The 225,747-nt window shown below is 61.4% G+C and carries 214 protein-coding genes, 2 tRNA genes, 2 pseudogenes and 1 riboswitch (2 of these 219 running past the window's edge); of the genes and pseudogenes, 136 read left to right on the top strand and 82 right to left on the bottom strand.

Features of this window, described 5'->3' with window-relative positions; all coding sequences use genetic code 11:
* The 4 genes from ACZ5U1_RS06770 to tnpC all read left to right on the top strand — a co-directional run.
* Positions 1-1,862, top strand: partial view of a calcium-binding protein gene (locus ACZ5U1_RS06770; protein WP_464779911.1) — the 3' portion only. The gene continues 5,437 nt to the left of window position 1, outside the view; only the last 1,862 of its 7,299 coding nucleotides appear in the window; its start codon lies beyond the left edge, outside the window; it ends in the stop codon at positions 1,860-1,862.
* Positions 1,863-2,305: 443 nt separating this feature from the next.
* Positions 2,306-2,689: an IS66-like element accessory protein TnpA gene (gene tnpA, locus ACZ5U1_RS06765; protein WP_464777950.1), complete on the top strand. Its 384-nt coding sequence runs from the start codon at positions 2,306-2,308 to the stop codon at positions 2,687-2,689.
* Entirely contained in the window at positions 2,686-3,033 is a 348-nt protein-coding gene (gene tnpB, locus ACZ5U1_RS06760) for an IS66 family insertion sequence element accessory protein TnpB (RefSeq protein ID WP_065847213.1), read from the top strand. Before tnpA ends, tnpB begins: the two co-directional genes overlap by 4 nt.
* 60 nt (positions 3,034-3,093) lie before the next feature.
* Entirely contained in the window at positions 3,094-4,647 is a 1,554-nt protein-coding gene (gene tnpC / locus ACZ5U1_RS06755) for an IS66 family transposase (protein ID WP_464777949.1), read from the top strand.
* Here the strand turns inward: tnpC and terL are convergent.
* The 6 genes and pseudogenes from terL to ACZ5U1_RS06725 all read right to left on the bottom strand — a co-directional run bounded on the left by terL (position 4,620) and on the right by ACZ5U1_RS06725 (position 9,400).
* Positions 4,620-5,732, bottom strand: coding sequence for a phage terminase large subunit (terL, locus tag ACZ5U1_RS06750; protein WP_464779910.1), 1,113 nt, complete (start codon positions 5,730-5,732; stop codon positions 4,620-4,622). The genes tnpC and terL overlap by 28 nt on opposite strands.
* Positions 5,733-5,768: 36 nt before the next feature.
* Positions 5,769-6,529 (bottom strand): annotated as a pseudogene (locus tag ACZ5U1_RS06745) (IS5 family transposase).
* 29 nt (positions 6,530-6,558) lie between these two features.
* A complete protein-coding gene (locus ACZ5U1_RS06740) occupies positions 6,559-6,924 on the bottom strand; it encodes a hypothetical protein (protein WP_464779909.1) in 366 nt (121 codons plus the stop codon).
* The gene (locus ACZ5U1_RS06735) at positions 6,917-7,300 is read right to left on the bottom strand and encodes a DUF5681 domain-containing protein (protein WP_464779908.1); all 384 of its coding nucleotides are present in this window, start codon (positions 7,298-7,300) and stop codon (positions 6,917-6,919) included. Before ACZ5U1_RS06735 ends, ACZ5U1_RS06740 begins: the two co-directional genes overlap by 8 nt.
* On the bottom strand, positions 7,293-8,600 hold the full coding sequence (locus ACZ5U1_RS06730) for a site-specific DNA-methyltransferase (protein WP_464779907.1): 1,308 nt from the start codon (positions 8,598-8,600) through the stop codon (positions 7,293-7,295). Before ACZ5U1_RS06730 ends, ACZ5U1_RS06735 begins: the two co-directional genes overlap by 8 nt.
* Positions 8,601-8,653: 53 nt before the next feature.
* Positions 8,654-9,400 carry a hypothetical protein gene (locus ACZ5U1_RS06725; RefSeq protein ID WP_464779906.1) on the bottom strand — a complete coding sequence of 249 codons (747 nt, stop codon included), beginning with the start codon at positions 9,398-9,400 and terminating at the stop codon, positions 8,654-8,656.
* Between the two features lie 288 nt (positions 9,401-9,688).
* Between ACZ5U1_RS06725 and lepB the strand changes: the two genes are divergently transcribed.
* The 5 genes from lepB to ACZ5U1_RS06700 all read left to right on the top strand — a co-directional run bounded on the left by lepB (position 9,689) and on the right by ACZ5U1_RS06700 (position 13,035).
* Positions 9,689-10,624: a signal peptidase I gene (gene lepB, locus ACZ5U1_RS06720; RefSeq protein ID WP_464779905.1), complete on the top strand. Its 936-nt coding sequence runs from the start codon at positions 9,689-9,691 to the stop codon at positions 10,622-10,624.
* A 215-nt stretch (positions 10,625-10,839) separates the two neighbouring features.
* The gene (locus ACZ5U1_RS06715; RefSeq protein ID WP_464779904.1) at positions 10,840-11,160 is read left to right on the top strand and encodes an ArsR/SmtB family transcription factor; all 321 of its coding nucleotides are present in this window, start codon (positions 10,840-10,842) and stop codon (positions 11,158-11,160) included.
* A complete protein-coding gene (locus tag ACZ5U1_RS06710) occupies positions 11,157-11,690 on the top strand; it encodes a hypothetical protein (protein ID WP_464779903.1) in 534 nt (177 codons plus the stop codon). Before ACZ5U1_RS06715 ends, ACZ5U1_RS06710 begins: the two co-directional genes overlap by 4 nt.
* Positions 11,687-12,670: an acyl-CoA desaturase gene (locus ACZ5U1_RS06705; RefSeq protein ID WP_464779902.1), complete on the top strand. Its 984-nt coding sequence runs from the start codon at positions 11,687-11,689 to the stop codon at positions 12,668-12,670. Before ACZ5U1_RS06710 ends, ACZ5U1_RS06705 begins: the two co-directional genes overlap by 4 nt.
* Positions 12,670-13,035, top strand: a complete 366-nt coding sequence (locus ACZ5U1_RS06700) for a hypothetical protein (RefSeq protein ID WP_464779901.1) — start codon at positions 12,670-12,672, stop codon at positions 13,033-13,035. Before ACZ5U1_RS06705 ends, ACZ5U1_RS06700 begins: the two co-directional genes overlap by 1 nt.
* Positions 13,036-13,058: 23 nt before the next feature.
* Here ACZ5U1_RS06700 and ACZ5U1_RS06695 read toward each other — a convergent pair whose 3' ends face one another.
* The 3 genes from ACZ5U1_RS06695 to ACZ5U1_RS06685 form a co-directional block, all read right to left on the bottom strand.
* Positions 13,059-13,580, bottom strand: a complete 522-nt coding sequence (locus ACZ5U1_RS06695; protein ID WP_464779900.1) for a lysozyme inhibitor LprI family protein — start codon at positions 13,578-13,580, stop codon at positions 13,059-13,061.
* A gap of 386 nt (positions 13,581-13,966) precedes the next feature.
* Positions 13,967-15,109, bottom strand: a complete 1,143-nt coding sequence (locus tag ACZ5U1_RS06690) for a sterol desaturase family protein (RefSeq protein ID WP_464779899.1) — start codon at positions 15,107-15,109, stop codon at positions 13,967-13,969.
* 26 nt (positions 15,110-15,135) lie between these two features.
* Positions 15,136-15,735 (bottom strand): TetR/AcrR family transcriptional regulator, encoded by a 600-nt coding sequence (locus ACZ5U1_RS06685; RefSeq protein WP_464779898.1) that lies wholly within the window; start codon positions 15,733-15,735, stop codon positions 15,136-15,138.
* A 107-nt stretch (positions 15,736-15,842) separates the two neighbouring features.
* Here ACZ5U1_RS06685 and ACZ5U1_RS06680 point away from each other — a divergent pair, with 107 nt between their 5' ends.
* On the top strand, positions 15,843-18,701 hold the full coding sequence (locus ACZ5U1_RS06680; protein ID WP_464779897.1) for a DUF2339 domain-containing protein: 2,859 nt from the start codon (positions 15,843-15,845) through the stop codon (positions 18,699-18,701).
* Between the two features lie 24 nt (positions 18,702-18,725).
* A complete protein-coding gene (locus ACZ5U1_RS06675; RefSeq protein ID WP_464779896.1) occupies positions 18,726-22,121 on the top strand; it encodes an acyl-[ACP]--phospholipid O-acyltransferase in 3,396 nt (1,131 codons plus the stop codon).
* Positions 22,122-22,537: 416 nt separating this feature from the next.
* Here ACZ5U1_RS06675 and ACZ5U1_RS06670 read toward each other — a convergent pair whose 3' ends face one another.
* Together ACZ5U1_RS06670 and ACZ5U1_RS06665 are read right to left on the bottom strand one after the other, a co-directional pair.
* Entirely contained in the window at positions 22,538-24,757 is a 2,220-nt protein-coding gene (locus ACZ5U1_RS06670) for an amylo-alpha-1,6-glucosidase (protein WP_464779984.1), read from the bottom strand.
* A 10-nt stretch (positions 24,758-24,767) separates the two neighbouring features.
* Positions 24,768-25,868 (bottom strand): glycosyltransferase family 4 protein, encoded by a 1,101-nt coding sequence (locus tag ACZ5U1_RS06665; RefSeq protein ID WP_464779895.1) that lies wholly within the window; start codon positions 25,866-25,868, stop codon positions 24,768-24,770.
* A 251-nt stretch (positions 25,869-26,119) separates the two neighbouring features.
* On the opposite strand from ACZ5U1_RS06665, the gene ACZ5U1_RS06660 reads away from it, so the two are divergent.
* The 9 genes from ACZ5U1_RS06660 to ACZ5U1_RS06620 all read left to right on the top strand — a co-directional run bounded on the left by ACZ5U1_RS06660 (position 26,120) and on the right by ACZ5U1_RS06620 (position 34,920).
* Entirely contained in the window at positions 26,120-26,557 is a 438-nt protein-coding gene (locus ACZ5U1_RS06660) for a hypothetical protein (protein WP_464779894.1), read from the top strand.
* Positions 26,554-27,264, top strand: a complete 711-nt coding sequence (locus tag ACZ5U1_RS06655) for a response regulator transcription factor (protein WP_464779893.1) — start codon at positions 26,554-26,556, stop codon at positions 27,262-27,264. Before ACZ5U1_RS06660 ends, ACZ5U1_RS06655 begins: the two co-directional genes overlap by 4 nt.
* Before the next feature lie 125 nt (positions 27,265-27,389).
* Entirely contained in the window at positions 27,390-28,088 is a 699-nt protein-coding gene (locus ACZ5U1_RS06650) for a carbonic anhydrase (RefSeq protein WP_196224108.1), read from the top strand.
* 3 nt (positions 28,089-28,091) lie between these two features.
* The gene (locus ACZ5U1_RS06645; RefSeq protein WP_464779892.1) at positions 28,092-29,588 is read left to right on the top strand and encodes a SulP family inorganic anion transporter; all 1,497 of its coding nucleotides are present in this window, start codon (positions 28,092-28,094) and stop codon (positions 29,586-29,588) included.
* 288 nt (positions 29,589-29,876) lie between these two features.
* On the top strand, positions 29,877-30,728 hold the full coding sequence (locus ACZ5U1_RS06640; RefSeq protein ID WP_464779891.1) for a TorF family putative porin: 852 nt from the start codon (positions 29,877-29,879) through the stop codon (positions 30,726-30,728).
* Between the two features lie 194 nt (positions 30,729-30,922).
* On the top strand, positions 30,923-31,633 hold the full coding sequence (locus ACZ5U1_RS06635) for a response regulator (RefSeq protein WP_196224106.1): 711 nt from the start codon (positions 30,923-30,925) through the stop codon (positions 31,631-31,633).
* Between the two features lie 8 nt (positions 31,634-31,641).
* A complete protein-coding gene (locus ACZ5U1_RS06630) occupies positions 31,642-32,964 on the top strand; it encodes an ATP-binding protein (RefSeq protein WP_464779890.1) in 1,323 nt (440 codons plus the stop codon).
* Positions 32,965-33,074: 110 nt separating this feature from the next.
* On the top strand, positions 33,075-34,085 hold the full coding sequence (epsC, locus tag ACZ5U1_RS06625) for a serine O-acetyltransferase EpsC (RefSeq protein WP_464779889.1): 1,011 nt from the start codon (positions 33,075-33,077) through the stop codon (positions 34,083-34,085).
* A gap of 77 nt (positions 34,086-34,162) precedes the next feature.
* Positions 34,163-34,920 (top strand): IS5 family transposase gene (locus tag ACZ5U1_RS06620; protein WP_464778136.1). Its coding sequence is split into 2 segments (ribosomal slippage): positions 34,163-34,481 and positions 34,481-34,920, totalling 759 coding nucleotides; the frame shifts between segments, so codons are not numbered across the junction.
* Between the two features lie 217 nt (positions 34,921-35,137).
* Here the strand turns inward: ACZ5U1_RS06620 and ACZ5U1_RS06615 are convergent.
* Positions 35,138-36,784, bottom strand: coding sequence for an alkaline phosphatase family protein (locus ACZ5U1_RS06615; RefSeq protein WP_464779888.1), 1,647 nt, complete (start codon positions 36,782-36,784; stop codon positions 35,138-35,140).
* A gap of 79 nt (positions 36,785-36,863) precedes the next feature.
* Between ACZ5U1_RS06615 and ACZ5U1_RS06610 the strand changes: the two genes are divergently transcribed.
* From ACZ5U1_RS06610 to ACZ5U1_RS06575, 8 genes are all read left to right on the top strand, one after another.
* Positions 36,864-38,885, top strand: coding sequence for a protein-disulfide reductase DsbD family protein (locus tag ACZ5U1_RS06610; protein ID WP_464779887.1), 2,022 nt, complete (start codon positions 36,864-36,866; stop codon positions 38,883-38,885).
* Entirely contained in the window at positions 38,885-39,622 is a 738-nt protein-coding gene (locus ACZ5U1_RS06605; RefSeq protein WP_464779886.1) for a TlyA family RNA methyltransferase, read from the top strand. Before ACZ5U1_RS06610 ends, ACZ5U1_RS06605 begins: the two co-directional genes overlap by 1 nt.
* Before the next feature lie 178 nt (positions 39,623-39,800).
* Positions 39,801-40,349, top strand: coding sequence for a TspO/MBR family protein (locus tag ACZ5U1_RS06600; protein WP_460988093.1), 549 nt, complete (start codon positions 39,801-39,803; stop codon positions 40,347-40,349).
* Positions 40,350-40,394: 45 nt separating this feature from the next.
* A complete protein-coding gene (locus ACZ5U1_RS06595) occupies positions 40,395-40,694 on the top strand; it encodes an accessory factor UbiK family protein (RefSeq protein WP_464779885.1) in 300 nt (99 codons plus the stop codon).
* Between the two features lie 108 nt (positions 40,695-40,802).
* Positions 40,803-41,309: a type III secretion system chaperone family protein gene (locus tag ACZ5U1_RS06590; protein WP_196224098.1), complete on the top strand. Its 507-nt coding sequence runs from the start codon at positions 40,803-40,805 to the stop codon at positions 41,307-41,309.
* A gap of 9 nt (positions 41,310-41,318) precedes the next feature.
* Complete coding sequence (gene proC / locus ACZ5U1_RS06585; protein ID WP_464779884.1) at positions 41,319-42,131, top strand: pyrroline-5-carboxylate reductase; 813 nt, start codon at positions 41,319-41,321, stop codon at positions 42,129-42,131.
* Between the two features lie 67 nt (positions 42,132-42,198).
* Positions 42,199-42,696, top strand: coding sequence for an asparaginase domain-containing protein (locus ACZ5U1_RS06580; protein ID WP_464779883.1), 498 nt, complete (start codon positions 42,199-42,201; stop codon positions 42,694-42,696).
* Between the two features lie 269 nt (positions 42,697-42,965).
* The gene (locus ACZ5U1_RS06575; protein ID WP_464779882.1) at positions 42,966-43,208 is read left to right on the top strand and encodes a hypothetical protein; all 243 of its coding nucleotides are present in this window, start codon (positions 42,966-42,968) and stop codon (positions 43,206-43,208) included.
* 121 nt (positions 43,209-43,329) lie between these two features.
* Here the strand turns inward: ACZ5U1_RS06575 and ACZ5U1_RS06570 are convergent, their stop codons facing one another.
* The 4 genes from ACZ5U1_RS06570 to ACZ5U1_RS06555 form a co-directional block, all read right to left on the bottom strand.
* Entirely contained in the window at positions 43,330-43,857 is a 528-nt protein-coding gene (locus ACZ5U1_RS06570; RefSeq protein ID WP_097091261.1) for a CarD family transcriptional regulator, read from the bottom strand.
* Positions 43,858-44,178: 321 nt separating this feature from the next.
* Positions 44,179-44,517 (bottom strand): ferredoxin FdxA, encoded by a 339-nt coding sequence (fdxA, locus tag ACZ5U1_RS06565; protein WP_464779881.1) that lies wholly within the window; start codon positions 44,515-44,517, stop codon positions 44,179-44,181.
* Positions 44,518-44,601: 84 nt separating this feature from the next.
* Entirely contained in the window at positions 44,602-44,898 is a 297-nt protein-coding gene (locus ACZ5U1_RS06560; protein WP_196224093.1) for an RNA-binding S4 domain-containing protein, read from the bottom strand.
* A complete protein-coding gene (locus ACZ5U1_RS06555) occupies positions 44,891-47,524 on the bottom strand; it encodes a helicase-related protein (protein ID WP_464779880.1) in 2,634 nt (877 codons plus the stop codon). The genes ACZ5U1_RS06560 and ACZ5U1_RS06555 overlap by 8 nt, the downstream gene beginning before the upstream one ends.
* 227 nt (positions 47,525-47,751) lie before the next feature.
* On the opposite strand from ACZ5U1_RS06555, the gene ACZ5U1_RS06550 reads away from it, so the two are divergent.
* The 10 genes from ACZ5U1_RS06550 (at position 47,752) to lpdA (ending at position 60,462) form a co-directional block, all read left to right on the top strand.
* Positions 47,752-49,281 carry a peptidoglycan DD-metalloendopeptidase family protein gene (locus ACZ5U1_RS06550; RefSeq protein WP_464779879.1) on the top strand — a complete coding sequence of 510 codons (1,530 nt, stop codon included), beginning with the start codon at positions 47,752-47,754 and terminating at the stop codon, positions 49,279-49,281.
* A gap of 48 nt (positions 49,282-49,329) precedes the next feature.
* Complete coding sequence (locus tag ACZ5U1_RS06545; RefSeq protein WP_464779878.1) at positions 49,330-50,112, top strand: nucleotidyltransferase family protein; 783 nt, start codon at positions 49,330-49,332, stop codon at positions 50,110-50,112.
* 122 nt (positions 50,113-50,234) lie between these two features.
* Positions 50,235-51,023, top strand: a complete 789-nt coding sequence (locus tag ACZ5U1_RS06540; protein WP_449473346.1) for a succinate dehydrogenase iron-sulfur subunit — start codon at positions 50,235-50,237, stop codon at positions 51,021-51,023.
* A gap of 4 nt (positions 51,024-51,027) precedes the next feature.
* Entirely contained in the window at positions 51,028-51,489 is a 462-nt protein-coding gene (locus tag ACZ5U1_RS06535) for a PaaI family thioesterase (RefSeq protein WP_464779877.1), read from the top strand.
* Positions 51,486-52,598, top strand: a complete 1,113-nt coding sequence (gene zapE / locus ACZ5U1_RS06530; RefSeq protein WP_464779876.1) for a cell division protein ZapE — start codon at positions 51,486-51,488, stop codon at positions 52,596-52,598. Before ACZ5U1_RS06535 ends, zapE begins: the two co-directional genes overlap by 4 nt.
* A gap of 270 nt (positions 52,599-52,868) precedes the next feature.
* The gene (gene mdh / locus ACZ5U1_RS06525; protein ID WP_464779875.1) at positions 52,869-53,831 is read left to right on the top strand and encodes a malate dehydrogenase; all 963 of its coding nucleotides are present in this window, start codon (positions 52,869-52,871) and stop codon (positions 53,829-53,831) included.
* A gap of 97 nt (positions 53,832-53,928) precedes the next feature.
* Complete coding sequence (gene sucD, locus ACZ5U1_RS06520; RefSeq protein WP_449473339.1) at positions 53,929-54,813, top strand: succinate--CoA ligase subunit alpha; 885 nt, start codon at positions 53,929-53,931, stop codon at positions 54,811-54,813.
* 89 nt (positions 54,814-54,902) lie between these two features.
* Positions 54,903-57,698 carry a 2-oxoglutarate dehydrogenase E1 component gene (locus ACZ5U1_RS06515; protein ID WP_464779874.1) on the top strand — a complete coding sequence of 932 codons (2,796 nt, stop codon included), beginning with the start codon at positions 54,903-54,905 and terminating at the stop codon, positions 57,696-57,698.
* An 8-nt stretch (positions 57,699-57,706) separates the two neighbouring features.
* On the top strand, positions 57,707-58,951 hold the full coding sequence (gene odhB / locus ACZ5U1_RS06510; protein ID WP_464779873.1) for a 2-oxoglutarate dehydrogenase complex dihydrolipoyllysine-residue succinyltransferase: 1,245 nt from the start codon (positions 57,707-57,709) through the stop codon (positions 58,949-58,951).
* Positions 58,952-59,061: 110 nt separating this feature from the next.
* A complete protein-coding gene (gene lpdA / locus ACZ5U1_RS06505; RefSeq protein WP_464779872.1) occupies positions 59,062-60,462 on the top strand; it encodes a dihydrolipoyl dehydrogenase in 1,401 nt (466 codons plus the stop codon).
* A 54-nt stretch (positions 60,463-60,516) separates the two neighbouring features.
* Here lpdA and ACZ5U1_RS06500 read toward each other — a convergent pair whose 3' ends face one another.
* The 3 genes from ACZ5U1_RS06500 to ACZ5U1_RS06490 all read right to left on the bottom strand — a co-directional run bounded on the left by ACZ5U1_RS06500 (position 60,517) and on the right by ACZ5U1_RS06490 (position 62,495).
* Positions 60,517-60,891, bottom strand: a complete 375-nt coding sequence (locus ACZ5U1_RS06500; RefSeq protein WP_464779871.1) for a GGDEF domain-containing protein — start codon at positions 60,889-60,891, stop codon at positions 60,517-60,519.
* On the bottom strand, positions 60,888-61,688 hold the full coding sequence (locus ACZ5U1_RS06495) for a hypothetical protein (protein ID WP_464779870.1): 801 nt from the start codon (positions 61,686-61,688) through the stop codon (positions 60,888-60,890). Before ACZ5U1_RS06495 ends, ACZ5U1_RS06500 begins: the two co-directional genes overlap by 4 nt.
* Positions 61,689-61,826: 138 nt before the next feature.
* Positions 61,827-62,495 carry an HAD family hydrolase gene (locus tag ACZ5U1_RS06490; RefSeq protein ID WP_464779869.1) on the bottom strand — a complete coding sequence of 223 codons (669 nt, stop codon included), beginning with the start codon at positions 62,493-62,495 and terminating at the stop codon, positions 61,827-61,829.
* Between the two features lie 155 nt (positions 62,496-62,650).
* On the opposite strand from ACZ5U1_RS06490, the gene glmU reads away from it, so the two are divergent.
* The 3 genes from glmU (at position 62,651) to glmS (ending at position 66,713) form a co-directional block, all read left to right on the top strand.
* Entirely contained in the window at positions 62,651-63,943 is a 1,293-nt protein-coding gene (gene glmU, locus ACZ5U1_RS06485; RefSeq protein ID WP_464779983.1) for a bifunctional UDP-N-acetylglucosamine diphosphorylase/glucosamine-1-phosphate N-acetyltransferase GlmU, read from the top strand.
* Positions 63,940-64,797: a metallophosphoesterase gene (locus ACZ5U1_RS06480; protein WP_464779868.1), complete on the top strand. Its 858-nt coding sequence runs from the start codon at positions 63,940-63,942 to the stop codon at positions 64,795-64,797. The genes glmU and ACZ5U1_RS06480 overlap by 4 nt, the downstream gene beginning before the upstream one ends.
* A gap of 92 nt (positions 64,798-64,889) precedes the next feature.
* Positions 64,890-66,713: a glutamine--fructose-6-phosphate transaminase (isomerizing) gene (gene glmS, locus ACZ5U1_RS06475; protein WP_464779867.1), complete on the top strand. Its 1,824-nt coding sequence runs from the start codon at positions 64,890-64,892 to the stop codon at positions 66,711-66,713.
* Here the strand turns inward: glmS and ACZ5U1_RS06470 are convergent.
* The gene (locus ACZ5U1_RS06470) at positions 66,700-66,894 is read right to left on the bottom strand and encodes a KTSC domain-containing protein (RefSeq protein ID WP_464779866.1); all 195 of its coding nucleotides are present in this window, start codon (positions 66,892-66,894) and stop codon (positions 66,700-66,702) included. The two genes, glmS and ACZ5U1_RS06470, sit on opposite strands and share 14 nt — an antisense overlap.
* 293 nt (positions 66,895-67,187) lie before the next feature.
* On the opposite strand from ACZ5U1_RS06470, the gene hisC reads away from it, so the two are divergent.
* On the top strand, positions 67,188-68,270 hold the full coding sequence (hisC, locus tag ACZ5U1_RS06465) for a histidinol-phosphate transaminase (protein ID WP_464779865.1): 1,083 nt from the start codon (positions 67,188-67,190) through the stop codon (positions 68,268-68,270).
* Here the strand turns inward: hisC and ACZ5U1_RS06460 are convergent.
* The 3 genes from ACZ5U1_RS06460 to ACZ5U1_RS06450 form a co-directional block, all read right to left on the bottom strand.
* A protein-coding gene (locus ACZ5U1_RS06460) for an IS630 family transposase (protein ID WP_464777875.1) occupies positions 68,242-69,188 on the bottom strand; the annotation gives its coding sequence in 2 pieces (ribosomal slippage) (positions 68,242-68,852 and positions 68,852-69,188; 948 coding nt in all). The genes hisC and ACZ5U1_RS06460 overlap by 29 nt on opposite strands.
* A gap of 238 nt (positions 69,189-69,426) precedes the next feature.
* Complete coding sequence (locus ACZ5U1_RS06455; RefSeq protein WP_196224076.1) at positions 69,427-71,040, bottom strand: carbon-nitrogen hydrolase family protein; 1,614 nt, start codon at positions 71,038-71,040, stop codon at positions 69,427-69,429.
* Positions 71,041-71,125: 85 nt separating this feature from the next.
* The gene (locus ACZ5U1_RS06450; RefSeq protein WP_464779864.1) at positions 71,126-72,346 is read right to left on the bottom strand and encodes an NADP-dependent isocitrate dehydrogenase; all 1,221 of its coding nucleotides are present in this window, start codon (positions 72,344-72,346) and stop codon (positions 71,126-71,128) included.
* A gap of 165 nt (positions 72,347-72,511) precedes the next feature.
* Here ACZ5U1_RS06450 and ACZ5U1_RS06445 point away from each other — a divergent pair, with 165 nt between their 5' ends.
* Both ACZ5U1_RS06445 and ACZ5U1_RS06440 read left to right on the top strand, forming a co-directional pair.
* On the top strand, positions 72,512-73,246 hold the full coding sequence (locus tag ACZ5U1_RS06445) for a phosphatidylserine decarboxylase (protein ID WP_464779863.1): 735 nt from the start codon (positions 72,512-72,514) through the stop codon (positions 73,244-73,246).
* On the top strand, positions 73,243-74,019 hold the full coding sequence (locus ACZ5U1_RS06440) for a CDP-alcohol phosphatidyltransferase family protein (RefSeq protein WP_464779862.1): 777 nt from the start codon (positions 73,243-73,245) through the stop codon (positions 74,017-74,019). The genes ACZ5U1_RS06445 and ACZ5U1_RS06440 overlap by 4 nt, the downstream gene beginning before the upstream one ends.
* Before the next feature lie 5 nt (positions 74,020-74,024).
* On the opposite strand, the gene ACZ5U1_RS06435 is transcribed toward ACZ5U1_RS06440, so the two are convergent.
* The gene (locus ACZ5U1_RS06435; RefSeq protein WP_464779861.1) at positions 74,025-74,252 is read right to left on the bottom strand and encodes a hypothetical protein; all 228 of its coding nucleotides are present in this window, start codon (positions 74,250-74,252) and stop codon (positions 74,025-74,027) included.
* Positions 74,253-74,497: 245 nt separating this feature from the next.
* On the opposite strand from ACZ5U1_RS06435, the gene rpsB reads away from it, so the two are divergent.
* The 12 genes from rpsB to rpmE all read left to right on the top strand — a co-directional run bounded on the left by rpsB (position 74,498) and on the right by rpmE (position 85,860).
* On the top strand, positions 74,498-75,256 hold the full coding sequence (rpsB, locus tag ACZ5U1_RS06430; RefSeq protein ID WP_196224072.1) for a 30S ribosomal protein S2: 759 nt from the start codon (positions 74,498-74,500) through the stop codon (positions 75,254-75,256).
* Between the two features lie 116 nt (positions 75,257-75,372).
* Positions 75,373-76,305 carry a translation elongation factor Ts gene (gene tsf, locus ACZ5U1_RS06425; protein ID WP_464779860.1) on the top strand — a complete coding sequence of 311 codons (933 nt, stop codon included), beginning with the start codon at positions 75,373-75,375 and terminating at the stop codon, positions 76,303-76,305.
* A gap of 161 nt (positions 76,306-76,466) precedes the next feature.
* On the top strand, positions 76,467-77,192 hold the full coding sequence (gene pyrH / locus ACZ5U1_RS06420; protein ID WP_196224070.1) for a UMP kinase: 726 nt from the start codon (positions 76,467-76,469) through the stop codon (positions 77,190-77,192).
* Positions 77,193-77,198: 6 nt separating this feature from the next.
* On the top strand, positions 77,199-77,756 hold the full coding sequence (gene frr, locus ACZ5U1_RS06415; protein ID WP_460987776.1) for a ribosome recycling factor: 558 nt from the start codon (positions 77,199-77,201) through the stop codon (positions 77,754-77,756).
* 43 nt (positions 77,757-77,799) lie between these two features.
* A complete protein-coding gene (locus tag ACZ5U1_RS06410) occupies positions 77,800-78,543 on the top strand; it encodes an isoprenyl transferase (protein ID WP_464779859.1) in 744 nt (247 codons plus the stop codon).
* A 3-nt stretch (positions 78,544-78,546) separates the two neighbouring features.
* Positions 78,547-79,317 (top strand): phosphatidate cytidylyltransferase, encoded by a 771-nt coding sequence (locus ACZ5U1_RS06405; protein ID WP_464779858.1) that lies wholly within the window; start codon positions 78,547-78,549, stop codon positions 79,315-79,317.
* The gene (locus ACZ5U1_RS06400) at positions 79,314-80,474 is read left to right on the top strand and encodes a 1-deoxy-D-xylulose-5-phosphate reductoisomerase (protein ID WP_464779857.1); all 1,161 of its coding nucleotides are present in this window, start codon (positions 79,314-79,316) and stop codon (positions 80,472-80,474) included. Before ACZ5U1_RS06405 ends, ACZ5U1_RS06400 begins: the two co-directional genes overlap by 4 nt.
* Positions 80,471-81,604, top strand: a complete 1,134-nt coding sequence (gene rseP, locus ACZ5U1_RS06395) for an RIP metalloprotease RseP (protein ID WP_464779856.1) — start codon at positions 80,471-80,473, stop codon at positions 81,602-81,604. Before ACZ5U1_RS06400 ends, rseP begins: the two co-directional genes overlap by 4 nt.
* A 93-nt stretch (positions 81,605-81,697) precedes the next feature.
* Positions 81,698-84,376 (top strand): outer membrane protein assembly factor BamA, encoded by a 2,679-nt coding sequence (bamA, locus tag ACZ5U1_RS06390; RefSeq protein WP_464779855.1) that lies wholly within the window; start codon positions 81,698-81,700, stop codon positions 84,374-84,376.
* Positions 84,376-85,038, top strand: coding sequence for an OmpH/Skp family outer membrane protein (locus ACZ5U1_RS06385; protein ID WP_464779854.1), 663 nt, complete (start codon positions 84,376-84,378; stop codon positions 85,036-85,038). Before bamA ends, ACZ5U1_RS06385 begins: the two co-directional genes overlap by 1 nt.
* An 8-nt stretch (positions 85,039-85,046) precedes the next feature.
* A complete protein-coding gene (fabZ, locus tag ACZ5U1_RS06380) occupies positions 85,047-85,529 on the top strand; it encodes a 3-hydroxyacyl-ACP dehydratase FabZ (protein WP_464779853.1) in 483 nt (160 codons plus the stop codon).
* 106 nt (positions 85,530-85,635) lie between these two features.
* Positions 85,636-85,860, top strand: coding sequence for a 50S ribosomal protein L31 (gene rpmE / locus ACZ5U1_RS06375; protein WP_066861944.1), 225 nt, complete (start codon positions 85,636-85,638; stop codon positions 85,858-85,860).
* A 250-nt stretch (positions 85,861-86,110) separates the two neighbouring features.
* Here the strand turns inward: rpmE and aroB are convergent, their stop codons facing one another.
* Both aroB and ACZ5U1_RS06365 read right to left on the bottom strand, forming a co-directional pair.
* The gene (gene aroB, locus ACZ5U1_RS06370) at positions 86,111-87,220 is read right to left on the bottom strand and encodes a 3-dehydroquinate synthase (RefSeq protein ID WP_464779852.1); all 1,110 of its coding nucleotides are present in this window, start codon (positions 87,218-87,220) and stop codon (positions 86,111-86,113) included.
* Positions 87,211-87,759, bottom strand: coding sequence for a shikimate kinase (locus ACZ5U1_RS06365; protein ID WP_464779851.1), 549 nt, complete (start codon positions 87,757-87,759; stop codon positions 87,211-87,213). The genes aroB and ACZ5U1_RS06365 overlap by 10 nt, the downstream gene beginning before the upstream one ends.
* 82 nt (positions 87,760-87,841) lie before the next feature.
* Here ACZ5U1_RS06365 and ACZ5U1_RS06360 point away from each other — a divergent pair, with 82 nt between their 5' ends.
* The 4 genes from ACZ5U1_RS06360 to ACZ5U1_RS06345 are packed head-to-tail and all read left to right on the top strand — an operon-like array spanning position 87,842 to position 91,724.
* Positions 87,842-88,030 carry a hypothetical protein gene (locus ACZ5U1_RS06360; RefSeq protein ID WP_196224058.1) on the top strand — a complete coding sequence of 63 codons (189 nt, stop codon included), beginning with the start codon at positions 87,842-87,844 and terminating at the stop codon, positions 88,028-88,030.
* 4 nt (positions 88,031-88,034) lie between these two features.
* On the top strand, positions 88,035-89,846 hold the full coding sequence (locus ACZ5U1_RS06355) for a hypothetical protein (RefSeq protein WP_464779850.1): 1,812 nt from the start codon (positions 88,035-88,037) through the stop codon (positions 89,844-89,846).
* 4 nt (positions 89,847-89,850) lie between these two features.
* Positions 89,851-90,768 (top strand): tyrosine recombinase, encoded by a 918-nt coding sequence (locus ACZ5U1_RS06350; protein ID WP_464779849.1) that lies wholly within the window; start codon positions 89,851-89,853, stop codon positions 90,766-90,768.
* Between the two features lie 11 nt (positions 90,769-90,779).
* A complete protein-coding gene (locus tag ACZ5U1_RS06345; protein ID WP_464779848.1) occupies positions 90,780-91,724 on the top strand; it encodes an acetyl-CoA carboxylase carboxyltransferase subunit alpha in 945 nt (314 codons plus the stop codon).
* 14 nt (positions 91,725-91,738) lie between these two features.
* On the opposite strand, the gene ACZ5U1_RS06340 is transcribed toward ACZ5U1_RS06345, so the two are convergent.
* Positions 91,739-92,499, bottom strand: a protein-coding gene (locus tag ACZ5U1_RS06340) for an IS5 family transposase (RefSeq protein WP_464777745.1) whose coding sequence is annotated in 2 segments (ribosomal slippage) — positions 91,739-92,166 and positions 92,166-92,499 — 762 coding nt in all. Because the reading frame shifts where the segments join, the coding sequence is not laid out codon by codon here.
* A gap of 171 nt (positions 92,500-92,670) precedes the next feature.
* On the opposite strand from ACZ5U1_RS06340, the gene ACZ5U1_RS06335 reads away from it, so the two are divergent.
* Positions 92,671-94,113, top strand: coding sequence for a M48 family metalloprotease (locus ACZ5U1_RS06335; protein ID WP_464779847.1), 1,443 nt, complete (start codon positions 92,671-92,673; stop codon positions 94,111-94,113).
* A gap of 83 nt (positions 94,114-94,196) precedes the next feature.
* Here the strand turns inward: ACZ5U1_RS06335 and ACZ5U1_RS06330 are convergent, their stop codons facing one another.
* Positions 94,197-94,358: a Flp family type IVb pilin gene (locus tag ACZ5U1_RS06330; RefSeq protein ID WP_464779846.1), complete on the bottom strand. Its 162-nt coding sequence runs from the start codon at positions 94,356-94,358 to the stop codon at positions 94,197-94,199.
* A gap of 134 nt (positions 94,359-94,492) precedes the next feature.
* Positions 94,493-94,678: a Flp family type IVb pilin gene (locus ACZ5U1_RS06325; protein ID WP_464779845.1), complete on the bottom strand. Its 186-nt coding sequence runs from the start codon at positions 94,676-94,678 to the stop codon at positions 94,493-94,495.
* Between the two features lie 80 nt (positions 94,679-94,758).
* Between ACZ5U1_RS06325 and ACZ5U1_RS06320 the strand changes: the two genes are divergently transcribed.
* The gene (locus tag ACZ5U1_RS06320; RefSeq protein ID WP_464779844.1) at positions 94,759-95,166 is read left to right on the top strand and encodes a (deoxy)nucleoside triphosphate pyrophosphohydrolase; all 408 of its coding nucleotides are present in this window, start codon (positions 94,759-94,761) and stop codon (positions 95,164-95,166) included.
* Between the two features lie 37 nt (positions 95,167-95,203).
* Here the strand turns inward: ACZ5U1_RS06320 and bfr are convergent, their stop codons facing one another.
* The 3 genes from bfr to ACZ5U1_RS06305 all read right to left on the bottom strand — a co-directional run bounded on the left by bfr (position 95,204) and on the right by ACZ5U1_RS06305 (position 97,312).
* Complete coding sequence (bfr, locus tag ACZ5U1_RS06315; protein ID WP_196224051.1) at positions 95,204-95,683, bottom strand: bacterioferritin; 480 nt, start codon at positions 95,681-95,683, stop codon at positions 95,204-95,206.
* Positions 95,684-95,841: 158 nt separating this feature from the next.
* Complete coding sequence (locus tag ACZ5U1_RS06310) at positions 95,842-96,012, bottom strand: (2Fe-2S)-binding protein (protein WP_449471793.1); 171 nt, start codon at positions 96,010-96,012, stop codon at positions 95,842-95,844.
* A 55-nt stretch (positions 96,013-96,067) separates the two neighbouring features.
* Positions 96,068-97,312: a DUF418 domain-containing protein gene (locus ACZ5U1_RS06305; protein WP_464779843.1), complete on the bottom strand. Its 1,245-nt coding sequence runs from the start codon at positions 97,310-97,312 to the stop codon at positions 96,068-96,070.
* Positions 97,313-97,371: 59 nt separating this feature from the next.
* Between ACZ5U1_RS06305 and ACZ5U1_RS06300 the strand changes: the two genes are divergently transcribed.
* Positions 97,372-98,139 carry a methyltransferase domain-containing protein gene (locus ACZ5U1_RS06300; protein ID WP_464779982.1) on the top strand — a complete coding sequence of 256 codons (768 nt, stop codon included), beginning with the start codon at positions 97,372-97,374 and terminating at the stop codon, positions 98,137-98,139.
* Between the two features lie 38 nt (positions 98,140-98,177).
* Here the strand turns inward: ACZ5U1_RS06300 and purL are convergent, their stop codons facing one another.
* Positions 98,178-100,355, bottom strand: coding sequence for a phosphoribosylformylglycinamidine synthase subunit PurL (purL, locus tag ACZ5U1_RS06295; protein ID WP_464779842.1), 2,178 nt, complete (start codon positions 100,353-100,355; stop codon positions 98,178-98,180).
* Positions 100,356-100,462: 107 nt separating this feature from the next.
* Here purL and ACZ5U1_RS06290 point away from each other — a divergent pair, with 107 nt between their 5' ends.
* A complete protein-coding gene (locus ACZ5U1_RS06290) occupies positions 100,463-100,906 on the top strand; it encodes a DUF805 domain-containing protein (protein WP_464779841.1) in 444 nt (147 codons plus the stop codon).
* A gap of 49 nt (positions 100,907-100,955) precedes the next feature.
* Here ACZ5U1_RS06290 and ACZ5U1_RS06285 read toward each other — a convergent pair whose 3' ends face one another.
* The gene (locus tag ACZ5U1_RS06285) at positions 100,956-101,339 is read right to left on the bottom strand and encodes a hypothetical protein (protein ID WP_464779840.1); all 384 of its coding nucleotides are present in this window, start codon (positions 101,337-101,339) and stop codon (positions 100,956-100,958) included.
* Between the two features lie 169 nt (positions 101,340-101,508).
* On the opposite strand from ACZ5U1_RS06285, the gene ACZ5U1_RS06280 reads away from it, so the two are divergent.
* The 5 genes from ACZ5U1_RS06280 to queA all read left to right on the top strand — a co-directional run bounded on the left by ACZ5U1_RS06280 (position 101,509) and on the right by queA (position 105,156).
* Complete coding sequence (locus ACZ5U1_RS06280; RefSeq protein ID WP_196224044.1) at positions 101,509-101,769, top strand: exodeoxyribonuclease VII small subunit; 261 nt, start codon at positions 101,509-101,511, stop codon at positions 101,767-101,769.
* Between the two features lie 11 nt (positions 101,770-101,780).
* Positions 101,781-102,689: a polyprenyl synthetase family protein gene (locus ACZ5U1_RS06275; protein ID WP_464779839.1), complete on the top strand. Its 909-nt coding sequence runs from the start codon at positions 101,781-101,783 to the stop codon at positions 102,687-102,689.
* 3 nt (positions 102,690-102,692) lie between these two features.
* Entirely contained in the window at positions 102,693-103,205 is a 513-nt protein-coding gene (gene coaD / locus ACZ5U1_RS06270) for a pantetheine-phosphate adenylyltransferase (RefSeq protein ID WP_196224042.1), read from the top strand.
* Between the two features lie 94 nt (positions 103,206-103,299).
* Positions 103,300-104,058, top strand: coding sequence for a peptidylprolyl isomerase (locus tag ACZ5U1_RS06265; protein ID WP_464779838.1), 759 nt, complete (start codon positions 103,300-103,302; stop codon positions 104,056-104,058).
* 69 nt (positions 104,059-104,127) lie between these two features.
* On the top strand, positions 104,128-105,156 hold the full coding sequence (gene queA / locus ACZ5U1_RS06260; RefSeq protein ID WP_464779837.1) for a tRNA preQ1(34) S-adenosylmethionine ribosyltransferase-isomerase QueA: 1,029 nt from the start codon (positions 104,128-104,130) through the stop codon (positions 105,154-105,156).
* Positions 105,157-105,170: 14 nt separating this feature from the next.
* Here queA and ACZ5U1_RS06255 read toward each other — a convergent pair whose 3' ends face one another.
* Positions 105,171-105,509: a DMT family protein gene (locus ACZ5U1_RS06255; RefSeq protein ID WP_464779836.1), complete on the bottom strand. Its 339-nt coding sequence runs from the start codon at positions 105,507-105,509 to the stop codon at positions 105,171-105,173.
* A gap of 198 nt (positions 105,510-105,707) precedes the next feature.
* The gene (locus ACZ5U1_RS06250) at positions 105,708-106,625 is read right to left on the bottom strand and encodes a DUF2171 domain-containing protein (protein ID WP_464779981.1); all 918 of its coding nucleotides are present in this window, start codon (positions 106,623-106,625) and stop codon (positions 105,708-105,710) included.
* Positions 106,626-106,824: 199 nt separating this feature from the next.
* Here ACZ5U1_RS06250 and ACZ5U1_RS06245 point away from each other — a divergent pair.
* Positions 106,825-106,900 (top strand) — tRNA-Ala (locus tag ACZ5U1_RS06245).
* A gap of 98 nt (positions 106,901-106,998) precedes the next feature.
* Positions 106,999-108,810 (top strand): site-specific integrase, encoded by a 1,812-nt coding sequence (locus ACZ5U1_RS06240; RefSeq protein ID WP_464779835.1) that lies wholly within the window; start codon positions 106,999-107,001, stop codon positions 108,808-108,810.
* 54 nt (positions 108,811-108,864) lie between these two features.
* On the opposite strand, the gene ACZ5U1_RS06235 is transcribed toward ACZ5U1_RS06240, so the two are convergent.
* Complete coding sequence (locus ACZ5U1_RS06235) at positions 108,865-109,332, bottom strand: hypothetical protein (RefSeq protein WP_464779834.1); 468 nt, start codon at positions 109,330-109,332, stop codon at positions 108,865-108,867.
* Between the two features lie 231 nt (positions 109,333-109,563).
* Between ACZ5U1_RS06235 and ACZ5U1_RS06230 the strand changes: the two genes are divergently transcribed.
* Together ACZ5U1_RS06230 and ACZ5U1_RS06225 are read left to right on the top strand one after the other, a co-directional pair.
* Positions 109,564-111,723, top strand: a complete 2,160-nt coding sequence (locus ACZ5U1_RS06230; RefSeq protein WP_464779833.1) for a DEAD/DEAH box helicase — start codon at positions 109,564-109,566, stop codon at positions 111,721-111,723.
* A gap of 23 nt (positions 111,724-111,746) precedes the next feature.
* Entirely contained in the window at positions 111,747-112,400 is a 654-nt protein-coding gene (locus ACZ5U1_RS06225) for a DUF2290 domain-containing protein (protein ID WP_464779832.1), read from the top strand.
* A gap of 33 nt (positions 112,401-112,433) precedes the next feature.
* Here the strand turns inward: ACZ5U1_RS06225 and tcmP are convergent, their stop codons facing one another.
* The 4 genes from tcmP to ACZ5U1_RS06205 all read right to left on the bottom strand — a co-directional run bounded on the left by tcmP (position 112,434) and on the right by ACZ5U1_RS06205 (position 118,024).
* A complete protein-coding gene (gene tcmP / locus ACZ5U1_RS06220) occupies positions 112,434-113,327 on the bottom strand; it encodes a three-Cys-motif partner protein TcmP (RefSeq protein ID WP_464779831.1) in 894 nt (297 codons plus the stop codon).
* Entirely contained in the window at positions 113,324-114,148 is an 825-nt protein-coding gene (locus ACZ5U1_RS06215; protein ID WP_464779830.1) for a DUF5131 family protein, read from the bottom strand. Before ACZ5U1_RS06215 ends, tcmP begins: the two co-directional genes overlap by 4 nt.
* 251 nt (positions 114,149-114,399) lie before the next feature.
* Complete coding sequence (locus ACZ5U1_RS06210) at positions 114,400-115,812, bottom strand: PepSY domain-containing protein (protein WP_464779829.1); 1,413 nt, start codon at positions 115,810-115,812, stop codon at positions 114,400-114,402.
* Positions 115,813-115,879: 67 nt separating this feature from the next.
* Entirely contained in the window at positions 115,880-118,024 is a 2,145-nt protein-coding gene (locus ACZ5U1_RS06205; RefSeq protein WP_464779828.1) for a TonB-dependent receptor, read from the bottom strand.
* 177 nt (positions 118,025-118,201) lie between these two features.
* A riboswitch (cobalamin riboswitch) is annotated at positions 118,202-118,445 on the bottom strand.
* Positions 118,446-118,686: 241 nt separating this feature from the next.
* Between ACZ5U1_RS06205 and ACZ5U1_RS06200 the strand changes: the two genes are divergently transcribed.
* Entirely contained in the window at positions 118,687-119,211 is a 525-nt protein-coding gene (locus ACZ5U1_RS06200; protein ID WP_464779980.1) for a recombinase family protein, read from the top strand.
* 570 nt (positions 119,212-119,781) lie between these two features.
* Positions 119,782-121,071 (top strand): hypothetical protein, encoded by a 1,290-nt coding sequence (locus ACZ5U1_RS06195; protein ID WP_464779827.1) that lies wholly within the window; start codon positions 119,782-119,784, stop codon positions 121,069-121,071.
* Between the two features lie 9 nt (positions 121,072-121,080).
* On the opposite strand, the gene ACZ5U1_RS06190 is transcribed toward ACZ5U1_RS06195, so the two are convergent.
* The gene (locus ACZ5U1_RS06190) at positions 121,081-121,317 is read right to left on the bottom strand and encodes a helix-turn-helix domain-containing protein (protein ID WP_464779826.1); all 237 of its coding nucleotides are present in this window, start codon (positions 121,315-121,317) and stop codon (positions 121,081-121,083) included.
* A gap of 124 nt (positions 121,318-121,441) precedes the next feature.
* Here ACZ5U1_RS06190 and ACZ5U1_RS06185 point away from each other — a divergent pair, with 124 nt between their 5' ends.
* The 4 genes from ACZ5U1_RS06185 to ACZ5U1_RS06170 all read left to right on the top strand — a co-directional run bounded on the left by ACZ5U1_RS06185 (position 121,442) and on the right by ACZ5U1_RS06170 (position 124,258).
* Positions 121,442-121,927, top strand: a complete 486-nt coding sequence (locus ACZ5U1_RS06185; RefSeq protein ID WP_464779825.1) for a hypothetical protein — start codon at positions 121,442-121,444, stop codon at positions 121,925-121,927.
* A 112-nt stretch (positions 121,928-122,039) separates the two neighbouring features.
* Positions 122,040-122,528 (top strand): hypothetical protein, encoded by a 489-nt coding sequence (locus tag ACZ5U1_RS06180; protein WP_464779824.1) that lies wholly within the window; start codon positions 122,040-122,042, stop codon positions 122,526-122,528.
* A 526-nt stretch (positions 122,529-123,054) separates the two neighbouring features.
* Positions 123,055-123,825: an NUDIX hydrolase gene (locus tag ACZ5U1_RS06175; protein WP_464779823.1), complete on the top strand. Its 771-nt coding sequence runs from the start codon at positions 123,055-123,057 to the stop codon at positions 123,823-123,825.
* Positions 123,826-123,985: 160 nt separating this feature from the next.
* A complete protein-coding gene (locus ACZ5U1_RS06170; protein ID WP_464779822.1) occupies positions 123,986-124,258 on the top strand; it encodes a DUF4242 domain-containing protein in 273 nt (90 codons plus the stop codon).
* On the opposite strand, the gene trpE is transcribed toward ACZ5U1_RS06170, so the two are convergent.
* Together trpE and ACZ5U1_RS06160 are read right to left on the bottom strand one after the other, a co-directional pair.
* Positions 124,259-125,782, bottom strand: a complete 1,524-nt coding sequence (gene trpE / locus ACZ5U1_RS06165; protein ID WP_464779821.1) for an anthranilate synthase component I — start codon at positions 125,780-125,782, stop codon at positions 124,259-124,261.
* A 1-nt stretch (position 125,783) separates the two neighbouring features.
* Positions 125,784-127,736: a peptidylprolyl isomerase gene (locus ACZ5U1_RS06160; protein ID WP_464779820.1), complete on the bottom strand. Its 1,953-nt coding sequence runs from the start codon at positions 127,734-127,736 to the stop codon at positions 125,784-125,786.
* A gap of 171 nt (positions 127,737-127,907) precedes the next feature.
* Between ACZ5U1_RS06160 and tpiA the strand changes: the two genes are divergently transcribed.
* The 3 genes from tpiA (at position 127,908) to ACZ5U1_RS06145 (ending at position 130,985) form a co-directional block, all read left to right on the top strand.
* The gene (tpiA, locus tag ACZ5U1_RS06155; RefSeq protein WP_464779819.1) at positions 127,908-128,651 is read left to right on the top strand and encodes a triose-phosphate isomerase; all 744 of its coding nucleotides are present in this window, start codon (positions 127,908-127,910) and stop codon (positions 128,649-128,651) included.
* Between the two features lie 233 nt (positions 128,652-128,884).
* Complete coding sequence (gene secG / locus ACZ5U1_RS06150; RefSeq protein ID WP_464779818.1) at positions 128,885-129,262, top strand: preprotein translocase subunit SecG; 378 nt, start codon at positions 128,885-128,887, stop codon at positions 129,260-129,262.
* A 91-nt stretch (positions 129,263-129,353) separates the two neighbouring features.
* The gene (locus ACZ5U1_RS06145) at positions 129,354-130,985 is read left to right on the top strand and encodes a CTP synthase (RefSeq protein ID WP_464779817.1); all 1,632 of its coding nucleotides are present in this window, start codon (positions 129,354-129,356) and stop codon (positions 130,983-130,985) included.
* Positions 130,986-131,090: 105 nt separating this feature from the next.
* Here the strand turns inward: ACZ5U1_RS06145 and ACZ5U1_RS06140 are convergent, their stop codons facing one another.
* On the bottom strand, positions 131,091-132,356 hold the full coding sequence (locus ACZ5U1_RS06140; RefSeq protein WP_464779816.1) for a serine hydrolase domain-containing protein: 1,266 nt from the start codon (positions 132,354-132,356) through the stop codon (positions 131,091-131,093).
* Between the two features lie 99 nt (positions 132,357-132,455).
* A complete protein-coding gene (locus ACZ5U1_RS06135) occupies positions 132,456-133,589 on the bottom strand; it encodes a PQQ-dependent sugar dehydrogenase (protein WP_464779815.1) in 1,134 nt (377 codons plus the stop codon).
* A 255-nt stretch (positions 133,590-133,844) separates the two neighbouring features.
* Here ACZ5U1_RS06135 and rimP point away from each other — a divergent pair, with 255 nt between their 5' ends.
* From rimP to ligA, 13 genes are all read left to right on the top strand, one after another.
* Complete coding sequence (rimP, locus tag ACZ5U1_RS06130; protein WP_464779814.1) at positions 133,845-134,369, top strand: ribosome maturation protein RimP; 525 nt, start codon at positions 133,845-133,847, stop codon at positions 134,367-134,369.
* Positions 134,370-134,381: 12 nt separating this feature from the next.
* On the top strand, positions 134,382-135,953 hold the full coding sequence (gene nusA / locus ACZ5U1_RS06125; RefSeq protein WP_464779813.1) for a transcription termination factor NusA: 1,572 nt from the start codon (positions 134,382-134,384) through the stop codon (positions 135,951-135,953).
* 7 nt (positions 135,954-135,960) lie between these two features.
* Positions 135,961-136,197 carry a tautomerase family protein gene (locus ACZ5U1_RS06120; RefSeq protein ID WP_464779812.1) on the top strand — a complete coding sequence of 79 codons (237 nt, stop codon included), beginning with the start codon at positions 135,961-135,963 and terminating at the stop codon, positions 136,195-136,197.
* A gap of 197 nt (positions 136,198-136,394) precedes the next feature.
* Positions 136,395-137,051 carry a DUF448 domain-containing protein gene (locus tag ACZ5U1_RS06115; protein WP_464779811.1) on the top strand — a complete coding sequence of 219 codons (657 nt, stop codon included), beginning with the start codon at positions 136,395-136,397 and terminating at the stop codon, positions 137,049-137,051.
* A 69-nt stretch (positions 137,052-137,120) separates the two neighbouring features.
* Positions 137,121-139,706, top strand: a complete 2,586-nt coding sequence (gene infB / locus ACZ5U1_RS06110) for a translation initiation factor IF-2 (RefSeq protein ID WP_464779810.1) — start codon at positions 137,121-137,123, stop codon at positions 139,704-139,706.
* Between the two features lie 207 nt (positions 139,707-139,913).
* Entirely contained in the window at positions 139,914-140,312 is a 399-nt protein-coding gene (gene rbfA / locus ACZ5U1_RS06105; RefSeq protein ID WP_464779809.1) for a 30S ribosome-binding factor RbfA, read from the top strand.
* Between the two features lie 17 nt (positions 140,313-140,329).
* Complete coding sequence (gene truB / locus ACZ5U1_RS06100; RefSeq protein ID WP_464779808.1) at positions 140,330-141,337, top strand: tRNA pseudouridine(55) synthase TruB; 1,008 nt, start codon at positions 140,330-140,332, stop codon at positions 141,335-141,337.
* Positions 141,338-141,356: 19 nt separating this feature from the next.
* Positions 141,357-141,626, top strand: a complete 270-nt coding sequence (gene rpsO, locus ACZ5U1_RS06095; protein ID WP_022681215.1) for a 30S ribosomal protein S15 — start codon at positions 141,357-141,359, stop codon at positions 141,624-141,626.
* Between the two features lie 270 nt (positions 141,627-141,896).
* Complete coding sequence (gene pnp, locus ACZ5U1_RS06090; RefSeq protein ID WP_464779807.1) at positions 141,897-144,227, top strand: polyribonucleotide nucleotidyltransferase; 2,331 nt, start codon at positions 141,897-141,899, stop codon at positions 144,225-144,227.
* Between the two features lie 146 nt (positions 144,228-144,373).
* Positions 144,374-145,390, top strand: coding sequence for a sensor histidine kinase (locus tag ACZ5U1_RS06085; protein ID WP_464779806.1), 1,017 nt, complete (start codon positions 144,374-144,376; stop codon positions 145,388-145,390).
* Between the two features lie 67 nt (positions 145,391-145,457).
* Positions 145,458-146,243: an outer membrane protein assembly factor BamD gene (locus ACZ5U1_RS06080; protein WP_196226413.1), complete on the top strand. Its 786-nt coding sequence runs from the start codon at positions 145,458-145,460 to the stop codon at positions 146,241-146,243.
* 107 nt (positions 146,244-146,350) lie between these two features.
* On the top strand, positions 146,351-148,012 hold the full coding sequence (recN, locus tag ACZ5U1_RS06075) for a DNA repair protein RecN (protein ID WP_464779805.1): 1,662 nt from the start codon (positions 146,351-146,353) through the stop codon (positions 148,010-148,012).
* A 60-nt stretch (positions 148,013-148,072) separates the two neighbouring features.
* Entirely contained in the window at positions 148,073-150,217 is a 2,145-nt protein-coding gene (gene ligA, locus ACZ5U1_RS06070; protein ID WP_464779804.1) for an NAD-dependent DNA ligase LigA, read from the top strand.
* Between the two features lie 194 nt (positions 150,218-150,411).
* Here ligA and yghU read toward each other — a convergent pair whose 3' ends face one another.
* Positions 150,412-151,287, bottom strand: coding sequence for a glutathione-dependent disulfide-bond oxidoreductase (gene yghU / locus ACZ5U1_RS06065; protein WP_464779979.1), 876 nt, complete (start codon positions 151,285-151,287; stop codon positions 150,412-150,414).
* Positions 151,288-151,673: 386 nt separating this feature from the next.
* Between yghU and groES the strand changes: the two genes are divergently transcribed.
* The 3 genes from groES (at position 151,674) to ACZ5U1_RS06050 (ending at position 156,209) form a co-directional block, all read left to right on the top strand.
* The gene (gene groES, locus ACZ5U1_RS06060; RefSeq protein ID WP_167302842.1) at positions 151,674-151,961 is read left to right on the top strand and encodes a co-chaperone GroES; all 288 of its coding nucleotides are present in this window, start codon (positions 151,674-151,676) and stop codon (positions 151,959-151,961) included.
* Positions 151,962-152,062: 101 nt separating this feature from the next.
* Positions 152,063-153,709 (top strand): chaperonin GroEL, encoded by a 1,647-nt coding sequence (gene groL, locus ACZ5U1_RS06055; protein WP_464779803.1) that lies wholly within the window; start codon positions 152,063-152,065, stop codon positions 153,707-153,709.
* Between the two features lie 508 nt (positions 153,710-154,217).
* A complete protein-coding gene (locus tag ACZ5U1_RS06050; RefSeq protein ID WP_464779978.1) occupies positions 154,218-156,209 on the top strand; it encodes a putative bifunctional diguanylate cyclase/phosphodiesterase in 1,992 nt (663 codons plus the stop codon).
* 3 nt (positions 156,210-156,212) lie between these two features.
* Here ACZ5U1_RS06050 and ACZ5U1_RS06045 read toward each other — a convergent pair whose 3' ends face one another.
* Positions 156,213-157,169 carry a crotonase/enoyl-CoA hydratase family protein gene (locus tag ACZ5U1_RS06045; protein WP_464779802.1) on the bottom strand — a complete coding sequence of 319 codons (957 nt, stop codon included), beginning with the start codon at positions 157,167-157,169 and terminating at the stop codon, positions 156,213-156,215.
* Between the two features lie 238 nt (positions 157,170-157,407).
* Between ACZ5U1_RS06045 and ACZ5U1_RS06040 the strand changes: the two genes are divergently transcribed.
* Positions 157,408-157,587: a hypothetical protein gene (locus tag ACZ5U1_RS06040; protein WP_449471859.1), complete on the top strand. Its 180-nt coding sequence runs from the start codon at positions 157,408-157,410 to the stop codon at positions 157,585-157,587.
* Positions 157,588-157,648: 61 nt separating this feature from the next.
* A complete protein-coding gene (tgt, locus tag ACZ5U1_RS06035; RefSeq protein ID WP_464779801.1) occupies positions 157,649-158,779 on the top strand; it encodes a tRNA guanosine(34) transglycosylase Tgt in 1,131 nt (376 codons plus the stop codon).
* A gap of 3 nt (positions 158,780-158,782) precedes the next feature.
* Here tgt and ACZ5U1_RS06030 read toward each other — a convergent pair whose 3' ends face one another.
* Together ACZ5U1_RS06030 and ACZ5U1_RS06025 are read right to left on the bottom strand one after the other, a co-directional pair.
* Entirely contained in the window at positions 158,783-160,333 is a 1,551-nt protein-coding gene (locus tag ACZ5U1_RS06030; protein ID WP_464779800.1) for a sensor histidine kinase, read from the bottom strand.
* Between the two features lie 195 nt (positions 160,334-160,528).
* The gene (locus tag ACZ5U1_RS06025; RefSeq protein ID WP_464779799.1) at positions 160,529-160,753 is read right to left on the bottom strand and encodes a NepR family anti-sigma factor; all 225 of its coding nucleotides are present in this window, start codon (positions 160,751-160,753) and stop codon (positions 160,529-160,531) included.
* Between the two features lie 297 nt (positions 160,754-161,050).
* Between ACZ5U1_RS06025 and ACZ5U1_RS06020 the strand changes: the two genes are divergently transcribed.
* The 6 genes from ACZ5U1_RS06020 (at position 161,051) to prsR (ending at position 168,152) form a co-directional block, all read left to right on the top strand.
* Positions 161,051-161,845 (top strand): response regulator, encoded by a 795-nt coding sequence (locus ACZ5U1_RS06020; protein WP_196226407.1) that lies wholly within the window; start codon positions 161,051-161,053, stop codon positions 161,843-161,845.
* 343 nt (positions 161,846-162,188) lie between these two features.
* Positions 162,189-162,857, top strand: coding sequence for a sigma-70 family RNA polymerase sigma factor (locus ACZ5U1_RS06015; protein ID WP_464779798.1), 669 nt, complete (start codon positions 162,189-162,191; stop codon positions 162,855-162,857).
* Between the two features lie 51 nt (positions 162,858-162,908).
* Positions 162,909-163,178 (top strand): hypothetical protein, encoded by a 270-nt coding sequence (locus ACZ5U1_RS06010; RefSeq protein ID WP_464779797.1) that lies wholly within the window; start codon positions 162,909-162,911, stop codon positions 163,176-163,178.
* A gap of 175 nt (positions 163,179-163,353) precedes the next feature.
* Positions 163,354-164,742: a TIGR03013 family XrtA/PEP-CTERM system glycosyltransferase gene (locus tag ACZ5U1_RS06005; protein WP_464779796.1), complete on the top strand. Its 1,389-nt coding sequence runs from the start codon at positions 163,354-163,356 to the stop codon at positions 164,740-164,742.
* Between the two features lie 9 nt (positions 164,743-164,751).
* Entirely contained in the window at positions 164,752-166,821 is a 2,070-nt protein-coding gene (gene prsK / locus ACZ5U1_RS06000) for an XrtA/PEP-CTERM system histidine kinase PrsK (RefSeq protein ID WP_464779795.1), read from the top strand.
* Positions 166,821-168,152 (top strand): PEP-CTERM-box response regulator transcription factor, encoded by a 1,332-nt coding sequence (prsR, locus tag ACZ5U1_RS05995; RefSeq protein WP_464779794.1) that lies wholly within the window; start codon positions 166,821-166,823, stop codon positions 168,150-168,152. The genes prsK and prsR overlap by 1 nt, the downstream gene beginning before the upstream one ends.
* A gap of 4 nt (positions 168,153-168,156) precedes the next feature.
* Here the strand turns inward: prsR and ACZ5U1_RS05990 are convergent, their stop codons facing one another.
* The gene (locus ACZ5U1_RS05990; RefSeq protein WP_464779977.1) at positions 168,157-168,501 is read right to left on the bottom strand and encodes a GntR family transcriptional regulator; all 345 of its coding nucleotides are present in this window, start codon (positions 168,499-168,501) and stop codon (positions 168,157-168,159) included.
* Between the two features lie 71 nt (positions 168,502-168,572).
* Positions 168,573-169,151, bottom strand: coding sequence for a nitroreductase family protein (locus tag ACZ5U1_RS05985; RefSeq protein WP_464779793.1), 579 nt, complete (start codon positions 169,149-169,151; stop codon positions 168,573-168,575).
* A gap of 108 nt (positions 169,152-169,259) precedes the next feature.
* Between ACZ5U1_RS05985 and ACZ5U1_RS05980 the strand changes: the two genes are divergently transcribed.
* Positions 169,260-170,840, top strand: a complete 1,581-nt coding sequence (locus tag ACZ5U1_RS05980) for a peptide MFS transporter (RefSeq protein WP_464779792.1) — start codon at positions 169,260-169,262, stop codon at positions 170,838-170,840.
* 4 nt (positions 170,841-170,844) lie between these two features.
* Here the strand turns inward: ACZ5U1_RS05980 and ACZ5U1_RS05975 are convergent, their stop codons facing one another.
* Positions 170,845-171,315 (bottom strand): SH3 domain-containing protein, encoded by a 471-nt coding sequence (locus ACZ5U1_RS05975; protein WP_464779791.1) that lies wholly within the window; start codon positions 171,313-171,315, stop codon positions 170,845-170,847.
* 125 nt (positions 171,316-171,440) lie between these two features.
* Between ACZ5U1_RS05975 and ACZ5U1_RS05970 the strand changes: the two genes are divergently transcribed.
* On the top strand, positions 171,441-172,439 hold the full coding sequence (locus ACZ5U1_RS05970) for a 2-hydroxyacid dehydrogenase (RefSeq protein ID WP_464779790.1): 999 nt from the start codon (positions 171,441-171,443) through the stop codon (positions 172,437-172,439).
* A gap of 20 nt (positions 172,440-172,459) precedes the next feature.
* Here the strand turns inward: ACZ5U1_RS05970 and copC are convergent, their stop codons facing one another.
* Entirely contained in the window at positions 172,460-172,837 is a 378-nt protein-coding gene (gene copC, locus ACZ5U1_RS05965; protein WP_464779789.1) for a copper homeostasis periplasmic binding protein CopC, read from the bottom strand.
* 132 nt (positions 172,838-172,969) lie between these two features.
* Between copC and ACZ5U1_RS05960 the strand changes: the two genes are divergently transcribed.
* The 4 genes from ACZ5U1_RS05960 (at position 172,970) to ACZ5U1_RS05945 (ending at position 176,115) form a co-directional block, all read left to right on the top strand.
* Entirely contained in the window at positions 172,970-174,703 is a 1,734-nt protein-coding gene (locus ACZ5U1_RS05960) for a copper resistance system multicopper oxidase (protein WP_464779788.1), read from the top strand.
* Positions 174,700-175,614 carry a copper resistance protein B gene (locus ACZ5U1_RS05955; protein WP_464779787.1) on the top strand — a complete coding sequence of 305 codons (915 nt, stop codon included), beginning with the start codon at positions 174,700-174,702 and terminating at the stop codon, positions 175,612-175,614. The genes ACZ5U1_RS05960 and ACZ5U1_RS05955 overlap by 4 nt, the downstream gene beginning before the upstream one ends.
* Positions 175,615-175,721: 107 nt before the next feature.
* Positions 175,722-175,907: a DUF1328 domain-containing protein gene (locus ACZ5U1_RS05950; RefSeq protein WP_062120434.1), complete on the top strand. Its 186-nt coding sequence runs from the start codon at positions 175,722-175,724 to the stop codon at positions 175,905-175,907.
* A 4-nt stretch (positions 175,908-175,911) separates the two neighbouring features.
* Positions 175,912-176,115, top strand: coding sequence for a DUF5818 domain-containing protein (locus ACZ5U1_RS05945; protein WP_464779786.1), 204 nt, complete (start codon positions 175,912-175,914; stop codon positions 176,113-176,115).
* Positions 176,116-176,141: 26 nt separating this feature from the next.
* Here the strand turns inward: ACZ5U1_RS05945 and ACZ5U1_RS05940 are convergent, their stop codons facing one another.
* Complete coding sequence (locus tag ACZ5U1_RS05940; RefSeq protein ID WP_464779785.1) at positions 176,142-176,420, bottom strand: hypothetical protein; 279 nt, start codon at positions 176,418-176,420, stop codon at positions 176,142-176,144.
* Positions 176,421-176,804: 384 nt separating this feature from the next.
* Between ACZ5U1_RS05940 and acnA the strand changes: the two genes are divergently transcribed.
* The 3 genes from acnA to ACZ5U1_RS05925 all read left to right on the top strand — a co-directional run bounded on the left by acnA (position 176,805) and on the right by ACZ5U1_RS05925 (position 180,749).
* Positions 176,805-179,474, top strand: a complete 2,670-nt coding sequence (acnA, locus tag ACZ5U1_RS05935; RefSeq protein WP_464779784.1) for an aconitate hydratase AcnA — start codon at positions 176,805-176,807, stop codon at positions 179,472-179,474.
* 243 nt (positions 179,475-179,717) lie between these two features.
* Positions 179,718-179,975, top strand: coding sequence for a CBU_0592 family membrane protein (locus ACZ5U1_RS05930; RefSeq protein ID WP_464779783.1), 258 nt, complete (start codon positions 179,718-179,720; stop codon positions 179,973-179,975).
* A gap of 72 nt (positions 179,976-180,047) precedes the next feature.
* Positions 180,048-180,749 carry a glutamine amidotransferase gene (locus ACZ5U1_RS05925; protein ID WP_464779782.1) on the top strand — a complete coding sequence of 234 codons (702 nt, stop codon included), beginning with the start codon at positions 180,048-180,050 and terminating at the stop codon, positions 180,747-180,749.
* A 16-nt stretch (positions 180,750-180,765) separates the two neighbouring features.
* On the opposite strand, the gene ACZ5U1_RS05920 is transcribed toward ACZ5U1_RS05925, so the two are convergent.
* Complete coding sequence (locus ACZ5U1_RS05920; RefSeq protein ID WP_464779781.1) at positions 180,766-181,422, bottom strand: glutathione S-transferase; 657 nt, start codon at positions 181,420-181,422, stop codon at positions 180,766-180,768.
* 123 nt (positions 181,423-181,545) lie between these two features.
* Here ACZ5U1_RS05920 and ACZ5U1_RS05915 point away from each other — a divergent pair, with 123 nt between their 5' ends.
* Positions 181,546-182,769, top strand: a complete 1,224-nt coding sequence (locus ACZ5U1_RS05915) for a polyhydroxyalkanoate depolymerase (RefSeq protein ID WP_464779780.1) — start codon at positions 181,546-181,548, stop codon at positions 182,767-182,769.
* A gap of 7 nt (positions 182,770-182,776) precedes the next feature.
* On the opposite strand, the gene ACZ5U1_RS05910 is transcribed toward ACZ5U1_RS05915, so the two are convergent.
* From ACZ5U1_RS05910 to ACZ5U1_RS05890, 5 genes and pseudogenes are all read right to left on the bottom strand, one after another.
* Positions 182,777-183,136, bottom strand: coding sequence for a YbaN family protein (locus ACZ5U1_RS05910; protein ID WP_464779779.1), 360 nt, complete (start codon positions 183,134-183,136; stop codon positions 182,777-182,779).
* Entirely contained in the window at positions 183,136-184,440 is a 1,305-nt protein-coding gene (locus ACZ5U1_RS05905) for a sensor histidine kinase (RefSeq protein WP_464779976.1), read from the bottom strand. Before ACZ5U1_RS05905 ends, ACZ5U1_RS05910 begins: the two co-directional genes overlap by 1 nt.
* Before the next feature lie 159 nt (positions 184,441-184,599).
* Positions 184,600-185,265 carry a response regulator transcription factor gene (locus tag ACZ5U1_RS05900; RefSeq protein ID WP_449471888.1) on the bottom strand — a complete coding sequence of 222 codons (666 nt, stop codon included), beginning with the start codon at positions 185,263-185,265 and terminating at the stop codon, positions 184,600-184,602.
* A 36-nt stretch (positions 185,266-185,301) separates the two neighbouring features.
* Positions 185,302-185,638: pseudogene (locus ACZ5U1_RS05895) on the bottom strand (hypothetical protein).
* A gap of 45 nt (positions 185,639-185,683) precedes the next feature.
* Positions 185,684-186,415 (bottom strand): SIMPL domain-containing protein, encoded by a 732-nt coding sequence (locus ACZ5U1_RS05890; protein WP_464779778.1) that lies wholly within the window; start codon positions 186,413-186,415, stop codon positions 185,684-185,686.
* 141 nt (positions 186,416-186,556) lie between these two features.
* Here ACZ5U1_RS05890 and ACZ5U1_RS05885 point away from each other — a divergent pair, with 141 nt between their 5' ends.
* The 4 genes from ACZ5U1_RS05885 (at position 186,557) to ACZ5U1_RS05870 (ending at position 190,383) form a co-directional block, all read left to right on the top strand.
* Positions 186,557-188,338: an ABC-F family ATP-binding cassette domain-containing protein gene (locus ACZ5U1_RS05885; RefSeq protein WP_464779777.1), complete on the top strand. Its 1,782-nt coding sequence runs from the start codon at positions 186,557-186,559 to the stop codon at positions 188,336-188,338.
* A gap of 27 nt (positions 188,339-188,365) precedes the next feature.
* A complete protein-coding gene (locus ACZ5U1_RS05880) occupies positions 188,366-189,091 on the top strand; it encodes a VIT1/CCC1 transporter family protein (protein ID WP_464779776.1) in 726 nt (241 codons plus the stop codon).
* A gap of 40 nt (positions 189,092-189,131) precedes the next feature.
* Complete coding sequence (locus ACZ5U1_RS05875; protein ID WP_464779775.1) at positions 189,132-189,677, top strand: glutathione peroxidase; 546 nt, start codon at positions 189,132-189,134, stop codon at positions 189,675-189,677.
* A 67-nt stretch (positions 189,678-189,744) separates the two neighbouring features.
* Positions 189,745-190,383 carry a trimeric intracellular cation channel family protein gene (locus tag ACZ5U1_RS05870; RefSeq protein ID WP_464779774.1) on the top strand — a complete coding sequence of 213 codons (639 nt, stop codon included), beginning with the start codon at positions 189,745-189,747 and terminating at the stop codon, positions 190,381-190,383.
* Between the two features lie 307 nt (positions 190,384-190,690).
* Here ACZ5U1_RS05870 and sppA read toward each other — a convergent pair whose 3' ends face one another.
* Entirely contained in the window at positions 190,691-192,574 is a 1,884-nt protein-coding gene (gene sppA, locus ACZ5U1_RS05865; protein ID WP_464779773.1) for a signal peptide peptidase SppA, read from the bottom strand.
* Positions 192,575-192,727: 153 nt separating this feature from the next.
* Between sppA and gpmA the strand changes: the two genes are divergently transcribed.
* The 8 genes from gpmA to ACZ5U1_RS05825 all read left to right on the top strand — a co-directional run bounded on the left by gpmA (position 192,728) and on the right by ACZ5U1_RS05825 (position 200,623).
* Positions 192,728-193,414: a 2,3-diphosphoglycerate-dependent phosphoglycerate mutase gene (gpmA, locus tag ACZ5U1_RS05860; protein ID WP_464779772.1), complete on the top strand. Its 687-nt coding sequence runs from the start codon at positions 192,728-192,730 to the stop codon at positions 193,412-193,414.
* 82 nt (positions 193,415-193,496) lie between these two features.
* Complete coding sequence (gene purE, locus ACZ5U1_RS05855) at positions 193,497-193,988, top strand: 5-(carboxyamino)imidazole ribonucleotide mutase (RefSeq protein WP_464779771.1); 492 nt, start codon at positions 193,497-193,499, stop codon at positions 193,986-193,988.
* Position 193,989: 1 nt separating this feature from the next.
* Positions 193,990-195,060, top strand: a complete 1,071-nt coding sequence (locus ACZ5U1_RS05850) for a 5-(carboxyamino)imidazole ribonucleotide synthase (protein ID WP_464779975.1) — start codon at positions 193,990-193,992, stop codon at positions 195,058-195,060.
* Positions 195,057-195,557 (top strand): dihydrofolate reductase, encoded by a 501-nt coding sequence (locus tag ACZ5U1_RS05845; RefSeq protein WP_464779770.1) that lies wholly within the window; start codon positions 195,057-195,059, stop codon positions 195,555-195,557. The genes ACZ5U1_RS05850 and ACZ5U1_RS05845 overlap by 4 nt, the downstream gene beginning before the upstream one ends.
* Before the next feature lie 43 nt (positions 195,558-195,600).
* Positions 195,601-196,542: a bifunctional riboflavin kinase/FAD synthetase gene (locus ACZ5U1_RS05840; RefSeq protein ID WP_464779769.1), complete on the top strand. Its 942-nt coding sequence runs from the start codon at positions 195,601-195,603 to the stop codon at positions 196,540-196,542.
* Positions 196,543-196,658: 116 nt separating this feature from the next.
* The gene (ileS, locus tag ACZ5U1_RS05835) at positions 196,659-199,556 is read left to right on the top strand and encodes an isoleucine--tRNA ligase (RefSeq protein WP_464779768.1); all 2,898 of its coding nucleotides are present in this window, start codon (positions 196,659-196,661) and stop codon (positions 199,554-199,556) included.
* Between the two features lie 141 nt (positions 199,557-199,697).
* Positions 199,698-200,210, top strand: a complete 513-nt coding sequence (gene lspA / locus ACZ5U1_RS05830) for a signal peptidase II (RefSeq protein WP_464779767.1) — start codon at positions 199,698-199,700, stop codon at positions 200,208-200,210.
* The gene (locus tag ACZ5U1_RS05825) at positions 200,210-200,623 is read left to right on the top strand and encodes a DUF3035 domain-containing protein (protein WP_196226372.1); all 414 of its coding nucleotides are present in this window, start codon (positions 200,210-200,212) and stop codon (positions 200,621-200,623) included. Before lspA ends, ACZ5U1_RS05825 begins: the two co-directional genes overlap by 1 nt.
* Positions 200,624-200,634: 11 nt before the next feature.
* On the opposite strand, the gene ACZ5U1_RS05820 is transcribed toward ACZ5U1_RS05825, so the two are convergent.
* The 8 genes from ACZ5U1_RS05820 to ACZ5U1_RS05785 form a co-directional block, all read right to left on the bottom strand.
* Complete coding sequence (locus tag ACZ5U1_RS05820) at positions 200,635-200,964, bottom strand: ArsR/SmtB family transcription factor (RefSeq protein WP_464779766.1); 330 nt, start codon at positions 200,962-200,964, stop codon at positions 200,635-200,637.
* Complete coding sequence (locus ACZ5U1_RS05815; protein ID WP_464779765.1) at positions 200,951-201,406, bottom strand: SRPBCC family protein; 456 nt, start codon at positions 201,404-201,406, stop codon at positions 200,951-200,953. Before ACZ5U1_RS05815 ends, ACZ5U1_RS05820 begins: the two co-directional genes overlap by 14 nt.
* A 62-nt stretch (positions 201,407-201,468) precedes the next feature.
* Positions 201,469-203,403 carry a 1-deoxy-D-xylulose-5-phosphate synthase gene (gene dxs / locus ACZ5U1_RS05810; protein ID WP_464779764.1) on the bottom strand — a complete coding sequence of 645 codons (1,935 nt, stop codon included), beginning with the start codon at positions 203,401-203,403 and terminating at the stop codon, positions 201,469-201,471.
* A gap of 49 nt (positions 203,404-203,452) precedes the next feature.
* Complete coding sequence (locus ACZ5U1_RS05805; RefSeq protein ID WP_464779763.1) at positions 203,453-203,917, bottom strand: Fur family transcriptional regulator; 465 nt, start codon at positions 203,915-203,917, stop codon at positions 203,453-203,455.
* 46 nt (positions 203,918-203,963) lie between these two features.
* Positions 203,964-204,290 (bottom strand): DUF423 domain-containing protein, encoded by a 327-nt coding sequence (locus ACZ5U1_RS05800; RefSeq protein ID WP_464779762.1) that lies wholly within the window; start codon positions 204,288-204,290, stop codon positions 203,964-203,966.
* Complete coding sequence (locus ACZ5U1_RS05795; protein WP_464779761.1) at positions 204,287-206,107, bottom strand: cation:proton antiporter domain-containing protein; 1,821 nt, start codon at positions 206,105-206,107, stop codon at positions 204,287-204,289. The genes ACZ5U1_RS05800 and ACZ5U1_RS05795 overlap by 4 nt, the downstream gene beginning before the upstream one ends.
* Positions 206,107-206,529, bottom strand: coding sequence for an iron-sulfur cluster assembly scaffold protein (locus ACZ5U1_RS05790; RefSeq protein WP_464779760.1), 423 nt, complete (start codon positions 206,527-206,529; stop codon positions 206,107-206,109). Before ACZ5U1_RS05790 ends, ACZ5U1_RS05795 begins: the two co-directional genes overlap by 1 nt.
* Positions 206,530-206,634: 105 nt before the next feature.
* A complete protein-coding gene (locus ACZ5U1_RS05785; RefSeq protein ID WP_464779759.1) occupies positions 206,635-208,695 on the bottom strand; it encodes a transglycosylase domain-containing protein in 2,061 nt (686 codons plus the stop codon).
* Positions 208,696-208,803: 108 nt separating this feature from the next.
* On the opposite strand from ACZ5U1_RS05785, the gene ACZ5U1_RS05780 reads away from it, so the two are divergent.
* Positions 208,804-208,986, top strand: coding sequence for a hypothetical protein (locus tag ACZ5U1_RS05780; RefSeq protein ID WP_464779758.1), 183 nt, complete (start codon positions 208,804-208,806; stop codon positions 208,984-208,986).
* Positions 208,987-208,997: 11 nt separating this feature from the next.
* Here ACZ5U1_RS05780 and ACZ5U1_RS05775 read toward each other — a convergent pair whose 3' ends face one another.
* On the bottom strand, positions 208,998-210,293 hold the full coding sequence (locus ACZ5U1_RS05775; protein WP_464779757.1) for an MFS transporter: 1,296 nt from the start codon (positions 210,291-210,293) through the stop codon (positions 208,998-209,000).
* A gap of 146 nt (positions 210,294-210,439) precedes the next feature.
* Here ACZ5U1_RS05775 and pgsA point away from each other — a divergent pair, with 146 nt between their 5' ends.
* Genes pgsA through ACZ5U1_RS05760 form a run of 3 tightly spaced genes read left to right on the top strand, consistent with a single transcriptional unit; the run spans position 210,440 to position 211,707 of the window.
* Positions 210,440-211,003 (top strand): CDP-diacylglycerol--glycerol-3-phosphate 3-phosphatidyltransferase, encoded by a 564-nt coding sequence (pgsA, locus tag ACZ5U1_RS05770; protein ID WP_460987868.1) that lies wholly within the window; start codon positions 210,440-210,442, stop codon positions 211,001-211,003.
* A gap of 3 nt (positions 211,004-211,006) precedes the next feature.
* Complete coding sequence (locus ACZ5U1_RS05765; protein WP_464779756.1) at positions 211,007-211,267, top strand: MoaD/ThiS family protein; 261 nt, start codon at positions 211,007-211,009, stop codon at positions 211,265-211,267.
* Positions 211,264-211,707 (top strand): molybdenum cofactor biosynthesis protein MoaE, encoded by a 444-nt coding sequence (locus ACZ5U1_RS05760; protein WP_464779755.1) that lies wholly within the window; start codon positions 211,264-211,266, stop codon positions 211,705-211,707. The genes ACZ5U1_RS05765 and ACZ5U1_RS05760 overlap by 4 nt, the downstream gene beginning before the upstream one ends.
* Positions 211,708-211,710: 3 nt before the next feature.
* Here the strand turns inward: ACZ5U1_RS05760 and ACZ5U1_RS05755 are convergent, their stop codons facing one another.
* Both ACZ5U1_RS05755 and ACZ5U1_RS05750 read right to left on the bottom strand, forming a co-directional pair.
* Positions 211,711-212,637 carry a hydrogen peroxide-inducible genes activator gene (locus ACZ5U1_RS05755; RefSeq protein WP_464779754.1) on the bottom strand — a complete coding sequence of 309 codons (927 nt, stop codon included), beginning with the start codon at positions 212,635-212,637 and terminating at the stop codon, positions 211,711-211,713.
* Positions 212,638-212,676: 39 nt separating this feature from the next.
* On the bottom strand, positions 212,677-213,450 hold the full coding sequence (locus ACZ5U1_RS05750; RefSeq protein WP_464779753.1) for a sulfite exporter TauE/SafE family protein: 774 nt from the start codon (positions 213,448-213,450) through the stop codon (positions 212,677-212,679).
* Positions 213,451-213,606: 156 nt separating this feature from the next.
* Between ACZ5U1_RS05750 and epsC (ACZ5U1_RS05745) the strand changes: the two genes are divergently transcribed.
* The 3 genes from epsC (ACZ5U1_RS05745) (at position 213,607) to ACZ5U1_RS05735 (ending at position 215,709) form a co-directional block, all read left to right on the top strand.
* Positions 213,607-214,329, top strand: a complete 723-nt coding sequence (gene epsC, locus ACZ5U1_RS05745; RefSeq protein WP_464779752.1) for a serine O-acetyltransferase EpsC — start codon at positions 213,607-213,609, stop codon at positions 214,327-214,329.
* Complete coding sequence (locus tag ACZ5U1_RS05740) at positions 214,329-214,673, top strand: DUF2794 domain-containing protein (protein ID WP_464779751.1); 345 nt, start codon at positions 214,329-214,331, stop codon at positions 214,671-214,673. Before epsC (ACZ5U1_RS05745) ends, ACZ5U1_RS05740 begins: the two co-directional genes overlap by 1 nt.
* Positions 214,674-214,764: 91 nt before the next feature.
* On the top strand, positions 214,765-215,709 hold the full coding sequence (locus ACZ5U1_RS05735) for an NAD(P)H-dependent flavin oxidoreductase (RefSeq protein ID WP_464779750.1): 945 nt from the start codon (positions 214,765-214,767) through the stop codon (positions 215,707-215,709).
* On the opposite strand, the gene ACZ5U1_RS05730 is transcribed toward ACZ5U1_RS05735, so the two are convergent.
* A complete protein-coding gene (locus ACZ5U1_RS05730; protein WP_464779749.1) occupies positions 215,692-216,612 on the bottom strand; it encodes an alpha/beta fold hydrolase in 921 nt (306 codons plus the stop codon). The genes ACZ5U1_RS05735 and ACZ5U1_RS05730 overlap by 18 nt on opposite strands.
* Positions 216,613-216,761: 149 nt before the next feature.
* Entirely contained in the window at positions 216,762-218,726 is a 1,965-nt protein-coding gene (locus ACZ5U1_RS05725; RefSeq protein ID WP_464779748.1) for a hybrid sensor histidine kinase/response regulator, read from the bottom strand.
* Positions 218,727-218,950: 224 nt separating this feature from the next.
* On the opposite strand from ACZ5U1_RS05725, the gene ACZ5U1_RS05720 reads away from it, so the two are divergent.
* Positions 218,951-219,024: transfer RNA gene (locus tag ACZ5U1_RS05720), tRNA-Gly, on the top strand.
* Positions 219,025-219,032: 8 nt separating this feature from the next.
* On the opposite strand, the gene ACZ5U1_RS05715 is transcribed toward ACZ5U1_RS05720, so the two are convergent.
* The 7 genes from ACZ5U1_RS05715 to cyoA form a co-directional block, all read right to left on the bottom strand.
* Positions 219,033-219,566, bottom strand: coding sequence for a response regulator transcription factor (locus ACZ5U1_RS05715; RefSeq protein WP_464779747.1), 534 nt, complete (start codon positions 219,564-219,566; stop codon positions 219,033-219,035).
* Positions 219,556-220,884, bottom strand: a complete 1,329-nt coding sequence (locus ACZ5U1_RS05710; protein WP_464779746.1) for an ATP-binding protein — start codon at positions 220,882-220,884, stop codon at positions 219,556-219,558. Before ACZ5U1_RS05710 ends, ACZ5U1_RS05715 begins: the two co-directional genes overlap by 11 nt.
* Entirely contained in the window at positions 220,881-221,597 is a 717-nt protein-coding gene (locus tag ACZ5U1_RS05705) for an SURF1 family protein (protein WP_464779745.1), read from the bottom strand. The genes ACZ5U1_RS05710 and ACZ5U1_RS05705 overlap by 4 nt, the downstream gene beginning before the upstream one ends.
* The gene (cyoD, locus tag ACZ5U1_RS05700; RefSeq protein WP_464779744.1) at positions 221,594-221,983 is read right to left on the bottom strand and encodes a cytochrome o ubiquinol oxidase subunit IV; all 390 of its coding nucleotides are present in this window, start codon (positions 221,981-221,983) and stop codon (positions 221,594-221,596) included. The genes ACZ5U1_RS05705 and cyoD overlap by 4 nt, the downstream gene beginning before the upstream one ends.
* Positions 221,980-222,624, bottom strand: coding sequence for a cytochrome o ubiquinol oxidase subunit III (gene cyoC, locus ACZ5U1_RS05695; RefSeq protein ID WP_464779743.1), 645 nt, complete (start codon positions 222,622-222,624; stop codon positions 221,980-221,982). Before cyoC ends, cyoD begins: the two co-directional genes overlap by 4 nt.
* A gap of 6 nt (positions 222,625-222,630) precedes the next feature.
* Complete coding sequence (cyoB, locus tag ACZ5U1_RS05690) at positions 222,631-224,649, bottom strand: cytochrome o ubiquinol oxidase subunit I (protein WP_464779742.1); 2,019 nt, start codon at positions 224,647-224,649, stop codon at positions 222,631-222,633.
* Between the two features lie 154 nt (positions 224,650-224,803).
* Positions 224,804-225,747: the 3' portion of a ubiquinol oxidase subunit II gene (gene cyoA / locus ACZ5U1_RS05685; RefSeq protein WP_464779974.1), read on the bottom strand. The gene runs 202 nt beyond the window's last position; 944 of the gene's 1,146 nt are visible here — the last part of the coding sequence; its start codon lies off the right edge, out of view; the stop codon is at positions 224,804-224,806.

Here is a 225,747-nt window from a genome sequence, read left to right as displayed (position 1 = left end):
AATTTGGCGTGGGCATTGCGGCAACCGATATCGTCGTCACGCAAGGCAATGCCGGCAATGATCTGATCCTGACCAACGCCGCCACGGGTGACCGGGTGACCATCCAATATACCTTTACCAACCCCGACTTCCGGATCGAGCAGGTTCGCTTTGCTGACGGCACCATCTGGAGCCATGCGGAACTGGTTCAGCGTTCGATGGCGTCAAATGGCGGCAATGACCGCTTTAGTGGATCCTATGACGCGGAAACACTGACCGGCGGCGCTGGCGATGACGTTCTGGTTGGATATGGAGGGAACGACATTCTGATCGGCGGCGCGGGCAATGATTTGCTGGTCGGCGTTGATGGAAATGATACGTACCGGTTCAACATCGGCGATGGCCAGGATATTGTGCAGGAGGGTGCTCGCGACGCCAGCGACACGATTGAATTTGGCGCGGGCATTGCGGCAACTGATATCGTCGTCACGCAAGGCAATGCCGGCAATGATCTAATCCTGACCAACGCCGCCACGGGTGACCGGGTAACGATCCAATATTCCATTACCAATCTTGACTATCGGATTGAGCAGGTTCGCTTTGCTGATAACACCAGTTGGAATTGGACTCAGCTCGTGTCTTTGTCACAGCAACCCGCCGATGGAGATGATGTACTCTATGGGTATGGGGGAGCCGATACCCTGAATGGTGGAAGTGGAAACGATCAACTTTATGGCGCGGATGGTAATGATACACTCATCGGCGGGAGTGGAACTGATATTTTGGACGGAGGTAATGGTATTGACACGATCGATTATTCTTACGGTACGGTCTCGCAAACGATTAACTTGAATATTATTTCCTCTCAGGCAATTTCGTCGAACGATGCAGACACCATTATAAATACCGAAAATGTCATCGGTGGGTCCAGCAATGATACGGTGACCGGCAACGCTGCCGCAAATGTTCTCGACGGGGGCGGGGGTGATGATCGACTAACAGGTGGCGCGGGTAACGACACCATTGTCGGCGGTATTGGCACTTCCGACACGGCGGTCTTTGCTGGCACGCAGATGAGCTATACCATTGCCACGAACGCAGGAGTCGTCACCATCGCCGACAGTCAACCGTCAGTTGATGGAAATGATGGTGTCGATACAGTAATCGGAATCGAGAAAGCCGAGTTCAACGGAGGCATTCAGATCGGCATCGCGTCCCCTGTCATTCTCGACCTGGATGGTAACGGCGTCTCCCTCTTGGATAACCGAAGAACGAAGGTGGCCTTTGACTGGGATCGGAACGGGATCAAGAACCAGACGGGCTGGATTGGCAAGGGCGACGGTTTCCTGTTCATCGATCGGGATGGCAACGGCACTGTGACGAACGCAGGGGAACTCAGCTTCACTAGCGACAAGGAAGGCGCCAAGTCCGACTTGGACGGCCTTCGAGCGTTCGACAGCAACGGCGATGGCATCTTCTCGTCGGCCGACGATCAGTTTTCCCAGTTCAAGGTTTGGCGCGATAACAATGGCAATGGCCGAGTGGACAAGAAAGAGATCCTTTCTCTCCAAACGGTCGGCGTTGCTTCGATCGAGCTAGATGGCGAAGCGGTCAACCAGAGTTGGGATTGGGGAGAGAACATCACCGTCAATACCGGCTCCTTTACTCGGACTAATGGCACTGTCGGCTCATTCAGCGACGTTGCATTGAGTTTTAGCACTGACAATTCAGGGAATGCCTCCATCAATAACGCAGCTTCGCAGTTGAGTGAGGCCATGGCCGGTTTCTGGGATGGCCTGGGAACGGCGGCCTTTGGAAAATTTGAAGCCTTGGCTGAACGCCGGGATAATGTTCTAGCCGTGGTTCGCGGGCAGTGGCGTTAATATCAAAGGGGCAGTTGAGAAATCTGCTGCCCCACGATATTTTGCAGGTGGTAGGCGAGGGATGAGTTTCTTGTTGAACCGGTGAGATCATCGGCTGCTCTGGGCGAAGGGTGGCAGTGGCGCGACGCAAGTTGGCACAATCCTTGGTGTGTATTACGCCCCCCAACCATCTTCCTGGTACGCCTCGCTTGGAAACCATGTTTGCCTGTCATCATCCGGATCGATCTCCGTGACGCCTCCGTCATCATCCACACAGATCAATATCGGCGCGCCGAGCATAACTGAATGGTTATCAGCCTCGTATCGCGTAAGCGGGGTCTGACGGCCGCCTTGCGCCGCGCCCGTTCGCCGGGATGATTGCCGCTCTTTGAACGGGGTGGCTGGTGTCGGACGAGATCGAGGATTCAGCGAGCGGTGCAGCGACTACTCATACGAGCGGTCGTATGAGTAGTCGGATAGAGATCGTTAGCCGGGTGTCGGGTCGGCGGCGGTGGACGGTGGAGCAGAAGCTGGCCGTCCTGCGGGATGCATTTGGCCCCGAGGGTTGCGTGCGCTCGGCCTGTGAACGTCATGATGTCGGCAGCGGATCGATCTACACATGGCGGCGACAGGCAATGTCTGGCGAGCTTGCCGGGGTGCGCAAGCCGATCGAGCCTGCCTTTGCGGAGGTGCAGATCTGCGACCAGCTAGCCTTGCCTGCGCCGGCGGTCGCGGCGCGCAGCGTCGGCGTGATCGGCATCGAGCTGCCGTCGGGCATCAGGGTGAGTGTGGACGCCACGGTAGATGCCGATGCCCTGTCGCGGGTAATCGGCGTTCTGACGCAATGATCCCGCTGCCGCCCTCAACGCGGATATTCCTGGCCTGCGGGGCGACGGACATGCGCAAGGGCTTTGACGGCCTGGCCGTGATGGCGCAGCAGGTTCTGGAGCAGAGCCCGCATTCCGGTGCGCTGTTCGCCTTTCGAGGGAAGCGCGGTGATCTGGTGAAGCTGCTCTGGTATGACGGTCAGGGCATGTGCCTTTTCTCCAAACGGATGGACCGTGGCCGGTTCGTGTGGCCATCGACCAAGACCGGGTCGGTGGTGATGACCGCGGCCCAGCTTTCCATGTTATTGGAAGGCATTGACTGGCGACGGCCGGAGCGCACTTTTACCCCTTCGCTCGCGGGATAAAGCGCCCATTTTCCGGCACTTTTTCTGGCATTGCAGCCCCTGATCCGCTATAGGATCGCAGTGTCGGACGCAGGCCTTTCCACCGCTGACAAAGACGCTCGGATCGCCGAGCTCGAAGCTGCTTTGGCGGCCGCCCACGCCGATATTTCTGCCCGCGACATCTTGATCGACACGCTGCGCGTGCAGATCGCGCGCCTCAAGCGGATGCAGTTCGGCAAGTCGTCCGAGAAGCTCGATACCCAGATCGCACAGCTTGAGCTGGCCCTTGAAGAACTCGAAGGCGAGGCGATCGTCGCCGCCGCGCGTCGGGCCGATCCGGCAGAGGTTGATCGGCCGTCGCCTGTTCGTGCGCTACCCGCTCATCTGCCGCGGGAGGAACAGCGGATCGAGCCCGAACAGGGCAGTTGCACCTGTCCAGATTGCGGCGGAGCGCTGCGGCCTCTGGGGCAGGATAGCGACGAGATGCTCGATGCCGTGCCAGTGCAATGGCGTGTCGTTCGGACCATCCGGCCCAAGTATAGCTGCCGGTCCTGCGAGAAGATCGTGCAGGCGCCCGCGCCGGTAAAAGCCATTGCCCGGGGCAAGGCGACCTTCGGCACGCTGGCTCACGTCGTCGTCTCCAAGTTCGATCATCATCTGCCGCTGTACCGGCAGGCCGAGATCATGGCGGCACAGGGCATCGAGATCGACCGCTCGACGCTCGCAGGCTGGGTGGGACAGGCATCCGTGCTGCTCGACCCGATCATCAGTCGTATCCGAGAGGTCGGCCTCACCGCCTCGAAGATTCATACCGACGATACGCCGGTTCCCATGCTTGATCCGGGGCGGGGCAAGACGGCGACCGGTAGGCTTTGGGCGTATGCCATCGACGATCGGGGTTCTGGCGCCACGACCCCGCCGCTGGTCTGGTATGAGTTCACCACCGATCGCACCGGTGCGCATCCCCAGCGGCAGCTGGCCAACTTCACGGGCTATCTCCAGGCCGACGGCTATGCCGGTTATGACAAGCTCTACAACACCAACCGCGTCACCGAGGTTGCTTGCTGGGCGCATTTCCGGCGGAAGATATTCGACATCCACGCCTCCAAGCCGACGCCGCTCACCACCGACCTGCTGGAACGTATCGGCCAACTCTATGAGATTGAGGCAGAGGTTCGAGGCCAGCAACCCGAGATCCGCCGACGAAGCCGGCACGACCGCACTAAGCCGTTGATCGATGATCTGCGGCAAGCAATTGATGATGCCCTGCGCCGCCTCTCGCCCAAGTCCGAGATGGCGAAAGCGATAGCCTATGGTCGCAAGCGCTGGGTGGCGCTCACGCGCTTCCTCGATGATGGGCGTCTGGAGATCGATAACAACATCGCGGAGCGTGCCATGCGGTGCGTGGCCCTGGGCCGTAAAAACTGGCTGTTCGCCGGCTCAAAGGCGGGCGGCGATCGGGCGGCGGCCATCTACTCCGTCATCGAAACCGCAAAGCTCAATGGCCTCGAACCGCAGACTTATATCGCAGATGTCATCGCCAAGATCGCTGGCGACTGGCCTGCTGCCCGCTGGGATGAACTCCTGCCCTGGAACTGGCGGCCAGATCAGCAACCGATCGCCGAAGCCGCCTGATCTGCGGCCTCCAGCCCACGCTTACCGTATCGCAGCACGTAGTTCATCAGCTGTGAAAGAGCGTCCGCCTGATCGTCATGCCTCCCATTGGGGAAGGCGAGCAGCTCCTTGATGAACTCATGCTTCCAGTCAGCCTCTTCGGGAAGGAAGAGTTGCCCGGCCTCGATCTGGGCGCAGGCCCCTGCGAGTCGAGAATATTTGTCACCTTCGGGCTTGCGGGCGATGGGGAGCGGGACGCCCTGGGGCTGTTCGCTCCGCAGGGTCTGAATGAGCTGGGTGCCGGATGCCTGATCCTCGATCAGGATCGTGCGCGCACGATATTCCCGCGCGAGCCTGATGGCATGGCGCTTGAGTTCGGGAAAAGCGAGCTTCCGCCGAAATATGTCGAGGATGCGAATCTCGCTGCGCAACACGTGGGCGGTTACGCAGACGGAGAAATCATTATCCCGGCCTTCCTTGCTGGCGGTATCCCAGGATTGGACGATCTGGCCACATTCATAGGGATCGAATGTCGCCGGATAGGTCCGCAGCCACTCAGCCTGCACAAGATTACCCGCGGCAGGGACTGGGTCCTGCTGATATTGCGCCATGAACGCCTGGCTGCCCATGAGCAGCTTCTGTCCGTCCAAAACCGTCAGCGGTTCACGCTCGGGATGGAGTATGTCACCGGCACGGCGCACATGCACTCGGCCGCGGCGCAGAGGGATGAGCTGCTCTTCTGTGGCAATAGCCGGAAGCGAGAGCTGAGCCCATTCGTCCGATTCGAGCAGCATGCCGGCAAGATCATATTGGTGGAGTCGCTGCATGACCGTGATGATTGCGCCCGTCGCCTTGTCGTTGAGTCGGGAGGAGAGGGTGGACTTGAACCAATCGTTGACCGCGTTGCGGCTGACGTCCGAATGGACTTCCTCCGGCTTGATCGGATCGTCGATGATGATGATGTCGCCACCACGGCCGGTCAGTGTGCCGGTAGTCGAAGTAGCGAGCCGCCCACCGCCCATGGTGGTCTCAAAATCGTCCGAGGCGGTCCGCTTTGCCGAGAGGATGGTGCGCGGGAACAGTTCGCGATACCAGCCCTGCTGCATGATGGCGAGGCAGTCACGACCTAGCGCGTAGACTCATTACGCGTTGCACCAGAGGCGAACGCAGATGAGCTTGATGGCGGCGAGGAAGTTGGCCGGGTCTTTGTCGTAGCGGGTCGCGATGCCGCGGTACTGTTTGATGCGATTGAAGAAGCGCTCGACGAGGTTTCGCTGTTTGTAGAGCCATGGCGAGAAAGCGAAGCGTTGCGTGCGGTTGGATCGATTGGGAATGTTGGCCCAAACGTTCCTGGCGGCAGCGGCCTCACGGATGGCATTGCTGTCATATCCCTTGTCGCCCAGCAGGGTTGCGCCTTCGGGGATGGCCTCGATCAGCGCCTCGGCTTCACAGGCGTCGTGGACCTGCCCGCCTGTCAGTCTCAGGCTGACAGGGCGTCCGTCAGCATCGACAAGAGCATGGAGTTTGCTGGTAAGGCCGCCCCGGGAACGTCCCATGCCACGATCGCAGCCTCCCCCTTTTTGCCCGTCGCACCATTCTGGTGGACGCGCATGCAGGTGGAATCGATCATCACCAGTTCGCCATTATATCCGGCAGAAACCGCTGCCAGCAGCCGGTCCCACACCCCGGCTTTGCGCCAGCGGACGAACCGATTGTAGCAGGTTGTCGAAGGCCCATAGCGCTCGGGCACTTCGGCCCACGTCGCTCCCGAGCGAAAGCGCCACATGATCCCGTTGATAACTCGACGGTCATCCACCCGGGCCACGCCGCGCGACTTGTTGGGAAGCAAGGGCTCGATAATCGCCCATTCCCGATCTGTCAGTTCATACCGCCGCCGTGCCATCAAACCCTCCAAATCTGGAGGCCCCTGAATCATGCAAATGGCCAATCCTCAAGCCATTTTATGAGTTTACGACCTAGCTTGGCGGACAGGTTGTGGGAATAGCTCACACAGACGAAGTTCCGCCGGGGATCGCGGCCGAGCTGCCAAGCCACCCACGCCACTGAAATCGCCAGGGACTTGAGGTTACGCGGAGGCATGGTGATGAGAAGATGCCGACAGGTGCCGGCGGCGACCTGGTCCAGCGCATGGGCGATGGCGTCGAGATGCCAGTTCCAGCTCAGCATATCGCCACCGCGGATGGCGGGATAGGCCTTGCGCAGAAAGGCACCGAAATCCTGCCGCATCAGAGCCTGGAGAAATGCGGCCGGGTCAGCGAGGGTAGGGAGGTCAGTCATTTGTCTCATCCCGTTTTTGCTGGAGGATATCATCGAGGATCGCCTGATCCTGGGCGGACAGCGCCTTGCGCTCACCATCCCGATCCTCAATGCCCAATAGGTTCATGATGATGGGCAGCAGGATCTGCGCTGCTTTCAGGTCGCCGGTCGCCGCCCGAGTGGCGAGCGTCTTGATCATCAGGCGCTGCTTGCTGGCGGTCACCGGGGCACGGTTGATATGGATGGTGTGCCGACTCCGAAGTTCTTCCTCCAGATCGGTCTTTAGGCCGCGCGCACCTTTCGGACGGCCCTTGCGGTTGCCGGACATGCCGGGCTGGAAGCGGCTGTGCTTGGGCGGCTTGCCATAGCCGATTTCATAATCGCCATCGTCAGCCATGCTGCAGTTCCTTGGCTCGCTGAGCGGCGACATCCTCAAAGCGGATGCCGTCGGCGTTTACGGCGGGTAGGCCGCTCGCGGTCATCAGCCGCCGAACCGCAACATCGACATAAAGGGGGTCGAGCTCGATCGCGGCGCCGCGGTGGCCGGTCCGGAGCGCTGCGAGCAGGGTGGTGCCCGATCCGCTGAAGGGATCGAGGATCAGATCGCCCCGTTTCGAGCAGTCGAGTATGGCGTCGGCGACTAGGGCAACGGGTTTTACGGTCGGGTGATCCGACAGGTCCCGTGCACGGCCTCTGCGGAAGCTGTTGGCACCTGTATATTCCCAGACATTGGTGCGATAGCGCCCGGTGTCGCCCAGCCCGAAATTGTTGATGTGGCGACCCGATCCAGCCTTGAACGCGAAGATGAGTTCGTGGCGGCTCCTATAGAAGGTGCCCATGCCCCCGTTATTTTTAACCCAGACGATGAGCTGTTTAAGTTCGGCATAGACCCCGTCGGCAGCATCCTGAATTTCGCGTATGTGCCGCCAGTCCATGCAATGATAATGGATGGACCCCGGCGCGGAGAAGCGCACGCAGTTGCGGAACACCGCGCGAAGGAAGGCGATCATCTCGGCCGGGCTCTGCTCGCCCGAACCCATGGCGAATTCGCGGTGACGGCCGCGTCCGGCAACATTGCCATCGATCTGCACATTATAGGGTGGGTCGGAAAAGATCATTGCTGCCCGCTCATCTCCGAGCAGCCGCTCATAGCTTTCCGCCGCGCGCGAATCGCCGCACAGCAGTTTCACCGGGCCGATCTGCCATAGGTCACCGACTCGACTGATCGCCTGAGCCGCAGGACCTGGCAGCTCGACCTCTTCCTCCTCCGGCACCGTCTCGCCGATCGAGAAATCCAGGTCGCCGGTGGTGAAGCCCGTGATCTCCAGATTATATCCGCCCTCGAAAAGCGCGTTAAGTTCGGCCTTCAGCAGGTCATCATTCCAACCGCCGAGTTCAGACAGCCGATTCTCGGCAAGCGCGAAGGCGCGGCGATCGAGGTCGGTCAAAAATTCGGCGCGTATGACGGGAATTTCTTCCAGGTGCATGCGGCCCGCCGCAAGCCAGCGGCCATGGCCGGCGACGATTCGATTCTCCCGGTCGGCGATTACCGGCACCAGAAAGCCGAAGCGCTGGATGCTCGCCTCGATCTTGCTCAGCTGCTGCTCGTCATGGGTGCGGGCATGGCCGGGGCTTGGTTTCAGGGCGCCATGGCGGACCATCTCGATATGCGGGTGATTGGAAAACGGCGTTTGCATGTCTGCTCCCTCATCAAAAGGAGCAGTTCAGTTATCCTGCATTGGAGGGCTGTTTAACCACAATAAATCGGGGATGCCCAATTCATCTGCTCCAGCTGCAATCCGGGGCGCATTTTGATCTCCCCCGTCGCTTCATTCATTCTCGCCCCATAACCGGGGAAGAAATCGAAAAAGTGCATCCGTTTCCCGGCATAATGGCGGCGGGCTTCGTCTACGATCGTGACGATACGTCGCCGGGTGGCCCTGGGCTCCATATCCTTCACTATCATGAGCAGGATTTCGCCCGCTCCATTGGTCGCTTGTGGATCATAGACGCTGTTCGTTTTTGTCTGCAGCATGACCGGCTTGCCCAAATAGTTCTGGATCAATGCCATCAGTCCCTCAACATGATGGGTAAGGACGCGGTCATCAGGTCGCCCGCGTCGGGCCTTGAGCAGGACTAAAGCTTTTCGGGCACCGGCGTCTATGTCTTCAGGCATGGGAACAGCGTCTGGCCTACCGGAGCGCTCTGCAGCGTGCTGCTTGGCGTGATGAGAGATCACGGCTTCAATCTCGGGGTGCAGCCGGCGTTTGGGCTTATTCGATCGCACCTTGCGGTTTAGGCCGAGCTCAAGTCGGCGTAGGGAATCATTGAAGCGGGAGGGTGGCCCGAAGACTCTGCGCCACATGACGTAGCTCTTGAGAGCGTAATCCAGCCGCCGGCGGAACTCCGCGACCAGGATCTTTTCCCGGTCTGGGTCGGTGGTGACGTTGGGACAGTCGCTCACCCCCAGAGGATCGTTCGTACGTCGCCGCGACATCAATCATCCTTTCGATCCACGACATAACAGGACGCACGGCGGGAGACGAATTCACCGTAAGCTGCGATAAAGTTTCCTGTGGACAAATTAAGGGCATTGACCCTGCGGACCTGAACATTCGGGCGATTGCCTCTCACTCTGGCGCATGCATGCAGGGCTTCGTCACACGTCGCGCGGGCTTTTAGTCCAGTTTGAAATCGCAACCTAGCGGACATCTCGGCGCACCTCGCATAGTTTGAAAACGGGCGCTAAACGCAGTTGATCGCGTAGATAGGGGGAAGGTCAATCATGAGCGAGGCAGCTGACGATCGAAGCCCGAGAGCTTATCCCGCACGGGTCGGGACTACGGCCCTGAACTTGATTACTCCTGGTCTTGGCCTCCTTCGCGTCGGGGATTGGCGCACAGCTATCCTGTTTGGTATCGCACCCTTTGTTCTGATTATATTGTTCACGCTGGGTATGGGTCTTCTGCCGGTCACGAGCTTCAGGCGTGTTGTTTTGGGGCTCGCGACCGTTATTAGTTTAACGGGCGCACTGTATGTCGTATCCGCCGCGCTGACGTGGCGCAAAAGTCGCCTTCGCTCGCCGGTGCAAGCCTGGTCTCGCTGGTACTGCTTAGCTGCGGTAGCGATCGCCTTGGCGGTTTTGCTCAATCTTATGCCACCGCTCATGCATCGCCTTTACAAGCCGTTCTTTGCACCATCGGAAAGTATGGCACCCACCATTGGCAAGGGGGACAAGTTCATTGCCGATATGCTTTGGCGAGGCCCCTATCGGCGGGGCGAAATCATCATTTTCAAAGCACCCAACAACATTCGCGCAAGTCGGATCGCTGCATTGCCGGGCGACAGGATTGGTATGCATGATGGCGTGCCGATCGTAAATGGCAAGCCGGCTAATCAGCTGCTGAACGGCAGGTTCGCAGCGGGCGGTGACAAGCGTTCGGAATCGGCAGCGTTGCTGACCGAGCAACTGCCGGGTGAAGCCTCGACCCACCGAGTTCTCGACATGGGCACCTTTGACTTGGATGAGATGCCTGAGACCACCGTACCGGCAAACCGCTTATTTGTTTTAGGGGACAACCGCGACCGCTCCGCCGATAGTAGGATGCCTCCAGAACGATCGGGGGTGGGTATGGTGCCGATGGACTCGGTACTGGGGCGTCCTATGTATATTCATTGGAGCAGCGATCGCGCGAAAATTGGGGCGCGCCTCGACAATTAGAAAACTGCAGAAGCTGGCGGGTTGCGGTTCATCGCTGCTTGCATGCCCAAGTTGGGGTGTCCACTTGCCTGATGCGCCTAGGCCGACCTGCTTCGAGGTTCGGAAGCTGTCCGGCTGCTCGCGACCAGTAGCCGGTCATTCCATCGCGTGCCCGTAGGTTGGTGGGACATCATTTCGTCTTGCGCTCACATATTTTCCTAATTAGGAAAATAGATATGGAGATCTTCAAGGCGCTGGCGTCCGAGCCCAGGCGAAGAATGCTCAATCACCTCCTCGGAGGTCCGATGACCGTGACCGAGATCAGCGCCAAGTTCGACATGGCGATGCCATCCATTTCCAAACACCTCTCTATTCTGAAAGACGCCGGTCTGGTCCACGAACAGAAGCGCGGGCAGTTCGTTCTCTACAGTATCGCCGCCGATCACATGGCGAATCTGCTGTATGGCTTCCTCACACCCTTCTGTCCGGAGGCCCGCAAGATCGTCAAGGAGCGGAGAGCCGCCGGCAACAAGCATCGACAGGCGGACGAAACATGAGGGGTTCGCCGCTGTCTTCGGGGTCAATCGCCATCATCGATTGGCTTGGTACACTTGGTCCCCGTTGGGGGCTGCCCGGTGAAGCGTGTCGCGTTCATGGATTGCTCTTTCTGGTCGCGCGGCCGTTATCGGAAAGCGAGATCGTCATGATGCTGGCGATGGACGACCTGACTGTCCAAGAAGCCCTGACCTGGCTCTCGGAGGATCGATTGGCTGTGCAAGGCCCGACCGGCTGGTTAACGCAGACAGACCCTTGGTCGCTCGTTACGCAGGCGCTCGAGGCGCGGCGGGAGCGGGAGATTGCCACCGCGCAGTCGGTGCACGAAGCTTGGGAGCGCGGCAGGCAAGGTGAGGATCCGATCGTGGAGCGCCAAGCCCAGCGGTTGTTCGATCTGGTCAAGGATGTCGCGTCTATCGAAGCAGGTGCCCGGAGGCTGTCGCCAGGAACGATGCGAACGCTGATCGGTATCGGCGGACGTGCCGCCCGGCTGGCTGACCGCGCCTTCGGGAACAGGAGGAAAGATCTATGAGCCAAGCAGGGGGCGCCGCGAGCGGTGCGTTCAAGGTCAACTCGCTCACCCATCTCGATCGCGCCGATGCGGTCAAAGGGGAGGTCGTCTGGGATGCGCCCCGCTCGATCTGGAACGGCGCGATGCTGATAGCCGCGCTAATACTCGGGCCCATGACCTTCAGCTTGAGCGCCTTTGCAGCCTTCCTCGTCACCGCCGCGATTACGCTCTGCGTCGGCCACTCCGTCGGCTTTCATCGCCGTCTCATCCATCGCAGCTTCGATTGTCCCAAATGGCTCGAGCGTGTTCTAGTGTGGTTCGGGACGGCGGTCGGAATGGGCGGGCCAATCTGGACGATCCGGCTGCACGACAGTCGTGACTGGGCCCAGCGCCAGCCCGACTGTCACTGGTTCCTCCGGCACGCCAAGCCGCTTCTCCTTGATGGATTCTATTATCTCCATTTTCGGCTCAAGTTAACCCGACCGCCGGGCTTCGATCCGGGACCCGGCATTGGCGATGATCGCTTCTATCGCTTTCTCGATCGATATTGGATGACGCAACAGATACCCATCGCGCTTGTCCTCTACGCACTGGGGGGATGGCCGTGGGTGATATGGGGCGTGCCTGTGCGGGTCGCCGCCTGTACGACCATGCATTGGTTCATCTCTTATTTCGCTCATACGCGAGGGCCGCAGGACTGGTCGGTCGATGGCGCGGTCATCCAGGCCTACAACGTGCCGCTGATGGCGATCCCGACCATGGGCGAGAGCTGGCACAGCAATCACCACGCCTTTCCGAGTTCGGCCCGGCATGGCCTCTATCCAGGCCAAATTGATCTCGGATACCGCTTCATCCAGCTACTGGATTGGATCGGACTGGCACATAATGTTAAGTTACCGGCGGATCTGCCGGCGCGGCCCGGCATCACACCGCTGACATCCCGCGCGTTGAGCGTCGCCTCACCCGAACAGGTCGATATCGCGGGCAGCCCGGTGACCTGATGCAGGAAGAAGCCGATCCGCTCGACGTTTACCGTTCCAACCACACCCTCGAACCTCGCGATGCGTCGCATTGGACCTTCCGCATCGGTCCTTGGGAAATATGTCTGCCGAACTTCGCTTGGCGGCAAGCCGCGATCGACGCGCATGACCGGCATCATATGCTGACCGGATATCCGCTCACTCTGCGCGGTGAAATCCAGATGGCGGCATGGGAATGGGGTGCGGGCCGATACCCCGACTGGCGCGCCACCGCCTTTTGTTCGCCACTGATCCTGCTCGGAGGGATGGTTATGCCGCGCCAGACTTGGCGCGCCTTTCGGTGGGGGAGGGAGTGTGCTTCGCTTTATCCCAGTCGCAAAGCATGAAGGTAATCCTTGGCGTGCGCCGGTTACGAACCTTCAAGGTTGAAAATCTTGCCCCACGTTTCGCTCAATGCTTCCAGTTCGATGGCGCGATGGGCCGCGTGGTTGGATAGGCATATGTCGAGATCATAGCGGTGATAGGTCCCGCCTTGGCTGAGAGCGGCCTGCATCTCACAGTCCGAGACATTCCAAGCGCCCCAAGCTTGCTCACTTGCGATCAACATAATGATATGCCGGCTGGGAGAAGGAAATATTATATCTGACTGCTGGGCAGAGATAAGCCGTTTCGCAGCCAAGGCCCGCCTATCTTCCCACGCCAAGCGTGAGAACGTCGCACAATCGCTCATCTGCCTCTGGCTGGTCCCATGCTCATTTTCACAAGTCTCAAAAGGCTGAGGCACACATAGTTGGCGACTAGATGGCCTACTATTTGCTTCGCTGAGACAGTTTTCTATGATCGCCTTGGCTTGCATAGTGCCCCTTTCACCCGTCCACTGATCTTGGGGGGTCGCCAACGCTGCGACGAGAAATCCGATGATCACGCTCATGAATGCCCGCATCCAAATCTTCCTGAGTACGGATCATGCCATGGAAATGAATGGGCAGAAATACACCCCAGCCAGCCATCGTGGCGCAGATCCGCACGAAGCGCTATCGATTGGCGACGCCTCGGTTCTAGCGGACAATCTGCCGGTCGGCACGCGACCAGAAGCGGTCCTCAAAATCCTCCCTGCGCGAAGCGTGGGGAGGGGGACCATGCGCAGCATGGTGGAGGGGAAAATGGCGCGACCTGCGCAGCTTCCCCTCCACCAGCCTACGGCCGGTCCCCCTCCCCATCTTCGATGGGGGGATTAGTTATGTCCGCTATCCACCCAAATGAGACGATTAGTGGCGGACACAGTGTACCACCGCGTTACCTAAAGATCATCCGTCCCTACGCATCCTGTTTACGTCGAAAGGGATAAAGAAATTGCGCGCGGTATCCTTGCGGCACCTTTTCGGGCACGCCGTAGCCATTGGGCCATTCGCCATCGGGGAAATGATAGGTGCCGAACAGGCGGTCGAGCAGCGGCAGGTGGATGGCGAAATTCTTGTCCACCGCGACTGCCTCTGTCCCATGGTGCCAGTGGTGGAAGCGCGGCGTGGCGATCACTTGGCCCAGACGGTTGAAGTCACCCTTGAGGTTCGCGTGGAGCAGCGAGGAGTAGATATAGACGAAGCCGATATAGGCCTGCATCACCAGCGGCGAGAAGCCGAAGGTCAGTAGCGGCAACGACGTCACGCCGCGCAGCGCTATGATCTCGAAGAAATGCATGCGTGCCCCAGCCAGCCAGTCCATCGCCTTGGCTGAATGATGGACGGCATGGAATCCCCATAGAAAGGGGACGCGGTGGAAGGCGCGGTGAAACCAATATTGAACGAGATCGGTCAGGATCACGACTTCAAGGAACTGAAGCGGCCAGGGCTGGTTGGCGACCATGGCGCGGATGCCTGCGAGGCCGGTTGTGGCCTCATTGATATAGCTGGACGGCGCGAGGGCGAGGAAGGTGATGAGCTGCACCAGCATTGAGCTGAGAAGATAATAGAAAAGGTCCTCGCGCCATTCCTGACGAAACAGGCGCTGCTGCGCCTTGTGAGGGAAAAGCCGTTCTATGGGCGCGAACATCAGGCCGGTGGCGACCATATTCACCGCGAAGAAATCCAGCCCGAAAAAAATGCCCCAGTCATGGGTTTCGCTCGGTTGCACCTCCGCGCCGCCGAGCAGGGTGGCAAGCAGCGCGATGATCATCGCGGTGGCGCCGATCGCCTTGCGCGGGCGCAGGAGCAAGCTGAGGAGAGCCAACGCATAACCGCCGATCAGAAAGCCGTGGACCAGCGGACGCAAACCGCCCCAGCCATGCAGCGCGGCGAGTTCGGGCGTGGCGAACCAGTCGGGCCATCGCAGCGCCATGACGAGGCAAAGGCCGGTGACGCTGAGCAGCAGCCCGAAAAAGCCCGAAAACCACCCGCTGCCCAGGCGCCGCACCGACAGCGGCGATTGCAGATCGCGTTCCAGCTTTTCGATCCAGCTCGGCATGTCTGTTGTCCCCCTGACTGCATCTTTTATAATGTTGCCCCAGCCGCCCTCAAGGATTCCTTGACACGGGCGATCGCCATGTCGAGCGGATCGTTTTCGCCAAGCAGGGCGAAGCTGCCATTCAGCGCAAAGGTGCAATGGCCGTGCACTGTTGCGACTAGCGAGCGGGCAAGGCGAGGGGCGACGTCCCGGCTTTCAGACGGCAGGACGGCGGCGACTTCGCGAACGACAATTTCAGTAAGGCCAGCACGCTGTCGGGCGTAATCCTCCGGCATGGGGACGCCCAACGGCAGGCGGTGATCATAGATCGCCATCCAGATATTTATATTCTCCCGCGCGAAGCGGAAATAGCCATCGACTAGCGCGGCGATACGATCCGGAGGATTGCCGGCGAGACGCGCCTCCAGAAAGGCCGCCCACAGATCGAAGGTGCGGGTGTTGATCGCGACGATCAGCCGGTCATAGCTTCCGAACACATTGTAGAGCGTACCTACCGAATAGCCGATCCGCTTCGCCACTTCCCGGGAGGAAAAGCGGGCGAAGCCAACCTCCGCCATATGGCGGTGGCTCTGGGCAAGGATCATCGCCTCCAGTTCTTCGCGGCTATGGTCAGAGCGTCGTCCCATGGCGATCAGTGGTAATGGCTTAATTAAACACTGTCTAATTATTTTATTGAACAGTGTTTAATTATACGATAGCGACGGAACATTCTTCGCTTCAAGGGATGCGACTCATGCTTGTGGCGCTTGTTTTGCTGGTCTTCGGTATCCTGCTGTTCGACATGCGGGGGCGGCTGAAGGCCGTCGAGCGCCGGTTGGCCATGCTGGAGGACTGGCCGCCGCTGCGCGAACAGGTGGACGAAGCCGTGCGATCGGCGGCCATCGTGATACGCGAAAGGCCGGTCCCGGCTGCGCCGCCCCCTGCACCTCTAGCCGAGCCGGTTGCGCCTGTTGTGGAAGCGCCGGTCGAAGCGGAGCCGGAGGCTGTCCCGGAACTTGCTGTCGATCCGGCCGCGCCATCGCGTTCCTCCTTCGGTTTTGAGGAACTGTTTGGGCGGCGGCTGCCGATCTGGGCGGGCGGGGTGACGCTGGCAGTCGCGGGCGTGCTGCTGGTCAAATATTCGATCGACGCGGGGCTTTTGTCGCCAGCGGTGCGCGTCGCGCTGGGCCTGCTGTTCGGCGCGGCGTTGATCGGCGGAGCGGAAGCCGCGCTGCGGCAGGAGGCGCAAGTGCGCGATCCTCGGGTGCGGCAGGCGCTGGCGGGGGCAGGGCTGGCTACGCTCTATTTCAGCCTGTTGGCGGCACATGGGCTATACGCGCTGGTGGGGCCGGGGACGGCCTTTGCCGGGCTGGCGGCGGTGACGGCGCTGGCCATGGGGCTGTCACTGCGTTTCGGCGCGCCGAGCGCGCTGCTGGGGCTGGTGGGCGGTCTGGCCGCGCCGACGCTGGTTGAGGCGGGGTCGCCCAATGTGCCCCTGCTGAGTTGCTACTTGGCACTAGCGGTGGGCGGCCTGTGCGCGCTCTCGCGGACACAGCGCTGGATGTGGTTGGGGGTGAGCGCGTTGATCGGCGGAGCCGGTTGGGGCGCGGCACTGCTGGTCATGGGGGCTCTGGACTGGGCTTCCTCGCTGTGGGTCGGGCTGCTGCTGTTGGCGCTGGGCGTAGGCCTCCCATTGCTGGCCTTTTCAGGGACGCGAGGGACTGTCGTGCGCATAGCCGCTGCTGTGGTGGCGGCGGCGCAGATGGCGGCGCTGGTCGCGACCGGCGGTTTTGCGATGCTGCATTGGGGTCTGTTCGCCCTGCTGTCCGTGGCGCTGGTCTGGCTAGGGCGCGATGCGGCCTTGCGGCCCCTGAGCGCGGTCGGGCTGAGTGTCGCGTTGCTGCTCGCCGGAATCTGGCCGGAGCCGGAAATGAGCCGCTTTGCGCTGGTAATGCTGACGATGGGCGCGATCTATGGCGGGACGGCGTTGGGACGGTTGTGGCGCACGGGCGGAGGGCTGGTGGAGGCCGGACAGGTCGCTGGGCTGGCCTTGGGTGGCCTGCTCGTCAGTCTTGTGCATTTCTATCATGTGGGAGCGGACGGCAGCTTTGCCTTGCTGGCCCTGGCGATCACGGTTCTGCCGGTGGCGGCCATGATGTTGGGCTGGAACTGCACCGAGCGGCGGCAAGATGCGCGCTTTGCCCTGCTCGCGACGACTGCGGCTGCATTAATGGTGGTAGCCGGCGCCTTCGGTCTGGCGGGATGGGCTTTGGCCATCGCCGTGGCGGCGGGGGCGGCGAGCCTGTTGATGCTGGCTGAGCGAGCCCAAGACCGGCAGGTCGAAGGAAGCGGCTGGGTTTTTGCGATTGGCGCAGTGATGGCGTTGGTAGGATGGGATTTCGCTCAGATGACGCGGCTTTGGGGTGATGCCGTCGTACCCGCTGAGGCCGGGCTGCGCTGGCTGCCAGTGGCGTTGATGGCGGTCTTGTTCGGCTGGCGCGCGCGTTTCGCCGAGGGACGGCTGGTTGCGCAGGGTTTTGCAGCGCTGCTCGGCTATGGAGCGGTGGCGCAAATCATGCCCGCGGTCTGGCTACCGGTGGTGGCGGCTCTGGGGCTGGCGCTGCTGGCGGAGATCGCGCGGCGGTGGCTGCCTGCGCTGGGCGTGATGGCCGCTATTTCGTTGCTGTGGGCGGTCTGGCCGCTGGCGGTATGGTCTGGCCATGCGCTGCTGTCGCTGGCGGGGGAGCCGATGCTGGTGACGGGATTGCCGCAATTTGGGGAGGCGCTGCGACGACTGGCGGTTCCGGCGGGGGTGCTAGCTGCGGCCTTGTGGCGGGTAGGCGGATCCGTGGACATGCGGGTTCGGCGGTCGGGGCTTGCCGTGGCGGCGATGATGGGCGCAGTCGCGATCCATATCGGCTACAAGCAGATCTTTGGGCTGGTGAATGACGCGGACGTGGTGCGCCTGGCGCTGGCCGAGAGGGTGGTCTGGGAGGCTGTGCTGATTGGCCTGGGCTTTGGTGTCTGGCGGTGGGCGAAATCGTCCGGAGTGGCGCTTTGGCTCATCGGCGTGGGCCTTGGCCATGCGCTGGTTTATACGGTGCTGCTGCATGATCCGCTCTGGGCTGCTCAGGCGGTTGGGGACTGGCCGGTCGCCAATCAGTTGCTGCCCGCCTTCGGCCTGCCGTTCTTGGCGATCGGGCTGGTCGAGCGCAGGAACGAGGTGTTGAAGCGGCCTGCGGATATATTGCGGATGCTGCTGATCGCGCTTTTTGCGCTGGCCAGCGTGCGGCAGATGTTCGTGGGAACGGTTTTGACCGTACCAGGACTGGGTGAAGGCGAGGACATCCTGCGATCCGTGCTTGCGCTGGGGCTGGCGTTCAGCTTCCTGCTCTGGGGCATCCGCACCCAAGCGCATGACTGGCGCATCGGGTCGCTGCTGCTGATGCTCTGCGCCGTCGCCAAGGTATTCCTGCTCGACGCGTCGGGCCTCACCGGGCTGCTGCGGATCGGGTCGTTCCTGGCCTTGGGCTTCAGCCTGATCGGGATCGGATGGCTTTATAATCGCGTGCTACGTGAACCGGTTAACAACTCTGCGACAAATGCCGCATAATGGCTGAAGGACGGGGGTAAGAAGATGTCCGCACCTGATCTGTCTTTGCTGGGTAAACGTCGTTTCGCGCCATTGTTCGTGGTGCAGTTTATGGGCGCGTTCAACGATAATCTGTTGAAGTTCGCGCTGCTGTTCCTCGCTAATTTCGGCCTCTACCGCGCCGAGCCGGACAAGGCGGAGATGCTGGCGACGATCGCCACGGGCCTTTTTATATTGCCCTATTTCCTCTTTTCGGCACTTGCCGGGCAATTGGCTGACGCGTGGGACAAGGCGAAGCTGGTACGCGCGGTCAAGGCGGCGGAGGTCGTCATCATGACCCTCGCCGTGACAGGTTTCTGGTTACAATCGGTGCCGATCCTGCTGTCCTGCCTGTTCCTGATGGGGCTGCATTCGACCATTTTCGGGCCGGTCAAATTCTCGATCCTGCCGCAGCATCTGCATCCGCATGAGATTATGGGCGGGACCGGACTGATCGAGGCGGGAACCTTTCTCGCGATCCTGAGCGGGCAGTTGCTGGCGGGAGTTATCCCGCCTTGGGAGGCGGGCCTTGTGGCTGTCGGGGTCGCGATCTTCGGCTTCCTCATCAGCCTTGCCGTGCCGCCCGCGCCGACGGTAGCGCCGGGCCTCAGGATCGAACGCAATGTGTTCAAGAGCACCTGGCATATCCTGAAGGCCGCGCGGCATGGCCGGGGCGTCTGGCTGTCGATCCTGGGCATCAGCTGGTTCTTCGCCGTGGGCGCGGTGCTGCTGGCCGAGTTTGCGCCGCTGGTGAGCGGTGTGCTGAAGGCCCGCCAAGAGGTCGCGACGCTGTTCCTGTTGATTTTCTCCATCAGTGTCGCCCTGGGATCGATGCTGGTGAACCGACTGCTGGGCGGGCATGTGTCGGCGCGGTTCGTGCCGGTTTCGGCGCTGGCGCTGGCCGGATTCATGATCGACCTGTGGCTATCGACCAGCGGCTTTGCACCGGTGCATCAGGGCGCCGGGATTGCGCAATTCGTTGGGTCGCCGGGAAGCTGGCGAGTCATGGTGGATCTCACCGGCATCGCCTTTGCCGGCGGCATGTTCATCGTGCCGCTCTATGCCATCCTCCAGACGCACAGCCCCCGCGAGGAGCGGTCGCGTACCATTGCCGCCAATAACATCGTCAATGCGGCGACCACGGTGGCGGTCGTCTCGGCTGTGACAGCGATGCTGGCGCGAGGCGAGAGCGTGCCCGGCATCATCGGGGTGATGGGCTTTGCGACTTTGGCGGTGGCGCTGATCAGTTGCTGGCTGCTGCCGGAGACGGTGATCAAGGCTATCGTGCGCGGGCTGCTGAAACTCTGCTATCGGGTGGAGGTGCATGGCGCTCGGAACATGCCCGCCGCTGGGGAACCGGCGGTGGTGGTGGTCAACCACGTGTCCTTCCTTGACGGGCTGCTTCTGGCCGCCTTCCTGCCCGGCAAGCCGACTTTTGCGGTGCATACCCGGATCGCCAAGGCCTGGTGGGTGAAGCCCTTCCTGCCGTTGTTCGATGCCTTTCCGGTCGATCCGACCAATCCCCTTTCGGCCAAGGCGATGGTCAAGGCGGTACGCGAGGGGCGGACGTTGGTGATCTTCCCCGAAGGGCGGATCACTGTCACCGGCGCCTTGATGAAGGTCTTCGACGGCCCCGGCATGGTCGCGGACAAGGCCGATGCGCCGATTATCCCCGTGCGGATCGATGGCGCCCAGTTCACGCCATTTTCGCGATTGAAGGGGAAGGTGCGGTTGCGGCGTTTCCCCAAGATCATCCTGACCGTGCTGGAACCGCGCCGCTTCACCATAGAGGGAGAAATGACGGCGCGGGCGCGGCGGGCAATCGCCGGGCAACGGCTGTATGACGAGATGAGCCAGATGATGTTCGCGACGTCGGACACCGACCGGACGCTGTTCGAGGCGCTGCTCGAAGCGAGGCATGTCCATGGCGCAAAGGCGTTGGTGGTCGAGGATGTGAAGCGCGAACCGCTGAGTTACGGGCGGCTGGTGACGGGCGCGCTAGTGCTGGGACGGGCTTTGGGCCGCTCGACACGGCAGGGTGAGGCGGTGGGCGTGCTGCTGCCCAATGTTGCGGGCGTGGCGGTGACCTTCTTTGCTCTACAGGCGGGCGGGCGCGTGCCCGCGATGCTGAACTTCACGGCGGGCCTTGCTAACCTGAAGGCGGCCTGCACCGCGGCCCAGATCCGGACGATCGTCACGGCGCGCGCCTTTGTTGAGCAGGGCAAGCTTGGCGATGTGATCACAGGGCTGGAGGCGGAAGGAATCGGCTTTATCTGGCTGGAGGATTTGGGTGCGACCATCGGGGCGGGAGCGAAGCTGCGCGGGCTGATCGCCAGCCGTTTTGCCGGAAGGGTGCATCGGAAGCTCAGGATTTCGCCCGATGATGCGGCGGTGATCCTTTTCACCTCCGGGTCGGAAGGCCTGCCCAAGGGCGTGGTGCTGACCCATCGTAACCTGCTGTCCAATTGCCGGCAGTTGGCGGCGCGGATCGATTTTAATTCGTCGGATGTCGTGCTGAACGCGCTGCCGGTGTTTCACAGCTTCGGGCTGACCGGCGGGACGTTGCTGCCGATCTTCCATGGCGTGCGGACGCTGCTCTATCCCAGCCCGCTTCACTACCGGATTGTCCCGGCGCTCGCCTATGACGCGAATGCGACGATCCTGTTCGGGACGGACACCTTCCTGTCGGGGTATGCGCGGATGGCGCATGGTTATGACTTCTACTCGCTGCGCTACATCTTCGCCGGGGCCGAGCGGGTACGGGACGAGACGCGTAAGACCTATGCCGAGAAGTTCGGGCTGCGCATAATGGAGGGCTATGGCGCGACGGAGGCCGGGCCCGTCATCGCGGTCAACACACCGATGCATTTCCGCGCCGGGTCGGTCGGACGGTTGCTGCCGGGGATCGAGGCGCGGCTGGACGATGTGCCGGGGATCAGCGAGGGCGGGCGGCTCTCGATCCGGGGACCGAACATCATGGCGGGCTATATGAAGGCCGATGCGCCGGGAATTTTGCAGCCACCCGAAGGGGGCTGGCACGATAGCGGCGACATCGTGACCATCGACGAACAGGGCTTTGTGACGATCCGGGGGCGGGCCAAGCGTTTCGCCAAGATCGGGGGCGAGATGATCTCGCTACCAGCCGTGGAGGGCTATGCCTCGGCTTTGTGGCCGGATGCGGAGCATGCTGTGGTAACGCGGCCCGACGCGCGCAAGGGGGAGCAGTTGGTGCTGTTCACCACGGCGCGGGATGCAAAGGCGGCGGCATTGCAGGCTTGGGGCAAGGCCAATGGCGTGACGGAACTGGCTCTGCCGCGCGAGATCAGGGTGCTGGATGCGCTGCCGTTGTTGGGCACGGGAAAGACTGATTACGCATCGATGATGCAGATGGCGGCAGTTTAAGGGTGAGACTGGTTGTTGTTGGTTGGGCACGACGCGAACCGCCCGTTTCCGGCCGTAAGCTTTGAGCGCGATCGGATCGGACCTTGGGTGGGAGCTATGACTACGCGAATTCGCTGCTTGCCCGCTTGAATTCCCTGTAAATATCGCAGGGAATTTGGCTTCGTCGGACCCGAAAATACGGGCGATTGCTTCAGAGAGGAAACGCCGGGAGAGCCCCGTTTCGCGATATTCCCTGTATTTTCCCAATAGAACAGGGAAATGTGGGTGGGAGACCGCTCCGGCCTGGACTGCGTCACGCACCATTTTTGTTTGCGCGATGCCGCCCACCAACCCATCGCGCGGGTTCGACCTTGCTCCGCTTAGCCGCACCACCTTTTTCAAGGCCTTGGGTGACGCGAAGTAGCCAGGCAAAAGCCTCAAGCTATCGTCACCACCCGCGCCGAGCCTGTTCGGTCGAGGGGCTTTACCACGACCTTGTCACCCATTCGGTCAAAGGCGATGTCGATCGATGCTTCGCCAATGCGCAGGCCATAGAGCCGCAGTTCGTCGAGGAATCGCGGCAGGGCTGGTTCGCGCAGGGAGATTTCAGGACCTGCTACATCGAAGCCGATGCCCAGGCTCGACTGGATCAATGACAGAGGGGCGGCGGCGGACCATGCTTGGGGGCTACAGGCCACGGGATAGAAGGTCGGTCCTTGCGCCCGACGACGCGGAAATCCGCAGAAAAGTTCCGGCAGACGCATTAGGTCCACATAGGTCGCGGCCGCGAAGAGGCCTTCGAATATCTGTGCCGCCTCACGCTTGTAGCCATAGCGGGAAAAGCCTGCCGCGATGAGGGCATTGTCATGCGGCCAGATCGAGCCGTTATGATAGCTCATCGGATTGTAGCGCGCTTCCGTCGATGCGATGGTGCGGACGCCCCAGCCGGAAAAGGAGGCTGGCGCCATCAGCGTGCGCACCACCGATTCCACGCGCTCTTCCCGCGCGAGGCCGGTAAACAGCACATGCCCCGCATTGGAGGAGCGAACGCGGCAAGGCTTCTTTTCCCCATCCAGCGCCAGAACATAGGTGCCGAGTTGCGGGTCGAAGAAGGCCGCATCGAAATGGTCGCGCAAACGGTCGGCGCGTAATCCGTAGTCCGCCGCGCGCTGAGCATCGCCAATCGCGCTGTGGATGGCTTCGGCGGCCCTCCAGGCGCCGTAGACATAGGCCTGAACCTCCGCGAGCGCGATGGGGCCGCGCGCGATGGAACCGTCTTCGTGAAAGATCGAGTCATGGCTGTCCTTCCAGCCCTGATTGGTCAGGCCCTGATCGGTGAGCCGCCCATATTCGACGAAGCCGTCCCCATCGCGGTCGCCATGCTGATCAATCCATTCGAGGGCTGCATCCAGATTCGGCAGCAGGCTGGTGATGAAGGGCTGGTCGCCTGTTCTTTCCAAATAGGCCCCAGCCAGCATGATGAACAGCGGCGTTGAATCGATGCTGCCATAATAATGGCGGAACGGCACTTCGCCCAGTTCCGCCATTTCACCATGGCGGACCTCGTGCAGGATTTTTCCCGGCTCCGCATCCGCCGCTGGGTCGAACGCGGTGGCCTGATGCCTGGCCAGATAGCCGAGTACGCCGCGGCTGATCGCGGGATCATACCAAAGCGTTTCCAGCGCGGTGATGATGGCGTCGCGCCCGAACACGGTGCTGAACCAGGGAATGCCAGCATAGGGATAGGGGCCAAATTCGGTGTCCGTGGACAGCATGGTGATGTCGGCCACGGACCTGCGCGTAACCTCATCGAACAGAGCATTTGATGAACGGACGGTCGCGCCGCGTGCCCTTGCCTGTTTCAGCGACTTCATGGATTCGCGAAGGGTCTTGAGGAACTGGCGGGAGAAGGGTTCCTGCGTCAATTCTGCCCGCTCGCACGCAACGCGCATGTACAGGGTGCGCCGTTCGCCGGGCGGGACCATGATCTCAAACATGGCATGGCTTTCAGTGAGCTCTTGAGGCGCCGGATCAAAACAGAGGTGGGTTTCACGCGTCTTGGCGTCGCGGCCTTCATAGACGAGGAGAACGTCGGCGCTTCCCACGACAGGGGGCTTCATCACTCCCTTACGCAAGCGCGTCATGCCGCGAATTTCGAAAAGATCGGCAAAATCGGCGGCGAAGCTCATCTCCACCTTCACCGTTCGGGCTTCGGTATCGAAGTTGCGGATCGTGATCCGTTCGTGGACGGCGGAGTCCCACAGGAACCTCGTGCGGCGCAGGTGGATAAGGTCATGTTCCACCGCGACCCTGCCATCGTCGCCCGAAAAATCGGGATTTGTAAGGTCGCAGGTCAGCATGGCGTTGTCGTCGCGCAGCGCGGAACTCAGCAATATGGGACGGAACCCATTGATCGTCATATAGAGGTGCGACAGGTGACGGGTGTCGCGGTGGTAGAGCCCTTCGGGGCTCCCCGGTCCTGCGATCGCATCGCCGCTATGATCGAAGACCGCAAAGCTGTCGCCATGCTTCAACGTTCGCGGACGCCGTTCGTGGAGCGAAGCGGTGGCCGGGATGAAGAACTGGGTCTGTTGCTGGGACAGGGACTTTGCCGGTTCCGTGGCCAAGGCTTCAGGCTGCAACTGGCTCGCCGTCATGCGACTCTCCTTATCCGACCACCTGAAGGTGAAGCTCTGCTTCATCACCGCGCTCACGACGAAGCCGCGCGGCATCGGTGCGCGCGCCGGGCAGGCCGTGATAAAGCGAGACATAGTCGGCCGCCATGCGCTCTGCCGTGAAACGTGCATCAAAGGCGGCGCGTACCCCGTGGCGGTCGAGTTCGCCGAGCCGTGAAACGGCTTCGACGGCCTGATCCTCCGTATCGACTATGAAGCCCGACACACCGTGGTCGATAATCTCGGGAACCGATCCGCAGCGGAAGGCGATGACAGGGGTAGCGCAGGCCATCGCCTCGATCATCACCAAACCAAATGGTTCGGGCCAATCGATCGGGAACAGAAGGGCACTGGCGCCGCCGAGGAAATCAGCCTTCTGCGCTTCATTGATTTCGCCGACGAAATGAATGTTGGGATGAAGGTTGATAAGCGGCGCTATTTCAGCCTCCCAATACGCCTTGTCCACATTGTCGATTTTGGCGGCGATCTTGAGCGGCTTTCCGGAACGGGCGGCTATGCGAATGGCGCGGTCGGGCCGCTTTTCCGGCGATATTCGCCCAAGGAAGGCGAGATAACCATCGTCGCTGTCGATTTTCGGTGGCAGCAGACCGGCGGGAAGGCCGTGATAGACGGTGCCTGCCCAGTTTACAGGCGGCATAGGCAGCCGTTGGTGGTCGGAAATGGAAACCAGGCTGTGATCGCGGAAGGTTTGGTAGAAAGGACGCAGGTCCGGGAGGTCGAGGCGGCCGTGCAGCGTCGTGACGCATCGGCCGACGATGTCCTGCACCAGCGGCATGTGAACAAGATCGATGTGGAAATGCAGCGCATCGAACTCATCGGCGCGCTGGCGCACCGCTTCCAGCAACATCATGTGGTAGGGAATGGTGTCGCGAACATGGGGATTGAGGCGAAGCGCCATGTCGGTGACGGGCACCAGTTCCGCGCGCGTGACGGAATCGCCGCTGGCAAACAATGTCACGTCATGTCCCTGATCGACCAACGCTTCGGTAAGGTAGGAAACGATCCGTTCGGTTCCGCCGTATAGCTTCGGCGGCACGCTTTCGGCCAAGGGAGCGATTTGAGCGATTTTCATTCAGCAATCCTCATCATTGGCCATGAAGGCGCCAAAGGCGCGGACGGCCGTTGACGAGGGTTAAAAGCCTGAGCGTCGGGCGGGTTGCATGCGCTGTTCAAAGCATGAGGGATTTTGGCGCGTAAAAATGCTTTGCCGCGCCGAAGCGTTTCCGCGCGCCCAGCAACAATATGTCACATTCGGAAAATTTCAGAGACATTTGCCCCGCCTATGCCTTGGCAAGCGCTTCCTACGCCAAGGAGTTTCTTCGCATGCTTTCCATCTTCGCTTCCGCTGCCGTCATGGCCGTCGTCGCTTCGGTCCACAGTGCAGACATCAGCCATGCTTCCACAGCCTATCGGACGAGCTACGAAACGGTGTCGACGGTTCATGTCCAGCAGGTCGAACCGCGCTTCGCCACCCGTCCGGCCACGCCCGTTTGTCGTTGGCAGGCCGAACTGGGCGTGAACCGCTCGGTGACGGCAGAGGGCAATGCGATTGCAGCAATGGGGAAGGCTATCCATCGCTTCACCCCGCTATCGGGTAGCTACGCCGGCAGCTGTGCAAGCGCGCAGGGTCAGATCGACGCGGAGATCAGCCGCTACGCTCAGGCGCGCGCTGGCGAGGCGCTGGCGGCGGCGCAAGGCGACAGTGCGGTTATTCAGGGTGAACTCGATGGCCTTCGCAGCCTGTCAGTGAAGGGCGGATGAGTCCACCGCTGATCCTGATTGCCGAGGAAAAGCCCGAACAGCGCCAGCAGGTGCGCGAGTATCTGGAGCAGAGCGGCTTTCGCGCGCTGCCTGCGGCGTCGGCATCGGACATATGGAACGCGATCAAGACCGCGCCCGTCGGTGCGCTGGTGCTGGATGCAGCGCTGCGCGGCCCCGATGGCATGGACCTTTGCCGTGACGTCCGGGAGCGGAGCGACGTGCCGATCATCCTGGTTGGCGCAGGCGGAAGCGAGGTTGACCGGGTCGTCGGACTGGAACTGGGTGCCGACGATTATATGGTCAAACCCTATTCGAACCGGGAACTGGCCGCACGGCTCCGCGCGGTGCTGCGCCGCAGCAAGAAGGAGCGGTTGATTGGGCTGCGTGCCAGTACCCTGGCGCGGTTCGATGGGTGGCAGGTCGATTTCGCCAGGCGGGAAGTGAAGGATGAGCGAGACGAACCGATCGAGCTTACCGCCGCCGAATTCGCGCTGCTTCAGGTCATGTTGGAACATCCGCAGACGGTCATCCCGCGCGCGAAACTGATGGAAATGGCGGGCGTACGCGACGCGCCGTCATCAGACCGCAGCATTGATGTGCTGGTCAGCCGGGTTCGTCGGAAGCTGAGCGCTGGTGGCAGGGCTGCGCCCATCGTTACCGTTCGTGGGGCCGGATATATGCTTAGCGCCGCCGTGGAGCGGCAGTAACGGCAAAAAATCTCATCAGACATACTATTTAACAAAACCGCTGCGACGCAGCAAAAGCGCATGCCTATCCTTCAAATTGCGCCGATCCGCCCCCTGATCGGCAATCAAGATGAAGGATAGAAGCCATGAACGAGCTTATCGGTCGCGTCTTCAGTTTCGAAAGCAAGGTCTTTCCGGACAAGAGCACGCTTTACAACCAGCTTGCCAATCACGGACAGAGCCCCAAGGCGCTGATGATTTCCTGCGCTGACTCCCGCATCGTGCCGGAACATATCATGCAGGCCGATCCCGGCGACCTGTTCGTATGCCGCAACGCGGGCAACATCGTGCCCCCGCATGCCAGCCAACTGGGCGGTGTCACCGCGACGGTGGAATATGCCGTCATGGTTCTGGGCGTGCGCGACATCATCGTGTGCGGCCACAGCGATTGCGGCGCGATGAAGGCGTTGGCGACGGACGCCGACCTGACGTCGATGCCCAATGTTGCCGCATGGCTGCGTCACTCGCATGCCGCGCAAAAGGTGTGCCGTGAAAATTACCCGTCCGATCTGAGCGACGCGGAAAAGCTGCGCAACATGGCGCTGGAAAATGTCGTGGTGCAGTTGAACCACCTGCGCACCCATCCGTCGGTGGCGGCGGGCGTGGCACGCGGAGAAATCGCGCTGCACGGCTGGTATGTCGACATTCATGCGGGCCAGGTTCTGGGGCTCGACGGGGAAACCGGCCGGTTCGTACCCATGCGCGAAGGCGATCCGCTTCCTGTCGCACAGGCGCAGGCGCGGCGCCTTGCTGGTGAAACCAGCATCGCCATGGCCGCGGAGTAACCCATGCTGAAGGCTCTTTCCGGCGGCACGTTCAGCCGCGACTTCACCGCATCCATCGTCGTGTTTCTGGTGGCGATGCCCCTCTGCATGGGCATCGCGGTCGCCTCCGGCGTGCCGCCGGAGAAGGGGCTGATCACCGGCATCATTGGCGGTATCGTCGTGGGCCTGCTCGCGGGTTCCCCCTTGCAGGTCAGCGGCCCGGCGGCGGGCCTTGCAGTCATCGTCTTTGAAATCGTGCGCGAGCAGGGTCTGTCCGCATTGGGACCGATCCTGATCCTTGCCGGTGCGATTCAGGTCATTGCCGGATTGATGAGGGTCGGGGGCTGGTTTCGCGCCATTTCGCCCGCCGTCGTCCACGGCATGCTCGCGGGCATCGGTGTGCTGATCGTCGTAGGGCAGTTCCACGTCCTGTTCGACGATAAGCCGCTTTCCAGCGGGCTTGCAAATCTGGTCGCGATGCCTGGCCAGCTTTTCGGTCTGAGCAATCAGGACGCAGCGACCGCCTTTGCCGTGGGTCTTGTCACCATCGGCGGCATGCTGGGGTGGGAAAAGATCCGCCCCGCGTCTATGAAGCTGCTGCCCGGCGCCCTTGTCGGCGTGGTTCTGGCGACGCTAGTGGCATTTCTGTTCAGCCTGCCGGTGGCGCGCGTCGTAGTGCCGGAATCGATCGTCGCAGCGGTGACTTTGCCGGGCGAGGGGCTGTTCCAGCAATTGATGAACCCGACGGTCATCACGACTGCCATCGCGATCGCCTTCATCGCCAGCGCTGAAACATTGCTGTCGGCCGCTGCGGTGGACCGGATGCATGATGGTGTGCGGACCAACTATAATCGCGAATTGAGCGCACAGGGCGTAGGCAATCTGCTGTGCGGCGTTGCGGGCGCACTGCCGATGACCGGCGTTATCGTCCGCAGTTCCGCCAACGTCCAGGCGGGGGCCAAGACCCGTATGTCCGCTGTCCTGCACGGCATCTGGATACTCGGCTTCGTGGCTTTGCTGCCCTGGTTGCTGCGTGAAATTCCGATGGCGGCGCTGGCAGGCATCCTGGTTGTGACCGGCGTTCGACTGGTCAGCCTGGACCATGTGAAGCACCTGCTTCACCGTTATGGCCCGCTGCCCGCCGTGGTGTGGGCGGTTACGCTGATCATGGTGGTCACGATGGATCTGCTGACGGGCGTGCTGGTGGGTATTGGCCTGTCGCTCCTCGAACTGTTGCCCCATGCGCGCCGTCTGCGGCTGGGCATGGATGAGGACCGGCGGGATGATGCGCATGAATTGGCCCTGCATGGCACGGCCACATTCCTGACACTTCCCAAATTGTCGGCCAAGCTGGAGTCGGTTCCCGCCGAACGTCCCGTCATCCTGAACGTCGAGCGGCTGCTCCATATTGATCATACCTGCGCCGAGATGGTGCGGGAATGGATGGATCGCCGCCGTGGCACCGGAGCGAGCGTCGAACTGGCGGGTGCAACCGGACGCCTGCGTAACCTCGCCGCCTGAACCTCACCCCCATCAGGCGTCGTTAGCCGCCGCACCACTTCCAGGGTGCGGCGGCTTTTTCATGTATGGATGTGATCAAGAAATCAAATAGACATATTTGGAACGCGATCAGCAAACAACCGTGCCTTTGAGGGCACGGCCTGAATGTCACCTTCGCACTTGCGGTAAAAGTCCATTCCCCTTCATCCGGGCGCGCCTTAGCCTGATGTCAATCCGCCGGGATCCGGGGCATTCAGACCTTTGGGCCAGAGCGGACGCAGGACGGAACATTCTTACCGAAAAAGGGGAATGTTCATGAAAATCGCTAAGTTGCAGATGGCCTGTGCGGCTCTTGCCCTGTTGTCGAGCGCTCCGGCCTTCGCTCAGGAAGAAGCTGAAGGTCCCGTTACCGTTTCAGGCAGCGTCGCGCTGGTTTCCGATTACCGTTTCCGTGGCGTGTCGCAGAGCGACAAGGGTATGGCCGTTCAGGGCGGCATCACTGCCACTCACGAAAGCGGCGCCTATGCCGGTGCCTGGGCTTCGAACCTTGCTGGCTGGGGTCAGTTCGGTGGTTCGAACATGGAACTGGACCTGTTCGCAGGCTATGCCATCCCGCTGGGCAGCGCGACGCTGGACGTCGGCCTGACCTGGTACATGTATCCGTCGGGCGCGGACAAGACCGACTTCGCTGAGCCTTATGTGAAGCTTTCGAGCCAGCTTGGTCCGGTCAAGGGTCTGCTGGGCGTCGCCTATGCGCCCAAGCAGCAGGCGCTGGGCAACTGGTGCAGCGACGCGGCATGCACGGTTGCCGATCCGGGCGACAAGGATGACAATCTGTACATCTGGGGTGACGTGAGCGGCGCAGTGCCGGGCACGCCGGTTACGCTGAAGGCGCATCTGGGCTATTCGGACGGCAACCCCGGCCTTGGCCCCAATGGCACGTCGATCGCGCCCACGGGCAAGTATCTCGACTGGCTGGTCGGCGCGGACGTCGCGATCCCCGGCACGCCGCTGACGCTGGGCGTCGCCTATGTCGATACCGACATCAAGCGTTCGGAAGAAACCTACATCCGCCCGAACTTCATGGTTCAGGACGGCGACAATTTCGGCAAGTCGATCGCCCGCAGCCAGGTGGTCTTCTCGGTTTCGGCCGCTTTCTGATGAAATCATGCCGGGCCTTTCACGAGGCCCGGCATGGCATTCTTGCTCGTCATGGGGGCGAAATTGTCCCTTGCATGACAAATCATTGCTGAACCTGTTTCCAAGGGTTTCCAATGTAACGTCCGGTTGACCCTGCTGGAAGCCGCCCCTACTTCAGGCGCTATGAGCCGTTTTAGTTGCGCAACATTTCCGGCATGACTGCCCCCACGATCATACTTGTCGAGGACGATCCGCCGCTGCGCACGCTGACCGCGCGCGCTCTTCAGGAACATGGCTATCAGGTGCGGCCTGCCTCTTCGGGGCCGGAAATGTGGGTCGCCTTTGACGCCGGGCCGGTCGATCTGGTCGTGCTGGACGTCATGCTGCCGGGCACCAACGGCATCGACCTGTGCCGCCAGATCCGGCGCAAGAGCGACGTTCCGATCATCTTCATCAGCGCCAAGGGCAGCGAAACCGATCGGATCGTGGGCCTGGAGCTGGGCGCGGACGATTATCTGCCCAAGCCGTTCGGCACACGCGAACTGATCGCGCGGATAAGGGCTATCCTGCGCCGCGTGGGCGTAGAGCGGGGGCCTGACGAACATCGCGAGAATGAGGCGCGCTTCGACGGCTGGGTCGTCAACTTCCCGCGCCGGGAGCTGCGTTCCCCCACTGGCGCGATTGTGGACCTGACGGGTGCGGAGTTCGACCTGCTCGGTTCCTTCCTCAGCCATCCGCAGCGGGTTATCGCGCGCGAGCGGCTGATCGAATTGTCGCGCACCCGGATGGGGGATAGCTCCGACCGCAGCATTGATGTGCTGGTCAGCCGGTTGCGGCGCAAGCTGTCGACGCAAGGCGCGGCGGCGCCGATCACCACCGTGCGCGGCGTCGGTTATATGTTCAACGCGGAAGTCAGCCGGGCTTGAGTTTGCATATGAGCCGGTCGCTAGGTCTGGTCGGACGGCTGCTGGCAATCCTGCTGCTGGCGCTCACACTGGAATTTGCGGTCGGTACGCTGATCTACGAGCGGGCTGGTCATCTGTCCTTGCAGGATGACGAGGCGCGGCGGTTGGCCGAGCATTTGGTAATCGCGCGCAAGCTCGTGACCGAGCAGGAACCGGCCGATCGGCACGCAATGGCGATCCAGCTAACCACCGATCGCTATGATGTCCATTGGACTCCTGCGTCACCACCGCCGCCAACGCTGGCGCCGGAATTGCAGCGGATGCGGCGCCAGATCATCGCCTGGGAACCAAGCCTGGAACAGTCGAGACTGTGGCTGCGGCTCGCATCGCCCGGGGGGCGGGTGTCGCAGATCAATGGCGGATTGCAGTTGCCCGATCGCAGCTGGCTCTATTTCGGCATGCGGCATAGTGGGGGGCAGTGGACCTTCACCATCGGGCGAATGGGGCTGGCGCTCATTCCGCTTGTGGCGCTGATGGTGGCGGGGGCCATGTTGATCCGGCGGACGCTGGCGCCGCTCAAGGACCTTACCAAGGCGACTGAACATATTGGCCTCAGCGATGAGGTCGTAGTCGCGGAAAGCGGGACCAGCGATGTGCGTGACCTGATCCGCGCGTTCAATGCGATGCAGACGCGCATCCATCGCCTGATCACTGAGCGCACCGAAACGCTGGCCGCCGTCGGGCATGACTTGCGCACGCCTCTGGCGCGCTTGCAGCTCCGGCTGGAGGGCATCCCCGATGCGGAAGCGCGCGATGCGATGGCCGGTGACCTTGAGGAAATGGGGGCGATGATCGAATCGCTGCTGGCCTTCCTGGGCGGGGAGAAGAATGGCGAGCCACCTGTGCGCGCGGACGTGGCTGTCACGGTCGCGACGGTGGTCGATAGCTTTCAGGATCAGGGCGCCGATGTCAGCTATGAGGGGCCGGATCATCTGGAAATGGATGTCCGTCCGCTCCAGCTGCGCCGCGCGGTCACAAATCTGGTCGAAAACGCGCTCCATTATGGCCAGCGCGCTTATGTCAGTGTCGAGCGTCGCGACGGCGAGGTGGTGATCCGGGTCGAGGACGATGGTCCGGGCATCCCGGAGGACAAGCTGGAGGAGGTGCTGAAGCCCTTTTTCAGACTGGATGAGGCGCGGGGACGTCATACGCGGGGCCTGGGGCTGGGGCTCGCGATCGTGGCGAAGGCGGTCGAGCAGGAAGGTGGCAGCCTTGTTCTGGAAAACCGGCCCGAAGGCGGGTTGAGCGTGGAAATTCGCCTGCATATGGCTGGTGCCAGCCCGATCCGTTGAAACGGGCTGACGCTTCCGGTTAAAAAGAAGCATCGCGGCGACAAGCAAAACTCGTTTACCGGATCGGCTGGTGGCGGTCTATGCCAGCTTCCGTTGAACAAGAGGCGCATATGACCGCAGAAGGCGAAAGCGAAGATCAGCTTCTGGAAGGCTATTGGGACCTGGATCGGCTGGTGAGCGATCTTGGGAAGGTTCGTACAGGCTGGCGCGCAGCGCAGCAGCATCATGCCGAATATGGCGCGGAGGGTTTTCCGTCACGGGCCAATCTTGCCAAGATCATGACGTCGCTTTGCGGCGCGCTGTTTCCGTTGCGCCTTGGCCCCAGCTTCATTCGCATCCATAATGAAGATGCCTTTGTCGCGCAGACGTTGCAGACGGCGCTCAGTCGTCTTTACGGCCAAATCCGACTTGAGCTTCTCTATAACATGCATGGCAGGCCGCCTGTCGAAATCGATGGCGAAGCCGCCCGGATCATCGGCAACTTCGCCCAAAGCCTGCCTGGCTTGCGCGATTTGCTGGATTCAGACGTGGAAGCGGCGTTTCTGGGCGATCCCGCCGCGCGCAGCGTCGATGAGGTGCTGATCTGCTATCCATCGATGCTGGCGATCATACATCATCGGCTTGCCCATCGCCTCTATGATCTGGGCGCACCGCTGGTCGCCCGCATCATCTCCGAAATTGCCCATTCGCGTACGGGTATCGACATTCATCCGGGGGCAACGATCGGGCGCAGTTTCTTCGTCGATCATGGCACCGGCGTTGTCATCGGCGAGACGGCCATAGTGGGTGACAGGGTGCGGCTGTATCAGGGCGTGACGCTGGGCGCGCGCAGCTTTCCTGCCGATGAAAGGGGGGCGCTGGCCAAGGCGATTCCCCGGCATCCGATCATCGAGGATGACGTGGTGATTTATGCGGGCGCCACCATTTTGGGCCGCATCATCATCGGCAGCCGGTCAGTGATCGGCGGCAATGTCTGGCTGACTGACAGTGTTCCGGCGAACAGCAATGTGCGTCAGGCAAAGGCGCAATATGAGGTGACCAGCCGGGTCGAAGTATCCGCCCCGCACCGTGTCCACTCCCTGATGGACGCGGAGCGGGACGGCTTCGCGGAAAATATCTGACTGTTAGGCGCTGTCTGCATTCACAGGATTCCCATTGAGTTGAAGTTCTGATTCAAGGTTGTCGAAGGAGACGATCATTGAGCAGACGTGCACTGACGGACGACCAGTGGGAGCGGATCAAAGGGCATCTTCCCGGGCGATCTGGCATGCCGGGCCGGAGCGGAGTGGATAACCGGTTGTTTGTCGATGCGATCTTGTGGATGGCGGGCAACGCAGCGCATTGGCGGGATCTTCCTGAGGTTTTCGGGAAGTGGACGGGGGTGCATGCCCGCTTTCGCCGCTGGTCTCACAATGGCGTGTGGGAAGAGCTTTTCCATGCCATGGCCGATACGCCCGACTTTGAGTATGTCATGATCGACAGCACGATCTCAAAGGTCCACGCCGACGCGGCGGGCGCAAAAGGGGGGCTCAAAGTGCCGCCATCGGTCGTTCGCGTGGCGGGCTGACAACCAAATTGCATGCCGTGGTCGATGCGATCGGCCTGCCGCTGCGCATCCATCCAACGCCGGGGCAATATGGCGATTGCCCGCAGGCCCAGTCCCTCCTGGCCGGGCTCAAGGACGTTGATCATGTCATTGCCGATGCCGCCTATGACGCCGATCCGCTACGCGCCTTCATCGCCGGTGAACTCGGCGCAACCGCTCAAATCAAGGCCAATCCCAGCCGCGCTGTCGCGCCGCCCATTGACTGGAGGCTCTACAAGGAGCGCCATCAGGTCGAATGCTTCTTCAACAAACTCAAACGCTTCCGTAGGATCGCCTTACGATGCGAGAAAACCATCTCAGCCTTCATGGGCTTCGTCCATCTCGCATGCGCCATGATCTGGATACGGTGAATGCAGACGGCGCCTAGAGCGCGCTGCGTTGAATCGGGCGCAAGATGCGCGCGCTGGAGCTTCTTGCTTAAATCGGCACCACCTCCTTTTTCCGTTCGCCCTGAGCCTGTCGAAGGGCTTTCCTTCTTTTTAGAAAGGGAAGGGCTTCGACAAGCTCAGCCCGAACGGGGTTGAGTGATCCAGTAAGTTGAGTGATCCAGATGCAAGGCGCGTTGCTCTAATCCGCGGCGCAGCTGTCGCCTTGGCCTGCGATCAGGTCGAGGCACCTGCCGTCTATCTCATTACGGGGCACGGGCAGACGGATAAGGGCCGCCAGCGTCGGCATGATGTCCGCCACTTCGACGCCGAGCGGCTGTTCGAAATGCCGCATGCCTTTGCGCCAGAAGAGGATCGGAACGCGCCGATCCGTGTCCCAGGGCGAGCCATGCGTGGCGACCGCACCATAGGAAGGATTAGCGATGGGCGACACGCGTGGTTTCAGCAGCAGGACAAGGTCGCCCGAGCGTTCGGGATCGAAGCTGGCCCGGACTAACTGAAGCAGGCTCCAGCTTTCCGGCGGACCTGAAGGAGACGGCGCGGCGGCGATCTGCGCCTTGGTAAAGACGGTTTCCACCTGCGGATGCGCGCGTAACAGGGCGAGTGTGGCGGCTTCCACCTTGGCGCGCTGGGCGCGGGTGAGATTGTGGTCGAAATAAAGATCGCCAGATGGGCCGTCGCCCTGGATCAGTCCCTTGCCACCTATGCCGGTGCGGGCGGCCACTGCGTCTGAAAGCGTTCGGGGCATGAGCGCCGGATCGACGCGCTGTTCCATCGGCATCGCATTTTGTTGATGGCGCTCCGGCAGATCGTGGCCCCCATGATCCGCGGTGAGCATGACGACATAATCAATGCCCTGCTTGTCGAGCCGGTCGAAGAAGGCGCCCAGTTCGCGGTCCAGCCGATCGATCTGGATGCAGCTTTCGGTTCCTTCCGTGCCATAGGCGTGGCCGATGAGGTCGGTCGCCGAAAGGCCGATGGAAATGAGGTCGGTCTGAGCCTGCTTGCCAAGGCTCATGCTTTCGATGGCGGCAGCGGCGAACGCCAGGGTCATGGCATCCTGCTCAGGCGACGCACGGAATGCGCCGAATTGACCGGCGGGCCTTGCGAAGCGGCCGGTGCCGACAACCCGCGAGCCCGCACTTACGGGAAAATCCTTGGCGGCGCATTGCGGGGGCAGGTCAAAGCCGGGATTGGGCTCAGCCAGCTGTTTTGCGAACACTTCATTCACCCGTGCGACCAGCGGCGGCGTTGGCGTGCCGGGATAGCTGACATAGCCCTTTGATCCCAGCCACCAGACTTGATCCGTCTTTGCGCCCCCCATCATGATGGCCGCGCGATCCTTTCCGGCGATGGACACGTTGCGGACGGCGGGATTGATTGCCTTCATGCGTTCGCCGAGTGTGGGCACGCGCAGATGGACAGGGGAGGGGACATATTTGGAACTGCTACTGTCCGGCTGTTTCTCATCCTCCGCGCAGTAGATTGTCTTGTCGGGCCGGGCAGCGCTCTGATCGATCCAGCTGTTGGCGATAATGCCAGTGCGTGACGGGCGGCTGCCGGTCAGGATGGTGCTGTGGCCGGGGCAGGTTTCGGTTGCGGCGTGGCTTTGATATCCGCGCGGGAACACGGCGCCTTCGCTCAGGCGCTTGAGGCCTGCGCTATAATAGGGGCGATATTCGCTGAAGAGATCGGCCGAAAACTGATCGACCGAGATCGCGACGATCAGCTTTGGTGGCGCGTCGGAGGGGGCGGGCGTCGCGGCAGGTTGGGCCAGCGCGGGCAAGGGCGCCAGCAACAGGAGGGTGTGAAGCGTTTTCCTGAACATCTTTGTACGATCCCTTCTGTGCCTTGACGGCGCAACCATGCCGACCTAGCCCGCTGTGATCCACACGAACAGAGGCCCGATGCGGATTTTCCATGTCCTCCTGATGACGCTGGCGCTGTTTATCGCGCCTGTTGCCAGCGCCCAGGGCGCATTCGGATCGGGTGCGCCGCATATCGCCGCGCAGTTGGTCGCCGAAAGCGACGCGCCTGCCCCGGGCCGGACCAGCAACATCGCCTTCGCCATGACGCCAGAGGCTGGCTGGCATGGCTATTGGCAGAATCCGGGTGATGCGGGTCTGGGCATGACCGTGAAATGGGTGCTGCCCAAAGGTGTGAGCATCGGGGCTTTGCGCTATCCGGTGCCCGAGACGCTGCTCATTTCTGGCCTCATGAACCATGTTTATGAAGGGCCTTATGCGCTTCTCGCGCCTGTGAAGATCGCGCCTGAGGTGGCGAAGGGCACGCGCCTGCCGATCCGTGGGAAGGCGGAATGGCTTGCCTGCACCGACAAGATTTGCGTGCTCGAGAGTGCCGATCTCGCGCTGGACCTGATCGCGGGCGACGGCGCGGTGGCGCCCGCGATGCAGGCCCGGTTCGATGGTTGGCGGGCGCATCTGCCGCGTCCGCTCGGGAGCGAGGCGAGTTACGCCGTCGCCGACGGCAAGCTGCGGATGTCGATCCCTTTTCCGGGGGAAGCTGCGGCGTCTGACGTGCATCTCTTTCCGCTGGAAGAGGGCGTGGTTCGCTATGCCGCGCCTCAGTCGGTCCATCGTCAGGGGGACCGGCTGCTGATCGAAACCGAGGCCGGGCAGGGGTTCAAGGGAGATGCGGTGCAGGCGGTACTGCGCACCGGGGATCATGTCGGCTTTCTGGTGACGGCTCGCCCCGGCGTGGTTGCGGGGGCGAGTTCAGGTCTTTTGCGCACGGCTTTGATCGCGCTTGGCGGGGCGATATTGGGCGGGCTGCTGCTCAATATCATGCCGTGCGTGTTTCCGATCCTGGGGCTGAAGGCGCTCAAGCTGGCGCGCGCTGGGGGTGATGAGGCAACGGTGCGGCGGGAGGCGCTGGCCTATGGCGCGGGCGTCATCCTCACCTGTCTGGCGCTGGGCGGGCTGCTGCTGGCGATCCGGGCAGCGGGCGTGGCCGTGGGCTGGGCGTTTCAGTTGCAGGACCCGCGCGTTATCTTGCTGCTTCTGCTGCTGGTCACGGCGGTCGCCTTCAACCTTGCGGGGTTGTTTGAACTGAGCGCCTTTGGCGGTGGGGAGAAGCTGGCGGGGAAGAAGGGCATTGCGGGTTCCTTCTGGACCGGCGCGCTGGTCGCTTTCGTCGCCACGCCTTGCACCGGGCCGTTCATGGGCGTGGCGATGGGTGCGGCGTTGGTGCTGCCGGTCGCGGCGGCGCTTGCGGTCTTTGCCGGGTTGGGCTTGGGCCTTGCGCTGCCCTTTCTGTTGCTCGCCTATATACCGGCGCTTCGCGGGCGTTTGCCACGGCCGGGGCCGTGGATGGAGACTTTCCAGAGGATATTGTCGATCCCGATGTTCCTGACCGCGCTAGGGCTGGGCTGGCTGCTCGGGCAGCAGCGCGGCGTGCCGGGGATGACGATTGGTCTGGGGGCGGCGTTGCTGTTGGCGCTGCTACTGTGGTGGCTGGGGGAGCGTCAGCATCGTGGCAAGCGGGGCTGGCTGATCGTCATGCTGGGTGCTGTGCTTCTGCTCGGCGCGGGAGGGCTGCTGCTGCCTGCACGGACGGCTGGTGTTGCGCAGGCGCAGGACGGCCTTGTGGCTTTCGACGAAGCGCGGCTTGCCGGGCTGCGCGCGGCTGGAAAGCCGGTATTCCTCTATTTCACCGCCGACTGGTGCCTGACTTGCAAGGCCAATGAGGCTGCGGCCATTGATCGGGCCGAAACGCGGGAGGCCTTTGCCAAGGCGGGGGTGACGGTGATGGTCGGTGACTGGACGAGTGCGGACCCGGCCATCACACGTTTTCTGGAAGCGCAGGGACGATCGGGCGTGCCGCTCTACCTTTGGTATGCTCCGGGAAAATCCGCCGAGGTGCTGCCGCAGTTGCTGACGGTGTCCACGCTGACAGGGCTGGTGCGCTGATGGCGAAGCTGCGCGCGGATCAGTTGCTCGTCGATCGCGGGCTGGCCGAGAGCAGGGCGCGGGCGCAGGCGCTCATCCTCGCGGGCCTTGTCTTCCTGGGCGACAGGAAGATCGAAAAGGCGGGGCAGCAGGTTGCGGAGGATGCCGCGCTGGAGGTCAAGGGCCGCGATCATCCCTGGGTGTCGCGTGGAGGCATAAAGCTGGCCCACGGCATTGATCATTTCGCGCTGGATGTGACTGGCATGATCGCGATCGACGTCGGGAGCTCGACCGGCGGCTTTACCGATGTGCTGCTGACCAACGGCGCGGCGCGGGTTTATGCGGTGGACAGCGGGACGAACCAGCTTGCCTGGAAGCTGCGATCCGACCCGCGCGTGGTCGTGCATGAACAGACGAGCGCGCGCATATTGACCGCCGACCATATCCCGGAGCCGGTCGATATCATCGTGTGCGACGCGAGCTTCATATCGTTGGCGAAGGTGCTGGACCGGCCGCTCAGCTTTGCCCGACCGGGGGCGCATCTCATTGCGCTCATCAAGCCGCAGTTCGAGGCGGGTCGGGAAGAGGTCGGAAAGGGCGGCGTCGTGCGCGATCCAGCAATCCATGCCCGCGTTTGCGAGGAAGTCAGTCAATGGCTGACGGCGAAGGGCTGGACGGTGCTGGGCGTGACGCCAAGCCCCATCACCGGCCCCCAAGGCAATGTCGAGTTTCTGATCGGCGCGAGGTTGGACGGCTAGACGCGGGCTTGCTTATAGTCAGGTAGGCGTTTGATTTTGTGACAGATGCCGGTCTTCAGCCTCTATTCGCGGTTGCGGGATGAAGTGTTTCACCGCAAACCATTCACTGGCGGCTTGACAAGGCCCGGAAGGATTCGCCCGAAGCCGCCGAGTGAGGATTAGTGGAGCTGCGCCGACGATGAACGAAATCGCGTCCCCCGGTCAGTTGCGTTTGGCCTATTTGCGCTGGGCGCTGGTCACCGTTCCGGCGATCGTGTTCCTGGGCTTCCTGTCGGGCAAGCTGGCCAATAGTGGTTATGGCAACCGCTGGTTTGACGCGCTGGTGAAGCCCGACTTCATGCCGCCCGGCTGGGCTTTTGGCGTTGCGTGGACGATCCTTTACATCCTGATGGGGCTTGCCCTTGCCATCGTCATTCATGCGCGGGGAGCACGGGGCAGGGGCGTGGCCATCATCCTGTTCCTGATCCAGCTGGCGCTAAACCTCGTCTGGTCGCCGCTTTTCTTCCGCGCGCATCAGGTTGATAATGCGCTTGCGCTGATCATCGTCCTTTTCGTCGCCGTAGCGGTGACGGCATGGCTGTTCTGGCGTATCAGGCGGGTCGCTGGACTGCTGCTGCTGCCTTATCTGGCATGGCTGGGCTTTGCATCGGCGCTGAATTATGAGATCGGGCGCCTCAATCCGGATGCTGAGACCCTTGTCGCGCCCGCGCTCAAGACCCAGATATGACATCATCGGCGCACATTCGCGCCAGCAAACTAGGACATTCAGACCATGCAGAGCGAAAACCGCTTTTTCGACGACCTTGCCAAGCTGGTGAACGGCGCTGCGGGAACAGTCGCTGGCATGAGCCGGGAATTTGAAACCAACGCCCGGGAAAAGGCCAAGCAGTGGATCGGCGGCATGGATTTCGTCAGCCGCGACGAATTCGATGCCCTAAAGGCGCTGGCGGCGGCGGCCCGTGAAGAGGTTGAATTGCTGAAGGCCCGGATCGACGCGCTGGAAGGCCGGTCGGCTGAACCAGTGACAAAGACCGTCCGCTCGCCAAAGCCCAAGGCAGGCGACGCGGAATAAGCAGGCTTCGCCGCCTGTCCGTTGGTTTTCTGCAACGATCGCCTATTTTGATGCGTTTCCCTCAGTCGGTGGTTTCCTTGCCGCCGGGAAATGCTCTATGGCCAGCCAATGATGGACAGCGACGAATTTGAAAATGGCGGCCAGGAAGCCGCGCCGATCGATATGCTGGCCGCCTATTTCGAAGCGAATGGGTGGAGTTTCGATCAGGTTGGCGAGGATGAGATCGTCGCCAGCACGCAGGGTAGCTGGGCGCAATATGAGCTGCGCGGCATCTGGCGCGACGAAGATCAGGTGCTGCAATTGCTGGCCCTGCCCGACATTCGCGTCACGGAAGAGAAGCGGGCGACGATTTACGAAACGCTGGGCCTGATCAACGAGCAGCTTTGGCTTGGCCATTTCGAGCTTTGGTCGTCGAGCGGCATCGTGCTGTTCCGGCACGGCGCTCTGCTGGGCGCGGGGGGCGTGTTGACGCTGGATCAGGCGCAGATACTGGTCGAAACCGCGATCGACGAATGCGAGCGCTTCTATCCTGTGTTCCAGTTCGTCCTATGGGGCGGCAAGAGCCCGACGGAGGCGATTTCCGCCAGCCTGATCGAGACGCGCGGCGAAGCCTGAGGATTGTCCATGACACAAGCTTGGCCCGCGCACCTGTTCATGGTCGGCTGCGGCAACATGGCTGGGCAAATGCTCGCCCGATGGTTGGCATGCGGTCTTGATCCGGCGAGCGTCACCGTGTTGCGGCCGAGCGGCCGTGCTGTCGCGGACGGGGTGCGGGTGGTGACAGACTATCCGGCATCGCTGCCCGCGCACGCGACAGTGCTGTTGGGCATGAAGCCCTATCAGCTTGACGATGTAGCAGCCTCGCTTGCGCCGCTTTGCGTGGCTGACACGCGCATTGTCTCTATATTGGCCGGGACGCCGGTTGCGGACCTGCGCAAGCGTTTCCCCGTGGTCCAGGACATCGTCCGGGCGATGCCTAACCTGCCTGTCGCCTTGGGACAGGGCGTCACTGGACTGTATGCCGACGGCGAGGTGTCCCACTCAGCCCGTGGGCAAGTGGATGCGCTCATTACGCCATTAGGTACGGCCGAGTGGATCGAAGACGAAGGCCAGTTCAACGCGCTCACCGCCCTGTCGGGCTGTGGACCCGCCTTTTTGTTCCGCTTCATCGATGCGTTCGCGCGCGCGGGGGAAGCGATTGGACTTTCAGCCGATCAGGCCGCACGGATGGCGCTCGCCACCGTCCAAGGTTCTGCGAGCCTTGCTGCCCAAGCAAGCGAAAGTCCGGCGATACTGGCCGACCGCGTGGCTAGCCCCGGCGGGATGACGCGCGAAGGGTTGAACGTCCTCGACGCGGACGACCGGCTGTTGAAACTCCTCACCGACACCTTGGCTGCCGCCCGCGACCGGGGCGAGGAAATCGCCCGCGCGCGCTGATCCGCGGTTCCGATGCGATGGTGGCGCGTTTAGACTGAATGCACCTGCCTAAGTTGGGGAGTTCGCCATGCTGGCTGTGAATACGCCGATCCTGGTTCTCACGACGGGCGGGACGATCGACAAAATCTATTTCGATGCCTTATCGGACTATAAGGTCGGCGAAAGCGTCGTCGCCAAGTTGTTGCAGATTGGCGGGGTGAAGCGTCCCTTTCGAATAGAAGAGGTGACGCGCAAGGATAGTCTGGAGCTGGACGACACCGACCGGACGCTGATCCGCGAGCGGGTGATTACAGCGCCGGAAAGCCATATTGTCATTACCCATGGCACGGATACCATGACGGAGACAGCCAAGGCGCTTGAGGATGTAACCGGCAAGACGATCGTGCTGGTCGGCGCTCTCGCCCCGGCGCGCTTTGGTGAAAGCGACGCCAGCTTCAACCTCGGCATGGCGTTCGCAACGGCTCAGATTGCCGATCCTGGTATCTACATCAGCATGAGCGGATCGGTGTTTCGGGCGGATCAGGTCGTCAAGGATCGAGCAAAAGGCGCGTTCGTCCCGCGATAGGCGTCGATATCGGCATCAGCTTTGCGGTGCCTTCTGCCAGTGCTGGGGGCGCTTACCGTATCAGGAGGGATTGGCGCTGGAGTGAGGCCGTTGTTTTAACGTCATCTTCGCGTCTCCGCGCCTCCGCGTGAATGCAGATTTTTCTCTGCGCCTTCTGCGGCCTCTGCGCGAGAAATAGGCTGTCGTCGCGCCGACTGAGCATGATCCAGGAACCGCCTCCGCCATTGCGCATTATTCGTGCGGGTGGCGTAACGATGAGGAGGATATTCATGGCCGATTATCAGGAGCGTCCAGCGACGACGACTACGATAGTAGAACGGCGCGGCGGCGGCGTAACGGCGATTGCGGTGCTGCTGCTGGTAGTGGTGGTGGCGATTGCCGCCTTTTTCCTGATCAGTAGCCAGACGCGCAAGGACAGCGCGGTCGAGAGCGCTGCCACGCAGGTCGGCCAAGCCGCGAGCGATGTTGGAAGCGCTGCAAAGGATGCAGCCGACAGCGCGAAGGGTGAATAAGCAGGAACGGCTTTCGCAAAAGCCGTGGCCCGGACTTGGCAGGCATAAAAAAGGGCGCTCCAGACCGGAGCGCCCTTTCTAAGTTCATTCACCTGCCGTTGTCGGCTCGGTTGAATTTCGTTCAGCCTTCCACCTTGGCATATTTCGGTGCGGCTTCATTCAGGATGCGCAAGATCTTCTTCAGAGCGCTCGGCTCATCCGTTTCTTCCATCGCAGCCAATTCGCGAGCGAGACGGCTGGACGCGGCTTCGAAAATCTGCCGTTCGGAATAGCTCTGCTCAGGCTGATCGTCAGCGCGGAACAGGTCGCGCGTCACTTCGGCGATCGACACCAGGTCGCCCGAATTGATCTTCGCTTCATATTCCTGTGCGCGGCGCGACCACATGGTGCGCTTGACCTTCGGCTTGCCCTTCAGCGTTTCGATGGCCTCTTCCAGGGTCTTGTTCGACGACAGCTTGCGCATGCCGACGCCTTCGGCCTTGTTGGTCGGCACGCGGAGCGTCATGCGCTCCTTTTCGAACCGGAGCACGTAAAGCTCCAATTCCATGCCCGCGATCTGCTCCTTTTGCAGCTCGACCACCCGGCCAACACCGTGCTTGGGGTAAACAACATAATCACCAACGTCAAAGGACAGCGCCTTGGCAGCCATTTGAAACCTTTCTAATTCTACCGGAGACGGATATCGCCGCGTCACAGATGCGCAGAGTAGCACAAGCCGAGGATTCCACGGCGCCACCGTCAGGACATGAGCAAATACTCCAGGACGGAATGCGACCGTTTCCGCCTCTTGACCCTTATTTAGCAGATTCGTAACAAAATTGCCACCCCCAGACGCAAAATCCGGGAGTGGGCCTCATGCCGAAACGCTAGGGGTAGTTCGTCAGCGACGATCTGGCATCAATATCATGATCGGCAACGATGGACTTTCAGGATCGGGACACGCCGTCCTGCTCGTCGCCGCCGCGTCCGATCAGCTGCCAGAGCCGGGCTCGGGCGAGAAGAACTTCTCCAGCTTGTTCTCGACGCCCTTCATCTCGTCAGCGTCGGCAGGCGCCTCGCCCTTGACGGTGATGTTGGGCCATTCAGCCGAGAATTTGGTGTTGAGTTCCAGCCACTTCTCCAAACCATTCTCCGTATCGGGCAGAATGGCTTCGGCAGGGCATTCAGGTTCGCACACGCCGCAATCGATGCACTCGTTGGGATTGATGACCAGCATGTTCTCGCCCTCGTAGAAACAATCGACGGGGCAGACCTCGACGCAATCCATATATTTGCAGCGGATGCAGTTGTCGGTCACGACATAGGTCATGGATCAGCACTCTATAGGGGTTCGACAGCGGCGGCCCTGCTATGCCCGGCGCGCGCGAAGGTCAATGAGGATATTTTTGTCTCCCTAATCGCCCAGCTTCAGTTCCTCATAACATGTCTGAGCTTCTGGCGCTGGCCCCCTGCGTCCCGGAAGCTCCACGACGCGGACCACGCGTACCCCGCTGGGGTGAGGAAATGTGATGAGATCGCCCGCGCGCACAGGTGAATGGGCGCGCTCGATGCGGCGACCGTTCAGGCGGATATGCCCCTCTTCGGCCAATTTCTGCGCCACCGACCTGCTTTTGGCGAGCCGGGCGAACCACAGGAATTTGTCGATGCGCAGGCTCGGTCCATGATTGCCGAGGGGCGCGGCTTCAGCCATTGCGGCCAAGAAGCTCCGCCAGGCCCGCAAAGGCATTGTTGCCCACTGGCGCCGCCGCTCCAGTCGACGCGGGGCGGGAAGGCGCGCCACGCGCAGGTGCGCTGCGCCGGTTAGGTCCACGGGCTTGCTGCTGATCCGGCCGCGCTTTTTGCCGACCACGGAAGGTCCAGTTCGCCCCGCCCTCGGTCGCTGGCTCGACAGGGCGGAACCCAGCCAGGCGCATCAATTGCAGGAAAGCAGGTTCGTTAAGGCCGAGCGAGACGATCTGCGGGCTTTGGGCGGTGAAGGCCTCGCCCTTGGCGATCGCTTCATGGGCGGCGCGGGCCATGCGTTCCGCCATGTCGATTCGCAGCATCTGATCGTCGAAGCCGCGGAAGCCAGCGATGCGGGCACCCATCTGTTCTGCCTTTCCGCCCGTCGGGATAAGCGTCAGGCCGGGCAGGGGCAGGGGAAGGCATGGTTTGGCGATACGTGCCGCCAGCAGCGCCGCGCGCCATCGTGCCGCGCCGGGCTTCAGAAGGCCCGGATGATAGATGTCGAGCACCCCGATATCGATCCCCGCACGACGCAGCAGGTGGCGTTGATCCTTGTCCAGATGGTTGAGCGCCGAATCGAGATCGGTCCTCGCCATGACCCCGCCAGCATCGGCCAGTTGGGCGAACACGGCCCGCACCACCGCAGGAACTTCCGGATCGGCGGCGCTGGCCGCCATCTTCACGAGGGGCAGAAGATGCTTTTCCTTTTGCGCTTCCACCCAAAGGGCGAGACGCGCACTGACCTGCTTCTGCACGTCCTGGCCAAGCGCCAGAAGTCCGCGATCAAGCCGGATTTCCGGCGCCAGCAGCGACGGGCCGACGAGCAGAGCCGCCACGGCATTGCCCTGCCAACCGATACCCGGCGCCTGTCCCGGCTCGTCCATCAGCACGAAATCAGTGTCGGGCGCGCCCAGCAATTCGTCAGCCTTCACTCGTAATATCCTTCCAAGACGGCGTTCCGCCGCCGCCAGCAGCATCTTTCTATCCTGATGCCGCGTAGCCGGATCGACCGAGAAACGAAATCCGTCAAGTCGCCCGATCGTCTCACCATCGACGCAGACCGTCCCGTCCTGCTCCACATCGACCGGCAGATTGCTCGCATCCTGCCCCATGTCGCGCAATAGTACAGCGGTGCGGCGATCGACAAAACGCTGTGTCAGCGCGCTATGTAGCGCGTCGGAAAGCCTTTCCTCCAGCGCGCGCGTCCGCTCTGCCATCTCGGCTGGATGCGCCAGCCAGTCGGGGCGGTGGGCGATATAGGACCAGGTGCGGGCGGCGGCGATCCGCCCCGACAGCGTATCGATGTCGCCCTGCACCGAATCGAGCCGCGCCAGTTGTTGAGCAAACCAGTCGCGCGGAATGTGGCCCTGACCTTCGGACAGGAACCGCCAGATACGGCCAACGGTGCGCGCATGATGTTCTGCGCCCAGCTTCTGGAAATCGGGCAGACCACATGCGGCCCACAGCCTTTCGACGGCCTTCTTCCCCTTAACCCGGTCGATGACCAGCGGATCGTCGGACAGCCGCCGGAGCACCGCCAGGTCCACCGCTTCGGGTGCCGCACGCAATTCGTCACGATCAGGCCGCGTCTCCAGTTCCATGATGAGCCGGTCGATGCTGTCCATGCGAGGCTGGCCTTCGCGCCAGAAGAGTTGCTCGACCGGCGGGAAGCGATGCGCTTCGATAGCCTCTATCTCTTCGGGCGTGAAGGCAGCGTCACCATCTTCATGGCCAAGGCTGCCGAAGGTCCCGTCCTTATGATGCCGCCCGGCTCGACCCGCGATCTGGGCCATTTCCGATACGGTCAGCCGCCGCGTCCGCCGCCCGTCGAACTTGCGCAACGAAGCGAAGGCGACATGCGCCACGTCCAGGTTGAGCCCCATGCCGATCGCATCGGTAGCGACCAGATAATCGACCTCACCATTCAGGAACATCTGCACCTGAGCATTGCGGGTGCGGGGCGACAGCGCCCCCATGACGACGGCAGCGCCGCCACGAAAACGCCGCAGCATCTCCGCCACGGCATAGACCTCCTCCGCGGAGAAGGCGACGACAGCCGATCGCTTCGGTAGGCGCGACAGCTTCTTCGCCCCGCCATAGGACAGCGTGGAAAAGCGCGGGCGGCTAACGATCTCCACTCCCGGCACCAGTGCTTTCACCACCCGGCCGATGCTGGCCGACCCCAGGATCATGGTTTCCTCCCGACCACGCGCCCGCAGCAGTCGGTCGGTAAAGATGTGCCCCCGTTCTGGATCGGAGCCAAGTTGCGCCTCGTCCAGCGCGACAAAGGCAAAGTCGCCAAGGCCGTTGGCTCCGGCCTCCCGGCCTACGCCGATCGGCATCGATTCGGCCGTGCAGAGATAATAGAGCGCACCCGGAGGGACGATCTTCTCTTCCCCTGTGATCAGTGCGACCTGACCCGGACCTTTGATGGCGACAACCCGGTCGTACACTTCGCGCGCCAGCAATCGGAGCGGAAAGCCCATCATCCCGCTGGAATGACCGCACATGCGCTCGACGGCCAAATGCGTCTTGCCGGTATTGGTGGGACCCAGCACGGCTGTGACGGGCGATCGGGCGAATGGAGCCATGATCCTCTCTATGTCGGGGATGAGTGCAGCGAGAGCAAGGGGAGGGGCGCGATTCTCCTTTGAGCTATGCAGCTTGCGTTGTTCAACGGCTGAAGGGCACGTTTCGTCGCGTCAATATGGTTAAAAAATCCGTCTTTATTTGACTTTAACCCTATGCATTCACAACAATGCCCATGAACGCGCGGCGGGGGTCGGGCGAAATTTCAGCCCGTGGGGGGCTTTTTCAAGTGTTTCACGGTAGCCAGTTCAGTCCTCAGCAGGGGGGCGCATCCGCTTCTCTTTGGGTGACTGACGCCATCGGCAAGGGGTTCGCGACCGCCGACGTGCGCGACTGGCGCACCCGCCTGCGCGATTGGGCCGATGAGGTCGAACTGGTCCCCGATCTTGGCCAGCGAGTGGGCAGCCGTACATGGTTTCGCGGGCTTGCTACCTGTTTTGGGCTTTGCGCATCGGCGCTCTACCTCTCCCCCGGTTTTCAGCCTCTGCCCGGCGAGCCGGAACCGCTGCTTGCTCAACCGCAGTTCGAGGAAGTGCGCAGCCAGATGATCACGCCGCTCGCCATGGGCGCGGACAGCGGGCGGCGCATGGGGCCGACCGACGCCGTCCAGCCTCTGCGCGAAACGCCCGAACGTCCGCAGATCGAATTGCGCGCGCAGATAGGTGGAAGTGATTCGCTTAGCCGGGCCTTGGCGCGGGCGGGGGTCAGCAATGCGGACGCTGCTCAGGTCATGGCGCTCGCCAGCGGCGATATAGCCAAGGGCCTGAAGCCGGGCACGCCGCTCGACATCGTGCTTGGCCGCCGCGCCAGCCGCGACATGCCCCGGCCGCTGGACCATCTCGCCTTCCGCGCAAGGCTCGACCTCGCGCTGGAGATCAATCGGGTGGGCGGGCTGCTGCAAGTGAAGCGTACGGCCATCCATGTCGATGACACGCCGCTGCGCATTCAGGGCGTGATTGGCGACAGCATCTATCAATCCGCGCGCGCGGCTGGCGCGCCGCCCAAGGCGATTCAGAGCTTCCTGCGTGTCATTGCGCAGCAAGTCGACCTGGGATCGATCCACAGCGGCGACCGCTACGACATCATCACCGAATATCGCCGGGCGGCAACCGGGGATGTCGAGGTAGGCGACCTGCTGTTCGCTGGCCTGCACCGCGCCAGCGGCCGGGGTATCGACATGCTCAAATGGACGAGCGATGGCCGCAGCCAATGGTTCGAGGCATCCGGAGTCGGGGAACGGCGCGGCGTGCTGTCCGCGCCGGTGCAGGGCCGTATGTCCTCTGGCTTTGGCATGCGCCGCCATCCGATCCTCGGCTATACGCGCATGCATGCAGGCATCGACTTTGCCGCCGCCTATGGCTCGCCCATCTATGCGGCGACCGATGGCGTGGTGTCCTATTCAGGACGGCACGGTGGCCATGGCAATTATGTCCGGCTGGAACATGGCAACGGCCTTGCCACCGGATACGCCCATATGAGCCGCATCGCCGCGCGCTATGGACAGCGCGTCCGTCAGGGGCAGGTGATCGGCTATGTTGGTTCAAGCGGCCTTTCGACTGGCCCGCATCTCCATTACGAACTGTACCGCAGCGGCCGAACGGTGAACCCGCTTTCGGTCAAATTCACCACGACGGCTCAACTTGCCGGGGGAGAACTGGCGGCTTTCCGGAACCGGCTGAGGCAGTTGAAGAGCCTGCGCGTCGGCGTGCCGGTGACCATCGCGCAGAACAAGCCGCAGGCTGCTGCACCCACCCTGTAGAGCATTTAGCCGCTTCCCGTAATTGGGCCGCTTCGCTAACCCGCCTCCATGACCCAGATCACCGCCCTGCTGCTCGCCGGATCGCGCCCCGGTTCCGATCCTCTGGCGCAGGCAGCCGGGGTCGCGGTAAAGCCTCTCGCTCCGGTGGCGGGAGAGCCCATGATCAATTACCCCGCGCGGGCGCTGCTCGCGCACCCGTCGGTCGGGCAAGTCGTCATTCTCACCCAGACGCCGGAGCTATATCGCGCCGACCCCACCACAGCCTGGCTCGGCGAAGACCCGCGCGTCCGCTTCGAACAGAGCGGCAGCGGAATAGCGTCCACATTGCTGGGCCTCCTGGAACGGCCAGACCTCCCTGTTCCGTTGCTTGTCACCACGGCGGATCATGTTCTGCTCGACGCCGCCATGCTCGACCAATTTGTTGCCGAGGCAGAAGGGGCCGACATTGCGGTGGCGATGGTCGAACGATCGACCTTGCTTGCCCGCTACCCCTCGTCGCGGCGGACCTGGCTAAAATTCAGGGACGGCTGGTGGTCCGGCGCCAACCTCTTCTGGTTCGGCAGTGCGAAAGCGCGCGCTGTCATCTCGCTCTGGCAAGAGGTGGAGCAGGACCGCAAAAAGGGTTGGAAGATACTGGCCGCATTCGGTCCGATCGCCTTGCTCGGCGCCGTTTTGCGCCTCTCGACACTGCGCGGCGGCGTAGCGCGCATCGGCCGCCGCTTTGGCCTCGTCGCCCGACTGGTGCCCATGCGCAAAGCGGAAGCCTGCATCGACGCGGACAAGGTTGAGGATGTGGTGCTGATCGAACAGATATTGAGCGACCGCGCCTAAGCGTCAAAATCGCTTCATGCTTTTGCTGCTTTGATGGGTAGCAAATGGTGGAACGAGGCGCTAAGGGCCTCATGCGCGCGCCCCCATATAATTATTGGCGCGGACGGAGGACATCTTAAACCATGGCCGAATTCACCCTGCCCAAGAACAGCAAGATTTCCGGTAAGGGCGTGACCCACAAGGCGCCTGACGGTGCGAGCAACGTCAAGAGCTTCAAGGTCTATCGCTACGATCCCGACTCGGGTCAGAATCCGCGCTATGACACGTTCGAGATTGACCTCGACAATTGCGGTCCGATGGTCCTCGACGCGCTGCTGAAGATCAAGAATGAATATGATCCGACGCTGACCTTCCGTCGCTCCTGCCGCGAAGGCATTTGCGGTTCCTGTTCGATGAACATGAACGGCAAGAATGGCCTTGCCTGCACCACCTCGATCGAGGAGTGCGCGGGCAAGGAAGTGCGCGTCACGCCGTTGCCGCACATGGACGTGATCAAGGACCTCGTTCCCGATTTCACCCATTTCTATGCGCAGTACAATTCGATCAAGCCGTGGCTGCAAACCGTCAGCCCCGCGCCCAGCGGCAAGGAGCGGCTCCAGTCGCCCGCCGACCGTGAAAAGCTGGACGGCCTGTATGAGTGCATCCTGTGCGCCTGCTGCTCGACCAGCTGCCCGAGCTACTGGTGGAACTCCGACAAGTTCCTCGGCCCGGCGATCCTGCTTCAGGCCTATCGCTGGCTGGCCGACAGCCGTGACGAATATACTGGCGAGCGTCTCGATGAGCTGGAAGATCCCTTCCGTCTCTATCGCTGCCACACCATCATGAACTGCGCGAATGTCTGCCCCAAGGGTCTCAGCCCTGCCAAGGCGATCGCGGAGACCAAGAAGATGATGGTCGAACGGCAGCTTTGATGCAGTGAGCGACGAGGCTGGTCCTGTAAGCCGGGTGCTGGAAGGCCCTTGGGCTGACTGGCTGCGCTGGAGCGATCCGGTTCCGGAGACATTCCTCAGCACATCGGTCGGCCCCAGCTATTCGCGAGGTGATGGTGAACGCCGCGCCACGGTGGTGTTGGAAACCCGCCAGTCGCACGCCAATCGCAACGGCGCGCTGCATGGCGGCTTTCTCGCGGCCTTTGCCGACCATGCCTATTTTGCGGCGCTGGCGGCCATGGGACGTCCCGAACAGGCGGCTGCCGTCACTGTCGATCTGTCCATGCAATATTGCGGCTCCGGGAAAGTGGGCCAGCCGCTGCGCGCCGACGTCGAGGTGCTGCAGGAAACCGGGCGCTTATTCTTCATGCGCCTGACTCTTCATCAGGACGACGCGCTTGTCGCTTCCTCCACCGCTACCGTACGCAAGGTGCCAGTCCCCAAATGAGCAGCGTGATCGAGCGTTATCGCGTGCTCGTCGCGGCCGGGGAACTGCGCCCTGATCCGGACCAGCAGGCCGCCGCAGCACGGCTGAACACGCTTCAGCAGGAATTGGAAGCGGCTCCTCCTCGCGGGTCGACCTTGTGGAAATTGCTGCGAAAGGCGCCTGAGCCACCACGCGGCCTCTACATGTGGGGCGGTGTCGGCCGGGGCAAGTCGATGCTGATGGACCTGTTCTTCGACACCGTTCAGGTCAAGCGCAAGAAGCGCGCCCATTTCCACGAATTCATGCTCGACGTGCATGCGCGGCTTGCCGAGGTCCGCAAGGCGGAGAAGGGCGATCCCATCCCTCCGGTTGTGGACTCGCTCGCCGAAGAAGCGCGGCTGCTCTGCTTTGACGAGATGGTCGTGAATAATATGGCGGACGCCGCCATCATGTCACGTCTGTTCACCGGGCTGCTGGACAAACGGGTGACGGTCGTCACGACTTCCAACCGCGCGCCGGATGAACTTTACAAGGATGGCCTTAATCGTCAGCTTTTCCTGCCGTTCATCGACCTCATCAAGGATCGTCTGGACGTCCTGACCCTCGATGGACCGACCGACTACCGGCTGGATCGTTTGGGAGACGCGCAGCTTTGGCATTCGCCCAATGGTCCAGCGGCGACCAAGGCGCTTTCCGAGGCGTTCTTCCGCCTTACCGACTATCCGGTGGAGGATCGGGCGAAGGTTCCTGTGGAGGACATAGAGGTGCAGGGTGGGCGCACCTTGCATGTGCCAAAGAGCCTTAAGGGCGTGGCAGTCTTTTCCTTCAAGCGCCTGTGTGCGGAGGCTCGAGGGGCGCCGGACTATCTTGCGATTGCGCGGCGCTTTCACACGGTCATCCTAGTCGGCATCCCCGTGCTGGGGCCGGAAAACCGCAACGAATCCGCCCGCTTCGTCACCCTGATCGACGCCTTGTACGAATATAAGGTCAAGCTGCTCGCAGCGGCCGATGCGGAACCCGCACAGCTTTATCCTCGCGGCGACGGAGCGTTCGAATTCGAACGCACGGTGTCGCGGCTGATGGAAATGCAGTCGGACGACTATCTCGCCCTCGGGCACGGCCCCAAATAGCGTTTCGGCGCGGCGGCACCCTCATTCAACACATTGTAAATGGCCCGGACGCCTCCTTGTGAAAGGAAGCGCCCGGCAGGTGGCCGCTGCGGGACAAGTCAGCGCCAGGGTAGAAGCGCGTAACGAACAGGGGCGAAAAGGCCATTAATGCAACTGCGAATGAATTGCAAAGATAAATCTCCCAAACCCCGTTTAGTTGGTTGAATCATTAATGAGATCGGCTTAAGCGGGCGGGCAATCCCAATTTCCGTGCTTGGAGGATGATTGCATATGGCCCGTAAGAAGATCGCGCTGATCGGCGCTGGCAATATCGGTGGTACGCTCGCGCATCTCGCCGCTCTCAAGGGCTTGGGCGACATCGTCCTTTTCGACGTGGTCGAAGGCGTTCCTCAGGGCAAGGCGCTTGACCTGTCGCAGTGCGCTTCGGTCGAAGGCTTCGATGCCAAGATCACCGGTTCCAACGATTATGCCGACATTAAGGACGCCGACGTCATCATCGTGACCGCCGGTGTCGCCCGCAAGCCGGGCATGAGCCGCGACGACCTGCTGGGCATCAACCTGAAGGTCATGAAGGCCGTGGGCGAAGGCATCGCCGCCAACGCCCCCAACGCTTTCGTCATCTGCATCACCAACCCGCTCGACGCGATGGTGTGGGCGCTGCGCGAATTTTCCGGCCTGCCGCATAATAAAGTCGTCGGCATGGCGGGCGTCCTCGACTCGTCGCGCTTCAACCATTTCCTCGCGGAAGAGTTCAACGTTTCGGCCAAGGATGTCACCAGCTTCGTGCTCGGTGGCCATGGCGACACGATGGTCCCGGTGATCGAATATTCGACCGTCGCAGGCATTCCCGTCCCCGACCTCATCAAGCAGGGCCGTTCCACCAAGGAGCGCATTGACGCCATCGTACAGCGCACCCGTTCGGGCGGTGGCGAGATCGTCGCGCTGCTCAAGACTGGCTCGGCCTTCTATGCCCCGGCCACCAGCGCGATCGCAATGGCCGAAGCCTATCTGGGCGACAAGAAGCGTCTGCTGCCCTGCGCTGCCAATCTGACCGGCCAATATGGCGTCGACAATCTCTATGTCGGCGTGCCCGTGATCATCGGCAAGGACGGCGTTGAACAGGTTGTCGAGATCGAGCTCAACGACGAAGCCAAGGCGAACCTCCAGGTGTCGGTCGATGCCGTCAAGGAACTGCTGGAAGCCTGCAAGGGTATCGATCCCTCGCTCGCCTGAGCCAAGAGCTGCACCAGTGCGTCCCAGGTGAGTGAGCAGCCTGGGACATGCTGCCTTCATCTGAAGTGCCACGTCCACAGAATGCAAAGGGACTGACATGTCCATTCTGGTGAACAAGAACACCAAGGTCATCACGCAGGGTATGACCGGCGCCACCGGCACCTTCCACACCGAACAGGCGCTGGCCTATGGCACGCAAATGGTCGGCGGCGTCACGCCGGGCAAGGGCGGTACGACCCACATCGGCCTGCCCATGTTCGACACGGTTGCCGAAGCCAAGACGAAGACCGGCGCTGACGCTTCGGTCATCTACGTGCCGCCGCCATTCGCAGCCGATTCGATCCTGGAAGCGATCGATGCGGAAATCCCGCTGATCGTCTGCATCACGGAAGGTATTCCGGTGCTGGACATGGTTCGCGTAAAGCGTGCCCTGTCGGGTTCGAAGTCGCGTCTGATCGGTCCGAACTGCCCCGGCGTCCTGACCCCGAATGAATGTAAGATCGGCATCATGCCCGGTTCGATCTTCTCCAAGGGTTCAGTCGGCGTCGTATCGCGTTCCGGCACGCTGACCTACGAAGCCGTGTTCCAGACCACCAATGCGGGCCTGGGCCAGACCACGGCTGTCGGCATCGGCGGCGACCCGGTCAACGGCACCAACTTCATCGACGTGCTGGAACTGTTCCTGGCCGATGACGCCACCGAATCGATCATCATGATCGGTGAAATCGGCGGCGACGCGGAAGAGCAGGCTGCCCAGTTCCTGATCGACGAAGCCAAGCGCGGCCGCAAGAAACCGATGGCTGGCTTCATCGCTGGCCGCACGGCGCCTCCGGGCCGCCGCATGGGCCATGCCGGCGCGATCGTGTCGGGCGGCAAAGGCGACGCGGAAAGCAAGATCGCGGCGATGGAAGCGGCTGGCATCAAGGTTGCGGCCAGCCCGTCTGAACTGGGCTCGACGCTTGTCGAAGTTCTGAAGGGCTAAGCAAAGGCAGGCAAGGTGGCCGGGCTGCACCCCGGCCGTCTTTGATACCCCGCTTCGCGACTGCACGCGGTCGGCATGGGACTTAAGGCATGGGTTACGAGAACCAGGACTTTGAAACGGAGCGCGGGCCGAGCTGGGCACGCCCCAATTGGCCGCTGTCGGACACCGATGACCTGACCGGCGCGCTTGACCCGACGCAGATGCAGGTGGCCGTGAAGGCCGCCGCCAAGGCTGCGGGCAGGCCGGTTTCGGACGCGGATGCGGTCAGCGCGGCAGATGACGCGATCCGCGCGCAGCTGTTGATCCGGACCTATCGCGTGCGCGGCCATCTGGCGGCCAATCTCGATCCGTTGGGCCTCGTTCAACGGGATCTGCCTGCCGACCTGACGCCCGAATATCACGGCCTTAACGACGTTGATAAAAAGATCTATCTCGGCGGTACTCTGGGCCTGCAATATGCCACGGTAGGCGAGATCGTCGCGATCCTGCGTGCCAATTATTGCGGCAATGTCGGCCTGGAATATATGCACATAGCCGACGTGGAAGAGCGTCGGTTCCTACAGGACCGGCTGGAAGGCAAGAATAAGGAAATCCACTTCACGCCCGAGGGCAAGAAGGCGATCTTGTCCAAGGTGATCCAGGGCGAGCAGTACGAAAAATTCCTGGGCCGCAAATATGTCGGCACCAAGCGTTTCGGCCTGGACGGCGGCGAGTCCATGATCCCCGCGCTTGAAGCCATCATCAAACATGGTGGTGCGCTGGGCGTGCGCGAGATCGTTTACGGCATGGCCCATCGCGGCCGTTTGAACGTGCTCGCCAATGTGATGGCCAAGGGCTTCCGCGTCATCTTCCACGAATTTTCGGGCGGCACCGCCAACCCCGAGGATGTCGGCGGTTCGGGCGACGTGAAATATCACCTCGGCACCTCCACCGACCGCGAATTTGACGGCATCAAAGTGCACATGTCGTTAGTGCCTAACCCGTCGCACCTCGAAACCGTCGATCCGGTGGTTCTGGGCAAGGTCCGCGCGCAGCAGACCTTCCGCGATGATCTGGAAAAGCATGAGCAGGTTCTGCCAGTGCTGATCCACGGCGATGCGGCCTTTGCGGGTCAGGGGATCGTCTGGGAATGCCTCGGCTTCTCCGGCGTTTCCGGTTACAATACCGGCGGCTGCATCCATTTCATCGTCAACAACCAGATCGGTTTCACGACGAGCCCGCAATTTTCGCGCGGTTCCCCTTATCCGAGCGATGTGGCGAAGGGCGTTCAGGCGCCGATCCTGCACGTCAATGGCGACGATCCGGAGGCGGTGACCTTCGCATGCAAGCTGGCGATCGAATATCGCCAGACCTTCCATCGCGACATTGTGATCGATATGTGGTGCTATCGCCGCTTCGGCCACAATGAGGGCGACGAGCCGAGCTTCACCCAGCCGCAGATGTACGCGAAGATCCGCCAGCACCCCCCCGTCAGCGACGTCTATTCGGCGCGGCTGAAGGCGGAAGGCGTAGTTGACGATGATTTCGTCAACAAGGTGACGGGCGATTTCGTCAACCATCTGGAAGAAGAGTTCGAGGCGGCCAAGAGCTACAAGGCCAATAAGGCCGACTGGTTCGCCGGTCGCTGGTCGGGCCTGCACAAGCCAGCCGACGCTGAAACCGCCCGCCAGAATGTGGAAAGCGCGATCAGCCAAAAGCTGTTCGATAGCCTGGGCAAGACACTGACCACCGTTCCCGAAGGCCTCAACGTCCATAAGACGCTGAAGCGCGTGATCGACGCCAAGGCGGAGATGTTCAAGAACGGTGTGAACTTCGACTGGGCGACCGGCGAAGCGCTGGCTTTTGGCTCGCTGCTGTCGGAAGGTTATGGTGTTCGTCTGTCGGGTCAGGACTCGGGACGCGGCACCTTTAGCCAGCGTCACGCGGTCTGGGTCGATCAGGACAGCGAGAATAAATATATCCCGCTTTCGACCGTGCCGCATGGCCGCTTCGAGGTGCTGGATTCGCCGCTTTCCGAATATGGCGTGCTTGGCTTTGAATATGGCTTTGCACTGGCTGACCCCAAGAGCCTCGTGCTGTGGGAAGCGCAGTTCGGCGACTTCGCCAACGGCGCGCAGATCGTGTTCGACCAATATATCGCCTCGTCGGAAACCAAGTGGCTGCGCTCCAACGGCCTCGTCTGCCTGCTGCCGCATGGTTATGAAGGGCAGGGGCCGGAACACAGCTCGGCGCGTCTGGAACGCTTCCTTCAGCTCTGTGCGGAAGGGAATATCCAGGTCGCGAACATCACGACCCCGGCCAATTATTTCCATGTCCTGCGTCGTCAGATGCTGCGCTCCTTCCGTAAGCCGCTTATCATAATGGCGCCGAAGTCGCTGCTGCGGCACAAGCTGGCGGTGAGTAAGGCCGAAGACTTTGTGGGTGAGACGCATTTCAAACGCATCCTGTCCGATCCCCATGCCGCAGCGGATGCCGATACGAAGCGGCTGGTTCTGTGCTCGGGCAAGGTTTTCTATGACCTTATGGAAGCGCGCGACGCGGCAGGTGATAAAGATGTGCAGATCCTTCGCATCGAGCAGATCTATCCCTTTGCCACGGAAGCATTGGCCACGCGCATCAAGCGCATGACGAAGCTTGAAGAGGTGGTCTGGTGCCAGGAAGAGCCGCGCAACAATGGCGCCTGGTTCTTCGTTGAACCTTATGTCGAGGAAGCGCTGGCGCAGGCAGGGAAGGCGCCGATGCGCGCGCGTTATGCGGGCCGCAAGGCTGCCGCTTCGCCCGCCACGGGCCTCGCCAAGCGCCACGTCGCCGAACAGGGCGCCCTTGTAGCCGATGCGCTGGGTCACAGCGTTCGTGAAGAAATCCGCCGCCAGAAGAAAGGCTGACACAGCTCATGGCAACTGAAGTCAAAGTCCCCACGCTGGGCGAATCCGTTACCGAAGCGACCGTTGGTCAGTGGCTGAAGAAGCCCGGCGAGGCGGTGAAGGCCGATGAACCGATCGTCAGCCTGGAAACCGACAAGGTGGCGGTGGATGTGCCCGCACCGGTCGCGGGAACCTTGGGCGACATCATCGCCAAGGAAGGCGACACGGTGAACGTCGGCGCGCTGTTGGCGATGATCAACGAAGGCGTTGCCGCCGCTGCGCCTGTGGCTGCCCCGGCTTCCGCTCCGGTTGCCAAGGCAGAGGCTGCGACGCCTGCTCCTGCGACTTCGGCGCCTGCCGATGAGGATGAGGGTGGGAATCTGACGCTGTCGCCAGCCGTTCGCCGCCTGGTGCTGGAGCATGGACTCGACCCGAGCAAGATCAAGGGCACCGGCAAGGACGGCCGCCTGACGAAGGATGATGTGATGGCCGCCGTGGCTGCGGGCACGGCCAAGGCGACGGCGTCGGCACCGGCCGCGGCGCCAGCTGTCGAGGCGCCTGCTGCTGGCCCGAGCCGTCGTCAGGAGCGCGTCAAGATGACGCGCCTGCGCCAGACGGTCGCCAAACGCCTGAAGGAAGCACAGAATAACGCGGCGCTGCTCACCACCTATAATGACGTCGACATGACAAATGTCATCGAAGCGCGCGCGAAGTATAAGGACCTGTTTGAAAAGAAGCATGGCGTCCGCCTGGGCTTTATGGGTTTCTTCACCAAGGCCGTCTGCATGGCGCTGCGCGACATTCCAGGCGTCAACGCGCAGATCGAGGGTGACGAGATCGTCTATAATGACTTCGCCGATATTTCGGTGGCCGTGTCGGCCCCGAACGGTCTGGTCGTGCCGGTGATCCGCAACGCTGAAAGCCTTAGCGTCGCCGACATCGAAAAGACGATTGGCGGCTTTGGCAAGAAGGCCAAGGAAGGCACGCTGACCATGGAAGATATGAAGGGCGGAACCTTCACCATCTCCAATGGCGGCGTCTTCGGTTCGCTCCTGTCGAGCCCCATTATCAACCCGCCCCAGTCAGCGGTTTTGGGCCTGCATCGTATCGAGGACCGTCCGGTCGTCCGTGACGGCCAGATCGTCATCCGTCCAATGATGTATCTGGCGCTCAGCTACGACCATCGCCTGATCGATGGCCGTGAAGCGGTGACCTTCCTCGTCGCGGTCAAGAACGCGATCGAGGATCCGACCCGTCTGCTGATCGACCTCTAAAGATCAACCTTTCATTCCGTTCGGGCTGAGCCTGTAGAAGCCCTGTCCTTTCTAGGGGACGAAAGAAAAAGTAATGCCCTCTGGCAGGCTCAGGGCGAACGGAGATTGAGATGGCTGACTTCGATTATGACGTCCTGGTGATCGGCGCGGGTCCGGGGGGCTATGTCGCGGCCATCCGCGCGGCTCAACTGGGTCTCAAGACTGCGTGCGCCGAGAGCCGTGAGACACTGGGCGGCACCTGCTTGAATGTCGGCTGCATTCCGTCGAAGGCTCTGCTTCACGCGTCGGAGCTTTATGAGGAGGCCGCAGGTGGCGCGCTCGCAAAGCTGGGCGTCAAGATCGACAAGATGAGCCTTGATCTGGATACCATGCAGGGCCAGCGCAAGGATGCCGTGAAGGGCCTAACGGGCGGCATCGAATTCCTGTTCAAAAAGAACAAGGTCGACTGGTTGAAGGGCCGGGCCAGCTTCACCGGCGCGAACACGGTCGATGTTGCGGGCAAGGCTGTGACCGCGAAGAATATCATCATCGCGACGGGTTCCTCCGTGACGCCGCTGCCGGGCGTCGAAGTGGACAACGACAAGGGCCTGATCGTCGATTCAACCGGCGCTCTGGAACTGGACAAGGTTCCGGATCACCTCGTCGTCATCGGCGGGGGCGTCATCGGGCTGGAATTGGGTTCGGTCTGGCGCCGTCTGGGCTCGAAGGTGACGGTCGTCGAATTTCTCGATCAGATCCTGCCGGGCATGGATGGCGAGGTTCGCAAGGAAGCGAACAAGATGTTCAAGAAGCAGGGCTTTGAATATAAGCTCGGCACCAAGGTCACGGGCGCCAAGGCGCATAAGAAGGGCGTCAGCCTGACGGTTGAACCCGCTGCGGGCGGGGCTTCGGAGACGATCGAGGCCGATGTCGTGCTGGTGTCGATCGGCCGCCGTCCCAATACCGACGGGCTGGCTCTGGACAAGATCGGCCTTGAACTCAACGCGCGCGGACAGATCGAAACCGATCATGACTTTGCGACCAAGGTCCCCGGTGTTTGGGCCATCGGCGATGTGATCCCCGGCCCGATGCTGGCGCATAAGGCTGAGGACGAGGGCATCGCCGTTGCGGAGAACATCGCCGGGTTGACCGGGATCGTGAACCACGCGGTGATCCCGTCGGTGGTCTATACCAAGCCTGAGATTGCAGGCGTCGGCCTTACCGAGGAAGCCGCCAAGGAACGCGGTGCGGTCAAGGTCGGCAAGTTCCCGATGATGGCGAACAGCCGCGCCAAGACCAATCATGAGCCCGACGGCTTTGTGAAGGTGATCGCCGATGCGGAAACCGACCGGGTCCTGGGCGTGTGGATCATCGCGACCGTGGCTGGCACGATGATCGCGCAAGCGGCACAGGCGATGGAATTCGGCGCATCGAGCGAGGATATCGCCTATACCTGCCACGCGCATCCGACGCATAGCGAAGCGATCAAGGAAGCCGCGATGGCGGTCATGGGCAAACCGATCCACATGTGATCGGCGCCTTTGGCGAAGTTGGAAAGGGCCGCCGCTGTGCGGCCCTTCTGCTTTTCAGGCGCTGGCGATGCGTGGCGTGGATGCCGCCGCTATGGTTGGCGAGGATAGCGCGCGCCGGATGCAGACGCGGTTCCGGCCACGCGCCTTCGCATCATAGAGTGCTTTGTCAGCGCGAGCGATGGTGTCGTGGATTGACGTGTCGCTGCGTTGAGTGGTCGATAGGCCAAAGCTGGCGGTCAACGGACGGCTGAGCCGCAGTTGTGTTGCAATCGTCGCGGTGAAGCCTTCGCGCAATTTGTTCGCGATCTCCGCCGCATGTGCTGCATCGATGCCCGGTAGGAACAGGACAAATTCCTCTCCACCGAAGCGGGCCACGACCGCGCCCTCCGGAGCCATTGTGGTTAGAAGACGAGAAAGCGCCCGGATCACCTGATCGCCGGATGCGTGACCATATTCGTCGTTGATGGTCTTGAAATGGTGATGTCACAGACAATGAGACTTCCTGCGGGCAGCTCATCCGATTGCCTACGCTGGATGGCGTCATCGAATCCCCGACGATTGAAGAGGCCGGATAACGGATCGACCATGGCTTCCCGCTGGTAGCGGCTCAGTATGTCGATCACCTGCGTCGCAAGAGCAGCGAAGGCGAGAAACAAGCCGAATATGCATGCAAGCGCCTGCATCAAAAAGGCATATTCGCCGGTGAGGAAGTCGCCATTCTCCGACAGCGTGAGCGGGACAGTGGTGCCGCGAACGAAATTATCCAATGCGACGAGCGACGCAGCGGCGAACAACGTCCGATCGGCCCCTGTACGCAAGTGATCCTTCGCCGCGACAAGGGGAAGTCCGATCAGCAGGAAGCAGCCAAAGTCCGAGGCGACCAGCTCGAGCGGCAGATTGTCCATCGCATAGGCGAGGATGCACAGCAGGATCGAGCCGCCCCAGATCATCAGCCGCGCCGTCAGAAGCCAGGATGGTCGCCAGCGTTGCAACAGGGCCTGACCGAAAAGCAGGAACCCGGTGGCAAACAGCAGATCGGCGATGATGCTCCAGACAGGGTCTGGGATTGCGGCAAAACCAACGGGTGCCGCAAATCCTGCGGCGACGCAAAAGAAGGCCGCGCTCCACCAGGCAGCGGCTCGCACATGCCAGTTACAGATGATCAGGAACGCGATGCCAAAGCTGGCCATCATGATCGGCAGGAAGAAAGCGAAATTTTCTCCCATGCTGACCGCCTTTACCTGCTGTTACCCGGAAGATCGACAGCACGAAGCCGCCGTTGGGGCGGCGGTATAAGCCTTTGTTTAAAAAATACTTCCAAAATCGACGAGATGTTCATCCGCTATGGATCAAACGGCCGACGATCAGCCTGGCCAACCTTCGAGAAGCGGCATCAGTTCATCGAAATGATCTATGACCGCGTCTGCTTCCAATTGTTCGACGGGGCCGTCGAGGAAACCGAAGCTGACCGCTATGCTTGGTACTCCCGCGTTACGAGCGCCCGCGATGTCGTTGATCGTGTCGCCGAGGAATATCGTGCGGCCGCCGCCAGCGCGCGCGATCATCTCGTGGATCGGCGCTGGATCCGGCTTTGCTACGCCAAGCGTGTCGCCGCCAATGACGCTGACGAAGCGTTCGGAAAGGCCGATCTGATGGAGCAGGGGAATGGTGAAGCGTTCAGCCTTGTTCGTGCAGATCGCAAGTTTTACGCCTGCCCTGTCCAATGCCTCCATGGCGCCCATGAGGCCGGGATAGGGAACCGAATGGATGGCGAGATTCTGCTCATAATAATCGAGCAACGTCGGCAGCATCCGAGCCAGCAGGGCGTCATCATAGCCGCCCGATGCGGTTAGCGCCCGTTCCAGCATGACTTTCGCGCCCTTGCCCACGAATGGGCGGATGGCATCGACGGGAAAAGGCAGGCGGCCATCGGTCGCGATCGCGTAATTGACTGCCGCGGCGAGGTCGCCGCTCGTGTCGAGCAAGGTGCCGTCGAGGTCGAAACCCACTATATCGAAGGGAATGCTGGTCATGCGCGGCTCATGCGGCCTCTCCGGTGGCAAAGGCAAGGCAAACGTGGCAGAGAGCGATCAGATTCATAACCTTCCTGCTAAAGAGGACGCGTTCCGCCGTGACCGCCACCCGCCCACTCGCCGTCATCATCCTTGCCGCCGGGCAGGGCACGCGCATGAAGTCCGCCAAGCACAAGGTGCTCCATCCGGTCGCGGGGCGGCCAATGTTGCTGCACCTGCTGGCCAGTGTCGCGGAGCTTCAGCCCGAGCGGCAGGTCGTCGTGGTTGGCGCGGGCCGCGAGCAAGTGGAAGCCGCTGTTGCCGGAACAGGCGCGGTGATCGCCGTGCAGGAGCAGCAGTTGGGAACTGGCCACGCGGTTGCCCAGGCGCATGACGCACTTGCCGGTTTCGCTGGTGACATATTGATCCTCTATGGCGATGTGCCGCTGGTGCGGGCAGAGACCATGCGGGCCATGCTGGACCGTTTGAACCTGGGTGATGACCTGCGCGCCGTGGTGCTGGGCTTCAGGCCGGAGGACGCGGGCGCCTATGGGCGGATCATCACCAGTGGGCAGGGCATCATCGACAAGATGGTCGAATATAAGGATGCCGACGCGGCCGAACGAGCTGTGACGCTGTGCAACTCCGGCCTGATGGCTGTGCGGTCGACCGACCTTTTCGTGCTGCTCGACAAGATCGGCAACGACAACGCGGCGGGCGAATATTATCTGCCCGACATCATCATGCTGCCCGGCGCCCAAAGTGCCGTCATCGAAACCGAGGCTTGGGAAGTGGCTGGCGTGAACAGCCGTGCGGAGCAGGCCGTGATCGAGGCTGCCTGGCAGGACCGGCGGCGCGGCGAAGCGATGCGTGATGGCGTGACGCTGGTGGCGCCGGAAACCGTTTTCTTCGCGCATGACACCGAACTTGGTCGTGATGTCCTGGTCGAGCCGAATGTCGTATTTGGGCCGGGTGTGACGGTGGCCGACGATGTGGTCATCCATGCCTTCTCGCACATCGAGGGCGCAACCATCTCCAAGGGTGCAGAGATCGGCCCCTATGCCCGACTGCGTCCCGGAGCCCAAATTGGCGCAAAGGCGAAGGTCGGCAATTTCGTCGAAATCAAAAAGGCGGAACTGGGCGAAGGCGCTAAGGTCAACCACCTGTCCTATATTGGCGATGCCACCGTCGGGGCAGGCGCGAATGTCGGCGCGGGTACGATCACCTGCAACTATGATGGCTTTTTCAAATATAAGACGGAAATCGGCGCGGGGGCGTTCATCGGCTCCAACAGTGCGCTGGTCGCCCCGGTCAGGATCGGCTCAGGCGCGATCGTCGGGGCAGGGAGCGTGGTGACCAAGGAGGTAGAGGCGGACGCTCTTTGCCTCGTCCGGCCCGCGCAGGAGGGCAAGCCCGGATGGGCGGCGCGTTTCCGCGCTGGCATGCAGGCGCGTAAAGCGGCCAAGTGAAATCCCCGTTCAGTCGTGGCGGATGCTTTTGGGCGCTGCTTCTGCTTGGCCTGATCGCGGCAGGCTCTTGCATCTGGCTTTTCACCAATGCGCGGGCTACGCCCATGGTGCGCCGGATAGACATTGCGCTGCCATTTCCGGAAGGCGCGCCGCAGCGGCCGGTAACGGTCGCACTGATGACCGATACCCATCTGTCGGGGCCGGATAACAGTCCGAAAAGAATGGCGCGGATCGTGCGTCAGGTGAACGGCCTAAAGCCCGATCTTATCCTTTTGGGCGGGGACTATATCGGCGATCATAAGGGCGGTGCGGTTTATGATCCGCAAGCGAGTATCGCGCCCTTTTCGGCTCTGCGCGCCCCAATGGGCGTGCTGGCGATACTCGGCAATCATGATGCGCGCCGTTACGCGAAGATCAGTCGCACCCAATGGCGCGCCCTTTTCCGGCGGATCGGGATCACCCTTCTGACCGACCAGGCTGTGCGCCGGGGGCCGCTGGTGATCGGCGGGTTGCGCGATATTTACACCGACCGCCCGGATGTCCCTGCCGTGTTGCAGGAGATGAAGGATATCGGCGGCGCGCAGATAGTCCTTTCCCACGGGCCTGACGTTTTCCCCTCCCTGCCCGACAGGCCCCTGCTGGCGTTGGTCGGGCACACGCATTGTGGTCAGGTGGCGCTGCCCTTTGCTGGGATTGTCTATGTGCCGTCCCACTTCGGCACCCGCTATGCTTGTGGTGCCTATCTCGATGGTGCGAAGTCCATGGTCGTATCGGCGGGGATCGGCACCAGTGGCCTGCCGATCAGACTGCTCTCGCCGCCCGATGTCTGGTTGGTTACAATTCGTCCAGAATGACTGTCTACCCTGTCGCTGTTCCGTCGATCATGGCATAGGTGGGCGCGGAACGGGTTGGTCGTTTGTTTGCATAGCTTTGAGGCTCAGGATTCATGTGCGGTATCATCGGGATCATCGGTAAGGACGATGTGGCGGAGCGTTTGGTCGATGGGCTGAGGCGCCTGGAATATCGCGGCTATGACAGCGCGGGTGTCGCGACCGTTTATGAGGGCGCGATCGAGCGGCGGCGGGCGGAGGGCAAGCTTGCCAATCTGGTGAAGGAATTGGCGAATAATCCGCTGCCGGGGACGACAGGGATCGCGCATACCCGCTGGGCCACGCATGGGGCGCCGACGACGAGTAATGCGCATCCGCATGCGACCAATGAAGTGGCGCTGGTGCACAATGGGATCATCGAGAATTTCAAGCCGCTGCGGGAGGAGCTGACCAGCCGTGGACGTCGTTTCGATAGCGAAACAGATACGGAAGTTGTCGCGCATCTGGTGAGCGAGTTGGTGGAGCAGGGCGCTTCGCCGAAGGACGCGGTGGCGCAAGTGCTGCCCCGCCTGCATGGTGCATTTGCGCTGGCCATCCTGTTCCGCAGCCATCCCGGCATGCTGATCGGCGCGCGGCTGGGGTCGCCGCTGGTCGTGGGCTATGGCGAGGGTGAGACCTATCTGGGCTCCGACGCGCTAGCGCTGGCGCCGTTGACCCAGCGCATTGCCTATCTGGAGGAGGGCGACTGGGTCGTCATCACCGCAGAGGGTGCGGAGATTTTTGACAAGGACAACAACCCTGTCGAGCGGCCAATCACCATTTCCGGCGTGACCGGCGAGTTGATCTCCAAGGGCAATCACCGCCACTATATGCTCAAGGAAATCTACGAGCAGCCGGTGGTCGTCGCTCAGACGCTGAAGTCATACCTTCAGCGGATGGAAGACCGGGTGTCGCTCCCCATTCCGGATTTCGACCTGGGGGCGATCCGCCGCGTCACCATCGTTGCGTGCGGCACCAGCTATTATGCGGGGATGGTCGCCAAATATTGGGTGGAGCAATTCGCTCGCGTCCCCGTCGATATCGATGTGGCAAGCGAGTTCCGCTACCGCGCGCCCGTGATGGAGGATGGCGGGCTGATGATCGTCATCAGTCAGTCGGGCGAAACCGCTGATACGCTGGCCGCGCTCCGCCATGCCCGTAGCGAGGGGCAGAAGATCGCGGCGGTCGTCAATGTGCCCACCAGCACCATGGCGCGGGAGGCTGATCTGCTGTTGCCGACCCATGCCGGGCCGGAAATCGGTGTCGCGTCGACCAAGGCCTTTACTTGCCAGCTGGCTGTTCTGGCGGCATTCGCGGCGAATCTGGCGCGGGCCAGGGGGCGACTGGATGCGAAGGGCGAGAAGGAGCTGGTCCGTCACCTCGCCGAAGCGCCTGCCGCTCTTAACGGCGCGCTGGCCTATGACGAGTCGATCGAGGGCATGGCGCACCTGATCGCGGGGGCGCGGGACGTGCTCTATCTGGGCCGGGGTCCGGATTATCCGCTGGCGCTGGAAGGGGCGCTGAAGCTCAAGGAAATCAGCTATATCCACGCCGAAGGCTATGCGGCCGGCGAGATGAAGCACGGGCCGATCGCGCTGATCGATGACAAGGTGCCGGTGATCGTTCTGGCGCCGAGCGGACCGCTGTTTGAAAAGACCGTCAGCAACATGCAGGAAGTGCAGGCACGCGGCGGCAAGGTGGTGCTGATTTCCGACTATGACGGCGTGAAGGCGGCGGGCGAGGGCTGCATCGCTACGATCACCATGCCCAAGGTCCATCCGCTGATCGCACCGATGGTCTATGCCGTGCCGGTGCAGTTGCTCGCCTATCATGTGGCGGTGGCGAAGGGGACCGATGTCGATCAGCCGCGCAATCTGGCAAAGTCCGTCACCGTCGAGTGAAGGGAAAGCGATCGCGGATGTGATGGTTGAAAAAGCCGCCCTTCGAGGCCGCTTTGGTCATCTTTGCGGCCAGATTTTCCGGCACATCGAAATAGCTGTAACGCTTTCCGCTCACGAACTGGACGTCCAGCCGATGTTCGGCGGCGTCATAGTGAAATTCGCGAATGGCTGTCGATGGCACGGCTTATGTAATGATCGATGGCTGAAGATGTTTCATGTTCGAGCGGTGGTGTGGTTTCGATCCCGTGCAGTTGTCCTTTCTCGTCGTCCCAGCGGCAAGCTGGGAGCTCGTGAGGCGAGTTCGAGTGCCATCGACCGAGATGCCAGCGTGCGCTGGCATGACGAAATGAGGAGGGTCGGCTGGCGATCAAAATTGGCCGTCACCCGGGAAAGCTCGCTTCCAAGAAACTGTCATTCAGATCGCGCTCAACCTATAGATTGAGTTAAGAGCCCTTCACTATTAGCACCACCGCCATGAGCCGTTTTTGGAGCCAGTTTGTTCACGATCTCCAGCCGTATGTGCCGGGAGAGCAGCCTCCTATTCCGGGCTTAGTGAAACTTAACACTAATGAATTGCCAATGGGACCGGCCCCTTCTGTGCTGACGGCGATCAGGCAAGAGGCTACTTCTACTCTCAGATTGTATCCTGACCCTCAGTCATCAGCCTTGCGGGATGAGATTGCCGCTTATCATGAGGTGGATGGCGACCAGGTTTTTGTAGGCAACGGTTCTGATGAGGTACTGGCCCACACCTTTGCTGGCTTGCTCAAGCACGATGCGCCGATACTGTTCCCGGACATCACCTACAGCTTCTACCCTGTCTACTGTCGCCTGTACGGGATCGAGTACGAGACGGTGCCGCTGGACGTGGGATTTCACTTGCGCGTTGATGAGTATCGCCCCGGTAACGGCGGGATCATATTTCCTAATCCTAATGCACCCACAGGCATCGCCGTCAGCCTTGCGGAGATTGCTCGTCTGCTGGAACGGCATCCAAACGTGCCGGTGGTAATTGACGAGGCTTATGTCGATTTCGGTGGAGAGACGGCGATCCCGCTCATCGCCGATCATCCTAATCTTTTGGTCGTTCGCACCATGTCCAAGTCGCGTGGACTGGCGGGACTGCGTGTCGGCTATGCGGTTGGCGATCGAGCCTTGATCGAGGCGCTTGTGCGAGTGAAGGATAGCTTTAACTCATACCCGATCGATCGTTTGGCTCAAGTCGGTGCCATCGCCTCACTGCGCGACGAAGCCTATTTCCAGCTGTGCCGAAAACAAATCATGCAGGCGCGCGATGTAATGGTCGATGGCCTCGAAGCGCTCGGATTTGGAGTCCTGCCATCAGCAGCCAATTTTGTATTGGCATGCCATCCCCGGCACGATGGAGCTACGCTCGCGGCGCGCCTCCGCGAAGCGGCTATACTTGTGCGGCATTTCAATTTGCCTCGCATCAGCAACTATCTCCGCATTACGGTAGGAACCGACGAGCAAATTCGTCTGCTGCTGAACAGTTTAGAGCGGTTTTCGATCAGTCTGGATCATAGCCGCACGAGCTGAAGTAGTTGGCACATTCGGCGGGCTGGAAGATGTCCACGAGCCTGCCGATGAGGCCCCACAGGCCGCTGACGGTGCGCTCACCTGCTTTTCGGAGCATGGCCTTGAGGCGAGAGAAGGCCTTCTCGATCGGGTTGAAGTCGGGGCTGTAGGGCGGCAGGAAGCGCAGCGCTGCCCCTGCCGCCTCGATCCGGTCGCGGACAGCGGGGCGCTTATGGCTCGACAGATTGTCCATGATGACGACGTCGCCAGGCCGCAGCTCCGGTACGAGAACCTGCGCGACATAGGCTTCGAACCAGTCACCGTTGATCGGACCGTCCAGCACCATCGGTGCGACCATGCCGCTCATGCGGAGGCCCGCGACCAGCGTGGTGGTCTTGCGATGGCCATGCGGGTATCCCATCCGCAACCGCTCGCCTCTGGCACAACGGCCGTGACTGCGGGCCATGTTGGTGGCGGTCCACGTCTCGTCGATAAACACCAAGCGTTCCGGCTCCAGATCGACCTGGTTCTCGAACCAGTCGTGGCGCTGCCTCAGGACGTCGGGGCGGTCTTGCTCGATGGCATGCCCAGTCTTTTTTTGCGCGTCATGCCTCGTCGGGCGAAGAAGCGGTGCAGCCCGGCAACCGACACCGTCAGGCCCGCTTCGGCCAAGGCAATGCGCAGTTCTTCGAGCGAGATGTCCTTGCGCGCCTCCCACAAGGCCAGGATATCGGCGGCTCGCTCCTCCACTCGGCGGGATCGCATGTCGCCGCCTTGCGGCTTGGGAGCGAAGGCGCCGGTTTCCAGACGCTGCGCCTGCCAGCGAATGGCTGTCGATGGCGCAACCCCAAAGCGCGCCGCCGCTCCTCGGCAACTCAGCCCGCCATCAATCGCCGCCAGAAGCCGCGTGCGCAAATCCATCGACAGAGGGTGACCCATCCATGCCGGCCTCCTTCACCAGCACAGATTCTGAATCACAAATCAGACCGGAGGGAAATCCCTCATCGATTCAAAACGGTCGAAAACCGCTCTAGAGAGAATAACGCTTCGCCGCGACTAACTGACGGACGTTCGCAATGCGCTTGAAGATACCGCTCACCGAACTGTCTCCTGACCACCCATCCAAGACATTCCTGTGCATGAGCTAGGGAGCGAAAGGTAGCCACGCTCGCTTTTTTCACCCACCGCCAGGCGCATTGTGGCCTCCAGCGGGCACCGGGCCGCCGCTCGGCGCATGGGCATGATCGGGGCTGCTGTCCCAGTCGATATGATAAAGGTCGAAGCGGCGATCGCGGAGGTTGCGTACCGTGCCTTCCGCTCGCGCCCAGCTGAGGTCGGCTAGGTTGACGTCCGCCATGGTCAGCGTTTCGACATTCTCGGTGGACTCCGCTGCGATGCCATCCCGGGCGAAGGGTAGGTCGCAGGGGGTCAGGATGGCGCTTTGCGCATATTGGATGTCCATGTTGTCGACGTTGGGCAGGTTGCCGACATTGCCGGACATGACGACATAGCATTGGTTTTCGATCGCCCGCGCCTGCGCGCAGTAGCGCACGCGCATATAGCCGAGGCGCGAGTCGGTGCAGAAGGGAACGAAGATGATGCGCGCGCCCTGATCCACGAGGCGGCGGGCGAGTTCGGGAAATTCGCTGTCATAGCAGATGAGGACGCCGATCGGGCCGCAATCGGTCTGGATCACGTCCAGCGAATCGCCGCCCTTGATGTTCCACCAGAAAGCTTCGTTGGGGGTCGGGTGGATCTTTTCCTGCGTGTGGACCGATCCGTCGCGCAGGGCGACATAGGCGATGTTCTGGATGTCGCCATCGTCGGCGCGCGTCGGGTGGGAGCCGCCTATGATGTTGATATTATATTCCAGCGCCATGCGCGTCAGTTCCTTCGTCAGACGCGGTGTGTAGCCGGTGAGCTTGTCTATCGCTTCCAGCGGAGACAGTTTCCTGGTTTCGAAGGAGAGCAGGGGGAGAGTGAACAATTCCGGGAAGACGATGAAGTCGGAGCGATAATCTGCTGCAACATCAACGAAATATTCGATGTTGCGAATAAATTCATCGAAGTCGGCGACGGCGCGGGCCTGAAGCTGGCAGGTGGCTAGGCGAACGCTCTCGACGCCGCGCGGCACCCGCATTTCGGGCGCTTCGTCGGGATCGACATATGGGTTGCGCCAGACGAGATGCGCGGCGTGACCGTCGGACTGCTTGTCTTCGGGCAGATAGTTTTCAAGGACGCCGAGCGGTTCGAACTGGTTCTTGAGCTGGAAGCTGATGACTTGGTCGCGCAGCCTGCCCTGGACCACCTTGTCGAGGTAATCGGCGGGGCCGTCGACCCGGCGTTTCGCTCGGGCATAGCCGGGCATGCGGCCCGCGATGACGATGCCGTGCAGGTCTAGCTCTTCGGCCAGTTCCTTGCGCTCGTCATAGAGCCGCTGGCCGATACGCAGCCCGCGCAGCTTTGGATCGACCGCCATTTCATAGCCGTAGAGCCATTCGCCGGCGGCACTGTGCCGGGTGCCGAAGCCGTTGGCGGTGATTTCTTCCCAATCATGGAAGGAAAAGGCCATCGATCGGCTGACGCGCATGGTCGCGCAATAGCCGACGATCTTGTTGTCATAGAGGGCGACGAAGCAACCGTTCGGGAAATTGTTGATCTGGCCGCGCAGGGTTGCGAGCGAATAGTTGGCCATGCCGGGATAGACGCGCGCGATCAGCCTTTGGATGCCGCGAACGTCGGCGGGCACGGCGGTGCGGACCTCCAGCCGTTTGCGTGTTGCTGTCGTCATCGCCGATCTCCCGCCATGGAAAAGGCGGCGCCGTTGGACGGCACCGCCTTATTCCGTTTCCGTACTGAATGCCCAAAAGGCTGGATCAGTTCCAATTGCCCATGGCGGTTTCGAGGTTCACGCGGATCGCCTCGAAGAACTGCTCGGTGGTCATCCATGCCTGATCGGGACCGATCAGCAGGGCAAGATCCTTGGTCATCGCGCCGCTTTCCACGGTTTCGATGCAGACCCGTTCCAGCGTTTCGGCGAACTTCGTGACTTCCGGGGTGTCGTCGAACTTGCCGCGATAGGCCAGGCCCTGCGTCCAGGCGAAGATCGACGCGATCGGGTTGGTCGAGGTCTGCTTGCCCTGCTGATGCTGGCGATAGTGGCGGGTGACGGTGCCGTGCGCGGCTTCCGCTTCGACGGTCTTGCCATCGGGCGAGAGCAGGACGGAGGTCATGAGGCCCAGCGAGCCGAAGCCCTGCGCGACGGTGTCGGACTGCACGTCGCCGTCATAATTCTTGCACGCCCACACGAACTTGCCGCTCCACTTGAGGGCAGAGGCGACCATGTCGTCGATCAGGCGGTGTTCGTAAACGATGCCCTGCGCCTTGAACTGATCGGCAAATTCATTGTCGAACACTTCCTGGAACAGGTCCTTGAAGCGGCCGTCATAGGCCTTGAGGATCGTGTTCTTGGTCGACAGATACAGCGGCCATCCGCGATCGAGCGCATAGTTCATGCTGGCGCGAGCGAAGTCGCGGATCGAATCGTCCAGATTGTACATGCCCATGGCGACGCCCGGGCTGGGGAAGTTGAAGACGTCTTTCTCGATCTTCTCGCCGTTCGCGCCGTCCCAGACCATGCGCAGCTTGCCGGGGCCGGGAACCAGGAAGTCGGTGGCGCGATACTGGTCGCCGAACGCGTGACGGCCGATGACGATGGGGTCGGTCCAGCCCGGGACCAGGCGGGGCACATTCTTGATGACGATCGGTTCGCGGAACACGACGCCGCCCAGGATGTTGCGGATCGTGCCATTGGGCGACTTCCACATTTCCTTGAGGCCGAATTCCTCGACGCGCGCTTCGTCCGGGGTGATGGTGGCGCACTTAACGCCGACCCCATATTGCTTGACCGCATTGGCGCAATCGACGGTGATCTGGTCGTTGGTTTCGTCGCGCTTTTCGACGCTCAGGTCATAATATTTGAGGTCGATGTCGAGATAGGGGAGGATGAGGCGCTCACGGATCCACTGCCAGATGATCCGCGTCATTTCGTCGCCGTCGATCTCCACGACCGGGTTTTTGACCTTGATCTTCGCCATGCGCCTCTTCGCCTTCTTCGTTTGGATGCAATTGCGACACGCCCTAGGGAAAGCGGCGGCAATGTTCAACTGCGCAATGGCGTTCGCCGGGCATCAGGTTTTGCCAGACCTCGGCGCAGGATCGGCCGTTGTCACTGCAAGTGACTGTCCCTAAAGACAGGTGCCATGGAAAATGACGAAATCACCGTCGCCTTGGGCGGCAATGTGAAGTGGCGCTTCCCTTCGGTGCATCCGGAGGGGATGAAATTCGGCCTGATTGCTGCGGCAATTACGATAATGCTGTTCCTGGTAGGCTGGACGATACCCGGCTGGCTGATGGTGATGGTGACGATCTGGGTGTTCGCTTTCTTCCGCGATCCGGTGCGCGCCGTACCGCAGGATGAGAGGGCGATCGTGGCGCCTGCCGACGGCCTGGTGACGCTGATCCAGCGCGTGCCGCCGCCGCGTGAAATGGCTGGCGCGGATGGCCTTGGCGATCAGCCGATGATCCGCGTTTCGATCTTCATGAGTGTGTTCGACGTTCACATTAATCGCACGCCGATCGGCGGGACCGTGAAGTCGGTCGTCTATATTTCGGGCAAGTTCCTGAACGCCGACCTCGACAAGGCGAGCGAGGATAATGAGCGCCAGCATATCCTGGTGGAGCGGCATGACGGACTGCGCGTCGGCTTCACCCAAATCGCGGGGCTGGTGGCGCGGCGGATCGTGCCGTTCGTGAAACCGGGCGACATGATCGCGGCGGGGCAACGGATCGGGCTTATCCGCTTTGGCAGCCGCGTGGACGTATACCTTCCCGCTGGAACGGCGCCGCGCGTGGTGCTGGGGCAAAGGACCGTTGCAGGCGAGACCATCCTGGGCCAGATTGGCGACATGCGGGTCATTTCGGGTATCCAGCAATGAGGCAGCGGCGCGCTATCCCGCGTGGGCTTCGCCGGGGCATCACGCTGCGGATGGTCGCGCCCAATGCCGTCACCGCAATGGCGCTATGCTTTGGCCTGACGGGCGTGCGCTATGGCATTTCCGGGGAGTGGGAGAGGGCGGTCCTGTCTATCCTGATCGCGGGCGTGCTTGACGGGCTCGACGGTCGCATCGCTCGGCTGCTGCGTGGGGAAAGCCGATTTGGGGCTGAACTGGATTCGCTGTCCGATTCGATCGCCTTCGGTGTCGCTCCGGCGCTGATCCTGTATCTCTGGTCATTGCACGCGATGCCCAAGTTCGGCTGGATATTCGCTCTAGCGCACGCTCTGTCATGTGCGCTGCGGCTTGCTCGTTTCAACGCCAATATCGACGCGGATGAGCAGCCGCATAAGTCGGCTGGATTCCTGACGGGAGTGCCAGCGCCAGCGGGAGCAGGCCTGGCGTTCGTACCGCTTTATCTATGGCTGGTGACGGGGCAGGAAATATTCCGTGCCTGGTATGTCGTCGCGCCCTGGACCGCCTTCACGGCTTTCCTGATGATATCCAGCGTTGCCACCTATAGCTGGTCAGCGCTTCGGTTGCGCAAGCGGATCAGGTTGGAAGCCATCGCGGTAGCGGGGCTGATGGCCGCGTTGCTGATTACCGACCCCTGGCTGACGCTGCTTTTCATCTGCGCCATCTATCTGGTGACCATCCCGTTTGGCATCATGTCCTATGCGCGGGTGCGCCGTCAGCAGGCTGCCACCAGCGCTTAAGCCGATCAGGCAGCGACGATACCGCTCGCGAGGGGCCGGACGGCGAGTGTCGGACGAAGTTCAGCGCGGCGGCGACTAATGCGCAGACGATAGACCGGTGGCTCCTGCGGGATCGGTTCGAACAGCAGAGCGGCGATCATCTTGTCGCGATAGAGCGCGAACATGCCGACGATCGTGGAAGCGGCCAGCAGGAAGGCCGCGAAGAAAACGGTAGCTGCAACAAGGGTGAACATGAGGCCGCTCACTTTTCTGTGCTAGGGAACCGAGGTCCCGATGAAGGCTGCAAACCGGCCAAATCGCCCGTTTGTTCCATATGTTCACTATATGTTCTCAACTTCCATACAAGTCAACCCCTTGCGTCACGGCGTCTCCGGGGGTAAGGGCCGCGCCATTCCACATGGGAATCACACATATCCGGTGCTGACGGCGTGACGCTCAGTTCCTGATTCCCAGAGGTCAAACCGGAAGGAGAACTATTATGGCGGCACCTGTCGTCACCATGCACCAATTGATCGAGGCTGGCGCCCACTTCGGCCACCAGACCCACCGCTGGAACCCGCGCATGAAGCCGTACATCTTCGGCGAGCGCAACGGCATCCACATCCTTGACCTGTCGCAGACCGTGCCCCTGTTCGGCCGCGCGCTCGACTTCGTGTCGGCGACCGTCGCTGCCGGTGGCAAGGTGCTGTTCGTCGGCACCAAGCGCCAGGCGCAGGACCCGATCGCTGAAGCCGCCCGCAAGTCGGGTCAGCACTTCGTCAACCATCGCTGGCTGGGCGGCATGCTCACCAACTGGAAGACGATCTCGGGCTCGATCAAGCGTCTGAAGACCCTTGAGGAAAAGCTGTCGGGCGATACCCACGGCTTCACCAAGAAGGAAGTCCTTCAGATGACCCGCGAGCGCGAGAAGCTCGAACTGTCGCTGGGCGGCATCCGCGACATGAACGGCATCCCCGATGTCATGTTCGTGATCGACGCCAACAAGGAAGAGCTGGCGATCAAGGAAGCCAACACGCTGGGTATCCCGGTCGTCGCGATCCTCGATTCGAACGTCTCGCCCGACGGCATCGCTTTCCCGGTTCCGGCGAATGACGACGCCAGCCGCGCGATCCGCCTCTATTGCGACGCCATTGCGGCCGCCGCCACCAAGGGCAACCGAGGTGCGCAGCAGGCTTCGGGCGTTGACCTTGGTGCTCTGGACGAGCCCGAAGTTGAAGAGGTCGCCGCTCAGGCCTGATCCCGCGGTCTTCGAACTGCAAGATTAAGAGGCTAGGGCGCGCTCCACCGGAACGCGCCCTAGTGCTTATTCGAACCCCGTTTATTTGAACCCCATCGAAATTTAGGAGCCGAAACATGGCCGAGATTACCGCTGCTGCCGTCAAGGAACTGCGCGACCGTTCGGGCGCGGGCATGATGGACTGCAAAAAGGCGCTCGCTGAAGCCAATGGCGACATGGAAGCCGCCGTTGACTGGCTGCGCGCCAAGGGCCTTGCCGCCGCGCAGAAGAAGTCGAGCCGCACCGCTGCTGAAGGTCTGGTCGGCGTTGCCGTCGCTGGCACCAAGGGCGTTGCCGTTGAAGTGAACAGCGAAACCGACTTCGTAGCGAAGAACGACCAGTTCCAGGACTTCGTCCGCACCGTGGCACAGGTTGCCCTGGCCAGCGGCGCGACCGATGCAGATGCGCTGTCGTCGCAGGCTCACCCGGCGGGTGGCACGATTTCCGAAAAGCTGGTGTCCAACATCGCCACCATCGGTGAGAACCAGACTCTGCGCCGCATCGGTCAGCTTGAAGTGAGCCAGGGCGTTGTTGTTCCCTACGTTCACAACGCCGCTGCGCCGGGCCTCGGCAAGATCGGCGTGCTGGTCGCGCTGGAAGGCGACGCGCCTGCCGACGTTCTGGAGCCGCTGGGCAAGCAGATCGCGATGCACATCGCTGCCGCTTTCCCGCTGGCGCTGTCGGCCGATGACATTGATCCTGCAATCATCGAGCGCGAAGCTGCGATCGCGCGTGAAAAGAACGCCGACAAGATTGCTGGAAAGTCCGAAGAGATCGCTGCCAAGATCATCAATGGACCGGTCGAAAAGTTCCGCAAGGAAAACGCTCTTCTGACGCAAGCCTTTGTGATGGATGGCAAAACTCCGGTACAGGAGGTCATCGCGGCGGCGGCGAAGGGCGCTGGCAAGTCGATCACGCTGAAGAACTATGTCCGCTTCCAGCTCGGCGAAGGCATCGAGAAGGAAACGAGCGACTTCGCCGCTGAAGTCGCTGCGGCCGCGGGCGTTTGATCCGGGCCTGATCCGACAGAATGTTCGCTTAGGGCGGCATGCGGGGAGCAACGCTTCTCGACAAGCTGCCCAAGCACGCTAAGGACTTCACAGAATGGCGCGCGCTGCCTAAGGTGCGCGCCATTCCTTTGTCTGCTCCAATTGATGGAATTTTACCCCGCATGACTCGTCCGCCGTTCAAGCGCATCTTGCTGAAACTCTCGGGCGAAGTGCTGATGGGACAGGGGCAATTCGGCATCGAGCCGGAAACCGTGAACCGTGTCGCATCCGAAATCGCTGCGGCGAAGGATGCGGGCTTCGAAATCTGCGTCGTTGTCGGCGGCGGCAATATCTTTCGTGGCCTGGCGGGCGCAGCTAAGGGCTTCGACCGTACGAGCGCGGACTATATGGGCATGCTCGCCACCGTCATGAACGCGCTGGCGGTGCAGAATGCGCTGGAAAAGATCGGCTATGACACGCGCGTGCAGTCGGCGATCCCGATGGCGACCGTGTGCGAGCCCTATATCCGGCGCAAAGCGGTGCGGCACATGGAAAAGGGCCGGATCGTCATCTTCGCGGCGGGCACCGGCAGTCCTTTCTTCACCACCGATACGACCGCGGCACTGCGCGCGGCCGAGATGAACTGCGACGCGCTGTTCAAGGGCACCAGCGTCGACGGCATTTATAATGCCGACCCCAAGAAGGTAGCCGACGCTGCGCGTTATGATGAGATCAGCTTCGACAAGGTGCTGAACGATAATCTGAAGGTCATGGACGCGAGCGCCATTGCTCTCTGCCGCGAAAACAATATCCCCATCGTCGTATTCAACATCCGCGAAACCGGCAATCTGACAAAGGTGCTGGCCGGGGACGGAGTTGCAACGATCGTGCAAAATCAGGAGCGCTGAAAGACCATGGCTCAATATGACAAGGCCGACCTCGAACGCCGCATGCACGGCGCCGTCGAATCGCTGAAAGGTGATCTGGCGGGTCTGCGTACCGGCCGGGCCAATATCCAGTTGCTCGATCCGGTCACGGTCGAAGTGTATGGCGCGCATATGCCGCTCAACCAGGTAGCCACCGTCTCCGCTCCCGAACCGCGCATGCTGTCGGTGCAGGTGTGGGACAAGAGCAATGTCGGTCCCTGTGACAAGGCGATCCGCTCGGCGGGCCTTGGCCTCAATCCGATCATGGACGGCCAGACGCTGCGCCTGCCGATCCCCGACCTGACCGAGGAACGTCGCAAGGAACTGGCCAAGCTCGCCAGCAAATATGCCGAGGGCGCCCGCGTCGCCGTCCGCAACGTTCGCCGCGATGGCATGGACCATCTGAAGGCGGATGAAAAGAAGGGCGAAATCAGCGAGGACGAACGCAAGCGGCTGGAGACTGAGGTGCAGAAGCTGACGGACAGCACCATCGCGGATATCGACGCGGTCACAGCGTCCAAGGAGAAGGAAATTCTCGGCCAGTAAGCCGGGACGCTCCCTCCGTGTTCATCGCTCGCGCGCAACCCTGATGGCCAGCCAAGCCAAATCCGACTTCGCTCATGACGGCGCGTCCGGTCATGGCGCGCGCCATGTCGCCATCATCATGGATGGTAATGGCCGCTGGGCGAAGAAGCGGTTCCTGCCGCGTATCGCAGGGCATCGGGCTGGCGTCGAAGCTGTCCGCAGGGTTGCTCGGGCCGCGCGAGACCTTGGGCTGGAATGTTTGACGCTCTACGCCTTCTCCTCGGAGAATTGGAAGCGGCCGGCAAATGAAGTGGCGGACCTTATGGGGCTGCTGCGGCGCTTCATCGAGTCGGACCTCGACGAATTTCACGCTAATGGCGTGCGGTTGCGGGTGATCGGCAACTATCAGGCGCTTGATCCGTCTCTCGTTGACCTGATCGAGCGTGCAGTGGCGCGAACCGCGTCCAACAATGGACCTATCATCGCGATCGCGCTTAATTATGGCGCGCAGGATGAATTGGTGCGAGCGGTCCAGACTATCGCGCAACGGGTGCGGGCTGGCGAAATCGATCCCGAAGCCGTTCGGTTGGAAGATGTTGAAGCCGGGCTGGACACGGCTGACCTGCCGCCGCTCGACCTGCTGATCCGGACGTCGGGAGAGCAGCGGCTGAGCAATTTCATGCTGTGGCAGGCGGCGTATGCCGAGCTATATTTTACCGATATGCTCTGGCCCGATTTCGATGCGAGGGCGCTTGCCGAGGCGCTTGACGCGTTCCGTTTGAGGGACCGCCGCTTCGGCGGGCTTTGACCGATGTCCAGTGAGCTTCGCACCCGCGCGGTCGTTGGGCTGCTGCTTATAGCCCTAGCCTCCGCCGCCCTTTACTTCGGGGGCTTCTTCTTCTGGTTGCTGCTCGTCGTCGCTGGCGTGCTGATGCAGGGGGAGTGGGCGGACCTTACGGGCGCTTCGCCTGAGCATCGGCGGCTTTCAATGTTTGCGGTGTCCGTGCCGCTGGCGCTGCTTTGCCCGCTGGCGGCGGGCCTGTCTTGGACAGCCTTCACGCTTGCGGTGGCCGCTTTCTTCTTTGTAGTCCTGGTCACGCGATCGGCTCGGCTGTCGCTGGGGATATTCTACGTTTTCGAGCCGGTTATAGCGCTTATCTTTCTGCGTCAGCAGCAGCCGGGTGGGCTTCTGCTTGCCTTCTGGACATTGTCGCTGGTGTGGGCGACCGACATTGGCGCTTATTTCGCGGGGCGTTCGATCGGCGGCCCAAAGCTGGCGCCAAGGGTCAGTCCTTCCAAGACTTGGGCGGGACTGGGCGGCGGCGTGTTGGCGGCGTTGATCCTGGGTTTCGTCCTGCATCGTTTCGCAGGGTTGCCGATCCAGCTTGCCGCTGCGAGCGGGCTACTGGCGGTGGCGGCGCAACTGGGCGACCTGCTTGAAAGCGCGATGAAGCGCCGTGCCGGTGTCAAGGACAGCGGGACCCTGCTGCCGGGCCATGGTGGCGTGATGGACCGTTTGGACGGGGTCGTCGCGGCGGCGCCGCTCGCTGCTGCCCTCTATCTTTTGTTGGTGTTCCCATGACGCGCAAGGTTTCCATCTTTGGTGCGACAGGGTCGGTCGGCATGTCGACACTCGATCTGATCGAGCGTGATCGCGATGCGTTTGAAGTGGTGGCACTGACCGCGCATAGCGACGTTGACGGGCTGGCTACGGTGGCGCGCCGGTGCAACGCCCAAATGGCTGTGATAGGTGACGCCGCGCGTTACGATGCACTAAAGGCGGCGTTGCAGGGGTCTGGGATCAGGGTCGCAGCGGGCGAAGCTGCTCTGGTCGAGGCGGCAGAGGCGGGGGCGGACTGGACCATGGCCGCGATCGTCGGTTGTGCGGGCCTGCGCCCTACCATGGCGGCGCTTAAGGCGGGTGGCACGGTTGCCCTTGCCAACAAGGAATCGCTTGTATCGGCGGGTGCGCTGATGATGGACGCGGCGGAGCATTCGGGTGCTATGCTGCTGCCGGTCGATAGTGAGCATAATGCTATTTTTCAGTGCCTTGCTGGAAGTCGTTTGGATGACGTGGCAAGGATCATTCTGACGGCGAGTGGCGGCCCATTCCGCACGCGCAGCCGGGAAGAGATGCGTCACATAACGCCAGCGCAGGCCGTGGCGCATCCCAATTGGTCCATGGGCGCGAAGATCAGCGTTGATAGCGCCACGATGATGAACAAGGGCCTGGAATTGATCGAGGCGGCGCATCTGTTCCCCGTGGGGCTGGGGCGCATCGAGATTTTGGTTCATTCCCAATCGATCATCCATTCGATGGTCGAATATCGGGATCGGTCGACCCTGGCGCAGCTGGGATCACCGGATATGCGTATTCCCATCGCCAGCGCGCTGGCCTGGCCCAATCGGATGGAAACGCCTTGTCAGCCGCTGAACCTTGCCCAGGCGGGGCGGCTTGATTTTGAGGCTCCCGACGATGTCCGCTTCCCCGCGCTTCGTCTGGCGCGACAGGCGGCGGAACAGGGAGGGCTGGCGCCTGCGATCCTGAATGCCGCCAATGAAGTGGCGGTGGCGGCGTTCCTGAATGAGGCCATCGGCTTCCTTGATATCGCCATGATTGTGGAGGACGTTCTGAACCGCTATAGCGCGCCAGTGCCAAGCGGGATCGACGATGTGCTGGAAGCAGATGCACAGGCGCGACGCATGGCGGGCCAAGTGATGGAAAGATTGACGGCTTGATCCAAAATCCCGGGTTCCTGTTGACGGTCCTCGCCTTTGTAGCGGTCATCGGGCCGCTCGTTTTCGTGCATGAACTCGGCCATTATCTGGTGGGCCGCTGGTGTGGCGTGAAGGCGGAAGCCTTTTCGATCGGCTTTGGCCCGGAGATCGCGGCGTGGGTAGACCGGCGTGGTACGCGCTGGCGCATCGGCGCTTTGCCGCTGGGTGGATATGTCCGCTTCAAGGGTGACATGAACGCCGCCAGCCAGGCAGATCCCGCATGGTTGCAGCTTCCCGCGAGCGAGCGCGCCGAAAGCTTTCCGGCCAAGCCGCTGTGGCAAAGAGCGGCAATCGTCGCGGCAGGCCCATTCATCAATTTCCTGTTTGCCATCCTGATCCTGTCCACATTCGCCTTTGCTTATGGCGAGAGCCGAACCCCGGCGGTCGTGGGGAAGGTGCAGCCAGCCAGCGCAGCGGCGGCGGCGGGTATCCAGCCCGGAGATCGTATCCTGTCGCTCAATGGGCGGGAAATGGCGACCTTTGATGACCTTCGCCTCTATGCGCAAATCCGTCCCGGTCAACCGGTGACGATCCTGCTCGAGCGGGCGGGCAAGACGGTCGAGAAGCGGGGCAGCGTCGGCGCCGTTCAGGAGCGTGACGGCTTCGGTAACAGTTTCAAGGTCGGGCGGCTGGGCATCGCTCCGGGACAGCCGGTGATAGAGCCGGTGGAGCTTTGGCGCGCGCCTGCGGTCGCTCTCAAGCAGACGGGGCAGATCATCCGTACGATGGTCGAGACGCTGGGGCAGATATTGGGCGGTGGCCGGTCGTATAAGGAACTGGGCGGACCACTCAAGATCGCGGAGGTTTCGGGTCAGGCCGCGACTTTGGGGGTTGAGAGCTTCGTATTCTTCATGGCCCTCATCTCGATTAACTTGGGGTTCATCAACCTGTTGCCAATTCCGATGCTGGATGGCGGACATCTGCTGTTTTACGGGGTGGAGGCGATACAGCGCAGGCCCGTCAGTCCGCGTGTGCAGGATTGGGCGTATCGTTCGGGTCTGGCGGTACTCCTGGCCATGATGATGCTGGTGACTTTCAACGATTTATCTTCTTTCGGGCTCTGGGAACGCCTGTCCGGCTTGATCGGCTAAGCCGTATCGGGCAGGGAGGCGCGATTTAGCGCCGTGTTTCCCGGCGTGAACGAACATATGCTTTTTTGTAAAAGGGTGGAGCGGGTGACAGCGATGATGAGCAGCAAGAGACAGCGCCCGGTTGTCGCGGCCCTTCTGGCAACGACGATGATCGGCGGCCTGTCTGCGGTTCCCGTGCTGGCGCAGGAAGCACCACAGCCTGCCGCGCCTGCACCTGTCCCCGCCGTGGCGTCGGCTATGGGCACCATCCGCAGCATCAGCGTCGTGGGCCAGCAGCGGCTCGAGCCCGACACAGTGCTGTCCTACACCAAGCTGCGTATCGGCCAGCCCTTCACCCAGGAATCGCTCGATCAGGCGCTGCGCGACCTGTATGAAACCGAGCTGTTCGCGGACGTCCAGATCCGTAACGACAATGGCGCGCTGACCGTCGAGGTGAAGGAAAATCCGGTCATCAACCGCATCGTGCTGGAAGGCAACAAGCGGCTGAAGGAAGACAAGATCCGTCCAGAGATCAAGCTCGCACCGCGCCAGATCTACACCCGGTCGAAGGTTCGCGCCGACGTTGCCCGCATCATCGAACTCTATCGCCGCCAGGGCCGCTTCGCGGCCACGGTCGAGCCCAAGATGGTGCAACTCGACCAGAACCGTGTCGATATCGTCTTTGAAATCTCGGAAGGCCCCAAGTCGAAGGTCCGCCAGATCAACGTCATCGGCAATGACAAGTTCAGCGACGGCGAACTGCGCAGCCAGATGGTGACGAAGCAGTCGCGCTGGTTCCGCGTCTTCTCCTCCGGCACCAGCTATGATCCAGATCGTCTGGCCTACGACCAGCAGAAGCTGCGCCAATTCTACCTGACCGAAGGCTATGCCGATTTTCGTGTGATTTCGGCGGTCGCGGAACTGACGCCCGACAAGCAGGACTTCATCATCACTTATGTGGTTGAGGAAGGAAAGCGCTACAAATTCGGCGACGTGAAGGTCGAATCCGACATCCGCGACCTGTCGGGTGCGTCGCTGACCAAGACGCTGCCGATGAAGAAGGGCGATTGGTACAACGCTAAGCAGGTTGAGGACACCGTCGACACGCTGAGCGAGACGGCGGGCCTGTTTGGCTATGCCTTTGCCGACGTTCAGCCGGACTTCAATCGCGACAAGGACAGCCTGACGATGGGGATTAATTTCCGCATCGCTAACGCGCCGCGCGTTTACGTCGAGCGGGTGGACATTAATGGTAATACGCTGACCCAGGACAAGGTGGTCCGCCGCGAATTTCGCCTGGCGGAGGGCGACGCGTTCAACAGCTTCCTCGTCAAGCGTTCGAAGGACCGCATCAACTCGCTCGGTTTCTTCCAGGAGAAGCTCGACATTGAGCAGAAACCCGGCTCCGCGCCCGATCGCATCGTTCTGGAAACCAATGTTCAGGAAAAATCGACGGGTGAACTGTCGCTGTCGGCGGGCTTCTCCTCGCTTGAGCGCTTCATCGTCTCGGCATCGATCACGCAGCGCAACTTCCGCGGCAAGGGGCAGGAACTGCGCACCAGCGTCAATTATTCGAGCTATTCCAAGTCGGTCGAAGTGGGCTTCACCGAACCCTATTTCATGGACAAGAATATCGCGCTGGGTGGCGATATTTACCGTCGCGATCTGAATAGCTTCCGCTTTACTGGCAGCGGCAACGATCGCGACACGACGTACCAGCAGACCACGACCGGGTTCCAGATTCGCGCGGGCGTGCCGATCACCGAATATATGTCGCTCGCGCTGCGCTACAGCCTCAACCTGGACGATGTGAGCCTGGACGAGGATACATATTATTCCGACGTTGACGGCGACGGCGACAGGGAATGCGACCCTTTTCTGGCAGGGCGGTATCTCTGCGACGCGATAGGCAAGCGGACGACGTCCTCCCTGGGCTACTCGCTGATCTACGACAATCGCGACAACCGCATCCGTCCTACGCGCGGGCATAATATCGTGCTGAGCCAGGATTTCGCGGGCCTTGGCGGTAGCGTCAAATATGTCCGCACGCGCTTCAACGGATCGAAGTTCTGGCCATTGGGCGGCGGTTTCATCTTCTCGCTGTCAGCTGAAGGTGGCTATATACATTCGCTGGAAGGTGAACGTCGGGATGCTTCCGGGGCGCTCGTCGACAAGGTTCGTCTGACCGACCGATTCTTCCTTGGCAACCCGCAAATCCGCGGGTTTGACATTCGCGGTATCGGCCCCCGGATCAAGCGGTACTCTCTGGTGACTGACCCTGACAGCCCTACCGGATTCTCGCGGAGTACGAGCGATAACAATGTCCGCGATGACGCGCTGGGCGGCAAGATTTACTATCTCGCCCGCGCTGAGGTGGAAATTCCGCTGGGCTCCGGCGCTCGCGAAATGGGCCTGCGCCCGTCGATCTTTGTGGATGCTGGCGCGGTTGCCGGATTGCGGGATCCTCAAGAGACTAGGTTTGGTGGGTTCTGTTCACTTACGCCCGTGACAGGCTCAAACAATCCTGCGTTACCGCCGGTCCGTACTAATCAGAACAACCTTGGTGATTGCGCCAATGTCGCGCCATCAGGTTATACCGCCGCTTATCTCGACGGCACCGGATTTGAAGAAGTTTATCTAGGCGACACGCTCAAGCCGCGTGTCTCCGTGGGCTTTGGCGTCAACTGGAATTCGCCGTTCGGGCCGTTCCGCATTGATATCGCCAAGGCCCTGCTCAAGGAACCAGGGGACGACACTCAGCTCATCAGCTTTAACGTAGGGACTCAATTCTAATGAATAAGATGCTCAAGGCCGCGGCGCTTGCTCTTGCGCCCATGACTGCCATCGCACTGACCAGCGTGCCTGCCGCAGCCCAGTCGAAGTTGGGGATCGCTGTTGCAGACCTGCAGCGTGCGGTAGCGACCAGCTCGGCCTACACCACGGCTCGCTCACAGATTCAGACGACCTACAAGGCGCAGATCGACAGCTTCACCGCGCGTAAGAACGCGATCGACGCTGATCTGAAGGCCAAGGGCACGGCGCTTGAAGCGGCGATGAAGGCTGCGGGCAACAAGCCCACGCCTGCGATCCAGACCCAGTATGAAGCCTATCAGAAGGCCGGTCAGAATGGTCAGGCCGAGTTGCAGCGCCTGGGCCAGCCGATCGCGCTCGCCAACGCCTATGTCGAAGAGCAGATTTCGGCAAAGCTGTCGGACGCGCTCAAGTCGGCGATGACGAAGGCAAAGGTCGACCTGATCCTGGCACCCGACGCCACCGTGTCCTACCAGCCGACCGTCGACATAACGCAACAGGTCGTGACCGAACTCAACGCACTGGTGCCGAGCGTCGGCATCGTGCCGCCCGCTGGTTGGCAACCCGGCGGCGCTCGTGGTCAGGCGCCGACGCCTGCCGCCGCGGCTCCCGCCAACCCGTCGCAGCAGCCGACCTCGCGCTGATCGCAGCGATGACGGGGGAAGTTGAAGCGGCCACCGCCGCCGTGGGTGCCATCGATATTCGTGGCATCATGGCGGCGCTGCCGCACCGCTATCCGATGCTGCTCGTCGACCGCGTGGCCTCTCTCGTGGTGCGAGAGAGGATTCACGCGGTCAAAGCCGTGTCGATCAACGAATCGTTCTTCCAGGGGCATTTTCCTGGTCGGCCAATCATGCCGGGTGTGTTGATCGTCGAGGCGATGGCGCAGGCGGCGGGCGTGCTGACGGTCGAAACGCTCGATCTGCGAGGATCGGGCAAGCTCGTTTATTTCATGAGCATCGACGGGGCGAAGTTCCGCAATCCGGTGGAACCGGGTTGCTTGCTGGACCTTCACGTCGAATTGCTTCAGATTCGTGGCCGCGTCTGCAAGTTCGTGGGCAAGGCAACGGTGGATGGCAAGCTGTGCGCTGAGGCGAACTTCGTCGCGATGATCGCCGATCCGCCGGAGGACTGAAGGCTGGGAGGGGTTGCGTTCGCGCGTGATCCCATGTAACCGCGCGCCTTCGCAAGAATTCGCATCCATGGCCGGTCGGAAACCGGCCCATTGACGGAGCAGACTCATGAAGGCCAATACCCACCCCGATTACCACCTGATCACCGTCCAGATGACCGACGGCACCACCTTCCAGACCCGTTCGACCTGGGGCAAGGAAGGCGACACGCTGGCGCTCGACATCGACCCCAAGTCTCACCCGGCCTGGACGGGCGGCAACCGCCAGCTGGACACCGGCGGCCAGGTGGCGCGCTTCAACAAGCGCTTTGGCGGCCTGACGCTGAAGAAGTAATCGGTTCCTTCTTGGAACGAATGAAGAGGGCGCCTGATGGGCGCCCTTTTTTGTTATATGCGGCGGTGTTCCAAGACGGCCCCCTCCCGGAGGCGTTCAAACGAGGCGTGTGACTCGTTTGAAGGGTTGGGGGAGGGTGTGAGTGGAGCGAGTTTCTAAGCTGGCCTTTTGAAATGGGCCACGTTGCACTGGCCCACCCCCGGCCCCTCCCGCTTGCGGGAGGGGAGCAGCATCGCACTCCGCCTGGACCTCAAACGTCCGCACGATCCTCATCAAGGAAGGTTGCGACATCATCCAGCGCCACATCCTTTGACAGGAACGTCTTTCCAATCCCCCGCGCCAGCAGGAAGGGGAGGGTGCCTGCCGCCATTTTCTTGTCGTGCAGCATATGAGCAACCAAAGCGGCGCCGTCGGCTTTCACATGAGCACTTGCAAGATCATGCGGCAGGCCAACGGACTTCAGATGTGCCGTCACCCGATCCGCATCCTCCACCGGACACAGGCCCCGCCGCGCGGAATAGCGGAAGGCGAGCGCCATGCCCGCCGCCACGCCTTCGCCATGCAGCAGCAGATCGGAAAAGCCCGTATCCGCCTCCAGCGCATGCCCGAAAGTATGGCCAAGGTTCAGCAGCGCGCGGCGACCGGATGTTTCCCTTTCGTCATCCGCGACGATGGCGGCTTTCGCTCGAACACTTCGTTCGATCGCGAACTCGCGTGCGTCGCGGTCGCCCGCGAGTAGTTTCTGCCCTTCGGCTTCACACCATGCGAAGAAATCCGGGTCGTCTATCAGGCCATATTTCACGACCTCGGCATAGCCCGCGCGGGTTTCGCGCGCGGGCAGGCTGTCGAGCGTCGATGGGTCGATAAGGACAAGGCTGGGCTGATAGAAGCTGCCGATCAGGTTCTTGCCCGCGCTCGCGTTGATCGCGGTCTTGCCGCCTACGGAGCTATCCACCTGGGCGAGCAGCGTCGTTGGCACCTGGATGAAGTGGCAGCCGCGCTTAAGGATAGACGCTGCGAACCCGACGAGATCACCGATCACTCCGCCGCCAAGCGCCACGACATGATCGCCGCGTTCCACTTCCAGGGCCAGCAATTGGTCGAGCAATTGCTCAAGGTGTCGCCAGCTTTTCGTCTGCTCGCCTGCGGGCAGGATGATGGGTTCGACGGCGATACCGGCGCCGCGCAGGCTGGTTTCGAGCCGGGGCAGCTGTGCCTTGGCGACATTGGCGTCGGTCACGACGATCAGCCTGCCGCTGCGGGTGTAGGGCGCAAGATGATTGGCCGCCCGGTCCAGCGCGCCTTGTTCGATCACGATATCGTAACTGCGCGCATCCAGCGCGACGCGAACTATTGCCATGCGGCCAGTTTCTCCAGGATGCGCTCGACCGCCACTTCGTGCGGGGCGGCGATGCTCTTCACATGAATGGGTGCGAGCGCGTAGACAGGATTGCGCACCGCCGCCAGTTCGGTCAGCACGACGCGAGGGTCTTTGCCCTTCAAGAGAGGGCGCCCTTCCCGCCGCGACACTCGATCGACCAAAGTGTCGATGTCGGCGTCGAGCCATATCGCAGTCCCCTGATCGAGGATAAGCGCGCGTGTCTCTTCCTGCATGAACGCGCCGCCGCCGGTTGCGATCACCTTTGGCTCGTCGTCCAGCAGCCGGGCGATCACCCGGCGTTCGCCATCGCGAAAATATCCTTCGCCATAGCGTTCGAACATTTCCGAAATCGTCATGCCAGCGGCCTTTTCGATCTCTTCGTCCGCATCCACGAAGGCAAGGCCAAGCCGTGCCGCCAACCGACGCCCCACCGTCGATTTGCCGACGCCCATCATCCCGATGAGGACGATGGAACCGCGCTTTGACTGCGGAGGCACGGATTTGCTGTTTCGCTGCATTGCGGAGGGGGCTATACATCCCCCCGTCGCAGAGGCAAATCGCAACTTTCCTCAACTTCACGGCTCGGCCGCACAAGGATTCATGAGAAGCAATCGTTCCTTCAGCACCTTCGAGAGCGGTTCGCGTCGTCGCGGCACGCGCTTGCCCATCATTCCCATCGTCCTGATCGTCCTGGTGATCGGTCTGGTCGCGCTGCTTTGGTCGCGCGGCGGAGAACGGCCGCAGCAGCGAGTGGAAAAGGCCATTCCCGCCGAAAAGCTGGGCAAATAAAGGCATGCGTCAAGGCCGGTTGAATGCGAAATGGGCGCTTGGAACGCTTGCGCTCGCTCTCACGCTGCCGGTGATTGCGCAGGAGTCGCCTGAATCGCTCCTGCCCCCCGGCTTTGGAGAGGCGCCCGAGACGCCGCCCACCGCCGGATCGCAAACGCCGCGACCGGCAAGTCCGGCTGCTCCCGTTCCGATGATTCAGCCCTTGCCGTCCGGTAGCGCTATGGCTCCTGCCGACAATGCAGCGGGAAATGGTCCAGAGGAAGCGCTGTCAGAAGAAGATCTGGCGGCGCAAAAGCAGAAATATGACCTTCCGGAAGGCGCGCATCGGTCGCTGGACCGGATTGGGCCGCTGACGCCCGAACGGCGTGGCCTGACGCCCGACGCTTTTGGCGCGCAGTCCGGACGGTTCCTCGCCACGCTGATGAAGGAAATGCGGGCGCCGATCGCGTCGCGTTGGGCCTCTATCCTGCTACGGCGCGCGCTGCTGTCCGCAACCGACACGCCTCGTGATATCGACGGCGCCGATTGGGTTGCGGAGCGGGCCTGGTTGCTGCTGCGCATGGGTGAGGCTGATAGCGCGCGGCTGCTGGTGCAGAGCGTCGATTCGGACAAGTTCACGCCACGCCTCTATGCGGTGGCGATGCAGACTTATCTGGCCACGGCGGACCCGGCTGGCCTGTGCCCTCTATCGGCTGGCGCGCTGCGGTACAGCAAGGAGCCGGGGTGGGACATGACGCGGGCGATCTGCCCGGCATTGTCGGGCGATCAGGGGTCGGCGAGCGCTGCGCTCAATCAGGCCCAACGGCGGGGCGTGGTGCGTGGAATAGATTACCGGCTCGCGGAAAAGGTCGTGGGCACCGGGTTTGACGCGCGGCGATCGGTGAAGATCGAATGGGATGGAGTCGATGGGCTGACGGCATGGCGCTTTGGCCTTGCAACCGCGCTCAACGTGGAAATTCCCGAACCGCTATATGCCACCGCCGGGCGCCACGTCCGCGCGTGGGAAGCGCGCGCGCCTGCGCTCAGCGCCGTTCGTCGCCTGCCGGGCAGCGAGACGGCAGCGCGGCTTGGCGTGTTTTCGAGCCAGGCTTTGGTGGGATTTTACAGCCAGCTTGGCGCTGACGGCGATGCGTCGCCCGAAATTGCCGACCGGATCGACGCGCTGCGCACCGCCTATCGTGGTGGCTCGCCCGAAGAGCGGCTGCAGGCCATGCGGACGTTATGGGGGGACAATGGCAGGCCGGATTATGTCGGCCTGATCGCCACGGCCAAAGCCGCCGCCGCTTTGCCGGTCGCGGATGTCGATGCGCAAGACGCCGCCAATCTGATCGCTGCCATGCTGACGGCAGGATATGATCGCAGCGCGGCCCGCTGGAGTGGGGTGGCGCGTCAGGCAGAAGGGGAAGGCGCTGGCGATCTGTGGGCATTGCTCGCAGTGGGCGCGCCCAGTGCCGTCGTCGAAATCAGCGAAGGCCGGATTTCCTCCTTTGCCGAACAGGCCGGTGCGCAGAAGGGGCAGATGCTTATAGCCGCGCTGGCGGGTCTCGCTCGTATCAATTCGCAGACAAGCGCGTCATTGGCGCAGGAAAATGGACTCACCCTGGCGGTGAACAGCCGGTGGGCCAGGGCGATCCATCAGGCGGCGGCGAGAGGGGAAAAGGCCACCGTCGCGCTGCTCGCCGCAGTGGGCATGCAGACGGCAGAGTGGAATCGCCTGCCACCCGCCCATCTCTATCATATCGTCGCTGCTCTGCATCAGGTCGGGCTTGATCCCGAAGCGCGGATGATCGCGGCGGAGGCGATTACGCGGATTTGAGTCCATGGGAGAAGATGGCGCGCTGATCGGTCGGTTTCTGGAAATGATGGCGGCTGAACGGGGCGCATCGCGCAACACCTTGCTGGCCTATCGCGCCGATCTGGAAGGCGCGGCGGCGATTTTGGGCGGCCTTTCGATCGCGACGAAGGATGGCATTGCAGGGCTGGCGACAGCCTGGGCAGAGTTGGCGGCCTCGTCCGTCGCGCGAAAGGTCTCCGCCCTGCGCGCATTCTACGGCTTTCTGGAGGAAGAGGGGCTGCGTGCCGACAATCCTTCCCCCGCATTGCCACGCCCCGCAACGCGAAGGTCCCTGCCAAAGATATTGTCCGCGCAGGAAGTCGAATCGCTCTTTGCCTTGATCGAACAGAAACTGGCGGTCGAGCATCCTTCCGCGTTGGATCTTCGTCTGTCTGCCCTGATCGAGCTGTTATATGGTTCCGGTTTGCGCGCTACCGAACTGGTATCCTTGCCCCGTCGCGCGCTGGCCGCGGATCGGCCGTTCCTGATTTTGAAGGGCAAGGGCGCGCGTGAGCGGTTGGTGCCGATATCGGATCGGGCGCGGGCCGCCGTTTCCACGTGGTTGCCGCATGTCCCTGCTGAAAGTCCCTGGCTGTTCCCGTCGGGCAAAAATTATCTTAGCCGCATTCGGCTCTATCAGCTGGTGAAGCAGCTGGCCGCTGCCGCCGGTATCGCTCCGCAGCGGGTCAGTCCCCACGTGCTGCGCCATGCGTTCGCCACGCATTTGCTGGAAGGGGGAGCGGACCTGCGTGCGTTGCAGTCGATGCTTGGCCATGCCGATATCGGAACGACGCAGATCTACACGCATGTCGACAGCCGCCGACTGGTCGAACTGGTCAACAGCCGCCATCCACTCGCGACAATGCGCCATCGTTTCGTTGACGAAGAAGCGTCTGCCCCCTAACGCCGTCGGCCATGGTTAGCTTTCTGGAATTTGAAAAACCTATCGCCGAGCTAGAGGCGCGTGTCATCGAATTGCGCGCTACGGCCAGCGCCGGTGACATCGACATCGGCGATGAAATCGACAAGCTTGAACAGCGCGCGAGCAAGGTGCTTGTGGACACATATGCCAAGCTGACGCCTTGGCAGAAGACCCAAGTGGCTCGTCATCCCGATCGCCCGCACTTCAAGGATTATGTCGCGGGGATGTTCGACAATTTCATGCCTTTGGCGGGTGACCGGGCGTTTTCAGATGATCAGGCGATCATTGGTGGTCTGGCGATGCTGGGTGACCGCCGCGTCATGGTGATCGGTCATGAAAAGGGCGACGACACCGCCAGTCGTGTTCGTCACAATTTCGGGATGGCGAAGCCCGAAGGCTATCGCAAGGCGATCCGCCTGATGCAATTGGCTGACCGTTTTGGGCTGCCGGTCGTGACATTGGTGGACACATCGGGTGCTTTCCCCGGCGTGCAGGCGGAAGAGCGCGGGCAAGCTGAAGCGATCGCCCGCTCGACCGAACAGTGTCTGGCCTTGGGCGTGCCCATGGTCGCTGCGGTGGTGGGTGAGGGTGGCTCCGGCGGCGCGGTGGCGTTGGCCGCTGCGAACCGGGTGTTGATGTTCGAACATGCGGTCTATTCGGTCATATCGCCCGAAGGCTGCGCGTCCATCCTGTGGCGCACTGCCAACAAGGCCAGCGATGCCGCCACCGCCATGCAGGTCACCGCCCAGCATCTTAAGGATTTGGGCGTCATCGACCGGATCATTGCAGAACCCATTGGCGGTGCACATCGTGAGCCGGTGCAGGCGATAGCCAGTTTAGGTGCCGCCATTGGCGAAGAGTTGGATTCCCTTGCCGGATTGAGCGCGCAGGATCTTCGTACTGACCGAGCCGACAAGTTCCTCGCCATCGGCGCTTGATCTAGGGTCAGGACTCATTGATTGAGCCAGAAGATGACGGTTGCAGCGATGCAGATGGCTGACATGAATGTGTGCGCACAGCGGTCGTAACGGGTGTGGATGCGACGCCAGTCCTTGAGCCTGCCGAACATGTTCTCGATCTTGTGACGCTGGCGATAGAGCACGGCATCGTGCGGGATCGGGACCTTTCGGTTCTTCTTTGACGGGATGCAGGCGGTGATGCTGCGTTCCGCGAGCGCGTTGCGGAACCAGTCGGCGTCGTAGCCTCGATCGCCGAGCAGGGCTTTGGCGCGGGGCAAGGCGTCGAGCATCAGGGCAGCGCCTTTGTAGTCGCTCATCTGCCCCTCGCTGAGCAGCATGACCAGCGGTCTGCCCTTTCCGTCGCAGACGGCGTGGAGCTTGGAATTCAGGCCGCCTTTGGTGCGTCCGATACGTCGGGGAACAGCCCCTTTTTGAGCAGACTGGCTGCGGTCCGGTGCGCCTTCAGATGCGTCGCATCGATCATCAGTTGGTCAGGCTGCCCGGCCTTCGCCGAGAGCGCTGCGAAAATCTTGTTGAACACGCCAAGTCGGCTCCACCGGATGAAGCGGTTGTAGATCGTCTTGGGAGGGCCATAGTCGGCAGGTGCATCGCGCCACCGCAGGCCGTTCCTGATAATGAAGATGATGCCGCTGATGATCCGACGGTCATCCACCCGGGGCACGCCGTGCGACAGCGGGAAATACGGCTCGATCCGGCGCATCTGCGCCTTCGAAAGCCAAATCAGATCACTCACGGCGACGCCTCCTCACGCCGCCATTGAATCAACCAATCCTCAGCACCGCAAGTAATTTAATAGGTCCTGACCCTAAGACTGCTCTCAGGGAACATGCATCCCGAACGTCGTTTCGTCTCGGTAACGGGTTGAGCATGTCTGGAAGAGCCGTGAGAGGGGATGAGCGTCGCGATGAGCGTCGCAGCCGTTCTTGCAGCACCGTCCGTCCTTGGTCAGCAGCAGGCGATCCGGACAGTGACGTCCATCAGCCCGCAAGACAAGGCGAGTGGCGCCAAGCAGCGCCCGCAGTTGCTCAATGAATTTGGTGGCGTCTATGCCGCGCCCCAGGCCAAATATGTCGAGACGGTAGGTCGCCGCATCGCCGTGCAGTCGGGCCTGTCCAACGCCCAGAGCGATTTCACCGTCACGCTGCTCAATTCGCCGGTGAACAACGCCTTCGCCATCCCCGGCGGCTATATCTACATCACCCGCCAGTTGATGGCGCTGGCCAATGATGAAGCGGAATTGGCCGGCGTGCTGGGCCATGAAATAGGGCATGTCGCGGCTCAACATGGTCAGCGGCGGCAACAAGCAGCGCAGCGTAACGCGATCGGGGGCACGCTCTTGCAGGTGCTCACAGGGGCGCTGCTTGGGGATTCCGACTTTGCGGGCTTGTTGCAGAAGGGGATCGGCACGGGCAGCCAGCTACTGACGCTGAAATTTTCGCGCACGCAGGAATATGAGGCTGATGACCTCGGCATCCGCTATTTGAGGTCAGCCGGATATGATCCCCGCGCGCTGTCGTCCATGCTTGCATCCCTTGCAGCCCAGAGCAATCTGGATGCACGCGTGTCCGGCAACGCCCGCTCCGTTCCCGAATGGGCGAGCACACATCCCGATCCTGCATCTCGTGTCGGCCGGGCTGCGCGTAATGCCTCTACGCAGAAAGTGGCGGCGGGCACGCGGAACCAGGACATGTTCCTCAAAGCACTGGACGGCGTTCTTTATGGCGATGATCCACGCCAGGGAATAATCGAGGGAAGTCGATTCCATCATCCCGACTTGCGTCTGGCGTTTACCGCGCCGTCGGGTTTCGGCATGGAAAACAGCGCCGATGCAGTTTCGATTTCAGGCTCGGGTGGGCAAGCCCAGTTTGATGGAGGCGCTTATTCGGGGGATCTCTCCCGCTATGTCGATTCTGTCTTCGCAAAGCTCGGTGGTGGCACCAGCCGCGTGCCAACAGGCGAAGTGCGTCGAACGACGATCAATGGTATAGCTGCTGCCTGGCGCACCGTCAGAGCAAACACCAGTTCCAGCCAGGTTGATGCGACGGTCGTCGCCTATGATTTTGGTGGCGAGAAGGCCTATCATTTCCTGCTGTTGACGCCTGTTGGGCAGGGGCTGGGTCCGTTTTCGTCCATGGTGCAATCGGTTTCGCGAATCACCTCGCAGGAGGCCGCCGCCATAAAGCCGCGCCACGTTAGCGTGGTGACCGTAAATTCTGGTGATACAGTGCAATCGATTAGCCGACGGATGGCTTATTCCGATTATCAGTTGGAGCGCTTCCTGACCCTCAACGCCTTGACGGCGCAAAGCGTGCTACGACCCGGCCAACGGGTGAAGATCATCGTGTGAGGCTCGTGTAACTTTCATTTCGGAGATGCGCAAAAAAAGGCGGCGGGATTGCTCCGGCCGCCTTTCTTCCTATCGTTCCGAAATCAACCCATGTTGCCCGAAACTTTGTTGAAGGTGTTGGTGAGCTTGCCACCAAGGCTGGTCATCGCGCCGATGGCGGCGACAGCGATCAGAGCCGCGATCAGGCCGTATTCGATGGCCGTGGCACCCTTTTCATTCTTCAGCATTTTGCGAACGAACTTCATGTGAAGTCTCCTTGACTAAAAATTCCCGTTTAATTACCCGGCCGCCCCGCTTGGAATAGGTCAGCTATGGACGGTTTATGGGAGTTAGGTTGACAAAGATTTAATGGCGCGAAGGAAGTGTCAGATATTGATGGTTAATGGGCGAGAACCTCTGCGGCGACGTTGTTCCACATACCTACGGTCTTGGTTGCTACGTTCGATATCGCCGCGAGTGCAGCCAGGCAGACCAGGGCCAGGATCAGTCCATATTCGACTGCCGTGGCTCCTCGTTGACACTGCAACAATCCCGATCGGGATAGGCGTTTGATCAACCCGCGCATTGAATCACCCGTTTATTGCAGACAGCCCCGTTCAGCCTTGTAAAAGAGCCAGAGTTAACAAACCCCTTTGCTGGACGAATATGACGACAATTCATCCCCTGCTGGTAGTGGCTGCCGCACTTGTCGACACGGATGGCCGCGTGCTGCTTCAGCAACGGCCGCCTGGGAAGGCGATGGCGGGGCTGTGGGAATTTCCCGGGGGGAAGGTTGAGGAAAGCGAAACGCCGGAGGCTGCACTTGTCCGAGAGTTGGAAGAAGAACTCGGCATCCGCACGCACACCAGTTGCCTTGCGCCCGCAGCTTTCGCCAGTGAGGGGCTAGGAGACCGGCACTTGTTGCTCCTGCTCTATGTTTGCCGAAAATGGGAGGGCCTGCCCGAGGCGCGACATGCCACAGAACTGAAATGGGTCAGGCCCAACCAGATGTATGCGCTGGATATGCCGCCGGCGGACCTGCCGTTGATTGGTCTGCTCGATTCGCTGATTTGAAACTGGGCGGGCTGCCGGGGCGACCTCGCCCGCCGAATCACTCTTCCCTGGCTTTGCTCTGCAGCTGAATATAGTTCTGAATGCCCATGCGTTCGATCATTTCGAACTGGGTTTCCAGCGTGTCGACATGCTCTTCCTCGCTTTCGAGGATCGATTGGAACAGGTCGCGGCTGACATAATCGCGCACGGTCTCGCAGTGGGCGATGGCGTCCTTCAGAACCGGGAGCGCCTCATATTCCAGCTCAAGATCGGCCTTCAGCACTTCTTCGACCGTTTCGCCTATTTTCAGGCGGCCAAGCAGCTGAAAATTGGGCAAGCCGTCGAGGAAGAGGATGCGTTCCGCCACCTTGTCGGCATGCTTCATCTCATCGATCGACTCTTCATATTCGAATTTGGCGAGCTTCTCGATGCCCCAATGATCGAGCATCCGGTAATGCAGGAAATATTGATTGATCGCGGTCAGCTCGTTCTTGAGGACCTCGTTGAGATAGTCGATGACTTTTGAGTCACCCTTCATGGCGCTGTCCTCGGGCTATTGGAATGAAGCCGTAACTATAGGGACATCGCGGGGCTTTGTTAACCGGAAAGCCGCGGAAAAGGGGGATTTTGCAAGCCGCTATTGCGTCGAGTTCGCGGCAAAAGAGAGACGCCCGCTGCGGATGTCACGCAATCGGATCAGGCGGTCGCGCGTTCGGCAGCTATCAGCGTGCGGGCGAAAGGTACGCATTGGCCGCATTTGGGCCGACGACCGAGGCGGGCATAGGCGCTGCAAGGGGTGTCGGCGCCGCCCCGCACGGCTTCCTTCAGATCCTTTTCGCGAATGGCATTGCAGACACAGACGACCATGAGGCTCTCCCTGACTCGGGAAATATCTCAAATGATAATGGGTCGCAATAGAATATTAGATGCTGTTGCGAATCTTTTGCGGTTTCCCGCGAGCCAAACTTCGCCACAGCCATTCCAATGGCCCTATGGCGAATCGAGAGAGCCAGGCGGTCGACCAGACAAGCATGAACAGCCATCCACACAGCACAACCAGTGGCAGTTCCGATGGTCGGAGATGCGCAAATAGCCCTAGTCCCCACCCGTAGAACACAGCGCACATGATGAGGCTGGTGCCGAGATAATTGCTGAGAGCGAGGCGTCCTGTGCGAGCGACTGCCATCGTGATCCGCTGCTGGCGATGTCGAGTGAAGATCCACAGGATCAGTGCCGCCCAGCCAGCTGCTAGCGGGATACGAAACGGAAATGACCAGGCAAGCGACGCGCCCAGGGATGAGACCGCAGGGAAGTCTAGCCAGAGCAGCCAGCCCGCAAGCACTGCCATGGGTGGCAAGCCGACCAGAAAACAATGGCGGGCAGTGCGCCAATATTGCTCCGCTTCCCATCGTCCGGTCAGGAATCCGCCCTTCAACATCGCCATGCCCATGAGCATGAAGCCAAGGGTATCAAATGCGCTCATGAAGAAGGTCCACCACCAATCGCGAGCGAGAAGCTGCAAATGATGCGCCAGGATGGTCGCGAAGCTGCCGCGATAGGTGGCGATCTCCTGGCGGGTGGCTGGATCATCCGGGTTGATGAATGGACCGATATATTGTGCGAAGCTCTCCCGCATGCTGGCGGTCGCGTCCGGTGCGGCAGCTGCATCCGCCCATTGGTGGATGCTCAACATGAATGCCGTGCAGATCAGAAAATGCGCAAGGAAGAAGAAAAAGGCCCATTTGATGAGCGCCAACGGTTCCTTGCGGACGAACAGCATCGCGATCAGCCCGATCAGGGCATAGTTCATCAATATGTCGCCTGCCCAAAGCAGTAGATAGTGGGCAAGGCCGAAGATGAACAACCAGGCCGCCCGGATGATTTGCGCCCGTTGTCCATCACGCCCCTCCATCTCCTCCCGATCGATCAGCAGCAGCATGGATGCGCCGAACAATAGTGAAAAAAGAGCCCGCATTTTCCCGTCGAAAAACAGGAAGCTGATCAGCCAGAACAGTTTATCGCCGACGGACAGCGGGCCAACAGCGGTCGGATTGAAATAGGCCGTCTGCGGCAGGGCAAAGGCGCTGATGTTCATCCACAATATGCCCATGACGGCCCACCCGCGCAGCACGTCCATGGCGGCAATCCGGGATGAAGGAGGAGACATGCGGCGAGGTTCCTTAAAGACGCTGGCAAAGTCGGCGGGGCTCTGTCATGCGACTAGCCATGAACAGCGGCCGCAAGCAACGGATAAGCGAAGCATTCGGCGCGGCGGCCGATCATTACGAAGATCATGCCGGTCCTCAACGCGCAGCTGCGGCACTAGTCGCCGACCTTGCTCAGCGGCAGAAGCCCGGCGGAGTAGGGCGCATCCTTGAGATCGGTTGCGGAACCGGCCTGTTGACTCGCGATATTCAGCAGCGTTGGCCGAGGGCGGAGTTGTTGGTCACCGATCTTTCTCCGGAAATGCTGGCCCGAACGGCTACCGGGGCATTCGTTGCAGGGACTTTTCTGGCAATGGATGGAGAAGCACCGCCGTTCGAGGGGGAATGGTTTGACCTTATCCTGTCGAGCCTCGCCTTCCAGTGGTTCGATGATCTGGATGAGGCGATTGCTCGCCTGGTCGCGCTGTTGAGGCCGGGGGGCAGCCTGATCTTTTCGACGATGGGGAAGGAGAGCTTCGGCCATTGGCGAGCAGTTCATCATGCTTGCGGGCTTGTTCCCGGTGTGCCCGATTATCCTTCGCTTGATGACCTGTCCTTGATGCTACGCCGATATGCGGATGCCTTCGCCTTCGACGAATACTATCCGCTCAATTGCAGCGGCGCGCGTGGTCTGATTGCTCATTTGAAAGGCATTGGCGCGGTCGTGTCGAGCGAGGGCCGGAAGCCGCTTTCGCCGAAAGAACTGAAGAAAGTGATAGCGGCATTCGATGCCGGAGATGGCACTGACGCCTATCAGATATTGTTCGGACGGGTGACCCGGCCTGCTTGACATGGCTCCCGCTGGGCAGGAGCCATGTGTGTTGGCACTTACAGTTCAGCGTCCATCAGGTTGGGGAAGAAACCCTCGTGCGCAGAGCGCAGGTCGGGGAGATTCACGCCCGTCACATTGTCGCCGCCGACGGTGCCGATCCTGACTGCACCGGCAATCTCCGTACCCGCCGCCGCTGTTACGACATAGCGGCCCTGATCTTCGCCAAAGGCCGCTGCGGTGTTCAATGCGATGTCGAGCTGCGCGCCCATTCCGCCTGCCAGAGCCATTTCGGCGATGGTAACCAGCAGGCCGCCATCTGAAATATCGTGAACGGCATTGACCTTGCCTTGGCCGATCAACGTGCGGACAGCTTCGGCATTGGTTCGTTCGGCGGCCAAGTCTACCTTCGGCGCGTCACCAGCTTCGCGGCCCTGAATTTCCCGCAGCCAAATGGACTGGCCGAGATGTGAGCCTTCGCCGCCGATCAGCCAGATCGCGTCGCCCTCCTGCTTAAAAGCGACAGTCGCCATCACATCGACGTCCTTCAAAAGGCCGATGCCGCCGATGGCGGGGGTGGGCAGGATTGCCGAGCCGCCGCCCGTCGCCTTGGATTCATTGTAGAGGGAGACGTTGCCCGACACGATGGGGAAGTCGAGCGCGCGGCAGGCGTCGCCCATGCCTTCCAGACAGCCGGTGAGCTGCGCCATGATTTCCGGCCGTTGCGGATTGGCGAAGTTCAGGCAGTTGGTGACGGCAAGCGGCGTCGCGCCGACGGCCGAGATGTTGCGATAGCATTCGGCGATCGCCTGCTTTCCGCCCTCATAGGGATCGGCATAGCAATAGCGCGGGGTGCAATCAGTGCTGATCGCGATGCCCTTTTGCGAGCCGTGGACGCGCACCACTGCCGCGTCGCCGCCGGGGCGCTGCACCGTGTCGGCGCCGACCATGTGGTCGTACTGCTCCCAGATCCAACGGCGGCTGGCTATGTCTGGTGATCCCATCAGCTTGACGAGATCGGCGCCGATGTTCGCGCTTTCGGCGATCTCGCCCAGCGGCTGAACGCCGGACCAGGCCTTATATTCGTCCTTCGGCATCGACGGGCGATCGTAAAGCGGCGCGTCGTCGGCCAGCGGGGCGAGCGGAATGTCGCACACCGTCTCACCCTTGTGGACCAGCACCATGCGGCCGGTGTCGGTCACATTGCCGATCACGGCAAAATCGAGTTCCCACTTGCGGAAAATGGCTTCGGCGAAAGCTTCCTTGCCGGGCTGCAGCACCATCAGCATGCGCTCCTGGCTTTCCGAGAGCATCATTTCATAGGCGGTCATGCCGGTTTCGCGCTGCGGCACATCGTCCATGTTGAGCTGAATGCCGACGCCGCCCTTGGACGCCATTTCGACCGAGGAGGAAGTAAGCCCCGCCGCGCCCATGTCCTGAATCGCGACGATCGCGTCGGACGCCATGAGTTCAAGGCATGCTTCGATCAGCAGCTTTTCAGTGAAGGGATCGCCGACCTGCACGGTCGGGCGCTTGGCGTCGGCGTCGTCGCCGAAGTCCGCAGAGGCCATGGTCGCGCCATGAATGCCGTCGCGGCCGGTCTTCGACCCCACATAGACGATCGGATTGCCGATGCCGCTGGCGGCCGAATAGAAGATCTTGTCCGTGTCCGCGACACCCACAGTCATCGCATTGACCAGGATGTTGCCATCATAGGCAGGGTGGAAATTTACTTCGCCGCCCACCGTCGGGACGCCGACGCAATTGCCATAGCCGCCGATGCCATGCACCACGCCGCTGATGAGATGCTTCATCTTCGGATGATCGGGACGGCCAAAGCGCAAAGCGTTCATGTTCGCCACTGGACGCGCGCCCATGGTGAAGACGTCGCGCAGGATACCGCCGACGCCCGTTGCCGCGCCCTGATAGGGTTCGATGTAGGACGGGTGGTTGTGGCTCTCCATCTTGAAGATCGCCGCCTGTCCGTCGCCAATGTCGACGACGCCTGCGTTCTCGCCGGGGCCGCAAATGACTTGCGGGCCTTCGGTCGGCAGCTTCTTCAGGTGGATGCGGCTCGACTTGTAGGAGCAATGCTCCGACCACATGACCGAGAAGATGCCCAGTTCCGTCAGATTCGGCTCACGGCCGAGGGCGTTCAGAACGCGGTCATATTCTTCCGGCGAAAGGCCATGTTCGGCGACAATTTCCGGGGTGATCTGAGTGGCTGCGGTCGACATGAGCGGGCCTTTAGCGGGGGCGCGGCGGATAGACAATCCTCGTGCGGCTGAAGTCGGGAAAACATGCTATTTATATGCGTTGGATCACCGATCGGAGGAGGGGAAATATGGAATGGATGTTGTTGCCGCTGCGTCGCTACGCCCGTTTTTCCGGCCGTGCCCGGCCAAAGGAATATTGGATGTTCATCCTCTTCCTCCTGCTTTGCTTCATCGCGATCAGCATTGTCGAAGGACTGCTGGGCCTAAGCACCACAGAACATTGGGTGCGCCGGGGTCCCTGGTCGTTCAATACCGGCTATCACACGCGGGGAGGGCCGCTCACCGGCCTGTTCGGCCTTGCCATCCTGATCCCCTGGCTCGCAGTAGCGGTGCGGCGGTTGCATGACACGGATCGGAGCGGTTTCTGGCTGCTGATCATTTTCTTCCCGCTGATCGGAAGCCTGGTTCTGCTGGTCTTCTTCATCATGAGCGGGACGCGCGGTCCCAACCGCTTTGGTCCCGACCCCGTCGAGGTTGGTGAACCCGAACTGGTCGGCCGGATAGGAAAATAAAAAAGGCCGGGCTGTTGAGCCCGGCCCGTGAAAGACATGGAAATGTTGATCAGGCTTTGCAGCTAAGGCCGCTTTTGCCCGGAAGGGCAGCGGTGATCTGCTTGCCGCTGCCATCGACCGAATAGCCGCCTTCGGCGGTGAAGGGCTTGCCAGCTTCGGGGGCGACGAGCTTAGTCGGCGCGCCGTTCTTTTCGGTGCGCAGGTTCGCGGTCTTGTCGTCGCTCAGGAAGTCGATGAAAATGAGGCTGTTATCCTTGCAGCGATACTGACGGCTGACCTTTACTGAAGGGGGCAGTTGGACAGGTGCGGCATTCGCGAGCTGTTGAGCCATCGGATCGGCAGGGCCGCCGACGACTTCGGGTTCATCATTTTTGTTGCAAGCGGAGAGCATGCTGAGAGCAACGGCGGAAATCAGGGGGAGATAATATTTCATAGCGGTCCTTCTATGTGCACTTGCTGGCGCGAGCGTCAACGCAAAACTGCCAAAATCCCTCAAGCTTTGCGCGAGCTTCGATGACGCTTTTCTTACAAGCAGGCCCGGAATCCGCCTTACGTCGCGGTGCAGGCTTGACCGGGCCACCGGGGCTCGCCAATGCAGATGCATGGCCGAAGACAGCAAGACAGAGCCGGGCGATTTGTCCCAATTGTCGTTTGAGGATGCGCTGCGGGCGCTGGAGTCGATCGTTCGTCGGCTGGAAAGCGGTGATGTGCCGCTCGACGAGTCGATCTCGCTCTATGCGCAGGGTGAAGAACTGCGCAAACGCTGCCTTGAACGCTTGCAGGCGGCGGAGGCCCGCATCCAGAAATTGACCATCGACCCCAGCGGCGCCGTCACGGGCGCCCAGCCTTTCGGCGCGGATTGAGCGCCGTGGCCATGGAGGGGCTGACCTCCGGTTCAGCGGTGGTAACCATTCGGGCGGCTGCCGTCGCCGCAGGCATTGATCGCGCGTTCGACGTGCTGCTGACCGTCCCGGATGATCCGCGCGCGCGCCTTTATGAGGCCATGCGCCATGCGGCCATAGGCGGCGGCAAGAGATTGCGTCCCCTGTTGGTGCAAGCAGCAGGCGAGTTGTTCAACATCTCCCGGGATTCGCTGCTTCGCGTCGGGATGGCTGTCGAATGCATCCATGTCTACTCGCTGGTTCATGACGACCTCCCGGCGATGGATGATGACGACATGCGCCGGGGCAAGCCGACCATCCACAAGGCCTTCGATGAGGCGACGGCGATTCTGGCCGGTGACTGCCTTCACGATCTGGCCTTTGAAATATTGGCCGATGAAGAAACGCATCCGGACCCCTTCGTGCGGGTGGAGCTGGTAAAGGCCCTCGCACTGTCCAGCGGTCCCGCGGGCATGGCGGGCGGACAGATGATGGATCTGGAGGCGGAAGGCACCAGCTTCGACCTTGTCACCGTAACGCGCCTGCAACAGCTCAAGACCGGGGCGCTCATCGCCTTTTGCGTCGACGCGGCCGCAATCATGGCGCGCATTCCGGCCGATGCTCGCACCAGCCTTCATGGCTATGCGCGTGACATTGGTTTGGCTTTCCAGATTGCCGACGATCTGCTGGACGTTGAAGGTGACGCAGACCTGGCGGGCAAGGCGCTGGGAAAGGATGCGGCGGCGGGCAAGGAAACCTTCGTTTCCCTGCTGGGCGTGGAGCGCGCGCGGGAGCAGGCGCGCTTGCTGGTGGATCAGGCCAAGGCGCATCTTCATGGGTTCGGCGGGGAGGCCGATCTGCTGCGATCGATCGCAGACTATATCGTGGAAAGGGACCGGTAAGGCATGAGCAGGCAGCGGGTGGGGGTCTATCCCGGCACGTTCGACCCGATCACTTTGGGTCACATGGACATTATTCGCCGAGGAGCAAAGCTGGTCGACAAGCTGGTGATCGGCGTGACCACCAACATTTCCAAATCGCCCATGTTCTCCGATGAAGAGCGTTTGGAGATGGTGCGCCGCGAATGCGCCGACATCGACACGGAGATCGTTGTCACTGGATTCAATTCGTTGCTGATGGACTTCGCCGAATCGCAGGGCGCCAGCGTCATCATCCGTGGCCTGCGCGCCGTTGCCGACTTCGAATATGAATATCAGATGGCGGGAATGAACCAGCAGATAAACCCGCGCGTCGAAACGGTCTTCCTCATGGCCGACGTCTCGCTTCAGCCGATCGCATCGCGGCTGGTCAAGGAAATCGCGCTTTACGGCGGTCCGATTCACAAGTTCGTAAGCCCCGCCACATGCCAGCAGGTGGTGGCGCGGGTCGGTGAGATTGGAAAGAAAGGCGACCAATAAGGGCCGCTCAGCCTTCGTTCAGTTGCCAATCGCGAAGAGCGCGTTATCAGAGCAGCTTCGCCACCAGGCTTTAGATATTAGGGAAAGCTCATCCATGCGGTTCAGTTCGGCGTTCAAGACCGTGGCGATCACTATCGCTCTCTATGCGTCGGGCGGCGTGGCGCTGGCCCAGGGGGGCGGAGGCGCCAATGCCGAAGAGGCAAAAAGAGCCGAGGCGGCCGCGCGGGCCGAGCAGAATGCCAAGTCGATGGGACAGGACCCCAGCGCGAAACTGCCACCTGCTACGGTTCCGGTGGACCCGCAGGACGTCTGGGATCTCGACCTGTCGAGCGGCGGTCGCGTCCGCATCCAGCTGCGTCCGGACATCGCTCCCCAGCATGTGGAACGTATCAAGCAGCTTACGCGCCAGGGCTTTTACAACGGCCTGAAATTCCATCGCGTGATCCCCGGCTTCATGGCGCAAGGCGGCGACCCGAAGAATGACGGAACCGGTGGATCATCGCTTCCCGACTTGCAGGCGGAATTCAACCCGATGCCGCATCTGCGCGGCACTGTGTCGATGGCCCGCGCGCAGGATGAAAATAGCGCCAACAGCCAGTTCTTCATCCTGTTCCTGCCTCGCATGCAGCTGGACAAGAAATATACGGTGTTCGGTCGCGTGATCGAAGGCATGCAATATGTCGATGCCATCACGCCGGGCGAGCCGCCCGCAAACCCGACCACGATCCTGCAGGCATCGATTGAAAGCGACGGGAAGCCGCCGGTCATGGCGCTTCCCACGCCGCCCGCGCCTTCCATTATCGCGCCTGCACCCGCGCCGGTGAAGAAAGCGTCATCACAGAAGAAGCGATAAGTCGCACCTGAAGTGGATCATGCCGATCTCGCATCGGCATGATGGCCGTGCCTTGAGGACAGCGCCCGCATGCGCGTAGATCTTTTCGATTTCGAATTGCCGCCTGAAAGCATCGCGCTAAGGCCCGCGTCGCCACGCGATGCGGCGCGCCTGCTGTTGGTCGATGGCGAAAAGCCTTTCGAAGATCACACAGTCCGGGATTTGCCCGCCTTGCTGCGCGCCGGTGATGTGTTGGTGTTCAACGATACCAAGGTTATCCCCGCTCAATTGGAGGGCATTCGGGGGCAGGCGAAGGTCGGCGCCACGCTCCATAAGCGCCTTGGCCTGCGCCAATGGCAGGCGTTCCTTCGCAATGCCAAGCGGGTGCGCGAGGGTGACCAGATAGATTTCGGTGCAGGCGTCACGGCTTTGGCGGGCGCGCGCGATGACGATGGCGGGGTGACACTGACCTTCGAGGGGGATGAGCCTGTCGAGGTGCTGCTGGAGCGGGCGGGGCGCATGCCATTGCCACCCTATATTGCCAGCAAGCGGCCAACGGATGCCCGCGACCGCAGCGATTATCAGACCATGTTCGCTCGCGAGGACGGGGCGGTGGCGGCTCCGACGGCTGCTCTGCACTTTACGCCTGCGTTGGTGTCGGCGCTTGCTGAGGCGGGTGTCATGTCGGAAACGCTGACGCTTCATGTGGGGGCGGGTACTTTTCTGCCGGTGAAGGCGGAGGATACCGACGATCACCGCATGCATGCGGAGTGGGGCCGGATCGAGCAAGCCGCCGCTGACCGGCTGAACGCTGCCCGAAAGGCTGGCGGCCGCCTGATAGCTGTTGGCACGACCAGCCTGCGCCTGCTTGAGAGCGCCTGCGGGGAAGATGGAGTGATCCGCCCGTTCGCGGACGAGACACGCATTTTCATCACGCCCGGCTACCGCTTCCGTGCCGTGGAAGGCCTCATGACCAACTTCCATCTGCCGCGATCGACCTTGTTTATGCTGGTAAGTGCCCTGATGGGGCGGGAGCGCATGCAGGCGGCTTATGCTCATGCCATAGAAAGCGGCTACCGCTTTTACTCCTATGGGGACTCGTCGCTTCTTCTGCCTTAGCTCGCAGATCCGCTTTAGGAGCGCCCTACGAACAGAAAGCCGACCGCCGCCATTATGCACAGGAAGGCGGCCGCGTGACGCCAATGGAGTGGTTCCCCCAGAACCGTCACCATGAAGCCGCCGAAGACGATCAGGGCGATTGCTTCCTGCGCGATCTTCAACTGACCTGGGCTCCAGCCGCTGGCGAACCCAATGCGATTTGCGGGTACGGCGAAACAATATTCGACGAGCGCGATGCCCCAACTGATCAGGATGACCAGCAGGATCGGCTTTCCCATCCCGCTCTTCAGGTGCCAGTACCAGGCTATGGTCATGAAGAGATTGGAAATGACCAACAGCAATATGGTTGGCATGAAAGGGCCTCGTAACGCATGGAGATTGCGCTCTGGCATTGCTTGAGGCCCAAGGGCAAGGGCGCGAGCGAACTTAATCATCCTCCCTTCATGCCGGACGCATTAAAGGCGGGACCGGCTCACCGCAGTGGGGAAAAGGAAGTGGACAAACAAAGGGTCCGGACATCCGCCGGACCCCTTGCCTATTTTTGTATTCGATTAGCGATTGCGTTCCGTATCGCGCGAATTGACGCCGCCAGCATTCCAGCCGCTCTGTTCGCGCCCTTCGCCAAAGAGAGCATTCTGCTCCCGTTCGGTTCGCCACGCATTGTGCGCTTCATCGGCCGTCTTTTCCAGCGTCACCCTTTGATCGTCCACCGACCTGATCCAGGACGAGGGGATGGAGTGATGCATGCCGCCGGCATCCTGATCGTTCTTCGCCAGTATGATGCGATCGCCACTTAACCGATCGACCGTTCCGACATGTGCGCCATCGCTTCCGACGACTTCCATATGCTCGCGAACCTGTTGCGCTGCCTGGCGCTGTTCAGTGCGCCGGGTCCGCCAGCTGCCGAATTCAGTGTTGAAGCGATCGCGATTTTCCCGCTGATATTCGGCATAGTCGCGGTCCAGTTCATCAAGCCGCTGCTGACGCCACGCATAATAATTGGCGTCATGATGTTCGCCATAGTCATGCGTGGGGCCAAAGGCGCGCACGCGATTGCCATGATCTTCGCTGCCATAGCCGCTGCGTTCGCCCGTATAGGGTGCATAGCCGCGGTTAGGCAGATACTGGTTGCTGCGCGATGCCGAAGCAAAGCCGATGCGACTGCTTTCGTCCCGGGGGTCGCCATAGGGGCGATTATAATATTCGTCATATTCCCGGCGTCGTTCCGCTTCCTCGTCGCCGAACCAGCTGCGGATTTCATCTCCAGCACGGTCGAAGAAGCCGCGTTCTTCCGGATCATAATGCTCTGGTGACCGCCGTGAGTCCGGCCCGCTGAACTGACCCCGTGTCCCGTAGCGATAGCTACGATCGTCGCGCCAGTCACGCTGTCCGCGATGCCGGTCGGTTCCGCGATCCCAGTCGCTGCGCGCCCTGTCATCGCCATAGCGACGTCCGCCTTGATAGCCCATCATCCTTCTCCTTGACTGCTGTTGCGACGGCCTAAAGCCGTTGCATCACCAATGAGCAGCAGGGCGCATCGTTCCGGATGTTACGGGGTGGTAACGTCCCTCAACCGCACCATCTTGCCGATGTCGCCATGGAGCCCGAGCTTTTGCGAAAAAGCCCGTTGCAAGGGAATTGCTGCTCGCTTATAGGCAGCGCTCCTTCGGGGCCGTAGCTCAGCTGGGAGAGCGCGTCGTTCGCAATGACGAGGTCAGGGGTTCGATCCCCCTCGGCTCCACCAATTTTCCCAAAACCTGCGGATTTCTGCCAATTGGCGGAAATCTGCGGCTTTTCTTGCCTCTTTGCTACACCGATGTGTAACACAGGGTCATGGAAGACATGCCAAAACCGCCATACGTCGTTGAACGTGCGGGCAGCCGAAATCTCTATTATCGCAGGCGCTTCCCCGATGACGTAGCCGCGCATCTGGGCCGGGCAGATTACAACAAGTCACTAGGGGTGTCCGCATGGAAAGATGCCGGAGAACCCGCGCGCCAGCATGAGCGCAAATATCATCTCGCGGTTCAAGCCGTGCAGCGCGAAATCCGTGAGACGCAGGACCGGATCAGCCATTCAGCGGCGAACGAGCAGGGAATTATCGTCCGGTCGCGCATTTCTGCTCCGGTTCGGCCGAGCGATCCCTCTCTGCCCTTGCTGACCGATCTGGATGCCCGGCGACTGGCGCGAGATTACCTGTTGGCAGCACGGTCAGAATTGGACGCCTTGCCTCCCGATGACGCGGTGGATGTCCAGCGCCGAGATGACTATGTGATGGAGATCGAAGACCGCATCGCAATGTTTCGGTCTTCGGAAGATGCTGGAACGATGCGGCTTGTTCAGTCGGTCGAAGCTGATCTGCTGAGCAAAGCCGGTATCCGCGCTGATTTCCTTTCGCCGGAGGCGCAGTTGCTTCGGGAGCTAGTCCGTCGCGCTGCCTTGCAGATCGCCCAGATGGAGCGTCGCCACTTGGACGGAGATTACTCCAAGGGTTTCGATGACATTGCGTTTCTGGAGCCTATTTCGGCCTCTCCCGTCTATGCGTCTTCGCTTCCCGCGCGGCACGGACCTACCTTCGGCGAGGTGCAGCAAGCCTATCTGGACGCCCTCTTCCGCAAAGGGCAGTCTGAGAAGACGAAAGACCGCTATCGCGCTGAAATGAAGCATATCTTGGCGTTTTTCGGTACGGAGACCCCATTGGCGGCGTTGACCAAGGCGGCTTGCGAGGGCTTCGCCGGAGTTATCGACAAGCTGCCTCCCAACTTTGAGGATTTGATCCGAGGTGGAGCCGATCTTCGTTCTATCGCTGCAAGCCGATCCCCGGACAGTCCGGTGCTGTCGTATGCGACCCAAGAGAAATATCTGAGCCAGCTATCACGCTTCTGCGGTTGGGCCAGCGGGCATGACTATATCGCGAAAAACTATGCGGACGGTTTGATGCCAAATGGCAAGAAGCCAGACGGCTCGGTTGCGAAGATGCCGTTTGAGGAGGATGAACTACAACGCATCTTCCGGCGGCCGATCTATACTGGCTGCCGCAATGATCGCCACGGTTTCAGCGAACCGGGAGATGCCATCATCCGTCGCGCCCGCTATTGGGCACCCGTAATCGGCCTCTTTTCGGGCCTTCGCTGCGGCGAAATCTTGCAGTTAACGCCATCGCACTTCCGCGTCTCTGACGCAGGCACGCCCTTCATCGTTTTGACGAAGGATATGAAGCTAAAAAACAAGAACGCTGAGCGAGAAATCCCCGTTCATCCTACGCTGGTAGAGATTGGCTTGCTGAACTGGGTAGGGCGGCGGCGTAGTCGGGCCGAGGAAACCTTGTTCCCAGAGGTGCCGATCAACAAATATGGCGATGCCAGTTCATGCTTCGCCAAATGGTATCGGAGTGACCTCCAGCATTTCGGGTTGGGGGACCGCAGACCCTTGCTGTCATTCCACTCATTCCGCCATACCTTCAAGCGCGCCTTGGACCGGGCCGATGTGCCGGAAGAGAAAAAGGACGAATTGTGCGGCTGGACGCGCGGCAAGAAAATTGGGCGGCGTTACGGCAGCGGCCTCGATGCTGACGTGTTGGCAGAGGCCGTCAGAAAAGTATCATACAGTGTCGATCTTGATCATCTGCGGGCGCACAGTTCCTTTGTGGACTGAGCGCCTCCAAAGCGCCCTAAGCCTGCTGCAATTTGTTGCAAGCGGTCGGCCTGCTCAGAGGATGCCGAAATATCTCTGGAGAGATTGGTGAGTGATGGGGCTGACGGCAAATTTGCCATGGGGATCGTCGACACCAAGCCATTTATTCCATCCGAGAAAATAAGCGCCACTGTCGCGGGTCATTGCTCTCGTCCGGCGCGTGGTTGCGGACTGAAACTGTCGCACGTTAATTCCGGCTTCGCGCAAAAGGCGAGCCTCGATGACCGGCCCATGTTGCGCGATTATCCGGGCACCAGCCCGGACCTGATCAGACAAACCCTCCATCCATTTCCCCATGCGCTTGAATGTAATGTCCTCAAGGTCGGAGGTGTGAATGTCGTTATACGCATCGCCATAATCCGGTGCCGGAAAGGGCGCGCGGCTTGGCATGTTGCCAACGACATCCCCTAGCCGCCGCAAAATTTCATCACGCGTGCTGTCGCTGAACGCGGCGAGGTCGTCAGCCGTAAGAACGATCATCATTTTGGTGCCTATTAAGATGTGTGGGCGGTGGGACGGGCGCTGTGTGGCGCTCATCTAGCGAAGCGTCAGTCTCAGTTGTGATGGCTCAACAAGTTTATACCCCTTCCATCGGTACAAGCCCGGCATCGACGAACAAGCGGAGTTTGCGTGCTGACGTTGGCCGATTGATGCGATAACAGCAACTGGCTAACGTGCGGGCTTCGGCTCTGGCGGGCTTGGAGTTTGAGGTACATGGACGACATTCTTCCCGATTTTGATCGCGACCTTGACGTTATATTCGGGGAATTTCGTGACCGTGAGGTGGTGCAAGCGTTTGTTCAATCCGTGCGGGCAGGCGCGTTCACTGGAACTTTGTACATCGGTTACCCGGTTCTCACGGTCGACGATGATCGAATTGAGTTCGACGCGGTTTTGGTGTCGCGCGACAGAGGGGTGGTCATATTCGATCTCTACTCGTTCGACGGTGGTACGCCGACGCAAGCTGCTGCTATCCCAGAAGAGGTGATCACCCGCCAAGAGCAGCAGCACGCGGCTCTGTTCAACAAATTGAACTCGTTTAAGGAGCTGCGGAGAGGGCGGCAACTGATCGTCGATCTGCTCACCGTTTCGATCCACCCCTTGGCCGACACCTTTGTGGAGGATGACGAAAGCCATCTCGTCGGGCTTGATCGCCTAAGCGAGCTGCCGGTGCTAGAGGAGAGTGAGCGGCTTGACGATGAAGCTGTTCAGCATCTGAACGCGGCCGTTCAGCGTATATCTAATTTGCGCCCCAAGAAAAAGCGTGAGAACGTCGTAAAGGAAAACTCCAAAGGAGCTGCGATCAAAGAGATTGAGCGTCAAATTGCTAACCTTGACCTCTGGCAAAAGCGTGGTTCTATCGAATATGTTGATGGACCGCAGCGTATTCGGGGATTGGCAGGATCAGGGAAGACGGTGGTTTTAGCTTTGAAAGCTGCCTACTTGCACGTCAAACGCCCTGACTGGAATATCGTAGTGACGTTCAATACAAGGTCTTTGTATCAGCAATTTGAAGCCTTGATTAACCGCTTCGTCTTTGCACAAATAAATGAAGAACCGGACTGGTCTAAGCTTCATATTATGCACGCGTGGGGCGGGTCGGATAGAAGCGGTGTCTATCGAGAAGCGGTTTCACGCGCTGGATCACCTTACCGTGACTTCGGAACTGCTGCTCGTGTCTTCGGTTATGAGGAGGCCTTCGATGGTGCTTGCAAAGAAACCTTGGCCGCCTTCGGGGATGCTGAACCTGCCATATACGACATGATGCTAATCGACGAAGCACAAGACCTCCCAACATCATTCTTTCGTATGGCGTACCGTTTAGTAAAAGCGCCCAAAAGGATAGTTTGGGCATATGATGACCTTCAAAACTTGGGGGATGTTCACATGCCGTCCGAAGCCGAATTGTTCGGCTACGACGCCAAACATAAGCCGCTGGTCACTTTGCGGAATGAAGTCGATCAGCCGCAGCAGGACATCGTGCTGCCGCGCTGCTACCGAAACCCTCCTTGGACGTTGGTCGCAGCCCATGGGCTGGGCTTTGGCTTAAAACGCCAACCGCTCGTGCAGATTTTTCCTGATCCGAAGTTGTGGGTGAGGCTTGGCTACTCCGTCACTGATGGGGAGCTAACATATGATCATCAAGTAACAATGCAGCGTAATCCAAAGTCGGTGCCGGAATTTTTTTCTAAATATCTGTCTCCGGCTTCATCTCTTGAAGTTATAAACTTAGACAGTTCGGAAAAGCAGTATGTATGGGTGGCGAAAAAGATCGCTTCCCTTGTAGAGAAGGATGAACTGCAACATAGCGACATCATGATCGTTATTCCCGACGTGCGTCGCAACAAGACGATTGCAAGCAGGATTTTAAAGGCACTGAGGGCGGCGGGCTTGGAAGGCCATGTGCCGGGGCAGACCTCTTCTCGCGACGAACTTTTTCGCGAAGGTTCTATTGCAGTCACGCATATTCACCGAGCGAAGGGCAATGAAGCACCGGTCGTTTTCGTGGTCGATGCACAGTTCTGTGAAGCACCTTTCGGTGCGAAGAAGCGCCGCAACATCCTGTTCACAGCTATGACGAGATCGCGTGCGTGGACATATATAACGGGTAGCGGTGATAGCATGGCTCAAATAATCAGTGAGGTAGATGCAATACGAGCCGAAGGCTTCCAGCTATCATTTCATTACCCGACCCGTAAGGTAGCAGAGCAGTTGGCGGTTTCGTCGGATAGCAACTTTGACGATGCTCTGCCGATAGGAGATGATTTTGACGACCTGCGCGAGGCATTGCGTCGTGCTAAGTCCGTCCCTTGGGAGCAACTTCCTCTCGATTTGCGCACAGAATTGACGGAAGTTTACGGTCAGGGCACATGAGGCCAAGAGCTATTTGCGGGAAGATGAATGATTTCGTAGTTGATGGCTACGGAGCAGGGGCATTTCTCGCATTTCAAACCCATCTCTTAGAAGGACCAGAAGAACGTCAAATCTTTGGACCTGCGACCGTGCCTACAATGATTTCTCCGGGAGGTGTGGCGCTTCGAGAGTTCATCGGCATCCTCGACGAGGGGGCATATTCTGCGGTGTTTCACGATGGCGCGGTGGTAATCGTGCAATGCCGGTTTATAGGGGATATGCTCAGTTCGCATCGCTACTCATATATACCTTGTCCCGTAGATCAAAACCTACTCGACGCACGGCCCGACGAGATCACGCTTGCAGACTGGCTCCGGGATATGGCTACGGACCCGGTAAACGATGCATTTCGTAGTCGAGGCACATACCGCTTCGACTTCGTTCCCAATCCACCTGCCAATGCCGCTGATCCCCATCCGATTTCGCATCTGACATTTGGCTCGCCTGATTGCCGAGTTCCTGTGCGTGCGCCGCTGTCGCCTGCTTGCTTTTTCGACATATTGTTCAGAAATTTCTACCGGCCGTTTTTGCCGCTATGGGAGCCGGTTGCCCCGCATCTGAGGTGTCGGGGAACTGACGACACCATTACGGCTGCGGAGTTGTCCGTTCATCATCTGAGTTGGACCGAGGCCGCGTGAGCGTTACCGATCCAATTCATCCAACGTATTGCGTCATTCTTCTTCGAGCGCGCCCCACAGTTCCTCAAGGGACCCCTGCTGGGATGAACTTTCAATTTCTGGACGCCCAGAAATTTTCCTGTACGCCCGGATCATCAGTGGCGAAGCATCAGGATGATCGGTAGCGTGGATCATGTGATACATTGTTCTGCCGCCGCGTCGTGCACTGTGGATCGCGTAAGGATGGGCATAAGCATATCCCAGTTCGTCTTTGAACCGGGCGGCGACCATCTTTGCGCGTAGCACGCTCTCCATTCCTTGAAGCGAACGCCAATCAGCACGGCCCCACCAACGTTCTACCTTAGCGGCGGTTTCTTCGCGAGCTACAGCCGCGATTGAACGATCTACCCAGCCGGTGGCAAAGAAATAGAATAGCTCGATCTTGCGTCCAGTCTTCCGCCGAGCCAATTTTTGAACGGTCTCCCAAGAACATTCAAATGTACGCTGGTCGAGCAATGCAAAAGTTGCTGTCGTCTCTTTAATACGAGGAGATGCAAGCACCTCATCAACCGTCAAATTAAAATCTCCGGTCAGAACAGAAATCCGCCTACTTTTCGAGCGATGCTCAATTGCGAGTGCTTCGAGCCGACTTGTTCCCGATGGGTTTAGATCGCATAGCCAGAAATCCCGCATCCATTTCGGGTCATTCTCAAGGACTAACTTTGCAGACCACATTTCCGGGTGGTCACTCTCTTGTGGGGCAGCGAACCCGTCGATGTAGGTTCCATGGCGAGTGACCATGGTGAACAGTTTTAGATAGTCGCGGATAAGATGGGCTTTGCTTTGTGTCCACAGAGGGTGCCGAAGCGACTGGAAATTTCGCTCCGGTGCACCTGCTCGCGTGACCGGCAATTCCATTTCGGAAAAAAGAAGGGGATTAATGATCACGCCCTCCGTGCGTTAGGAAGACCGTCCCAAACTTCGCCGTCCAATATCCGCCCAGCTACCTTTTTTCCCAATCGCAACATCAAAGTGCCATCCGCTGCGTGATCGGCACGCGCCTTGGCTAGATTGATCCCTTGTCCAGGTGCCCAGTCCCCCCACTGCTTGAAATGGAAGGCTACATCAGCTTCCATGCACTGGTTCATCACATCTCTGAACCACGCAGGGCTTGAGGGGCGTGCCTTCGGGCCGCTTTCACCACCAGCTATAACCCAGTCCAAGCTCGTTCCTAACCAAGGGCGCAAATTCAGTGGGCCGAGTAGCGGTTCTGCTGAAATGAAGCGGACTGCCGCAGGCAGTTCGGCGAGATATGGAAGTCGTTCATCAGCCCATTCCTGATCTTCGACGGTCGTCCCAATCCATACGTTACCCGGCCAATGCAAGCCCCAAGGAACGGTGGCCGCAATTCGTTCAGGTCGCTTCGTGAGAAGCAGCCAATCCAGATGGGGCGTTCTCTCGATCAAAGACCAAAGCTTGACCCGCCATTCGTCGAGACCCGCCCTATCCTCGAACACATCCGCCATCGACGCGCAGAAAACTCGTCTGCGCTCGCCAGAGCGTTCTGCTTCCAAATTCCATTTCAATGGTTCGGACCAGTGTTTGTCTCCGAAGAACCGTCGTTCTGATTTCGGTCCCCACACATTTTGGCCCACCCGCTTGGACCATGCCTCGGCGTAGCAATGCTTACAGGCCGGAGAAACCTTAATGCAGCCCCACCACGGGTTGAACGTGTGATTGGTCCATTCAATCCGTGAGTTCTTAGCCATTCTTACTCCAAGCCCACCGCTGGCATCGTTTATCGCTTCAAATGCCTGATGTTCTGTGTTCGTTCAAGAGGTCCGCTTCAAACGTCTTGATCGGCAGTAAGGGCATAGGGAGTTCAATAGACCTTGCCCCCATGAGACATGCAGCCAATCCTCTCTGGCTGTCCCACATGGCCCTAAATCGCTCCAGTGAGGCATTGTCTCACATCATCCAGAGATCATTGATACGGCTCCTGCTTGAAGGGCGGCAAGGATCACACCTTCCGGGTCGGTGGCCCAGACAGAAATGAAGGATGCCATTGGTCGGGAGCTTGAGCCGCGCGTTTCGGCCCTGCTCCCCTCAAGCGGCGGAAGCCGATGACAACGCCGCTCAGCGAAATAACGGAGCCGAGCGTCAGCCATAGCCACATCCAGACGTCCCAAAGCGGCCGTTGTTGGATAAGCACCTCAAAATCCCAGCGATGCAGCCCATCGAACAGCCAGCGGTAGAGGCGGCGGCGAGCGTCCAAGTTTCGCAGCACCTCGCCTGTGCGGGGGCTGATATAGACCCAACTGCTATTCGCGTCGGCGAAGCGGAGGCGCAACACCGGCAATTCCACGTTCGCCTTGGCTTCATACCAGTAGGCATCGGATTTGGTGAGCCAGTCCACCGCTTCGATCCGAGCGCCGGGAACCAGCCGATGGGCGGCACGGATCAGGCGGCGAGGTTCAAACGTCACCGGCTTCAAGGTCCGGGCATCAAGGACCGCGTCCTGTCCGCTTGGCCGGGAGATGAGCAGCAACGGCGTGCCATCGGTCCAGATCATCCGCATCTGGCGCGCGCCCGCAGCCTGTGGTGCGCTGCCGACGAGTTGCCAGTCGAGCGTGGGCGGCGTCCCTGCTCCGGCATAAGCGGCGCGACCGGCATCGCTCAGACCTTTGCTGGCGAACCAACGGTTGGGATCGACGGAGAGCCAGCCGCTGACGATCCAAGCAATCAGCAACGTGCCACCAAACAGCCCCGTAACATGATGCCACTTTTGCCAGCCGCGATAGGGTGAAATCCGCCCGCCTTTGTAGCGGCGGCGCAGCCGCATACGCAGGATGCCGATCCACATGCCGCTGACCGCCCCGATGATGCCCACGCCGGATGTCCAGAGGATCACCTGCCGCCAAAGCGGCTGATCCTGACGCAGCACGGTCGGGTAAATCCAATGGGGAACCGATCCGAGCCAGTTCCAGAAACGCTCTGCCCGGTTCGTGTCGAGCACCACCGTTCCGGTGGTGGATGCGACGTAGAGGACCACCCCATCCGGCCGGTCGACCGTCACCTTCCACAAGGGTCGGTAGCGGTTGAACCCGCCACTAACCGTCCACTGGTCCCGCTCGATCAGATCGACGGCGGAGACAGGCGCTTTGCCGAACGCGGCGGCGATATCGCCTGCCCGGCGAGCCGTGACAGGAGCGATGGCGCGCCCGGTCACGGCCGAAGTCGCCCCATCGCCTATCCATACGGGGCCGCCTATTCCTTGCTGCATCAAGGCGTCGGCCTGAACAGCCCCATGGACCTGCTTCCAGTCGATGGGTGCCAATCCCGCCAGCCGCTCCTGCTGGGTCAGTGACGGGAAAGGCACATACATCATGACGATGCCCGATAGGAACCACATCGCCAGCAACAGGCATGTCACTATGCCCAGCCAGCGATGGGTGACATACAGCCATCGCTTACTGCGATGACGCCACCGGGCACGTCCATCAGAAATGAGCAGTCACCGAAACGTCGATGGAACGGGGACGGCCCAATATCCACTGCTCGTCATTATAGGTGGTGGTCGCATAATGTTTGTCGAAGAGATTATAGACCCGCAGGTTCGCGGCGAGGTTGGGGGTCAACGCATAGGTCAACCCCGCATCCACCACGGCATAGCCCGGCACCCGGTAGCTGTTGGCGTTGTCGGAGAAGGTCCGGCCGACATAGCGCAAACTGGCATTGGCGCGGAGCGCGTCGATGGGCGTCCAGTAGAGCGACAGGTTCGCCGCCACTTCGGGCACGTTGGGCGGTGTATTGCCGGTGTAGCTGGTGCCGCCACTGATGAAGTCGTCGAAATCCGCATCCAGCACCGTGCCGTTGGCATCAATGCCGAAGCGGTCGGTCAGTTGGAGCGTCAGTGATGCCTCGATACCCTTGGCGGATCGCTGGCCGATCTGCTCTATCGGGCTGGAAGGCGTGCGCTGCGCGACCAGCTTCTTCTTGACGATGCGATAGGCGGCTAATGTCGCGCTGCCCTTGCCGTCAAAAAACACGGCTTTGATGCCACCCTCGACCTGATCGCCCGTCGCGTTGGTGAAGGCGAACTGGGTCGCATTGGTGGTGAAGGTGGTCAGCGTGCCGAGCGGATCGACGCCGGTCGAATATTGCCCATAGAGCGAGATATTGGAGGTCGGCTGATAGACGCCGCCGATCCGCCATGTGGTATTGCGGAACTTCCGGTTGGTCGCGCCATTGGGGAAGGCATTGACCTCGCTGGTGCTGCCGTCCGGGTTATAGACGATGTTCCAGCGTTGCACCTTGTCGCGCTCGTGCCGGATGCCTGCTACTACCGAAAGCTGATCGGTCAACGCCAAGCGGTCTTCGGCAAAGAAGCTATATTCATTGGTGCGGCTGCGGTAGCGAGGCGCAATTCCCTGCGTGTCGTAGAACAGGCCGGGATCGAAGTCGAACGGATCAACCGCATCCTCTTGGCTGTCCGATCCAAAATCGTTGGAATAGGTGAGCTTGATGAGATTGGCGTCGAAACCGACGACCAGATCGTTTTTCAGGCCCGCAATCGGCTTGCTGATGCGGACGGTCGCCTGATCGCCATATTGGGTCTGGTCGTGGAAGATACCCAGATTGTCCATCCGGTCGATCTGGCCAGTGCCGCTATTGTAGAAATAGCTCTCCAGATTTTTGAACAGCCGCTTGCTGGTGAGGCGATAGGCGGCGTTGGAGAGGGTGATGCCTTCGGCCACCGTCCAGTCGGCGGTGAGCGTGGTGCGGTTGTCGCGGTAGTGCAGACTGGCGTTAGCGACATTATAGTTGCGCCGCCGATTGCCGTTCACCAGTTCGCCGTCGATCAGCGGCGTGCCGAAATATTCCATCGGCCGCTGATTGCCATAGTCGTTGCGCAGGGTGAGCGTGAAGCTGTCGCTGGGCCGGAAACGCAGCGCGCCGGAGAGGGCAAGGCTCTTGGAATTGCCACGGTCGACATAGCCGTCTGATGCCCGGTAGCTGACGTCGAGCCGGTAGGAAAGCATATCCCCAAGCGGCCCACCGACACCTGCTGCCGCGCGCCAGCTATCCTGCGATCCGTAGCCTGCTTCCGCGTCAAATTCCGTGCGTTCGGCATTGGGGGACTTGGTGATGATGTTCACCGCGCCGCCCAGTGCGCCCTGTCCGTAAAGGACGGAAGCGGGGCCGTTCAGCAACTCGATGCGCTCGACATTCCACGGGTCGGTGGGGAAGGTGATCGTGCCCGCGACCGGGAACAGCCGGACGCCATCAACCAGTTGCAGCACCGAACCTTGGCCGGAGAAGCCGCGCAGCGACAGGGCCGTGCCGCCATTGCCCGGATTGGCGGAGGTGGTGACGCCCGGCGCACGGGTGACCGCCGACATTATATCCAGATCGCCGCGAGCGCGGATCGCGTCACCATCAATCTGTGCGACGCTGGCTGGCGTTTCGAGAGCGGTCAGCCTCAAGCGCGATCCGGTCTCGGTTTCTTGGAGTAATGCGCCCGGCCGAACGCCCGATACGATGATTTCGGCTGAACTATCAGCGGCGGTTTCCGCGCTGGCCTGCTGCGTCGTGGTGGCGGCCAGCCCTGTGGCCAGCCAGTATCCTACATTCTTCCATTCCATTGCATGTCTTCCCGGCGTCACGCGACATTCGGGTGGAGACGTGCCGCCAACGACGGTCGGCACGCGTCAGCAGCCGGACGCCATGAAGCGACCGCCACGCGAACCGATGCGGCCTCCACCGCCCGTTCGTCGCTCAAACGGAAAGATACCGTGCCTTGGCCATCCCCTGGACCGGGCAAGAGCGACCAGACGCTGGCAGGTCTCCTGGCTCGCGGGTCATAGCTTGATGCACGGCCTTCCCAGACCTCGCAGGATTTAGCGTCCGGTCCAGTGGCTGCTCCCTCTCGCTTGAGAAGAAGCGATGTGCATTGCGCTCGCCGCTTACAGTTGCAGGGACAGCCCCGGATTTGGACGGCCGGGGCCATCCTCACCGCGTTCCCTTTTAAGCCTCTTTCGAGGCACCGGCGCGATCATGCTCGGAACGCCGTAAGGCGCGCCGAGCGGCGATCCCAATAACGGGCAGGCTATCACTCTGCAAGCGCCATCCTCACGGGGCCACTTTGCTGGCAAACCAAGCCGGGGCGGATGAACGCTTTTATCCGTATTGATCCAATAATACACTTCGAGCTGGTGTGCGCTGCGCCAGCAGGTAGGCTTTTTCCAGTTCAAGATAGGAGGAAGCATTGCTGGTAGGCTATTGTCGCAGCAGCACATCGGAGCAAGTGGCGGGACTAGAGGCGCAGGAGGCTCAACTCCTTGCAACGCGTTGCACACGAATTTTCCGTGAGATGGTGTCTTCGGTCGCGGCGCGGGAGCAACTGGGTGCGGCATTAGATTTCGTCCGCGAGGGCGACGTGTTCGTGGTTACGCGCCTCGACCGGCTCGCACGTTCCACTACCGACCTTCTGAGCATCGTCGGCAGATTGGAGGCAAAGGGCGTCGGCCTGCGTATCCTCGACTTCGGCGGCTCGGAGATGGACACAAAATCGCCTAGTGGGCGCATGTTGTTGACGATGTTCGCGGCCGTTGCTGAGTTCGAGCGCGCCGTGATGCTTTCGCGCCAAAAGGACGGGATCGCCAAAGCCAAAGCTGCGGGGAAGTATCGTGGCCGAGCGCCCACCGCTCGCGCAAAAGCGCAGCAGGTGCGTGCGATGAAAGATGCGGGCGCAGGTGCTTCGGAAATCGCCGCAACGCTGGGCATCGGTCGCGCCTCGGTTTATCGGGTACTAGCCGAGGGGGCGGCATGACCTTGCATCGTGGATGGTGTCGCACATGGTATAACGGCTGGTCCCCTAGTGAGCGGCAAGCAACGATACCAATCCAGCGCGACGCTTTCCGGCGCGGTCTGATTACCCGCCCGGCATCATGCTCGATATGCGGATTTGATCGACCCGCGACACCGGGGGAGATCACCATACACCTCGAAAATTACGCATCTCCGCTGAAGGGGTATGGGTGCTGCCGCCGATGCCATGGTGCAGTCCATGCTCGGTTCGTGCAGCCTGAGCGATGGGTGCGGCTCCTTGATCGGACTGGCCATGCTGGATGGGCGAGGAAGCTCACGTTGTGCCCTACATCCCAGTGGCAGCCATTTGCTGCCAGCTATCCGAACGGTCTTTAAGGCTGGTCTCGCGTGTTTGTGATTTCTTTCTGTGCCCGGCCATCTACAGAGAGGCGATAAGGTAATTTATAGGGAATACGGGATGGAAACTGATACTGGGACGAAAGTGATACGTGCCCGGCAACGCAGTCGAACCGCCCTTCGAGCCTTCTCCCTTCCTCTTTCTCCTCGCATAGACGAGGTTGGCGTTGACCGGATGCAAATCAACGTCACGGGGACTTGGCGCATCTCTGCTCCTAACACCCCCTTCAACTTTCCTACGCCTGTCACGCCCGAAGCCTATCGTGAACTTCTTTCCCAGCCTCATTGGCGAGAAGATTGGTTTCGGACGCCAGAGGCGCGGCGCGATGGCACAATGATCATCCGCACTCGGCAGGATGCGGCCTCGACACTTGGCGCGTTGAAGATTTTCGTTCGCGGCTTACTGGAAGGCGCTGGCTCATTTTCGGTTTCGCTTCATTGCAATCCAACACGAACGCTCGCCAGCCGGATTGCGGCATATATCGCGCCCGACAGTGCGAATTGCGACTTCATCACCTATTTGGAGCAAGCAAGCCCGTTCGGCTTTTTTGATCATTTCGGCGTGACGCCATCGCTCGACAATCAGGAAAACTGGTTGCCGGACATCGACCTTGGCACCGAGTTGCTCGGACCAGATATTTTTGGCCGATTTTTTCCGATCTTCGTTGATAAACTGATGCAGGTCATCGGCATGATCGTAGCGCCGTTTCCTACTGGTCTCGAAACTTCGGCGGATGGAACGGACGTCGAACTTCTCCACCGGCAATTTAGCGGAAGGCTAGAATGGGGCGCAGCACGCGTCCCCCAGATCGAGACCTATTTTGAGCGATACCATGCAAAGGCCCGTGAAGTGGTGCGTTCGAGTGCGCAGGCCATGCTGAACGGCCTGAGCGAAGCGCGCATCCGGCATCATCTCCAGCGAGTTAGCTGGGAACGATATGAAGATTTGTTTTCGATCCGAAGCGAATTGCCCGCTGAACGCGACCTGTCGGTTTATGCCAAGAGCGTTGACCGTCTGCGGTTTGAGATCACGCGACCCAAAAGAGGGCGTTACTCGCCGATGATCCTTGCTGCCCCAGCCGATAGGCTCATGCAAATTTTTCGCAGCGAGCGAGCCGACCTCAGAGAATGTTGTGATTGGGATCAGGTTGCCGCCTTGTTCGAGGAGCTTGATCGTCCAGCATTAAGTGACTTGATTTCGATGGTCAGTGCTATCGCAGAAGCGTGTGCTGCTGAGGGGACTTCGGCGCGCGTCGTTTACACCGCACTGTTGAGTAATGCGGGCTTGAAGAATGATTGTGTGCCAGAAGCGTCGCTTGATGTGCTGCGTCGGCTGGAGCGGGCTGGGATAATCGAGAAGAAGACGCTGCGGCATCGCCAAAAGCGAGGGCAACCGCGTTATGTCCTGCGGGGCGAATATATGGGAGTATTCTCCGCGATTTTGGACGCGCTCAACCCTGATTGATCGGGTCGCTCACTCGAACAATTCGCCCGGATGAACCCCAAGCGCCTTGGCCATGCGGCTGGCCACGCTGATCGTTGGGTTTCTTGTGCCCGTCCTTTCGAGGGACGAAACATAGGTGCGGTGGATACCGGCATCGTCTGCAAGCTGTTCTTGAGATTTTTCCTGCGCCCTCCGCAGCCTCCGCACGTTCGCCGCAAAGCGTTTGCAGACTTCCTGATCAGCCGTCTCGATCTCGTTAAGGTCCATCCGCCTTTTCGGCCATCAGGCAGCGCCGATTTCCACAGTCAGTAGAGTTCGTATTGAATACAATAGGATGCTTATTGATGATTTTTGTGCTCTAGCTGGGAGGACTTTGTCAAAGGAGTGAAGAGTGATCCGCAGAGGTATTCAGGTGGCGTTTGTTTCCGCGCTCGCTTGCGCCGCAATCGCCAGCCCGGCTGGCGCACATTGGCAGTATTCCAAATGGGGCATGACGCCGGATCAGGTCGTTGCCGCAAGTAAGGGAACGGTCCAACGTGTCGATCCCTCTTCGGACGCTACGCTGCCGATAGGCGTGAAAGAGGCCGCAGGCACCTACAGCGCCAATGATCAGTCGATGCGGGTGAGTTTCTGGTTCAAAGGTGGCAAGCTCAATCAGGTTCATTTGGCACAGGATGACGCGGACGCCTGTATGGCGGTGGGCCGCGATCTGACCGGGGTGTATGGCCAGCCGACTTCTCGGTCGGGCGGCATGATCTCGACCAGCGTGTGGTTGGACAAGGCGCGCGGCAACCGGGTGCAGTTCAGCAACTGGAGCACGGGAGGTTGCGACCTGATCTACGCGCCGCTGCCGACGGCCCAGAGCACGGGGCTGTAGCATGATGGTAAAGGATAACAGCAATAAGGTTGAAGGGCCTGATACGGACGAAGCCCCGAAGCGACCTGTCGGTAAGAGCGGAAAGCTAGACTGGCCGGAACGGCTTTCCGTGGTGGCCTTGATCGCCGCTGCCATTTCGCTGCTTGCATTTGGAGGCTTCCTCTCGGCCCTGTTTCTGGCTCTTGCTGCGGTGATGGGGTGGACGCGGGCACACCGCGAACAAGCCGCACAAGGGAAGCGGTCGTTCTCCGATCCGGGCCGCTATATCACCGGGGCGTTCATGGTGGTGCTGGCTGTCGCGCTGTGGCCCAAGCCCGGCGGGACACCTTCGCAAGACAAGGCTGCGTCAGCCGCCGAAGAAGCGCCGTTCTCAAGATCGGACGCGCTAGAGCCGTGCGAGGAGGCGATCACGCCTCAGCTATCTCATCCCGGCACGGCAGATTTTGACATCGGGGACACGTCCTTCACTGAGGATGAATACGGGGCGACCTTCACCATCGGGCTGACCGCGAAGAACAGCTTCAATCTGGAAACAAGGCTGCGTGCTTTGTGCCGGTTTGAGGGAGGCAAGCTGGTGAACGCCAAAGTAGGTGAAAACTAGCGGCTTCAAATGGTCTGCGCTGGGCGATTTCGGACGATCTACGTCCAGTGTAGATAGTAGATATGACTAGATATAAGCGAGGGAGGATGAGAAGTAACTGGTTGATTTTGTTGTGAGACGTGGGGTCATTCTCGCCCCACATCTACCTCGCTCAACGGAGATTGTTTGAGCGTAATTTCATGGCCGCCCTTCGGTCCACCAATCAGTGTATATCGTGAAGATCGTAAGGAACTATCGAGCATATTCTCCTGATCCTCCTTGCAACGGGGTGCCCAACTCTAATCTGTTTTCGGGTGAGTTTCCCCCTTGGATGATGGCGCGGATCATCGCTGACAACTCTGACCGATGCCCTTGCTATGTAACACAAGGCTGTTACACGATGAGGCGTAGCAAAGTTTGAAAATGGCGGATTTGCGTGGGTTTGGTGTTCGTAATGCCTTCCCCCCTCGGCTCCACCACCCCTCAAATGACGGGGTGATCCGGAAGGACTTTACCGTTAGCATTGTACGCGCCTATGGCGGCTTTCATGGCATCGACCAAGAGTGAAGGGCGGGCGGCAGCGACAGCTGTGATCGTTCGCGACATGCCCGATGGGCCGCCGCATATCCTGATGATGGAACGCGCTGGAAGCATGGCTTTCGCGGCGGGAGCGCTCGTGTTTCCCGGAGGCGCGGTTGACGATGCGGATCGGGCATTGGCCCGCGCCGTGGATGCGTCCGGGGACGTGGAGGAAATCGCCGCTCGGCTGGCGGCGATCCGTGAAACGCTGGAGGAGAGCGGCCTTGGCATCGGTTTTGGGGTGCGACCCGATCCGGCGCAATTGTTCGAAATGCGGCGCGCCCTGACGGATGGCGAAGATTTTTCGGCGATCATCGAAGCGCACGGGATAAGGCTCGCCCTGGATCAATTGGTGCCATTCAGCCGCTGGCATCCTGCGGGCGCGGAAATGGCTGCGCGCATTTACGATACGCATTTCTATTTGGTGCAGGCGCCAGAAGGACAGGTCGCAAGTGCGGATACGACCGAGAATGTCCGGTTGTTCTGGATGAGCGCGAGTGACACGATCGCTCTGTGCGACGCGGGCGAAGGGCGCATCATTTTCCCGACCCGCCGCAATCTTGAGCGATTGGCCCTGTTCGACAGCTTCGCCGCGATGGCGGCCCACGCAGCGTCCTTTCCCGTCGAAAAGATCAGTCCCTGGCTGGAAGAGAGAGGCGGCGTGCGCCATCTCTGTATCCCCGATCATCTCGGCTATCCCGTGACGTCGGAACCGATGGAGCGTGTGCAGCGTGGTTAGGCCATGCGCTGTCTCAGCTGGCGCGTTTCAGCTCATTTCAGTGATGTTCCAGCGCGACTAAATCGCCGCGCGTTTGGCGGGTAGTGAGGCCGTTAGCGTCGTTATGGACTCGCGCCGCACACAGGCATAGATTCGACGCTCTTCACGCATGGAGGTGGTCATGCCGCAGTTCGTGATAGAAAGAGAGATGCCCGGCGCGGGAAGGCTGCGGGGCGATGAGCTCAGGAACGCGTCACAAGGTTCGTGTAATGTGCTGCGCGAACTTGGACCCGAGATACAGTGGGTCCACAGCTATGTGACGGACGACAAGATCTATTGTCTCTACCGCGCGCCCAGCGAAGAGTTGATCCGGCAGCATGCCGAGCTTGCAGGGCTTCCTGCCAACAGCATCGCCAGAGTGCGGTCAGTGATCGACCCCACGACAGCCGAATAGTTATTGTCCGAAGCCAGCCTGCCGCGCGAGATCGACGGCCTCCCGCGCTGCCGCGAGGAGTGCGCCGCTCTTCGCCTCGCATTCGCGCTGCTCATATTCCGGCGTGGAATCGGCGACGATGCCCGCGCCTGCCTGAACGTGCATGATACCATCCTTGAGTACGGCGGTGCGTAGCACGATGCAGCTGTCCATATTGCCGTCGGGTCCGAAATAGCCGACGCCGCCTGCATAGGCGCCGCGCGTCTCCGGCTCCAGTTCCGCGATGATCTCGCAAGCGCGGACCTTGGGCGCGCCCGAAACCGTGCCGGCCGGGAAGCCCGCGAAAAGGGCATCCAGCGCATCCTTGTCGGGCGAAAGGCGGCCGACGACATTCGACACGATGTGCATGACGTGGCTGTAAAATTCGACCGTATAGCTGTCGGTTACCGTCACTGACCCGGCAGTGGCGACCCGTCCCACATCATTGCGCCCGAGGTCAAGCAGCATCAGATGTTCTGCCCGTTCCTTTGGATCGGCGAGCAGGCTTTCGCGATTGGCAGCATCTTCGACAGCATTTTTGCCGCGTGGTCGCGTTCCCGCGATCGGGCGGATGGTGACTTCGCCATCTCGTGCCCTCACCAGAATCTCGGGGCTGGAACCGATCAGGGCAAAGCCGGGCAGATCGAGATAATAGAGGAAGGGCGAAGGATTTATTCGTCGCAGCGCCCGGTAAAGGGAGATCGGCGGAAGGGTGAAGGGGCTGGTGAAACGCTGGGCGAGTACCACCTGGAATATGTCCCCGGCGACAATATAGTCCTTGGCCCGCTCGACCATGGCCTTGTAGCGACCCGGCTCCAGCGCGGGGGTCACATCGACATCGGTAATGTCCTGGGGAGCAGGCGTGTGCGGCAATGGCGCCGCCAGACGCGCCGCCGCTGCATCGATCCGCTCCAGAGCCTGCGCGATCGCCGCGTCGGCATCGCTGAAGCTGCCCTTCCAGACTGGGGCGACAAGATACAGCGCATCGGCCAGCCGGTCGAAAACAAGGATGATGGTCGGCCGCACGAACAGCATGTCGGGCAGTTCAAGCGGATTGGGCGCAGGGCGCGGCAGCTTTTCGACAAGGCCGACCGTCTCATAACCGAAATAGCCCACCAGGCAGGCGAGGGCAGGGGGAAGCGCGGGGTCAAGATCAGCCCGGCATTCCGCCACAAGCGCGCGCAACGCATCAAGCGCGCCAGCCGCTTCCGGAACAAATGCCTGCGGGTCCGTCGCCCAGTGGCGATTGATCTCAGCCGCCTGTCCCTGCGCGCGGAAGACAAGATCGGGGGCTAGGCCGATCAGGCTATAGCGCCCGCGAACCGCACCGCCTTCGACCGATTCCAGCAGAAAGTCGCCGCGATCGGCCACAAACAGCTTGAGCGCGGCGGAGATGGGTGTGTCCGTGTCCGCGATCTGGCGGCGCCACACCAGCGCCGAATTGCCAGCCGCCAGTGCGGCATGAGCAGCCGCTATCCCGTCATTGCCTGCGCTGCCCGAAACCATGTTACTGTGCGCCGCCATTGGTGCTGGCAAGCGCGCGCTGGACGCTGGCTACAGCTGACGGGTTCCGGGTCACACCAAGCTGCTTCTCGACCGCCCGTTCGAATTGCTGCCCATATTCCTGCCCGACGACATCGCCAAGCTGGCTGCGGACCTGATCAAGCAGGGCGGTCTGGCCACCCGCATCGCCATGTTTGATACCGTTCAGCTGCACGACGAAATAGCCGCGATCCTGACCGATCGGCATCGTCTTGACGCTGTTCGTTGCCATGGAGAACAGGATCGCGACCTCGGCGGGGGGGCGCTGACCTTCCCGCATGATATCGGCGCGACGCCCGCCTACGGTCTGCGGCGCGGGCAGGCGGACGCCAGCCTGGGCCACAGCATCGGCAAGCTTCATGCCCTTGGCGACCTTCTCGCGGATCTGCTCGGCCAGGGCCTTCGCCTTTGCGTTGCCCTGCGCCAGCTTATACTGGGCAAGTACCAGCGGCTTCACCTTTTCCAGCGGCGGCGGCGCGGCGGCGCGAATCTCGGCGGGGGCGGCGAGAGCGTAGCGCTGGTCGGGCGTGACGGGCACAAGTTGCGCGTCATCGTCCTGACTCATCTGGAACACGGGAGCCAGCAGCGGACGGACATCAGCCGGAGCCTGATAGGCCTGATCCTCGACCTGCTTGCCGTTGGCGATCAGGAAGGGCGTCGTTTCCAGCTTCAGGCCATTGTCCTTCACCACTTCCTCAAAGCTGCCGCCATCGGCGATCTGATCTTCAACCTTCCCGGTGAACTCGCTCAGCAGGCGCTTCTGCTTTTGCGAGCGGAGCGTCGTTGCGATGTCGTCGCGCACGGCTGACAGCGGCCGCGCGGGAACGGTCTTGACGTTCGATACGCGCAGCAGGATCCATCCGAGTGGTCCTCGGATCGGGCCGACAAACTCGCCTTGCTTGGCCGCAAAGCCTGCATTTGCGATTGCGGCGGACGTTGCGGTGGTCAGGCTTTCACGGCTTTGATCCACCAGCGTCGACGCCTCCAGCCCTGCGCCCTGCGCAGCGGCTGCAAGCGACTTGCCGCCCTTTACCTGCTCTGCGATCGTTTTCGCGGCGGCTTCGCTGGGCAGGATGAGCTGCTCGAAATTGCGGCCTTCCTTGGCGGCATAGTTCGCCTTGTTCTGATTATAGAATTCGGCAATTTCGGCGTCAGTCGGCTGCGAGGCTTGCGCGAAGCGTTCGCCATCGATCACGGCATAGCGAATGCGGCGCTGCTCTGGGATGGTGAAGCGCCCGGCATTCTGCTGATAATAGGTGGCGAGCTGTGCGTCGGTGGGGTCCTTAATGTCCGCAAAGGCTGCGGCGGGGATAGCAGCGATCGTCCCCTGGCGCGCCTCCAGCAGCAGCGAGGCATAGGGCAGGATGATGCTGTTCGGCAGCTTCACGCCAAGGCCGAGCGGAGCGAGCATCTGCCGTTCCAGAATTTCGCGGGTGATGTCTTCGCGCAGGGCCTTTTCGGTGATGCGTTCGCGGAGCAGAAGTTGGCGGAAATTTTCTTGACTGAAATTGCCTGCTGCGTCCTGGAAAGCAGGTATCTGGGCGATCTGCGCATCGACGAGACGCTTGGAGATATGGACGCCCTGATCCCTGGCATATTCCTTCAGCGCCATCGCGGCGACCAACTGATCATAAATTTGGCCAGCGGCGCCTTGGGCGAGGAATTCGCTGATCTGGAGGCCGGGGGTGGCGCGGCGGGCATTTTCGAAGACGCGCTGAACCCGCTCCTGGAGCTGGGTTTGTGTCAAACGGGTGCGGCCCGCCTTTGCGACTGTTTCGCCGCCGCCACCCAGTGAGGTGCCGAACTGACCGCTGGACAAATCGCCCATGATGAACGCCGCCGCGATGACGCCTAGGAAAAGGAGCGCGAAGAGGGCGCCGAATTTCGAGTGGATGAAGCGGCGGAAGTTTGAAAGCATGGAGGAAGTCCAGAATAGAAAGACTTTTACGGGCGGCCCGCTTTAGGGGCGGATCGTCGCGGCGGCAAGTGCGGCTTGGCTGGACAAATGCCGTGCCTTTGTTCATCGGCCTGTCGAGGCTGGCCCGGCGAGGGCTGGCGAATGGACGAATAACTGAAGGGGTATGGATTGATGGGCAGGCGTAAGCTGGTGGTCGGCAACTGGAAGATGAACGGCCTGCGTTCGCAGCTGCCCGAAGTCGAAGCGATCGGCGCGCTGGCGGCTGAGCGTCCGGTGGTCGATGTGGGGCTGTGCCTGCCCGCGACGCTGATCGCGGCGGCCGATCAGGTGAAGGGCGGCGCCTTTGTCGGCGCGCAGGACTGTCACATGAACGATAGCGGCGCGCATACAGGCTGCCTGTCGGCGGCGATGCTGGCCGAAGCAGGCGCGAGCTGGACGATCGTTGGCCATAGCGAACGGCGGCAGGATCAGGGCGAAACGGACGCCGATGTCGCGGCCAAGGCGCTCGCGGCTAAGGCTGCGGGTCTGAAGGTCATCCTGTGCGTCGGCGAAAGCCTTGAGGTGCGAGACGCTGGCGGGGCCGAAGGCGTTGTGTCGGCGCAGTTGCTGGCATCGCTGCCGGAAGGCGCGGCGGCGGACTGGCTGGCCATCGCCTATGAGCCGATCTGGGCGATCGGCACCGGGCGAATCCCGACGATGGACGCGGTCGAAACCATGCACAAGGCACTGCGGGCGGCGTTGGCTGGCCGGATCGGCGATGGCGAAGCGGGTGCCATGCGCATCCTCTATGGCGGGTCGATGAATGGCGAGAATGCGGCTGAATTGATGGCGATCGAGGATGTCGATGGTGGGCTTGTGGGTGGCGCGAGCCTGACCGCAGCTAAGTTTGCGCCGGTGATTGCTGCGGCGGGGTAGTAAGCGGAAGGGCTGTTCACTGGCAGCGTTTTTCGACTTCGCTTGAGACGAACGGGGTTAGGGCTGTGTACATTGGCCGCGGGCGTTGGCTCGCTTCGCTCGCACCCACCCCCGGCCCCTCCCTAGAAGGGAGGGGAGATGAAGAGGTGGAGCGGAGACTTAGCCCGGTTGCCCCGGCGGCGCTTCAACGCTATGGGCTCCACAACGCACCCCATTGGGACAGATATTCTCGCATGTTCACCTTCATCCTCGTTGTGCAGGCCATCGTGGCGGCCCTGCTTGTCACCGTCATCCTGATGCAAAAGTCGGAAGGCGGCGGTCTGGGCGTGGGTGGTAGCCCGGCGGGATTGATGTCTGCGCGGGGCGCGGCGGACTTTCTGACGCGGTCGACGACGGTGCTGGCCACCATCTTCGTTCTGCTGTCGGTCGTTCTGGCGGTGATCGCATCGGTGCAGCACGCGCCGAGCGATATCGATACCTCGCTGGTGAAGCAGGCTCCGGCGGCTCCGTCGACCCCTGCGCCTGCCGGTAGTGTCGATCCGTTGGCCGGGGCAGCAGGCGCTGCGAGCAATGGCCAGGCGGCGAATGGCGCGGTTCCGCTCGCCAACTGATCTTTTCGATCACATTTCCGATCTTTTTTTGCTCGCGCGTGGATTCGCGCGCTTGCCCAACTTGTTTGTAAAAGGCTAAGCCTCCTCTCCCATGGCGCGGTATATTTTCATCACCGGCGGCGTGGTCTCCTCGCTTGGCAAGGGCCTTATGGCCGCATCGCTCGCAGCACTGCTGCAGGCGCGAGGTTTCCGCGTGCGTATCCGGAAGTTCGATCCCTATCTCAACGTCGATCCGGGAACGATGAGCCCGTATCAGCATGGCGAAGTCTATGTGACCGATGACGGGGCGGAAACCGACCTCGACCTTGGCCATTATGAGCGGTTCACCGGGGTTTCGGCGCGCCAGTCGGACAATGTGACGCAGGGCCGCGTCTATCAGACGATCATCCAGCGCGAGCGGCGCGGCGATTATCTGGGCGCGACGGTGCAGGTGATCCCGCACGTCACGGACGAGATCAAGGCCTTCGCAATAGCCGAGTCAGACGATCTGGATTTCGTGCTGTGTGAAATTGGCGGGACGGTCGGCGACATCGAATCGCTGCCGTTCATGGAAGCGATCCGTCAGTTGCATAATGACCTGGGTCGCCGCCAGTCGATCTTCGTCCATGTCACGCTGGTCCCCTATATTGCGGCGGCGGGCGAGCTGAAGACGAAGCCGACGCAGCATAGCGTGCGCGAACTGACGTCGCTGGGCATCCAGCCCGACATTTTGCTGTGCCGTTGCGAACATCCGCTGCCCGACAGCGAACGGGCGAAGATCGCGCTGTTCTGCAACGTCCGCAAGGAAGCGGTGATCCCCGCGCTCGACGCCAGCAGCATCTATGCCGTGCCCGCGCAATATCATGCCGAAGGGCTGGACGAGGAAGTGCTGCGCGCTTTCGGCATCGATGACGCGCCCAAGCCGACGCTCGATCGCTGGATGGACATCATGGACCGCCAGCAGAACCCCGAAGGCGAAGTGACGATTGGCGTGGTCGGCAAATATGTCGGCCTGCCTGACGCTTATAAGTCGCTTTATGAGGCGCTGACCCATGGCGGTTTCGCCAATCGGGTGAAGGTGAAGATCAAGTGGATCGACGCCGAATTGTTCGAGAAGGGCGATGATGTCGCCGCCAGCCTGGAGCCGATGCATGGCATTTTGGTGCCCGGTGGCTTTGGCGTGCGCGGGTCGGAAGGCAAGATTGCGTCGGTGAAGTTCGCCCGCGAACGCAATGTGCCCTTTTTCGGCATCTGCCTTGGCATGCAGATGGCCTGCATCGAAGGGGCGCGGAACACAGCTGGAATCGCCGAAGCGTCCACCACTGAATTTGGCGAGACGAGCGAGCCGGTCGTCGGCCTCATCACCGAATGGATGAGCAGCGAAGGCTTGCAGAAGCGCACGGCCGAAACCGACCTTGGCGGCACGATGCGGCTGGGCGCCTATCCCGCCAAGCTCACGGGCAATAGCGTGGTCGCGGGCATATATGGCACGAGCGAGATCAGCGAGCGGCATCGCCATCGCTATGAAGTTAACGCGGGCTATCGCGAGGCTTTGGAGAAGGGCGGGCTCATCTTCTCGGGCATGTCGCCGGACGGCACGCTGCCGGAGATTGTCGAGCGGCCGGATCATCCGTGGTTCGTTGGGGTGCAGTTCCATCCGGAGCTGAAGTCCAAGCCGTTTGATCCGCACCCGCTGTTTGCGAGCTTTATCGAGGCTGCGGTCAAGCAGAGCCGGTTGGTTTGACGGCTGCGGATTCGGGCTGCGGCGGTTAGAGGGAGGCGGCTTTTCCCCGGACCTGATCCGGGGGCCGCTTGCCCGCCCCAAGCGAGGAAGCGGCTTCCGGTTCTATTATGTCGCGGCGGAGGCCAAATCGGCATGGACCGCGCCCGGTAGCCCGATAGCAAAGTCGAAGACTGACAGATTGTTGATCAAGCCAGTCACGCGAATCCGTTGTGAGGGCAGGATAAAGCCGATCGTTCCAGCGGCGCCCATCCAACCGAACAAGCCTTTAAGCCCGCCATGGTTGGCAATGCAGCCGCCTGCGCCAAAGCCGACCACCCCAGGTATGCCGATATAGTCCCGCATGTTTACGCCCGGCGGCAGGAGGTTGGAGGTTCCAACTGCCACAGCGGCAGGTGGAAGGACATGTGCTTTGCCCAAGCTCCCATTGTTGGTCAGCATGGTCAGAAAACGGTCGTAATCATGGGCCGATGATATCAGACCGCCGCCGCCTGAAGGAAATGCGGGCTTGTCGAGGAAGATTGAAGTCGGACCTGGATCGACTGCGGCCAAATTGGCGCCTCTGCCGCTATAGTTTGTGATCAGGCGCGCCTTCTTCCCGGCCGGCACATCGAAGAATGTGTTTTTCATGCCCAGCGGTGCGAAGAACCGCCGTTCCAGAAACTGATCGAACGGCATGCCTGCCGCCACTTCTATAATGCGGCCCAGTAAGTCCAGCCCCACCGAATAGCTCCAGACTGTGCCGGGGTCCGACATTAGGGGAGCGGCCGACAGCCGCTCGGCGAATTCCTTGAGGCTTGCTACTGGGGGGGGCTCCAGCCGGTCAGCGCGGCTGCGCAAGTTCTGGCTCAGACCCAGCCTCTGATATTCGGCCTTGAGCGGCCCCTTCATGTTGAGTCCGCCGCCAAAACCGGCGGTGTGGGTCAAGAGATGGCGTATCGTCATGACAGAGGCAGCGGGACGGCTTTCGAGGCTTTGGCCGGGGTTGGTCAGGACGCGCATATTCGCAAAGCCGGGGATGAAATCGGCAACCGGCTGGTCGAGCTTCATCCGGCCTTCAGCGATCAGCAGCATCACCGCCATGCCGGTGATCGGCTTGGTCATCGAATAGACGCGGAACAGCGTGTGCTCGTCCACGGCGTGCGGATCATCCAGGGCGATAGTGCCGCTACTGATGTAGGTTGGCCGATCCGTTCCCTGTCCGATCGCCACGATGGCGCCGGGAGCGGCCCGTCCCCTGATCACGCCATTCACCATGCCGCGGACCGCCACGAAACGATCGGCTTCACGCGCGCGTCCCGACGAGGCGCTCATCAGGCCGAGGCAGGCTGCTCCCTTCAATAGGTCGCGCCGTAGGAACATCGCATCTGGCATGGTTGTCCTCCCCCTCATTATCGTTCGCAACGGTGTAAATATTGTATGATCTGGGTCAATGATCGAGATATGCGAGGGCGAGCCGTCGGTCGAGGCTGGCTAACCGGCTGGCGTCAGTTTCAGCAGTCGCCCTTGAGACCCATCACGGCCATCCTCCAGCAGCCAAAGGGCGCCGTCCGGGCCTTGTTCGACTTCGCGTATCCTTGCGTCCATGTCCCATTGGTCGGCTTTCGACGCATTCTCGCCATCCAGTTTCACGCGCACCAGTGACTTGCTGGACAGGCCGCCGATGAAGAGCGAATTTTTCCACTGCGGGAAGAGATCGCCCGAATAATAGAGCAGCCCGGCGGGTGAGATGACGGGATTCCACCAGAGTTTTGGCGGCTCGAAGCCATCATGCGGGCTGTGGTCGGGGATCGGTCTGCCGTCATAATGGTCGCCGTTCGACGCCTTGGCATAGCCATAGTTGAGGGCGGGCTTGATGAGGTTGAGCTCGTCGCCGCCCTTGGGACCCATTTCCTGTTCCCATAGTCGTCCGTCCTTGTCGAAGGCGATGCCGAGCAGGTTGCGATGGCCATAGGACCAGACGGCAGGATGGAATCCTTTGGCCGCGAGGGGATTGCCCGCCGCCGGGGTGCCGTTGAGATTGAGGCGGAGGACCTTGCCCAGCGTGGCCTTGGGGTCTTGGGCAGGATCGAACTTCTGGCGCTCGCCATTGGTGAAGAAGAGGTGGCGACCATCGGGGGAGAAGGCGATGCGGCCGGAATAATGGCCGCTGCCTTCGACATAGGGGGTGGCGCGGAAGATGGTTTTTACGCCGTCGAGCCTTGTCGTCCCGTCGCTGGCCTGGTTGAAGACGCCCGTGGCGAGCGCGACGCCTTTGCCGTCGGACCCGCTTTCCGAGAAGCTGAAGTAAACAGTCTTGTTCTGCGCGAACTGGGGATGAAGCACGACATCCATCAGCGCGCCTTGGCCCGCGCTATCGACTTTCGGAATGCCGCTGATCGGAATCTTTGTCCCGTTCTTCGGATCGAAGAGAATCATCTCGCCCGCCTTTTCAGTGATCAGTGCGCGGCCGTCCGGCAGGAAGGTCATGGCCCAGGGCGAATCGAAATCCGCGATGATGGAGGTTTTGAAGGGCTTTGCAGACGCCGTGGCGTTTTGGCTTTCGGCATTGTCGGGCGAGCAGGCCGTGAGGGCCAGGAGGACGGCGGTGATGAGGCTGCGGTTCATCCAAGTCTCCGTTCGGGCTGAGCTTGTCGAAGCCCCTCCCTTCTTGAAGAAAAGTAGAGCCGTTGGCTATCGCCTCCCTTCGGGTCGACAAGCTCAGGGCGAACGGAAATCTCTATAATCCCTGCTGACGAATAATGTTGCAGCTTTCGCTCCTGCCCCCTATATCGCCCTTGCTTCCTTACATCGTCAAACATGTTGGGGTCGCAGGCGGAACGCTTGCGGCGGCGGGAGTGCACATATTCTGTTGGAGACTGCATGGCGGACATCGCCGAACTGATCGCGCTGATTGAACCGGAGGTGAAGGCCTTGGGGTTTGACCTTGTGCGCGTGAAGCTGTTCGGGTCCGGCGACGAATATACGTTGCAGGTCATGGCGGAGAATCCCGCGACCAAGCAGCTCGTCATTGAGGATTGCGCCACCATCTCGCGGCGCCTGTCCGACGTGCTGGATGAGGTTGATCCGATCGAGGAAGCCTATCGGCTGGAGGTCAGCTCGCCGGGTATCGATCGGCCGCTGACCCGTCTCCACGACTTCATGGAATGGGCCGGGCATGAGGCGAAGGTCGCCACGACTGAAACCGTCGAAGGCCGCAAGAGCTTCCGCGGCATCCTGAAGGGTGTCGAGGGCGATGATGTCCAGTTCCAGGATAACAAGGCCGGGGATGTCTCCATCCCCTTCGCGCTGGTCGGCGATGCCAAGCTGATACTGACCGACGCGCTCATTTCTGCTAGCATGCCGCTCTCCTCCGATGGGGCGGACGAGTTCGAAACCGAAGAGTAAGGGTTCACGACCATGGCCAACGCCATTTCCGCCAACAAGGCCGAGTTGCTCGCGATCGCGAACAGCGTCGCCACCGAGAAGATGATCGACAAGGCGATCGTCATCGAGGCGATGGAAGACGCGATCCAGCGTGCTGCCCGTGCGCGCTATGGTGCGGAAAACGACATCCGCGCGAAGCTGGACCCCGATAGCGGCGACCTGCGCCTGTGGCGCGTCGTCGAGGTGGTCGAGGCGGTTGACGACTATTTCAAGCAGGTCGACCTCAAGCAGGCGCAGAAGCTGAAGAAGGACGCTGTTGTCGGCGACTTCATCGTCGATCCGCTGCCCCCGATCGATCTCGGCCGCATCGATGCTCAGTCCGCGAAGCAGGTGATCTTCCAGAAGGTCCGCGACGCCGAGCGCGAGCGTCAGCATGAGGAATTCAAGGACCGCGTGGGTGAGATCATCACCGGCGTCGTGAAGTCCGTGGAGTTCGGTCATGTCGTGGTGAACCTTGGCCGCGCCGAGGGCGTGATCCGCCGCGACCAGCAGATCCCGCGCGAAGTCGTTCGTGTGGGCGACCGCATCCGCTCGGTGATCCTGAACGTGCGTCGCGAAAATCGCGGGCCGCAGATTTTCCTGTCCCGCGCGCATCCCGAGTTCATGAAGAAGCTCTTCGCGCAGGAAGTGCCCGAAATCTACGACGGCGTCATCACCATCATGGCCGCCGCCCGCGATCCGGGCTCGCGCGCCAAGATCGGCGTCATCAGCCGCGATTCGAGCATCGACCCCGTCGGCGCCTGCGTCGGCATGAAGGGCAGCCGCGTGCAGGCCGTCGTGCAGGAAATGCAGGGCGAGAAGATCGACATCATTCCCTGGTCGGAAGATACGGCGACCTTCGTCGTCAACGCGCTGCAGCCTGCTCAGGTCGCCCGCGTCGTCATTGACGAGGAAGAGGAGCGCATCGAAGTCGTCGTTCCCGACGATCAGCTGTCGCTTGCCATCGGCCGTCGCGGCCAGAATGTCCGTCTCGCCAGCCAGCTGACCGGCAAGGCCATCGACATCATGACCGAGGCTGACGCATCCGAGAAGCGCCAGAAGGAATTCGTCGCTCGATCCGAGCTGTTCCAGAACGAGCTGGACGTGGACGAAACGCTGTCGCAGTTGCTGGTGGCTGAAGGCTTTGGTGAGCTGGAAGAAGTCGCCTATGTCGGCGTCGATGAACTGGCGGCGATCGAAGGCTTTGACGAGGATCTGGCCGCCGAGCTTCAGAGCCGCGCGCAGGAAGCGCTGGACCGCCGCGAAGCTGCTGCACGTGAGGAGCGTCAGGCGCTGGGCGTCGAGGACGCTCTGGCTGACATGCCGCACCTCACCGAAGCGATGCTGGTGACGCTGGGCAAGGCGGGCGTGAAGACGCTCGATGACTTGGCCGACCTCGCCACCGACGAACTGGTCGCCAAGAAGCGCGTCGATCAGCGCCGCCGCCGTGAGAATAAGGACGAGGACAAGGGTGGGATTCTCGCCGAATATGGCCTTTCCGAAGAGCAGGGCAATGAGATCATCATGGCCGCCCGTGCGCACTGGTTCGAAGGCGAGGAAGCCTAAGCGCCCCATGCCTTTCGTCGATATCCGTCTGGCCGGAAACGCCACCCGTGAGCAGAAGGCAGCGATCGTTGCCGACGTCACTCAGTCGCTCGTCGAGCGGCTGGGGAAACCGGCTTCTGCCGTGCAGGTGGTGATTTCCGAAATCTCGACGGAGAATTATGGGTCGGGCGGACAGCTGATTGCTGATCGCGCGGCTGCCTCCAACCCTGGGGAGGACGCCAATGCCGCGGTCACTTCCCGATGAGAGGCTGACGCCAACATCTAGCGCTGCCCTATCAATCCCCCCTCCCGCAAGCGGGAGGGGCAGGGGGTGGGCACGATTGCGTAGCAATCGCCAGAAAGCTCGGTACGCAGGCATAGGAACGCGCTTCGCACGACCCATTCTTGCCCAGAGTCACGCGCCTCGTGGCGGTCCATCCTTTAACGGGAGGGGCTAAAGTCATGACTGAGCGTAAATGCATCCTCTCAGGCGATCGCGCCGACCCGGATACACTGATCCGCCTCGCCGTCGGTCCAGAAGGTCAAGTGCTGCCCGACATCCGAGCCAAGGCTCCGGGCCGTGGCGCGTGGATTGGCATTCCGCGCGCTGAGCTTGAGCAGGCGCTTGCCAAGGGTAAGCTGAAGGGTGCACTCGCGCGCGCCTTCAAGACCGGCGACTTGCAGATTCCCGACAATCTTCCCGCCCTGATCGAAGATGGCCTGCGCAAGGCTTTGCTGGATCGCCTGGGGCTGGAGGCGAAGGCGTCCATGGTCCTCACCGGATCGGAAAAGATCGACGTCGCCTGCCGTCAGGCCAAGGTTCAACTGCTGCTCCACGCCAGTGATGCTGCCGCCGACGGCAATCGAAAACTCGATCAGGCGCTGCGCGTCGGACAAGAGGCGGAAGGCACCGAATTGGCGGGCGTCGTCTTGCCTGTGGACCGACAGGCCCTATCTATGGCAATGGGGCGGGACAATGTCGTCCATATCGCAGTGACCGACTCGCGTGCCGCGTCGCGTCTGCGTACGGCCATCGGCCGCTTGGAAAGCTATCTGGGTTGCGCTACCGAGGCGCCCGTGCATGGGGAGCATGACTCCGCCGGTGCGCTGGGCGCCTGAGGCCGCACATGAATAAGGCGCCGACGGGCCTTGCCGGTCGGATGTAAGTGAAGGGTACAGTTCAGTCGTATGAGTGACAGCAAGGAAGACAAGCCGGTTCTGGGCCGCAAGCCGCTGGGCATCAAGCGGACCGTTGAATCCGGCCAGGTGCAGCAGCAGTTCAGCCATGGCCGCAAGAATACGGTCGTGGTTGAGGTGAAGCGGCGCCGCATTCTGGGCAAGCCGGGCGAAGCCGGTGCGCCTGCGGCTGCGCCTCAGGCTGATCTCGCCCCGGCGCCCGCCGCAGCGGCCCCCGCGCCTCAGCCGCAGGCTCGCGCGCCTCAGCCTGCTGCGCCCGTGCGCCCCGCTCCGCCGCAGAGCCTGATGTCACGTCAGGAATTGCAGGCGAAGCTGCTGCGCGAGGCGGAGGAAGCTCGCATGACCGCGTTGGAAGATGCGCGTCGCCGCGAAGACGCTCAGCGTAATGCCGCGAGCGAGGATGAAAAGCGTCGCGCCGAGGAAAATCGTCTGGCTGCGGAAGCTGCTGAGGCCGAAGCCGCGCGCCGTGCCGAAGAAGAAGCCAAGGCCGCCGAGCAGCAGCCCGAGCCTGAGGCTCCTGCGGCGCCTGTTGCCGAGGAAAGCCCCGAAGCGCGTCCCGCTGCCGCTCCGGCCGCGACCGCTTCGGCTGCGCCGCCGCCGCGCCGCTTCACACCTGTTACCCCGATCAAGCGCCCCGAACCTGCCAAGCCGGATCGGGCCAAGCGTGCGGGCGAGGACAATCGCCGCCAGTCGGGCAAGCTGACCGTCACCCGTGCGCTCGCGGACGATGATAGCGCTCGTGCCCGCTCGCTCGCCGCATTGAAGCGTGCCCGCGAAAAGGAACGTCGCGCCCATTATGCCGGTGGCGCGCAGCAACGTGAAAAGCAGGTCCGCGACGTTGTGGTGCCCGAAAGCATCACGGTGCAGGAACTCGCCAACCGTATGGCCGAAAAGGGCGCGGACCTGGTGAAGGCCCTGTTCAAGATGGGTACGGCGGTCACGCTCAACCAGCCGATCGATCAGGATACGGCGGAGCTGCTGGTCGAGGAATTCGGCCACCGCATCCAGCGCGTGTCAGACGCCGACGTTGAAATCGGCATCGAAGGCGAAGTCGATGCGGCAGAAACGCTGAAGCCGCGCGCGCCGGTCGTGACGATCATGGGCCATGTCGATCATGGCAAGACATCGCTGCTTGACGCGCTGCGCGGGACCGATGTGGTCGCGGGCGAAAGCGGCGGCATCACCCAGCATATCGGTGCCTATCAGGTGACGACCAAGGGTGGCGACGTCATCACTTTCCTCGACACGCCGGGCCATGAGGCTTTCTCGGAAATGCGCGCTCGCGGTGCGAACGTCACCGACATCGTCATCCTGGTGGTCGCGGCCGATGACGGGCTGATGCCGCAGACGATCGAGGCGATCAACCACACCAAGGCGTCGGGCGTTCCGATGATCGTCGCGATCAACAAGTGCGACAAGCCGGAAGCCAATCCGCAGAAGGTGCGCGAGCGTCTGCTGAGCGAGGAAATCGTTGTTGAGGATATGGGCGGTGACGTTCAGGACGTGGAGGTTTCGGCGCTCAAGAAGACCGGCCTTGATGAACTGATCGAGAAGATCCTGCTCCAAGCCGAAGTCATGGAACTGGGCGCCAACCCCGATCGCGCTGCCGAAGGCAATGTGATCGAGGCGCAGCTCGACAAGGGCCGTGGCGCGGTTGCAACCGTGCTGGTGCGCAAGGGTACGCTGAAGGTCGGCGACACGTTCGTCATCGGCGCCGAAAGCGGCAAGGTGCGCGCTCTGATCAACGACAAGGGTCAGAATGTGAAGGTCGCAGGGCCATCGACCCCGGTCGAGGTGCTGGGGCTTTCCGGTGTGCCTCTGGCGGGCGATCAACTTACGGTCGTCGAGAATGAGGCTCGCGCTCGCGAAGTCGCCGCCTATCGTCAGGAACAGGCGACCAAGAAGCGCACCACCAGCGCCCCGACCAGCTTTGAACATATGTTCTCCGCGTTGAATACGACCGTCATCGAATATCCGGTGGTGGTGAAGGGCGACGTGCAGGGTTCGGTGGAAGCGATCGTGTCGTCGCTCAACCGTATCTCGACCGACGAGATCAAGGTTCGCATCCTGCATTCGGGTGTCGGCGCGATCACCGAAAGCGACGTCACGCTTGCCGCTGCCAGCCGTGCGCCGCTGATCGGCTTCAACGTCCGCCCCAATGCCAAGGCGCGTCAGCTGGCGGAGCGCGAGAAAATCTCGCTGCGCTATTATGACGTGATCTATGATCTGCTTGAGGAAGTTCGCGGCGAAATGGCGGGTCAGCTGGCCCCCGAACGCATCGAAACCATCGTCGGCCGTGCCGAGGTGCTTCAGGTGTTCCCGGCGGGCAAGAAGGACAAGGCGGCTGGTCTGCTCGTCCTCGACGGCATCATCCGCAAGGGGCTCAATGCGCGCCTCACCCGCGACGATGTCATCGTGTCGCGCACCAACATCGCCTCGCTCCGTCGCTTCAAGGACGATGTGTCCGAAGTCCGCGCGGGCATGGAGTGCGGTGCGGTGTTGCAGGATACGAACGACATCAAGGCTGGCGATACGCTGGAACTGTTCGAGGTCGAGGAACGCGCCCGGACGTTGTGATCCGATAAAGTCCCCCTCCCGCAAGCGGGAGGGGTCAGGGGTGGGCGCGAGCAACGCGAGCTTCCGACCTGGCTCCTGAGCGATTGCTAACGCAGTCGCGCCCACCCCTGGTTCGGGTAAACAGCGCCCCGCGCTGTTTAGGTCAAGCCGGGGGCTTGACCGACCCGAAACACTCTCCCGCCTGAGGGAGGGGGGAGATTTAGGCTAATGGCCCAACAACCCGAAGGCCCCTCCGTCCGCCTCCTCCGCGTGGGTGAACAGGTGCGCCATGTCTTGTCCGACATTCTCCAGCGCGGGGATGTGCATGACGATGTTCTCGCCAAGCATGTCGTCAGCGTGACCGAAGTGCGCATGTCGCCTGACTTGCGGCATGCCACCGTGTTCGTGAAGTCGCTGCTCGGGCAGGACGAGGAGGCGGTGCTGAAGGCGCTGCGCACCAACACCGCCTATCTCCAGCGCGAGGTGGCTCACCGCATCCGCCTGAAATATGCGGCCAAGCTCAAATTCCTGGCGGACGAGAGCTTTGACGAGGGTAGCCATATCGACAAGCTGCTGCGTGATCCCAAAGTCGCGCAGGATCTTGAACAGTCGGATGGTGAGGGCTGACGCGCTGCGTTGATCCCATGCACGGCTGGATCATCCTCGATAAACCGCATGGGCTTGGCTCGACGCAGGCGGTCAGCGCGGTCAAGCGCGCCCTTCGCCAAAGTGGCGCTGGCAAGTGGAAGGTTGGCCATGGGGGCACGCTCGATCCGCTCGCTACCGGCGTGCTGCCGATCGCAGTGGGCGAAGCGACGAAGCTGGCCGGGCGGATGCTCGACAGCGATAAGATATATGATTTCACGATAGCATTTGGTACGCAGACGGACACGCTGGACCTTGAAGGAAAGGTGATTGTGGAGAGCGACGTGCTGCCTACGCTTGTGGAAGCGGAAGCGGTGCTGCCCCGCTTCACCGGCCCGATCGAACAGGCGCCGCCCGCCTATTCCGCGATCCTGATCGACGGGCAAAGAGCCTATGATCTTGCGCGCGCTGGGCAGGATGTTGAGATGAAGACGCGCAATGTGACTATATCCTCTCTCCGGATACGGGGAGAGGATAGCGAAGCTTGCTCGCAAAGCGGGCTAGCGCAGCTTGGAGAGGGGCAGGGTGCGCCAAACCCCTCTCCAACTCCGGCTAGGCAGCACGCTGCCAAGCCTGCGTATCCTCTCCCCCTCCCGGGAGAGAGGATCAGCCAAATCACCCTGCGCGCCCATGTTTCCAAGGGCACCTACATCCGATCCCTCGCCCGTGACATCGCGCTCGCCCTCGGCACCGTCGGCCACGTCACCATGCTCCGCCGGGTGAAAGCAGGCCCGTTCACCCTGGAATCGGCTATTTCGCTGGACAAATTGGACGAAGCTGCTAGGGGCGGCGGCTTCGGTGGTCTTATGCTGCCGTTGACCGCAGGGCTGGACGACATCCCGGCTCTTGCAGTCTCTCCCGACGACGCGCTGGCTCTCCGACAGGGGAAGGTGCTTGTGGGGAAACCGCATACCGGTCTCATGCTGGCGATGGAGGGCGATACGCCCGTCGCGCTGGTGGAGTCCAGTGGCCCGGAAATCCGGGTGGTGCGCGGCTTCAATCTCTAGATGTTACGAAAGGAAGCCGATGTCGATTACTGCTGAGCGCAAGGAAGCGCTGATCAAGGAACATGCCCGCGCCGAAGGCGATACCGGTTCGCCGGAAGTCCAGGTTGCGATCCTTTCGGAGCGCATTTCGAACCTGACCGAGCATTTCAAGGGTCACCACAAGGATAACCACAGCCGTCGCGGCCTGCTGATGCTGGTCAACAAGCGTCGTTCGCTGCTGGACTATCTGAAGAAGAAGGATGGGGCGCGGTATACCGACCTCATCGCCAAGCTGGGCCTGCGCAAGTAAGCCTGCTATAGAAGGGACGGCCCCCGCGCGGGGCCGTTTCTGATTCTGACAACATGGCTCCGGGCAATCCGGCACGGCGTCATGATTCGGGGGGTATTCCCCCACACCGTTCGCCCTGAGTTAGTCGAAGGGCACTCTTTTTTGAAGAGAAGGGAAGGGCTTCGACAAGCTCAGCCCGAACGGAGGAGAGGTAAGGCTCTCCATTCATGGGCCATCGGCCCACCAAAGGCCCCGCCCGGCAATAGGGCCAGGCGGGCGAAGGAAAATATTATGTTCGATGTAAAGAAGGTATCAATCGAGCTGGGCGGCAAGACCCTCACGCTCGAAACCGGCCGTATTGCGCGTCAGGCCGACGCCGCCGTGCTGGCGACCTATGGCGAAACCGTGGTGCTGTGCGCCGTGACCGCCGCCAAGTCGGTGAAGGAAGGACAGGACTTCTTCCCGCTGACCGTCCATTATCAGGAAAAATATTCCGCCGCCGGTCGCATTCCGGGTGGCTTCTTCAAGCGTGAGCGCGGCGCGACCGAAAAGGAAACGCTGACCAGCCGCCTGATCGACCGTCCGATCCGCCCGCTCTTCCCCGAAGGTTTCTACAACGAAATCAACGTCATCGCCCAGGTGCTGTCGTTCGATGGCGAGAGCGAGCCCGATATCGTCGCGATGATCGCCGCTTCAGCTGCGCTGACCCTTTCGGGCGTGCCCTTCATGGGTCCGATCGGCGCGGCCCGCGTCGGTTACAAGGATGGCGAATATCAGCTGAACCCGTCGATGGACGAGGTGAAGACCGGCGAACTCGACCTGGTCGTCGCCGCCACCGGCAACGCCGTGATGATGGTCGAATCCGAAGCCAAGGAGCTTTCGGAAGACGTCATGCTCGGCGCCGTGCTGTTCGCCCATGAAGCGAGCAAGAAGGTCGTCGACGCGATCATCCAGCTGGCTGAAAAGGCCGCGAAGGATCCGTGGGAAGTCGCCAAGGGCGAGGACCTGGATGACCTGAAGAAGAAGCTCAAGAAGCTGATCGGCAAGGACATCACGGCCGCCTACAAGCTGACCGACAAGTCGGCCCGCTCGAACGCGATCAACGAAGCGCGTGCCAAGGCGAAGGCGTTCTTCACTGAGGAAGGTCTCGACGCCCAGACCGTCATGGCCGGCATCAAGCTGACCAAGAAGCTGGAATCGGAAATCGTGCGCGGCGCCATCATCAAGGATGGCAAGCGCATCGATGGCCGCACCACCACGCAGATCCGCCCGATCGAAGCGATGGTCGGCTTCCTGCCGCGCACCCATGGTTCGGCGCTGTTCACCCGCGGTGAAACGCAGGCCATCTGCACCACCACGCTCGGCACCAAGGACGCCGAGCAGATGATCGACGGCCTCAACGGCGTCTATTATGAAAACTTCATGCTGCACTATAACTTCCCGCCCTATTCGGTCGGTGAAGTCGGCCGCTTCGGCGCGCCGGGCCGTCGCGAAGTCGGCCATGGTAAGCTCGCATGGCGTGCGCTGCACCCCGTGCTGCCCAGCAAGGACGAGTTCCCCTACACCATCCGCGTTCTGTCGGACATCACCGAGTCCAACGGCTCGTCTTCGATGGCGACGGTTTGCGGTGGTTCGCTGTCGATGATGGACGCAGGCGTTCCGCTGAAGCGTCCGGTGTCGGGCATCGCCATGGGCCTGATCCTCGACGGCAAGGACTTCGCTGTCCTGTCCGACATCCTCGGTGACGAAGATCATCTCGGCGACATGGACTTCAAGGTGGCGGGCACGGAAGCGGGCATCACCACCATGCAGATGGACATCAAGGTTGCCGGTATCACGCAGGAAATCTTCGAAGTCGCCCTGCGTCAGGCGAAGGAAGGCCGCGCCCACATCCTGGGTGAAATGAACAAGGCCCTGTCCTCGACCCGCACCGAGCTGTCGGCGCATGCTCCGCGCATCGAGACGATCCAGATCGACAAGTCGAAGATCCGCGACGTCATCGGCACCGGCGGCAAGGTCATCCGTGAGATCGTCGCGGAAACCGGCGCCAAGGTCGACATCGACGACGAGGGCATCATCAAGATCAGCTCGTCCGACATCGACCAGATCGAAGCCGCCAAGAAGTGGATCCTCGGCATCGTCGAGGAAGCGGAAGTCGGCAAGATCTACAACGGCAAGGTCGTCAACATCGTCGACTTCGGTGCGTTCGTGAACTTCATGGGTGGCAAGGACGGTCTCGTCCACGTTTCCGAAATGAAGAATGAGCGCGTCGAAAAGCCGACCGACGTCGTGTCGGAAGGCCAGGAAGTGAAGGTCAAGGTCCTGGAGATCGACCCGCGCGGCAAGGTTCGCCTGTCGATGCGCGTCGTCGATCAGGAAACCGGCGAAGAGCTGGAGGACACCCGTCCTCCGCGCGAACCCCGCGAGCCCCGTGGTGATCGTGGCGATCGCGGCGACCGTGGCCGTGGTCCGCGCCGTGACGGCGGCGACCGTGGCGGCCGTGGAGGTGATCGCGGTGGCGATCGCGGCCCGCGTCGCGACCGTGGTCCGCGCAGCGAAGGCCGGGGTGGCGATGATGACGGCTCCAACGCCGGTCTGCCCGACTTCCTGACCCAGGACTGATCAGTTCCCAGACCATCAGGTTAAGCGAAATGAGAAGGGCGCCCCCACCGGGCGCCCTTTTTCGTTGGAGGCCGAATTATTTGATCTCAATCAATTGGAGATGGCCGAACTTCTGTTACTGTACGGCGCAATTTCAGGGGGATTAGATGCAGCGTACCAATGAAAGGTTCGTCGAGCGCCTTCCTCTTGTGCTTCGACGGCCGTTATATGCTTATGTCGTCTCGGCCCTGTTTTGCGGTGCCGCTTTTGTCCTTAGGCTGACGGCGCAAGGTTTTCTGCCGATCGGCTATCCTTTCGTATCCTTCTTTCCAGCTGTCATCCTTTCGACCTTTTTATTCGGGCTGCGTCCCGGGATATTTGCGGGAATAATTTGCGGGATCTTGTCCTGGTATTTCTTCATCCCGGCGGGTTCGGGCGGCAGCCTTGATAGCGGCGTCATCCTCGCCCTTATTTTCTATGCGGTCGTGATCGGCATCGACATCGCACTGATTCATCTGATGCAGCGTGCCAATTTCAATCTTGCCGTGGAACGGGAACGCAGCCGTACGCTGGCGGAAAACCGGGAGCTTCTGTTCCATGAATTGCAGCATCGCGTTTCCAACAATCTGCAAGTGGTTGCGGCCATGCTGTCATTGCAGAGGCGCCATGTAGAAGATGAGTCGGCGAGCAGGGCGTTGGACGATGCCGCCAGCCGCCTGGCCCTGATCGGCAGGATCAGCCGCGCGCTTTATGATCCGGCAGAGGACGGGCAGGACCTTCATGCCTTTCTGACGCGGCTGACGGCGGATGTGCTGGAGGCGAGCGGGCGGGATGACATTCGCGTTACCGTCAGCGCTCCACCGGGCCTGACGCTGGAATCCCATGTCGCCGTGCCGCTGGCGCTGATCGTGGCGGAGGCGGTGAGCAATGCCATTGAGCATGGCTTGCCCAATCGTGGCGGAACGATTGACGTATCACTGGAGGATTCGAGCGGGACGCTGTCGCTGAAGATCGCTGATGATGGCGATGGCCTCTCTCCTGATTTCGAGATCGAGAAGGGCAATTCCATCGGCCTGCGCATTGCAAGCGCGCTGGCGAGCCAGCTCAGCGGCCAGTTCGGCCTGCACGCGCGGCCGGAAGGCGGCGCCATCGTCCGGTTGGACCTGCCTGCGCAGGCGCGTTGAGAGCCTGAAGCGTCCGCACGCTATTCTGCCGCTTGGCGAGTGCCATTCGCTCCGCTATGACCCGGCCATGCTGACGAAAACCATGACGCGCATTGGCGCTGCTACCGCCCCGGTTCTGCTTGCCGCCTTGCTCGCCGGCTGCGCCACGTCGAAGAACAAGGCCGACACTCAATATGTCGCCCGCGACGTGTCCACGCTTTACAATGCGGGCAAATACCGGCTCGATCGCGGGCAGTATAAGATGGCCGCCGCCCTGTTTGACGAGGTGGAACGCCAGCATCCCTATTCCCCCTGGGCGCGCCGGGCGCAGCTCATGTCCGCGTTCAGCTATTATATGAACAAGGATTATAGTGAATCGATCGCGGCGTCGCAGCGCTTTCTGGCGATTCATACCGGCAACAAGGACGCGCCCTACGCCTATTATCTGATCGCACTCTGCTATTATGAGCAGATCGCCGACGTCACCCGCGACCAGAAGATCACGCAGCAATCGCTGGATTCGCTGGGTGAACTGATCCGCCGCTATCCCGATACCCGTTATGCCGCCGATGCGCGGTTGAAGCTGGACTTGGTCAACGATCACCTCGCGGGCAAGGAGATGGAAGTCGGCCGTTTCTACCAGCGTCGTGGGCAGTGGTTGGCGGCGACGCTGCGCTTCCGCGTAGTCATCGACAAATATCAGACGACCACCCACACGCCCGAGGCGCTGGAGCGTCTGGTCGAAAGCTATCTCTCGCTCGGCATTCCGGAGGAAGCGCAGAAGGCTGCGGCTGTTTTGGGCAAGAACTATCCCGGCTCCAAATGGTATGAGCGTAGCTACAAGCTCATGCGGGAACATGGCGCGAAGGCCTGATCGAATGGCTTCGTCATCCCAGCGGAAGCTGGGATCTCAGGTGATCGGGCACGGCATAGAGGCACGAGACCCCAGCTTCCGCTGGGGTGACGACTGACGGGGTCGTCATGCTGACCAATCTTTCCATCCGCAACGTCGTCCTGATCGAGGCGCTGGACTTGGAGTTCGGCACGGGCCTTGGCGTGCTGACGGGGGAAACCGGCGCGGGCAAATCCATCCTCCTTGATTCGCTGGGGCTGGCGCTGGGGGCGAGGGCTGACAGCGGCCTCGTCCGCAGCGGAGAGGCGCAGGCCAGCGTTACCGCGACCTTCGACATTCCCCGCGCTGATCACAGGGCAGCTGAACTTCTCGGCAGCAATGGCATCGAACTTGATGCGGGCGAACCGCTCATCATTCGCCGCACGCTGAAGGCTGACGGGGGAAGCCGCGCGTTCGTCAATGATCAGGCCTGTTCCGCCGCCTTGTTGCGCGACCTGGGCGGCACGCTGGTCGAGATACATGGGCAGCATGACGATCGCGGGCTGCTCAATCCGCGTGGGCATCGTCAGTTGCTGGACGTCTATGGCCGTTGCGACAGCGCGTCGGTGGCATTTGCCTACTCTGCCTGGCGCGCGGCGGCGGATCGGTTGGCCGAAAGTCGCGCGGCGGTCGAGGTGGCGGCGCGGGATCGCGACTATCTGACCCATGCCGTTGAAGAGTTGGCGCGTTTTGGCCCCGAACCCGGTGAGGAAGCGGCGCTGGCCGAAGAGCGCGCGACCATGCAAAAGGGCGCGCGGCTGTCCGATGACCTGTCGACGGTGACGGAGTGCCTCACCGGGTCGGATGGTGGGTTGGCGCAGTTGCGGCAGGCGGCGCGGCGGCTTGACCGCATGGTGGGTGAATATGAGCCGCTTGCCGAAGTGCTCGCCGCCCTCGACCGGGCGGTGATTGAGGCGGGCGAGGCAGAGGACCGGCTGGCCAAGGTAGCGGATGCGCTCAGCTTCGATCCGGCGCGGTTGGACGCGATCGAAACGCGGCTGTTCGACCTGCGCGGATTGGCGCGTAAGCATCAGGTCGCCGCAGATGACCTTGCCGCCCTACGCGACGATATGTCGGCAAAGCTGGCCGCCATCGAGGGCGGAGAGGAGCATATCGCCGCGCTGGAAGCGGAGGTCGCGGCCAGCGCGACCGCCTATCGCGAGGCGGCACAGACGCTCTCCGCCCAGCGCAAGGACGCCGCCGCCCGTCTCGATGCCGCCGTGGCGGCGGAACTCGCGCCGCTGAAGCTCGACGCCGCGCGCTTCCGCACCACCGTCGCCGCGCTCGATGAGGGGCAGTGGAGCGCGCAAGGCATGGACCGGGTGGAGTTCGAGATTTCCACCAACCCCGGCGCTCCCTTCGCGCCTTTGGTCAAGATCGCATCGGGCGGCGAACTTTCCCGCTTCATCCTCGCGCTCAAGGTCGCGCTGGCGGAGCGGGGCGGGGCGGACACGCTGATCTTTGACGAGATTGACCGGGGCGTCGGCGGCGCGGTGGCGTCGGCGATCGGCGACCGTCTGGCGCGGCTGGCGCGGAGCAACCAGATACTCGTTGTTACCCACAGCCCGCAGGTGGCCGCGCGCGGCGCTGGCCATATGCTGATCGCCAAGGCCAGTGACGGCACCGTAACCCGCACTGGCGTCCATGCGCTGAGCGATGGTGAGCGGCGCGAGGAGATTGCCCGCATGCTCTCCGGCGCGGAGATCACCGCCGAGGCAAGGGCACAGGCGGAGCGGCTGCTGGAAGTCTGAACTGCTACGAGCCAATGATCGGTTCTCGACAAGCCCGCCCTGAACGGGGATGGAGCAGATATGAGTGACTCGATCGACCCGACCCTGATGACTGAAGCGCAAGCCGCCAATCGCCTGATGCGGCTGGCCAGAGAGATTGCGCGGCACAATCGCCTCTACCATGATCAGGATCAGCCCGAGATCACGGACGCCGCCTATGACGCGCTGATCCGCGAAAATAATGCGCTGGAGGCTGCCTATCCGCAGCTCGTCCGCGCGGATTCGCCCAATGCGCAGGTCGGTGCCGCGCCGACTTCGGGGTTGAAGAAGGTCCCGCATGCGGTCCGCATGATGAGCCTCGACAACGGCTTTTCGGACGAGGACATTGCCGAGTTCCTTGCCCGCGTCCGCCGCTTCCTCGCGCTGCCGGATGGCGAGCCCGTCGCGCTGACAGCTGAGCCGAAGATCGACGGTCTGTCCTGTTCGCTCCGCTATGAAAAGGGCGAGCTACGCCTCGCCGCGACCCGTGGTGACGGCATGACGGGCGAGGATGTGACCGCCAATGTGCGCCACATCGGCGACATTCCCGACCGCCTGACCGGCGACGACGTACCCGACCTATTCGAGGTCCGGGGTGAGGTTTATATGGCGAAGGCGGACTTCGTCGCGCTCAATCAGCGCCTGCTCGCGGAGGCCGATGACCCGGAAAAGGCGCGGCAGTTCGCCAACCCTCGCAACGCTGCGGCGGGATCGCTGCGGCAGAAGGACGCCGCCGTCACCGCCAGCCGCCCGCTGCGCTTTCTCGCTCACGGGTGGGGCGAGGCGAGCAGCCTTCCGGCGGAGACTCAGCTTGGCGCGATGCAGGCAATCGCGCGCTGGGGCCTGCCGGTGTCGGACATGCTGACCTGCGTCGATACGCTCGACGCCTTGATCGCACATTATTGGGGCATCGAAGCTGCGCGCGCCGACCTTCCGTTCGACATCGATGGGGTGGTCTACAAGGTCGACCGGCTCGATTGGCAACAGCGGCTGGGCTTTGTTGCCAAGGCGCCGCGCTGGGCCATCGCGCATAAATTCCCGGCGGAACGGGCGCAGACCACCTTGGAGGCGATCGACATTCAGGTTGGTCGGACGGGCAAGCTGACCCCGGTCGGGCGGCTCACCCCCGTGACGGTGGGGGGCGTGGTGGTGTCGAACGTGACGCTGCACAATGCCGACGAGATCGAGCGCCTGGGTGTGCGGCCGGGCGACCGGATCGTGGTGCAGCGTGCGGGCGACGTCATCCCGCAGGTAGTGGACAATCTGACCCGCGACGAAGCGCGTCCCGCTTTCCTTTTCCCCGATCATTGCCCGGTATGCGGGTCGGAGGCCGTGCGCGAAGAGGGCGAAGTCGATATCCGCTGCACCGGCGGGCTGATCTGCGGCGCGCAACGGTTCGAACGGCTCCGCCATTTCGTCAGCCGTGGTGCGCTCGACATTGAGGGGCTGGGCGAGAAGACCATTCAGGAATTTCTCGACCTTGGATGGATCACCGAACCGGCTGACATCTTCCGCCTCAAACAGCATCGCGCCGCGTTGCTCGGACGGGAGGGATGGAAGGAAAAGTCCGTCGATAACCTGTTCGCTGCGATTGAGGCGAAGCGTGCCCCGGACGCCGCGCGCCTGCTTTTCGGCCTTGGCATTCGGCACATTGGCGCGGTCACCGCTCGCGACCTGCTGAAACGCTATACGAGCCTGCCCGGCGTCAGGGCGCTGGCAGAGGACATCATCGCCTTACGCGATGCCACCATCTGCGCCGAGGGTGAGGAGGAAGCACGCTTCCGCAATCGGCTGGACAAGGCGATCGCGGAGATGATCGGCGTTGAAAATGTCGGCTCTGCCGTCGGCCATGCCCTCGCCGACTTCTTCCACGAACCGCATAATCGGGAGGCGTGGGACGACCTGCTGTCCGAAGTGTCGCCGCCTGACTATGTTGTTGAAACCACCGCCAGCGCGGTGACGGGCAAGACGGTGGTCTTCACCGGCAAGCTCGAAACCATGAGCCGGGATGAGGCCAAGGCACAGGCCGAGCGCCTGGGCGCCAAGGCCGCCGGGTCGGTCAGCGCCAAGACGGACCTGGTGGTCGCTGGCCCCGGCGCGGGATCGAAGCTGAAACAGGCGGCGGGCCTGGGGATTCCCGTGATCGACGAAGCCGCTTGGGCCGAAATCGTGAAGGCGGCGGGGTAGGGGCGACGCTCCGTCGGATCTACACTACGTCCGTTCGTTTCGAGCGCAGTCGAGAAACGCTGTGCATTCGAGCGGCGTGTAGCAATTAATTGTTGCCGCCGCGCGCCCCGCTTCTCGACTGCGCTCGAAGCGAACGGATCAGAGATAAATCATTTTATTCCAGCTATCAGTTTCAAATGCGGGGCGACAAAGCTCTATCGACCCGCCACCTGAACCTTATCCTGAGTCTTCGTATCGAAATCGCTCGCATCGTGCCGTTCCCGAAGCTGTTCCTCCAGCGGCCCATTCGCCCGGTTCACGATCCGGCCGCGCTTCACGGCAGGGCGCGCGTCGATCTGCTTCGCCCAACGCTGCACATTGGCATAGCTCTGCACGTCCAGAAATTCGCCCGCGCCCACATAGGTTCGGTCAAGTGCCACCCCACCATACCAGGGCCAGATCGCGATATCCGCGATCGTAAATTCATCGCCGGCGATATATTCCTGCTCACCAAGCTGGCGGTCCAGCACGTCGAACTGCCGCTTCACCTCCATCGCATAGCGGTCGATGGCATATTCGATCTTTTCAGGCGCATAGGCGAAGAAATGGCCAAAGCCACCGCCCAACAGGGGTGCGCTGCCCATCTGCCAGAACAGCCAGGACAGGGTCGCGGTACGCTTCGCCGGGTCCGTGGGCAGGAACGCGCCAAACTTCTCGGCCAGATAGACCAGGATGGCGCCGGACTCGAACACCCGCTGCGGCGGTGAAACGCTGTGGTCCATCAGGGCAGGGATTTTGCTGTTCGGATTGACCGAGACAAATCCGCTGCCGAACTGGTCGCCCTCGCTGATGTTGATGAGCCAGGCGTCATATTCGGCGCTCGGATGGCCCGCCGCCAGCAACTCCTCCAGCATGATCGTGACCTTTTGCCCGTTGGGCGTGCCGAGTGAGTAGAGTTGCAGCGGGTGCTTCCCAACCGGCAGTTCCTTGTCGTGGGTCGCGCCCGCGATCGGCCGGTTTATGTTGGCAAAGGCACCGCCATTATCCTTGTCCCATGTCCAGACGCGAGGCGGAGTATAGCTTTCAATCATTTGGCAAAATGCTCCCATGGGGATGTCGTCCCGCAAGTAGGGAGCATCATCCTGTGCCGCAACGGTCGGGCTCAAGGGAAACGGCTTGGACACGCCAACGGTCGCAACAATCCCGCGCATTGGCGCTGCGTGGATGACAAATGGCCGCCCAACGCGCACAAGGCGTACGCTTTCCGTTCGTGACGGGAGGCATAAAAAATCTGCATCCATCTCTTGACCGGCAATTTCATCGCTCCATATTCCGCGACGCTGGCACTCTTCAAAAGAGAGTGCTAACAGCACCTGGTTCATACGGGAGAAGGAACGGCGTTCAGCAGATTCGCGGATAGGGAAATCCCCGCGATTGAACGTCCGACCCAACCCAATAGAGGGAAAGGCAACTCAACATGGCATTTCGTCCGTTGCATGACCGCGTTCTCGTTCGCCGCGTAGAAGCGGAAGAAAAGACTGCCGGTGGCATCATCATCCCCGACACCGCCAAGGAAAAGCCGCAGGAAGGCGAAGTCGTTTCCGTCGGCACCGGCTCCAAGGCCGAAGACGGCAAGGTGACCCCGCTGGACGTCAAGGCTGGCGACCGCATCCTGTTCGGCAAGTGGTCGGGCACCGAGGTCAAGGTCGACGGTGAAGACCTGCTGATCATGAAGGAATCGGACATTCTCGGCGTCGTCGCGTAAAGCTGCGAACCGGATAGTCATTCCATTTTTTCGCGGATTTCAGCCATCAAGAATGGTGTGAACTTCGCAAATTTTACAATCTTTGAGGAAGGTAAAAGATCATGGCAGCGAAGGACGTAAAGTTTTCGCGTGACGCTCGTGAGCGCATCCTGCGCGGCGTCGACATCCTGGCCGACGCGGTCAAGGTGACCCTGGGTCCCAAGGGCCGCAACGTCGTCATCGACAAGAGCTTCGGCGCTCCCCGCATCACCAAGGACGGCGTCAGCGTCGCCAAGGAGATCGAACTGAAGGACAAGTTCGAGAATATGGGTGCGCAGATGGTCCGCGAAGTCGCTTCGAAGACCAACGACGTTGCCGGTGACGGCACCACCACCGCGACCGTTCTGGCCCAGGCCATCGTTCGCGAAGGCATGAAGTCGGTTGCCGCCGGCATGAACCCGATGGACCTGAAGCGCGGCATCGATCTTGCCGTTGCCAAGGTTGTCGAGGACCTCAAGGGCCGTTCCAAGCCGGTTGCTGGCACGAAGGAAATCGCCCAGGTCGGCATCATTTCGGCTAATGGCGACACCGTCGTTGGCGAAAAGATCGCCGAAGCGATGGAGCGCGTCGGCAAGGAAGGCGTGATCACCGTCGAGGAAGCCAAGGGCCTCGAATTCGAGCTGGACGTCGTTGAAGGCATGCAGTTCGACCGCGGCTACCTGTCGCCCTACTTCGTGACCAATCCGGAAAAGATGGCAGTCGAACTGGCTGATCCGTACATCCTGATCCACGAAAAGAAGCTGTCGAACCTTCAGTCGATCCTGCCGATCCTCGAAGCGGTTGTTCAGTCGGGCCGTCCCCTGCTGATCATCGCGGAAGACATCGAAGGCGAAGCGCTGGCGACCCTGGTCGTCAACAAGCTGCGCGGTGGCCTGAAGGTCGCTGCGGTCAAGGCGCCTGGCTTCGGCGACCGTCGCAAGGCCATGCTGGAAGACATCGCCGTCCTGACCAAGGGCGAAGTGATCTCCGAAGACCTCGGCATCAAGCTTGAGAACGTTACCCTCGGCATGCTCGGCACCGCCAAGCGCGTCACCATCGACAAGGACAACACCACCATCGTCGATGGCGCCGGTGATGCCGAAGCGATCAAGGGCCGCACCGAGCAGATCCGCGCTCAGATCGAGACCACCACGTCCGACTATGACCGTGAAAAGCTGCAGGAGCGTCTGGCCAAGCTGGCTGGCGGCGTTGCCGTCATCAAGGTTGGCGGTGCTTCGGAAGTCGAAGTCAAGGAGCGCAAGGACCGCGTCGACGACGCGCTGCACGCAACCCGCGCAGCCGTTGAAGAAGGCATCGTCCCCGGTGGCGGTACGGCTCTGCTGTACGCGACCAAGGCTCTTGACGGCCTGAAGGGCGTGAACGACGACCAGACCCGTGGTATCGACATCATCCGCAAGGCCATCGAAGCGCCGCTGCGCCAGATCGCCCAGAATGCGGGCGTCGATGGTGCGGTTGTCGCTGGCAACCTGCTGCGCGAAAATGACGAGACCCAGGGCTTCAACGCCGCGACCGACACCTATGAGAACCTTGTCGTCGCTGGCGTCATCGATCCCACCAAGGTCGTTCGTGCGGCCCTGCAGGACGCGGCCTCGGTCGCCGGTCTGCTGATCACCACCGAAGCGTGCATCGCCGAAACGCCCGCCGACGACAAGGCGCCGATGGGCATGCCGGGCGGCGGCATGGGTGGCATGGGCGGCATGGACTTCTAAGTCCTTCGCTCACGCGAAAACGAGAAGGGCCGGTGGAGCGATCCACCGGCCTTTTTCTTTGAGGGCTGCGGGAGCGAGGAGCTTGCAGGCCCTATGGCGTGGGCGATGCTATTGAAAGCTGGCATCTCCGGCGGGAGGCATGGCGCAATTTCGTGACATATTGGGGCATCATGCCTCAAATCGGCACAGCCTCCTATTTCCGTTCGCCCTGAGCCTGTCGAAGGGTTCCGTTTCTTTTCAAGAAGAAGAGGGCTTCGACAAGCTCAGCCCGAACGGGGAGGGTAATTCGGATAAAAGCTATGCTGCTCCAGCTTGCACAGGAGGGCTGGCGGGGTTGCTCTACCGAGCATTCTATAGGGAAGTCTGAAGGTTAAGCGGCCGGACAAGGCGGCGGCAAATGAACGGGGCAGCCCCACGCCCGACAGCCGCGCGATAGCTCCATTTCGGGCATCTTCCTGCGCCGGAATTTACCAAATAGAAATCATGTTTGGCCAAAGATGACGGAGACGTGTCACGCCTCTTCCTTCATTGGAGCGCAAAATTGCGCGCGCATCTCGCGCCCGATACTCAGCAGAGCGCTGAGGTCCAGGACAGCCTTGTTCAATCGCTCTACGCCTCGCCCAAATCGCTGATGATCGGCGCGCTGGCCGGCGGAGCGCTCAGTTTCGTCGTCGCCGTCCATGCTGGCCGCGCCGAAATCACCACGATCGCGGCGTTGATTTTCCTGGTCGCGGTGAGCCGGTCGGTCTCGGCTGTCTATTTTCTGCGGCAGCTGGCTGATCATCAAGGACCCACGCAGCAAATCTGGGGCCTTGCCTATGAATTGGGCGCGTGGGGCTATGCGGCACTGCTTGGTCTGCTTGCCTTTGCCACGCTGGTCCTTACCGGCGACGCGTCGTTGCATATATTGAGCGTGACGCTGGTGGCGGCCTATTCAGGCGGCATCGCGGGGCGCAATGCGGGCCGAATCCATATCGCGGTCGGCCAAACCTGTTTCGCGCTGCTGCCAACGTCCCTTGGTCTCTGCATCGCGGGGGGGCTTGGCTATTGGGTTCTGGCGACCATGCTGTTCCTGATGATCTTCGCCATGGCTGAGATCACGCGCACCACGCACAGAATCGTCGTGGAGGCATTGCAGGGCAATTATGAAAAGTCGCAGCTGGCGACGAAGTTCGAGCGGCTGGCGCGATTCGACAGCCTGACCGGGGTCGAAAACCGCATGGCGATGCAGATGCGCTTGCGGGAATTGTTCGACAAGCGTCAGTCCGATCAGGACCCGATGGCCGTGTTCTGGATGGACTTGGACCGGTTCAAGGAGATCAACGATTCGCTCGGCCATATCATTGGCGATCAGCTGCTCTGCACGGTAGCTGCCCGGCTTTCGCATGCGCTTGATAGCCGTGGCCATGTCGCGCGCTTTGGCGGTGACGAATTTATCGTGATCTGCCCCGGCGCGGATCGCTCCATTGCCGAGCAGATCGCCCGTGACGTGATGACAGAGTTCAGCCACGACTTCGACGTCAGCGGCTATCATCTGACGGTCACCGCATCGATGGGCATTGCGGTTGCGCCCGATGACGGGCGCGATAGCGAAGAACTGCTCCAGCACGCCGACATGGCTCTGTATGAGGCGAAACGCACCGGGCGGAACCGCCATGCGCAGTTCGATTGGTCGATGAAAGAGCGGCAAAACCGGACCTATGAGCTGGAAATGGCGCTGCGCAGCGCCATGGCGAATGGCGAGCTGCTGCTGCATTATCAGCCGATCTTTGACACCGTCACCGGCAAGATCGCCATCTGCGAAGCGTTGATGCGGTGGGATCACCCGACCATGGGCCGGATTTCGCCGACCGAATTCATACCGGTCGCCGAAAGCAGCTCCCTGATCGAACCGATCACCGCATGGGCGCTGGAGCAGGCGTGCCGTGACGCCATGTTGTGGGACGATCATGTCCGCGTTGCCGTCAACATCTCGCCCGCGCTGATCAAGAGCGACGGGCTTCCGCGCGCTGTCATATCGGCGCTGATGGGATCGGGCCTGAAGGCCAAACGGCTGGAACTGGAAGTGACGGAGTCCATCTTCCTGGAAGATAGTGGCCGGACCAGCCTCATCCTGTCGGAGCTTCAGCGTATCGGGTTGCGGCTGGCCCTTGATGATTTTGGAACGGGCTATTCATCGCTCGGCTATCTGCGCGACTATTCCTTCGACACGCTGAAGGTCGATCAGAGCTTCATGCGCAGCGTGGGTGAAAAGGGTCGGGACCGCGCGATCGCCCAGTCGGTCGCCTATCTGGCCCATTCGCTGGACGTCGAAACGGTGGCCGAAGGCATCGAGACCGAAGACCAGCTGCGTTATGCGCGTGAGATGGGCTTCACAAATGTGCAGGGTTTCGTGCTCAGCCGCCCCATGCCAGCCGAGGACCTGCTCAGGATGATGAGTGACATGCGGCGTGAGAAAAGCAACGTCGTCACGCTCATGCAGAGCCGCCGCCGCGCCTGACGGCTATTTGGTCAGGCGCGTCTGGGCCGAAGCAAGCCGACGCATCATGCGCAGGTCCTTGGGATCGAGCTTGAGCGCGGTTGCCGCCCAATTCTCCACAATGTCCTTAAGCTCGGCATAATCGAGCGGATCGACGCGGCGGCCAGCTTCGAACACGCCGACATGGCCCGCATGGTGCGGACGGTTGCCGGTGATATAGTCACGCACGGCCTGTTCGCCCTCTCCATCCTCGGCGAGGATGGTGACCACGCCCATGTCGTACATCTCTTCAGCGGTATAGACCTTGCCCGACAGGATCATGCGCTCCGCCATGCGACGGCCGAGCTTACGGGCCAGAATGGAATAGGCGCCCATGCCGGGGAAGAGGCCGAAGAGCATTTCGGGCAGGCCGAAGCGAGCGCTCCGTTCCGCCACGACGACGTCGAAGCAGAGAAGCGCCTCGAAGCCGCCGCCAAGTGCATCGCCCTGCGCCAATGCGATGGAGATCAGCGGCATGTCAGCATTGCGCCAGGCGCGATGGACAACGTCGATGCAGGCATGGCCATATTTGACGAGGCCGGGCAGGTCGCCCCGCTCGATGCAGCCAGCAAACAGCTCAAGGTCGCCGCCAAGGTTGAAAACGCCCGGAAAACGTGAACCCAACACCATATATTTGAGCGGCAGAGCGCCTTCATCAAACAGCCGCTTGGCCTCTGTCTGCCAAAGCCGAATGTCGCGCAGCATCGGCAAACTGTAGTTTGGCCGATTCGCGGGGGTCATGAACGCCCATAATGTGTCGGTCGATTCTTCAAAGCTGACGTCGACCTGACCCAGGTCGAACAGCATCGAATGGCCGTTGTCGCGCGCCTGGGGCGCCGCTTCCGTAGCGGCAAATGGCTGAATGTTTTCGACATGCAGATGCATGGGCGAAGCGTCCTCCACCTCATCTCGTGCCGGATTAAACCGTCCGGAATCAATCATCTGTGCCCCCGCATTTCGATATATGCTGAGGAAAACAATATTGTCAGACCTATGCAACCGCCGCGAACCCGAAGAGTGGGTCATTAACCCTTTTTCTTGCCGACTGTTGCCTCTAAGTAGCAGAAATGACGCGATCCCTATGGTTAACGTTGCATTAATGCAACAAATGCCGTTAACCAATTTGCGGATGAAGATCGTCTCAGGGCTTTGTTAACCTTTATTAATTATGAAATGGTGCATGGACAGACATCGCACCGATCCACAGATTGTGACGCTCCTGCTTCATGATGAAGAGGGGACGAGTTGGACCCTTAACCTGGCGGCTGATTGCCTGTGCTTCATCGGCAATTACCGCCGTGTGGAGGGTTTCGACATCGATGCGATCGTGGCGTTCGACGGCCTGCGCAAGGCTGGTTGATCCCGCATAATTTTCAAAAAGCGGTTCCCACTTCTTCGCGCGATGTTCTAGAGCGCGCAGCGTGACTCAATCCCGCTTTTCTTTCGCTATCGCCGCAACGGACGGCAAGGCCCGCACGGGCACGATCCAGATGCGCCGGGGGGAGATCAGAACCCCCGCCTTCATGCCGGTGGGCACCGCCGCGACCGTAAAGGCCATGCGACCCGCCGAGGTCCGCGCGACTGGCGCCGACATCATCTTGGGCAATACCTATCATCTGATGCTGCGTCCCGGCGCCGAGCGTGTGGCAAGGCTGGGCGGGCTGCATGGCTTCATGGGATGGGACCGGCCGATCCTGACGGACAGCGGCGGTTATCAAGTGATGAGCCTGTCCGCGCTCACGAAGATGAGCGAGGAGGGGGTGGCCTTCGCCAGTCATATCGACGGGTCACGTCACATGCTGACGCCCGAACGCTCGATGGAGATTCAGCGCCTGCTCGACAGCGACATCGTCATGGCGTTCGACGAATGCACGAAAAATGGCTGCACTCACGACGAAGCCGCGCACAGCATGGAGCGGTCGATGCGCTGGGCGAAGCGATCGCGCGAGGGCTTTGACGTGGGCGGCGAGCATGCCGAGCGCGCGGCGCTGTTCGGCATCCAGCAGGGGTCGCTTGACGAAAATCTCCGGCGTATTTCGGCGCAGAAGCTGATCGAGATCGGCTTCGACGGCTATGCTGTCGGCGGCCTGGCGGTCGGGGAGGGGCAGGAGGCGATGTTCGGCTGCCTCGACTATGCGCCCGATATGCTGCCGCAGGATAAGCCCCGCTACCTGATGGGGGTAGGGAAGCCCGATGACATTGTGGGAGCCGTGGAACGCGGGATCGACATGTTCGATTGCGTCCTGCCGACGCGCAGTGGGCGTAATGGGCAAGCGTTTACCTGGGCAGGCCCGCTCAATATTCGCAACGCCCGCTTTGCCGAGGATCTGTCGCCGCTCGATCCGCGCTGCACCTGCCCGGTTTGCGCAACATGGAGCCGCGCCTATCTGCATCATCTGGTAAAGGCCGGAGAAATGCTGGGCGCGATGCTGATGACCCAGCATAATATCCACTTCTACCAGTCACTGATGCAGGCGATCCGCGACAATATCGCGCAAGGCCGGTTCGCTGCCTTCGCGGCGGATTTCCGGCGCGACTATCAGCGGGTCTGATGATCAGGGAATGACGGTGATGGCGATGGCATAGTCGCCAGCGACCGGATCATGATCCAGCGGAGCGCGTAGCTGGCGGGAAAGGCCCGTCAGTACCCGGCCATAACGTTCCTCGATCCGTTCGCCCATCGCATCCGAAGCGCGCAAGGCCGGGGAACTGACGTGAAGGACCGCGCGGTCGTCCCGTCCGGATTCGAGCTGCACCGTTATGCGCATGCCCGTCTTGGGATCGGACAGCATCGCCAATTCCACCAGTTCGGTCAGCAGGAAGGCGATAGGCACGGCGACGTCCTGACTGATGTGCAGATTGTCGCTGTCGATCTGGATGCCGAACCGACGCGCTTCGGCTGGAGCAGTGCCGCGCAGGCTGGCGGACAATTCGCTGACCAGTGACCGCACGCCAACGCCGCGATGCTCCTCCAATTCCGCATAATGATTGCGATGCACGACCGACAATGCATCGACGCGCCGCTGGATGGAGGCATAGGCCTCCACGGCTTCAGGCTCGTGCGCGGCGCGAGCATGCAGGCTGATGAGGCTGGCGATGATCTGGAGGTTGTTCTTGACGCGATGATGCACCTCCCGCGTCAATTTACGCTGGGTTTCCAGCCCCTCGGCCATCTCGGCCTCGTGCGTCGCGACATCCTCGCTGATTTCGCGGAAGGTTTCGCCCAGCGCCACGATTTCCTGCGCGGGGGTGCGTATGCGGCGCATCGGCTCCAGCACTTCGCCGGGATGATAGGCCGCCACTGTGCGGCGAAGCAGCACGAGCGGGCGGATAAGCAGCCGGTTAACCACGAACCAGCCAATCGCCGCCGCCGCGAACCACATCACCAGCGGCAGGAACAGCGAAAGCATGCGCGCAAGCGTGACCGGCGGATCGCGCAAGGTCATGGTGAGCAGGATGTCCGGCGGATCAAGCCGCGCGGACAGGCTGGTGCTTTTGCCCCGCAGATTGCCTGTTGGACGACTGACCACCAGAAGCTGATCGCCCTGCTGCAAGCTCAACTGACGGTTCTGGAGCGCGGTGGTCGGGCTGGCGATCGTTTCCAGATAGGAGCGCGAATAATAGGCGATTGCCGCCACCTGCCGGTTGTCGCTGACCACGCGGCTGACGAGATAGCCCGACGCTGGCAGCAGGAGCGCCGGGGCCGTGTGAAAACGTGCCGCCTTGGTCAGGCCGTGCGGTTCTGGCTGGGACGATCCGCAGATGCGGCGACCCTTTCGATCGTAGATATAATATCGGCCGCCTTCCCGGTCGTGGGACGTCAGGAAGAGCGACAGCCGCTGGCACATTTCCGGCCCCTCGCTGCCGGTGGACAGCGCGTTGGCGGTAAGCATCAACGCCGTTCGATCCGAAGCGAGGTCTTCGGTCAACTTGCGAGCGCTCTGCGTCACCGACACCCGAAGCAGCGCTTCCTTTTCCAGGTCTGACGTTCGGATGGCCTGCAACGACGCGACAAGGGCGATAAGGCCCAGCGGCAGTAGCGCGAGCGTCAGGATGAGGAACATCTTGACGCCGGTGGACTGGATCAGGCTGTTCAAGTTACGCATGAGCAATCAACTGGCTGGGACGTGACTGTCCCGTTCATGCGATAATCAGGAATGTGTCGACCGGAATGGCTTGGCGCACGCGAATATGTGCGACCCAAGCAGCAGCGGATCGACCCGCGCATATTCCATTTTCGAAAAGCACCAGTCTGCCCTCCGTCCGGGACGCCTCAATGAAGTCGGCCCTTGAACCGACGCTTAGTCCAGCTTCCGCAGTAGGTCGAGCATTTCGGAGGGAATGTCTTCATCCACCGCGCGCTGATAGACGGAGCGCAGCGCGTTGGCGACCTGTCCGTCACCCTTGGCCGGGGAGGACCGCCGTTTTCGGGGGGCGCTGCCAGTCACGCCCGAATCCGGGGTGTTGGCGCCGACATCTTTCTTGTCCCCTCCCTTCACAGCCCGTTCCGTCGTTGAAGCAACCAAAATACGCCCCTCTGCAACGCTAACATGTCAATCGACATTTCTTTTGCGGCTTTCCCGCACGACGTCAATTGACCGCCAGCGGACCTTTACATCAAAATCCAGATTTCAGTTAAAAAACCGAACGGCAGTGAAACAAATCTTTTCGTCGTTGGTTCCGCACTTCGAAGCATTTTTTGTGGCCTTGTGAAAGGCGACCGAGAGGGGCGGGGGCTTGCCACATCGGCATCGGCAATCCATCCTTTCGCGCAGCGAGTGTTTGGTAGCAATGCGCCCTATGGGCTGGGAGAAGATTTACAGATGTCGCTTGGACAGCAACTGCACCCCCATCTTCCTTTCTTGCGCCGCTATGCCCGCGCCCTGACGGGCAGCCAGGGCCATGGTGACGCCTATGTTCGTGCGACGCTGGAAGCGATCGTCGCGGCGCCCGAAGAGTTTCCGGCCGATGTCGATCCGCGGCTTGGCCTTTACCGGACTTTCCACGCGATCTGGTCGTCCTCCCATCTGGAAGATGGCCCGGTCCTGACGGGCAATGACGGGCAGGAAGCGGTCGCGCAGGCGCGCCTCGCGCGGTTGACGCCGCTCCCCCGGCAGGCGCTGCTGCTGACGGCGCTGGAAGGTTTCACGGTCGATGACGTAGGCTATCTGATCGGTCTGGACCCGGCCGATGTCGAAGCCCTGGTGGAAGAAGCGCTTGGCGAGATCGAGGCGCAGACGCGCGCCAAGGTCCTGATCATCGAGGACGAGCCTATCATCGCCATGGACATCGAAACGATCGTCCGCGACCTTGGCCATGAAGTGACGGCAATTGCCGTGACGCGTGAAGATGCGGTGCGCGAAGCGATGGCGGAGCGGCCGGGGCTGGTGCTGGCCGACATTCAGCTGGCGGACGATTCCAGCGGTATCGATGCGGTGAAGGACATATTGGCGGAGTTCTCCGTGCCGGTCATTTTTATCACCGCCTTCCCGGAACGTCTGCTGACGGGCGAACGCCCAGAACCGACATTCCTGATTACCAAGCCGTTCCAGCGTTCGACCGTCAAAGCGGCCATTTCGCAGGCTCTTTTCTTTGACGAGGCCACCGCCCCGGTATGATTGGGCAAAGCCGTCGTGCCATAAAAGACTGAATGAGTGGCGGAACCCGGCTCATTCCCCCGCGTTATTCATGCGTAACGATCGGGAGGTGAATTATGGCGGAAGAGGAAAAGCACGTTGCTACCGAAGACGCCAGGTCAGGATCGACGCCACACATAGTCCGTTACATTCTCGGCATTTCGCTGCCTCTGGTAATTATTGGCATGCTGATCGTGCTGTGGAGCTATTACGGGTAAACAACATTGGTTCCGTGGAACAATGGGTATAGTATGCGGACGCACATATGGCTTTGACGGCTTCGGTTCATGAGGCGAGGGCGACAGCCAGTAAGAGGGTTGTTCCCATGAGCGAAGGGCTTGGCCAGGAGGCGGAGCACCAGGAAGAAGAGCGGCAATCGCTCTCGGATTCGGATTTCAAACGTGAACTGGCTGCGGTGATCCCGCACTTGCGCGCGTTTGGCCGGTCCCTTTCGGGTAATCGCGATGTCGCCGATGACCTCGTTCAGGAAACGCTTTTGAAGGCATGGGCGGCGCGTGCCCGTTTCCAGGCGGGCACCAACATGCGCGCCTGGACGTTCATCATTTTGCGCAACCATTATCTTTCGCAGATGCGGCGTTCGCGCTTCCGTGGGGATTGGGATGACCTGACGGCGGATCGCTTGCTTGCGGCGCCTGCTGGGCAGGACAAGCATGTCGAGCTTTCCGACATGCAGCGTGCTCTGTTGCAATTGCCCCAGCCGCAGCGCGAGGCGCTCATCCTCGTCGGCGCGGGCGGCTTTGCCTATGAAGAGGCCGCCGAAATCTGCGGCGTCGCGGTTGGAACGATCAAGAGCCGGGTGGCGCGTGGACGCGCCGCGCTGGAGCAGATTCTCGAAAGCGGCGATTTGCCGTCGCGGCGGACGCAGGAGACCAGAGACACAGCCGTGCTGGACGAGATCATGGACGATGTCGATCGCCTCAGTCGGGGGCGTGAGACAAGGCAGAGTCCCGACCTGGATGCCGATGACGTATAAGGCCGGTTCCTGCCGACCTTCCCGGATGGGAAGGGGGATGGGAGAAGGACTATGGTTGAGGGTGGAAGGAGAGACCCTCCTCTGGACCGCGAACAGCGGGACCAGATGATCGAAACCCAGCGGTCTCGCGGTAGCACCGTGATTTTCGCGATCGTTGCGATTGCCCTGATCCTGGCTATCGGCTTCTTCTACCTGACAAAGGAACGCGAAAATCGAGTGGGCGACACGCTGATCGAAGCGGCCGATTCACCCGATAGCGCGGCGCATGTCGTCGGCGATGCTGCTCAAAATGAGGCGGCACGGCTGAATAACCGGAACTGACCTGCGGACAGACGCAGGTAACGCAACAAGCAGCGGCGCAGGCCATCTTCAGAAAATCTTTGGGAATTTCCTCCACAGTCAGCGCATTGTCGGATTTTCTTACAGCTACTGTAAGCGATTCCGATGCCAACAAGGCTGCCTTTGCCAATGGCAGCGCCGGGAATGCGCGCGACTGATGATCAGGCTTTTCAAACATTATGTGCCGCATGCCGTGCTGCTGTTGGGACTGCTTGATCTGCTGCTGCTGCTGGGCGCTGCCGAAGCCGGATGGATATTGAGAGCTCGGCAGATCGGCATGGATGTCGATCAGATCACGACGCGCGCCGCGCCACTGATCAGCTTTGCGCTGTCGATACAGACTGCCATGATCGCGGTGGGCGTCTATGGGACGGAAGCGCTCCAATCGATCCGTTTTGCCTTTGCGCGCCTGCTCGTGGCGATCTCGCTGGGCGTCATATTCCTGTCGGTCATGCATTTCGTCCTGCCTGACCTGACGCTTTGGCGATCCAACTCTCTTTATGCCATGGCGCTTGCTGTCGCTCTCCTGTTGGCGGTGCGGCTGCTGTTGGGGTCGATGCTCGGCGGTGAAGCGTTCAAGCGTCGGCTTGTCGTGCTGGGCGCGGGCAATCGCGCCAATCGCATCCGCGAATTGGAACAGCGCAAGGGGGCAGGATTCCTGATCGTCGGATATATCGCGATGAATGACGGGACGCAGGTGATCCCCGAAGCGATCAACCGTAGCGCCATCTATAATCTGGCGGATTTCGTGGTGCGGCTGGCTGCCAGCGAGGTCGTGCTGGCGCTGGAGGAGCGGCGCAACGCGCTCCCCTTGTCCGATCTCCTGCGCATCAAGACGACTGGCGTCCATGTGAACGAGATTTCGACTTTCCTCGAACGGGAGACGGGGCGGGTCGACCTCGACAGCGTAAATCCCAGTTGGCTGATCTTTTCGGATGGTTTCTCCGCAGGCCGCCGCCTGTCCAGCATCGCCAAGCGGCTCTTCGACGTCATCGCCAGTTCGATCCTTCTGCTGCTGACCGGCCCGATCATCCTGATCGCCGCGATCCTAGTGAAGCTCGACAGCAAAGGCCCTGCTTTCTATCGCCAGCAACGCGTCGGCCTGTTCGGTGAAGAATTCTGGATCGTGAAGCTGCGCACCATGCGGCAGGATGCGGAGGTAAGCGGGCAGGCGGTCTGGGCGGAAAAGGACGATCCCCGGATTACCCGGCTCGGCTATTGGCTGCGTAAGCTGCGCATCGATGAACTGCCGCAAACATGGACGGTGTTGAAGGGCGAGATGAGCTTCGTCGGCCCCCGGCCGGAGCGGCGCCAGTTCGTCGAGGATCTGGAACAACATCTGCGCTATTATGCGGAGCGCCACATGGTGAAGCCGGGCATCACCGGCTGGGCGCAGATCAATTATCCCTATGGCGCATCGATCGAGGACAGCCGGAACAAGCTGGAATATGATCTCTACTACGCCAAAAATTATACGCCCTTTCTCGACCTGCTGATCCTGATCCAGACCCTGCGCGTCATCCTGTGGCCGGAAGGGGCGCGCTGAGGCGCGGCGATGGGCACGCTGCTGCAATTTGTCGGAGATTGGGGCCACGCGCTGGCCGCCGTGCTGTTCGCGGCGGTAGGGATATTCGCTCTGCGTCGCCAGGAGCAAGCGGCAGACCAGCGGATGCTGGCCGTCGCCCTGCTGCTGACATCCTGCTGGTCGCTCTATGTCTCCTTCGGCGGGGTCGATAAGCCGCTGACGGGCATTGGCGAGAATATCCGCAACGCCGCATGGCTGTTGTTGCTGTTCATGATGCTGCGCCGGGACGCGGCTGCGCGGGCGGGATCGATGGTGGCGATCGGGTCGGTCTATGCCGCCGTGGCGGGGCTGATCCTGCTCCAGACCTTCACGGACCTCATCTGGCGGGAATTACCCGGCACGAGCGACCTGCACCACATATTGGTGCAGGCATCGCTTAGCCTGCACATGATGACGGCGGTTGGCGGGCTGATGCTGGTCCACCATCTCTACATCAGCTGGCCTCCGCAGCAGCGGGGCCGGGTGGCGTTGCTGCTGGGGGCGCTGGCGGCGATGTGGACCTATGATTTCAACCTCTATGTGATCGGCTATTTCGCGATCGAGCGGGCGAGTTCGCTTTATGCGCTTCGTGGCTTGCTGATGGCGCTGCTCGCTCCGGTGATTGCAGTGGGCATGCGGCGGGACATGGCAGCGCAGGTTCAACTGTCCCGATTGCTGACCTTTCGTGCGCTCTCGCTTGTTTCGATCACGCTCTACATGATCCTTATCGCAGCTGCGGGATTGGCGATCGAGCTGCTTGCTGGCCCATATGCCCGGATCATCCAGATCGGATGTGTCTTCTTCATGGCCGTCAGCGCGCTGGTGCTGCTGCCTTCGCCCCGGATAAGGGCGCTTTGGAAGGTGCAGGTCGCCAAGCATTTCTTCCAGCATCGCTATGACTATCGCACCGAATGGATGCGTTTTGGCGAGACGATCGGCAGGCCGGGCAATGACGCACCCCCGCTCGGCGAACGGGTGGCGAAGGCGGTGGCCGACATCACCGATTCCCCCGCCGCCATATTGATGCTGCGCGCGGAGGACGGCTCTCTCGCGCTGGAAACCCATTGGAACTGGGATGGCGAGCTTGCTCATGAGGCAACGGTGCCTGCGCCTTTCGCCCTGCTGATCGAGCGGAGCGGCTGGATCATCGACATCGATCAAGACCTCGCTCGACGTGAGGGCCGTGAAGCGCCCGGATGGATGCGTGCGGATGCGCGGGCCTGGGTGTTGGTCCCACTGATCCATTTTGGCAAGCTGATTGGCGCCATCCTGCTGGCGCGGCCTGCAATGGACCGACGGCTGGACTGGGAAGATCTCGACATGCTGCGCACTGCCGGGCGGCAGGCGGCGAGCTACTTGAGCGAGGCACAGGGCCAGCAGGCGTTGGACGATGCCCAGCGGTTCGACGAGTTCAACCGGCGCTTCGCCTTCATCATACATGACGTCAAGAATCTGGTCAGCCAGCTGTCCTTGCTCGCCCGAAATGCAGAGCGGCATGCCGATAATCCCGATTTCCGCGCAGACATGGTGCTGACGCTCAAGGAATCGGTGGGCAAGATGAACGACCTGCTGGCGCGCCTGTCCCAGCATAACAAGGCGCGCACTGCCGAGCGCCAGCGGGTATCGCTGCAAGAAATTGCGGAGAAGGTTGCCCGGAGCCGATCGCGCCAGCATGAGGTTCGGCTGACAGGAGACGCTCCGCTCGCCTTGGCCGATCCGGCGAGGGTCGAACAGATTATCGTCCACCTGATGCAGAATGCGATCGACGCCAGCGCGGCGGGCGAGCCGGTCGAAATCCGGCTGGGCTGGGATGGCCGCTACTCGACGATAGAAGTGATCGATCAGGGCTGCGGGATGACCGCCGAATATGTGCGCCGTGATCTGTTCAAACCCTTTTCCTCCAGCAAGGCGGGGGGCTTTGGGATCGGCGCTTTCGAAGCGCGGGCGTTGGCGCAGGGAATGGACGGAAGCATCGAGGTGGAAAGCGAGCCTGGGCAGGGAAGCCGTTTCACGCTGCGCCTTCCGCTCGCGCCGCATGGGACAGAGGGGATGGCCGCCTGATGAGCGACACGCGACCCAAATTGTTGATCGTGGAGGATGACCCCGGCCTGCAACGGCAGTTGCGTTGGGCCTATGAGGATTATCAGCTGTTCATCGCGGGCGACCGGGAGGAAGCGATCGAGATGTTGCGGACAGAGGCTCCCGATGTCGTAACGCTGGACCTTGGCCTGCCGCCTGATCCGGACGGCACCAGTGAGGGTTTTGCGACGCTGGCTGAGATGCTCCAGATCAAGCCCGATACGAAGATCATCGTCGCCTCGGGTCATGGGGCGCGCGAAAGTGCGCTCAACGCCATTTCCGGCGGGGCTTATGATTTTTATCAGAAGCCTGTTGATATTGACGAGCTGGGCCTGATCGTCCGCCGCGCCTTCCATGTCCACGCGCTGGAGAGGGAAAATGCCCGGCTTGCCGAGGTCGCGCCAGAGGAAGCGCGCGTGCTGGGGCGGTTGATAACAGCGGCCCCGGAAATGCTGAAGGTTGCCCGAACCATCGAGCGGGTGGCTGCGGCACAGGTTTCGGTGCTGCTGACCGGCGCAAGCGGAACGGGCAAGGAATTGCTGGCGCAGGGGCTGCATGATGCGAGCCCGCGCCGGAATAACGCTTTTGTCGCTGTGAACTGCGCCGCGATCCCGGAGGCGTTGCTGGAAGCCGAGCTGTTCGGCCAGAACGGCGTGGCGGGCAAGATCGAACGCGCGCACGGCGGGACATTGTTTCTGGACGAGATCGGCGAATTGCCGCTGGCTTTGCAGATGAAGCTGTTGCGTTTCCTACAGGATCGGCTGGTCGCCAGCGGGCCGGAGACGGTCAGGGTAGACACGCGCATCCTGTGCGCAACGCATCAGGATTTGGAGGAGATGATCCGCGCGGGCGATTTCCGCGAGGACCTATATTATCGCCTCGCCGAGATTGTCGTGCGGATACCAGCCTTGAAGGATCGGCCCGGAGATCCGGCGTTGCTGGCCCGTCATTTCCTCAACCGCTTCGCCAAGGAGATGAATCCGCAGGTCAAGGGACTGGCTCCCGACGCTCTTGCCGCGCTCGACGCGTGGACGTGGCCGGGCAATGTGCGCGAGCTGGAAAATCGCATGAAGCGCGCGGTGATCATGGCCGATGGCAAGCATGTCACGGCCGCCGATCTGGACTTGGATGGCGACCGGATGGAGAGCAGCGACTTCGTGAATCTGAAGGCCGCGCGGGAAATGGCGGATCGGCGCGTCATCAGGCGGGCGATCGCGCGGACGGACGGCAATATCTCAGGCGCGGCGAAGATGCTGGGGATCAGTCGTCCAACTTTGTACGACTTGCTCAAACAATATCAGATACAGGGTTGAGTCATCAGGCTAGTTCAAGCCCGAGGTCCCCAGCCGAAATGCCCAGCCGCTTGATCTGATCGGCGACCGGCGGCCATAATTCGTCTAGAAACCGCCGCCGTTCCGCTTCGCGCAGGCGGCGTGTCGCGCCTTCGGCTACGAACATACCGACCCCGCGCCTGACCACTATCAGACCGTCATCCTGAAAGCATTGATAGGCCTTGGCAACGGTCAGCGGATTGGCGCCCTCTTGAGCGGCGAGCGCACGGACAGAAGGAAGGATGTCGCCATCGCGATAGCTGCCGTCGAGTATCGAGGCAGCGATGACGTCGCGGAGCCGCAGATAAACGGGTTTTGACTCATCGGCCATAAGTGCATCAGTGCCATAATACAGCGATGCAGGCAATGCGATGAGCCGAGTCCGTTACCGCAATCGCCTATCTATCTGTCCCAAATGGAAACTATTTTGTCATATTCTGGCCGAGGCCGTTCTTCCTGCGGGCGCCCCGGCGTGCCGATGAATATGAATCCGGCGAGGCGTTCCTCGCCATGCGCAAAGGCTTCGCGCACATCCTCATTATAGGCTGGCCAGCCGGTCAGCCATCCCGCCGCAAAGCCAAGGGCATGACTGGCGTGCAGCAGGTTCATGATCGCCGCGCCCGAGGATAATTGCTGTTCCCAGACCGGGATCTTGCTTCCTGTCACCGGAGAGGAAAGGGCGACCACCAAAGTGGGCGCCTGATGGGCGAACTGGCGCATGGCCTCCAGCTCCAGCCGCCCTGCATCCGGCTTCTCGCGTCGATAGGCGTCCTCCAGCAGGGCAGCGAGGCTTTCGCGCTTGTCATCGGGAACGATCACGAACCGCCACGGCGCCAGCTTGCCATGGTCGGGCGTACGCAGCGCGATCTCCAATATCTCGCGCAACTGTCCGGCATCGGGGCCGGGCGCGATAAGGTCGCGCGGTTTGCCGGAACGGCGGGTGCGCAAGAGCGAGAGCGGAGTGGTTGCATCGTTGAACATGGCGCTCCAAATGGCGCGGCTCCACGCGGGGCGCAAGTGCGGCCTGCTTTGACAGGGGCGGGATTTCCGATCTAGGCTTCGCCCCTCCTTGGTCCGGACGGGAAACGGATGGCAACCGCATCACCTATGACGCCTGCGGCGGGCAGGACATGGCTTGGCCACCCGCGCGGGCTGTTCCTGCTGTTCTTCGTCGAAATGTGGGAGCGCTTTTCCTTCTACGGCATGCGCGCGCTGCTGATCTTCTACCTGACGCAGCATTTCCTGTTTTCCGATCGTGACGCCGCCCATTCCTATGGCGCCTATATGTCGCTGATCTATATTTCGCCGCTGATGGGTGGCTATCTGGCTGACCGTTATCTTGGGCAGCGCAAGGCGGTGCTCTTCGGTGGCATCGTCATCGCCGCCGGGCACATCATCCTTGGCATGGAGGCGGATGGAGCGGCCAATAGCATGGGGCTTGGCCTCTTCTGGCTGGGCCTTGCGACGGTCATCGTCGGCACCGGATTTCTAAAGGCCAGCGTGTCCGCAATGGTGGGTCAGCTTTACCCGCGCGACGATATGCGGCGCGATCCGGCCTATACGATCTTTTATATGGGCATCAATGTCGGCGCCACGATCGGGCCGGTGATCTGCGGCTATCTGGGACAGCGCTGGGGCTGGCATTGGGGCTTTGGCGCGGCGTCTGTCGGAATGATCGCGGGAGTCATCGGCTTCGTGCTGTGCAAGCCGTTGTTGCAGGGTAGGGGAGAGCCGCCAGATCCGGCGCGGCTGGCAGAGCGGGTCGGCGGCATCATCAGCCGCGAGTGGCTGGTCTATCTGTCGAGCCTGCTGTCCATTCTGCTGTGCTGGCTGCTGATCCAGCAGCATGCGGTCGTGGGATGGATGCTGGCGGGCGCGAGCGTGCTGATGGTGATCTACATATTGTGGGAAGCGTTCGGCCGGATGGAGCGGATCGGGCGCGACCGCATGCTGGCGGCGCTATTCCTGCTGGTGATCAACCCGCTCTTTTGGGGCCTGTATGAGCAGACGGGTTCTTCGCTCAGTCTTTTCACCCACCGTTACACGGACAGGAGCATTCTTGGCTTTGAAGTGCCCGCTTCGATGTTCCAGTCGGTCAATGCCGCCTATATCCTGATCTTTGGGCCGATCATGGCAGCCTTGTGGATTGCGCTGGCGAAAAAAGGACGGGAACCATCTACCCCTGCCAAGTTTGGTCTGGCGCTCATCTTGGTCGGCGCGGGATTTCTGATATTGGTGGCGGGCGCGGGAATGCCCGGAACGCTGACGCCGATCCTGTTCATCTTCCTGCTTTATCTTTGCCACACGCTAGGGGAATTGTGCCTGTCTCCGGTCGGTCTGTCGGCCATGTCGAAGCTCGCGCCGTCGCGGATGATCGGCCTGATGATGGGGATATGGTTCCTCGCGATGGCGCTTGGAGAATATGTCGCGGGGATGATCGCGGCTGCCACGGGCGGCACGGAAGGCGCAGCGTCACGCGACAGCGTGCTGAGCGTCTATGACCAGATTGGCTGGTGGTCGATCGGCATCGGCGTGGTTGTCATGGCCATCGCGCCGCTGGTGAAGCGGCTGATGCATGTCGATCAACTCGGCGGCGATGAAGGCACGGAGGCAGAGGCGCAGCGGGATAGCTTCGCCATCGTCGATTACGCGGGCGACAAGTCGGCCTGAATCGTCAGGAGGTCGCGCCCCAAATGTCGGTGGCGCGAATGAAGCCGCGCTGACCGCCGACGTCGAACCCGCACCAGCCATCATTGCAGGATGACAGCCGACCGACCACGCCCTTTTCCGCGCGGAAAACGGTGCGTGCCCCATCGCGCGCGGAATCCCGCATGGGCGCGACCGACGCAGTCACGATGGCCGTCGGCGTGTCGCTGAGCAACCGGACGTGCATCCAGCCTTGCGTGCCGTCCGGATCCTCGATCTTGCGCCACAAGCCCAGCACCTGCACCACCTTCACGGGCAAGTCGCGGCGGCGATAGACCCAGCTTGACGGATAATCCAGGCTGGGGCCGACGCGCATGCGCGCTTCGTCCTGGCTGAGCGAGGCCCAGTAGGGGACGGGTTTGGATGGTGCCGCCGATGTGCCGCTGGCGAACCACAGTGCGGCGGCGACGATCCCCGCTTGAGGCAGATACCTCTTCATCCCCGATCTTTTCCCCTTGAAGTGACAGCCGGTTATAGCGTCGGGCCGATGCGCCCGACAACCATTGTCTTGGGCCTGTGCCATAAGCGCTTGACCACCGCCATCGCCAGGAATAGCGGCTGATCATGGCCAAGAAACCGCGTCCCGCCAAGCCGCGCGTCGTCGTGACACGCCGCCTGCCTCCCAATGTCGAGGCACGGATGGCCGAACTGTTCGACACAGTGTTCAATGTGGGCGACGTGCCCATGGACCGCACGGCGTTGACCCGGGCGATGGCGCAATGCGACGTGCTAGTGCCTTCCGTGACGGATCAGATCGACGCGGCCCTCATCGATCTTGCGCCCGAACGCCTGCAACTGATCGCCAGCTTCGGCAGCGGCGTCGATCATATCGACCTCAGCGCGGCACGGCGGAAGGGCATCATCGTCACCAATACGCCCGGCGTTCTCACTGAAGACACCGCCGATATGACGATGGCGCTCATCTTGTCAGTCCCCCGGCGGCTGGCCGAGGGAGAGAAGCTGGTGCGGTCGGGCACCTGGCCCGGCTGGAGCCCGTCCGGCATGCTGGGGCATCGCATCGGCGGCAAGAAGCTGGGCATTATCGGCATGGGCCGGATCGGTCGGGCGGTTGCGCGGCGTGCGGCGGCCTTCGGCCTGTCGATTGCCTATCACAACCGCCATCGGTTGCCTTTTGAGGTCGAACATGAACTGGAGGCGGCGTGGCACGCTGATGTCGATACGCTGCTGAGCGAATGTGACATCGTGTCGATCAACTGTCCCCTCAACGCCGACAGCAGGGCATTGATCGACGCGCGGCGCATCGCGCTGATGCGGCCCGACGCCTATCTCATCAACACCTCCCGCGCGGAAATCACCGACGAGCCTGCGCTGATCGCGGCGCTGGCAGAAGGCCGGATCGCCGGAGCCGGGCTGGACGTCTATGCGCATGAGCCAGCCGTTGACCCGCGCCTGCTCGCGCTGTCCAACGTGGTGTTGCTGCCGCACATGGGATCGGCGACTTTCGAGGGACGGGACGCCACCGGCGCTCGCGTCATCGCCAACATCCGCAGCTGGGCCGACGGACATCGCCCGCCCAATCAGGTGTTGGAAGGCTGGGTCTAGAGCGCAGGCGGTGGCGCGGACTATTTGACCGTAAAGCTGTATTTCCCCGAAATCTTGCGTTGGTCGGCGCCAGCCGCATGCCAGTTGAGGTCATAGCTGCCCACCGGCAAGGCGCGGGGCAGGGTGACCGTCAGGGTCCTGCCATCGCCTTCGATCAATGTCTTGAACCCCTTGATCGGCATGGGTGCATGGCTGGCCATTCCCGGCATCCCTGTCATGACCAGATCGACGCTGCTCAAGGCTGGAAGCAGCTTTTCGGAGAAGGTCAGGCTGAGCTTTGCAGGCTTGCTGACGGTAGCATTGGCCGCAGGGGTAGAGGACAGCAATTTTGGTTGCGCGCTTGCCAGAGAGGGTATGGCGGCCAACATAAGGGCGGAGGCGAACAGGGTAGGGCGCATGGTGCTGAACTCCGGTAATTATTGGTCACGGGATATGGGCGTCTTCCCTGACCTCGCAAGGACGGGCATGAATTTTTGCATGAGGCGCTGCAAGGTGCAGCACATATCTTTCAGGAAAAGGGGACTGGGATCATGAGCGGCCTTGACCGTCGTGGCGTGATCCGGGGATTGGGCGGCGTTCTGGCGCTGAGCCCGCTATTCCCTGCCTGGGCGCGAAGCGGCACTGCGGGTTTGACGCGCACTTCCGAAGTGTTGAGCGGCGAAGATATCGCGCTGACGGTTGGCGAAGGGCATTTTCCCACGGGCGGACGCTGGGCGCATGCAGTCATGGTGAATGGCACGCTGCCCGCGCCACTCATCCGGTTGAGGGAAGGGCAGAATGTCCGCCTGTCGGTCACTAACAGGCTGAAGGAAGATACGTCGATCCACTGGCACGGGCTGATCGTGCCTTTCCAGATGGACGGCGTGCCGGGCGTCAGCTTCCCCGGCATCCGGCCGGGCGAGACTTTCACGTACGAATTTCCCGTGCGGCAGTCAGGCACCTACTGGTATCACAGCCATTCCGGCATGCAGGAGGCGGTCGGCCATTACGGCCCGATCGTCATCGATCCCGCCGACGCCGACCCGGTGCAGGCGGATCGCGAGCATGTGATCGTCTTGTCGGACTGGAGCCCAGTCCACCCCCATATGCTGCTTAAGCGGTTGAAGCAGATGGGCGGCTATTTCAACATGCAGAAGCAGGCGCTGGCCGGGCTGCTGGCGGGTAAGGATCAGACCGCAAAAGAGCGCCTGCAATGGGGCGCGATGCGGATGGATCCTACCGATATTTCGGATGTGACCGGATCGACATACAGCTTCCTCGTCAATGGGCACGGTACAGCGGAAAACTGGACTGGCCTTTTCACGCCGGGCGAGCGGGTGCGCTTGCGGATCATCAATGCTTCGGCGATGACCAACTTCAATGTCCGGTTGCCGGGGTTGGCGATGACGGTGGTGCAGTGCGACGGCCAGCATGTGCAGCCGGTCGAAACGGACGAGTTCGAGATCGGCATTGCGGAAACCTATGATGTCGTGGTCCAGCCTGCCGAGGCCAAGCCCTATGGCCTGATTGCGGAAGCGATCGACCGGTCGGGCTTGGTCCGCGCGACACTGGCGCCGCGCATCGGCATGGTCGCAGAGGTGCCGCCGCTACGTGAGCGCCCTCTGTTGGGCATGAAGGATATGGGCATGGACATGGCCGGGATGGACATGGGGCAAGGCGGCGTCATCGACCTCAGCCAGCCAGCCAATGAAAGCATGGCCGGGCATTCCATGAAGATGCGGGACAAGTCCGTCGCGCCGCAGGTCAACATGGGACCGGGCGTCGCCACACTTTCTCCCATGCCTGTGGATCGCATCGCTGATCGGCCGACGGGGCTGGAAAATGTTCCGCATCGGGTGCTGACCTATGCCGACCTCAAATCACTGCATCCGCACAAGGATCGGCGGACGCCATCGCGAACGCTCGACATCCATCTCACCGCGAACATGGAACGCTATATGTGGTCCTTCGACGGGGTGAAGCTGTCCGATGGAGCCGAGCCCATCCCGTTCCGCCACATGGAGCGAGTGCGCGTGAACCTTATCAATGACACGATGATGCCCCATCCCATCCATCTGCACGGCCATTTCTTCGAACTTGTGGTGGGTGCGGACGAACATAATCCCCTCAAGCATACGGTGAACGTCCTTCCCGGCGGCAAGGTCAGTTTCGACCTGACCGCCGATGCGCTGGGCGACTGGGCATTTCACTGTCACATGCTGATGCACATGCATGCGGGTATGATGCGCGTCGTGACGGTGCGTCATGAGGAGGACGCAGCATGAGATTTGCCGTCGCGGCGCTGGTGCTGCTTTCTCCCACGCTGCCCGCTCAGGCGCAGCAGATGGACCACAGCCACATGCACCATGACGCCATGGAGCAGGTGCCGCAGGAGGATCATTCATCGCATTCCCCTGCCGACGCGAGCAAAGCCCCGCCTGCTGCCGATCAGGATGTTCCTCAAACGGCGCCGCCAGCACCGCCCAAGGATCATGCAGCCGACGTCTTCTACGGCGCGGACGAAATGGCGCGCGCCCGCGCCGCCATGCTCAAGGAAAGCGGCGGCATGAGCTTTTCCAAACTGATGCTCGACCGGCTGGAATATCGCGCGGGCAAGGCGGCCGACGCCTATCATTGGGAAGGCGAGGGCTGGATCGGCGGGGACATCAACCGCCTGGCTTTCAAATCGGAAGGCGAAGGCAAGACTGGCGGCGGACTCGAACATGCGGAGGTGCAGGCGCTCTACAGCCGGGCGATCGACCCCTGGTTCAATCTGGAGGCGGGGTTGAGGCAGGACTTCGGCCCCGATCCCGACCGTACCTATGTGGTCGCCGGGATTGATGGACTTGCTCCCTATTGGTTTGAAGTGAGCGCCCAGGCGTTTCTGTCCAACAAGGGCGACGGACATTTGCGGCTGGAGGCCAGCTATGACCAGCGCATCACGCAGCGGCTGATCCTGCAACCGGCGGCGGAACTGAATTTCGCCGCCCAGGATGTTCCAGAGCTTGGCATAGGATCGGGATTGTCGGACGTCGAATTGGGGCTGCGGCTGCGCTATGAACTCGCCCGCGAGTTCGCGCCCTATGCCGGGGTGAATTGGGAGCGCAAGCTGGGCGGAACGGCTCGCATGGCAAGGGCCAACGGGGATGCCGCATCCGCCGCCAGTTTCGTGTTGGGCGTCCGCTTCTGGTTCTGATCGGAAAGCGATCCGGGGCCAAGGGGCGCCATGATCGAAGGTGGCTGCGGAACTGGCGGGCGCCGTCGTCGGCTCAGAGAATATCTATTATAGCGAAGGATTACATCATGATCCGTCTTGCCATCATTTCGCTGGTGATCGCCGCGGTGCTGGCCATTCTCGGCTTTGGCGGCGCCGCTGGCACCTTTGTCGGCATTGCGAAGATTCTCTTCTTCCTTGCGATCGCGCTGTTCGTGATCTTCCTTGTTCTCGGCCTGCTTGCTGGAAAAGGGATCAAGAACGCCATAGATTGAGCGCATGATCGAGATTGGCGCTGGAGTTGACGAAACCGGTAGGCTGACGCGAGACGAAGCCGGTTTCCTGCTCCAGCGCGATCTGGGCGGGACTTTCCGCCTCGTTCTGCTGCGAGTTCCTGTCGACCATATGGAAAAGCGCGTTCGCGTGCAGGGCTTTTATGCAGGCGATGAGATCGTGGAAGTGGAAGGCGTCGCCGCCATTTGAATTACTTCAACGGTAGCGATCACATGTCACGCGGTCAGGGGATCGCCCGGCGGAACGGCGGTGTGAGTCTGTACGAAACGTGCGCAAGCGCCGACGCCACGGTTATTTTCCAGCGGCAGGGCGGTTTCGCAATAGGCGCATTCGGCCATCAGACGGCCTACCATCCATTGGCTTCGGCCACAGCTGGGGCAATGGTTGGCTTCCCCGACATGATAATGGATGATGTATCCCCTTAGGGCCGGGTCAAATGACTTGCCGGTCACGAGGTTGGAAACTGGGCGCATCGTCTCTTCCTCCTCAGACATATTTTATCGGTCATCCAGTGAAGAATATCGTCGATATTTCAAAACACTGCGATACAACGACTTAAGTCAGAGCGCGCGACCCGCTTTATTTCCTGGTAACCCGCTCCATCTGTCAGAACGCGGTTACACTTCAATGTATCCCGCGCGCTGGGCCGCCGTCTACAATAAAGATTCGCGGGTCGTCCCATTTCGCGCCTTCGCATTGACTTGGCGACGGCAGTCGCTATGGCGGCGGCCATCAAGGGACATACCCGCTTCGGCCATCGGTTGGGGCGCATCCCGCCATCTTGTCGGTCCATCATTCGATGTACTGGGCAAGTCCATGGTGGAATGTCGTTATCCTCCTAGCCCCTTGGCCGGGCATTGCGAGGAGACGCACGACTCATGACCGCCATCGGACAGGACACTCTCGGCACGCGCGACACTTTGAAGGTCGGCGGCAAGGACATTGCCTATTATTCGCTGAAGAAGGCTGCTGCAAAGCTGGGTGACGTTTCGCGCCTGCCCTTCTCGATGAAGGTGCTGCTGGAAAACCTGCTCCGTTTCGAGGATGGCGTGACCGTCACCACCGACGACATCAAGGCGATTGTCGCGTGGCAGAATGACAAGGGCAAGGCCGAGCGCGAGATCCAGTATCGCCCCGCCCGCGTGCTAATGCAGGACTTCACCGGCGTTCCTTGCGTGGTCGATCTGGCCGCCATGCGCGACGCGATGACCGCGCTGGGCGCCGACGCCGCCAAGATCAACCCCCAGGTGCCTGTCCACCTCGTCATCGACCACTCGGTCATGGTCGATGAATTCGGCACGCCCAAGGCGTTCGAGCAGAATGTGGAAATCGAATATCAGCGCAACATGGAGCGCTATGACTTCCTGAAGTGGGGCTCCAAGTCGCTCGCCAACTTCTACGCCGTCCCGCCGGGCACCGGCATCTGCCATCAGGTGAACCTGGAAAATATCGCGCAGGCCGTGTGGTCGAGCGAAGGCCCTGACGGCGTGACCGTCGCCTATCCCGACACCTGCGTCGGCACCGACAGCCACACCACCATGATCAACGGTCTGGGCGTTCTGGGCTGGGGCGTGGGCGGCATTGAGGCCGAAGCAGCGATGCTGGGCCAGCCCGTTTCCATGCTCATCCCCGAAGTCGTCGGCTTCAAGCTGACCGGCGAGCTGAAGGAAGGCGTGACCGCCACCGATCTCGTGCTGACCTGCACCGCCATGCTGCGCCAGAAGGGCGTGGTTGGCCGTTTCGTCGAATATTTCGGCCCCGGCCTTGCTTCGCTGTCGCTGGCCGACCGCGCGACGCTCGCCAACATGGCGCCGGAATATGGCGCGACCTGCGGTTTCTTCGGTATCGACGACAAGACGCTGGATTACATGCGCCTGACCGGCCGTACCGAAGAGAATATCGCGCTGGTCGAGGCCTATGCCAAGGAGCAGGGCTTCTGGATCGACCCCGCCGTCGAGCCGGTCTTCACCGACACGCTGGAACTCGACCTTGCCACCGTCGTGCCCAGCCTTGCCGGTCCCAAGCGCCCGCAGGACCGCGTCGCGCTGCCCGAAGTCGATGACGTCTTCAACGCCGACATGGCCAACACCTACAAGAAGGCGCAGCAGCGCGTTCCGGTCGAGGGCAAGGATTTCGACATTGGCGACGGCGACGTCACCATCGCCGCGATCACCAGCTGCACCAACACGTCGAACCCCGGCGTTCTGGTCGCCGCCGGCCTCGTCGCCAAGAAGGCCAACGAACTCGGCCTGAAGCCCAAGCCCTGGGTCAAGACCTCGCTCGCTCCCGGTTCGCAGGTCGTCACCGACTATTTGAACAAGGCGGGCCTTCAGGAGCATCTGGACGCAGTCGGCTTCAACCTCGTTGGCTATGGCTGCACCACCTGCATCGGCAACTCCGGCCCGCTGGCCGAGCCGATCAGCAAGGCGATCAACGAAAACGGTCTGGTCGCGGCCGCCGTCATCTCGGGCAACCGCAACTTCGAAGGCCGCGTGTCGCCGGACGTTCGTGCGAACTTCCTCGCCTCGCCGCCGCTGGTCGTCGCCTATGCGCTCAAGGGCACGGTGATCGAGGACTTCATCACCACCCCGATCGGTCAGGGCAAGGACGGTCAGGACGTGTTCCTGAAGGACATCTGGCCGACCAATGACGAAGTGGCCTCGACCATGGCGGGCTGCATGGACCGTCCGATGTTCCAGGCACGCTATGCCGACGTCTATAAGGGCGACGCGCACTGGCAGGCGATCGATGTCACAGGATCCGCGACCTACAGCTGGCGCGCTGGTTCGACCTATGTCGCCAACCCGCCTTACTTCGAGGGTCTGACCATGACGCCGAAGCCGGTCACCGACATCGTCGAAGCCAAGCCGCTGGCGATCTTCGGCGACTCGATCACCACCGACCACATCTCGCCGGCCGGTTCGATCAAGGCGACCAGCCCCGCAGGCAAGTGGCTGTCCGAGCATCAGGTCGCTCAGGCCGACTTCAACAGCTATGGCGCGCGCCGTGGCCATCACGAAGTCATGATGCGCGGCACCTTCGCCAACATCCGCATCAAGAACCTGATGCTGGATGGCGTCGAAGGCGGCATGACCCGCTATGAAGGCGAAGTCATGCCGATCTACGACGCGGCGATGAAGCACAAGGCTGACGGCACTTCGCTGGTCGTCATCGGCGGCAAGGAATATGGCACCGGATCGTCGCGCGACTGGGCGGCGAAGGGCACCAACCTCCTTGGCGTCCGCGCCGTGATCGTCGAAAGCTTCGAGCGCATCCACCGTTCGAACCTGGTCGGCATGGGCGTGCTGCCGCTCCAGTTCAAGAATGGCGAAAGCCGCGAGACTTTCGGTTTCACCGGCGATGAAACCTTCACTATCCAGAATGTCGCGGGCCTGAAGCCGCGTCAGGACGTGGACGTGATCGTGAAGCGCGCCGATGGCTCGACCTTCACCTTCACCGCGCTCTGCCGGATCGATACCGTCAACGAGCTGGAATATTTCATGAACGGCGGCATCCTCCAATACGTCCTGCGCAAGCTGGCCGCCTGATCAACTGAGGCGTTGAAAAGAAAACAGAAGGCTCTCTCCGTAAGGAGGGGGCCTTTTGTTTGTCAGAAGATCGTTCGCGCAGAGGCGCAGAAGCCGCAGAGAATGTTTGAGCTTACCGGCTCACCCTTGTTTCCAGACGCTCACTTGCCGCATTCCGTTGCATCTCTGCGTCCTCTGCGCCTCTGCGCGAAAATCGTTCAACCTTCGCCAAGTCGCTGATAAGGGTTCCGCCGGAGGGTCGGAATGACAATTTTCATCGAACTCGTCGGCTGGCTCGGCGCGCTTCTGGTTCTGGGCGCCTATATCCTGGTCTCGGCGGGGCGATTGTCCGGCAGTTCAGCGGTTTTCCAGTGGATGAACGCGCTCGGCGCAGCCTTCTTCGTGCTCAATACCTGGTGGCATGGCGCCATCCCTTCCATGGTGCTCAACATCGTCTGGAGCGCTATCGGCTTCACAGCCCTGTGGCGTATCTGGCGCGGCAAGACTGCGGATGGCCGATAGGATGGTTATCGCCTCCTCAAGAAAGGCTGGGGTAGCGGGCGCGCGTTCGATCGATTAGGCATCTCATCAGCAATGAAAAAAGCACTGATCGTCCGTCATGTGCCGCGAGAGGGAGCGGCCGGGTTTCTCCAGCCGATCGAGGCGGCGGGCTATGAGATCGAGCGGATCGATGTTGCCAGCCCTGAATTCGCCCATGTGGATTTGTGTACGCCGGACCTCCTGATCATGATGGGCGGCCCAATGGGCGTTTATGAACAGGACATCCATCCCTGGATTCCGTTGCAGATCGACAAGCTCGCCGCGCGGCTGGAGCAGGACCTGCCGACTCTGGGCGTATGTTTGGGCAGCCAGATGATCGCTGCGGCGCTCGGCTCGCGCGTCTATCCTGGAGAGGCGATGGAACTCGGCTTCGCGCCCGTCACGCTGAACGGCGCTGGCGCGGATTCGCCCCTGCGGCATATTCAGGATGTGCCGGTGCTGCACTGGCATAGCGATACGTTTGAGCTGCCGCGCGGCGTTGAATTGCTGGCTTCAACCGATGCATACGCGCATCAGGCATTCCGTCGGGGCCGCAATCTGCTGGCGCTGCAATTCCATGCCGAGATGGGCGAGGACCCGCGCTTCGAGGATTGGTTGACGCATTTCTGGGCCGATCTGGACATCGCAAAACAGTGTGGCGTGGCCCTGCGGCGTGATCATGATGAACATGGGCCGGGAGCGGTCGCAGCAGGCCGCGCCATGATCGGCGATTGGCTGGCGAAATTAAGCGGCTGATAAGCTGGGTCGGAATTTAGAATTCGACGTCCAGTTCCTCGACCTCATCCGGCTCTTTCCGGGCGTCCTCGATCCACTCGCGCATCAGGTCCCAGCTGTTGACCGTGTCGCAATAGGCGGCCGCCGGGCCTTGCAACGTCACGGCATAGGTCAGGAACCGCTGCACGACGGGCGCGAACATGGCGTCCGCCACCGTGGGGCTGTCGCCGAACAGCCAAGGGCCGCCATAGGAACCCAGACATTCGGTCCAGATCGCCTCGACCCGTTCAATATCCGGCTTCGCACCTGAAAAGATCGGGAACTTCTTGTGCCGGACTTTCAGGTTCATCGGCAGGGCGGATCGCAGGTTGGCGAAACCGGAATGGATCTCACCCGATATCGACCGGCAATGGGCGCGCGCGATGCGATCCTTGGGGTACATGCCTGCGTTCGGATATAGTTCATGCAGATATTCTGCGATGGCTAGCGTGTCCCAAACACTCGCGCCCTCGTGAGTGAGGCGCGGCACCAGCACGGAAGGCGTCAGCAGCAAAAGCTCAGCGCGGTTTTCCAGATTTTCCAGCGCCACCATCTTCTCGGTGACGCGTAGTCCGGCGAGGCGGCACAGCAGCCAGCCCCGCAGCGACCAAGAGGAATAGATCTTGCTCGATATGGTCAATTCCGCAATGGCCATGACGATCCTCCCGCTCTTTATAGTTTTCCACCAAACATGATGCAGCGCAATACGAAAAAATCAGTATAACGAACGGTGGTGGCCGAATCGGCCGGGGGAACATTTTGGGGCGCCGTTCATATTATGACGATGCTGTATAGTGGCTATCAGGCTTTGGAAGACATGCTGGCTCCGGCGCGTTTCGGCGCGGAACTGGCCTTGAATCTTCGTGACAAGATGGGGCCGATGGCCGATTGGGCCATGCCCCGCCGCATGTTCGCGCTGATGGATGTATTCCAGGGCGCACGGCTCACGCACAAGCGCCCCGCCTACGGCATCAACGAAGTCCGTAGCGGCAATGCCCTTGTTGCAGTGCGAGAAGAAGTGCTGCTCGACCTGCCCTTCGGCAACCTGCTCCATTTCGCGAAGGATGATGTCGAAACGGAACAGCCGCGCGTGCTCCTTGTGGCGCCAATGTCAGGCCATTTCTCAACCCTGCTGCGCAGCACCGTGCGGACCTTGCTGTGCGATCATGACGTCTACATCACCGATTGGAAGAATGCGCGCGATGTTCCCTTGTCGGCAGGGCGCTTCGGCTTTGACGACTATGTCGATTATGTGATCACCTGCATGCAGGAGCTTGGCCCGGGCGCACACATGCTGTCCGTTTGTCAGCCCTGCGTACCGGCCTTTGCCGCCGTCGCACTGATGGCCGAGGATGGCGATGCCGCAACGCCGCGATCCATGACGCTGATGGCTGGCCCGATCGATCCGCGCGCGGCGCCGACCGTCGTCAACGAACTATCCAACGAGCGGCCGATCGAGTGGTTCGAACGGCAACTGATTACCTCCGTACCGATGCGCTATGCCGGTGCCGGACGGCGCGTCTATCCCGGCTTTCTGCAACTGTCCGCATTCCTGTCGATGAATTTGGAACGTCACGGCGCCCAACATCGCGAGCTTTATCAGTTGCTGGCGGACGGGGAAGAAGAAGAGGCCGAGAAGATCAAGGATTTCTATCAGGAATATTTCGCGGTTCTGGACATGACCGCCGAATTTTATCTGGAGACCGTAGAGCGCGTGTTTCAGCGCACTCTGCTCGCGAAAGGCGAGCTCAAGCATCGTGGCCGACTCGTCAATCCGGGCGCCATTCGAAGGACGGCGCTGCTGACGGTCGAGGGGGAAAAGGACGATATCTGCGCGGTCGGGCAAACTGCGGCGGCGCATGCGCTTTGCACGGGATTGCGGCCTCACCTGAAGCGGCATCACCTGCAAATCGGTGCCGGTCATTATGGCGTGTTCGCTGGGAGCAAGTGGGAGAAGGAGGTTTTCCCGCAGGTCCGCAACATGATTCTGGCGATGAACTGACCAAGGGCTAAGCGCCGCCCTCCGGTCGCGACCATACCCAAGTTCCACCAATTAGTGCGGCCGCCACCGGGATCAGGAACCAAGGGAAAGGCACCAGGAACAGCGCCAGCACTGCGCTGAACGTAAAAGCCGCAAGCGCCGCCTGCTTTCCCCGGCGGCTGATTGCCCCCTTGTCACGCCAGCGTCGGATATGCGGCCCGAAATGCCGATGATCGAGCAGCCTCGCCTCCAGCGCCGGGCTTGACCGGGCGAAGCAGAATGCGGCCAATATCATGAAGGGCACCGTGGGCAGAAGGGGAAGGGCAATGCCCAGCGCACCAAGGCCCAGCGAAATAAATCCTGCCCCAAGATAAAGCACCCGCCTCATCAGGCGGCAGGCAGTCGCAGCCGCACCATCAACCCGCCCAGATCTTCACTTTCCTCCATCGCCACCGATCCGCCATAGATTTCCGCGACGTCGCGCACGATTGCCAGGCCAAGGCCAGTGCCCGGCTTTCCGGAATCCAGCCTGACGCCACGGTCGAAAATGCGGGTACGTTCCTCCTGCGGGATACCCAGGCCGTCATCCTCGACCAATATCTCGACCATGGCTCCGGCGCGGCCGACCGTGGCGAACACACTGCCGCCACCATATTTTGCCGCATTTTCGATAAGGTTGCCCAGCATCTCGTCCAGGTCCTGACGCTCCACCCGAACCGCAACCTCCTTGTCGCCATCCATGTCGATCCGCGCTTCGGGATAGAGGCGCTGGACGGCGCGCTCGACCGCTTGCAGGCTTGTCCATACTTCCGCCCGGCTCTGCGCCGCGCCGCGCCGCCCTACCGCGCGGGCGCGCGCCAGATGGTGATCGACCTGCCTGCGCATCGTCGTGGCTTCCCGAATGACGGTTTCACCCAGGTCCGCCGATTGCGCGGTCGCGGCGTTCATGATGACAGTCAGAGGCGTTTTCAGCGCATGGGCAAGATTGCCCGCATGGGTTCGCGCCTCTTCCGCCTGCCGCTCATTATGGGCGAGAAGGGCGTTCAGTTCCTCGACCATGGGTAGAACTTCGGACGGCATCGGTTCGGTGACGCGGTTCTTTTCGCCCGCCCGCATCCTGACGATTTCCTTGCGCACCCGCCGCAGCGGCCGGAGCCCGTACAGGGTCTGGAGCGTCGTAAGCACGATAAGGCCGAGCGCGAGCAGGGCAAAACTCTGGGTCAGCGTGGACCGCAACGTGGTGATCTGGTCGTCCAGCCCGGCACGGGCGGCCGCGACCATGAACATCCAGCGCGTATCCGAACCCGGCAGGACGATGGTCCGCTCCATGATCCGCAAGTCCTCGCCCGGAAACTGCTTGCTGTCATAGGCGTGGAAGCTGCGGTCATCATGCTCGGGCAACACCCTAAGCGCCCGATCCCACAGCGATCGTGATCGCCAGTCCTCATGCCCCTTGGCACTGATCTGGTAATAAAGGCCGCTATTGGGCTCCAGAAAGCGCTGATCGGCTAGCGGGCGGTTGAACAGCACTTCGCCATCCGGCCCGATCTCGGCCGAAGCGATCATCGCCGTCAGCACATAGTTGAGCCCGTCATCGAAATTGCGTGTGATCGCCTGCGACAGCACGCGGTCGAGCGCCAATCCGCCACCCAGCAGCAGGATGCTGATCCACAGCGCCGCGATGCCGATCATGCGCCGACTGAGCGACCCGGTCGAATGGACCGTGGGAGGGGAGGCTGGACTGGTCATTACAGCTGTCTGATGCCCACTTCGTTCGCCCGGGCTTGCCGAAGATTGTCCCGGCAGAAAAGGGGGCTTTGGCGGAACCAGCCCGGGGCAGAATTTGAGACCTTAGCGGGCGGGCTCGTCCAGGCTGTAGCCAAGACCGCGTATCGTCGTGATGACGTCCGCGCCCAGCTTCTTGCGAATGCGGGTAACGAACACTTCGATCGTGTTGGAATCGCGGTCGAAATCCTGATCGTAGATATGTTCGATCAACTCGGTGCGGCTGACCACCTTGCCCTTATGGTGGAGAAGGTAAGACAGCAGCTTATATTCCTGCGCGGTCAGTTTTACCGGCTCGCCCTTCAACGTGACCTTGCCCGAACGCGTGTCCAGCCGGACGTCGCCCGCGATCAGTTCGCTCGATGCATTGCCCGAAGCGCGACGGATAAGGGCGCGCAACCGCGCGATGAGCTCCTCGCTCTGAAACGGCTTGGCCAGGTAATCGTCCGCGCCTGCGTCCAGCCCCGCGACCTTGTCGGACCAGCTATCCCGCGCGGTCAGTACCAGCACCGGGAAGCTTCGCCCCTCCTTGCGCCAGCGGTCCAGCACCGTCAGCCCGTCGATCGTGGGCAGGCCAAGGTCGAGGACCACGGCATCATAGCTTTCCGTCGTGCCCAGGAAGTGCCCGTCCTCGCCATCCGTCGCAAGGTCCACGGCATAGCCCGCGCCCTCCAGCGTGTTGCGGAGCTGTTGCCCTAGGCTTGGTTCATCTTCGACGATCAGCAGACGCATATGGCTCCGTTTCTTTTTGGTTTGCCTTTTGGCGCGTCAGTGCGCCCGGCCGGTTATATCACCTGTGCGGCCGTCCGCATCAACCCAAACCACCTTACCGTCCTTCACATATTTCAGGCGATAGCGGTTGGAGGATGGATTGAATTCCGCGCCAAGGTAGGTCGCTCCCCCCATCGCGGCATCTACGCGCCGCTTGATGAGGGAAAATGGCATGGTCTCCCCATCCAGCATCGCCCGGCGCGCCGCGTCCTGCTCGCCACGTTGACCGGCCTCGGCGTAGGATGGCACGGCCACCATCGCGGTGATGGCGGCCATACTGGCAATCAGGCTACTAAGCTTCATCGTCATGTGGCATGCCATAGGCGACAAGCATTGAACAGGTGGTGAATGGTGGCGTCAGCGCGGTGACAGGTGCCGGTCAGCGCTCCAGTGCATATTGGACGGTCAGGGTCACTGACGATCCAACCTGCCCCGGTTCTACCGGTGTCGCCTCCGCCGCATCTGCCTTGAAGCGGGCCGTCATCATCGGCATCGGCGGACGGCCGCCGCTGTTGCTCTCTGCGATGGAGATGAGCCGCGCGGTACGATAGCCTGCGGCCTGCGCATAGAAATCCGCCTGCGCCTTGGCGCTCTTCAACGCAGCGCCGCGCGCCTGGACCAGCATCGGGGTTGGATCCTCGATGGAGAAGGACGGGCCGTTGACGTTGGTCGCGCCCGCCTCGACCAGTGTGTCGAGCAGTTGCCCCGTCTTCTTGATGTCGCGCAGCTTGATCGTCAGCTGGTTCGACGCTTCATAACCGATGAAACGAGGGCCAGCAGGCTCACCATTCTGGTTGCTGTAGTCATATTGGGCGCTGAGATTAATGCCGCTTGTCTGAATATCTTTCTTGGGAATCCCGGCCTTGGCAAGGGTGGCGATCAGCCGGTCCATCTTCACCGCATTCTCGCGCATAGCCTGCGCGGCTGTGGGCGCGCGCGTTTGAACGCCCGTGCCGACCACGACCTGATCCGGCGCCGCCTCAACTGTTTCCGTTACGTTGAGCGTCACGACAGGAGCGGTCTCGGCGATGGTCACGCTGGTCTGCGCGACCGCCATGGCAGGAATCGACACAGCAGCGGCGGCGGCCATCAGGGCCAGGGCGGACTTCATGAGCGTATCTCCTTGAAAAGCTATGCAGCCCGTTTGTAACGGCTGCGATGAATGGACGCTGACAGGCGTTGAAAGCCGTCAGACAGCATCCAGTTCCACGCGCTCTTGCCCCGGCGCGCCGGAAGTCCTAGCTGCACGGCCATGGCCGCACCTATATTCTCCTTCGAAAATCTTGGTCTCAGCCAAGGAAGCCACTGGCTTTTCCGCCATCTCGACATTTTTGTCGGCGACCGTGATCGGCTGGCGCTCATCGGTCGCAATGGCGCGGGCAAGACCACGCTGCTGAAGCTGATCGCGGCCCAGATCGAGCCTGACGAAGGCACGCGATCGGTTCGCCCGGGCGCGCGCGTCATCATGCTGGAGCAGGACCCTGACGTCAGCAGCTTCGCTACCCTGCACGATTTCGCGCTGGCAGGCGAATATGCGCCCCCCGCCCATGAGGTGGAAGCAATCGCCAGCCAGCTCGGCATCGACCTGTCGCGCGAGGCCGCGACCGCCAGCGGAGGCGAGCGCCGCCGTGCAGCCATTGCCCGCGCTTTGGCGAGCGAGCCCGATCTGTTGCTGCTGGACGAGCCGACCAACCATCTCGACATCGATGCCATCGATTGGCTGGAAGGCTGGCTTGCCCGTTATTCGGGCGCCTTCATCGTCATCAGCCACGACCGCGCCTTCCTCACCCGCCTGACACGCCAGACCCTATGGCTGGATCGCGGCTCCATCCGCCGCAATGAGATCGGCTTTGGGGGTTTTGAGGATTGGATGGAGGCCGTCTATGCCGAGGAAACCCGGGCCGCCGAAAAGCTCGACGCCAAGCTCAAGATTGAGGCGCACTGGCTGGAGCGCGGCGTTACCGCGCGCCGCAAGCGCAATCAGGGGCGTCTCGCCAAGCTTTGGGAAATGCGGGCGCAGCGCGCGGCGATGGTCGGTCCCCAAGGCGTCGCGAAGATTGCCGTCGCTGCCGACGACAGCAAGACCAAGAGCGTCATCACCGCCGAACATGTGACCAAGAATTTCGGTGACCGCACGGTCATCAAGGATTTCTCCCTACGCATCCAGCGCGGTGACCGCATCGGCATTGTCGGCGGCAATGGCGCGGGCAAGACGACGCTCCTGAAGCTCCTGACGGGCGAGCTGGCGCCTGATAGCGGCGTTGTCAAACAGGCCAAGTCCCTCGACATGATCTTCATCGATCAGCAGCGCAGCCTGATGCAGCCCGACAAGCGCGTCCGCGACGTGCTGGCGGAGGGCGGCGACTGGATCGACGTGCGCGGGGTCCGCAAGCATGTTCACGGCTACCTCAAGGAATTCCTCTTCGATCCCTCGCTGGCCGAGGCACGCGTGGGCACGTTGTCGGGTGGCGAGCGTTCACGCCTGCTCTTTGCCCGTGAGTTCGCCCGCGAATCGAACCTGCTGGTGCTGGATGAGCCGACCAACGACCTTGACCTCGAAACGCTCGACCTGTTGCAGGAAGTGATCGCCGATTATGACGGCACGGTCCTGATCGTCAGCCATGACCGCGACTTTCTGGACCGCACAGTGACGGTGACCCTTGGTCTGGACGGTTCGGGGCAAGTCGATGTGATCGTCGGCGGCTATGCGGACTGGGTTGCCAAGCGTCAGCCCAGGAATGCCCCCCGGACGGAGAAGAAGGCTGCCGCCGCGCCGCCCCCGCCAAAGTCCGCGTCGACCAAGCTCAGCTACAAGGATCAGCGGGACCTCGACTTGCTGCCCAAAACCATCGAAAAGCTGGAACAGGACATTGTTCGCGATGAGGAGGCATTGGCCGATCCATCGCTCTACACTCGCGATCCCAAGCGGTTTGCGGCGCTGACAAAGGCGATTGAACAGGCGCGCGCCGACAAGGATTCGGCCGAGGAGCGCTGGCTGGAACTTGCGGAAAAGGCCGAGGGACTGAGCGGCTGAACGAAGGGGGAAAAGGGAATGGCGGCGATGGACGGATCAGATTCGGGCGCTCTTGACCAAGCGCGCTCGCATCATGCCCTTCATTATGTCAACCGCGTCGGCTGGCTGCGCGCTGCGGTTCTCGGCGCGAATGACGGCATCGTATCGACCGCCAGTCTGCTTGCGGGTATCGCCGCGTCGGGTGCGTCGCGCGAAACCATTCTGCTGTCGGGCATAGCGGCCCTGTTTGCTGGCGCCATGTCGATGGCGGCGGGAGAATATGTGTCTGTCAGCGCGCAATCGGACACGGAAAGGGCCGATCTCGCCAAGGAAAAACATGCGATTGCGCAGCAGCCGGATGTGGAATGGCAGGAGCTGCGCGGCATCTATATCGAGCGGGGTCTCACCCCCGAACTCGCGGGGGAAGTCGCGCGACAATTGATGGACGCCGACGCGCTTGCCGCCCACGCCCGCGACGAACTCGGCATTTCGGACGTCAGCACCGCGCGGCCGGTTCAGGCGGCACTGACTTCGGCAGCGACCTTTTCGGCCGGTGCGATTGCTCCGGTCATCGCGGCGGCGGTCAGCCCGGCGCCCCACGCGCTGGCGAGCGTCGTCGTGACATCCCTAATCTGCCTTGCCCTGCTGGGCTATGCAGGCGCGCGGCTGGGTGGCGGCAAGCTCTGGCGGTCGGTCGGCCGAGTGCTGTTTTGGGGCGTCCTCGCCATGGCGATCACGGCAGGCGCAGGCAGGCTTTTCGGCGCGGCGATATGATGGCAAGGTCCGCGACATCCGGATTCCCAAGGAGAAGATCATGACTGCGATCCAGCAAATTCCGCTCAAGACGATCAAGGGCGCAGATGCCAGCCTCGCCAACTATGCGGGGAAGGTTGTGCTGGCCGTCAACGTCGCCTCCAAATGCGGTCTCACCCCGCAATATGAAGGGCTGGAAAAGCTCTACCGCGATTATAAGGACAAGGGGCTGGTGGTCGCCGGTTTTCCCGCCAATGATTTTGCTGGTCAGGAACCGGGCAGCAATGATGAGATCGTGGAATTCTGCACGACCAATTTCGGGGTCGATTTCCCGATGTTCGAAAAGATCGTCGTGACCGGCCCGGAAAAGCATCCGCTCTACGCGGCCCTGACCAGCGAACAGCCCAAGGCTGCGGGCGAGGGCGCTGAATTTCGCGAAAAGCTTCGCGGCTATGGCATGACCCCGACCGAAGAGCCCGAAGTGCTGTGGAATTTTGAAAAGTTCCTGATTGCCAAGGACGGCTCGGTCGCAGGCCGCTTTGCTCCGGGTACGACGCCCGACGACCCGGCGCTGGTGTCGGCGATCGAGGCTGAACTGGCGAAATAAGAGGATGGGTATTTGGGCTGGTGCTGCTTCCTGCGCCCGCCCATAGGCCTGCCCCGCGCAGCACCCCATGCTTTCCCCTGCCAACGCCTTTCAGCAGATCGGACCGGTGCTGGAAACACTCAGCATCGTCGGGATCTTCGTGTTCGCGGCATCGGGCGCGCTGGCGGCCGCCCGGCTGGGGCAGACGCTGGTCACCTTCGCATTCTTTGCGTTGGTGACGGGGGTAGGGGGCGGCACCCTTCGCGACCTGTTGATCGGCGCGCCGGTTTTCTGGGTGCATGATCCCGTTCCGGCAATCACATGCATGGTCGCAGCGCTCCTGATCTGGTTCACGCCGCGCCGCTTGTGGAGCGATCGCGCGCTCGATTGGCTCGACGCCATCGGCCTCGCCTCCTTTGCCGTGTTCGGAGCCGCCAAGGCGATGAGCTACGGCATTCCGCCCTTCGTTGCCGCCCTGATGGGCGTGGTCACCGGCTGCGTGGGCGGCATTTTGCGCGATCTCCTCGCTCATGAGCCGTCCATATTGTTGCGCCCGGAACTCTATGTAACCGCAGCGGCCCTTGCTTCCGGCTTGTTCGTCATGCTGCGCTGGTGGGGGCTGGACGTGCCGGTAGCGGGCGTCGTCGCGGCGCTGCTAGGCTTCCTCCTGCGCGCCTTTGCGATCTGGCGAAGCATTGGCCTGCCGACATATCGAGGCGGGCGGTAAAGCGATAGAAGAAAGGGAGGGGCGCGGACCTCTGTAATCCTCCCCATGTTTGCATGGGGAGGGGGGCCGCCGGAGGCGGTGGAGGGGAAATGCGCAAGCCTCGGACATTCCCCTCCACCATGCTTTGCAATGGTTCCCCTCCCCACGTCTTCGGCGCATGGAGGATTAAGCGAATTATTGGACGGGGAAATGATCCGGTGCTCTACTGATGGGGCAAGGCGTGTCCGCAAGAGTGACCGGGCTTCAGCGTTATCGGGCCGCAACGAATAAGGGTTAGCCGGAAAACCGCTAGCCGGCCACCGCGCAATCACCGCCAGAGGCTGGTAAGCACCCCCATCAGGCCCCGCTCATCGGCGGCACTCACCCGCCGCGGCGCGCCATAGCCACGGCATTCCAAGCAATCCGCCCGCACACCCGCGCCACTGATCAGGCCACGCACATCCGCGACAGCCTGCATGGCCCAACGCCGCTGGATCATCGCCTGCCTGCTCAACATGTCGCGGGGAGCATCCACATCCTCATCGTCACGCTCTGACATCGATTTGATGAGCTCGGCGAACTTGTCGGGTTCCTTCTCGATACGGTAAACCTTCGCTTTGGCAGGATCGATCTTGGCCATCTTCGCTGCTTCGGCGACGGCTTCCTCCAGCCCGCCAAAGCGGTCGACCAAGCCGATCTGCCGCGCCGTGCCGCCGTCCCACACGCGGCCTTGAGCAATGGCGTCGATCTGCTGAGGCGATTTACGCCGTGCCTGCGCGACCAACCCCACGAAGCGGCCATAGATATCCTCGATCCCCATCTGCATGATGCGATCGAATTCAGGCGTGGTGCCGCCTGCAATGTCCGGCTGCCCTGACAGCGGCGTGGTCCGCACGCCATCGGTCGTGATGCCTAGCTTCGCCAAAGTTCCTTCAAAGCTCGGCAATATCCCGAACACCCCGATGGAGCCGGTAATCGTGTCCGGTTCGGCAAAGATCAGGTTGGCGGGCGTGGAAATCCAGTAACCGCCGCTCGCCGCGACATTGCCCATAGACACAACGATCGGCAGGCCCTCGCGCTTCGCTTCCATGATGGCCTGCCGAATCTTTTCCGATGCCATGACGGACCCGCCCGGCGAATCGACCCGCACGACCAGCGCTTTCAGGTCTTTTTCCGACAAGGCCTTGTAGAGCAGTGCCGAAATCGTGTCCCCGGCGGCGCTACCCGGTCCACCCTCTCCATCTACGATGTCGCCGGCGACGGTGATTACGCCGATCTGCCCGTCATTGGCCGGGCGATGCGCCTTGGCATAGCTTCTAAGGTCGATGGTCGCGAAATCCCCGACGCGATCATCGGACGGCTCGCCTGCGACCTGCGCGACGCGCTTCCCGAACGCCGCCTCGTCGCCCAACTTATCGACCAACCCGGCGCGCTGTGCCGCCTTGGCGAGGTTGCCGCCCGCCGCTTCCGCCGCACCTGCCGGGTTCGCGACATAGGCAGCCAGCTTTGCGCGGGGCCGTGCCTTGCCAACTTCCTCCTGCCAATCCTGCCATAAGGCATTGGCCAGCGCCTGATTGGCTTGCCGGGCTTCGGGCGATTGATCCGTGCGGATAAACGGTTCGACGAAGCTCTTGTAGGTGCCGACGCGATAGACATGGGTGTTGACGCCCAGCTTGTCGATCAGCCCCTTGTAGTAGAGGCCCGATCCACCGCGCCCCAGGATGGCGACGCCGCCCAACGGATCGACCCATGTCTCGCTGGCATGGGCGGCCAGCTGATAGCTGTCGTCAGTATAGATGGTGGCAAAGGCGAAGACCGGCTTCTTTGCTGCACGGACAGCGTCCAGCGCCTTGCCCACGCGGGAAAGCGCCACCTGACCGCCGCCCAGAAACCCGTCGAGGTTCAGCACAACCGCCTTGACCTTGCCATCTGTCTTGGCCGCTTCCAGCGCGTCCACGATCTCGGAAAGGCGATATTCCTTTGTCTGCGGCCCGGACGATGTCAGCAACGAAAAGGGGTCCGCCTCTGCTGGTTGCTCGACAATAGTGCCGTCCAGCTTCAGCAGCAGCGCGCCACTGCTCACGCTGCGCGCGGGCTTGGGCGACCATGACAGCGCCGCATAAAGCAGGCCGAAAAAGCCGAGCAGGAACAGCAGAACCAGCCCGTCCTTGACCGCGACCAATATGCGCCAAACGCCCTTCACAAATGCCAAATTGCCGCTTCCTTATGCTTAGCTGCCCGAGCTATCCGATCGTCCGGCCGACTGCAATGTGGGACGCTCCGCTCGGCGCACAAGCTTGCGCCCGTCATTTCCGGCGTTATGGGAGGCGCCAACATTCGCGCTTATGTGCAGGAGAAGCGTTTCATGCCCACACTCGTTCTGATCCGTCATGGCCAATCGGCCTGGAACCTGGAAAACCGCTTCACTGGCTGGTGGGACGTGGACCTGACGGAAAAGGGCGTGGAGGAAGCGCGAGCTGCCGGTCAGCTGATGTCGGCAAAGGGCCTCGACTTCGACCGTTGCTTCACTTCGGTCCAGACCCGTGCGATCAAGACGCTGAACCTAGCGCTTGAAGAAATGGGCCGCCTCTGGCTGCCGGTCGAAAAGGACTGGCGCCTCAATGAACGTCATTATGGGGGCCTTACCGGCCTCAACAAGGCAGAGACCGCCGCCAAGCATGGTGACGCACAGGTGAAGGTCTGGCGCCGCAGCTTCGACATTCCGCCGCCGGTGCTGGAGCCGGGCGGCGAGTTCGACCTGTCGAAGGACCGCCGCTATGACGGCATCGCCATCCCCTCGACGGAGTCCCTGAAGGACACTATCGCCCGCGTGCTGCCCTATTGGGAAAGTCGCATCGTGCCGCAGCTGAAGGCTGGCAAGCGCGTCCTCATCTCGGCTCACGGCAACTCACTGCGGGCGTTGGTGAAGCATCTGTCTGGCATTCCGGACGACGAAATCACCGAACTGGAAATCCCGACCGGCCAGCCGATCGTCTATGACCTTGCCGACGATCTGACGGCAAAGGACCGCTATTATCTGTCGGAGCGTTGAGCGTTCGAAATCCCGCATTGCCCCTTCCCGGTCGTCCGGCTAAGGGGCTTTGCTTTCCGCGCCATTAGGGGAAGTTAGGCGAATGACCGGAGAGAGCGCCGTTACAGTCGGCATCATCATGGGATCGCGATCCGATTGGGAAACCATGCGCCATGCGGCTGAAACGCTGAGCGCGCTTGGCGTCCCGCACGAATGCAAGGTCGTGTCCGCTCACCGCACGCCGCAGCGTCTCTATGACTATGCGACCAGCGCGGTCTCTCGTGGGCTGAAGGTCATCATCGCCGGGGCAGGGGGCGCGGCCCATCTTCCGGGCATGACAGCTTCGATGACGCGCCTGCCCGTCCTCGGCGTACCCGTCGAGTCAAAGGCTCTGAAGGGCATGGATTCCCTGCTTTCGATCGTCCAGATGCCCGGCGGCATCCCCGTCGGCACCCTTGCCATCGGCAAGCCCGGCGCGATCAATGCGGCGCTGCTGGCAGCTTCCATCCTCGCCACGACCGACGACGCGCTGGCCGAACGGCTCGATATGTGGCGTGAAAAGCAGACCGACGATGTCGCGGAGACGCCAGAATAAGATGACGACCATCACGCCCGGTTCCACCATCGGCATCCTTGGCGGCGGCCAGCTCGGCCGGATGATCGCGATCGCCGCCGCGCAGCTTGGCTACCGCACGCATATTTACGCGCCGGAAGAAAGCGGCCCCGCCGCAGACGTGTCTCGCTGCTGGACCCGCGGCGCCTATGAGGATGCCGCCGCGCTCGCCGCCTTTGCCGACAGCGTCGACGTCGTCACCTATGAATTCGAGAATATCGACCCCTCCGCCGTCGAAGTCCTTTCCACCCACGGCCTCGTCCGGCCCGGCGCGCAGGCGCTCCGCGTGGCGCAGGACCGTCTTGCCGAGAAGAATTTCGTCCGCGACCTCGGCGGCCTGACCGCGCCCTTCGCTTCGGTCGAAAGCCTCGATGACCTTCATCAGGCGATCGCCGCGATCGGCAGCCGCGCGATCCTGAAGACCAACCGCATGGGCTATGATGGGAAGGGGCAAGCACGCATCAATGATCCGGCGGACGCTCCCGCCGCCTGGGATGCCATCGGCCAGAAAAGCGCGATCCTGGAAGGTTTCGTGACCTTCGAGGAGGAGTTTTCCGTCATCCTCGTGCGCGGTGCAGATGGCGAAGTCCGCTTCTGGGACTCGCCTGCCAACGTCCATGTCGATGGCATCCTCTCCACCTCCACCGCCCCCGCTGGCCCCGGCATAGAGGCGCAGGTGGAGGCGGCGCGCGCCCTGGCTGCGCAGGTGGCGCAAGCGCTCGGCTATGTCGGCGTCCTAACCCTCGAATTCTTCGCCAGCGCCGATGGTCCCGTCTTCAACGAAATGGCGCCACGCGTCCACAATAGCGGCCACTGGACGATCGAGGGCGCGGTCACCAGCCAGTTCGAAAACCATGTCCGCGCCATTTGTGGCCTCCCATTGGGCGACACCAGACTGGCGGCACGGCGAGTGGAGATGCACAACCTCATCGGCGAAGAAGCCGACGCTTGGGCTGCGATCCTGTCCGATCCCGCTGCGCATCTGCACCTCTATGGCAAGCATGAGGCTCGCCCCGGTCGCAAGATGGGCCACGTCACCCGGCTGACCCTGTGACCCAAAAGCAGGAAGTCGTCCTCATCCTCGCCCGCGCCGACAATGGCGTGATCGGCAAGGACGGGGGGCTGCCTTGGCGGTTGCCCGCAGACCTCAAGCATTTCAAGGCGCTGACCCTCGGTCACCCGATGATCATGGGCCGCAAGACATTCGACAGCCTGCCCGGCCTGCTGCCCGGCCGTCGCCACATCGTCCTCACCCGCGACACTGGCTGGAGCGGGGAGGGGGCAGAAATCGCGCATGACGTCGCCTCCGCCCTTCGCCTCGCGGGCGGTCCTGCCGCCATGGTGATCGGCGGGGCAGAGGTCTACCAGCTCTATCTGCCCCACGCAGACCGCATCGAACTGACCGAAGTGCATCTCGACCCCCCCGGCGACACCGTGATCCCCTATCCCGACGCTACGCAGTGGGAGGAAGTCGCCCGCACCGATCACCCGGTCGAGGGCGCCTATCCCGCCTACAGCTTCGTCACTTTCCGCCGCCGCGCTGCGCCATGAAGCCGCATTGCCAGCTCGCGGCCATCTGCCTATAGCCAGCGCCATGGAGCGGCTTGAAAGCGGCGTCCCGATCCCTGCCCATCTGCGCGGGAGCATCATGGCGCTGGGCAATTTTGACGGATTTCACCTCGGTCATCAGGCTGTCGTTGGCCGTGCGGTGGAGCGTGCGCGGGCGGAAGGGCGCCCGGTTATCGTCGCGACGTTCGACCCCCATCCCATGCGCCTGTTTCGCCCGGAAAACCCGTGGTTCCGCCTCACCAGCCTGGACCAGCGGCAGCGCCTGTTCGCCGCCGCCGGTGCCGACGCGATGTTGGTATTCGCCTTCACCCGCCAGCTCGCCGCCTTGAGTCCGCAGGATTTCGTCGATCTACTGGTAGACGGCATGGGCGTCGCGGGCGTGGTCACGGGCCAGGATTTCACCTTCGGCCAAGGCCGCACTGGCACCGTCGAAACGCTTGCCACACTCGGCTCCGCGCGGGGCATGAGCGCTGAGGCAGTCGCGCCGGTGACAGACGAAGGCGGGGAGGTGGTCTCCTCCAGCCGCATCCGTACAGCCCTGAAAGCCGGAGACTGCGCCACGGCAACGCGCCTGCTGACACGCCCCTTCGCGGTGCAAGGGATGGTCCAGCATGGCGACAAGGTCGGCCGCACGATCGGCTTCCCCACCGCCAATGTCGATCTTGGCCATTACATCCGCCCGGCCTATGGCATCTATGCAGTGCGCGGCCTGCTGCCCGATGGCCGTATTCTCGACGGCGCGGCCAACCTCGGCATTCGCCCCAGCTTTGACCCGCCAAAGGAATTGCTGGAGCCCCACTTCTTCGATTTTTCCGAAAGCCTCTATGATCAATGTATCGAGGTGCAGTTGATCGAATTCCTCCGGCCCGAGGCGAAATATGAAGGGCTTGATGCCCTGACGGCCCAGATCGCCAGAGACTGCGACGCCGCGCGGCAAATCCTTGCGAGAACGCCGCACCTCGCCTAATGCCCGCCCATTCATTTCCAACCCCGTTCGTTTCGAGCGAAGTCGAGAAGCAGATAGTGCAGAGCCGCGTTTCTCGACTGCGCTCGAAACGAACGGAAGTCTGTAGATAGCCCCACATGACCGACCAGCCTCGCCAAGAAACCAAAGACTATAAAAGCACCGTATTCCTCCCCGTAACCGACTTCCCGATGAAGGCGGGTCTGGCGCAGAAGGAACCGGCCATTTTGGCGCGCTGGGAGGAAATGGACCTCTACGGCAAGCTGCGCGAGCGCCGGAAAGGCCGCGAACGCTTCATTCTCCACGACGGCCCGCCCTACGCCAATGGCGACATCCATATGGGCCATGCGATGAACAAGGTGCTGAAGGACATCATCGTCCGCAGCCAATCGCTGCTCGGCAAGGATGCGCCTTATGTGCCCGGCTGGGATTGCCACGGCCTTCCGATCGAATGGAAGATCGAGGAGGAATATCGCAAGAAGAAGCAAAATAAGGACGAGGTTCCGCCCCAGGAATTTCGCGCGCAGTGCCGCGCCTATGCGGACAAATGGGTCGGCGTGCAGAAGGAGCAGTTCAAGCGCCTTGGCGTCATGGGCGATTGGGATGATCCCTATCTCACCATGAAGTTCGACGCCGAAGCTACCATCGTGTCTGAACTGCTGAAGTTCGCGGAAAGCGGCCAGCTTTATCGCGGCGCCAAGCCCGTCATGTGGTCCCCGGTCGAAAAGACGGCGCTGGCCGAGGCGGAAGTCGAATATGAGGACATCGTCTCCACCCAGATCGACGTGGCGTTCGAGATTGTCGAAGTGCCGAACGCGCCGGAGCTCGTCGGCGCGCGTGCGGTGATCTGGACGACGACCCCTTGGACGATCCCGGTCAATCAGGCTTTGGCCTATGGGCCGGAGGTCACCTATCTGCACTTCGAAGCGAATGACGGTCGCAGATATGTGATCGCATTCGATCTCGTTGAACAGTTTCTCGCACGTACTGGATTGAGCTTTAAACGCGGGATTTTTGCTGGCGAAAGTGCATCGGAACAGGTCGGTCAGGTAGGTGATCGACAGATTGCAGGCTCCCAACTCGCCGGAGCCGTCGCCCGCCACCCGATGCACGCTCTCGGCGGTTTCTTCGCCAAGCCGCGCCCCTTCCTCCCCGGCGATTTCGTCACCACCGAAGCAGGCACCGGCCTCGTTCACCTCGCGCCCGATCATGGCGAGGACGACTTCGCGCTCTGCAAGGCGAACGGCATCAACCCGGTTTTCGCTGTCGAGAATGACGGTAAATATCGCGAGGACTGGCTCTGGCTCGGCGGTCAGGGAAGCGTCATCAATCCGAAGTTCGTCAGCAAGGACGGCCCGATCTGCACCGATCTGCGCGAAGCCGGCGGCCTGCTCGCCGCGTCCGACGACTTCAAGCACAGCTATCCCCATAGCTGGCGCTCCAAGGCGAAGATCATTTTCCGCTGCACGCCGCAATGGTTCATCCCCATGGACCGCGCGATCAGCGACGGCGTCATCCCACGCTGCGCCGAGGAAGAAGCGATCCTCGCCCGCCAGGACAGTGGCGCGACCCTGCGCGGAACCGCCCTCGACGCGATCGAGAACACCCGTTGGGTGCCCGAGCGGTCGATCAACCGCATCCGTTCGATGGTGGAGGGCCGCCCCGATTGGGTTATCAGCCGCCAGCGCGCCTGGGGCGTGCCCATCGCCCTCTACGTCCATCGCAAGACCGGCGAATATCTCGTTGATAAGGCTGTAAATCAGCGCATCGTCGAAGCCTTTAAAGCTGGCGGCGCGGATGCCTGGTTCGGTGCCGATCATCAGGCGCTGCTCGGCCCCGACTACGACCTCAACGACTATGAGGTGGTGAACGACATTCTCGACGTCTGGTTCGACAGCGGTTCGACCCACAGCTTTGTTGTCGAAAGCCGCTATGGCGAAGGCGTCCGCGCCGACCTGTACCTCGAAGGGTCCGACCAGCATCGCGGCTGGTTCCAGTCCTCCCTGCTCGAAAGCTGCGGCACTCGCGGTCGCGCGCCATATGACGCCGTCCTCACCCACGGTTTCGCGCTGGACGGGCAAGGCCGCAAAATGTCCAAGAGCCTTGGCAACGTGGTCGATCCGCTGAAGGTTATCGCAGAGTCCGGTTCCGACATCCTGCGCGTCTGGGTCGCCAGCACCGATTATTTCGATGACGTCCGCATCGGCAAGGAAGTGTTGGCCGGATCGTCCGATGCCTATCGCAAACTTCGCAATACTTTCCGTTACTTGCTCGGCGCTCTTTCGGATTTCTCGGAAGAAGAGCGGCTGCCCGTCGCGGAAATGCCGGAGCTGGAGCGCTACATGCTCCACCGCCTCGCCGCCCTCGACGCAGAGCTTAAGGGCGTGGTCGAAAAGGCAGCGGGAAGCGAAAACTGGCTAGAGTTCAGCCGCTACACCCGCGCGCTATTCGACTTCGCCAATAGCGACCTATCGGCCTTCTTCTTCGATATCCGCAAGGACTGCCTCTACTGCGACGCGAAGAACGATCCCAAGCGCCGCGCCTATCGCACGGTGCTGGATACGCTCTTCCACGCTCTTGTCCGCTACGCCGCGCCGATCATCCCCTTCACCGCTGAGGAAGTGTGGCAAAGTCGCTATCCAAACCACGAAGAAAGCGTACATTTCCTGGAATGGCCAGAGGTTGACGCGACTTGGCTCAACCAGGGCCTGGACGACAAATGGACCGAAATTCGCAACCAGCGCGATCAGGTCAACGAAGCCATCGAACCGCTCCGCCGCGAAAAGGTCATCCGCTCCAGCCTTGAAGCCGACGTGGCCATGGGTATGCATGTTCCCAGCGACGGTGTGAACTTCGCCGAAATCGCCATCGTCGCGCGCATCGAAACGGGCGTCGGCGACGGTATCGTGGTCAAGCCGAGCGAGTGGCACAAATGCGGTCGCTGCTGGCGTCTGCTGCCCGAAGTCGAGGAGGACGGCACACTCTGCAACCGCTGCGACGAAGTGCTGTCGGCCTGATGTTTATTCTGTCCTACAGCCGCCGGACTGCGCTATAGGCGCAACGCGTCCTGCGGTTGTAGATAACAGGAAGAAAATGGCGCTTATCTGGGGATCTCTCGTGTCACGTTTGTTACCTAAATTCTGCTACGCGCACTGCTGATGGCACCAGTCAATCACCGGCCGCTCGGCCTGATCGTCGCGATCGTCACGCTCGCACTCGATCAATTGATCAAATACACTGTCACCTATCCGCTCGCGCTGAAAAGCCGCATGGATGAGGGGATCGAGATCCTGCCGATCTTCCGCCTGCGCTGGCTGGAGAATCGCGGTGTTTCGATGGGATTCTTCCATGCCGACACGGACATGATGCGCTGGGTCCTCGTTGGCATGACGATGCTGATCGCCGGCTTTGTCGGCGTGTGGATGTGGCGGGAAAAGGCCCGACAGGATGTGGCTGCCCTTGGATTGGTCCTTGGCGGCGCCATTGGAAATATCGTTGATCGTGTTCGCCTTGGCTATGTCGTCGATTATGCCGATCTGCACTTTGGCGAATGGCGGCCTTTCCTCATATTCAACCTGGCCGATGCCGCGATCACGATCGGCGTGCTGATCCTGCTTGCACGGGCGTTGCTGCTGCGCGAGAAGAGCGCAAAGACGGAGTCACTGAACTGATGCGTAAACTGATCCTCGCCGCTGGCTTGATTTCCATGCTGTCCGCCTGCGGTGGCGGCGGCGGCCTGTTTAACCGGGCTCGCCCCGATGAGTTCGCCGTCTCGCGTCAGGCGCCGCTGGTGATCCCGCCGGACTATGCGCTGGTCCCGCCTGCGCCGGGTACGCCCGCCGCTGCGTCGGTCGATTCGAGCCGTGCTGCCATGGAAACCATGTTCGGCGGTCCTGCTCAGCGTAGCGCGGCTGAAAGCGCGGCGTTGAGCGAAGCAGGCCGTGCCAATGCTGCGGCCGGTATCCGCTCCTCCGTGGGCGATCCGGGCACGGAAGTCGTCGACAAGGGCGCCGCGACCCGCGAAATCATCGCCGCGCCGGAAGGTGATGGGCAGGATGCCCGCGCCGCGATCCCGCAGCAGTAAGGTAGTACGAACTAGGGCTGGCTCTCGACGTAGTTCTTGAGCCTGCCCAGGGTCTCGTCCCACTGACTTGAGACTTGAGCAAGCCAATCCCGCGCGTCCTCGATCGCCTCAGGTTCCAGAGTAAAAAGCACCTCACGCCCGGATCGCGTGCGGCGCACCAGTCCCGCGCCCAGCAGGACGTCGAGATGCTTCGCGACCGCTTGACGGCTGATTGGCAGGCCCTCACCTAGTTGCGCGATCGATCGTTCCGCCCCATCGGAAAGCCGCCCAATCAACCCTAAGCGTGTGGCATCACCCAGTGCGGCAAACAGCTGCGCAGGTGCTTCTTCAACCTTCGACATATTTTTGGATATTCTTCACCTGCTCTGCCCAACCACCGTCGTTGGAGCGCATGACATTGCCCCTGCGCGGCTCAGGCACCTTGTCAAACCCGCTTTCCGTGACCGTCAGCAACGTGCCGCTGCCAGCGGGTTCAAGCAGAAACTCAACCAATGTCCATTCCGGCACTGGTACGCCGCTGTCCATCAACTGCTTGTCATCGCCAGTCGCAGGCCATTCAAAGGCGAAGCGCCTCATGGGCTCGATTGCAACGACCCGTGCTTCCCAGCGATATTCTTCAAAACCGGGATAGGTCATATGCCCTGTCGACGCCTGACCCGCGACAAAAGGCTGGTCCAGAGCTACCTGGAACCAGGCGCCGAACTTTTCATGGTCGATCAGCGCATCCCAAACTCGCTCCACGGGCGCGGCGATTTCGATGTGTTTCCTGATTGAATCCACCATATAAGCAACCTCCGGGTTGCTTATAGGCGCTTTGCTTGCAGATATGCAACCATTTGGTTGCTTTATGCCCGGGCTTCTGTCGCTATCCCGGCGCTGTTATGCCGTAACGCCGTCAGTACGGTGTCGATGATCGCCGCGGCATCGAGCCGCGCGTCTGCATATTGTAGTTCTGGCTTGTCCTGGTCCTGGAAAACATCCGGCAGGCGCAGGGTTCGCAGCTTCAAGCCATTGTCGATCAGCCCCAGATCACTCGCCAGCGTCAGCACATGGGCGCCCAAGCCCCCGATGGCGCCTTCTTCGATCGTCACGGCAACTTCGTGCGTGGTGAGCAGGCGACGGATCATCGTTTCGTCCAATGGCTTGGCGAAGCGCAAATCCGCTACAGTGGTGGACAGGCCCTTCGCTTCCAGCGCTTCAGCGGCGCGCAGCGCTTCCTCCAGACGGGTGCCGAGCGACAATATGGCGACCTGTCGGCCGTCCCGGACGATTCGTCCCTTGCCGATCTCCAGCTTCTCGGGCGCCGCCGGTAACGGCACGCCCACGCCATTGCCACGTGGATAACGGACGGCGATCGGCCCGCTGTCATGAACGGCGCAGGTGTGGACCATATGCACCAGCTCTGCTTCGTCGGAAGCCGCCATGACGACCATATTGGGAAGCGTGGCGAGGTAGGTGATGTCGAAGCTGCCCGCATGAGTCGAACCGTCTGCACCCACCAGCCCGGCCCGATCGATGGCAAAGCGCACCGGGAGATTCTGGATCGCGACATCATGCACGACCTGATCATAGGCGCGCTGGAGAAAGGTCGAATAGATCGCGCAGAAAGGCCGCATGCCTTGCGCCGCAAGCCCGGCGGCGAAGGTCACCGCATGCTGTTCGGCAATTCCGACGTCGAACGAGCGTTCAGGGAAGGCCTCCGCGAACTTGTCGAGACCCGTGCCCGACGGCATGGCGGCGGTAATCGCGCAGATAGTGCTGTCGCGCCGGGCTTCGGCGACCAAGGCGTTGGCAAACACCGCAGTATAGCTGGGCGGCCCCGGAGGTGCCTTTGCCTGCGCCCCGGTGATGACGTCGAACTTTTGGACGCCATGATATTTGTCTGCTGCTGCTTCCGCTGGAGCGTAGCCTTTGCCTTTCTGGGTCACGACATGAACGAGGCACGGCCCTTCAGCGGCATCGCGGACATTTTCCAGAACGGGTATCAGCTGATCGAGATTATGGCCGTCGACAGGGCCGACATAGTAGAAGCCGAGTTCCTCGAACAGGGTGCCACCCATCGCCATGCCGCGAGCAAACTCATCGGTTTTGCGGGCGGCATTGTGGAGAGGGCGGGGCAATTTGCGTGCGAGCCGTTTGGCAAGGTCGCGCAGGCCGAGAAATTCGCGGCTCGATACCAGGCGAGCGAGGTAGGCGGAAAGGCCGCCCACCGGAGGTGCGATCGACATGTCATTGTCGTTCAGGATCACGATCAGCCTGTTTCCGGCCTCGCGCGCGTTGTTCATGGCCTCATACGCCATGCCCGCCGACATGGCGCCATCGCCGATCACTGCTATGCCCTTGCCCGGCTTCCCTGCGAGCTTGCTGGCAACGGCAAAACCCAGTGCCGCGCTGATGGATGTCGAACTATGAGCGGCGCCGAAGGGGTCATATTCGCTCTCGGCCCGTTTGGTGAAGCCCGAAAGGCCGCCGCCCTGGCGAAGGGTTCGGATGCGGTCGCGCCGACCGGTCAGCACCTTATGCGGATAGCATTGGTGGCCGACATCCCAGACCAGCTTGTCATTGGGAGTGTCGAAAACATAATGGATAGCGGTCGTCAGTTCGACCACTCCCAGCCCTGATCCCAGGTGGCCGCCAGTCACCCCGACGGCAGAAATCACTTCCTGCCGGAGTTCATCGGCAAGCTGAGGCAGTTGCTCGGGCTTGAGCGTGCGCAGATCTGCGGGCCAGGTGACCTGGTCGAGCAGCGGCGTTGTGGGACTGTCATTCATTAAAGGCATAGACTCCCAAGCGCGCTAGGCCGTTCCTGATCAAAGCGCAACGCCTGCTTCACGCCACGCACTTGGCGCAGGTTCCGAGTATCTCGATCACGGGCCGTTCTGCCCGGAATCCTTGATGTTCCGCCACGGCGCGAACGTCGCTCGTCACGACGTCATTATCGATATGCGTTGCTTCCTTGCAGTTACGGCAGACGAGGAAGATGCAATCGTGATGGCAGCCCGGATGGGCGTTGGCGATATAGGCATTCGCGCTTTCCACGCGCATGGCGATGTTGTTCGCCACGAACAGGTCGAGGATACGATAGACGCTGTTCGGTGCCACGCGCTTTCCCCGAACCTTCGAAACGCTGTCGGCAATATCATAGGCCGACGTCGGCTTTTCTTCGGCAGCGAGCGCATCGAATATCGCAGCACGCATGGGCGTCCACTGCTCGTTCTGAGCTTCCAGCGCGTTGCGGGCTGCGTCGGCCAGGCTTGCGCCGGTTGGTTCGTGATGATGATGGTGTTCGGCCATATGGGTCAATCTATGCGTGGGCGGGTTTGGGGGCAAGGGCGGCCTGTCAGCCGCGCCAATAGGCCCAAGCCGTCCACAACCACCCCGCAATCATCAACGTGCCACCAATAGGCGTCACGGCGCCCAGCCAACGCGGACCTCCCATGGCCATGGCATAGAGGGTGAATGCAAAGATCGCGGCGCCCACCAGAAGCAGCGACGCCGGGCCGCGTGCGCCATTGGCCAGCGTCAGCGCGGCAACCGCGTGGATCAACTGGTATAAGCCGCCAGTTCGCAACCATTCGGCCGCTTCATGGCTGGATGCGCCATGGGCACCGAAAGCGCCAGCAGCGATGGCGAGCGCTGCTGAAAGCGAGGCCAGGACCGGGATCATGCGTTTTCCTCTTCTTCACCCCGAGCCATCAGGCGCATCCGCCTGCCGGGCCTGAACATCAGCTCCTTGGCGGCCAGCAACGTTCCTTGCTCCCCCTGGACCGTCAGCCGCTGATCATCATTTTCGCGATATTTGCGTTCAACCTCTTCTATTTCCGCCTGTGGCACGCCCAGCGTGTCCATCGCCTGGATCCCCATGCAAATGGCGGATTCGAAAACCTCGCGGACAATCCCTGCAAGATCCATATCCTTCAACGCGAGCAACTGCCTCCGGTCGAAGGCGCGGACAAGCAGGGCTGCCTGCGGGAATGCCTCGGCAATAGGTTCCAGCACACGGCTGTCCAGCGACGGATCGTCATGGCAGAACGCGATCAAGCGGGCTTCTTCGGCTCCGGAGCGGCGGAGCAAATCGATTCGCGTGCCGTCGCCATAATAGACCTTCATGTCGAACCGGCTCGACACCTCGATCTGGGCGGGCTTCTTGTCGATCAGCACGACCTCGAACCCGTGCCCCATCAGCATCTGGGCGACAGTTTGTCCGAAACGCCCATAGCCCACGATGATCGCAGTTCCGCGCGTTGCCTCGTCCGGGCCAGCGGGATTTCGTTGACCTTTCGGCTGGGCGAACTCCAACCTTCGGGCAAAAAGCATGAGAAATGGCGTCGTGGCCATGGAAAAGGTCACAATCGCGCTGAACAGGCTCGCGCCTTGAGGAGCTATCAAAAGGGCGTTTTGCGCCTGGGCGAAAAGAACAAAGCCGAATTCGCCGCCCTGGCTGAGCAACAGGCCCGCACCGATCGCTTGGGTCCATTCCATGCCGAATAGCCGGGCAAGGCCGGTGATCAGCAACGCCTTTGTCACGACGAGCATCGCTGCCATGCCGATGACGAATAGGGGGTTTGCCGCGACGGCATGCAGGTCCAGCACCATCCCGACCGCGAGGAAGAACAGGCCCAGCAGGATCGACCGGAATGGTTCTACATCCGCTTCTATTTCATGCCGGTAGGGGGAGTCGGCCAGCATCACGCCTGCGACGAATGCGCCCAGCGCGGTGGACAGGTGAAGCGCATGCATGAGGGCAGCAGCGGCAAGAACCGTGAACAAGCCGACTGCCACGAACAATTCACGCTCGCCCAACCGTCCCACTAGCTGAAGCAGAGGGCGAAGGATGAAACGACCAGCCAGTACCAGTCCGGCGATGGCAGCAACCGTATAGCCCGCAAGCTGGATGCCGGGAGGGCCTCCAACGTCTGCAGGGTTGCGTGACAATGCCGCCACAATGGTGATCAGCGGGACGATCGACAAATCCTGAAAAAGTAGGATTGAAAAGACTTTCTCACCAAAAGGAGAGTTGATGCGTCCACTGCTTTTAAGGCTGGGCAGAACCTGTGCCGTGGAAGACAGTGCCAAGGGGAGGCCGAGCGCAATAGCGGCGCCCCAGGTGAAGCCGGTCGAAAAATAGATGATCGCGGTCAAAGCCAAACCGCACATCACCACTTGGGCAAGGCCGAGGGCGAAGATGTCTCGCTTCAATCGCCAGAGCCGCGCCGGATGCAGTTCAAGGCCGACGAGGAAAAGCAACAGGACAATGCCGATTTCGGCAATCGCCAGCTTCGATTCCGCTCCGCCTACAAGGCCAAGACCTTGCGGGCCGACCAACGCACCGGCAACCAGATAGCCCAGTACCGCACCAAGGCCGAAACGGCGAAACAGCATGACGAACAGCACCGCCGCCCCCAGCAGGATTACGCCTTCGGACAGCAGGAGGTCGGTTGCGTTAAGGGGCGCGTGCGCCGCCGCAGCAGGGGGAGTAGGCATCAGGCCTCCGCCGCGCGTGCGGCTTCCGCTACCGCTTCGAAGCTCAGCCGGATGGAGGCGTGACGCGCCGGATATCCACGGGCGGGAGCGAGGACGGTTAACCCCGGCCAGAAATTCAGATCATCGCCTTCGCCAGCGAGATAGGCGGTCAGCTTGTCACGAGCGGTCTCGAGTTCGGCTGCTGTCAGGCCAATTGCTTGAGCCGACATAAGCGCAGCCGAAGCCTGGCCGAGTGCGCAGGCTTTGACGTCCAGACCTAGCTCGACCAGCTTTCCACCTTCCATTCTTACATCTGCTGTCACTCGCGATCCGCAAGTGGGCGATCGTTTTTCTACGGTCGCCTGCGGTTGTGCCAGTCGCCGATGATGCGGGATACCGGCGGCTAGGCGCAATATGTCCTTGTTGTAGAGGGGGGCGCTCATGCTTCCCCTTTAGGACAGCTAGGGCGCCTGAGAAAGGCCGCAGACATCATCGGTAGATTATTCGCAGCTTGGCATGCCGCCAGCCGAGTTCAGGCGTCGATCACGTCAAGGTTCCTGGCCTTCATCGGTCGGCTGTGTCGGCACGATCCGCGGCGGCGGCGTAGCGGGGACGGCGGGGAAGGGTGGCGCTTCCGGCTGGCCGATGGGCAGGCGCAGTTGGTTGGGGCCTATGTTGACCGACACTCCGTCCTCATCGACACCCAGGCTCATATTGCCCAGGCCTCCTTCCACTGTCACATTCGCGATCGCGTTGACTAGGTCGCTATCCTGTTGTTCGGGGGGTGTTTCGACAGGTTCGTTGATCGCATCGGCCATGAAGTTCCGCCAGATGCGCGCAGGCACACCGCCACCTGCCGCGCCGCCTGGAAGCGGGGAGTTATCATCATTGCCGATCCAGACGGCCGTCACCAGCCCACCGGCATAACCGACGAAGATCGCGTCACGGCTGTCTTGGGTGGTTCCCGTCTTACCGAATGTGCTGGTGCGAAGTGCCGCTGCGCTGCCCGTTCCCCGGTTTGCGGCCGACGACAACAGATCGCGGATCATCTCAAGCTGATCCTGGCTGAAGTGACGCTGACGGCTCATCAGGCGGCCGAACCACCCCTGTTCTTCGGGAGGCAGGCCGTGGGCGATGACGGGATAGGCACCCGCAGCTACGGTGGCATAAGCCTGCGCGAGCTGGATGAGGGGAATTTCGGACGTGCCCAACGCAAGGCTGAGATCTTCTGTCAGCGGTGCCGTGATGCCCAGGTCGCGCGCCACCTTTATGACAGCATCGACGCCCACCTTTTGTGTCAATCTGACTGCCGCCACGTTGCTCGACGCCGCGAATGCCTGACGCAAGGTGATGCGCCCGCGATATTTACCGCCGTGGTTGGCGGGCCGATAGGTCCCGCTGGTGATCGGCGTGTCCTCGATGAAATCCTCTGGTGTCATCCCGGATCGGAATGCTGCCAGATATACGAACAGCTTGAAGGTCGATCCGGGCTGCCGCTTTGCCTGCACGGCCCGGTTGAAGCTGCTCGCGCGATAATTTTTGCCGCCGACCATGGCTACAACGCTGCCGTCGGGCTTCATCGCCACCAGAGCTGCTTCGGCTCGACCCAGAGGCGCTCGGCGAATTGCGGCTTCGGCCAGGCGCTGGACCCGCCAGTCGAGCGTGGTTGGAACAGTCTGCGCCCCATAAACCGCGCCCGCGCGGTCACGCGCCTCGGGCAGTACCCAGTCGGCGAAATAGGTGCCGGTCGTCGGATCGGGCGTTTCGCGCACGTCCAGCCGCGCTGGGCGCAGCCCGTTGCGTTCGGCCTTGCTGATATAGCCAGCGTCCACCATAGCCTGCGTCACCAGGGCGGCGCGCTCCCGTGCTCCTTTCAGGTTCGTGGTCGGCGCGAGGCGAGAGGGCGCCTTGAGCAATCCCGCGAGCATCGCGGCCTGCGGAATAGTGAGCCGTTCGGGCTGGCGGCTGAAATAGTGCAGCGAAGCCGCGCGCAATCCGTAGACATTGTCGCCGAAATAGACGTTCGACAGATAACGTTCGAAAATCTGATCCTTGGTCAGCCATGCTTCCAGCCAGAAGGCAATCAGCGCCTCCCGCGCTTTTCGTCCGAAAGTTCGGTCGCTGGAAAGGAACACACCCTTGGCAAGCTGCTGGGTGATGGTGCTCCCTCCCTGCGATGACCCGTCCGACCATAGATTGTGCCAGGCGGCTCGTATTATTCCTCGCGGATCGACGCCCCAGTGGCTGTAAAAGCGCCTGTCTTCGATCGCCATGAAAGCTTGAGGCACATGTTTGGGCAGATCTGCCATCGAAACGGGGCGATCGATTATCGCGCCGCGACGGGCGATGAGATGACCGTCGGCGGACATGAGGCTGACGCTAGGCGGCGCGATTGGCTTCAACGACCGTGAAAGCGGCGCGGTGACTGCCAGCCAGGCGATCACGAGCATCAGCAGTGCGAGCAGTCCAGCGACGATCCATCCCGTGACATGCAGCCGCCTTCGCCATGGTGTGGATGGAACGAAGGCGCTGGGTGGCCCTGCTCCGAACTCGCGGGGTGGCTGATCGGGCTGAGGCGCGGGGAGGGGATCTTTCATTGGCTCCAGCATGCTGTATTGTCAGATTGATACAGTCAATAGCGTCCTGTCGCGGGACACTCTCGGGTTAACCACGATAATGGGTGGCCGAAATGGTGAATCAGGCGTTAACTCGATGCTATGCGAACGCGTCCGCTTATCCTTACGAACGAAGCTGCCCGTCATCCCTTTCGTCAGCGGCTGCCTCGTCATGTCCTGAAGGTGAAGGACGCTTCGGCCCCTGCCTCGGATGAGAGTGACTGGAAGCTGTTTGTTCTCAGCTTCTGCGCATTTTTTACGGCTTTCTACAGCTTCATCTTCTGATTCGGGGGTCCTCAGTCGCAGGCTTTGTGAAGCGTCCATGCGATCCAGGCGCAGGGGAGGCATAATGCCGCCACTAGCAAAAGCTGGTCGATCACAGACATGCCTGCGATGCTGAGGCCAATCGCAAAAAATGATCCCAGAACCATGGCCCCTGAATTGACGATGTTGTTTGCGGCTACGGTGCGGGCAGCTTCGCACTTTTCGACCGTCGTCGTAAGGAATGCATAAAGCGGGACCACGAACATGCCGCCGAATGTCGCCACACCAAGCAGGCATGCCGATAATGCTAGCGCCAGAGGATGGGCAAGAAAGCCCTTGAGCGAAAGCATCGCGCCGCTTTCGTCGGGTGTCCATAGATCGCACACAATGTGAAACGCTACGATGCAGAGACCCATGCCAATGACGGATGCGGGTGCGTAACGCGCCGACACATGTCCCTGCAGCAGCCGGTTGATCGCGATCGACCCAATCGCGATACCCACGGAAAAAATCGCGAGGAACAGGCTGGCCACCGACTTATCCGCTGCAAGCACATTTTTAACGAGCGGCGGGAACTGGATGAACAGGATTGAGCCGACGGCCCAGAACACGCTGATTGCCATGATGGCCAGATAGAGGCGCCGGATATGCATTGTACCCCGCACCAGCGCGATCGACGACCGGATGATGTGGAAGTCGATCGGCTGCCGTTCAAGCAATGAAGGCGCGGGCGGCACTTCCCGGCCCGCCACATAGCCGATCGCTGCTGTCAGGACGATGCCGATGGCTGCGACCTCCACGGGAATGAGGCCCGCCAGGATCGTTCCGGCAAGGATGGCAATATAAGTTCCGGCCTCTACCAGACCGGTGCCGCCAAGCACTTCGTCGTCATGCAGGTGCTGAGGCAGGATGGCGTATTTGATCGGGCCGAAGAAGGTGGAATGGACGCCCATCGCAAAGAGTGCGCAGAGCAACAGCGGAATGGCCACGCCATGGATCGCTATGCCGCTCCAGATCAGCCCCAGGCCCATGGCGCCAATCAGCATAATGGCGATCTCGGCCGCCTTTACATAGCGTATGATGACGGCCTTGTCCCGCTGATCGGCGAGTTGGCCTGACAGTGCGGACAGAAGGAAAAATGGCAGGATGAATATGCCCGTCGCCAACGCGCTGAACCAGGTTTCCGACCGTTCGTCATTATAGACGCTGTACACGACGAACAGCACCATCGCATTTTTGAACAGGTTGTCGTTGAAGGCCCCGAGCAGTTGAGTGATGAAAAGCGGCAGGAAACGTCGCTTGTTAAGGAGCCTGAGGGAGGCTTGCATAGGCAAGAAGGTCTTCTTCGCTGTGGACGAGCGGAGCGGGGTCTAGCGGCTGCCGCGTCGGCTGTCCAACGCATCCGAATGAGAAGTGATCATGCCCGTCATCACGGCTGCTTGTGCAACGCGGCGGACTGTGGCAGTCCGCCGCCATGCTGACGCTCCCCAATCTGCTGACGCTTTCGCGGATATTGACCGTCCCGCTGCTTGTCGCGTTGCTCTGGCCCGCAGAGGTCGGTGCTCGCTGGACGACGGGCTATGCCTTTGCCTTCGGGCTTTATTGCTTGATGGGCATCACGGACTATTTCGACGGCTATTTGGCGCGAGCCCAAGGGACCGTTTCGAAACTTGGCGTCTTTCTGGATCCCATCGCCGACAAGATCATGGTTGGCGCAGTCATCCTGATGTTGGCCGCCACTCGGGACATCGCGGGTATTCACATCGCTGCCGCCATGATCATTCTGTTGCGCGAAATCGCCGTGTCGGGGCTGCGTGAATTTCTGGCGGGTCTTCAGGTTTCGGTGCCGGTGTCCCGCCTGGCCAAGTGGAAAACCACTTTTCAGCTGATAGCTCTCGGAGCCCTGATCCTGGCGGGGGCGGTGCCTGCATTCCCCTTGGTTCAGTTGCTGGGCATCGTGACCCTCTGGGCCGCCGCTATTCTGACTTTGATCACCGGTTGGGACTATCTGCGGGTCGGTATCAAGCATATGGACTGATGCGTGGATAAACTTGAAATCCTCTATTTCGCCTGGGTCCGAGAAATCATCGGCTGCGATGGTGAACAGGTCGACCGGCCCGCCGCCGATATGAGTGTCGCAAATTTGATCGCGCAGCTTGCGGAACGGGGAGGCTGCTATGCTGAAGCTTTGGGTGATACGGGGCGGCTGCGCGCGGCGTTGGATCAGCGCTTTGTGCCACTCGACACATTGATCGGAAAGGCGAAAGAACTCGCGATCTTTCCGCCGGTCACTGGCGGATGAAGCGTGTTGCCATCCAGATTGAGGATTTCGACGTGGGCGCCGAGCTGGCTAGGCTGGAAGCCGCCGGAGGCGGCGCTGTTGCCAGTTTCACGGGGATCGTGCGCGGCGACAACGCGCTGGTTTCGCTCGAGCTTCAGCATTATCCAGCGATGACGGCCTCTCAGGTCGAGCGAATAGTCGACGAAGCGACCGCACGTTGGCCGCTTTTGGCCGTGCGCGTCATCCATCGCTTTGGACGGCTCAAGCCAGGGGAGCATATCGTTTTTGTCGGCACGGCATCGCGACATAGGGCGGCCGCGCTGGAGAGTAGCGCCTTTCTGATCGACTGGCTGAAGTCTGATGCGCCCTTCTGGAAGAAGGAGCATTTTGCCGATGGGGCGACCGCCTGGGTGGAGGCGCGCGTTGAGGATGAGGCGAAGGCGCGCGATTGGACCCGCTGAAGATTAGGCGGCTTCGCTGGATTGCGGCAAATCGGCAGCATCGCGCAGAAGCTCGGCGAGCAGGCGGAATTCCTTTTCCCTCGGACTATTCTTGCGCCAGACCAAAGCAATGTCACGGTGCGACCGGTCGGATCGCAGAGGCCGTACAGCGATCTGAGTGTGATCCAATATACCGCCCGTAATGGCCATTTCCGGCATGATCGTCATACCGAGGCCATTATCGACCATCTGAACCAGCGTATGCAAGGATGTGCCCATCATCATTGCACTCGAACGGATTTCCGGACGGTTGCATGCCGCGAGCGCATGATCCTTCAGGCAGTGCCCGTCTTCCAGCAGAAGCAGCTTTGTCTCATCGATCATGTCAGGCGCCACCCACTCGGGCGGGTCGCGGGGATCGTCTTGAGGGAATGCGACATATAGCCGGTCCTGGAACAGCAGTTCGCTGTCCAACTCGCCGGTGGGAAAGGGCAGGGCAAGGAGGACGCAGTCCACGTTGCCGTGACGAAGTGACTCGATCGCCGTCTGCGTCGTCTCCTCCCGAAGGTAAAGCTTGAGTTCGGGCCTGTCCGCTCTCAGGCGGGGGAGCAGGCGAGGCAGCAGGAAAGGCGCGATCGTCGGGATGACGCTCATGCGCAACTCGCCGGTGAGTGGCTTGCCCGAGGCTTCGGCGATAGCCGCAAGTTCCTCCGCTTCGCGCAGAACGCGATGCGCTTTCTCCACGATACGGTCCCCCAGAGCCGTGAAGCGCACCACCCTTCGCGTCCGTTCAACCAGCGTCACGCCGATCAGCGATTCCAGTTCGCGGATACCCGCCGAAAGCGTTGATTGCGTGACATAGCAGCTGTCGGCTGCCTTGCCGAAATGCCCGTGCTGCTTCAGTGCAACAAGATATTGCAGCTGTTTCAGCGTGGGCATGTAACTCGACATCGATCGCCTTTCTCGATTAGAAAGCCGAAGATAAGAGCGTCAGCCGATATATCCAAGCCATTTGGCTACGCCGAACAGGGATGTGAGCGTCAGGATTGTACCAACCGCTGTGAACAGCATGCGAGGTGCGACGTGACGGGCAAGCATTGCGCCAAAGGGTGCCGCTATTATGCCTCCGAGCAACAGACCGACGGTGTAGGTCGTGAAAGCCTCCCAGCCCAGATGGAGCATGAAGGTGAGGCTGATCGCCAGCGTCAGCACGAACTCGACGGTGTTGACCGTGCCGATCGTATGACGAGGACTGGAGCCTTGGATTAGGAGGTTCGAGGTGACGATCGGCCCCCAGCCGCCGCCGCCCGAGGCGTCCATGAAACCGCCGACGAGGCCAAGCGGCGCCACCCACTTCGGGTCTCGTGGATGAGGTGGCAGATGAAAGCCGCGCCAGATCAGATAAACGCCAATTGCGGTCAGATAGAGTTGAACGAAGGGCTTGATCACTGATCCATCAATGTTCGAAAGAATGTAGGCTCCTGTCACGCCGCCAATGACGCCGGGAATGATGAGGCGTGAAAATAGCCGCCAATCCACGTTCCGGTGGGCGATGTGGCTTATGGCCGAGACAGCGGTCGTGAAAGTTTCCGCGGCGTGTACGCTGGCGGATGCCCGGCTGGGCGGCACGCCCAATGCAAGAAGCAGGGTGCTGGAAATCACGCCGTACGCCATTCCCAAAGCCCCATCGATCATTTGGGCTCCGAAACCGATCAGGATAAAGGGTAGAAGTTCGCTGATATGAGCGAGAACGGGATCGGTCATTCAAAGGCCCCTGTTGATTGTCTACCGCATTGCTTGGTATATCATAGCTCTCCAAGAAACATTCTGTTTTATGGTCAGAAGCCGAAATAGCCACACATCTGGAAAATGGATTGTCGCAGGCCTATGTAATAGCCTTCGGTTTTCAGGGGCCGCTGCATGCTGCGCAATCTTATTGGTTATTTGGACTCGGTCAAATCGCGTGACCCGGCTCCGCGCTCGCGGGCTGAAATCCTCCTGTATCCGGGGGTGTGGGCTCTTGGGTTTCATCGCGTTGCGCACAGGCTCTACGGCCTTCGGCTCTATTTCATGGCGCGCGCGGTCAATCATTTTTCCCGCTTTCTCACCGGCAACGACATCCATCCCGGTGCACGCATCGGCAAGCGGTTCTTCATTGACCATGGCTTCACGGTAATTGGTGAAACGGCTGAAATCGGTGACGATGTCACTCTTTATCAGAATGTGACACTTGGCGGCACCGATCCCGCGAACGGCATTGCAGGCAAGCGGCACCCGACCTTGGCCGATGGAGTTATCGTTGGATCGGGCGCTCAGGTGCTTGGCCCTGTATATGTCGGTGCGCGTGCGCGCGTGGGCGCTAACGCAGTGGTCACGAAAAATGTGCCCGATGGCGCAACCATGGTCGGTATTCCGGCTCGGCAAATGGTTGTCGATGTCACCGCTTATCAGCGCGAGTTCCTGCCCTATGGCACGCCTTGTAGCGATTGCCATGATCCGGAAAAATATAAGCTGGAACAGCTTCAGCAAGAAATCGAGCAGTTGCAGAAGCGTCTGGCAGAGCTGCTGGAGCAGCGGCAGGAAGGGGCTCATGAACCCCGTGATGATGATATCCCCTTGTTCCAGGAGCGTGGTCGCGCCTGATGAGCAATGTGACCCCGTTCCCATCTCCAGCTAATCTGGCGGGGCAGACGGGGTTCGACCGATTGGAATTGCAGCGCATCATGGACCTTTACGGCCGGATGGTGTCGGCTGGGCATTGGCGTGACTATGCGATTGATCTTGGCCATGACGCAGCTGTTTTCTCTGCCTTTCGCCGAGCCGCCGAACGCCCGGAATATCGCATCGAGAAGCGACCTTCGCTCCGTCACCGGCAAGGAATGTGGGCGCTGATCGGGGAGGCCGGGGGCATCCTAAAACGAGGTGCTGAACTTCAGGGCATTCTCGCGCCCGTTGAGCGCAGATTGCTTAAGATTGTGCGGGATTAGCGCTGTTTCTGATTGCGAGTGTCCGATATCGCGAAGACCAAAGGTGGCCGCCGATAAAGGTTCCAGAGCCAACCACGAATAAGGCCGATTGATGACTTTGCCGAAGCTGCTTGAAGATCGTCTATCCCTGCCGCTGATAGCGTCTCCGATGTTTATCGTTTCTCGGCCCGCGCTTGTAATCGCTCAATGTCGCGCTGGCATCGTGGGCTCGTTCCCTTCGCTCAACGCACGGCCTTCAGGCGTGTTCGAAGAGTGGCTTCAACTTCTCCACCGGGAACTGACTGAGGATGACGCGCCTTTCGCGGTCAACCTTATCGTTCACAAGACGAATGCCCGGTTGGAAGAGGACCTTGCTCTCTGCGTCAAATATCGTGTCCCGATCGTGATTACCTCGCTGGGCGCTCGCCCCGACGTCAACGACGCGGTCCACAGTTATGGCGGGCTTGTGCTCCACGACGTCATCAACAATATGTTCGCCAGGAAGGCGATCGAAAAGGGAGCAGATGGCCTGATTGCGGTTGCTGCGGGGGCCGGGGGCCATGCTGGCACATTGTCGCCGTTCGCGCTGGTGGAAGAAATCCGCGCATGGTTTGACGGCCCTTTGATCCTGTCAGGTGCGATCGCAACCGGCCGAGCGATTGCGGCTGCCCGTATGATGGGGGCTGATCTGGCTTATATGGGCTCTGCCTTCATCGCGACTGAAGAAGCGAACGCTGACCCCGAATATAAGCAGATGATCGTAGATAGCAGCGCGGCCGACATCGTCTATTCGGATCACTTCACGGGCGTTCATGGCAATTATCTGAGACCGAGCATTACGGCAGCCGGATTGGACCCCGACAAGCTGGCGAATGCCGCCGACATGGATATCGCCGCCATGGCCGAGGATGAGAAAAAGGCCTGGCGCGACATTTGGGGGGCGGGCCAAGGCATAGGCGCGGTCGATAAAATTCAGCCCGCCGCTTCTTTCATAGAGCAATTGAAGGCGCAGTATCTTGATGCCATTGCATCCTTCCAATCAAAGGAAGGCGCGTAGTTCTGCAAGGAATACGTCAAACTGGTCGTGGTGCAGCCAGTGTCCGGCTTCGCCAAATTCTACCAGTCGCGCATCACGGAAGTGCGCTGCCCTGCCGTCATTCACCGGATTCGATGCCCAACTGTCCAGACCCAAGCAAAGGAGTACTGGGCAGTGAACTCGCGACCAGAACTGCGGTAGATCATCCCCAACCATGTCTTGCGGCGGCGTTTGACGAAGATAGGGATCGAACTTCCAATCATAGCTGCCATCTTCATTTTGGTTCACGCCATGAACCGTCAGATGCAGCGCTTGTTCTCCTGACAGGTGGTCGTTCCGTTCTCGCATGCGCGCGACTGCCGCCTCGAGCGTCGGATAGTGACGCGGCTGCTTGCGAGCGCTCGCGCGGCGCTGCTCGATCCATTCGCGCCAGCGATCGGGTGCGGGATGGGCTGCCTTGTCCTTAAGCCTCTCCGGGGAAAGGCCCAGCCCCTCGATCGCGACCAGACGGTCGACGCGCTCCGGGAAGAGCCCCGCATAGCGCAAGGCGATAGATCCGCCCAACGAATGGCCCACCAGCACAACCTTGTCCCGCCCCACCTGCTCCACAAGCTGGGCGAGGTCGTAGACGAAGTCCGCCATCAAATAGGTGCCCTCGGTAGACCAGGCGCTGTCGCCATGGCCCCGAAGATCAGGCGCCACGACATGGAAGTCACGCGCGAGTGCTCGCGCGGTCCAATCCCAGCTGCGCGCATGATCCAGGGCGCCATGCACCAGGATCAATGTGGGAGCGGAGCGGTTTCCCCAATCGACATAATGCAGGCGAGTACGCAGTGAAGTGAAGAAATGGGATGTCGGGCTTAGGGTGGCGACGTTGTCCGGACATTCGCCAAGCGGACTGGCAAAATTGGGGGTGATATTCATGTCCTCGGGCGCACTCCGCGGTTCTGGACGGCCAGCATCATAACTTAATCATTATAGCAGCATTTTTGAGAAAATAGATGGTGATAGTGAGCGGGGTGCCCGCCCTTAGCGTACCAAAGTGGGAGACGCTGAAGAAATGATTGGGTCGATCAAAAGCCTTCTGATCGCCCAAACGGAATTACCCGGTCAGCGGCCCGATCATGATGAGCCAAGGCCACCATGCGTGCCAGATCGGCCTGTTTGAATGGCTTGTCGAGCCTCAGCCGTTTTGTGGCGCCAGGGGGCAGTTCGGCATATCCCGTGATGATGATGACGGGCAGGTCGGGATGGCTTTCAGTCAGGGCATCTGCCAGTTGCGCTCCCGTCATATGGGGCATTGCGTGGTCGGTGATGACAAGATCAACGTCACCCTCGGTTAACATCCGTAGAGCATCCGCTCCGGACCCTGCCTGAAACACGGTATGTCCCAATTCCTCGAGCATGCCCGCCGTGTTTGTGAGAACCAAGTCATCGTCATCGACTGCCAATATGACGAGCGGTTGATCTGTGGGCTCAACGATGGTCGGGCTTTGGCGCTCGTCCTCTTCCGCGTCAATCTCATCAGCGGCCACTGGAAGCCAGAGCGAGACAGTCGAGCCCTGTCCCGGCTCGCTTGAGATGATCAGCGACCCGCCGCACTGCTCGGCAAAGCCGTGGACCATGGAAAGGCCGAGGCCAGTGCCCTTGCCTACGCCTTTGGTGGTGAAGAACGGCTCACGAGCCCGGGCGAGGGTATGTTCATCCATGCCTTCCCCTTCGTCGATGACCGAAAGACGGACATAATGACCACAGGGCAAATCAGGCCGTTGTTCCGCCGTAAGATAAGCCTCGGCACCTTCGACAATGATCCGGCCGCCGCCCGGCATCGCATCGCGAGCGTTTACAGCAAGGTTTAGCAGCGCCAGTTCCAGCTGCGCCGGGTCAGCATGCGCGGCGCTGAGGGATAGGGGGAAACGGGTCTCGATCGTGACGGTCGAGCCCAAGGTCGATTTCAGCAGCCCGGCCATGTTTCGTACTAGGGCGATGCAATCGATGCTGGCCAGTTTCAACTCCTGACGCCGGGCAAAGGCCAGCATGCGCTGGGTCAAGATGGCCCCGCGATCGGCCGCCGTCATCGCATTGTCGATATAGCGCGAGATGTCGGCTCCGGTTTGCAGCCGCTGCCTTGCAAGGTCCAGGCTTCCCATGATGACAGCGAGCAGGTTGTTGAAATCATGAGCGACCCCGCCCGTCAGCTTGCCGATCGCGTCCATTTTCTGCGACTGAAAAATGGCTTCGCGCGCTTCTTCCAGTGCCAGTTGAGTTTCCCGCCGCTCGGTCAGATCGCGCGTGATCTTGGCAAAGCCTATGAGGTGGCCCATGGGGTTGCGAATGGCGTCGATGACGACATTGGCCCAGAAGCGCGAGCCGTCCTTGCGAATGCGCCATCCTTCGGCTTCAAACCGCCCTTCTCGGGTCGCTGTTTCCAGAGCGCGGGAGGGTATCCCGGCCATACGGTCTTCATCTGAATAGAAGCGGGAGAAATTCTGGCCGAGTATCTCGTCTGCGGTGTATCCCTTGAATCGCTCTGCGCCCGCGTTCCAGCTTGTGATGGTGCCCACCGGGTCGAGCATATAAATCGCATAGTCCGTGACGCTTTCCACAAGCAGGCGGAAACGCTCCTCGCTCGCCCGTAGCGCCTCATCGGCCGCGCGCCGTTCCGTCAGGTCGCGCGTCACCTTGGCAAAGCCGATCAACTTTCCTGCGGAATCGCGGATCGGGTCGATGACGACGCTTGCCCAAAAGCGCCCGCCATCCTTGCGCACGCGCCATCCTTCGGCTTCGAACCGCCCTTCGTGCTCTGCTGTTTCGAGCGCAAGGGCAGGGATGCCCGCCGCCTGATCTTCCGGGGTGTAGAAGCGGGAGAAATGTTGGCCGACAATCTCTTCGGCCTCATATCCCTTGAACCGGCGCGCTCCTGCGTTCCAACTAACGATCGTGCCATTGGTTGAGAGCATGTAGATCGCGTAATCAGTAACGCTCTGGACAAGCAATTCGAAGCGGTTTCCAGAGTCCTCCGGCGCCGCCGTGTTCATAAGTTCCCCATTAAGTTATTGTATCTTCTGAAAACTGACAAACACCCCGAACGGTTCATCGTTCCGCTGGTGAACCGTCAATATGTCACTCAGCCCATATCGCTCTATTAACTAACGCATATTTTTGAGGGGCTTGGGGAGAAGAACCCATGCGGGGAGCTTTTTGGCGGGGCTGCGGGAGGTCGTTGACCTTCCCCGGATCAGCCGCTAATCCCGGCGGCGTTGCGGGTGTAGCTCAATGGTAGAGCTTTTGCTTCCCAAGCAAGTGACGAGGGTTCGATTCCCTTCACCCGCTCCATTTTTGCATCAGCCGACCTGCCGCTTGGCGAGCTTTCGTGCCAACGTCCTGCGATGCATACCGAGGCGGCGCGCTGCTTCGGATATGTTGAATTCGCTGTCCTTCAACACCTCGTGAATATGCTCCCACTCGAGCGTCTTGATCGATGTCGGACGTGGGGCGAGGGGTGTCGATGGGTCGCCAGTCGACCGGGCGAATGCTGCTTCGATGTCGTCCGTGTTTGAGGGCTTGGCGAGATAATGCGACGCGCCGAGCTTGATCGCTTCGACAGCGGTCGCGATGCTGGCGAAGCCGGTCAGGACGACGATCAGCATGTCGGGATCATGGGCATGAAGTGTCTGGACGCAAACCAGGCCGGACTCAGATGCGAGCTTGAGATCGACTACTGCATAGCGGGGGTGGTGTTTCTCGAGCAGGGCGAGAAGAGCAGCATGGTTGTCAGCGGTCAGGACCTGATAACCGCGCCGTTCGAAGGAGCGCTTGAGCGTTTTGGCGAAGGCTTCGTCATCCTCGACAAGGACCAGCAGCCGGTCATCCTCCATTGGGCAACTCCTCTTCGAAGGCGACTGTGCTGAGCGGGAGGCGGAGCAGGATGAGGGCGCCGCCGTCCGCGCCGTTGCTGGCGGAGACGTTGCCGCCGAGTTTTCGGACCACGTTGACGACCAGGAAGAGGCCGAGACCGCTGCCTTGCTTGCCTTTGCTGGAGCGGTAGGGTTTGCCGAAATCGGCGAGCATTTGTTCGCTGAAGCCCTTGCCATTGTCGCGGACGGCGATGTTGAGTGAGTTGCTGTCCCGCCCGATGAGCAGGTCGATGTAGGTGGCGCCTGCTTCGCGGGCGTTGTCGAGCAGGTTTGTGATGGCTTGGCGGATGACGGGATCGGCGATGATGCGGGGATAATCGTGGGGGCCGAAATCGCAGCGGAGGGGGATTGTGGGATTGGCGGAGCGCCAGCTTTGGGCGATTTCAAGAATGAAATCGCGAATTGGCGTGACTTTTGGAGCTTCGCCTCGGGCTTCGCCGGAGGAAATGAGAATGCCTGTCAATATCTGTTTACAGCGTTGGACGGCTGCCTGCATCTCGCCGACTTCCTCGAGAAGGGACGGGTGCGCTGTGATTTCGGGCATGTGGCGCCAGTCGCCCAGCACGACGGCGAGCTGGGAGAGGGGAGTGCCGAGTTCATGGGCCGCACCTGAGGCGAGGAGGCCCATGCGGACGATATGTTCTTCCTCCGCCGCCTGCTGGCGTAGCTGGGCGAGATAGGCTTCGCGGGCCTGGAGGTTTCGGGTTACCCGGCTCATGAAAAGGACCAGCAGCACCGCGATCATGGCTAGGCAAATCCAGGTGCCGAGGATGTGCAGATCGAAGAGGCGGCCCTCCAGTGCGTCGGTAAGCTCCAGTGGCCGATAGACGAGGGACAGTATCGCGGCGCAGAGCAGCGACAGAAGGACGATGCCCCAGATGCTCCATCGGTCGAGCAGCACCGCGCCCAGCGCGACCTGAAGCAGGTAGAGCGCGATGAAGGGATTGGTCGCGCCGCCGCTGAGATACAGTTGGGTTGTCAGCAAGAGCACGTCGAAGACGAGCGCCAGGAACAGCTCGATATGCGCAACGTCGGTACGGCGGCGCAGCGTTGCGAAGGTGGCGACATTCACCGCTGCCCCGATCGAGGCGACAAGCAGCATGGGGGCGACAGGCAGGCTGATCCCCATGCCCCAATGCACGAACAGGATCGTCGCGACCTGTCCGGCGATCGCGATCCAGCGAAGCTGGGCGAGCAGCGCCATATTCTTGCGCCCGGCCGCGTCCGCTGGCCATTGGCTGGGCAGCAGGCGGGCGCCTGTGGAAAGCCACCGCTTCAAGACCGTCTTTCCTTCCATTCATGGCGCATGACGAAGATGTAGGCGCCAGCCGCCATCGCCGCCAGCGCGAACCATGTGAGGGCGTAGGAAAGATGGCTGTTCGGGAAGGTGAGGACGGTTAGCCCGCCTATGGGCAAGGACGCTGGCGGGCCGCTGCGTTCGGCATCGATGAAATAATTGGCGACCGGCGCGCGAAGGCGGCGCGCGGCGGCGATGGCGGCAACGTCGCGTGAATACCAGCGATTTGCGGCAGGATCGTTAGAGCGCAGGAAGCCGCCGCCCGGTTCGGTCAGGCGCATGAGCCCCGTTATCTGGACGCTCCCTTCCGGTCGTGAATAGCTGTTCCGCGCGTCAGGCGGGATGAAGCCGCGGTTGACGAGCAGGGTGAAGCCGCGATTGGTCATGAGCGGAGTAAGCACCCAGAAGCCCGCCCCGCGAACCGTCGAAGCCTGCACTAAAGTCGCGCGGTCGTGCAGGAAATGGCCGGTCGCGATCACTCGGGTGTAGGCATCTTTGTCGCTGGCTGACGAGGGAGCCGGGACAGGGGCGGCGTGAACACGGCTTTCGACTTTTGCGATCAGGTCGCGCTTCCATGCCAGGCGATTCACCTGCCAGACGCCCAGACTGACCAGCCCCGCGACCGCCAGGGCGGCGGCCAGCGAGAAGATGATCAGGAACCCCGCCGATCGGCGGCGGGGTTGGGGGGCTGTCACGGCATCTGGCTCATGTCATGCACGCTCATATCCATTTGCGGCATCATATTGTGATTGAGATGATACATGACCCAGATCGATCCGGACAGGGTGATGACCACCAGCACGATCGTGAAGATCAGCGCCAGCATCGTCCAGCCGCCTTCCGAGCGAGTGTTCATGTGCAGGAAGTAGATCATGTGGACCAATATCTGCACGACCGCGAAGCCCATGATGGTGAAGGCGGTCAGTTGCGGATCGCCCAGCACTCCCGTCATGACGAGCCAGAAGGGGATGGCCGTCAGGATCACTGACAGGCCGAAGCCGATCATGTAGCTGCCGAAGGTGCCATGGGCAGGGGCGTGCCCATGATGATCGTCGTGATGGCTGTGGCCGTGCGCGCTCATCGCAGCATTCCCATGAGATAAACGAAGGTGAAGACGCCGATCCAGATGACGTCGAGGAAGTGCCAGAACATCGACAGGCACATGAGGCGGCGCTGGTTGGCGGGGATCAGGCCCTTTTTGGCTACCTGCACCATCAGTGTCACCAGCCAGATCGTGCCGAAAGTGACGTGCAGCCCGTGCGTGCCCACCAGCGTGAAGAAGGCCGACAGGAAGCCCGAACGCATCGGGGTCGCGCCTTCATGGATAAGGTGCGCGAACTCGTAGAGTTCGATCGACAGGAAGGCGAGGCCGAACAGGCCGGTGATGGCCAGCCAGCCTTGCGTCGCGGCCACCCTGTTCTTTTCCATCGCCAGCATGGCAAAGCCATAGGTGATGGAGGAGAAGAGCAGCATCGCGGTGTTGAGCGCGACGAGGGGCAGGTCGAACAGGTCCTTCGGGCTTGGCCCCGCCGCATAGCTGCCGCCCAGCACCGCGTAGGTCGCGAACAGGCAGGCGAAGATGAGACAATCGCTCATCAGGTAGATCCAGAAGCCCAGCATGGTGCTGGAGCCTTCCGGATGGTGGGGCTCATGTTCCAGATGGAAGAGCGGGTTGCCGTCCTTGTCGAGGAAAGCGGCGTCTATAGTGGGTGCGCTTGCCATGATGGTTCAGCCCTGCATCGCGAGGCTGCGCGTGCGCTCGCCCTCTGTGCGCTCGACCACATCCTTGGGGATGTAGAAGTCGCGCTTGTAGTTGAAGGTGTGGCCGATCGCGACGGCCAGGATGCCAATGAAGCTGAGGCCCGCGAGCCACCACATGTACCAGATCATGCCGACCCCGAAGGCCACGGACAGGCCCGCGATGATGACGCCGGTGCCGGTGTTGCTGGGCATGTGGATGGCTTCATAGCCCGAGAGCGGACGCTGATAGCCGCGCTTCTTCATGTCCGCCCATGCGTCGCCATCATGGATGACGGGGGTGAAGGCAAAATTATAGTCCGGCGGCGGGGAGCTGGTCGCCCATTCGAGCGTGCGACCGTCCCATGGGTCGCCGGTCGTGTCGCGCAGCTTGTCACGGTTGATGATGCTGACGGCGAACTGGATCAGCATGCAGGCGATGCCGGCCGCGATCATGAGGGCGCCGAGGGCCGCGATCTGGAACCAGATCTGCAGGCTTGGATCATCGAACACGCGCATGCGGCGGGTGACGCCCATCAGGCCGAGGATATAGAGCGGCATAAAGGCGACCCAGAAGCCGACGACCCACAGCCAGAAGCTGCGCACGCCCCATGTCCGGTCGAGCTTGAAGCCGAATGCCTTGGGCCACCAGTAGTTGATCGCCGCGAACAGGCCGAACAACACGCCGCCGATGATCACGTTATGGAAATGCGCGATCAGGAACAGCGAGTTGTGGAGGACGAAGTCGGCGGGCGGCACCGCAAGCAGCACGCCGGTCATGCCGCCGACCGTGAAGGTCAGCATGAAGGCGACCGTCCACATCATCGGCAGCTCAAAGCGGATGCGGCCGCGATACATGGTGAAGAGCCAGTTGAAGAGCTTGGCCCCGGTCGGGATCGAGATGACCATCGTCGTGATGCCGAAGAAGCTGTTGACGCTGGCGCCCGAGCCCATGGTGAAGAAATGGTGCAGCCAGACCAGGTAGCTGAGGATCGCGATGACGACCGTCGCATAGACCATCGAGGAATAGCCGAAGAGGCGCTTTGACGAGAAGGTCGAGGTGACTTCACTGAACACGCCGAACAGCGGCAGGATGAGGATGTAAACCTCCGGATGGCCCCAGATCCAGATGAGGTTCACGTACATCATGGGGTTGCCGCCCATGTCGTTGGTGAAGAAGGCCGTGCCGACATAGCGGTCGAGGCTCAAGAGCGCGAGGACGGCGGTCAGCACCGGGAAGGCAGCGACGATCAGGATGTTGGAACAGAGCGAGGTCCAGACGAAGATGGGGAGCTTCATCATGCTCATGCCGGGCGCGCGCATCTTTACGATGGTCGCGATCAGGTTGACGCCGGACAACAGCGTGCCGATGCCTGCTATCTGAAGGCCCCAGATATAATAATCGACGCCTACTCCGGGACTGTAGGCGATGCCTGACAGGGGAGGATAGGCGAGCCAGCCGGTGCGAGCGAATTCGCCCACGAACAGCGACATCATGGTGATGACGGCGCCAGCGGTCGTCATCCAGAAGCTGAAATTATTGAGGAAGGGGAAGCTGACGTCGCGCGCGCCGATTTGCAGCGGGACCATATAGTTCATGATCCCGGTGATCATCGGCATCGCCACGAAGAAGATCATGATGACGCCGTGCGCGGTGAATATCTGGTCGTAATGATGCGCGTTCAGATAGCCTTCCGAGCCGTTGAAGGCCCATGCCTGTTGCAGGCGCATCATGAGGGCATCGGCGAAACCGCGCAGGAACATGATGAGGCCGAGGATCATGTACATGATGCCGATGCGCTTGTGGTCGACGGTCGTGAACCAGTCGCGCCACAGCATGCCCCAGAGGCGATATTTGGTGACGAGGCCGAGGACCGCTGCGCCGCCGATGACGACCGCGATGAAGGTGCCCATGACGATCGGCTCGTTGATCGGGACGGCGCTCCAGTCGAGGCGGCCGAAGATCAGTTTCCAGATGCCGCTGTTTTCGGAGGCGGGATGAGGGGACATGGGGGTTAGCCTTTGGGCGAAATTGAACGAGTGCGCGGGGGCGGGCCAATCCCGTCATGCTGAACTTGTTTCAGCATCCATCGTGCCTTTGCGTGGGGAGGGATGGATCCTGAAACAAGTTCAGGATGACGGCTAAGGGAGGGAGGCAGCGGCATCACATTCCCTCATGGTGGGGATGCGCATGCCCATCGGCATCCTTCTGCCCCGGAGCCTCATGGCCTTGGGCAGCAGGTGTGCGTTCAGCCGCTGGCGTCATGCCGACGGGCTGAGCGATTTCGCCCTTCTTGCCCGGCTCGACCGGATGAAAGCCGCCGACATCGATCGTGCCGTCATGACGCAGACCTTCCGTATCACGCGCCGATTCCTTGCCGCCGCCGCCCATCATGTCGGTCATCATGACCTCATCCATGCAGCGCTTGCCGGGCTGGGCGCACATGTTGAGGGCCGCGTGGAACAGCTTGGGCTCGACGCCTGCGAAATACATCGGTGGCACCTTTTCGCTGGGCTGCTCCAGCTTCACATAGGTGGCCCGGTCCAGCTTTGCGTTGCTGGCCTTGACCTGCGCGACCCAGCGGTCGAAGCCCGCCTGATCCATCGCCTTGAAGCGGAAGCGCATGTGGGAGAAGCCTGCGCCGGAATAGTTGGCGGAGAAGCCTTCGAAATTGCCGGGCTTGTTGGCGACGGCGTGGAGGACGGTCTGCATGCCGGGCATGGCGTAGATCTGGCCGGCGAGCGCGGGCACGAAGAAGCTGTTCATGAGCGTCGCGGAGGTGATCTTGAACTCGATCGGCTGATCGACCGGGGCGGCCAGTTCGTTGACCGTTGCGATGCCGAGTTCGGGGTAGATGAACAGCCATTTCCAGTCGAGCGCGACGACTTCGACCTGAAGGCGCTTGGCGGCAGGATCGACCTTGCGCTCATGATCGATGCGCTCGATCGGGCGATAGGGATCGAGCAGGTGCGTGCTGGTCCAGGTGATGGCGCCGAGAGCGATGATGATCAGCAGCGGAGCCGACCAGATCAGCAGCTCAAGGCTGGTCGAATGGTCCCAATCGGGATCATAATCCTTCGCCTGCGCCTTTTCCCGGTAACGCCAAG

The sequence above is a fragment of the Sphingobium sp. TomTYG72 genome, assembly GCF_055394715.1.
Note: the sequence above shows the minus strand (reverse complement) of the source record. Positions and strands in the feature narration are given on the sequence as shown.

Coding starts and splice junctions, on each gene's coding strand:
- tnpA (WP_464777950.1), top strand. CDS start 2,306: ATGAGTAGTCGGATAGAGATCGTTAGCCGGGTGTCGGGTCGGCGGCGG.
- tnpB (WP_065847213.1), top strand. CDS start 2,686: ATGATCCCGCTGCCGCCCTCAACGCGGATATTCCTGGCCTGCGGGGCG.
- terL (WP_464779910.1), bottom strand. CDS start 5,732: ATGCAGCAGGGCTGGTATCGCGAACTGTTCCCGCGCACCATCCTCTCG.
- ACZ5U1_RS06740 (WP_464779909.1), bottom strand. CDS start 6,924: ATGACTGACCTCCCTACCCTCGCTGACCCGGCCGCATTTCTCCAGGCT.
- ACZ5U1_RS06735 (WP_464779908.1), bottom strand. CDS start 7,300: ATGGCTGACGATGGCGATTATGAAATCGGCTATGGCAAGCCGCCCAAG.
- ACZ5U1_RS06730 (WP_464779907.1), bottom strand. CDS start 8,600: ATGCAAACGCCGTTTTCCAATCACCCGCATATCGAGATGGTCCGCCAT.
- ACZ5U1_RS06725 (WP_464779906.1), bottom strand. CDS start 9,400: ATGTCGCGGCGACGTACGAACGATCCTCTGGGGGTGAGCGACTGTCCC.
- lepB (WP_464779905.1), top strand. CDS start 9,689: ATGAGCGAGGCAGCTGACGATCGAAGCCCGAGAGCTTATCCCGCACGG.
- ACZ5U1_RS06715 (WP_464779904.1), top strand. CDS start 10,840: ATGGAGATCTTCAAGGCGCTGGCGTCCGAGCCCAGGCGAAGAATGCTC.
- ACZ5U1_RS06710 (WP_464779903.1), top strand. CDS start 11,157: ATGAGGGGTTCGCCGCTGTCTTCGGGGTCAATCGCCATCATCGATTGG.
- ACZ5U1_RS06705 (WP_464779902.1), top strand. CDS start 11,687: ATGAGCCAAGCAGGGGGCGCCGCGAGCGGTGCGTTCAAGGTCAACTCG.
- ACZ5U1_RS06700 (WP_464779901.1), top strand. CDS start 12,670: ATGCAGGAAGAAGCCGATCCGCTCGACGTTTACCGTTCCAACCACACC.
- ACZ5U1_RS06695 (WP_464779900.1), bottom strand. CDS start 13,580: ATGAGCGTGATCATCGGATTTCTCGTCGCAGCGTTGGCGACCCCCCAA.
- ACZ5U1_RS06690 (WP_464779899.1), bottom strand. CDS start 15,109: ATGCCGAGCTGGATCGAAAAGCTGGAACGCGATCTGCAATCGCCGCTG.
- ACZ5U1_RS06685 (WP_464779898.1), bottom strand. CDS start 15,735: ATGGGACGACGCTCTGACCATAGCCGCGAAGAACTGGAGGCGATGATC.
- ACZ5U1_RS06680 (WP_464779897.1), top strand. CDS start 15,843: ATGCTTGTGGCGCTTGTTTTGCTGGTCTTCGGTATCCTGCTGTTCGAC.
- ACZ5U1_RS06675 (WP_464779896.1), top strand. CDS start 18,726: ATGTCCGCACCTGATCTGTCTTTGCTGGGTAAACGTCGTTTCGCGCCA.
- ACZ5U1_RS06670 (WP_464779984.1), bottom strand. CDS start 24,757: ATGACGGCGAGCCAGTTGCAGCCTGAAGCCTTGGCCACGGAACCGGCA.
- ACZ5U1_RS06665 (WP_464779895.1), bottom strand. CDS start 25,868: ATGAAAATCGCTCAAATCGCTCCCTTGGCCGAAAGCGTGCCGCCGAAG.
- ACZ5U1_RS06660 (WP_464779894.1), top strand. CDS start 26,120: ATGCTTTCCATCTTCGCTTCCGCTGCCGTCATGGCCGTCGTCGCTTCG.
- ACZ5U1_RS06655 (WP_464779893.1), top strand. CDS start 26,554: ATGAGTCCACCGCTGATCCTGATTGCCGAGGAAAAGCCCGAACAGCGC.
- ACZ5U1_RS06650 (WP_196224108.1), top strand. CDS start 27,390: ATGAACGAGCTTATCGGTCGCGTCTTCAGTTTCGAAAGCAAGGTCTTT.
- ACZ5U1_RS06645 (WP_464779892.1), top strand. CDS start 28,092: ATGCTGAAGGCTCTTTCCGGCGGCACGTTCAGCCGCGACTTCACCGCA.
- ACZ5U1_RS06640 (WP_464779891.1), top strand. CDS start 29,877: ATGTTCATGAAAATCGCTAAGTTGCAGATGGCCTGTGCGGCTCTTGCC.
- ACZ5U1_RS06635 (WP_196224106.1), top strand. CDS start 30,923: ATGACTGCCCCCACGATCATACTTGTCGAGGACGATCCGCCGCTGCGC.
- ACZ5U1_RS06630 (WP_464779890.1), top strand. CDS start 31,642: ATGAGCCGGTCGCTAGGTCTGGTCGGACGGCTGCTGGCAATCCTGCTG.
- epsC (WP_464779889.1), top strand. CDS start 33,075: ATGACCGCAGAAGGCGAAAGCGAAGATCAGCTTCTGGAAGGCTATTGG.
- ACZ5U1_RS06615 (WP_464779888.1), bottom strand. CDS start 36,784: ATGTTCAGGAAAACGCTTCACACCCTCCTGTTGCTGGCGCCCTTGCCC.
- ACZ5U1_RS06610 (WP_464779887.1), top strand. CDS start 36,864: ATGCGGATTTTCCATGTCCTCCTGATGACGCTGGCGCTGTTTATCGCG.
- ACZ5U1_RS06605 (WP_464779886.1), top strand. CDS start 38,885: ATGGCGAAGCTGCGCGCGGATCAGTTGCTCGTCGATCGCGGGCTGGCC.
- ACZ5U1_RS06600 (WP_460988093.1), top strand. CDS start 39,801: ATGAACGAAATCGCGTCCCCCGGTCAGTTGCGTTTGGCCTATTTGCGC.
- ACZ5U1_RS06595 (WP_464779885.1), top strand. CDS start 40,395: ATGCAGAGCGAAAACCGCTTTTTCGACGACCTTGCCAAGCTGGTGAAC.
- ACZ5U1_RS06590 (WP_196224098.1), top strand. CDS start 40,803: ATGATGGACAGCGACGAATTTGAAAATGGCGGCCAGGAAGCCGCGCCG.
- proC (WP_464779884.1), top strand. CDS start 41,319: ATGACACAAGCTTGGCCCGCGCACCTGTTCATGGTCGGCTGCGGCAAC.
- ACZ5U1_RS06580 (WP_464779883.1), top strand. CDS start 42,199: ATGCTGGCTGTGAATACGCCGATCCTGGTTCTCACGACGGGCGGGACG.
- ACZ5U1_RS06575 (WP_464779882.1), top strand. CDS start 42,966: ATGGCCGATTATCAGGAGCGTCCAGCGACGACGACTACGATAGTAGAA.
- ACZ5U1_RS06570 (WP_097091261.1), bottom strand. CDS start 43,857: ATGGCTGCCAAGGCGCTGTCCTTTGACGTTGGTGATTATGTTGTTTAC.
- fdxA (WP_464779881.1), bottom strand. CDS start 44,517: ATGACCTATGTCGTGACCGACAACTGCATCCGCTGCAAATATATGGAT.
- ACZ5U1_RS06560 (WP_196224093.1), bottom strand. CDS start 44,898: ATGGCTGAAGCCGCGCCCCTCGGCAATCATGGACCGAGCCTGCGCATC.
- ACZ5U1_RS06555 (WP_464779880.1), bottom strand. CDS start 47,524: ATGGCTCCATTCGCCCGATCGCCCGTCACAGCCGTGCTGGGTCCCACC.
- ACZ5U1_RS06545 (WP_464779878.1), top strand. CDS start 49,330: ATGACCCAGATCACCGCCCTGCTGCTCGCCGGATCGCGCCCCGGTTCC.
- ACZ5U1_RS06540 (WP_449473346.1), top strand. CDS start 50,235: ATGGCCGAATTCACCCTGCCCAAGAACAGCAAGATTTCCGGTAAGGGC.
- zapE (WP_464779876.1), top strand. CDS start 51,486: ATGAGCAGCGTGATCGAGCGTTATCGCGTGCTCGTCGCGGCCGGGGAA.
- mdh (WP_464779875.1), top strand. CDS start 52,869: ATGGCCCGTAAGAAGATCGCGCTGATCGGCGCTGGCAATATCGGTGGT.
- sucD (WP_449473339.1), top strand. CDS start 53,929: ATGTCCATTCTGGTGAACAAGAACACCAAGGTCATCACGCAGGGTATG.
- ACZ5U1_RS06515 (WP_464779874.1), top strand. CDS start 54,903: ATGGGTTACGAGAACCAGGACTTTGAAACGGAGCGCGGGCCGAGCTGG.
- odhB (WP_464779873.1), top strand. CDS start 57,707: ATGGCAACTGAAGTCAAAGTCCCCACGCTGGGCGAATCCGTTACCGAA.
- lpdA (WP_464779872.1), top strand. CDS start 59,062: ATGGCTGACTTCGATTATGACGTCCTGGTGATCGGCGCGGGTCCGGGG.
- ACZ5U1_RS06495 (WP_464779870.1), bottom strand. CDS start 61,688: ATGGGAGAAAATTTCGCTTTCTTCCTGCCGATCATGATGGCCAGCTTT.
- ACZ5U1_RS06490 (WP_464779869.1), bottom strand. CDS start 62,495: ATGACCAGCATTCCCTTCGATATAGTGGGTTTCGACCTCGACGGCACC.
- glmU (WP_464779983.1), top strand. CDS start 62,651: ATGAAGTCCGCCAAGCACAAGGTGCTCCATCCGGTCGCGGGGCGGCCA.
- glmS (WP_464779867.1), top strand. CDS start 64,890: ATGTGCGGTATCATCGGGATCATCGGTAAGGACGATGTGGCGGAGCGT.
- hisC (WP_464779865.1), top strand. CDS start 67,188: ATGAGCCGTTTTTGGAGCCAGTTTGTTCACGATCTCCAGCCGTATGTG.
- ACZ5U1_RS06455 (WP_196224076.1), bottom strand. CDS start 71,040: ATGACGACAGCAACACGCAAACGGCTGGAGGTCCGCACCGCCGTGCCC.
- ACZ5U1_RS06450 (WP_464779864.1), bottom strand. CDS start 72,346: ATGGCGAAGATCAAGGTCAAAAACCCGGTCGTGGAGATCGACGGCGAC.
- ACZ5U1_RS06445 (WP_464779863.1), top strand. CDS start 72,512: ATGGAAAATGACGAAATCACCGTCGCCTTGGGCGGCAATGTGAAGTGG.
- ACZ5U1_RS06440 (WP_464779862.1), top strand. CDS start 73,243: ATGAGGCAGCGGCGCGCTATCCCGCGTGGGCTTCGCCGGGGCATCACG.
- ACZ5U1_RS06435 (WP_464779861.1), bottom strand. CDS start 74,252: ATGTTCACCCTTGTTGCAGCTACCGTTTTCTTCGCGGCCTTCCTGCTG.
- rpsB (WP_196224072.1), top strand. CDS start 74,498: ATGGCGGCACCTGTCGTCACCATGCACCAATTGATCGAGGCTGGCGCC.
- tsf (WP_464779860.1), top strand. CDS start 75,373: ATGGCCGAGATTACCGCTGCTGCCGTCAAGGAACTGCGCGACCGTTCG.
- pyrH (WP_196224070.1), top strand. CDS start 76,467: ATGACTCGTCCGCCGTTCAAGCGCATCTTGCTGAAACTCTCGGGCGAA.
- frr (WP_460987776.1), top strand. CDS start 77,199: ATGGCTCAATATGACAAGGCCGACCTCGAACGCCGCATGCACGGCGCC.
- ACZ5U1_RS06410 (WP_464779859.1), top strand. CDS start 77,800: ATGGCCAGCCAAGCCAAATCCGACTTCGCTCATGACGGCGCGTCCGGT.
- ACZ5U1_RS06405 (WP_464779858.1), top strand. CDS start 78,547: ATGTCCAGTGAGCTTCGCACCCGCGCGGTCGTTGGGCTGCTGCTTATA.
- ACZ5U1_RS06400 (WP_464779857.1), top strand. CDS start 79,314: ATGACGCGCAAGGTTTCCATCTTTGGTGCGACAGGGTCGGTCGGCATG.
- bamA (WP_464779855.1), top strand. CDS start 81,698: ATGATGAGCAGCAAGAGACAGCGCCCGGTTGTCGCGGCCCTTCTGGCA.
- ACZ5U1_RS06385 (WP_464779854.1), top strand. CDS start 84,376: ATGAATAAGATGCTCAAGGCCGCGGCGCTTGCTCTTGCGCCCATGACT.
- fabZ (WP_464779853.1), top strand. CDS start 85,047: ATGACGGGGGAAGTTGAAGCGGCCACCGCCGCCGTGGGTGCCATCGAT.
- rpmE (WP_066861944.1), top strand. CDS start 85,636: ATGAAGGCCAATACCCACCCCGATTACCACCTGATCACCGTCCAGATG.
- aroB (WP_464779852.1), bottom strand. CDS start 87,220: ATGGCAATAGTTCGCGTCGCGCTGGATGCGCGCAGTTACGATATCGTG.
- ACZ5U1_RS06365 (WP_464779851.1), bottom strand. CDS start 87,759: ATGCAGCGAAACAGCAAATCCGTGCCTCCGCAGTCAAAGCGCGGTTCC.
- ACZ5U1_RS06360 (WP_196224058.1), top strand. CDS start 87,842: ATGAGAAGCAATCGTTCCTTCAGCACCTTCGAGAGCGGTTCGCGTCGT.
- ACZ5U1_RS06355 (WP_464779850.1), top strand. CDS start 88,035: ATGCGTCAAGGCCGGTTGAATGCGAAATGGGCGCTTGGAACGCTTGCG.
- ACZ5U1_RS06350 (WP_464779849.1), top strand. CDS start 89,851: ATGGGAGAAGATGGCGCGCTGATCGGTCGGTTTCTGGAAATGATGGCG.
- ACZ5U1_RS06345 (WP_464779848.1), top strand. CDS start 90,780: ATGGTTAGCTTTCTGGAATTTGAAAAACCTATCGCCGAGCTAGAGGCG.
- ACZ5U1_RS06335 (WP_464779847.1), top strand. CDS start 92,671: ATGAGCGTCGCAGCCGTTCTTGCAGCACCGTCCGTCCTTGGTCAGCAG.
- ACZ5U1_RS06330 (WP_464779846.1), bottom strand. CDS start 94,358: ATGAAGTTCGTTCGCAAAATGCTGAAGAATGAAAAGGGTGCCACGGCC.
- ACZ5U1_RS06325 (WP_464779845.1), bottom strand. CDS start 94,678: ATGCGCGGGTTGATCAAACGCCTATCCCGATCGGGATTGTTGCAGTGT.
- ACZ5U1_RS06320 (WP_464779844.1), top strand. CDS start 94,759: ATGACGACAATTCATCCCCTGCTGGTAGTGGCTGCCGCACTTGTCGAC.
- bfr (WP_196224051.1), bottom strand. CDS start 95,683: ATGAAGGGTGACTCAAAAGTCATCGACTATCTCAACGAGGTCCTCAAG.
- ACZ5U1_RS06310 (WP_449471793.1), bottom strand. CDS start 96,012: ATGGTCGTCTGTGTCTGCAATGCCATTCGCGAAAAGGATCTGAAGGAA.
- ACZ5U1_RS06305 (WP_464779843.1), bottom strand. CDS start 97,312: ATGTCTCCTCCTTCATCCCGGATTGCCGCCATGGACGTGCTGCGCGGG.
- ACZ5U1_RS06300 (WP_464779982.1), top strand. CDS start 97,372: ATGAACAGCGGCCGCAAGCAACGGATAAGCGAAGCATTCGGCGCGGCG.
- purL (WP_464779842.1), bottom strand. CDS start 100,355: ATGTCGACCGCAGCCACTCAGATCACCCCGGAAATTGTCGCCGAACAT.
- ACZ5U1_RS06290 (WP_464779841.1), top strand. CDS start 100,463: ATGGAATGGATGTTGTTGCCGCTGCGTCGCTACGCCCGTTTTTCCGGC.
- ACZ5U1_RS06285 (WP_464779840.1), bottom strand. CDS start 101,339: ATGAAATATTATCTCCCCCTGATTTCCGCCGTTGCTCTCAGCATGCTC.
- ACZ5U1_RS06280 (WP_196224044.1), top strand. CDS start 101,509: ATGGCCGAAGACAGCAAGACAGAGCCGGGCGATTTGTCCCAATTGTCG.
- ACZ5U1_RS06275 (WP_464779839.1), top strand. CDS start 101,781: ATGGAGGGGCTGACCTCCGGTTCAGCGGTGGTAACCATTCGGGCGGCT.
- coaD (WP_196224042.1), top strand. CDS start 102,693: ATGAGCAGGCAGCGGGTGGGGGTCTATCCCGGCACGTTCGACCCGATC.
- ACZ5U1_RS06265 (WP_464779838.1), top strand. CDS start 103,300: ATGCGGTTCAGTTCGGCGTTCAAGACCGTGGCGATCACTATCGCTCTC.
- queA (WP_464779837.1), top strand. CDS start 104,128: ATGCGCGTAGATCTTTTCGATTTCGAATTGCCGCCTGAAAGCATCGCG.
- ACZ5U1_RS06255 (WP_464779836.1), bottom strand. CDS start 105,509: ATGCCAACCATATTGCTGTTGGTCATTTCCAATCTCTTCATGACCATA.
- ACZ5U1_RS06250 (WP_464779981.1), bottom strand. CDS start 106,625: ATGGGCTATCAAGGCGGACGTCGCTATGGCGATGACAGGGCGCGCAGC.
- ACZ5U1_RS06240 (WP_464779835.1), top strand. CDS start 106,999: ATGCCAAAACCGCCATACGTCGTTGAACGTGCGGGCAGCCGAAATCTC.
- ACZ5U1_RS06235 (WP_464779834.1), bottom strand. CDS start 109,332: ATGATGATCGTTCTTACGGCTGACGACCTCGCCGCGTTCAGCGACAGC.
- ACZ5U1_RS06230 (WP_464779833.1), top strand. CDS start 109,564: ATGGACGACATTCTTCCCGATTTTGATCGCGACCTTGACGTTATATTC.
- ACZ5U1_RS06225 (WP_464779832.1), top strand. CDS start 111,747: ATGAATGATTTCGTAGTTGATGGCTACGGAGCAGGGGCATTTCTCGCA.
- ACZ5U1_RS06215 (WP_464779830.1), bottom strand. CDS start 114,148: ATGGCTAAGAACTCACGGATTGAATGGACCAATCACACGTTCAACCCG.
- ACZ5U1_RS06205 (WP_464779828.1), bottom strand. CDS start 118,024: ATGGAATGGAAGAATGTAGGATACTGGCTGGCCACAGGGCTGGCCGCC.
- ACZ5U1_RS06195 (WP_464779827.1), top strand. CDS start 119,782: ATGCAAATCAACGTCACGGGGACTTGGCGCATCTCTGCTCCTAACACC.
- ACZ5U1_RS06190 (WP_464779826.1), bottom strand. CDS start 121,317: ATGGACCTTAACGAGATCGAGACGGCTGATCAGGAAGTCTGCAAACGC.
- ACZ5U1_RS06175 (WP_464779823.1), top strand. CDS start 123,055: ATGGCATCGACCAAGAGTGAAGGGCGGGCGGCAGCGACAGCTGTGATC.
- ACZ5U1_RS06170 (WP_464779822.1), top strand. CDS start 123,986: ATGCCGCAGTTCGTGATAGAAAGAGAGATGCCCGGCGCGGGAAGGCTG.
- trpE (WP_464779821.1), bottom strand. CDS start 125,782: ATGGTTTCGGGCAGCGCAGGCAATGACGGGATAGCGGCTGCTCATGCC.
- ACZ5U1_RS06160 (WP_464779820.1), bottom strand. CDS start 127,736: ATGCTTTCAAACTTCCGCCGCTTCATCCACTCGAAATTCGGCGCCCTC.
- tpiA (WP_464779819.1), top strand. CDS start 127,908: ATGGGCAGGCGTAAGCTGGTGGTCGGCAACTGGAAGATGAACGGCCTG.
- secG (WP_464779818.1), top strand. CDS start 128,885: ATGTTCACCTTCATCCTCGTTGTGCAGGCCATCGTGGCGGCCCTGCTT.
- ACZ5U1_RS06145 (WP_464779817.1), top strand. CDS start 129,354: ATGGCGCGGTATATTTTCATCACCGGCGGCGTGGTCTCCTCGCTTGGC.
- ACZ5U1_RS06140 (WP_464779816.1), bottom strand. CDS start 132,356: ATGCCAGATGCGATGTTCCTACGGCGCGACCTATTGAAGGGAGCAGCC.
- ACZ5U1_RS06135 (WP_464779815.1), bottom strand. CDS start 133,589: ATGAACCGCAGCCTCATCACCGCCGTCCTCCTGGCCCTCACGGCCTGC.
- rimP (WP_464779814.1), top strand. CDS start 133,845: ATGGCGGACATCGCCGAACTGATCGCGCTGATTGAACCGGAGGTGAAG.
- nusA (WP_464779813.1), top strand. CDS start 134,382: ATGGCCAACGCCATTTCCGCCAACAAGGCCGAGTTGCTCGCGATCGCG.
- ACZ5U1_RS06120 (WP_464779812.1), top strand. CDS start 135,961: ATGCCTTTCGTCGATATCCGTCTGGCCGGAAACGCCACCCGTGAGCAG.
- ACZ5U1_RS06115 (WP_464779811.1), top strand. CDS start 136,395: ATGACTGAGCGTAAATGCATCCTCTCAGGCGATCGCGCCGACCCGGAT.
- infB (WP_464779810.1), top strand. CDS start 137,121: ATGAGTGACAGCAAGGAAGACAAGCCGGTTCTGGGCCGCAAGCCGCTG.
- rbfA (WP_464779809.1), top strand. CDS start 139,914: ATGGCCCAACAACCCGAAGGCCCCTCCGTCCGCCTCCTCCGCGTGGGT.
- truB (WP_464779808.1), top strand. CDS start 140,330: ATGCACGGCTGGATCATCCTCGATAAACCGCATGGGCTTGGCTCGACG.
- rpsO (WP_022681215.1), top strand. CDS start 141,357: ATGTCGATTACTGCTGAGCGCAAGGAAGCGCTGATCAAGGAACATGCC.
- pnp (WP_464779807.1), top strand. CDS start 141,897: ATGTTCGATGTAAAGAAGGTATCAATCGAGCTGGGCGGCAAGACCCTC.
- ACZ5U1_RS06085 (WP_464779806.1), top strand. CDS start 144,374: ATGCAGCGTACCAATGAAAGGTTCGTCGAGCGCCTTCCTCTTGTGCTT.
- ACZ5U1_RS06080 (WP_196226413.1), top strand. CDS start 145,458: ATGCTGACGAAAACCATGACGCGCATTGGCGCTGCTACCGCCCCGGTT.
- recN (WP_464779805.1), top strand. CDS start 146,351: ATGCTGACCAATCTTTCCATCCGCAACGTCGTCCTGATCGAGGCGCTG.
- ligA (WP_464779804.1), top strand. CDS start 148,073: ATGAGTGACTCGATCGACCCGACCCTGATGACTGAAGCGCAAGCCGCC.
- yghU (WP_464779979.1), bottom strand. CDS start 151,287: ATGATTGAAAGCTATACTCCGCCTCGCGTCTGGACATGGGACAAGGAT.
- groES (WP_167302842.1), top strand. CDS start 151,674: ATGGCATTTCGTCCGTTGCATGACCGCGTTCTCGTTCGCCGCGTAGAA.
- groL (WP_464779803.1), top strand. CDS start 152,063: ATGGCAGCGAAGGACGTAAAGTTTTCGCGTGACGCTCGTGAGCGCATC.
- ACZ5U1_RS06045 (WP_464779802.1), bottom strand. CDS start 157,169: ATGATTGATTCCGGACGGTTTAATCCGGCACGAGATGAGGTGGAGGAC.
- ACZ5U1_RS06040 (WP_449471859.1), top strand. CDS start 157,408: ATGGACAGACATCGCACCGATCCACAGATTGTGACGCTCCTGCTTCAT.
- ACZ5U1_RS06030 (WP_464779800.1), bottom strand. CDS start 160,333: ATGCGTAACTTGAACAGCCTGATCCAGTCCACCGGCGTCAAGATGTTC.
- ACZ5U1_RS06020 (WP_196226407.1), top strand. CDS start 161,051: ATGTCGCTTGGACAGCAACTGCACCCCCATCTTCCTTTCTTGCGCCGC.
- ACZ5U1_RS06015 (WP_464779798.1), top strand. CDS start 162,189: ATGAGCGAAGGGCTTGGCCAGGAGGCGGAGCACCAGGAAGAAGAGCGG.
- ACZ5U1_RS06010 (WP_464779797.1), top strand. CDS start 162,909: ATGGTTGAGGGTGGAAGGAGAGACCCTCCTCTGGACCGCGAACAGCGG.
- ACZ5U1_RS06005 (WP_464779796.1), top strand. CDS start 163,354: ATGATCAGGCTTTTCAAACATTATGTGCCGCATGCCGTGCTGCTGTTG.
- prsK (WP_464779795.1), top strand. CDS start 164,752: ATGGGCACGCTGCTGCAATTTGTCGGAGATTGGGGCCACGCGCTGGCC.
- prsR (WP_464779794.1), top strand. CDS start 166,821: ATGAGCGACACGCGACCCAAATTGTTGATCGTGGAGGATGACCCCGGC.
- ACZ5U1_RS05990 (WP_464779977.1), bottom strand. CDS start 168,501: ATGGCCGATGAGTCAAAACCCGTTTATCTGCGGCTCCGCGACGTCATC.
- ACZ5U1_RS05985 (WP_464779793.1), bottom strand. CDS start 169,151: ATGTTCAACGATGCAACCACTCCGCTCTCGCTCTTGCGCACCCGCCGT.
- ACZ5U1_RS05980 (WP_464779792.1), top strand. CDS start 169,260: ATGGCAACCGCATCACCTATGACGCCTGCGGCGGGCAGGACATGGCTT.
- ACZ5U1_RS05975 (WP_464779791.1), bottom strand. CDS start 171,315: ATGAAGAGGTATCTGCCTCAAGCGGGGATCGTCGCCGCCGCACTGTGG.
- ACZ5U1_RS05970 (WP_464779790.1), top strand. CDS start 171,441: ATGGCCAAGAAACCGCGTCCCGCCAAGCCGCGCGTCGTCGTGACACGC.
- copC (WP_464779789.1), bottom strand. CDS start 172,837: ATGCGCCCTACCCTGTTCGCCTCCGCCCTTATGTTGGCCGCCATACCC.
- ACZ5U1_RS05960 (WP_464779788.1), top strand. CDS start 172,970: ATGAGCGGCCTTGACCGTCGTGGCGTGATCCGGGGATTGGGCGGCGTT.
- ACZ5U1_RS05955 (WP_464779787.1), top strand. CDS start 174,700: ATGAGATTTGCCGTCGCGGCGCTGGTGCTGCTTTCTCCCACGCTGCCC.
- ACZ5U1_RS05950 (WP_062120434.1), top strand. CDS start 175,722: ATGATCCGTCTTGCCATCATTTCGCTGGTGATCGCCGCGGTGCTGGCC.
- ACZ5U1_RS05945 (WP_464779786.1), top strand. CDS start 175,912: ATGATCGAGATTGGCGCTGGAGTTGACGAAACCGGTAGGCTGACGCGA.
- ACZ5U1_RS05940 (WP_464779785.1), bottom strand. CDS start 176,420: ATGTCTGAGGAGGAAGAGACGATGCGCCCAGTTTCCAACCTCGTGACC.
- acnA (WP_464779784.1), top strand. CDS start 176,805: ATGACCGCCATCGGACAGGACACTCTCGGCACGCGCGACACTTTGAAG.
- ACZ5U1_RS05930 (WP_464779783.1), top strand. CDS start 179,718: ATGACAATTTTCATCGAACTCGTCGGCTGGCTCGGCGCGCTTCTGGTT.
- ACZ5U1_RS05925 (WP_464779782.1), top strand. CDS start 180,048: ATGAAAAAAGCACTGATCGTCCGTCATGTGCCGCGAGAGGGAGCGGCC.
- ACZ5U1_RS05920 (WP_464779781.1), bottom strand. CDS start 181,422: ATGGCCATTGCGGAATTGACCATATCGAGCAAGATCTATTCCTCTTGG.
- ACZ5U1_RS05915 (WP_464779780.1), top strand. CDS start 181,546: ATGACGATGCTGTATAGTGGCTATCAGGCTTTGGAAGACATGCTGGCT.
- ACZ5U1_RS05910 (WP_464779779.1), bottom strand. CDS start 183,136: ATGAGGCGGGTGCTTTATCTTGGGGCAGGATTTATTTCGCTGGGCCTT.
- ACZ5U1_RS05905 (WP_464779976.1), bottom strand. CDS start 184,440: ATGATCGGCATCGCGGCGCTGTGGATCAGCATCCTGCTGCTGGGTGGC.
- ACZ5U1_RS05900 (WP_449471888.1), bottom strand. CDS start 185,265: ATGCGTCTGCTGATCGTCGAAGATGAACCAAGCCTAGGGCAACAGCTC.
- ACZ5U1_RS05890 (WP_464779778.1), bottom strand. CDS start 186,415: ATGAAGTCCGCCCTGGCCCTGATGGCCGCCGCCGCTGCTGTGTCGATT.
- ACZ5U1_RS05885 (WP_464779777.1), top strand. CDS start 186,557: ATGGCCGCACCTATATTCTCCTTCGAAAATCTTGGTCTCAGCCAAGGA.
- ACZ5U1_RS05880 (WP_464779776.1), top strand. CDS start 188,366: ATGGACGGATCAGATTCGGGCGCTCTTGACCAAGCGCGCTCGCATCAT.
- ACZ5U1_RS05875 (WP_464779775.1), top strand. CDS start 189,132: ATGACTGCGATCCAGCAAATTCCGCTCAAGACGATCAAGGGCGCAGAT.
- ACZ5U1_RS05870 (WP_464779774.1), top strand. CDS start 189,745: ATGCTTTCCCCTGCCAACGCCTTTCAGCAGATCGGACCGGTGCTGGAA.
- gpmA (WP_464779772.1), top strand. CDS start 192,728: ATGCCCACACTCGTTCTGATCCGTCATGGCCAATCGGCCTGGAACCTG.
- purE (WP_464779771.1), top strand. CDS start 193,497: ATGACCGGAGAGAGCGCCGTTACAGTCGGCATCATCATGGGATCGCGA.
- ACZ5U1_RS05850 (WP_464779975.1), top strand. CDS start 193,990: ATGACGACCATCACGCCCGGTTCCACCATCGGCATCCTTGGCGGCGGC.
- ACZ5U1_RS05840 (WP_464779769.1), top strand. CDS start 195,601: ATGGAGCGGCTTGAAAGCGGCGTCCCGATCCCTGCCCATCTGCGCGGG.
- ileS (WP_464779768.1), top strand. CDS start 196,659: ATGACCGACCAGCCTCGCCAAGAAACCAAAGACTATAAAAGCACCGTA.
- lspA (WP_464779767.1), top strand. CDS start 199,698: ATGGCACCAGTCAATCACCGGCCGCTCGGCCTGATCGTCGCGATCGTC.
- ACZ5U1_RS05825 (WP_196226372.1), top strand. CDS start 200,210: ATGCGTAAACTGATCCTCGCCGCTGGCTTGATTTCCATGCTGTCCGCC.
- ACZ5U1_RS05820 (WP_464779766.1), bottom strand. CDS start 200,964: ATGTCGAAGGTTGAAGAAGCACCTGCGCAGCTGTTTGCCGCACTGGGT.
- ACZ5U1_RS05815 (WP_464779765.1), bottom strand. CDS start 201,406: ATGGTGGATTCAATCAGGAAACACATCGAAATCGCCGCGCCCGTGGAG.
- dxs (WP_464779764.1), bottom strand. CDS start 203,403: ATGCCTTTAATGAATGACAGTCCCACAACGCCGCTGCTCGACCAGGTC.
- ACZ5U1_RS05805 (WP_464779763.1), bottom strand. CDS start 203,917: ATGGCCGAACACCATCATCATCACGAACCAACCGGCGCAAGCCTGGCC.
- ACZ5U1_RS05800 (WP_464779762.1), bottom strand. CDS start 204,290: ATGATCCCGGTCCTGGCCTCGCTTTCAGCAGCGCTCGCCATCGCTGCT.
- ACZ5U1_RS05795 (WP_464779761.1), bottom strand. CDS start 206,107: ATGCCTACTCCCCCTGCTGCGGCGGCGCACGCGCCCCTTAACGCAACC.
- ACZ5U1_RS05790 (WP_464779760.1), bottom strand. CDS start 206,529: ATGAGCGCCCCCCTCTACAACAAGGACATATTGCGCCTAGCCGCCGGT.
- ACZ5U1_RS05785 (WP_464779759.1), bottom strand. CDS start 208,695: ATGCTGGAGCCAATGAAAGATCCCCTCCCCGCGCCTCAGCCCGATCAG.
- ACZ5U1_RS05780 (WP_464779758.1), top strand. CDS start 208,804: ATGCGAACGCGTCCGCTTATCCTTACGAACGAAGCTGCCCGTCATCCC.
- ACZ5U1_RS05775 (WP_464779757.1), bottom strand. CDS start 210,293: ATGCAAGCCTCCCTCAGGCTCCTTAACAAGCGACGTTTCCTGCCGCTT.
- pgsA (WP_460987868.1), top strand. CDS start 210,440: ATGCTGACGCTCCCCAATCTGCTGACGCTTTCGCGGATATTGACCGTC.
- ACZ5U1_RS05760 (WP_464779755.1), top strand. CDS start 211,264: ATGAAGCGTGTTGCCATCCAGATTGAGGATTTCGACGTGGGCGCCGAG.
- ACZ5U1_RS05755 (WP_464779754.1), bottom strand. CDS start 212,637: ATGTCGAGTTACATGCCCACGCTGAAACAGCTGCAATATCTTGTTGCA.
- ACZ5U1_RS05750 (WP_464779753.1), bottom strand. CDS start 213,450: ATGACCGATCCCGTTCTCGCTCATATCAGCGAACTTCTACCCTTTATC.
- epsC (WP_464779752.1), top strand. CDS start 213,607: ATGCTGCGCAATCTTATTGGTTATTTGGACTCGGTCAAATCGCGTGAC.
- ACZ5U1_RS05740 (WP_464779751.1), top strand. CDS start 214,329: ATGAGCAATGTGACCCCGTTCCCATCTCCAGCTAATCTGGCGGGGCAG.
- ACZ5U1_RS05735 (WP_464779750.1), top strand. CDS start 214,765: ATGACTTTGCCGAAGCTGCTTGAAGATCGTCTATCCCTGCCGCTGATA.
- ACZ5U1_RS05730 (WP_464779749.1), bottom strand. CDS start 216,612: ATGAATATCACCCCCAATTTTGCCAGTCCGCTTGGCGAATGTCCGGAC.
- ACZ5U1_RS05725 (WP_464779748.1), bottom strand. CDS start 218,726: ATGAACACGGCGGCGCCGGAGGACTCTGGAAACCGCTTCGAATTGCTT.
- ACZ5U1_RS05715 (WP_464779747.1), bottom strand. CDS start 219,566: ATGGAGGATGACCGGCTGCTGGTCCTTGTCGAGGATGACGAAGCCTTC.
- cyoD (WP_464779744.1), bottom strand. CDS start 221,983: ATGAGCGCGCACGGCCACAGCCATCACGACGATCATCATGGGCACGCC.
- cyoC (WP_464779743.1), bottom strand. CDS start 222,624: ATGGCAAGCGCACCCACTATAGACGCCGCTTTCCTCGACAAGGACGGC.
- cyoB (WP_464779742.1), bottom strand. CDS start 224,649: ATGTCCCCTCATCCCGCCTCCGAAAACAGCGGCATCTGGAAACTGATC.